Source organism: Tamlana sp. 2_MG-2023 (assembly GCF_030548465.1).
Classification (GTDB): domain Bacteria; phylum Bacteroidota; class Bacteroidia; order Flavobacteriales; family Flavobacteriaceae; genus Pseudotamlana.
In genome coordinates, this window is sequence record NZ_JAUOSF010000004.1 from 230,315 (window position 1) to 461,000 (window position 230,686).

Sequence of the window (230,686 nt, forward strand, 5' to 3'; positions counted from 1 at the left end):
CAGGCGCATCAATGCTTCCACCGCCGTCGTCGTCACTACTACAAGATTGAAAAAAGATTCCTAAAGTTAGGATAATGGCTAAAAATTTAATTTGTGTTTTCATAATTTTAGTTTTAATAAATGTTAATAATTATTGATTATTTAAAAAGGTAATGTTATTGATAATGATAGATTCCTACCGGCTTCTGGCACATCGATTAAACGGTAGAAACTAGTGTGATCAAAATATTTTGTATTGAATACATTGTTGAGTTTAAGGCGTAGTTCTACAGGTAAATCGTTATTGAACAGGTCTATTTCTGATAAATATGACAGATTAAATACCTGGTAACCATCGGTCACTTCTTCTGGCGGTACGATTTCATCCTGAGCAGCGGCTATTTTATATTCAGCTATAAACTGTGGTTTCTCAAAAAACAACAGATTTTCAAACTGATATCTTGCGGAAATCAATCCGGTTAAAGGCGGTGAAAACGGAATAGTAAAACCTTCCTTTGGACCGCTAGTTTGTCTAGAATACACGTATTCCGCGGAAGCGTCTATATGTAAATTTTTGAATAGTGTTGTACTTGCTCGCACTTCACCACCTACGCGAAACACCTGACTTTGGGTGTACTCATAAATCTGTAAGGTTTCGTAATAATTTGATGTGGGGTTTAAGTAAATAAAATTCTCAAAATAGTTCACAAACGGACTCACACCTACACTAAAAGCATCGGTGGTATGATCAATATCGATATCCAGTTGATAAGACGATTCGGGGTCTAAATCTAAATTCCCCTTTTCATAACGGTACATGTGATAGTTTACACCATCTGAAGCCAATTCATTAGCCAATGGCATTCTAAAACTCTTACCCACATTCAGCTTGTAGGTGGTGTGGTTATCAATATAGCTCAACCCTGCTGATGCACTAAAACTCCCAAAATCTAAGGTTTTATTTTGAGCACGCTGCATGTATATGTATGACGTTGTACCATCAGGATTATTCACAGGTGTTTGAAACCAATCGTAATAAGCTTTGGTTTCTGTTACGCCATAATCGTAGCGCAAACCAGCTAGTATATGGAAATCTGGATTAACCTCATAGGTGTCGAAAGCAAAGCCACCTACCGTAAATCGGTTGTATTCCGGAATTAAAAAGCCCCAACCTCCAATATTATTGTCTTGATATTCTAAGTTGACTCCAAAAACCATATTGTGTTTGTCATTCGGACTAAAAGCATCGCGAACATTTAAAGCGTAGGTGTTTTTATTAAAAATACGTTCTCTAGTATCGTCAGGTTTTGGCATATAGCCATGTGGCGTAGGCTCAGAGTGTTCTTCTCTTTGATTATTTTGAAAGCCTAAATCGAACAAAAACGTATGCTTACCACTTTCAATAGAGGTATTGTTGGTGATTTTAAAGTGGTTCACCTTATGAAAAGGCAAATCGATATCTCGGTTTGAACTGTCATAATCGATATCTGAAACAATCACCTCCAAACCGTGTGCATTGGCAAAAAACCCGTTTTTAGCGTAAACATTACTAAAGGTGGTTTCCGATTGAATGTTATCTTTAGCATAACCTAAACTAAAGCTAGCGTTAGCCTCTTCACCTGCCGTGTTTCTTAAGTTATTGTCATGCAGATCGAAAATGTAGTTTTCATAGGTAATTTTATCGGTAGGCACTTTATAATCGGCATAATCACGATAAGTTAAACGTCCGCGGTAATACCAATGATGTTTTCTGGCTTCAATACCTGTTGAAATACCAAATAGATCATTGTTTGTTTCCCCTAACAAGTTCACTTCGCCTTTAAAAGAGTGTAATTCAGGGGTTTTGTTAGGCTGAATATCAACCACTCCCGCAATAGCATCAGAACCATAAACTAATGAGGCTGGCCCTTTAATGATTTGAATGTTTTCAATACCGTATTGATCAATTTCTAAACCGTGGTCGCTCCCCCATTGCTGGGCTTCATGCTTAATTCCGTTTTGAACCACTGCGACCCTATTAAAGCCCAAACCACGAATAACAGGCTTCGATTGTCCCGACCCAATATTTACAGTACTCACACCAGGGATTTTACCCAGAGTTTGCATCAAACTATTTTCTCTATTGGCTTTTAAAAACACCTCTGAAACCGCTACAGCGACCGCAGGGTTTTCCTTATTTTCACGTATTTTGGTTTTTCCACTGACTTCAACTTCTTTCAGATATGTTGCTGACTCTTTAAGGTGAACAGTTAGCTCAGGCATTTCTGATTTGACGGCTATGGTTATTTCTGCGGAAGCGTAACCCATACTAGAAACCGTTATGTCATAGGTTCCCTCTGCCAAGTCTTCAAGAGTAAACGTGCCCGTACTTGATGAAATAGAAAAGATATCTTTCCCATAAATTGTTGCACCTTCTACAGGCTGTAAACTACTAGCATCCAACACAATTCCTTCTACATTGAAAGCCTCTTGTGCAAACGCCATAGTGCATAGGCTAAACCATAGCCAAACACTAAGTGTTTTTTTAAACATATTATAATACTAATGAAATTGAAAAATTGTTCGTGAAATTAGAACTTATGATCTCCCCTAGAACTAAAGCTTAGAGCTCTTGTTGCACATTAATAACCTTGACTTTGTAACCAACTATCCTTTAAATCATAGTTTTTAATGAACTACATGCGGAAATTAGTTATACAAAAAAGGGACTCCATACAACAAGGTGTATGAGCAAAATGCTAATAATAAAAAAAGAGGAAATTACCCTAAAAAAGGTGGTGGTCTTGAAACCAACTCATCGGTATCGATGGCATTGGAGTATCTGTAATTGTAATATTTTCTTAACTCTTGCTTGTAAACAAACTCTTGGACAAGAAAAGAAAATTCTTGAATATCTGGAGTAAGTGCAGGCGTTAAATTGAAAGCCGTGGCGTGGTTACAAACCACACAATGAAGTGCATGATCCTCATCATCAGAATGATGAAAAACCTCATGCAGCCCTACCATTTTCACCGTTAGGAAAAGGATAAGAAAAAAATAAGTGATATTATTTTTAATACGACTTGCTCTCATGAATTTGCAAAAGTAGAAAATATAACCTGAAGCTAACGCGCTTAAAGTGTTAAGGAAATATTAAAATAAGAATTTCGCATCAAATCCCGTTATGCCATTAAATTATTAAAATTGACATTAAAATTTTATAAAATCCATAAAAGCACCTAATCTTTACAGCTCTTTAATATTAAGTTAAAGCAATGTTAATAAAATTCCATAACTTTGGGTACAGAAAATATTACACTATGATTTGATATAAATAGAGTTTATTACATTAATCCATAATTCCTTTGATCGTGAAAAAAATTAAACTAATTAGTATGATCTCTCTCTCTTTATTAATTATTGGCTCATCTTTATCCCTCCTCTATGTTATTATGTGTTGTTAAAAATTTTAATATACATTTAAGCATAGCATTGTGATGGATTGGAAAGTCTTGTATGTAAAACCAAGAAATGAAAAGAAGGTGGCTACTGGACTTTCTAAGCTTGGCATAACGGCTTATTGCCCTACGGTGACCGAAATTCGCCAATGGTCCGACAGAAAAAAAAAGGTAGAAATTCCGCTACTTACATCCTACGTACTTGTTAAAGTTAAGGAAAACGAACATGATTTGGTATTTCAAATCCCAGGTGTGGTACGTTATCTTTTTTGGCTAGGAAAACCTGCTATAGTTAAGGATAGCGATATTGAAGTCATGAAAAATTGGCTTAGTAAAGAAAATACTCAGGCTCAAGTTGAAAATATTCAACCTGGCGACCGTATAAAAATAAAATCAGGACTTTTTGAAGGTAAAAAAGCACTGGTTCATGAAATAAACACCAACAGAATCCAGTTAATTTTATTGGATTTAGATATGAAAATTACTTTTAACAGAAACTAAACTGTTTCAAGTATTTTTTTTGGTGAAATAACAACCTTTGCTGTGACTCAGGAGGCGTAGCGGTGGAAAAAACTCAAGAAATTAACCTATAAATAAGATTACAATTTTAAAAACTTCTAAGGGTACATTAAGTAAAAAATAAATACAATTATCCATAACCACTCTTAATACACAGTCGCTTCAAGCCTGCCTATCGGCAGACCGGCGGAGTCGAGAAGTTCGTCAAGTTCATACTTTAAACAACACGACGACTATACTAAACCTGCCAAGCATTTTTTAATAATAGACTGAAACCCAAAAAAAATACGCCCCTCATTTAATAATGCCAAAAAAAATACACCGAAGACATATTGTAAAAGCGATAACTTGGCGATTAGTAGGTACTATAGACACCATAATACTATCGTGGTTCATTTCTGGAAGTCCATTAATTGGACTAAAAATCGGAGCGTTTGAAGTTGTTACTAAAATGCTTTTATATTATGTTCATGAACAAATTTGGTTTAAAGTAAAAATAAAAGAAAGCAAAAAAAGGCACTTATTAAAAACGGTAACTTGGAGAATCATAGGTACTATAGACACCATGATCTTGGCTTGGATAATTTCCGGAAACCCATTAACAGGTTTAAGCATTGGTGCTGCAGAAGTCATTACAAAAATGGCTTTGTATTATTTACACGAACGTGTTTGGTATAAAATTGATTTTGGTTTAGAAAAAAGAAGACGATTAAAAAAATGGAAAAAAACATAACAAACCACGAATACAAAATATGTAGATTAGAACGCCAAAAATTAAATGGACACAATTCCTTTTTAATTTTTTTCACAGGTTTATCAGGTTCTGGAAAATCTACTATAGCGAATGCTTTAGAAGAACGGTTGAATCATGATAAAATCCACACCTATGTACTAGATGGCGATAATGTAAGACGTGGAATTAATCAAAACTTAGGCTTTTCTCCTCAAGACCGATCTGAAAACAACAGACGTATTGGGGAAATTTCAAAATTATTTATAGATGCTGGTTTAGTGGTATTGGCGGCCTTTGTAGCCCCCTATCAAAAAGATAGACACTTCATTAAAGAAACCGTAAGTCCGGAAAATTTTATTGAAGTTTTTGTAAATACGAGTTTGAAAGTCTGCGAAGAGCGTGATGTAAAAGGGCTTTACAAAAAAGCACGTGCTGGTGAGATTAAAAATATGACAGGAATATCGGCACCATATGAGACTCCTGAAAATCCAGATGTGGAAGTTTCCCATTTAAATACTATAGAAGAATCAGTTGAAATTATATTTCAAGCCATTAAAAATAAATTAGACGTTAAAAACAGTATTAATGAGTAAGTACTATTTAAATTATTTAGACGAGTTAGAGTCGGAAGCTATTTATGTTTTACGAGAAGTTTGGGCACAATTTGAAAACCCAGTCATCCTTTTTTCAGGAGGAAAAGACTCCATTTTAGTTACACATTTAGCTAAAAAAGCATTCTACCCCTCTAAGATTCCCTTTCCATTAATGCACGTGGATACCGGACATAATTTCCCAGAGACTATTAAATTTAGAGATGACATCATCAAAGATTTAGGCGCTAAACTTATTGTTGGTTCTGTTCAAGAATCTATCGATGATGGCCGTGTTGCTGAAGAAAAAGGAAAAAATGCCACAAGAAACGCTTTACAAATCACAACTTTATTAGACGCTATCGAGTCTAACAAAATTGATTGTGCTATTGGTGGCGGACGCCGAGATGAAGAAAAAGCACGTGCTAAAGAACGTTTCTTCTCTCATCGTGATGATTTCGGACAATGGGATCCTAAAAACCAACGCCCAGAATTATGGAACATTTTTAACGGCAAGCATTTTGAAGGCGAACACTTTAGAGCCTTCCCTATTTCAAACTGGACAGAAATGGATGTTTGGAACTACATTAAAAGAGAAAACATCGCGATTCCTTCCCTATATTATGCTCACGAACGTGAAGTGGTTTGGAGACAAGATGCTTGGATTCCAAATTCTGAATTTCTTGTTTTAGAAGACCATGAAGAAATCGTAACGAAAAAAATCCGGTTTAGAACCTTAGGAGACATTACCATAACAGGTGGTATTGAATCTGATGCTGACACCTTAGAGAAAATCGCTGATGAAGTCTCAGGTATGCGTCAAACTGAAAGAGGGAATAGATCTGATGACAAACGTTCAGAATCTGCTATGGAAGACCGTAAACGTCAAGGCTACTTCTAAATTTAATATACAACTCAACTCAATAAAGATCTTGCTAAATTCAATTTAGTAATCCTATAAAAAAGTCACATGTTAGATAACAACCAATTATTACGTTTTACAACAGCCGGAAGTGTAGATGATGGAAAAAGTACCTTAATCGGCCGATTACTATACGATTCTAAATCTATATTTGAAGACCAACTAGAATCTATTGAAAACACAAGTAAAAAGAAAGGCCATGATGGTGTAGATTTAGCTTTGTTTACCGATGGATTACGCGATGAACGCGAACAAGGCATCACCATAGATGTGGCCTACCGCTATTTTACAACACCAAAGCGTAAATTTATTATAGCCGATACTCCTGGGCACATTCAATACACCAGAAACATGGTTACTGGGGCTTCTACTGCCAATGTAGCCACAATTTTAATCGATGCCCGTCATGGGGTTATCGAACAAACAAAACGCCACGCTTTTATCGCTTCTTTACTTCAAATCCCTCATGTTATTGTTTGTATTAACAAAATGGATTTGGTCGATTTTTCTGAAGATGTGTTCAACAACATCGTTTCTCAATTTGAAGAAATCGCCTCTAAATTATTGATTAAAGATGTACGCTTTATTCCTATGAGCGCCCTTTTAGGCGATAACGTTGTGAATAGATCTGAAAACATGTCTTGGTACCAAGGAGCACCAATGCTACATATCTTGGAGACCATGCACATTAGTAGCGATATAAACAAAGTCGATGGCCGTTTTCCAGTTCAAACCGTATTAAGACCTCAAAGTGACGACTTTAGAGACTATAGAGGCTATGCCGGTAGAATTTCTAGTGGTATCTTCAGACCTGGAGACGATGTTACCGTTATGCCGTCTGGTTTTAATTCAAAAATAAAATCAATTGATACCCTTGAAGGCTCTTTAGAGGAAGCCTTTGCACCCATGTCAGTTTCTATAACTTTAGAAGATGATATTGATATTAGTCGTGGTGATATGATTGTGCGTTCCAACAATAAACCAGAAGCCTCACAAGATATTGAAGTAATGCTATGTTGGCTGAACAATGATGCGGCTAAACCTAGAGCGAAATACAGCATTCGTCATACATCAAACGACCAAAAAGCCATGATTAAAGAGGTGATTTATAAAATCGACATTGAAACTCTAGATCGTGTGAGTGGTGATGACAGCCTCAACATGAATGACATTTCAAAAGTAAAAATTAGAACGACAAAACCTTTAATGATTGATTCGTATCGTGAAAACAGAACAACAGGAAGTTTAATCTTAGTTGATGATGCTACTAATGAAACTGTTGCTGCAGGAATGATTATTTAATACTTATTTATGACAAACCTTACAGAATTAGCCATTAAAGCCGCTTTAAAAGCGGGTAAACGTATCATGGAAATTTATGATACCGAAGATTTTGACGTTAACTTTAAAAGTGACGATTCACCTCTAACAAAGGCCGACGTTGCTTCACACAATATAATAGTTAAAGAACTCGAAACACTTTCCTACCCGATTCTTTCAGAAGAAGGACAACATCTTCCTTATGAAGACCGAAAAAACTGGAACCAATTGTGGATTGTAGATCCTATTGATGGTACTAAAGAATTCATTAAAAGAAACGGAGAGTTTACGGTTAATATCGCTTTTGTGGACGACCAAGTCCCTACCATAGGAGTAATTTACGTACCAGCTCAAAATATCTTGTATTTCGCTAATGCGGAAATAGGCGCGTTTAAACTAAGTAACCCATCAGAAGATTTTTCTTTGGAACAGATGTTAGCCAATGCTGAAAAAATGCCTTTACCGCTACAAAAAGAAAAATTCACGATTGTCGCTAGCCGCTCACACCTGTCTCCAGAAACACAGGAATTCATCGATACTATGAAAGAAAAACATGGTGACGTAGAAACCATTTCTAAAGGCAGCAGCCTAAAACTTTGTATGGTAGCCGAAGGTGTTGCCGATTGCTATCCAAGATTTGCCCCAACTATGGAATGGGACACCGCAGCAGGAAATGCCATTTGCTTAGCCGCTGGATTTGATGTGATTGACCAGGGTACAGGAGAAAATATGCTATACAACAGAAAAGAATTATTGAATAACTGGTTTTTAGTGAAGTAAAAATTTGAATCTCGTGATGTCAGGTCGAACACAGTCCAGACCGATTCATGAATAGTAGTAATACGTCACCCTGAATTTATTTCAGGGTCTCATAATCATACAACAAGACGCAAACACCTAATAAAAACCAACAAAAAATTAAAATACAAATCAAACCAATGAAAAAAGTCGCATTTATAACAGGCGTAACAGGTCAGGATGGTGCCTACCTAAGTGAATTCCTATTAAAAAAAGGTTACGAAGTACACGGTTTAAAACGCCGTTCATCATTATTCAACACCGATAGAATCGACCACTTATACCAAGATCCGCATATCGAAAACCGTAATTTTATTTTACATTATGGTGATATGAACGACAGTACCAACCTTACGCGACTCATTCAAGAAATTCAGCCTGACGAAATTTACAACCTGGCCGCAATGAGTCACGTTCAAGTGTCTTTCGAAATGCCGGAATACACCGCGAATGCCGATGGTATTGGGACGTTACGTCTCTTAGAGGCTATTCGTTTATTAGGTTTAGAGAAGAAAACCAGAATATACCAAGCGTCTACTTCCGAGTTATACGGCAAAGTACAAGAAGTGCCGCAGAGTGAAACCACACCGTTTTACCCACGTTCCCCTTACGCTGTAGCAAAAATGTACGCCTATTGGATTACGGTAAATTACCGTGAAGCCTATGGTATTTATGCTTGTAACGGTATTTTATTTAATCACGAATCGCCAATTCGTGGGGAAACTTTTGTAACAAGAAAAATCACCCGCGCCACTTCTAGAATTGCCTTAGGTTTACAAGACACATTTTTCTTAGGTAATCTAGACGCGAAACGCGATTGGGGCCATGCCAAAGATTATGTACGCATGATGTGGATGATCTTACAAGCCGATGAAGCTGAAGACTGGGTCATCGCCACAGGAAAAACCACCACGGTTAGAGATTTTGTGCGTTTAAGTTTTGCAGAAGTTGGTGTAGAATTAGAATTTAAAGGGGAAGGCGTTGATGAAAAAGCCTATGTGAAGTCTTGTTCTAATCCGGAATACCAACTCGAAATAGGAAAAGAAGTCTTAGCCGTAGATCCAAGATATTTCAGACCAACAGAAGTAGAATTACTAATAGGAGACGCGAGCAAAGCTAATAAGAAGTTAGGCTGGTCCTGCCAATACGAACTAGCAGATTTAGTGAAAGACATGATGCAAGGTGATTTAAGTTTGATGAAAAAAGACCAGTATTTGAAGGATGGAAATTATCGAACTTTGAATTATTTTGAATAATTTAAAAAACCCTTGACTGTTGACCTTTGACTGTTGACCAACGATTTCGTTTAACGCTATGCGCGTTTGAATAAACAGGAATAACCGTTGACAATCAGAAAAAAACTATTGACTGTTGACTATTGACTGTTGACATGTCAACGGCTAAGGGTCAACAGTCAAGGGTTTCTTGAAAGTCAAAGGTCAAAAGTCAAGAGTCAAAGGTCAAAAAGAGCCAACCTCCAAACAAAAAAAATGAGAAACTTTAGAACCTGGGACATATACAATGATGGGATGCAATTCGTAAAGGAAATCTACCTTTTATCGAATCACTTACCGAAAGAAGAAATGTATGGTCTAAGCTCTCAAATTAGAAGAGCTACAGTATCTATCGTTAATAATATTGCTGAAGGTGCTGCAAAATCGTCATCAAAAGATTTTCATCGTTTTTTAGAAATGAGTTTAGGCTCCGCTTTTGAAGTCGAAACGCTTCTAAAAACAATACAAAACTTAAACTATTGTAATGCAGATAAAACAAATCAACTCATAGAAAAAGTGGAGAGCTTGGAAAAACGAATAAATGCGTTTATTCAAAAAATAAGGAAAGAAGATTTGAAATAACCATTGAGAGAAAAACACCCTTGACTCTTGACCATTGACTGTTGACCAACAATTACTTTAACGCTGACGCGTTTGGAAAACATGGTATAACCATTGACTGTTGACCCTTAGCCGTTGACTAGTTTAGGTGTAACGCTTGACGCGTTTGAATAAACACAAAATAACTACTAACATTTAAACGTACCCTGAACAAGTCAAAGGTCAATAGTCAAAAGCCAACAGTCAAAAGTCAACAGTCAAAGGTCAACAGTCAAAAGTCAAAAGTCAACAGTCAATAGTCAATGGTCAATAGTCAATAGTCAATAGTCAATGGTCAATAGTCAATGGTCAATAGTAAATTAAAAAATATGAAAATATACATCGCAGGCCACAGGGGCATGGTAGGTTCAGCAGTTTGGCGAGCTCTAGAAAAAGATGGCTATACCAATTTAATAGGAAAAACAAGCTCAGAATTAGATTTAAGAGATCAAGTAGCGGTTACCGAATTTATAAAAAAAGAAAAACCTCAAGTTATTATTGATGCTGCTGCAAGAGTTGGTGGAATTTTAGCGAATAGCCAATTCCCTTATCAATTTCTGATGGAGAATTTGCAAATACAAAACAACCTTATTGACGCCGCGCATAAACATGATGTTAAAAAATTTGTGTTTTTAGGCAGTTCTTGTATCTATCCTAAGTTTGCACCACAACCCCTAAAGGAAGACTATTTATTAACCGATAGTTTAGAACCAACTAATGAATGGTATGCTATAGCGAAAATAACAGGTGTTAAAGCTTGTCAGGCTATTAGAAATCAATATAAGAAGGATTTCGTAAGCCTCATGCCAACCAATCTTTACGGTCCAAACGATAATTTCGACCTAAAATCTTCGCACGTTTTACCTGCCATGCTAAGAAAATTCCACGAAGCCAAAGGTCAAAGGTCAACAGTCAACAGTCAAAAGTCAGAGGTCAACAGTCAAAAGTCAATAGTCAAAGGTCAAAAAGAGTCAAAGGTCAACTGTCAACAGTCAACAGTCAACATTCAGGACAAAGCAGTAACCCTCTGGGGCTCTGGAACCCCCATGCGCGAATTTCTACACGTAGATGATATGGCTCAAGCTGTAGTTCATGCCGTAAATAACGTATTACCAGAGTACCTCTATAACGTAGGCACCGGTAAAGACATCACCATTAAAACTTTAGCGGAAACCATTCAAAAAGTGGTCGGGCATGAAGGTGATATTATTTGGGATTCAGATAAACCTGACGGTACGCCTCGTAAACTTATGGACAGCTCTAAATTGAACCAACTCGGATGGCAAGCCACGACTTCTCTTGAAGATGGTATCGCGAGTACCTACAAATGGTTTTTAGAAAATGTAGATGATTATAAAAAGGTAAAGATTTAACGAGTACACTCATCTTTACGAAGCGTCATGCTGTACTCGATTCAGCATCTCAAATAAGAGTCCAACGAATAAACAATTAAACGAACAGCTATCAATTATTCACTTTTAACTATTAATTTTTAATTTTTAATTGAAAACGTAGCGTCATGCTGAACTCGATTCAGCATCTCCTATAAAGCATCAAACAAAATTACACACAACAAATAACATGAAAACAACACAGGAAGATTGGACGATAGAAATCTACCCCAAGTCTAAATTATTCGATCTGAAGCTAAAAGAATTATGGCATTATCGCGATCTCATTGCCTTATTTGTAAGACGTGATTTTGTTGCCGTATACAAGCAAACCATCTTCGGCCCCTTATGGTTTTTTATCCAACCTATCTTAACTACCATTATGTTTATGGTGGTGTTTGGTGGCATAGCAAAAATGAGTACAGACGGCATGCCTCAAGCGGTATTTTATTTATCTGGAATTGTTTTATGGAATTATTTTTCAACTTGCTTATCAGGAACCTCAAGCACTTTTGTAACTAACAAAGGCGTATTTGGAAAAGTTTATTTCCCAAGGTTGGTGACGCCAATCAGTTTAATTATTTCAAAATTACTAACCTTTGGTGTCCAATTTACACTGTTTTTAGGAGTGTATTTTTATTTCTTATTATTCAAAGAGTCTCAAATACATCCTAATGCTATGATTATGTTTGTTCCTATTTTAATAATAATCACTGGAGGCTTAGCTTTAGGCATGGGATTACTAATCACCGCTTTAACTACAAAATATCGAGATTTCACATTTTTACTAAGCTTTGCCATTCAATTAGGGATGTATGCCACACCAATTATTTATCCAGCCAGTTCAGTTCCTGGTAAAATGAAACTGATTATTATGGCCAATCCCATGAGCGGGATTATTGAAACCTTCCGTTACGCATTCTTAGGAGTAGGAAATTTTAGTTGGGGAGCCTTGTTATATAGTTTTATTGTTATGATTGTATTACTCTCCATTGGAATACTCACATTCAATAAAGTAGAAAAAAGCTTTATGGACACCGTTTAGAATTAAAAAACAAAAAAATGAAACCTGCAATAAAAATAGAAAATTTAAGCAAACAATATCGCCTTGGCTCCGTAGGCACAGGCAGCTTTGCGCACGACATGAACCGCTGGTGGCATACAGTGAGAGGAAAAGCAGACCCCTATTTAAAAATAGGTGAATCAAACGATAGAACTAAAAAAGGAAATTCCGATTACGTTTGGGCTTTACAGAACATTAATTTTGAGGTGCAACCTGGAGAAGTTTTGGGCATTATCGGTAAAAATGGCGCAGGAAAATCTACCCTTTTAAAGTTACTGAGCCGTGTTACAGCACCAACAACCGGAAGCATAAAAGCTAGAGGGCGTATAGCTTCTTTACTTGAAGTAGGCACTGGTTTTCATCCAGAATTAACAGGACGAGAAAATGTCTTTTTAAATGGCGCCATCATGGGCATGACCAAAAAAGAAATTGCTTCTAAATTTGATGAAATTGTTGATTTTGCAGGGTGTGAACGTTATATCGACACCCCTGTTAAACGCTATTCTTCAGGGATGTATGTCCGTTTAGCCTTTGCAGTTGCCGCTCATCTAGAACCTGAAATTTTAATTGTAGATGAAGTATTGGCTGTTGGAGATGCAGAGTTTCAGAAAAAGGCCATAGGTAAAATGAAAGAAGTCTCTAAAGGAGGAGGAAGAACGGTGTTGTTTGTGAGTCATAATATGGCTAGTATTCAACAATTGTGTTCTCGTTGTGTTATTTTAGAAAATGGAACAAAAATATTTGAAGGTGATGTCAATAAAGCTATTACAAGGTATTTACAAAACAGTAAGCTTGATGCGCAACTTAAATTAGTTGATCGTAAAGATAGAACTGGAACAGGTAATTTAAAATTTAGTGACTTTAGAGTTATAAGGGAGAAAACAAATGAGTCCATTGATTGTATTATTTCTGGTGATGACGTTATTTTTCAATTTGAATTAATTGGTGGTTCTGTAAACAACGTTAATTTCAGAATGCAAGTTTTTGATTCCAGTAATCATTTAAAATTTTTATGCAATAACCTACATTCGGCTTCAGCGTTTAAATATGTTAAAGGAACCAATAAAGTACAGTGTAAAATAGCTTCATTCCCGTTACTAACCGGAGATTATTATGTTAACCTTAGATGCCGAGCGGAAAATGAAATCCAAGATGACATAGAATTTGCGTTTGAATTTAAAGTAGAAAATGGAGATTTTTTTGGTACCGGGAACATCCCAGCAATACATGACGGGATTTTAATAAATCATAAATGGGAAATTATATAAATATATTGAAAAGCAAGTTTAATGTCTTCTTAAGAAAGAAACCTGACTTCATAATAATTGGAGTTCAAAAAGGAGGCACAACATCATTGTTTAACTATTTGTCATCTCATCCTAAAATTAAAGCCTCCAGTAAAAAGGAAATACACTATTTTGATTATAATTATGGCAAAGGATTAAGCTGGTATTTAAGGTATTTTCCTTATAAGTGGGATGCCATCGGTAAAATTACAGGTGAATCTAGTCCTTACTATATTTATCACCCTTTAGCCATCAAGAAAATTAAAAAAGATTTTCCTAATGTTAAATTAATTATCATGTTTAGGGAGCCTCTATCTAGAGCTTATTCACAATACAAAATGGAATTAAGAAAAGGAAAGGAGAAAGAATTATCTTTTGAAGAGGCTGTTAAAAATTTTAATGAAATTAACTTAGAGCATGAAAAGTTAAAAAATAAATCAGTGCTCTATAGCTATAGCCATCAGAATTTCTCCTATTTAAATAGAGGCCAATATGCCGACCAATTAAAGGAGGTTTATAAACATTTTACCGAAGACAAAGTTTTACTATTAAAAAGTGAAACATTTTTTTCAAAAACAAAAGAATCATTGGAAGAGGTCTATCATTTTTTAGGAATAAACCCCTTTTTTGATTTCCCTATTGAAATACATAATAAAGGCAATTACGATTTAAAACCAGATATACTACCCCAAAAGTATAATTCGTTTTTCACGAAGTCAAATAGCGACTTATCCAAAATGACAAATGGGAAAATTAGTTGGTAAATAATTAAATGTATGATATCACACAAGCATAAATGTATTTTTATACATATCCCGAAAACAGCAGGATCAAGTATTAATAAATACTTAACAGAAGGAAAATCATTTGATTGGAGAATTCCTAATTATGAATATTTATATGGTTGGTGTCCAGAGCGTCAAATACATATGCAACATGCCACAGCTAAACAAATGTTGGAATTAGAATTGGTAACACAGCAACAATGGGATGAATACTATAAATTTACATTTGTTAGAAATCCATGGGACAGGGCGTATTCTGATTATTTGTGGGTTATGAAAGATACAGGCACAAAAGGTAGCTTTGAAGATTTTTTATTAAAAAAAGGTGGCTTCAGCGTAGTACTTTCTGATAAAACTAAAAAAGAATTTAGAGGCGATCATTTATTAAAACAAACAGAATTTTTCGATACTAACAAAAACCAGCAGTTTAGTGTTAATAAAGTAGGAAGATTTGAAAATTTAAAAGAAGATCTCTCCGAAATAAAAGAAATATTAGGCATTAAAAATGATAAAAAATATTTCGAAAAAAAGAATTCGAATAAAATGGCTTTTTATGATTTTTACCAGATTAATCAAATTAATTTAGTGAAAAGACAATACCAGAAAGATATTGATTTATTAGAATATAATTACCCCAATATATTTGAAATCATTTCACGTAAATTAAAAAAGAAATTAAAACTATAGATTTAATGAAAATCTTAACCATAATTGTCACCTATAACGGAAATAAATGGGTAGACAAGTGTTTTACTAGCCTAAAACAATCTTCTATACCGGTAGACGTGATAGTTCTAGACAACGGTTCTACAGATGGCACCATAAACAATATAAAAAATAACTTTCCCGAAGTTGAATTAATCGAAACTGGTGAAAATTTAGGCTTTGGTAAGGCTAATAACATTGGCCTTAAAAAAGTTTTAGATGAAAATTATGATTATGCATTCTTATTAAATCAAGATGCTTGGGTTGAACCAGATACCATAGGGAAATTGACCCAGATATCATTGAAACATCCAGAATATGGTATTTTAAGCCCAATTCATTTAGCAGGATCTGGCGAGGCAATTGATAGGATTTTCCAAAACTATTTAGGAGTTAATTTTGTCACTCATTTTCTTTCTGACTTATATTTAGGTAAACAAAAAGAACATTATGTAACGAAGTATGCCAATGCGGCAGCTTGGCTCATTCCAAATAAAACTTTAAAAACTATAGGACTTTTTGATTTGATGTTCTCTCATTATGGTGAGGATGATGACTTTGTAATTCGTTTACATCAAGCAGGTTTAAGGCTAGGCTTAGTTCCCAACAGTAGGATTTACCACGATCGACCTCAACAAACCACTAGAAGTGATTTGTTTTATAAGAATGAAATTTCTGTCCTAGCCTTAAAGCAAGCAAAGCATAAAAATATCGCAAAACATTTTCTATATAGACGAATAGTTGCTCAATATTTTACACTCTATTTTACGTCATTTGGTAGGAATAAAAGCATCCGAAGAAAAATTAAAATTGATAAAGAAACTTTAGTTTTTTTAAAACCCTTAGGAAAAGGTTAGATTTTTATAATTAAGTCTAAGAAAATGAAAATACTTCATATAAGTACATATGATTCAGGAGGAGCTTTTATTGGAGCCAATAGGCTACATAGGTCTTTATTGAAACACAATATTGATTCTAAAATACTTGTTAAGAATCAATATTCGGCTGAAAACAATGAAAAATTATCGCGTATAAATCAGAAGGATAAAAGCTTAAATATTATTAATAGAATACAGGCTAAATTAGGCTTCCCGGTGACTTCGAAACAAAAACGATATCATTTTTTATCAAATAAAGGCAATGATTTTGAAATTATTTCTTTCCCTTTTTCTGATTTTGAAATTACTAAAACCAAAGAATATGAAGAGTGTGATATTGTTCATTTACATTGGGTAGCAGGCTTTTTAGATTATAAGAGCTTCTTTAAAAAATGTAAAAAGCCAGTTGTTATTACATTGAGAGATCTATTCCCCATTCAAGGAATTTTTCATTATCATAATGATTATTTGAATAATAAAGACACTCTTGGAGGTCTTGAAGATAAAATGAAGGATTTAAAACTCTGTGCAATTCAAAATTTTAAATTGCCCATTTATGTTGTAGGAATTTCATCATGGATTACGAAAGAATCATTGAAGAGTACCATTCACAAAGGCTTTGAGCATTTTACCATACCAAATTGTATTAATCTTGATGACTATGTTATTTATGATAAGAAGCAAGTTAGAAAGGAATTTAATATAGAAATGAATTCTTTTGTAATCTCATTTGTATGTCACGGTGTTTCCGCGAAACGAAAAGGCATTGATATGTTAATAAAGGCCATTAGTGATTTAAAAATTGAACAGCCCATAACTGTTTTAACTGCCGGGGGAGGTACCCCACCTCAATTTCCTTTAAATATTATTCACAGACATTTAGGGAAACTTAATAGCGAATATTTAAATAAGGTCTATGGAGCTTCTGATGTATTTGTTATGCCTTCCAGAGAGGAAGCTTTAGGGAATGTGATGCTAGAAGCTATAGCATGTGGGACTCCTGTGTTGGCAACCCCTGTTGGAGGACCAAAGGATGTTATCCAAGAAGGAGTTAATGGACTGTTGTCTAAAAGCGTTTCCTCTCAGGGTTTGAAAGAGGTTATAGAGCGATTTATAAAATCAAAGTCGCAGTATTACCCAGAAAAGGTTAAAAACTCACTTAAAGAAAAATATACTGAAGAGGTAATTGCTTCGAAATACATTAAACTATATAAGTTATTAATTGAGAACACTATAAAGAAGTAATCAGTTAATTTGGTTCTAATTTCTATTTTAGATAATCGCTCCTTAGCTTTAGAATAATGACATAAATAGCAGCCCAATAAGTATTAATTTAAAAATGTAAGCTTCCCATAAACCCGAACTGTTTGAAAGTAATTAATATTTTTTTAATTTGATCAGTATGATGAGACGAAGTAAATTTACCCCGAAACAGATTGCTAAGATTTTAAAGGAGTTTGACAACGGAGAGAGTGTCGACCAAATAAGCCGTTAGCACGGTTAAGCTTACATTAGAAGGTACCAATGCCAAAGTGGTTTTCAACGAGTGAGATAAGTTTAAAACTTACACCTGGCATCGAATTTATAATAATTATGAACAAACCAGCTTTTCTATTTGACGGTAGAAATATTATGGGTAAAAAACTTTAGAGCTAATCGGATTTCAAGTATATGTAATCGGACAATAAAGACCGAAGCCATTAATTTATCAAGATAATACTGATTACCATATTATTAGCTCCCTTTCAAAGTACAGAATTTAAAATATTAAGTGAGATATACTTTTAATCTCTCCTTAATTTTGATGAATTTAACAAAACAGGATAATTATATTATTCAAAATATAAATAGATGAAGAAAAATATATTAGTAACAGGTTCTCATCGCTCAGGTTCAACTTGGACAGGAAAAGTAATTGCCAGAGCCCCTAAAGTAAGATACATCCATGAACCGTTTAATATTAGTCTAAAACGAAATAATTCTCCTTTTAAGTTTTGGTTTGAGTTTTTAACTGATAGTTCACAAGAACATCAGGAAAGATCTAAATCATATATAAATTCCTTTTACACTGTATTTAATAATGATAAGTTAAATGAATTTATAAAGATACGCACTGCAAAATCACTTTATCATTTTCTTTATGACTTGAAGACAAGGTATTCATATAGAACTATTTTTAAGGATCCTATTGCAATAATGTCAACAGAATGGATTTATAAAAACTATGATATTGATATTGTTATCCTAATTAGGCACCCAGCTGCTTTTGTCGCAAGTTTAAAAGTAAAAGGTTGGCAATTTGATTTTAATAACTTTCTAAATCAACCTCTTTTGATGAATACTTACTTAAAAGATTATGAAACATTAATTCATGATTATTCAAAGAATAAAAAGGATATAATAGACCAAGGAATTTTACTCTGGAATATCATACATGACACAATAGATTATTACAAAAATAAATATTCAAATGAATGGTATTTTGTTAAACATGAAGACCTCTCCTTAAATCCAGAACAGGAGTTTCGAAAAATGTTCTCGAAAATTGGTCTTACTGTAGATTCAAATGTTGAAAATTATATCTTTACGTCTACTAATAAAAATATGGACTCGAATGTAATATTAAATTCAACAGAAGTATTTGATACTAGTAGGAATTCAAAAGAAAATATTAAAACATGGCAAAAGAGATTGTCAAATGATGAAATAAAAAGAATAAAAATTGGAACAAAACCTGTTTGGAAAAAATTTTATACTGAGAAAGATTGGTGATTTAAGAAACAAGTTCTCATGTTATTTTATATGATCATACTAGAAAACATTACACTGATTAGGGTCCATTATTTTTTTTAAAACACGCCTTTTGCCAAAACCCAGTTATAAAAATTGAACACTGTAATTTATTAAGTTAAAGATGGAAAGCCTACAACACGACTAATAGATAAAATCTTCTCGGATCTTCAAAATTTTATTAAAATAAACTTTAAAACCAAAAATTAATGTCTAAAACTCTCCCCAAAATTAGCGTAGTAACTCCTTCATATAATCAAGGAGACTTTATTGAAGAAACAATACTTTCAGTTATTAATCAGAACTATGAGAATTTAGAATATATAATAATTGATGGCGGAAGTACTGATAGTTCAATAGAGATAATAAAAAAATATGAAAACAAAATCGATTTTTGGGTAAGTGAAAAGGATAATGGTCAAAGTGATGCGATTAATAGGGGGTTAAGTAGAGCTACAGGTGATATTTTATGTTGGCTGAACAGTGATGATTACTTTCTTCCAGGGGCTTTAAAAAAAGTAAGCACATACAAATGGACAAATGAAGTTGGAGCATTAGTTGGCATCGGTCATAAAGTAAATTTACACAAAGAAATTAGATATACACCTAGCTATTATGATCCTGTCACGCTAAAAGATCTATTTAATTGGAATAATGGAAAAAATTTTATGCAACCTGCCGCTTTTTTTTCTAAAAAAGCTTGGAATGATTGTGGACCACTTAATGAGGATTTAAATATTTGTATGGACGTTGATTTATGGATTAAAATTGCAAAACAATATAAGATTGTAAGGATTCAAGATAGTTTAGCACATGCTTTTATTCATGAAGATGCAAAAACAACAGCTTTGATTGACGAAATGATAATAGAAACCAATTTAATGATTGCCCAACATGGCGGCCTAAAAGAGGCTCAAAATTGCATAGAAAAACATTTTATAAATAAGTTAAACAGAGTTAAAAGAACAAATCAATCGTTTAGCTTTTTTTACAAAGAAAAACTTAAACGATTAGTTGATCGAGTTTTCACTAGAATACGCTAAAATTTACAGCTAAGTAATTTTTTTAATGTCCCAACTTTATGAAATTTTAACTCTACTAAAGTCTCGAAATTTAAAAAAATCATTAATTAAAGAAAACACTCATTGTAATAGATTTAAAAATCTACCTTACCAACCTAGTTGTTAAAGAGTCAGATTTAGAGTTACAAAACTTAACCTAGATGTCGCTATTGAGGTTGACTCTTATTGGTTTAATGACACTTTACAATTTGAGATTATTCATTTACAACATTCTGAAGTTATTTTTAAAGGAGAGATTCTATCAGAAGAGGGGGGAGCACACTTTTTATAGTATAGTTTACAACCATATAAAAGTAGAGATGATAGAGTAATCACTGATGAGTGGTGAGGTTATAGACCTATTGTAAAAGTCTATAAGTGTGACACAAAGCCAAAGTCACTCTAGCTTAAATTTTAAGGCGTGCATAGCAAAATTTATCAAGTTAGATCTTGAATATGAACAATATTTCCTTGGATCAACGATTTCAAAATAAACAAATATTTAAAGACTTATCTTTTAAGGTAAATCGCTCACAGTCCAAATCGACAATTTTTAATAATCTAATAACTAAAATGGTCAACAAATAAAAAGTTTATCATAATTAAATTATATGCAACTAACTACTCCATTTACATATTTTAAATGAAGACTTTTGTCTTACTAAACTAAGGTGAAATACCACTATTAAACTATAAACTCTTATATAATATTTAAATGCAACTCATTTCCAAATTTAAATACAGGCCTGAAATCGACGGACTGAGAGCTTTTGCTGTTTTAGCTGTTTTATTTTTCCATGTTGGACTCGGATTCCCTGGTGGTTATATAGGGGTTGATATCTTTTTTGTCATTTCCGGGTATCTTATAACCTCTCTAATTATAAAAGAAATTCAAGAAGATAGATTCTCTTTTTATAATTTTTATGAGCGACGTATACGACGTATTTTCCCTGCCTCCGCTGTAATGGTAATAGTAACCATTATAATAGGGTGGTTTCTTCTACTGCCTTCAGACTTTATAGGTCTTGGAAAATCAGTCATCAGTCAAACTTTTTTTAGTTCGAACTTCTACTTTTGGAGAAATACTAATTATTTTGCTGAATCAGCAGAACTTCAACCTTTACTTCATACCTGGTCACTAGCTATCGAGGAACAGTTTTATATGATTGTACCAATAGCATTATGGACACTTTTTAAAGTAATTACTGGTGCTACAAGGACAAAATTAATAGTAATATTAATGAGTACTTTTTTAGCTAGTCTATTTTTAAGCATCTATTTGTTGCCAGATATGAATGCTGTTACCTTTTATTTATTACCTACGCGAGCTTGGGAATTACTTACAGGTTCTATAGTAGCTGTACTTCCTGCCATAAGTTTATTAAAAAATCGTGCAATGAGGGAAATCATAGCAATACTAGGTATACTTGGAATGGTTCTTCCTTGCTTCCTTTATACAAAAGACACTTTGTTCCCTGGTTTAGCCGCCATACCACCTTGCCTAGGGGCTGCACTATTTATCATGAGTAGCACACCTTATGAAAATTCTGTTTCACCTTTTTCCGCGAAAATATTCACCTGGAAACCCATCATTTTTATTGGGCTTATTTCGTATTCCCTTTATTTATGGCACTGGCCACTGGTTGCTTTTTCTAGATATTGGGCCTTAGAGGAATTTTCTACCTCCTATAAATGGGGTATTGTTATTTTAAGTTTTATTTTAGGTATAGCCTCATGGCGCTTTGTTGAAACACCATTTAGAAACAAAACTATTGCTAATAACCCAAAGGTATTATTCCAATATGCCATATCTATATCTGCTCTATTTATAATTTGTAGCGGACTTTCACTGACAATGAGTGGTTTTCCTGGACGCTATAGTGAAAAAGTTTATGCTTTTGATAAAACAAAAGCTGAAGCGTTAAATAAAAACCTTATTAGTTTACCTATTGACCTCGCTGTTGCTAAATCAGGGGAGTTCCCTGTTTTCGGCAAGTCAGACCCAGAAAATATTGATGTACTTGTTTGGGGAGACTCTCATGCACGATCTATTCTTCCGGCAGTAATAAAAGCCGCTAGTGAAAACAAAAAAACTGTAAGTACAGCTTGGTACTCTAGCACCCCCCTATTATAGGACATGCATCATTTCTTAGCCCATTGATGTTTTCATTAGGAAATAATCGTCATGAATGGGCTAAGGCCATTATCAAGCAAGTTAAAGATCAAGATATTGATCATGTAATTCTTGCCGCTCGGTGGTCTGGTCATTATAATAATTTAAATAAAACATCTGCTAAGGCTATAGATAGATTCAATACTTATTTAATAAATACTATTTATGCATTACAGGATGCAGGAGCTGTTGTATGGATCTTTAGAGAGGTGCCAAGACACTCAATCTCTGTACCAAAATTATTGATTAAACGAGAAGTTTTCGGTACAAACATTACACAATACATTTGTTCTAAAGAAAAGCTAATAAAACAAAATAAAAATTTTGATGCGATGCTCTCTAAATTAGAATTAGCTGGAGTCAAAGTATTGGATGCTTCAGATTTATTATATAATAAAGACAAAAGGTACTATAACATCGAATATAACGGAAAAGCATTCTATTATGATAATCAACACCTCTCAAAATACGGTGCCGAAGAACTTTATGGTACTTTCACCCCTGTTTTTCAGACTTATCTAAAAAATTAAATAATGACACTAAACAGAAATATTAAAAAGAGATAAGCGTCAGATTTAATATATTGAACTAACAAATTGATATGAAATTCACAATTAAAAAAATCCGTTTGATAAAAAATAATGGTACGCTACTATAATGAAAAAATATTCAAAATGATTCCTTGAACAAATTTGCACATTAATTATATAATAAATTAGCTTGATATAATCATTTCATATATTGTCGTTAGACTGTTAAAATAAAACAAACCCCTTCTATATAATATCAGTAGATATCACAATAATTGTATCGCTCATTTTTAGGTTAATGAAGAAGACGAGTTTTAAATAATAGCGTGGACAATCATCTAAAATATGATAGTAAATCCAATAAAAGATAGTTATACTAACTAGTTACAAAAAAGCAAGACAACTGTTATTAAGGCTTAAGTTATTAAATAAAAATGCGACAAAATACCTTTTTAAAATTCAAACATGAACATTTTATGCACTTCTGAGATAAAAGATCAATATGTTAAATCGTTTGACAAAGTGTTAAAAAAAATTGCTAAAGTTACATATAGTAAAAAATCTTTCTTTGACAAACAGGGAGATTATGATTTTATTCTGATTAATTGGCCCGAAGAGCTTATTGGTTGGGGGCACAGTCCTAATAAAAAAGAAATTCAGGATTTACAAACAACGCTTTACTATTGGAGTAAAAATACTAAAATCATAGTCACTATGCATAATACTTGCCCTCATAGTCACCGTGTATCAGTTAAAACCGTTAGTGAATTAATATATAAAAACGCTAACATTATAATTCATCTGGGAAAGGCTTCAGTTTCTCTTTACAAAAAAAAATACGGAGAATTTTCGGCAGAACATATCGTTATTCCTCACGTTCAAATGGAATATTTAGATATCATTTCAAAAAATGAAGCAAGAGAGAAATTTGGTTTCAAAAAAGAAGATGTAGTTATACTTGTATTTGGTTCTCTAAGAAAAAAAGAAGAGTATCAGTTTATTCGAAAAGTTTTTACCAAATGGTCGAATCCCAATAAAAAACTACTAATTTCTAAATACAAAGATTTCTCTATTCCACCAATTCGTTTTATCAAAAAACATATATTACCTCAAAAAGAAAAAAATGTAGTAAAGAACACAACTCGAGTCGATGATAAGGATATTCAGAATTACTTTAGGTCTGCGGATATCGTATTTGTTCCGCGATTAGATACTTTAAATTCTGGTATTGTTCCTGTTTCAGCTTTTTTTGAAAATATAGCAATCGGTGGAGACATTGGAAACATTCAGGAATCATTAAATCTTTTTAATTATCCAATATTTGATGTAGAAAGCGCAACTTCAGCGACAAGAGCTTTAGACACAGCTTATCGGCTATCTCAATCAAACAGTGGCCCTTTAGCAAAAAAAATTTTAAAAGAAAAGTGTTCTCCTGATGCTATTAGCAAAATTTTAAAACGATTTTTAGAACTTCATCAAAAAAAATCTTCATGAAAGTCTCCATTATAATTCCCTTCTTTAACAACGCAAAAGAAATTAAAAGAACTTTAACGAGTGTTTTCAAACAAACATATCAAAACTTTGAAGTGATTATTGTTAATGATGCTTCACCTGACTGGAAAGAAGGTTTGTTCATAATAAATTCCTTTAAAGAAAATAGGATAAAAATTATATCACATGAAACAAATAAAAACGGTGCTGCTGCCAGAAACACAGGAATTAAAGCTGCTCAAGGCGAATATATTGCGTTTTTAGATGCAGATGATGAATGGCTTCCTAATCACCTTGAAGATTCTTTAGCTATAATAGCAAATGAGAATGCTGATATTTCATATTGCCAAGCAAAAGTTTTAAATAAAGTTAGATCATCTCTGATGCCTGAATTAGGAATTATTAAACCACAAACTGTTTCTGACTATTTATTTGTACAGGGTGCTGTAATGTTTACGCCAACATTAGTAGTAAAATCCATGTTAGCAAAAGAAGTACGCTTTAATGAAAAATTACGTCGCCATCAAGATTATGATTTTTTATTACGTTGTGAAGCAGTTCACGTTAGTTTTGTATTTTTAAACAAACCCAATGTTATTGTACATTGGGAAAATAATAACCCACAAGCAAAAGGAGGTACTTGGGATTTTAGCTTACAATTTGCTTTAGATTATAGAAAGTATTTTTCAAAAAAAGCTTTCAGTAGGTTTATTCTTAAAAATTGTATTTTACCACTTATAGAAGACAAAAATAACACTACTGCATTTAAAGTTTTTTCAAAAAACATCAATCCAACTCACTTAAGTAAACTAAATTATTATTTTGTAATTTCTTACTTACTATTTGGCAAGTTTAAACACCCTTGGAAATGGAAAAAATAATAACGAATTCTGTAAACGGTTACCCTGAAGTGCGCAATATTTTTTCGCGCTATCCTAATTATGCTTACAAAAAAGATTTATTTAATTATGGTTTAAAACTAACACATAGGATTACTGGAAAAGGCTATCACCCTTTTTGGAAAGGGTTGTTTTATTATCCCAAAGATCAAGTAACACCTTGTGTTTTTTTTAACACTATTAATCTTGGTAAAAATGTATGGTGTGTCTATTTTGAAACGACTTTACCTCGCTTAGGAGGAGTAGGTCGTTTTTTTTATAATATGTCTATAAAACAACTGACAAAAGAAAACTGTAAAGAAATTATTGCAATTTCACAATGTGCTTATAATATGCAAATTACATACTTAAAAGATAAGTATCCTCAATATTTGGATATTATTCAAGCCAAAATGAAGGTGCAATTACCGCCGCAGGAGCCATTAATTAATAGTTATTCTGAAAAGAAACTTCCTGACAGCAAAATTGTGTTTACTCTTATAGGAGCAGATTTTTTCCGTAAAGGAGGTAGAGAAATCTTACAGGTATTCGACATGCTAATACCACAGCACCCTCAATTACAATTAAATATTGTAAGCTCTATGAAATATGAAGATTATGCGACACACGCCACAAAACAAGATTTAGATAGCGCTAAATATATAATCAATAAATATCCAAATAACATTTTACACTATAATAGTTTACCTAATGCTAAAGTGCTCGAATTATTAAAAAACACTCATATTGGGTTACTTCCTACTTGGGCAGATAGTTTTGGTTATAGTGTTTTAGAATCACAAGCAGCGGGCTGCCCAGTAATAACAACCGACATTAGGGCGTTACCAGAAATAAACAATAACAACATAGGTTGGCTAATTCAAGTAGAGAAAAAAATCGACAAAAACGCCCTAATTGACACAAAAAACCAACGTTTTATGTTTTCAAATCATTTGAAACTTGAACTTAAGAGAATCATAACTTCTGAAATTTTAAATACTCCAAATAATATCAAAATTAAAGGAGAAAAAGCCCTTTTTAATATCAAAAAAATGATAGATGAAAAATAAAATAGAATTAGTATATCATAAAGGAAAGAATTTTGGAGATGCTATAAATCCTATGGTACTTACCCATTATTTTAACAAGTCCATTTTAGATAAATCAGAGGACGTTAAATTAATAGGGATAGGAACGTTATTGGGGCTAAAAAAGATGCCCAATAAAAAAATTGTATTTTCGTCAGGTGCCTCAAAGGGTAATGAATCTACCTATGGAGAAGTTCCGACAATCGATGACTCCTACGATATATTTTGTGTTAGAGGTCCATTAACGGCGAAGTTGTTAAATCTCGCTCCTGACTATGCAGTTTGTGATGGTGCTTATTTATTAAATGACATGTATAATTTTAATGTTGTCAAAAAACATAAGATTTCATTTATGCCTCACCATAAAAGTGAAGATATGTTTAATGGGTTAAAAACAATAATTGAATCTTTAAATATTAATTATATCAGTCCAGCCAGCTCCATTGACCTTGTCTTATCTGAATTAGCCTCTAGTGAACTTGTAGTCACAGAAGCCATGCATGGAGCTATAGTTGCTGATGCTTTTAGGATACCATGGATTCCTATAAAAACTTATCCTTTCATCGATGATTTTAAATGGAATGATTTCACTTCATCTATGAAAATTAAAGAATTTAACTTTAATTACTTCCCATATATTCATTCTAAGCATTTTTTTTACGAACTGATTAATAGAAAACTAAAATTAAAACCATTAGCAAAAATTGGATCGGCCTTTATTTATCATTATAGGTTAAATTTATATAAAAAAAAGCTCTTAAAAGTAATTAAATATTCGAAACCTTATCTTTCAGAGGATGATTGGTTAAAGTCAAAAATTGAAGAATTGAAGAATTGTATTACAAGATTAAATGCTAAATATTTCTAAATGAATCTCCTACTTATTACTACAATGGCAGGTAACCCTTGGGGGGGTAGTGAAGAATTATGGTGTAAATTAGCTAAGGAAGCTTTAACTAACAACATTAATGTAGCCATTTCATATTTTGACTGGGGAAAAACACCTTCCAAAATAAAAGAAATTGAAAATTTAGGAGTACAAAGTTATAAACGAAAACGAATAGCTTACACGCCTCTAATAAAAAAACCCTTAGGTAAACTAAATGAAAAATTATGGGGTATTCGCGATTTAGAAAAAGCTGTTTTAAAAAGCAAACCTGATCATATTATTATAAGCATGGGGGGGTTTTGTGATTTGGAAGTACCATTATACCAAAAATTTTTAAAGAAACTTAATATCCCTTTCAGTCTTATCGTTCATTCTAATCCAGAAAACCGCTATTTTAAACTCTTTTCTATACAGGAAATGAATAGCCTCTGTGAAAAAGCTTTAAAGGTATTTTTTGTTTCAAATCGTTTATTGGAAATAGCTAAAAGGCAAACCGGAAATTATTTTAAAAATGCCGAAATTATTTTAAACCCTGTAAATATTAGTAATTCGGATTATGTTGATTATTTAGGACAACAAGATGTTTTAAATATGGCCTGTGTGGGTAGAATTAGTTTAAGTGTGAAAGGGCAGGCACTTTTATTACAGGTATTGGCTTCAACTAACTGGAAAAAACGGAATTATATACTTAATATTTACGGCAATGGGCCAGATGAAGACTTACTAAAACTCTTGGTCTCAAAGTTTAAACTTGAAAATAAAGTTATCTTTCATGGACATGTTAGTGATATTAGAACAGATATTTGGGCGAAAAATCAATTACTTGTCATGCCCTCGTACTACGAAGGTTTGCCCCTCGCCTTAGTTGAAGCTATGTTATGTGGACGAACAGCAGTATGTACTGATGTTGGAGGCGCTAAAGAAGTTTTAAATGAAAATAACGGCTATTTTGCTGAAGCTGCAACACTTACTAGTTTTACAAATGCGATGGAAAAAATGTGGGAAAACAAAGAGCAACTTCAAGAACAAGGTAAAGGTGCTAGGCAAGAAGTTTTAGAATATATTGGGGCTTTTCCGAAATATAACGAACTCCTAAATAATCTTTTATATGAATAATTGTCCATGGGTTTCTGTCATCGTTCCTGCATTCAATAGAGCTCAATATATTTTAGAGTGTTTAAATTCGGTTTTACACCAGACTCACCGCCCTATAGAGTTAATTGTGGTTGATGATGAGTCAACAGACGACACCGTTTCAATAATACAAGAATTCAAATCTAAAAACAACAAAGAAAATATTTTTGAAATTAAGATTATTCAACAAAAAAATTCAGGAGCACCTAGGGCACGAAATAACGGGTTTGAAAAAAGTAAGGGTGAATTTATCCAGTTTTTAGATTCTGACGATATTCTTTTATCCCAAAAAATAGAAAACCAATTATCCAGTTTTAACAAAAACACAAAATTAGTATATTCAAAAACACAGTTTTTTATTGACGAAAAATCTAATACTCTAGATAAATTTTGGGGTAGAAAATTAACAGAGACTAGTGCTGATTATTTTGAATTTCCATGGCAAACCATGTGTGCCTTATATCGAAGAACACAATTAAGTAAGAAAAACTTATGGGATGAAAATTTAACCATTCATCAGGATTGGGAATTTTCGATAAGACAAATCATACTAACAAAAGACATATATTTTCTTAACGAAGTTAATTCCTTGTATCGCTTTCACGATAGTGAACGGATAGGAACACAGTTAGGATCTAAAAAAATTATAGGAATTTATTATGCATCTTTAAAAATATACAATCTACTAAAAAACAAAAACAAAATTGATTCTTTTCTAAAAAAGAAATTTATAAAAAGATTTTTTTTCTGCTTTCTTAAATTTTCGGAATTTAGAAATAAGACATATATAAAAAAATCCAAATCCATTTTATTTGAGATTAGCTCATTAACTCTAGTTATCACAATGCCACTCTCTATTTTCAACTCTAATTTCTTTAAAAGTGTAAACACTAGATTTAAGATATAAGCAACCCTCAACAAATGCTCAAAGTATTCAATAATAAACAAATTAAATCGTTAAAACCTCTTTTTATATCATTATCCTTATTCTTGATAACAGGGGTTTTTACAGGTTTTATAGGAGCTACAATGTTTTCTGTTATCATTTTCACACTTAAAAAATTTAATTATAAATTAGAATTTTTTCTCACCTCTTTTTTACTTACTTATTTTTTAGCTAACAATTTTTCTGGGCCTCTAGCTTATAATGGTAATTTACGCTTTTCTATATTAGCACTTACACTAATTATTGTTTATCAGACGAAGATAAAAAAACTAAACTTAGCTTGGTACACACTACCTTTTGTTACAATAAGTTTAATAATTACCTTACTTTTCTCCACTCTAGGTTATGATGCCATTTTAAGAAGTATAGCTTATTTTTTTGTAGCCTATGCAATTTTTAAGCTGATTAATATTCTATATATTAAACATAGTAACGTCTCTATTATTCTATTCCTATTGTTGTTTGGTTTCATTTTGCTAAATTCCGCTTTACTAATAAACCCAAATTATTATTTATCAGGTCGTTTTATGGGGCTAACTGGTAACCCAAACGGATTAGGCATGCTTCTAGTTTTTATATTTGCGATAATAGATTTACTAAAACAACGAGGTGAATTAAAAGGCTTTAGCAAAAAAACACATTTAACCAATACTATAATAATCATTTTACTTATTCTAGCATCAGGTTCTAGAACCGCACTAGCAAGTTTAGTGTTTTATTTGGTGGCGAATAATATCGTGACGAATAAAAAGTTAATAATTCCTTATAGCATTTTATCCATTATTGGAGTAACCATCATTTACACCATAAATATTCAAGATGTTCTTAGTTTGATAGGATCAAACATTGAACTAAGATTAGACACTCTTGAAACAGCTAGTGGAAGAACCATTGTTTGGAAAGTGGCCTGGATAGAAATCTATGAGAATTTATGGTATGGACAAGGATTTATGTACGATAATTTTTTTATAAAAGATTATGCCGACAAATATATTGGTATGAATCGAGAACGTCACTGGGCAGGAATATGGAGTTCTTATTTATCTTTACTTCTGAATGTTGGTCTGGTGGGTTTAATTGCTTTTGCGTGGATGCTTTTTAAATTCTATCAAAAAGCAAAACTAAAACCCACAGCTGTTATTTACATAATTACTATACTTTTAATTGGAATTACAGAGTCTTGGATGGCGGCCTCTATGAATCCTTTTACGCCTCTTTTATTTCTATATTTTGCAATTCAAAATCAACCCCTTAAAAAAACGATCAACTATAAATGAAAATATTAGTCCTATTTACAAAACTAACTGGGTATTGGATGGCATGCATGCAACATGATGCAAGCATTAACAACAACCGTTATTTGGTATTTAGAAAAACCCCCAGCCCGGACGCCCCGTTTCAGCTAAATTCAACAGCAAACATCACACTCAAAGATGTTGACTCACTCGATTTAGATGCTTTGCAACAACAGGTTAAAACATTTAAACCCGATCTTATTTATGTAGCGGGCTGGATCGACAAACGCTACTTGCAAATCGCAAAAAGCTATAAAAAATCAGGTATCCCGGTCATTACAGGTATGGACAACCAATGGTTAGGGACCCCTAAACAGCATTTAGCCAGTTTTTTAAGCCCCGTGTTTATACGACCTTATTTTTCTCATATCTGGGTAGCGGGTATGCCGCAGTACTATTATGCTAAAAAATTGGGTTTTAAGTCAACTAACATCCTAACAGGACTTTATTGTGCCGATGAAAATTTATTTAAAAATACCGTTCAAACAACACATAACAACCAATTTGTTTTCATAGGTCGTTTAGTGGAACATAAAGGCTTAAAAGTCTTTTTTAAGGTTTTGAACGAGTTGATTCATGAAGAACGCATGAGTTTTAAAGTCCATATAATTGGCAACGGCCCCTTAGCGAATCAAATTCCAAAACATAATAATATTAAGCATACCCCATTTGTAAACCCTGAAGCTTTGCCTAAATTATTAGAAAACGCAGGAACCTTTATTTTACCAAGCCTCTATGAAGCCTGGGGAGTCGTGGTACATGAAGCAGCGTTAGCTGGTATGCCCATCATTACGACTGAAGAAACTGGAGCGGCTTCAGAATTCGTAATCAACAATTATAACGGTCATACCTACCAAGCAAACGATACTGAGGCTTTAAAAAAATTACTATTAAAATATGCGGCTTTCGATGAAACCACCTATTTAAAGTACTCGAAACACAGTAAACAGTTTGCTCATAAAATAAACCTAAACGACTGGTCGGCTAAAATTAATTCTATAATTCGTGAGTAACACAAAACCACACATCCTCATATTTACCGATTGGTTTTTACCAGCTTATAAGGCAGGTGGCCCCATTCAATCGGTAGCCAACTTGGTCAATCATTTAGGTCAGGATTATCATTTCTGGGTGGTGACCTCAAACACCGATTTGGACGCTCCCCTCCCACTAAGGTCAGAAGAAACCAATGTTTGGCTACAAAAGGATAATTACCAAGTCATTTATCTAGATAGGCAGCATCAGAATTTAAAAGCATACAAGAAGATTATAACCCATCAAAATTTTAAAGCAGTATATTTTAATTCTTTATTTTCACCCAAGTTCACACTTCTTCCTCTGTGGCTTACCCAAAATTCAGATATTAAAATTGTTCTAGCCCCGCGTGGGATGCTTGGTAAAGGGGCTCTGGCTATAAAACCCTTAAAAAAGAAAGTCTTTTTATCTGTTTTTAAGGCATTTGGACTACCTAATAAAATACATTGGCATGCTACAGATAGTACAGAAAAAGAAAATATTCAAAAGCACTTTGATAAGAAATCAAAAATTTATTTAGCTTCAAACTTGTCTTCAAAAATGGAGAATAACAACTTTACTAAAAAGAAAAAAGCTAATTCCATTAATATCTTTTTTGTCTCGAGAATTTCTGTAATAAAAAATTTACTTATAACAATAAAAACATTACAATTAGTAGATAAAAAACTAAATGTCAACTACAAAATCATAGGCCCTATTGAAGAAAAAACATACTGGTCACAGTGTCAAAGGGAAATTGAGAAATTACCAAGTAACGTGACCTGTGAATATTTAGGAGCCATCCCAAATATAAAACTAAAAGACACTTTAAAAGATTTACATGTCTTATTTTTACCAACACAGCATGAAAATTTTGGTCATGTGATTATGGAGGCCTGGCAAAATGCCTGCCCAGTTATTATCTCTAAAAATACCCCATGGAAAAATTTAGAAGAAAGGAAAATAGGGTTTGATATTGCATTAGAACACCAAGATGCTTTCAAGCAAAAAATAGAACAATTTGCCAAAATGGACGAAAAAGAATTCAATAGTTGGTCACAAGCGAGCTTTAATTTTGCTAAGAACTTTACAGAAAATCCAGAATTAATTTCAAAAACCAAAGCCCTGTTTGAATAAAAATGAAAACCGATCTATCCAGTTATAACAACGCCTGGTATCATCCAGGAAACAAAGTAAAACGGCTGCTTTGGTATTTTACCAACGTGCTGTTTTTTATAAACCCACTGAATCCTTCTTCTAAATTAAAAATTATACTTTTAAAATGGTTTGGAGCAAGGGTTGGATCTAACGTTATGATTAAACCAGGTGTTAATATTAAACACCCCTGGTTTTTAAGTCTCGGAAACCACATTTGGATTGGTGAAAAGGTCTGGATAGATAACCTAACAGAAGTACGCATCGAAAACCATGTGTGTATATCGCAAGGTGCCATGCTCCTATGTGGAAATCATAATTATAAAATAACAAGCTTTGATTTAATTTTAGGTAAAATCACACTTAAAGAAGGGGTATGGATAGGCGCAAAATCTACAGTTTGCCCAGGTGTAACGGTACAAACACATGCCGTTTTAACCGCAGGTTCTATAGCGACTAAAGACCTCGAAGCCTATCAAATCTATCAAGGCAACCCAGCCATAAAAACAAAAAAAAGGACTATAAATTAACAATACACTATAAATGAAAAGAATTCTAGTTACCGGGGGCGCAGGATTTGTGGGATCCCACTTATGCGAACGTTTATTAAACGAAGGCAACGACGTCATTTGTTTAGACAACTATTTTACGGGCAACAAAGAAAATGTAGTACACCTGTTGGACAACCCCTATTTTGAATTGGTACGCCACGACATTACAGAACCTTTCTACGCCGAAGTCGATGAAATTTATAACATGGCATGCCCGGCTTCACCTGTGCACTACCAATACAATCCTATAAAAACTATCAAAACCTCGGTGATGGGGGCTATAAACACTTTAGGACTAGCGAAACGTGTGAAAGCTAAAATATTACAGGCTTCCACTTCTGAAGTTTATGGTGACCCTACCGTTCACCCGCAACCAGAAACTTATTGGGGGAATGTGAACCCGATTGGTATTCGTTCGTGCTACGATGAAGGCAAACGCTGTGCAGAAACTTTATTTATGGATTACCACAGTCAAAATGATGTGGCTATTAAAATCATAAGAATATTTAATACCTATGGCCCACGCATGAACCCTAACGACGGTCGTGTGGTTTCTAATTTTATCATGCAAGCATTACGCGGTGAAGACATTACTATTTTTGGAGATGGTAAACAAACAAGAAGTTTTCAGTATGTAGATGATTTGGTAGAAGGCATCATCAGAATGATGAACTCAGATCCTAAATTTTTAGGCCCTTTAAACTTAGGAAACCCGAATGAGTTCACCATGTTGGAATTGGCTGAAGCGGTGATTCGATTAACCCATTCTGATTCCAAACTCAAATTCATGCCGCTTCCTCAGGATGATCCGAAACAACGTCAGCCAGATATTAGTTTGGCTAAAGAGAAGTTGGACGGCTGGCAACCGAATATTCAATTGGAAGAAGGTTTACTTGAAACCATCAAATATTTTAAAACTAAAATATAAAGCAGCTTCGCTTTTATGAAAGTATCTATAATCACAGCCACCTACAACAGTGCCGATGTTATTGAACATTGTATGCAGTCGGTGTTGAACCAGGATTATCCTAATATTGAATACATCATCATAGATGGGCAATCTAAAGATCATACGTTAAACATTGTTGTTGAATACCAAAAGAAATACCCCAACATCAAAGTAATTTCCGAACCCGATTCAGGAATTTATGATGCGCTGAATAAAGGCATACAAAAGGCCACTGGCGATGTGATTGGTTTTGTACATTCTGATGATTTTTTAGCCAATTCCAGCGTAATTTCTAATATCGTGAAGGCGTTTAAATCACAAAACTGTGACGGCGTCTATGGCGACTTGGAATATGTAGACCAACAAAATACCAATAAGGTGATTCGCTATTGGAAAAGCTGTGATTTTGATCAAAAATTGCTAAAAAAAGGTTGGATGCCAGCCCATCCTACCCTGTTTTTAAAATCTGACATTTATAAAAAACATGGTATATTTGATTTAGATTTTAAAATTGCAGCAGACTATGATTTTATTTTACGAGTTTTTAAAAATCCAGAGCTTCGTTTTGTGTATATACCTGAAGTCATTACAAAAATGCGTGTTGGTGGTGCCAGTAACCGAAGCTTAAAAAACATCATCTCAAAGTCCAAGGAAGATTATAAAGCACTTCATAAAAATAACATAGGCAGTTGGAACGCCTTGATCATCAAAAATGTGTCTAAATTAAGTCAGTTTTACAAGAAATAATATGCTAACATCCATTTTATCTAATCCTATAATTCTAGCCATCATTTGCTGTTGTGGCTCCTTTGGTTTGGTAAATTACATGATTCCCAAAATTATTTTCATGGTCAATCACCATAATTTAAATGAAGCACCAGGACATCGAAGCTCCCATACCCGAGCAACCCCAACCATGGGTGGGCTCGCTTTTTTTGTGGCGCTCATCATTAACTTGTTTTTATTCAAACATATTGATGTGGATGCCATCGGCTTAAACTTAGCTGCCGCCTTAACCTTAGTTTTTATAATAGGCTTTAAAGATGACTTATCAGTTTCAACGCCTAGAGCACGTCTTTTAATAGAAGTTGCAGCCGTACTTATTATATTATTCCATCCAGGCTTTCACAGCCAGTCTTTGGATGGCTTCTTGGGGCTAAACCATGTCCCTCAAATTCTTATAGGTGGCCTACATATTCTAATTATTCTAACCATTATCAATGCCTATAACCTAATAGATGGAGTTGACGGTTTAGCTTCAGCAATAGGCATCAGTGGCTTTTCTATTTTGGCTTTAATTTTCCATAAAATAGATTTTCATTTTTACTTTATTTTAGCCATAGTCCTTATAAGTATGTTATTAGCCTTCTTGAAATACAATTTCTCTCATAAAAAGAAAATATTTATGGGAGACACAGGGTCGCTAATTATAGGCTTTTGTCTCGCATTTTTATGTCTGCGATTTTTAACCATGGACAGTAACTTACATGAGCTTTTTTCTTTTAAAACAGAAAACAAATATTTTGTAGTGAGTGGCATACTGGCGGTTCCTTTTTTCGACATGCTACGGGTTATTGGAGTTAGACTTTTACATGGTGCAAACCCCTTTACCGCCGATCGTAATCACATCCACCACATGTTGCTTGATTTAGGCTTGCCGCATTATAAAATAGCCTTAATTTTAGGTGGTTTAAATTATTGCTTAGCCATTTTAATCATTTATCTGTCGGCAAAACTTTCAAGCTTTGCCATGCTCGGGGCTATAGTATTAATATTTCTAGTATTACTAGCGGTATTTTATAAACTCAGTAATCGTATTCATGCTGTAAAGCAGACCAAATAAATCGCTTTTTTAGAGCCTTACTTAACAAATTAACCATGCAAAATCAAGATACCCCTCAAAATCTGATAGTAACAGAGGAGCAATCAACCAACATACGTCAGGAAATTGAAAAATACGCTTACCACTGGAAATGGATTGTGCTTTGTGTATTTTTAGCTTTAATAGGTGCGTATTTTTATTTACGCTATACACCTAACACCTATGAAGGCGCTGCTACCATACTTATGGCTGATGAAGCCAATGGAGGCGCTCCGAATTTAGATGTTTTTAAAGAATTAGGACTAGGTAGTGACAAAAAAAATATAACTAATGAAATCACCATATTAAAATCACGAAGCTTGATGGAGCGGGTGGTTAAAAACTTAAATTTCAATATATCTTATTTTAAAGAAGGTAACCTAAAAACTTCTGAATTTCTAAAAGGCGAACTGCCCTTTAGAATTAATTTTTTAACTCCAGATTCGTTAATTTTTAAAACTAACACAGCTTTTAAAATACATTTTCTTTCTCCTAAAACATTCGAATTGACTAATACTGAAGGAGAAAATAACAAACCGTTCAATTTTGGAGAACGCATTAATTATAACGGTATAGAAGCGATTATTACTCCAAAATCAAAAATACAGGCCAACGACATATTTACCATTAGAATAGCGCCAGTAAGAAGTGTAGCCGAAAACCTGCGCAACCGTGTAGAGATTGCTTTATTAACCCCTGGGGCGAGTGTTCTAGAATTAAAGATGCAAAGCCAAAAACAAAAAAAAATACTATTGATTTTAGAAGAATTAGTACACCAATACAATAAAGATGCTGTAGAATACAAAAGTCTTGTAGGTAATAATACAAATGCGTTTATAAAAGAACGCTTAGCCCTCATTGAGAAAGACTTAATTAAGGTTGATAAAAACACAGAAACTTTTAAAACCACAAACAAACTCACAGATATAGCTACGGAAACTAGTATTGTACTTTCGAAAAACACAACTATAGAGAACGAAATCATTGAAATGAACACTCAATTAAAGCTCATTGACTATGTTAAGGATTACTTAAAAGATAATGAAAATAATCTGATCCCTGGAAGTTTCGGACTTAACGATTCTAATATCAGCGCAACCTTCAATCAATACAATACCTTGCTTTTTGAGCGTAACAGGATTTCAGAAAGCACCAGTGATAACAACCCGATCATTGTTAACTTAAACACCCAACTTAAACAAATACGTGAAAGTATTATTCTAGGGCTCGACAACCTAAAATCAAGTTTAAATGTAACGCTTAGAGATGCTATGGCACAGGAACAAATAATGGCATCCCGCATAGCTACAGCCCCGAGAATGGAACGTGAATTTAGGGACATTGAACGTCAACAGCAAATTATAGAAACTTTATACCTCTTCTTATTGCAAAAACGTGAAGAAAACGCCATCTCTTTAGCGGTTACGGCTCCGAATGCCAAATTAATAGATTCGGCGGAAGGAACAGTACATTCCATTGGCCCAAACAGAAATAAGATATACCTTACCGCTCTTGTTCTAGGGTTAGGAATTCCAATTGGCATCATATTTCTCTTCAATTTGTTAGACAACAAGGTTCATACTCAAAAAGAGCTTGAAGAAACCATAAAAGCGCCTTTTATAGGAGCGATTCCGACAACTCTAAAGAAAGACCGTATGTTGACGAAAGATGATCGCGGAGGCTTAGCTGAAGCCTTTAGAATGGTTCGAACCAACCTAAATTTCATGTTAGGGAATATTGACAGTCCTAGTAAAGCCATTTTTGTGACCTCAACAACCCCTGGTGAAGGTAAAACCTTTGTAGCCATTAATCTTGCTACGGTTTTTGCTATGACTGGTAAAAAAGTCTTACTAATAGGGGCCGATATACGTAAACCTAAAGTCATTGAATACCTAAACATAAATTCTTCGAACAAAGGTCTAACAGAATATTTAGCCGATAATAGCATAGCGGAACGAGACATTATAGAACCGCTAGAATGGGGCTTCGACCTGATACAATCAGGAATTATAGCTCCTAATCCTGCGGAGTTATTAATGAATGGCCGACTGGATGCGCTTTTAGCATACAGTAAACAGAATTACGACTATGTTATCGTAGATACGGCTCCTGTTACTCTAGTAACAGATACCATACAAATCGCTTCTAAAGCAGATATGTTCCTATATATCACCAGAGCAAATTACTTAGACAAACGTCTATTAGACGTGCCTAAGCAACTTTATAACGAAAAACGTTTACCCAACATGGCACTTGTTATGAATGGCACCGACCCTAAAAAAGGATACGGATACGGATACGGTGGTTACGGTTATGGTAACGACGAAGAAAAGACACCTTGGTGGCGTTTTAATAAATAATATCCCCTTGAGGGGATAATAGGGGTGTCAGCCGCTCACCTGTCCGCTCCTCAATAACCTTAGCCACATTCCTGCTCACTCGAACGCAAACTCCCCTATGATCCCCTCAAGGGGATAGTACTACTGCACGTGCTTATAAAACGAGAACCTCACGACCATCAAGAGTAGTCCAATCACTCCCCATACCCAAAAGCCAAAAAAAAGAACCAAACACCTGTCCCCTCGAGTGGACTACAGGGGTGTTCGCAGCACCCCTACCCGCTCCTCAATAACCAACAGCACGCTAAACATCTCTTGCATAACCTCCGCATTAGTAAACCTCAAAAAAGTAACACCATACCTCTCTAGCTCTCCTTGTCGTTTAGCATCATATAAAACCTTATGATCATGGCTACTCCCATCAACTTCAATAGCCAAACGAATTTCATGGCAGTAAAAATCAACAATATAATTTAACATAGGCACCTGCCTGTGAAACTGAACACCAAAAGCACGTCGCTTAATTTTCTGCCAAAGTAAAATTTCGGGTTTCGTACTATTCTTTCTAAGTTCTCTAGCGTAATTTTTAAGTTTCGGGTGGTATGGGATGATTTTATTTCTCAAGGTTACAAGTTTTAGCTTTGCTAAATATAATATTTTTCTCACAAATAATCCCCTTAATTGGATTATGGGGGTGCTAACGAACTGAAACCACAACAGAAACCACAACAGAAACCTCAATAACCTGAGCCACATTTCCTGCTCACTCAGACGCAAACTCCCCTATGATCCCCTCACGGGGATAGTACTGCACGTACTTATAAAACGAGAACCTCACGACCATCAAGAGTAGTCCAATCACTCCTCATACCCAAAAGCCAAAAAAAAGTACCGAACACCTGTCCCCTTGAGGGGACTACAGGGGTGTCCGCAGCACCCCAACCCGCTCCTCAATAACCAGAGCCACATTCCTGCTAACTCAGACGCAAACTCCCCTATGATCCCCTCACGGGGATAGTACTGCACGTACTTATAAAACGAGAACCTCACAACCATCAAGAGTAGTCCAATCACCACTTCACCATAAAAACGCCAAAAAAAAAGTACCGAACACCTGTCCCCTCGAGGGGACTACAGGGGTGTCCGTCACACCTAGAACAACAGCACTGTTCAGTAGTGTCTGTCACACCTAGGGAATGACCAGGATGTTCAATACCACCGAGGAATCAGGAACCTCAGAGGTATTTTGAACCACAGCACCTTACCCTAGACCAAATCCCTCTACCTCAATTTTAACACCCAAATCAAAGTTTTAACACTACATTAATAATCATAAACACGACTTTTGCTGTCGATTGTAATCAAAACAAGCTCAATCAAGTCCGTTTTGCTAACTTTACACAAATAAACACCCAACTTATGAATAAAATATTCTTATTGTGTACCCTACTCTTTGTTTCACTAGGACAAGCCCAAATTTTCACCCCTGTTGAATGGTCTACTTCCGTTGAAAAACTTTCCGATACCGAATATAAGCTGATTTCAAAAGCTACTATAGAAAAAGGCTGGCACTTGTATTCTCAAGATGTTCCTGAAAATGGTCCTATTCCAACAACTTTTACTTACGACGACGCTAACGGTGCGATTAAAATATCAGGAAATACCATTGAAGAAACAGGGCATACGGTTGATGATCCTGTCTTTGAAATGGAAATCACCTATTTTGATGGCACAGCTACTTTTGAACAAAAAGTAGAGGTTTCAGGAAACGAATCAACCATAAACGGTATTGTGGAATTCATGGTTTGTGACGATACCAGATGCTTACCCCCTACCGAAGTGGATTTAGTTTTTACACTTTCGGAAAAAGCGGTGACTACTCCTGAAGTATCTACTATTGATGAAGATAACTCTACATCGACGATCTCAAAAGAACATGACATTTCAAATGCTGCTGAATCAACAGACAAAAGTTTATGGGGTATCTTTTTTATCGCATTCTTTTCCGGCTTTGCAGCATTATTAACGCCTTGCGTGTTCCCAATGATTCCTATGACAGTTAGCTTCTTTACCAAACAAAGTAAAAATAAAGCTGCTGGTATTAAAAATGCCGTCATTTATGGCTTGTCCATTATTGTCATTTACGTATTATTAGGTATCCTTGTGAGTCTCGTTTTTGGTGCAGATGCATTAAATGCTTTATCAACTAATGTATGGTTTAACATCATTTTCTTCTTGCTATTATTAGTTTTTGCGGCATCTTTCTTAGGGGCTTTTGAAATTATGCTCCCAAATTCATGGGCAAACAAAGTAGATAGCCAAGCCGATAGAGGCGGATTAATAGGTATCTTTTTCATGGCTTTAGCTCTAGCTATTGTTTCCTTTTCATGTACAGGCCCTATTGTTGGTACTTTATTAGTTCAAGCTGCTGCTGGCGGAAGTCAAATTGGCCCCATTGTAGGCATGTTAGGATTTTCAATGGCCATTGCGTTACCATTTGCTTTATTCGCGGCTTTCCCGGGTTGGTTAAATTCTTTACCTAAATCTGGCGGCTGGTTAAATACCGTAAAAGTGGTTTTAGGGTTCTTAGAATTAGCATTAGCCTTTAAATTCTTATCAAACGCCGATCTGGTTTTACAACTACATTGGCTAGAACGTGAAGTATTCATCACGATTTGGATTGCCATATTTGGTGCATTGGCCTTTTATTTATTCGGAAAAATACAATTGCCACACGATTCGCCTGTCACACATATTTCCGTGGGACGCTTAAGTTTGGGGCTTATTGTATTATCATTTACCATATACATGATTCCAGGACTTTGGGGAGCACCATTAAACTTAATTAGTGCATTCCCACCGCCGCAACATTACAGTGAGTCGCCTTATGGTGTAGGCTATACGCAATTGGGTAGCGGCCAAGTTCCCGGAGGACAGCATAACGAAGTTCCTGAAGGTGCACACCTCATGCCGCCTCATAACATTTTAGCTTTTAACGATTACGACAAAGGATTGGCTTATGCCAAGCAAGTTGGAAAACCGATTATGATAGATTTTACAGGACATGCTTGCGTAAATTGTAGAAAAATGGAACAAAACGTATGGGTAAAACCTAAAGTGCTTGATATTTTAAAAAATGATGTGATTTTAATTTCATTATACGTTGATGATAAACGCAAATTAGAAGATGATGACGTTGTTGATTCTAAACTAAAACCGGGTAAAAAACTGAAATACATCGGACAAAAATGGAGTGAATTGCAAACCATTAAATACAAAACCAATTCGCAACCTTTTTATGTTTTAATGGATCATAACGAAGAAAACCTTTTAGCCCCTGTGGCGTACACCCCTGATGCTGAAGCATATTACAATTGGTTAAAAAAAGGGATTTCAAAGTTTAAGAAGTAAAATAAGAGTTTCAACGTAAATAATTAAAACGGATTATCAAATTGAAAATAAGCTTACTCATATAACATTATTGTCAGTTCGAGCGCAGTCGAGAACGTCTCGATATCAGAAAAAGCAATCTCAACTGCGCTTGTCTACCAATAGGCAGGCTCGATTTGACATACGACTAAAAAAACTCAATATCGTTTGGTTTCTTTGTAGAAAGCGAAAACCGTAACGAAAGACCAGTTAAACTGGTGTTCGAGCGAAGTCGAGAACATTTTTTACACATTATAAAATTTAATTTCAATACCAATCACATACCTCTTATCAAATGAGCTTCATATCAAAGATTCTAAATAAAGACCAAACACCAAGTAAACTGGAAACTTATTTTGCGCCTTTCAGAGAACAAATTGTAGGTAACGACACTTATTTTATTTCACCTTACGGAAAGCAAAAAATAATTTATGCGGATTGGACGGCTAGCGGACGACTATACAGACCCATTGAGGAAAAGTTACTAAACGATATTGGGCCTTTTGTGGCAAATACACATACTGAAACTTCCATAACAGGCTCCACCATGACGCGTGCCTATCATGAAGCTCGACACCTCATAAAAAATCATGTTAATGCTTCTGAAGATGATGTATTAATCACCGTTGGCACAGGAATGACTGGCGCCATTAATAAATTTCAAAGAATTTTAGGTCTTAAACTCAGTGAAAATTTAAAAGATCACACGACTATTCCAGAGGAAAAACGTCCGATTATTTTCGTTTCACACATGGAGCACCACTCGAACCAAACATCATGGTTAGAGACCATTGCTCGTGTTGAAGTGATTCCTTCAAATAAAGATGGGCTTCCTTGTTTAAAAGGACTCAAAGAACTCCTAAAAAAATATAAAGACACCCCTTTAAAAATTGCTGCTGTTACGGGTTGCTCTAACGTAACAGGTATTCGTACGAATTACTACGAGATTTCTAAAATCATGCATAAAAACAATGGTTTATGTTTTGTAGATTTTGCTTGTTCAGCACCTTACGTTAACATTGATATGCACCCTAAAGATGATGAGCAATATTTAGATGCCATTACTTTTTCACCACATAAATTCTTAGGTGGTCCTGGAACTTCGGGTGTATTAGTGTTCAATAAAAAACTATACAAGAACTTAGTACCTGATAACCCTGGCGGGGGAACCGTGAATTATACGAATCCGTGGGGAAACCATGATTATATCGATGATATTGAAACTCGAGAAGACGGGGGAACACCAGGTTTTTTACAAGTTATTAAAATTGCGCTTTCTATTCAGCTGAAAGAAGAAATGGGGGTTCAGAACATCTTAGATCGTGAGCATGAATTAAATGCTCTTATTTTCAAAAGACTGTCTAAGATAAATCACTTAAACATCTTAGCACCAAAACATACGGAAAGGCTGGGCGTATTTTCATTTTTTATAGAAAACGTACACTACAACCTCATTGTAAAATTACTAAACGACCGTTTTGGCATACAAACCCGTGGTGGCTGCTCGTGTGCTGGAACTTACGGCCATTACCTCTTAAACGTTGATGAACCGACTTCCAAATCCATTGAAAAGAAAATTTTAGAAGGCTGTTTAATTGAGCGCCCAGGTTGGGTTAGAATGTCTATTCACCCCACAATGACCAACGAAGAAGTTACTTTCATCTGCGACGCCATCGAAGCTGTTACAAAAAATAATGAAGATTGGGAAAAAGACTACCAATATAACGCCGCCAAAAACGAATTCATCAATAAAAATAATCTAGACGTAGAAAAAACCATTACGGAAAAGTGGTTTGAGTAGTGAGGTTAATAATTTAGAAAGTGTATTGTAGAGGTGAGCAACGGACACCCCTATGATCCCCTCAAGGGGACAGCTTTTCGTGAACGACACCATGAGACCGTTTAAGTGTGCGCTTTTCTACTTCGCAACTAACTAACTCTGAGCGTGCGAAGCCAACTCTACCAAGCTACTCTACTAGCCTGCCCCTGATCACCTAAAAAACTTATAGCCCTGAGCTAGCGAAAAGGCATTACTACTAGGCTGGCCAGCGAAACCAAGCTCCTTAATTCCTAAAAACTGAGCTTGCGAAGAAACCACTAAAGCAATGAGCCAGAAAAGCCACACTACTTAACTCCCAAAACTGAGCCTGCGAAGTAACTACTTCAACTCCTATTAACTCCTAAAAGCACTGAGCCCCGCGAAGGGCAAACTCCTTAACTCCTAAAAACCTGAGCCCGCGAAGTGCTAACTCCTTAACTACTTAACTCCTTACTGCCTCCAACTACTCTACTCCTAAACTACCCATCCATATGCTTCGAATACCCACGCCACTTTTCCACACAAGCCTCAATATCCTCTGGAACCGCACTATCAAATCGCATAAATTCCTGAGTCGTTGGATGTACAAAACCTAGAGTTTTAGCATGAAGCGCCTGTCTTGGTAGTACTTTAAAGCAATTATCTACGAACTGTTTGTATTTTGTAAAGGTGGTTCCTTTTAATATTTTCTCACCACCATAACGCTCATCATTAAAAAGTGTGTGCCCGATATGTTTCATATGTACACGAATTTGATGTGTACGTCCAGTTTCCAATTTACAAGACACTAGAGTCACATAGCCTAAGCGTTCAATCACTTTGTAATGAGTTACAGCAGGTTTACCTTTCTCAGCTTCATCATCAAAGAAAACGGTGTTTTGTAATCTATTTTTAGGATGGCGACCAATATGACCTTCAATCGTGCCTTCATCTTCTTGAACATTGCCCCAAACTAGCGCGACATACTCACGTTCACTTGTTTTTTCGGCAAATTGCAAGGATAAATGTGCCATCGCCTCTTCAGTTTTAGCAATCACTAACAATCCACTGGTGTCTTTATCGATACGGTGAACTAGTCCTGGACGTTCACTGGAATTGTTAGGCAGATTCTCGAAACGGTAAATAAGCGCGTTAATAAGTGTGCCGGAATAATTACCATGACCTGGATGAACTACCATACCCGCAGGTTTATTAACCACTAAAAGTGCGTCATCTTCATAAACCACATCAAGCGGAATATCTTCACCTACCAATAAATTTTCATGTGGCGGATGTGAGAATAAAACGCGTATTTTATCTAATGGCTTCACCTTGTAATTTGATTTTACAGGTGTATCGTTAACGTAAATACTACCATTTTTTGCGGCATCCTGAATTTTATTACGTGTGGCGTTTTCAATAAAATTCATCAAATATTTATCTATTCGAAGTGGGGTTTGTCCTTTATCTACTGTAAAAGCATGATGTTCAAACAAATCGTCTTCGTCTGGTAATTGCGGGGTATAATCATCCATAATTTAAGGGCGGTTGCCGTTTCCTAGTTGTAAGTCTATCACAGATGTTTTTGCCAACTTATCGCCAGCGTTAAGCGTGGTTCCTTTATGTGATAATTTAAGAACCATACCTTTTCCAATGTTGTCTACGTAAGTTATTTTTCCGATTTCAAATCCAAAAGCTTCTAAGGTAGGCTTTACTTGACGGAAGGTTTTATCAATAAGTCCGTCTGGAATCGTCATTTTTCGGTATCCTGAAGGGTTTAAAGTAATGTATATCTTTCTATTCTCTTTTACTTTTGTTCCCGCCAACGGCTCTTGTTCGATGACAGAAAACTTAGGATAATCAGGATTATAATTCGCTGAATCCTGAATTTTCATAACCAAATTATTATCTTCAAGAGCAACATTAGCTACATTTATAGATTTTCCTTTTAAATCTGGTACGGTTTCAAATTCTCCATGATTGGTGGTGATATTTAACCATTTTAAAATAACATAACAAAGTACGATTAAAGCGACTAAGGCTAAACCAATTTGTTTTAAAAATGTTTTACTCGTGATAAATTTAACTAGGCTCATTTACAGAAATTTCGATAGGGCAAATATATAAAAACAGAACTGTTTTTTCTTTTGCCATTTATATGATATTTTAGCTTAACTAATAATACTTGCACTTTATTGCAGATTTTTAGGTGAAACGATTATTTAATTCAATTTCCGAAGGCGGAAATCAACTAATAAATTAATGATGAAAAAGAATATAGCCATCATCATGGGAGGGTATTCTAGCGAATATAAAATCTCACTGACCAGTGGAAACGTGGTTTATGAAACTTTAGACAAAAGTAAATACACGGCTTACCGCATTCACATTTTTAAAGATAAATGGGTTTATGTGGACGACGACAACAACGAACACCCTGTTGATAAAAATGATTTCTCTATTTCGGCACATGGTGAAAAAGTCACTTTCGATTGCGTTTTTAATGCCATTCATGGTTCTCCAGGAGAAGATGGCTACATGCAAGGTTACTTTCAATTAATAAATTTACCGCATACCAGCTGCAGCATGTATCAAGCGGGAATCACGTATAACAAACGTGATTTATTAAGTATTTTAAAACCTTACGGCATAAAAACAGCTGAATCCTTTTACCTTAACTTGGGTGATACCGTAAACGCCGAGGCCATCATTTCTAAAGTTGGGCTGCCTTGTTTTGTAAAAGCGAATAAAGCAGGAAGTAGTTTTGGTGTTAGTAAAGTTCATGAAAAGGAAGCTTTACAAAATGCGATTGATGTCGCTTTTAAGGAAGATGATGAAATTATTATCGAATCGTTTTTAGACGGTACCGAAGTTTCGGTTGGTGTGATTAGTTACAAAGGTGAAATTGTGGTACTTCCGATTACTGAAATTGTTTCTGAAAATGATTTTTTCGATTACGAAGCAAAATATGAAGGAAAATCACAAGAAATCACACCGGCTCGATTAACAAAGGAGCAAGAAGATAAAGTGAACAAAGAAGCTAAAAAAGTGTATGAAGTTTTAAAAATGAAAGGTTTTAGTAGAAGTGAGTTTATTTTTAAGGACGGTGAACCGCACTTATTAGAAATGAATACCATTCCTGGTTTAACACGTGAAAGCATCTTGCCACAACAAGCAGCAGCAGCAAATATCCCTTTAGCAGATTTGTTCGCAAATGCTATTGAAGAAGCCTTAGCTTAAGAATTTATTAATGACTATTGATTAATGATTATTTAATTAAAAATGAAGATTTAAAAATTAAAAACGATTGCGGTGCCGTCGTGGGTCAAGAACCAGGAATCAAGAGTCAATGATCACCTGTCACCTGTCATCCGTCTTCGGTCAACAGTCAAAGGTCAACAGTCAAAGGTCAAAGGTCAAAGGTCAAAGGTCAATAGTCAAAGGTCAATAGTCAATAGTCAATAGTCAATAGTCAAAAATAAAACACATGAAACGCGCATTATTCCCTGGATCTTTCGATCCGCTAACCCTAGGCCATGTTGATATTATAACCCGTGCCGCTACCTTATTTGATGAAATTATTGTTGCTATTGGCGTGAATGCCGATAAAAAATACATGTTCTCCTTAGAGCAACGCAAAAAATTTATTGAAGATACTTTTGCTAACGAACCCAAAGTAAAAGTGAGAACCTACAAAGGTTTAACAGTTGATTATTGCAAAGAAATTGATGTACAATTTATTTTGCGCGGACTAAGAAACCCAGCAGATTTTGAATTTGAAAAGGCCATCGCACACACCAACAGGGATTTAGCTCCTATAGAAACTGTATTTTTATTAACCTCTGCACAGACATCTTACATTGCATCAAGTATTGTACGTGACGTGATTAGAAATAACGGAGATTACACAAAGTTGGTTCCCGATAGTGTTCGTGTTAGCAACTAATGCCGCGTTAGGGATTGCAGCGGCATCCTTTTTTTTAAAGGTTAATTCACACCTGAAAGCAGCGCATACTTTCAATTGGCACCTAATCTATTTATTAAAAAACAATTCCTAAAAAAAGATATAGCGTAAAGCCCGACCATGTCCTGAGCGGAGACGAAGAATGTGGTAACGCCCGAAAAACTTTAAAATTTATATTCACCCAAACCTTTAGTAAAGGCTTCAGGATCTTCCGCCAAATGATATCTTGGATCATCGATATCTTCTATAACGACTTCGCGGAATTTAGGATTTGATTTATACAGCAGTATTTTACAGTCTTCACTAAGGTGTTTTAATCGGATTTGTTTGCCAGCCTCTTCGTATTTTGTAACCAAATTGAAAATAGCTTCCATGGCTGAATGATCACTAATTCGTGATTCTACAAAATCGATTTCAACAACTTCTGGATCGTTTTTAACATCGAATTTTTCATTAAAAGCCGTTATAGAACCGAAGAATAATGGGCCCCAGATTTCATAAACCTTAGTACCATCTTCGCGCATACGCTTACGGGCACGAATACGTTTGGCGTTTTCCCATGCAAAAACCAATGCTGAAATAATAACACCAACGAAAACAGCTATAGCTAAATCGAAAATGACTGTTACTGCAGATACAACGATTAAGACCACGGCATCCGACTTAGGTATTTTTTTAAGGATTCTAAAACTAGACCAAGCGAAGGTTTCAATAACCATCATGAACATCACCCCAATTAAAGCGGCGATGGGCACTTGCTCAATAAGTTTATCTGTAAAAAGTATAAATGTTAATAAGGTTACGGCCATCATAATTCCTGATAATCGGCCACGACCTCCTGCTTTTATATTAATTACGGTTTGGCCAATCATACCACAACCTCCAGTACCTCCAAAGAGTCCGGACATGATATTTCCTGCTCCTTGTGCGATACATTCTCTATTTCCATCACCACGACTATCGATAAGTTCATCAACAAGATTCATAGTCATTAAAGACTCTATTAAACCTACGCAGGCCGCTAAAAAGGCATAAGGTAGTATGAAACTAAGCGTGTCTAAATTGAATGGTAAATTTTGCCAAAGTTCTAAATTAGGCGTTGGTATTTCACCTTTTAAACCTGTACCACCACCTTCAATAATATAAGAGCCTACTGTAGAAACTTCCATTCCGAAACCAACTACAACCATGGTTGTAATTAATATCGCGGTTAAGGCTGCTGGAATTTTAGTTGTGATTTTAGGTAGTAACCAAATAATGCCCATGGTTAAGGCGACCAAAGCTATCATGATATAAAGTTCGGTACCGTGCATGAAAGTATTTGTGTACTCCTTGACGCCTTCGGCGGAAACTTGTAATGTTTTATGAGAAAACATTTTGACTTGCGCCCAAAAAATTACGATAGCTAAACCGTTTACAAACCCCATCATAACAGGATGCGGTATTAAACGCACAAAACGCCCCAACTTAAAAACACCAGCAAATATTTGAATGATACCCATTAAGATCACACAGGCCATTAAGTAGAAGAACCCCATGTTTTCAATAGGCTGATCGAATAACATACCACGCGTATGGCCTTCGGCAATCATACCAACAAAAATAACGGCTACCGCGCCTGCCGCTCCAGAGATTAGTCCTGGTCTACCACCAAAAATAGCAGCAATTAAACCCACAATAAAAGCACCTGAAAGCGCCATTAATGGATCTATTTGTGCGACAAAAGCAAAGGCTACCACTTCGGGCACCATCGCTAAAGAGACTGTTATTCCAGCTAGAACATCGTTTTTTGCATTCGCTGCACGCTTAATTATAAAATCTGTCATGGCTCATTTTTTGGAGCTGCAAATTTAAGTTTAATATGTTGTCATGCAAGCAGAACCTATTTATTTTGCCTTTAACCGAAACTATAACGTTTGATTTTGTGAATGTTGAATGTCGTATAAAACCTGATTTGAAGATCTTTTTTTCAGGTTTAGAGCAATAATGAACTGTGACTAATTAAGTGCATTTTTTAATTTGACACAAACTTCAGCCCCACTATAGAAGCAATTAAAGTCGTTATAAAAAATAAACGCCAAAAAGTGGCTGGTTCATGAAATACAAATATGCCAACCAGAACCGTGCCCACAGCGCCGATACCCGTCCAAACAGCGTAAGCCGTACCAATGGGCAAAACTTGAGTCACTTTTACAAGAAGAAACATACTAATGGCCAAACAAATTAAAAATCCAACAAACCAGTAAGTTGCTTCTACCCCCGTAGATTCTTTAACCTTCCCGAGACAAGCCGCAAAAGCCACCTCAAACAAACCCGCGATAATTAGTAAAATCCAATTCATAACTACTCATTTACTTAACTCCTAAACTACTTAACTCCTCAAACACTGAGCCCGCGAAGTGCCCCCTTAACTCCTTAACTACTTTACTCCTTAACTCCCCCTTAAACCAACAACTTAATATTAGCATACGAATTATTCAGCGCCTCATGAGCTTCACTAGCATTTAACCAAGCTACTTTTGTAATCCCCTCTTCTTCTTGCGCGTATAAGTTACCTGTAAAATTCGTTTTCATTTCAAACCAATGGGTCACTTTTATTTTATAGCGTCCGTTACGTTTAAAAATGTGGTAAGTAACATCTAAAGGCTTTGTAATCACTAATCCGCCAACACCAGTCTCTTCAGTAACTTCACGAATGGCCGTTTCTTGAATGCTTTCATGGCGTTCGGCCTTCCCTTTTGGTAAATCCCATTTATCGTTTCTGTATATAAAAAGAATATCACCGTCTGCGTTATAAACCTTTCCGCCGCCTGCGATCACGTTTGGCAGCTTCTTTAAAAACTTCTTTAGTAATTTCTCTGGGTTTTTATGAATCAATCGTGCTTCCTTCAACGATGATGTATTCAATTTTCTAATCACCTTAACAAGATTCACCGTATTAAGTAAGTAATTCTTGAAGTTGGTTTCTTGCTCCACTTGAGTGGTTAAAATCATTGGTTTATCTCCAACAAAAACTTTATACATAGACCTTCCTAATTATCAATTTCTTTTAGGTAAAAATATTAATTTTGTTCACATGGCAAACTTTGTTCAAAAAATATTTTAATTAAAAATAAAACTCGAATCATTTAAAATTAAATTTATCCGTAATTTTGCCAACATGATTTTCAACAAAGACACAGCTAAAAAAACAGCCGAAGTTTTATTGCAAATAAACGCTATTAAACTTAGTCCTCAAGAACCTTTTACTTGGGCATCGGGCTGGAAATCGCCAATTTATTGCGATAACCGTATTATTTTATCATTCCCTCCTGTGCGTAACTACATTCGCGAAACAATGGGCAAATATATCGAGAAACACTATGGCAAACCCGACGTTATCGCTGGTGTTGCTACAGGTGCTATTGGTATAGGCATGCTTGTTGCTGAATATTTAGGGCTTCCTTTTATATATGTGAGACCTGATGCTAAAGGCCACGGCAGAAAAAACCAAATTGAAGGCTTTATTGAAAGCGGACAAAATGTAGTGGTTGTAGAAGATTTGATAAGCACTGGAAAAAGTAGTTTGAACGCCGTAAAAGCTTTAAAAGAAGCGCATGTAAATGTAAAAGGCATGGTTGCCATATTTACTTATGGTTTTGATGTGGCTGCTGAAAACTTCAAACAAGAAAACGTCCATTTAAATACACTAAGTAACTACGAAAACTTGCTAGAACAAGCTTTGGATACGAATTATATTTCTGAAAAAGAATTAAAAACTTTATCAGAATGGAATAGTAATCCGAGTGAATGGAACGCTAATTGATAGGTACTCTGTTATAATTTGATTGAACTGACTTAAAAAGACACAATCAAAGTTACAACAAATCACAATTTTAAAATATTATGAATTTAGAATCCCCAAAAGTTACGGTAACAAAATCTTCTGAAGAAGTTTTCAGTTTTTTATCTGATATTAAAAATTTTGAATCCATAATGCCCGAAAACATTAGCAAATTTGAAGTTTTAGGAGAAGATAAATTTCTTTTTGCCCTAAAAGGAATGCCTGATATCGTCCTTAAGAAAAAGGAAGTGATTCCTCCTAATAAAATTATACTAGGAGCTGCTGGCGGAAAAATAGACTTTTCTCTAACTACGGCAATAAATAAAATTGACAGTGGTGCAAGTGAAGTACAATTACTTTTTGATGGTAACATCAATCCGATGATGGCCATGATGATTAAAGGCCCGATCACAAAACTTATTGAAACTTTAGCGACCAATATTCCTAAAGCGGTTTAATATAATAAGGTAATTTCTTTTAAATCGAATTCTTTTATGATGTTATCTTCTAATAACACTTGAAGATTTCCAAAATCAGAAACACCTTTTATAAACCCAGAAAACTTTAAACCTTCAGCATCTTCGAATGTTGAGGGTTTATTTTTTCTGAACAAACACGATTCATAAGCCTCTTTAAGTTCCTCATAATTTCCAGCTTCTAAAACTTCAAAATAATATTTCAGCTGATTTAAAATAACAAGAGCAACTTCATCTAAATCATAAATAATCCCTGTTATATGTTTTAAAGAGGATGCTTTAGGCAAATTTTCAAATTCAATTTGATTCACATTCAATCCGATACCAATAATTGATGCTGTAACATCCTGTTGTTTTATGACATTTTCAATTAAAACACCACAAATCTTTTTGTTTACTGACAGAATGTCGTTAGGCCATTTGACATATAAATGAGGAATTAAAAACGATTGAAGAGCTTTCCTTAAGGCTAAAGCGACTACCAAACTAATGGCGAAAGGAGATTCTAAAGAAAGTGCTTCTGTGTTCTTAAACACACTAAACGTGAGGTTTTTAGAGTCTTGAGACTCCCATTTCGCGCCCATTTGCCCTCTTCCTTGTGTCTGCTTTTTGGCGATAACCGTAGTAAAATCCTCAACAACCTCATTCGTATAGAGTTCTCTCAAATAGCTATTTGTAGAATCGGTGGCATCAAGTTTGATTATGCTCATGGACAAGTTATTGATATAAGACTAAATCTTATCATATTTTTAAAGTATAAAGAACTAAAAAAATAATAACTTTGCACAAATTAAATAAATTTAATGGCGAAAGAAAAAATAAGCGCAGACCAATTAATATCCGTTATAATAAGTGGCATTGAGGATGTTAAAGGACAAGAAATAAATATTCTAGATTTAAGAGAGATTGAAAATACGGTTTGTGATTACTTCATCATTTGCGAAGGATCGTCAAATACACAAGTAAACGCTATTGTTAACTCCATCCAGAAAAAAGTAAGCAAAGAACTTAAGGATAACCCATGGCATACTGAAGGTATGGATAACGCCGAGTGGGTTTTAATTGATTACGTTAATGTTGTTGTACACGTATTCCAAAAGCATATTAGAGAGTTTTACGACATCGAAAGTCTTTGGGGTGATGCAAAAACAACCGTAATAGAAACCAACTACTAAAAAAATCAAATGGCAAAGGACAATAAAAAACCAAAAGACAACAAACCAAAATTTAGTCCGTATTGGGTTTACGGGGCATTAATAGCTTTATTTTTAGGATTTCAATTATTCAGTGGAGATAGTTATGAAAGTGGTAACACAACTACCCCGCAAGAATTCTTCCAATATTTAAAAGATGGTGACGTAGCCCGTGTGAACATTGTAAAAAACACACGTGTTGCAAAGGTATATTTAACTTCTGAAGCACAGTCTAAAGAAGTACATAAAGGCTCTAAACCCCAATCTATTATTCCTTCGGCAACAGAATTACCAAACTATAAATTTGAATTTGGTGATCTTCAAAATTTTGAAAACGAATTAAATGAAGGCATAAAAGATTTACCTACAAAACCATCGGTAACCTTTGATACGGAAACCAATGACTTAGGGAACCTTTTAATGGGCATTCTTCCTTTTATCTTACTTATTGGTGTATGGATATTTATCATGAGACGTATGTCTGGTGGTGCAGGAGGTGGTGCAGGAGGCCAAATTTTTAACATCGGAAAATCAAAAGCTAAGCTTTTTGATGAAAAAACTGAAGTTAAAACAACCTTTAAAGATGTTGCTGGATTAGAAGGCGCTAAAGAAGAAGTACAAGAAATTGTAGATTTCCTTAAATTCCCTGAAAAATATACCACCCTTGGTGGAAAAATTCCTAAAGGTGCATTACTTGTAGGACCTCCAGGAACTGGTAAAACCTTATTAGCTAAGGCTGTTGCAGGTGAAGCTAAAGTGCCTTTCTTCTCATTGTCTGGTTCAGATTTTGTAGAAATGTTTGTTGGTGTAGGAGCATCTCGTGTTAGAGATTTATTCAAACAAGCTAAGGAAAAATCGCCTTCAATCATTTTTATTGATGAAATTGATGCCATTGGACGTGCTAGAGGTAAAAATGCGATGTCAGGAAGTAATGATGAACGAGAAAACACGTTAAATCAGTTATTAACTGAAATGGATGGTTTTGGAACCAACACCAATGTTATTGTGATTGCTGCTACGAACAGAGCTGACATTTTAGATAAAGCTTTAATGCGTGCTGGACGTTTTGATAGACAGATTTTTGTTGATTTACCAGACGTTCGTGAACGTGAAGAAATATTTGAAGTACATCTAAGACCGCTTAAAAAAGCTGAAAACTTAGATTTAGATTTCCTTTCAAAACAAACACCAGGTTTTTCTGGAGCCGATATTGCCAATGTCTGTAATGAAGCGGCTCTAATTGCTGCAAGAAACAACAAAAAGGCTGTAGACAAACAAGATTTTCTAGATGCTGTTGATAGAATTATTGGCGGATTAGAAAAGAAAAATAAAATTATTACCCCTAGCGAGAAAAAAGCTGTAGCTTTCCACGAAGCTGGACATGCCACAGTGAGTTGGATGCTAGAGCATGCTGCGCCATTGGTAAAAGTTACTATTGTACCTCGTGGTCGTTCACTTGGTGCTGCTTGGTACTTACCAGAGGAACGTTTAATTGTGCGTCCGGAACAAATGCTAGACGAAATGTGCGCCGCTCTTGGTGGTCGTGCTGCTGAAAAAGTAATCTTCGATAAAATTTCAACAGGTGCTTTAAGTGATTTAGAAAAAGTAACGAAACAAGCCCGTGCCATGGTAACCATTTACGGTTTAAGTGACAAAGTTGGAAACTTAACGTATTATGATTCTGGACAAAGTGATCATGGTTTCACGAAACCTTATAGTGAAGAAACAGCTGTTTTAATTGATAAAGAAATCTCAGCTATTATTGAAGAGCAATACCAACGTGCTATCAAGTTACTTGAAGAAAACAAAGACAAGTTAACGGAATTGGCAGAGGTACTTTTAGAAAAAGAAGTGATCTTCAAGGATAACCTTGAGAAAATATTCGGAAAACGTGCCTTCCTTAGAGAAGAAGCGATAACGTCTAAACCTGAAAATAATAATACTGAAGAACAAGCTTAGAACTTTTTAAATTTTAAGTTGGATACAAAAATCTTAAATTAATCATATGATTAGTTTAAGATTTTTTATATTTGATGATCCTCTCAAATTAAATTCTTATAATCATAGCACTTAATGAGTCTTTTTAGAAAAATTTTTGGTTCAAAATCTAAGAAACCTGACGAGGAGATGAAATCAGATCATAGAGGGCGTTATATGCCAGAAGTAAAAATCCCTATTGATGAGCGGTTTACAATAAACTTCAAGGCCAATGGCGGTAAATTTCTATATTGTGATGACTTAAAGGAAGTGTACCAAAACTTAGGGCACATCATTAATGAAAATGACTGGCAACAAGAAGAGGTGCTTTTATTAGATTCAGAATTACAGAATAAGTTTAAAACCCTGAACTTAAATCCAACCAAAAAACTTAACCAAGCTCCTTTTTTCTTAACAACTTGTGAAAATTTAATTGCAAATGATGGATCTATCTTAATTTCATCAAAACAGATTTTTGAGAAAAAACTTATCGAACTTCCTTTCAATTTTATTGTATTTGCAACAACAAGTCAATTAGTAGAAACTATTGGTGAAGGATTAAAAGGTATTAAGTCTAAGAACACGAAACAAATCCCAACCAATATCACTACAATTAAGCATTTTAAATCTGGCGAAGATAATGACTTCCTAAGCTATGGCAGTAGCGCTAAAAACCTATACCTCCTACTCTTAGAAGATTTATAGAATGAAAGAAATAGTTATTCGGTCCCTATCAGGATTTCTTTATATATCAATTTTACTTGTTTCATTATATTTTGAGCATCTATTAATTGCGCTATTTTGTGTCTTCGGATTAATATGTTTGGCTGAATTTCAAAAACTCATTCAGCTAAAAAGTAATATTCCTTACATCATCTTTATAATACTTTATATCTTCTTCGGATATTGGCAAACGGTATTAAACACCAATGAGGGATTAATCGAAGCCACTCAAATACTCCTAGTATTATCTATTTTTGTGAACCTATTTTTAATAAAGGATTTGTTTTCTGAAAAAACAATACCACTATTTAGTACAAAACGTTTTTTACTAACGACTTTCTACCTGTCTAGCGCTTTTGTTTTTTTGGTACTTATTACAACAAATCATCAGGAGTACAATCCTAAAATATTATTGGGAACCTTTATATTGATTTGGGTTAACGATACTTTTGCTTTTTTAGTTGGTAAAAACTTCGGTAAACAAAAACTCTTTGAATCCATTTCACCTAAAAAAACAGTTGAAGGTTTTCTTGGCGGACTCTTCTTTTCCTGTGTAGCAAGCTATTTTATTGCTACCTTTACCGAGACTTTAAACTCGGCAAGCTGGTTAGTTTTAAGTATTATTGTTAGTGTTTTTGGCACGCTAGGCGATTTAATAGAATCTAAGTTTAAAAGACAAGCTAAAGTAAAAGACAGTGGTGTTATCATGCCAGGTCACGGAGGATTATTAGATCGTTTAGATAGTATTATTTTTGCTGCACCGTTTATATATTTATTTTTAAGAATTTTATATTATGTTTCATAAAGAAGGCTATAAAATTATAGTAATAACGTTTATCATCGTTATTGGATCTGCTTTACTTGTTGATAGTTTTATCACTATAAATTGGCTAAGAATCGTTTTGCTGCTAGCTTTAATCGTTTTCTTGGTACTTATACTTCAGTTCTTTAGAAACCCAAAAAGACTCACGAATTTAAACAACAACCAAGTATTATCTCCTGTAGACGGTAAAGTTGTGGTCATAGAAGAGGTTTTTGAAAAGGAGTATTTTAAAGAAAAACGCCTGCAAGTCAGTGTGTTTATGTCTCCAATAAATGTGCATGTTACACGCTACCCTATTAGTGGTAATGTTATTTTCAGCAAATATCATCCTGGCAAATATTTAGTAGCATGGCACCCAAAAGCTAGTGAAGAGAATGAGCGAACCACCGTAGTTGTTGAAAATGAAACTTACGGAAAAGTATTATACAGACAAATTGCTGGAGCGCTTGCTAAACGCATCGTTAACTATGCTGAATTAAATGATAAAGCGGTTCAAGGAACTGATTCTGGCTTTATTAAATTTGGATCTAGAGTTGATTTATATCTACCACTAGACACACAAATTAAGGTGCAGTTAAATCAGAAAGTTCGTGGTGGTGAAAGTATTATAGCTGAATTAAAATAATAAATGAGCAAAAGTGATTTAGATATTGAATTTGATCAAGCTGTAGATCGTGTTAACGCTTATACGGAACCTTTCCCTGCCGATACTTTATTGAAGCTATATGCGTACTACAAAAAGGCCACAAATGACTATGGACGCCCAAGAAGCAAAAAACCCATCATAAACGCCTTTAAAACAAATGCGCTATTTCAAGCCAAAGGCTTAACTGAAGATGAGGCCAAGCAGTTGTATATAGAGCTTGTTGACAATTACTTCCTATACAGAAAATAAGATTAAAGCAAGTTATTCCCTTTTAGCTTTCTATTCGGTTTATTATTTATCTACTCTGTTTTTGTCTCCTTTTTCTATCTTACTAATTAAACAATCTTTTGAAAATTTCAAGGTTCAATCTTAAAACAGCTAGAATAACTTGTAATAGAATATCATGTAATATTATTTCAATTATTAGCGTTTAACTTTCGTTTTAACTCAACAAAGAAAACAGCTTATACCGTCCCTAAATTTCAATAAATTATTACTATCGAAGTAACTTTAGGGTTATCTACTTTAGCTTTTAGTAATCAATTATCAAATTTCTCCTTTTTTAGTTAATCGTAATTTCCGGAAAAACACCAATAGCACTTAATACCATCGCGTTCGTAAAAATTAGTTAAATGTATGACTATAATGAGGCACGAACATAATTATTCAAAAATTACACAGTATATCGGTGAACATACCTAATGTACTTTTTGTCATTCTTTTAAAGGTTAAGCAATTAGAGGAACCTCACGAACCATTGAAAGGTTCTTCAGCTGTACCTCCTACTGAAGAATAAAATCAAGATCATTTTAATTCTATGTCAGGTTACGGACAACCAAAAAATAATTCACTATCATGTCATGCAAAAAAAAGGGCATTCTGATGTCAGAATGCCCTTTTTAAGTATGTATTATTGGATTAAAATTCTATTCTTCTATTCCCAAATTAATTCATAATCCGTTCTACGGTTTTCTCTGTGCTCTTCTCTAGTACATTTAACACCATCAGAACATCCATTGTTTAACTGAGTTTCACCAAATCCATCAGCTTGGAATCTAGATCTATCAATACCATGAGTTACTGCATAATCTACGATACTTTTTGATCTCTTTTGAGATAACTGAAGGTTATAGTCTTTCGCTCCTCTACTATCTGCATGAGATTTAATATCTAGAACAGCTGTTGGGTATTTATTCATGAATACAACCAATTCATCAACGATATCTTGATCGTCAGAGGTTAAAGTTGAAGAATCAAAATCGTAGTACACACGACGTACTTCACTCAAGTCAGATGCCATTTGTTCACGTAAAATAGCTTCTTCATCTACTTTAGGTTCTGGAGTAGGCTCTACAACAGGAGTTGCTTCAACAACTGGTTCTGGTTCTGGCTCTGGTTCTTTCTCTACAACAGGAGCAGGCTCAGGTTTCTTCTTTTTAAAGATACCAGGTTTAAACACCACACCAATAGCATGTTGAATATGGTTCTCACCTTTATCATCCTTATTAATACCCCATTTACCCATGGTATTTAAATTGATTGCCCAGTTTTTACTTTTACCTATCCAAAAATTTGCACCAGCACCAGCATTAAAAGTTACAACTCTATTATCAGCAATTGAAGACCCACCCATACCAACTTGTAGGTAAGGATCAAACCAACCTTGTCTTGGCGTAAATTTGTTTAAGCTATATGAGATCATACCATCTACAGCCCAATAATCTTTATCTTCTGATAAAACAGGGTAATAGCCATCTAGCTTTTTACCTTCTTGTAACGTATTAATGGTACCAATAGCTTGAATAGCAAAACCGCTACTACCTAATTTGTAACCAATATTTAATCTGTTTGGATAAGCTGTATAATGCCAGTTATCATCAAAATTGAAAGGCTCACTACCTGCCGTACCTGAATCGTCAACAAAGTTATAACCTAGTCCAAAAAACCAACCACCTTCTTTACTCTCTCCACTAGATTGAGCAGAAACATCTGAAAGGGATCCCATGACAAGCATGAGCAAACTTAAAAAGTAAATTTTTTTCATAATTAATTAATTAATTTAAGCAACTGATAATCAACAGTGAGTCTATTGATCTTATATTACTTGATTTGAGTATCAAATATAAAAAATTGGTAAGATTATTCATAACTAATACTAGGAAATCTTAAAAAAACCATAAAAACATGAAATTAAGACACCTCCATTATACAATTCTATTTTTTTTGAACACATAAATCACGAAACCTCAATATTTATTAACCTATACTAAGAATAACTCACACAAAAACATCTAAAGATTATCAATATTTGATACTAATTTCCAATTTTATATCAAAACATTACAAGACACACAATCGAAACCTTGCTCGCGAAAAAGTCGAACAACAAAAAAAGAGCTTTTCAGTTATGTTAAACATAATTGAAAAGCTCCATATTATAAATAGTCTCGAAGAAAAATTAACCCAAATTGGCTAGACTTGCTTTCAAAGTTTCTATTTTATTTAAAGCATCAGCTTCTTTTTTCTTTTCACTGGCAACTACCTGCTCTGGTGCACCTGAAACAAACCTTTCATTAGATAATTTCTTTTGAACAGATTTAAGAAAACCTTCCGTGTATTTTAATTCTTCAGTAAGTTTTTGAACTTCAGCTTCAACATCAATCGCTCCAACCATCGGAATAAAATACTCATTGGATTTCACCCTAAAAGTTAAAGCGCCTTCAACTGCTTCTTTAGTAATTTCTATAGCTTCTAAATTCCCCAATTTAGCGATAACACCATCAAAAGTAGTTGTGGTATTTTCATTATTTATCACTGAAAAAGCGATGGCATCCTTAAATGCGATATTTTTCTGTTTTCTAATGTTTCTAATACCCGAAATTACTTCAGAAGCAAATTCAAATTCTGAAATTAAATTATCATTAACAGTCTTACCTTCTGGCCACTTAGATACTATTAATGCCTCTTCAGGTGTTCTTTCCGAAATATATTGCCAAATTTCTTCAGATAAAAAGGGCATAAAAGGATGTAAAACTTTTAAATTATTCTCAAAAGCTGCAATAACTGCTTTATACGTTTTAGCATCAATAGGCTTTTGATATGCCGGTTTGATAATTTCTAATAACCAAGATGAAAAATCATCCATGATTAATTTATAAATAGACATTAAAGCATCGCTCAGTCTGTATTTACTAAAATGATCTTCTATTTCAATTAAAGCCTTCTGGAATTTAGCTTCGTACCAATCTAATCCCACCTTCGATGTTTCAGGCTGCTCAATAGTTTCATCTATTTCCCAACCTTGAATTAAACGGAAAGCATTCCATATTTTATTTCCAAAAGCTTTTCCTTGCTGACAAAGAGCTTCGTCAAACATGAGATCATTACCAGCTGCGGAACTCAATAAAAGTCCAACACGAACCCCATCGGCACCATATTCCTCTATAAGTTTTAAAGCGTCAGGAGAATTTCCTAACGATTTACTCATTTTACGACGTTGCTTATCACGAACCAAACCAGTTAAATATACATTATTGAATGGTTTTTCATTCTTATACTCGTAACCTGAAATAATCATACGAGCTACCCAAAAGAATAAAATATCTGGCCCAGTAACCAAATCGTTGGTCGGGTAATAATATTTAATATCTTCATTTTCAGGATTTCTAATTCCGTCAAAAACAGACATTGGCCATATCCATGAAGAAAACCAAGTATCTAAAGCATCGGTGTCTTGACGTAAATCTTCAGCTTTTAAATCTGTATTCTTTGTAGCTGTTTTTGCTAATTCTAGAGCCTCTTCTGCTGATTCAGCAACAACAAAATCATTCTTGCCATCACCATAGAAATATGCAGGAATTTGTTGGCCCCACATGAGCTGACGCGAAATATTCCAATCACGTATATTTTCCATCCAGTGACGGTACGTGTTTTCAAACTTTTTAGGAAACAATTTAATTTCAGAATCTTCACCTAAAACAGCCTCAATCGCTGGTTTAACCAATTCTTCCATTTTCAAGAACCATTGATCACTTAATCGTGGCTCGATTACAGCTTTTGTTCTTTCAGAGGTTCCTACTTTATTGATATGCGTTTCAGTTTTTACTAAAATGCCTTTTTCTTCTAATTCTTGCGTGATTTCTTTTCTAACCACAAAACGATCTTTGCCTTCATAATGCAATCCAAAACTATTTAAAGACGCATCATCATGAAAAATATCGATAACCTCTAAATTATGCTTATCTCCAAGATTTTTATCGTTTTCGTCATGTGCTGGTGTTACTTTTAAACACCCTGTACCAAATTCTACATCCACGTAGTCATCTTCAATAATAGGGATCACACGATTACAAATGGGTACGATGGCTTTTTTTCCACGTAAGTGTGCAAAACGTTCATCATTCGGATTTATACAAATAGCCGTATCACCAAAAATAGTTTCAGGTCGTGTAGTTGCAATGGTTAAAGTTTCATCACTTCCTTCAATTTTATATTCTAAATAATATAAATTACCCTGACGTTCCTCATGTATAACTTCTTCATCAGAAAGTGTTGTTTTAGCCTCTGGATCCCAGTTTACCATACGGTAACCACGGTAGATAAGTCCTTTTTGATACAAATCAACAAAAACTTTAATCACAGATTCACTCATGTCATCATCCATGGTGAACTTCGTACGCTCCCAATCACAAGAACATCCTAATTTTTTAAGTTGTTCTAAAATAACCCCACCATATTCATGAGTCCAATCCCAAGCATGAGATAAAAATTCCTCTCTAGACAGGCTATTTTTATCAATGCCTTGCTCCTTAAGTTTCGCAACCACTTTAGCCTCTGTAGCAATAGAAGCATGATCTGTTCCAGGTACCCAACAGGCATTTTTCCCTAACAAACGTGCACGACGAATTAAAACATCCTGAATGGTATTGTTAAGCATGTGCCCCATGTGTAAGACTCCTGTCACATTTGGAGGCGGAATTACTATGGTGTAAGGCTCTCTTTCATCAGGCTCTGAGTGAAAATAATTATGTTTCATCCAGTAGTTGTACCACTTGTCTTCTACTTGATGGGCATCATATTTTGATGGAATTTGCATGCTTTGGAATAATTTTTGAATAATAAAGTGCAAAAGTACTTATATTTCTTTTTCTGTGAAACTATTATATCAATTCATAACCTGAGCAGAAAACGATATTTTAACATATATATAGGCCTTCATTTAGAAGTGATCCGTACATTTGAATATTAGAATTGTGTTAACATTTAGGCGTTACATCTTTTATTTTTGCAGATTATCGGAAAAGTAAGTATGTTTGAAGACTTATTACAAGGATAAACGAAGAAAAATCAACATAAAAATCATAAAAAATGAAATCATTAATTACAATTTTATTTATCGGATTAATTAGTCTGTCGGTTAACGCTCAGGCAAAAATTCAATTTGAATCGGATACTATAGATTATGGAACTGTAGAAAAAGGTTCTGATGGCGTTCGTGTTTTTAAATTTACAAACACAGGAAATGAGCCACTTATCATTTCTAAAGTATCATCTAGTTGTGGTTGTACTATTCCTAAAAAACCGAAAGATCCTATTTTGCCAGGTAAAAAAGGAGAAATCGAAGTGAAATATGACACCAACAGAGTCAACCCTATTAGAAAAACAATTACGGTAATTTCTAATGCTGAAACTCCAACTGTAGCGCTTAAAATTAAAGGTCTAGTCGTTGAAAAAGGAGGCGTTATGGATAAAAAAGACAAAAGTGTAATGCAATAAAAGAGCGTTTCTTTTCATAAAACACCAAAAGGCTTAAACAAACGTTTAAGCCTTTTTTATTTACAGGCCTACAATTAAACAAATTAACAAAAGTTTGAGCTATTTCTTAGCGAACTCATCAAATCCTTAGATATACGCTCATATTTAAACCCGTTTATTGCAAAACTTCATATAATTTTCTCAACTTTACACCCTAAAATTTACCAAATGCCAACCATTTCTAAAAAAGGCCACAAAATGCCTGCTTCTCCTATAAGAAAACTTGTTCCTTATGCAGAACAAGCTATAGAGGACGGAAAGCACATTTACTATTTGAATATTGGACAACCAGACATAAAAACCCCTGAAGTTGCCATAAACGCCGTTAAAAATAGTGATATTGATATTTTATCCTATTCTAGATCTCAAGGTTCTGAAACTTATAGAAAAAAGTTAGCCGCTTACTACAACAAGCACGATATTAACGTAATTCATGAAGACATCATTGTTACTACTGGGGCTAGCGAAGCTTTGCAGTTTTTATTTAGCAGTATCATGGACCCTGAAGATGAAGTTATTATCTCTGAACCTTTTTATGCTAACTATATTGCATTCTCTACAGCAACAGGAGTAAACGTGGTTCCTGCTATTTGTAGTATTGATGATAATTTTGCACTGCCATCGATTGAAACTTTTGAAAGTTTAATTACCCCAAAAACTAAAGCCATACTAATTTGCAACCCAGGAAATCCAACTGGAACTCTGTATTCTAAAGAAGAAATAGAACAACTTGCGGCTTTAGCTATAAAACACGATTTGTTTTTGGTTGCCGACGAGGTGTATCGTGAGTTTATATATGACGGTGAAACCCACTATTCCATTATGCAGGTCAAGGGCATTGAGCAACATGCCGTTATTATAGATTCGGTTTCTAAACGCTATAGCATGTGTGGTGCTCGTGTTGGTTTTTTAGTTTCTAAAAACAAAATGGTTATGGAAACGGTTTTAAAATTTGCCCAAGCAAGACTAAGTCCGCCAACATATGCACAAATAGCTAGTGAAGCTGCTCTAGACACGCCACAAAGTTATTTTGATGAAGTAATTAAAGAGTATGTAGAGCGCAGAAACATCCTTATTTCTGAACTGCAAAAAATAGAAGGCATTAAAGTGGCAAAGCCAAAAGGTGCTTTTTACTGCATAGTTGAATTACCTGTTAAAGACACCGACAAGTTTGCGCAATGGCTTTTAGAAAAGTTTGAAATAAATGGAGAAACTATTATGGTAGCTCCTGCAAACGGATTTTATTCAACGCCTGGTGTTGGATTAAACCAAATAAGAATTGCTTACGTACTTAATAAAGAAAGCTTGATAAAAGCGGTTCATATTTTAAAAGAAGCATTAAAAATTTATAACGACTAAAACCGTGCAAATCGAACAAAATACGTCCTTAAAACCATACAACACCTTTGGTATTGACGCTAAAGCAAAACATTTTGTTTCTGTAGATCATATCGATGAACTGAAAGCGGTTCTTTCTTTAAATGATTACCCCAACAAATTAATTTTAGGTGGTGGCAGTAACATGCTACTAACCAAAGATTTTGATGGTTTAGTAATTAAATTAGGTTTCAAAGGTATTGAGGTCATTTCTGAGGATGACGATTTTGTAATTGTAAAAGCCCAAGCTGGAGAAGTTTGGCATGACTTTGTTCTCTGGACTATTAACAACGATTATGGCGGTATTGAGAATTTATCTCTTATTCCTGGAAACGTTGGCACAGCACCCATTCAAAACATTGGAGCCTACGGTGTCGAACTAAAAGACACTTTTGAATCTTGTGAAGCCATTTCTATTGATTCAAAAACCATGCATACTTTTACCAAAGCAGACTGTCATTTTGGCTATAGAAATTCTATTTTTAAACAAGAAGCAAAAGGTAAATACATCATAACAAGTGTTCACTTTAAACTTTCGAAGAAAAACCATAAACTGCATGTACATTATGGTGCAATTGCTTCAGAATTAGAAAAGGAAGGCGTTAAACACCCAACAATTCAAAACGTTTCCAAAGCTGTTATTATTATTCGTGAAAGCAAACTTCCTAACCCGAAAGTTATTGGAAACTGTGGTAGCTTTTTTAAAAACCCTGTGATTTCAAAAGCAAAATACAATAAACTTACTGAGAATTTTAGTGACATACCATCCTATCCAGTTTCAGAAGAAGACGTTAAAGTTCCAGCGGGTTGGTTAATTGAAAAAGCAGGTTTTAAAGGGAAAACATTTGGACACTATGGAGTTCATAAAAATCAAGCACTGGTTCTAGTAAATTATGGCGGCGCAACAGGTGAAGAAATTCTAAACTTGTCTAAATTAATTCAGAAAACGGTAAAACGTCTTTTTGATATATCTATTGAAGCCGAAGTAAATATCTTGTAATCAAAAAGAAATTTCTAACTTTGCACGCTTGCAACTTCCGCAGGTTTTATATAAAGTCGTTATACATTGATTTCAGCAATAGAAAAAGAAATAGTCAATCTCCTTCAAAAAGAAGATAAAAAGGCCATTAGTTTACTTTATGAAAACTACGCCGACGCCCTTTATGGAGTGATCCGTAAAGTGATTATAGATGAAGATCTAGCCCAAGATGTGCTACAAGAAACTTTTGTAAAAATCTGGAGGTATGCGAAAAAATATGATGCTTCTAAGGCAAAATTATTTACTTGGCTCTACAGAATTGCATATAACACTGCTATTGACAAGGTTAGGTCGCAAAAAAATAAAAATAACAATGAAGTCCAGATGGAGACTTCAACCGTATATAAAGTAACATCCAACGAACTCAATCAGGATGTTTTAGATATCAAGAAACATTTAGGTAGCCTAGATGAAAAATATCAAATAGTGATTAACGCCCTCTTTTTTGAAGGCATGACGCAGCAAGAAGCTAGCGATGAGTTAGATATTCCATTAGGAACAATAAAATCGAGATTAAAAATTGGATTGCGTGAATTGAAAAAAATTTACAATCCTTAAATACATTTAAGTCATGAATGAGAAAGTACATACTTTTTTAAATTCTGGCCTATTAGACAAATATCTATTAGGAGAAACTACTTCTGAAGAAACTAATCAGGTGGAATCCTATATATCTAGGTTCCCAGAAGTACAGAACGCATATAACACCTTGCAATCGAACCTAGAAGTGGTAGCGAAAAGCCAAGCTATTGAAGCCCCTAAAAGCATCTTAGACAATATTTTAGATGAATTAGACGAAAAACCTGTAATCACTTTGAAGCCTCAAAAAACTTACAAAAAGTGGTATAAATTTAGCATCGCTGCTAGTGTTGCGGCTTTCCTTTTTGCTGGAACATCGTACATTTTTTACAATCAAAACCAAAAACTTGCTGAAGAAAACCAAGTGGTTGTTGAAGAAATTTTTGATTTACGTAACGATATCGATAAGCACAACGAAATGCTTGACAGCATGATGAGGCAACTTTTAAGATTAAACAATCCGGAAACTGAAAAGTACATCATTTCAGGAAACGAAAGAGCAAAAGACTTAAAAACAGTAGCTTATATTAATGCCAAGGAAAAAACATCTATGATTGATGTAGTTTCATTACCTCAATTACCGGAAGAACAGTGCTACCAAATCTGGGCAGACTTACAAGGTAAAATGGTGAACTTAGGTATTTTAGATAAAGCCGATAGAAAATTAAGAAATATCCCTTATATGGAGGATGTTCAAGGTTTGAGCATTACCATAGAACCTAAAGGAGGCAATAACGTCGCCTCTAAGGAAAACTCAGTAGCAGAAATTAGTTTACATTAATCCATAGTTAAACTAACAAAAAGCCTCGTTTCAATTGAAACGAGGCTTTTTTATTTTACATCATCATAAATGGATGCTATTCTTTATCAAACAAAGCCTTATGAATAAATCCTGCTACAATAGCTCCTGCAATTGGTGCCACCCAAAACAACCATAACTGACTCACATATGCTCCCCCCGCAAATAACGCCTGACTCGTAGAACGCGCAGGATTAACCGAAGTATTGGTAATTGGAATACTAATTAAATGAATTAAAGTTAAGCCTAAACCTATGGCGATAGGCGCAAATCCTTTAGGCGCTCTTTCATTCGTACTTCCTAATATGATAAGTAGAAAAAACATCGTGAGTAAAAACTCCGCAAGTAATGCAGATGTCATAGAATAACCATCAGGAGACAATTCGCCGTAACCGTTGGAAGCAAAACCACCAATGGTTTCAAAGTCAGATTTACCGGTTACAATAAGATACAGGGCACCAGCCGCAACAAGACCTCCTGCTAATTGAGCTACAATGTAGCCAACTAGATCTTTCGCGTCAAACTTCCCTCCTGCCCATAACCCAAAAGATACTGCTGGATTAAAATGGCCACCAGAAATATGTCCAACAGCAAAGGCCATTGTTAAAACGGTTAAACCGAAAGCCAAAGCCACTCCAGCGAAGCCTATTCCTAATTCAGGGAATCCCGCCGCAAAAACAGCACTACCACAGCCTCCAAAAACAAGCCAAAAAGTTCCAAAAAACTCTGCAAATAATTTTTTCATAAGTGTATTATTATATTGATTAACGTTTTAAATGTACGAATTATTAACAAATAACCGTTTACTATTTTTAGCACAGCCTTAACATTTTTAGTCTCGAAAGTTTAAACAACCATATTCTAAAAATCGTACCTTTGCAGAAATAATTATTTATTTTTTTTTAAAATGAAACTTTTCTTAATCACTATTGCGCTTTTAGCTCTAGGTGTTGCAGGTATTGCAATAAAAATTTGGGCAAAAAAGGACGGGAAATTTGCAGGTACTTGTGCGAGTCAAAACCCTATGCTTAATAAAGAAGGAGAATCTTGTGGTTTCTGCGGAAAAACACCAGATCAATTTAACGATTGTAACGAACCTTCACATTCTTAAGTAGCGTATGCCTTTACTGGTTTTTGTTCTCTATGCCTTTTTGGCTGTGGTCGGCATTCAAGTTTTATTCCATTTCGGCTTCTTCGCCAAATTTGCCTTTTCCAAACAAAAACAAGAATCTAGAAAGGATTTAGCAGTATCTGTTATTATCTGCGCCAAAAATGAAGCTGAAAATTTAAAAACATTTTTACCTTCTATTTGCGCTCAAAACTATCCTAATTTTGAAATTGTTCTTATAAACGACTCCTCTTGTGATGACACCTTGGAAGTCATGGAAGCGTTTTCAGAACAACACACAAACATTAAAATAGTTAATGTTAAAAACATAGAAGCCTTTTGGGGTAATAAAAAATATGCCTTAACTCTAGGTATTAAAGCGGCTACAAAGGACTATTTGTTATTCACAGACGCCGATTGCAAACCATTATCTGAACATTGGATTTCTGAAATGAGTGCTCATTTCACCTCTTCAAAAAATATTATTTTAGGTTATGGCGCCTATGCGAAAATTAAGAACTCCCTTTTAAACAAACTTATTCGTTTTGAAACTTTAGTAACAGCGACGAACTACTTTTCATTTGCTTTAGCAGGTCTACCATACATGGGCGTTGGCAGAAATCTAGCATATACAAAAGATGAATTCTTTAAAGCAAACGGATTTATAAATCATATTCAAGTACGTTCTGGAGATGATGATTTATTTGTAAACCAAGTCGCAACAAAATCTAATACGGCTTGTGTTTTTACAAAAGATAGTTTTACAGAGTCTGTACCTAAAAAAAACTTTAAGGCTTGGTACAAACAAAAGAGGCGTCATGTTTCCACTGCAAGTCATTATAAAAAAATTCATAAAATATTACTAGCAACATTATACATTACAAACTTTTTATTTTGGGCTTTAGCTGTTATTTTATTTACAGCTCAGTTTCAATGGCAAATTGTTTTAGGTGCTTTCTTATTTCGAATCGCTACACAATACACGGTTATGGGATGCGCTTCTAAAAAATTAAATGAAACCGATTTAATCCTACTCTTTCCTTTCCTAGAAGGCTTCTTAATCCTAACACAATTAACTATCTTTATAAACAATATCATCTCAAAACCCAAGCATTGGAAATAGACATAGTCATTAAAAACGCAAAAAACAACGACCAAAAAGCCTTTAACTATCTGTTAGACTTGTACTGGGACGACGTTTATGGCTTTCAATTAAAACGCACACAAAACGAGAATGATGCTGAAGATATTACCATTCAAACTTTTTCTAAAGCTTTCGATCGCATAGAAACTTTTAAGGAAGAGTACACCTTTAAAACCTGGTTAATTACCATTTCAAAAAATATTCATATCGATTTACTTCGGAAGGAAAAAAATTCCATTTCACAAGTTATTCTGAAAAACAATCGTGAAGTTTATGATATTTTAGATGAATCGCCTTCTCCTGAAGACAAGCTCATCACTGAGCAGCATTTAGCAAAATTACTTCGTGATATTAAGAAATTAAAACCTCATTATCAAGAGATTATAAACTTACGCTATTTCCAAGAATTAAGTTATAAGGAGATTTCAGAAGAACTCAAAGAACCTATAAATAACGTAAAAGTAAAACTTCTCCGAGCCAAAAAACTATTGGCAGAGATTATTAAAAAGACATAGCTAAATCTTCAATTTTTATGGCAACCACCTTACTTACATCTCGTTGGCTTCGAGACCTATTTTAAAAGAATACTTTGTATCTTTGCCTTTCTATTTTTTCAGATTATGAACAGTGAAATAACTTCAAATATATTACCAGAACGTACTCCAAAACCTAAATGGCTTCGTGTAAAATTACCAACAGGTAAAAAATACACCGAACTAAGAGGCTTAGTTGATAAATACAAATTAAATACCATTTGTACTTCAGGAAGCTGTCCTAATATGGGGGAATGTTGGGGAGAAGGCACAGCAACATTTATGATTTTAGGAAATGTGTGTACGCGTTCTTGCGGATTTTGTGGTGTAAAAACAGGTCGTCCAGAAACTGTGGACTGGGATGAACCAGAAAAAGTAGGTCGTTCAATCAAAATCATGAATATAAAACATGCTGTTTTAACCAGTGTGGATCGTGATGATTTAAAAGACATGGGAAGTATCATGTGGTCTGAAACTGTAAAAGCAGTGAGACGTATGAATCCTGAAACTACTCTAGAAACACTTATTCCAGATTTTCAAGGGATTGAAAAACACATCGACAGAATTATTGATGTCGCTCCAGAAGTGGTTTCTCATAATATAGAAACCGTACGTCGTTTAACTCGTGATGTTAGAATTCAAGCACAGTACGATCGTAGTATGGGCGTTTTAAAATACTTAAAACAACAAGGTCAGCGTAGAACGAAATCAGGAATCATGCTTGGTTTAGGGGAAACACGCGAAGAGGTTATTCAAACACTACACGATTTAAAAGAGCACGACGTAGATGTTGTTACCATTGGACAATACCTACAACCTTCTAAAAAACACCTACCTGTTAAGAGGTTTATCAATCCAGACGAATTTAAGGAGTTTGAAGAAATCGGGTTAGAATTAGGCTTCCGTCATGTAGAAAGTAGTGCTTTAGTAAGATCATCTTATAAAGCTCAAAAACACATTAATTAGTCATGATTCGCGTTGCCATTAATGGCTTTGGAAGAATTGGAAGACGTGTTTTTCGCTTGCTTCAAGAGTATAAAAACATCGAAGTTGTTGCTATAAACGATTTGTCGGATCCTAAAACCTTAACACATTTATTAAAGTACGATAGTGTTCACGGTATTTTAAAAGGTGATTTTTCTTCCGATGAAAATCATATCATTTATAACGGCAGGGATATTCCGTTATTAAATGAAAAGCATCCTGAAACTATCAATTGGCTACCTTATAACGTTGATTTTGTTATAGAATCTACAGGGAAATTCAAAAGCAAATCAGAAATAAATCACCATATAAAAAACGGCGCTAAACGTGTTATTTTAAGTGTGCCTCCAATTGAAGATGACATAAAAACCATCGTATTAGGGGTCAATAATAACGCGTTAGATGGTTCGGAAACTATAGTTTCTAACGCATCATGTACCACAAATAATGCAGCACCAATGATTGATATTGTCAATAAACTTTGTGGCATCGATCAAGCTTATATTACAACGGTACACTCCTATACAACAGATCAAAGTTTACATGATGTTCCGCATCGTGATTTACGGCGTTCTAGAGCAGCAGCACAGTCTATAGTTCCAACAACTACTGGTGCAGCCAAAGCTTTAACCAAAATTTTCCCTGAGCTTTCAGAGGTTATTGGTGGTTGTGGTATTCGCGTACCTGTTATCAATGGATCGCTAACAGACATTACTTTTAACGTAAAAAAAACGGTTACAGCAGAAGCTATTAACGCTGCCTTTAAAGAAGCTGCCCAAAACCAATACAAACATATTTTAGAATACACCGAAGATCCCATCGTTTCTATTGATATTACAGGCAATACCCATTCCTGTATTTTTGATTCTCAAATGACTTCAGTAATCGGAAATATGGTTAAAATTATTGGTTGGTATGACAACGAATCTGGCTATTCAAAAAGAATAATTGATTTAATTTGTTATTTGTCGGAAAAAGAAACTCTAAATCACTAAAAAGTTTATATTTGTTGGCAACACCAACCAAAATGGCAAAATTTAGGACATACTTATACTTTATAGTATTGCTCATATTCACAGGCGTTTCGGCTCAAATTAAGATTGAGCAAGACCCTGAGCTTGTTCAGAACAATATTAACTACCGCATTACACAATCGGAAACAGAGCTCGAAAGCTACCAATATTATAATGCCCAAAAAAACCTTGATGAAGCTCTAGAACTCGCTGAAAAAGCTGGAAATAAAAAAAGTGTTGGTGTTATTTATGCTTTAAAAGGCCGCTTACAACTCATTATTCAGCAAGAAGACAAAGCTCTAAAATCCTTAAATAAAGCGATTGAAATACAACGTATTATCAATGACAATCAAAATTTAGGCGCTTCTTATAAAATTTATGGTGATGTTTATTTTGCTAAGCAAGATTACTATGCCGCTTTAGATTCGTATACAGCAGCAAAATCAAAATTTGAAGAAGAAAATTTAAACAAAGCGCTAGCAGAAACTCTTATTCACGAAGGTAAAGTTTATTTTCAGTTAAAAAATTATAAAAAATCAAGAGACGTTACTGAACAAGCTTTAGCTATTGCAAAAACCTACGATTTTTATAGAATACAAAGTGAAGCGTTAAACAATCATGCCATTATTTACAGTAAATTAGGTAACACTGAAAAAGCGATTGTGTCAGGTTTGGAAGGGCTAAATATTGCTAACAATCATGATTTTACAAACATTACGAATGATAGCTATTTAATAATAAGTGATTTATATAATAGTATCGGTAATTATAAACTTTCCAGAAAATACTTAAAGGATCATTTAAAACTTTCGGATTCTATACGTGGTTTAAGCCGCATTTATTCGCCTAACAATCAAGAAACTCAGTATTTACTCAACGAGGAAATTGAAAAAAACAATGAGATTGTTGAAAAATTAGAAAAAGCAGAAGAGGACAAAAACTTAGGAACACTCATCTCTATTTTAAGTGTTGCCCTCATTACTATTTTATCGCTTTTAACCTTATCACTTTACAAAAACAATAACATTAGGTTAAAAACAAATACCATGCTTCATAAGAAGAATGGCGAATTAATTATTGCTAAAGAAAAGGCTGAATTAGCATCAAAAACTAAAGCCAATTTCCTTTCTACAGTGACTCACGAATTAAGAACACCGCTTTACGCTGTTACGGGATTAAGTAATATGCTTTTAGAAGAAGACCCTAAACCGGAACAAATACCACATTTAAAATCATTAAAATTCTCTGGTGATTACTTGCTTACTTTCATAAACGACATACTTCAAATTAATAAAATTGAAGCCAACAAAGTTGACATAGAGCCGGAACCTTTCAATTTAAAAAAGAAAATTACCAATATCATTCTGGCATTAAATAATTCGGCTGAAGATAATGAGATTAAAATTCACTTCGAATATGCTCAAGACCTAACCGAAAACTTCATTGCCGATCAGCTTAAAATTTCCCAAATACTTATAAACTTAGTGGGTAATTCTATAAAATTCACCAAAAGTGGAGATATTTGGATTCGCGTATATAAAATAGACCAAAAAGATAAAATTTACACCTTACGCTTTGAAATAGAGGACAATGGTATTGGTATTAGCCAGGAAAAACAAGATCACATGTTTGAAAGTTTTTCTCAAGGCTCGATACAAATTAACCGAAAATATGGAGGAACTGGTTTAGGGCTTTCTATTGTTAAAGGCCTAATTGATATTTTAAAGGGAAAAATTTACGTTAAGAGTGAACTTAATAAAGGTACTACTTTTTATTTCGAAATTCCTTTAGAGTACACCACGGTTGAAGAATCTTTAGAGGCAAAAACAAATTATTTTGAAGGCGACAAAGAAGATTTAGACCTATCTAACGTAAAAATTCTTGTTGTTGAAGACAATAAGATTAACCAAATGATAACCAAAAAAATCCTCTCTAAAATGGATTTATTTTGTGACATTATAGACAATGGTGAAGACGCTGTTAAAATGATTAAAAACAACGATTACAACATCATTTTAATGGATATTCACATGCCAGGAATTAGTGGTATTGAAGCCACAAAGCAAATTAGAGTCTTCGACAGGGAATTAACTATTTTTGCGCTTACCGCGGTTACTATTGAAGATAAAATGCAGGAATTTGAAGATGCTGGATTTACTGATATTATTCCGAAACCATTCAAGCAAGATGAGTTTGAGAAAAAATTATATCATGCTTTAGCTTCTAGGAAAAACCCATCAACTAGCGCTTAACAAAACCTTTAATTAAGTCATTAAACTTTACCGCATCATCTATTTTAACTTCTATTGGTAAGTAGTAAAGTGTGTCTTTTAACACGGCATAATCTTTCAAACGCATAAAATCTTTTTCTGTAGTAACGATACACGATTTTTTAGATAGCGCTTTAATATCTTTATCAGTGAAATCATGATGATCTTTATAATTGAGATGCTCAAAATTTAACTGTTTCCCTTTCAAAAACTGAACTAAAGGCGATGCGTTTGCAATGCCTGTAACTAAGGTAAATTTATTAATTGCATCAAAAGTTATAGATCCAGTTTCTGAAAATAAAGTATCAGAATAGACGATAGCACTAAAAAATACAGCTTGCTCTTTATTCGGTTTAATCTTACTAACAATGGCATCCTTTTCCGCAGACTTTAAATCCGAAGGGCATTTAGTTACCACAATACAATTTGCTCGTTTTGCACCACTTCGAGGTTCTCTTAAATCACCTGTAGGTAATACAATATCATTATAAAACGGATTGGCATAGGTGGTTAACATCACATTAAATCCCGCTTGTACTTTTCGATGTTGAAACGCATCGTCTAACAAAATCACCTCTGGCTTTTTAGCCAAAGCTTGTAACTTGGCAATACCGTTTTGTCTATCTGAATCGACAGCGACTTGAATGCCATCTTTAAACTTATTATAAAATTGAAATGGCTCATCCCCTACCGTTTCAGCTGTTGCATTAGCATCAGCCAATTGAAAACCTTCTGTTTTACGTTTATAACCTCTACTCAAAGTCGCGAGCTTATAATCGTCTTTTAACAATTTTACCAAATATTCAATCATTGGTGTTTTTCCAGTGCCACCTGCGCTTAAATTTCCAACGCAAATCACAGGAAAATCGTAAGTCATCGTCTTTTTTATTCCCAAATCATACAATTTATTGCGTAACCATGTTACCAAAAAATAAATGGGAACCACGGGAAACAAGAGGTATCTTAAAATTTTCATCGCAACGAAAATATAATATTTATATTTGTTTTAAACCAAAACTTATAAATTATATGATCGTTCGAGATGTCATAAATCATTTAGAAGAACTTGCTCCTTTAGCTTACGCGGAAGATTTTGATAATGTTGGCCTTTTGGTAGGTGATAAAAAAGCAAAAATCACAGGTATTCTGGTTTCTCTGGATACTTTAGAAGCTGTCGTAGACGAAGCCATTTCTGAAAACTGTAATATGATTGTAAGTTTTCACCCTATTATTTTTAAAGGGCTAAAAAAAATAACAGGAAAAACTTATGTGGAACGTGTGGTTTTAAAGGCTATAAAGCACGATATCGCCATTTATACGATGCATACCGCTCTTGACAATGCCCTGTTGGGGGTAAACGATATGATATGCAATCAGTTAAAATTAACCAATAAACAAATTTTAATTCCGCAAAGCGGAACTGTAAAAAAATTGGTGACTTACGTACCTAAATACGAAGCACATTTAGTGCGCAGTGCCTTATTTGAAATCGGTGCTGGAAGTATTGGTAATTATGACGCATGTAGTTTTAATGTAGAAGGTTACGGTACCTTTAACGGCAATGAAAATTCTAACCCAACGATAGGCGAGAAAGGCCTAACCCATACCGAAGAAGAAACCAAAATATCAGTAACTTTCGCCAAGCACCTAGAGTCGAAGGTGTTGCATACACTTTTCGATAGTCATTCATATGAAGAAGTAGCTTATGAAATCACTACATTGGAAAACAAAAATCAGCATATTGGCATTGGTATGGTTGGGGAGTTAGAAACCGCTATGGATGAGACGCGCTTTCTAAGCTACGTAAAAGAAAATATGCAAACGGAAGGCATACGTCATTCGGCTTTTTTAAATAAAAAAATAAAGAAAGTAGCCGTTCTAGGAGGCTCTGGCAGTTTTGCCATTCCCGCGGCTAAGGCTTCTGGTGCTGATGCCTTTATAACGGCAGATTTAAAATATCACGATTTTTTTACTGCAGAAAACAACATTCTATTGGCTGATATTGGTCATTATGAAAGCGAGCAATACACAAAAAATCTTTTAGTAGCACATCTTAAGAAAAAAATTACTAATTTTGCAATCATTTTATCAAAGACAAATACCAATCCTGTTAAGTATTTTTAAAGTATGGCCAAAAAGAAAGAAGTAACTGTTGAAGAGCGCTTAAGAGCTTTATACGATTTACAACTCATAGATTCTCGTGTAGACGAAATAAGAAATGTTCGTGGTGAACTTCCTTTAGAAGTTCGTGATTTAGAAGATGAAGTTGCTGGATTAAACATTAGATTAGATAAACTTATTTCTAATTTAGAAGTAATTGACAACGATATCGCTGGAAAGAAAAACTTAATTGAAGAATCTAAATCTTTAATTAAAAAGTATAGCGAACAACAAAAGAACGTTAGAAATAACAGAGAGTTTAACTCTTTAACTAAAGAAGTTGAATTTCAAGAATTAGAAATTGAATTAGCTGAAAAGCATATAAAAGAATTTAAAGTTCAAATCGAACAGAAAAAAGAAGTTATAGCTGAAACTAAAGAGCGTTTAAAAGAACGTGAAAACCACTTGAAACACAAAAAGAGTGAATTAGATGCTATCCTATCTGAAACTGAAAAAGAAGAGCAAGCTTTAATCAAAAAATCTGAAGAGTATAAAGAAACAATCGATTCAAGATTAGTTGCTGCTTATACAAGAATTAGAACGAATGTTAAGAACGGATTAGCTGTTGTGCCCATTGAAAGAGGTGCTTCTGGAGGATCTTTCTTTACAATTCCTCCGCAAGTACAAGTTGAAATTGCTTCTCGTAAAAAAGTAATTACCGATGAGCATAGTGGTAGGATTTTAGTTGATGCTGCTTTAGCCGAAGAACAAAAAGAAAAAATGGAAAAAATGTTTTCTAAACTGTAATCCGTTTTCCAACCTATTGTAAAAAGCCTTCATAATTTATGAAGGCTTTTTTGTTTCTTAAACATTTTTAACAAGGTCTCTAATCGTATTTATGGGAACTCCAAATAAAATTGATCATCAAAAACCTTCTTGAAAATATAATTGTTATATTTATTTAAAATATTTTAATAAATTAATTCCATATGAAAAACAAACTATTAATCTTAGCAACCCTTCTAACTATTTCTATAAACTATGCGCAAACAGACGATTATACCGAAATGTCTCGTACTATTTTAAAATCGGAGACAAAAGAAGCTATCGCTGAAGTAATGACATTGAACGAGACTCAAAGTGCTCCTTTTTGGGAGTTGTACAACGAATTCGAACTTGAAAATTATACGGTTAAAAATAAAAGAATCGCCATAATTAATGATTACGCTAAGAATTTCGAAAATACCTCTAACGAAAAAGCAGATGAGTTAATAAAAGCGTTTTTTGCTTATAAAGCAGAGGATTTGAAGTTAAAAAAGAAATATTATAAGAAAATGAAGAAAATTATTCCAGCTACAGAAGCTGCAAAATTTATTCAAGCAATTAATAAAATTGATGACCTAGTTAATGCAGAGTTAGCTTTAGAAGTCCCTTTAATTGAAACAGAATAAGAAGAGATAACAATAATATTTTACAAAGAGGCTGTCTAAAAGTTTTAAAGTACGTCATTCTGAATTTATTTCAGAATCATATCTACTGACAACCAGTCGTTATGAGAACCTGAATCACGTTCAGGTTGACGAAACTTTATTTTTTAGACAGCCTCTTTGTTGTTTTTTAAAGTATAAATTAAATTAAGGTTTTATACACTTAACCGTCTACTTAAGTATAAACAAATAACTTATGAAACATTTACTCCCAATTTTAATCTTTACTTTATTTTTTAGCTGTCAGAATAATGCACAATCAAATAAATCACAACAAGCTGTTATAAACGCTGAACCCGTTGAAGTTCCTTTAGTAAACGGCATGGCTAAAGCCTATTTTGCAAGTGGCTGCTTTTGGTGTGTTGAATCTATTTATGAAAGTGTAAAAGGCGTTGAAGAATCTATTTCTGGTTATGCTGGCGGACATACAAAAAACCCAACTTACGCAGAAAGCAACACAGGAAGCACAGGACATGCTGAAGCGGTAGAAATAATTTACGATCCTAAAATAGTGACTTTTGAAACACTTGTTGACGTATATTTTACTTCTCAAGATGTGACTCAGGTTAACGGACAAGGAAACGATCGTGGTTCACAATACCGCTCTATTATTTTTTATCAAAATGAAGAACAGAAACAGATTATTTTGAAAAAGAAAACGGCCTTAGCCAAAAAGCGCAACGTTAAAATAGCAGCAGAAGTCTATCCGTTTCAAAAATTTTGGGTCGCTGAAGATTACCATCAAGATTATAAAAAACACCATCCGAATAACAGCTATATCTTAAACGTATCTGTACCTCGTTTTAATCGCTTTAAAGCTAATTTCCCGAATGCATTACTAAAGAAAGGGTATTAATAATACAAAAAAAACACTAACAAGTAAATTACCTGTTAGTGTTTTGCGTGACAATCTTAAATTGACACCTATCAAAAGTGTTTCCTATAACTTAATAAATTTTGCGAAACCTGCATCCGTAGACACAATGTATACGCCAGGAGATAATTCAGACACGTCTAATACGCTAGAAGAAGCATCTACTTCCTTAACAACTGCACCTGTAATACTCATTAACTTGTAAGATTTTGTTTGTATATCCTTAGAAAAATGAATTTGGTCTTGCACAGGGTTTGGGTAAAACGAAACAGTCTCTTTATTAAAAGATTTTGCCCCTAAAGTATTTAAAATATTGTTAGCTCTCGAAATTAACGTAGCATCCGATTCAATCGTAGCCGAATCGTCATATTCCATTCCCGCAACAACCGTGGTTCCTGTTCCATCATCTTTAACAGTAATCGCTGAAGAAGAAGTTCCGTCTGTTCTATTGAAAATACGTTGAATTAACGTATATAAGTTCCCGTTAACAAAAGCTTGTCCGCCACCTTCACTCCATCTTGTGTGCACCAAAACAAAACTCATCGTCCCGTCTCCGTGATCTACATAATCTCTAATATAATCTGGAAAAGTAGCATCCTGTGCTGCCATTTGGTGAATTATAGAAAAACCTCTATTAGCTCCTCCAATGTTTTGCTTTGAATTAGTAGCATCAATATCGGTTAAATTTCCTGTTGCAGGAATTGTTAATCCAGAAAGAGCTGTTACCATTTCTGAAGTATCTCTTATTGGAGACGGGCAATCAACATCAGAAAATGCTATTTTAGTACATCGAATGACAATTGGATCTTCTCCAACAGCAGGACCAAAAATAGCATTGCCTGCTGCAAATTTTTCTGGATAACTTAATACCTCAATTGTGCCTTGTGCGAAAGTTGAAATACTCAACATTAGCGCTAATAATAAAGTAATTTTTCTCATTGTTTTTAGTTTTAATAATTGGTTTAGTAAATTTATTGTGGTGATTAAATAATTCGTCTTTTTTAACTTGAATTAAACTGTTGTTTTTCTTTTTTTCTTAAAATAAAACCCAATAAAAACTTGATAACACCTCTAAAACCAAGCCTTACTAAGCTTTACATAAAACAGTTAGTTATTTTTTATAAATCTTCCCTACACTACCATTATCTGCCTTTAAAAAGTAAATACCAGTAGCTAAATCTGAGATATCCATACGCTTTGAAGCCTGCAAAATTTTTACTTTTACCCCGGTTACAGTATAGACATCGATCGTTTTTATATTAGTACTTGACGCCAAACTAAAGAAACCATCATTCGGGTTAGGATATACCTCTAATGTTTGTCTTTTATAAGTGCTTTTTTTGACATCTTCAGTAGACAAAACGTTTGAACTGAAATTAAAAACTTGCATGGAGGCCGTACTAATATGTCCTCCAGAATCTGGGAAAGTAACTTCTACGGTATTGTTCTGCTGAATTAAATTATAAGGCACTGCAACTTCCAATACGCCAAAAAAGCGCTCTCTTTCCGCTTGGTCATAACCACGCCAGTTATCTGGAATAGAAACAGAGGTATTATTTATTTTTATTGCAGAAGGTGTTACCATATTATTGTGCGGTCTTCCTACCCCTAATCTCAGCATTGCTTCACCAAAAGCATTTGTAGTAACACCATTTATGGTAAAGGTTATTGGCTGATTGGCAGTAATTGGCTGCAAATAAGTAGAGGCAAAGTATTTTGTTTCCGTATTCGTTTCGGTAGGAACAAGACTTCCAGAAAAAGTATATTCTAAAATCATAGTAGCCTCTGCTCCAATTTCTATACTCTTGGTGTCTGTTGGAATATTTTCTTGATCCAATACAGGGGCTTTATTTTCCAAGTATAAATGATTTTTAGAGATAGCACTTACGCTCAAACCACCTAAACCTAGTGCCTCTAAATTTAAAGTCTTATTTTGAAATTCTAGATTATTAACAATAACATAGGCTTTATTTCCAGAAACATAAGCATCCATTTGAATATCTAAATTATCACTTCTAGTATCGACACGCGTTCCTTCTACTTCACTCCATAGTTGATAAAACTTAACAATATCAGTATACACCCATTTTCCAGAATACCCATAACCAGGAACAAAAGAGTTAGGCTCATTTTCCTGACGCATTAACCTATTGTTATATGGGTTCCCTTGAGCTGTACTTCCCCATATAGCCTTTACAACAATAAAAGGAATTGCTAAATCAATAGTATTAGGCCTTTCTAACAAAGACATTAATTGTGCATTTGTGGACTTTATCCACAACCAGTCTCTATAAGGTGACCAATCTTGATCTCTGTGGCCATTCATTTGCGCTCCAAATTCTGAAATCACAAATGGTTTTACAGTTCCAAAAGTTAAGTAACTGTATTGCTCCATCATATCTAAGGTCGCTTCAATATTACTTCCAGAACGTAAATCTATTTTACCATCGGTTTTAGAAGCGATATCATACAGGTGAATGGACCAAAAATCCATTTCATCACCAGCTACATCCATAAAAAGTTTCCATCGGTTATTCCAACGTTGAAAGTTTCCTTTTTCAAAATTAGGAAAAGCAGTAGTGTAGCCGCCCACTTTAGCATTAGGAGCTTGCGCTTTAATTGCTACAGCTGCTTCTTTATGAAATTCGGCAATATCTTGAATGTCATTCGTGAAATTATGTGGTCCGCCATGGCTATGATAAGCTGGTTCATTAATTACCTCAACAAAAGCCGGAGTAGGCTCGCCGTCTGTTCCACCATTTCCGTAGGCTTCATTTACATAACGCCCCATGTATTCTCCAGTAGCTGTAGCATTAGCAAGGAACCAACCTTTTCCAGTAGCTACTTGACCAGAGACAGTCCAAAAAGGATTTAACTGTCCGCCAAGAACTAAATTATTTCTATTTTCATAGTTGTGCCAATTGGTGTTATTTGCATAAGTCGCGTTATTATTAGCACCCCTAGTCGCAACGCTATTGGTTCCAGTAGGTTTTGCAAACCCGGCTCTAGCAGGATCTTCATCAACATTATTTAGGTTATACGTTATTCCTCCCGTATCTCTTCCTAAATACACATCATAACCATTTAAAAAATGATCTCTTAAATCTATAGAAGCATTATTACTTGCGCCTTGGTTATCTACAAAATTATTCCCATCCCACTCTGATTCCCTTTGGTTAGCATGAATAGATATGTACTTCCAACGATCGAAAGTATCTTTGCCTCCTACAATATGTTTGGTATTGAAGTTCACACTAACTTCTGGATTAGGAGGTGGCGCAGCATTGGTTATTGTAATAGCAGTATTATCATTAGCAAACTGCCCAGAATTATATTCCATGAAAATCTTTAACCGATAATAATTCGTTGCAGGTGATAAATTAGCAGACTCTGGAGCTGAACCGTGTAGGGTGTAATCTTGAGTTACGGTACCACTATTTGAATCAGCATCTGATGCTAACACCATTGAGGAATATCCCTTAACTACACCACCCATAACATTCATCTCCTCTAACTTTACAATAAGGTATTTCATATCATTTCCAGCCCCAGCATTGTAAGATACAGCTACAGAAATGGTTTCTCCCGGAGAAACATTTGTTTGAGAATTATTCCAAGTTACGTTTTGGGCTGATATATAATTATTGCAAAATAGCAATAGAAACAGACCTAATAATAAGCCTTTCAATTTAGTAGGTTTCATCTTTGAATTATTTAGAAATCCAAAATTAGACGCTAAACCTTTTTAAAAATTTATTTAAACATGGTAATAACTTTTTTAAGAAGAAATACTACTAGACATTATATAGACAGTTTTAAAAAAAACTCAAAACCAACTTTATTAAAACTGAAAAACACAACATGTACTCTTTATTTTTTTAAATTTAGAAATATTAAAACAATGCTCCTGCATTCAAGTTAAAATTATCAAAGACAAAGTTACTTTATACATTACCCCAATAAACTCGTTATGAAAATCAAGTTACTTACCATTTTTAATAAACCTACTTGTAACTTTAGATTCACAGTTATTTTTAGTTTTTTATTAATCCTAAACTTAAACAATACTTTTGGACAAACTTTGAAACAACAAGATTCCTTGTTAACCAAAGCTACCGAACACCAATTTAAAAATAGGGACAGCGCGATTTATTATTTCAAAAATGGCTATGCCCGAAGAATACAAGAAAAAGATTCAATTAGGGCCGTACGATTATTAATTGAACTCTCTGCATTATATGCCCACAATGTAGATTATGAAAAATCATATAACGGATATTGGAAAGCTCTAATACTAGCTGAAAAGTCAAAAAATTTAAATGCACAATCTGATGCCTATCTCGGTTTAGGTTGGCTATATAGTTTTTTCAAAAGAAACGATGCTGCTGTCAAATATTTCAACAAGTCGCTACGAATAAAAAAAGGTTTAGTTTCAACAAAGAAACTGCATGAGAATTTCTTATGCGAGGTTTATTTTTCTATGGCATGTCATTACCGCGAGAACAATAAATTTACTAAAGCTAATAAATACTTGGATAGCTTAAGGATAATTAAAGAAGCCAACCCCAATTCTGGAAAAAGCTATTATTACGAATCCGAATCGGCTTACCTAGCCTCTATAAACGGTTTTCATGATTCGGCATTAAAAAAACTTAATAACTCTAAAGTATATTTTGAAACACATGACCCTTCTTACTTAGTAATTATCTATTCTCTATTAGGTGAAGTATATAAAAATATGCAACGACTTCAAGAAAGTCAAACATACTTTAAAAAAGCACTAGAAACTTCCTACAAATATAATAGTCATGTAAATTATAGACTTAAGGCTTACCAATCCCTATATAAATTAAACAAGGAAAATAACCACAAGGATGAAGCCTTACATTATCTATTGCGTTACACGAATTTAAAAAGTGAAATTTACGGTATCGATAACAAACACAATCAATTCCTTTTTGAAATTAAGGATAAATACAGATTAGAAAAAGAACAACAACAAGATCTAATTGATCAACAAAAAATAAAAAAATTAGAACAGGAAGAAAAGATTTGGTTTTGGCAGCTCAGCCTACTTTTCGTAGTAATTCTAGCGCTTTTAATTTTTGGTTTTCTATTCATTAAATACTTAAGAAACAAGCATAAAAATGAAAAAACTCATTTACTGGAAAAGCAAAAAACAGAAATCAAGAGACAAAATGACATTATTGAAATAAAAAACAAAGAACTCACCGAATCAGCATTGCGTCTTATTGAGAAAGACGAATTTATTTCCAATATAAAAACCAAGCTTGATAGCAAAGACCATATTGACATCAACGTATTAAAACGACTTATTCGGTCATTTCAAGGGAATACAATTAATAATTGGTTAGAATTTGAAGCTCGATTTACTTCTATAAACAAAAGTTTTTATGAATGCTTAAAAGCAGCATACCCTAACTTGAAAAAAAGTGATTTAAGAATTTGTGCTCTTGTAAAACTACATTTTTCGAGTAAAGACATGTCTAAATTACTTGGAATATCAATAGACAGTGTCCATACATTACGTCATAAATTAAGAAAGAAATTAGGATTATCTCGAAAAGATAATTTAGATGAGTTTATCAGTAAGTTTTAAAAACATGTGGCAAAACAATTGAAAGCTACGGAATAAAAAAAAATAATATCCAATTACCGGCAATAATAAAATAATTCCAGAACCTGCCTATATTTGCAAAAAAGAACTAATGAAAAACACCCTCCTATTTGCATGTTTAGCTGTACTATTTTTTTCGTGTAAAGATGACCGCAAACCGCTAACCGTAGCCGAAAAAATTGCTAAAGCTCACGGTTTTGAACATTGGAAGAAGGTCTCTGAGATACAATTCACCTTCAATGTGGATAAGGACAGTATGCATTTTGATAGAGTTTGGGCTTGGAAACCAAAAGTAGATCAAGTTACCATTTACAAAAGACGTGACTCTGTTCAATATTTCAGATCTCAAAAAGATTCAACTACAACACAGATCGATCGTGGGTTTATAAACGATAAATTTTGGTTACTATTTCCATTTCAGCTCGTATGGGATTCTAATTTAACGTTTTCAGATGTTACGCAAACCGAAGCCCCAATTAGTAAGTCTCTACTAAATAAAATCACCGTAACCTACCCCGATCAAGGAGGCTATACCCCAGGTGATGCCTATGATATTTTTTATTCTGATGATTATATCATTCAAGAATGGATTTACAGAAAAGGAAATCAAGAAGAACCATCAATGGTTAATACTTTTGAAAACTACAAAGATTTCAACGGACTAAAATTAGCATTAGAACATAAAAAAGAAACGGGTACTTGGAGTTTAAATTTCAGCAATGTGAAAGTTATTTCAAATTAAATATAATTCCGAGATCCAGACTAGATAATTTCAACGTATATAAAGTATACAATTTAATATTCCGCATTTGCGTCTATATATATTAAAGCGCTTAAATCAATGGTTTAAGCGCTTTTCCTTTTCTACAAACGCGTGTTACCACAATATTCATCAGTTAACTTAAGGCTTCTTTCCTAAATTTATAATGCTTATTTTTGTTAGAAACCCTAAACATTCCCACGGTGTTCACTCATATAACAGGCCTTGAATACGCTTTAAAACAAGATGAAACTGATGATTTGAAATCTTTCAGAAATCAATTTCATATACCTAAAGATGCACATGGCAATGATCTTATTTATATGACTGGGAATTCTTTGGGCTTACAACCCAAGCAAACAAAAGATTATGTCAATCAAGAGCTTGAAGATTGGGCTAATTGGGGTGTTGAAGGTCATACCTCAGGAAAAACACCTTGGCTGCCTTATCATGAATTTTTAACCGAATCCATGGCTAAAGTCGTTGGTGCCAAACCCATTGAAGTTGTAGTGATGAACACCTTAACGGCAAACCTTCATTTTATGATGGTTTCCTTTTACCAACCTACTAAAACACGTTATAAAATCCTTATTGAAAGTGATGCCTTTCCTTCGGATAAATATGCTGTAGAATCACAATTAAGGCATCATGGCTTTGATGATAAGGAAGGTTTAATTTTATGGCATCCAAGAGAAAACGAAGAGTTATTACGTTATGAAGATTTAGAAACCATTCTAGAAAAAGAGGGTGATAATATCGCTTTAATTTTAATTGGTGGCGTTAATTATTATACGGGTCAGTTTTTCGATTTAAAACGCATCACAGAATTAGGACATAAAAGTGGTTGTAAAGTGGGATTTGATTGCGCACATGCCGCAGGAAACACCCCCTTAAACCTACACGATTCGGGAGCTGATTTTGCTACCTGGTGTACCTATAAATACTTAAATTCAGGACCAGGCAGTTTGGCTGGATGTTTTGTTCATGAACGTCATGCGTATAACAAAAACCTCAACCGTTTTACTGGATGGTGGAGTCACAATAAAAAAACACGTTTTAATATGCGTGATGACTTCGATCAACTCCCAGGTGCCGAAGGTTGGCAACTTAGTAATCCGCCAATATTGTCTATGGCAGCCATAAAAGCTTCATTAGATTTGTTTGAAAACGTTGGCATGGAAAAGCTCCTTAAAAAATCGAAAAAGCTAACCAGTTATTTCGAATTTTTATTACATCAACTAGGCGAAGATACCATACGAATAATTACACCGACTAACCCCGATGAACGCGGTTGCCAGTTATCCATTCAAGTCAAAAACGCAGACAAATCACTGCATGATAAATTAACCAATGCTGGCGTTATTAGCGATTGGCGCGAACCCGATGTGATACGATGTGCTCCAACACCATTTTATAATTCCTATAAAGATGTTTATCTTTTGGTTGAAAAACTAAAGGTTATATTAAAAACGGCTTAATTAAAACACATTTTCATTTAAAAACAAGCTAGCAACATGGATAACAAGCAACAAAACATACTCATTATTGGCGCAGGACTCTGTGGTGCCTTGTTCGCTCTGCGTTTAGGGCAACGTGGTTTTAATGTTTCAGTTTATGAAAAACGTCCGGACTTACGCAAAACAACCTTGAGCGCTGGTCGCTCTATCAATTTAGCGTTTTCAGATCGTGGCAATAAAGCCATGAAACTTGTTGGTTTGGAAGAAAAAGTAAAAGCACTTTGCATTCCCATGCATGGGCGAATGATTCATGATAAAAACGGAGACACGTTTCAATCTAACTACAGTGGTAGAAAACATGAATACATCAATTCCGTGTCAAGAAATGATTTAAACGCCTTGCTTTTAAATGAAGCCGAAAATCATGAAAATGTAAACTTCTACTTTAATAAAAAATGCAAATCAGTTGATTTTCAAAACACAACAGCTCTTTTCCAAGATTATGACACTAAAAAAGATTTTGTAGAAGATGCCGACGTTATTATAGCCGCCGATGGTGCAGGTTCTGTATTGAGAAAAAGCTATTATCTAGATAAAGGTTTCCTTTTTAGTTTTTCACAAGACTATTTAACTCATGGTTATAAAGAGCTTAGTATTTTACCCAAAGAAAACGGGGAATACCTAGCGCATAAAAACGCATTGCACATTTGGCCGCGGAAAAACTTTATGCTAATTGCACTACCAAATTTAGATGGTAGTTTTACAGTTACCTTATTCCTGAGTTACGATGAGGGCAAATACAATTTCAATTATTTAAGCACTGAAGAAAAAGTAGTTACGTTTTTTAAAGAAGAATTTCCGGATGCTTTACTTATCATGCCAAATTTAGCTTCCGAATTTTTCAAAAACCCCACATCTCCGCTAGGCACTATAAAATGTTCGCCATGGCATTATAAAGGCAATACGCTTTTAATGGGTGATGCGGCACATGCGATTGTCCCGTTTTACGGACAAGGGATGAACGCCGCTTTTGAAGATGTTGTAGTACTCGACACGATTTTAGATATGGATTTAGGAAACTGGGAAGCCACCTTTAAAGCCTATCAAAAAAACAGAAAAATAGACACCGATGCGATTGCCGATTTAGCGATTGACAATTTTCATGAAATGAAGGAGCACGTTATCGAACCTATTTTTCAAGAAAAACGGAAACTCGAAATGCTTTTAGAAAAGAAGTTTCCGCAGGGATACCATTCAAAATACGCTATGGTGACTTTCAATGAAGACCTCGATTATCATGTCGCTATGATTAGAGGACGCGCTCAAGACCGTGCAGTTTTCAACCTCCTTTCAAGCGGTGAGATCACGTTAAAATACAACACCACGAATGAAGATTTAGAAAAATTCTTGGAAAAAATAAAACACGACACCAACCAAATTCTAGAAGACCAACGTAACGCTGGTTTAAAATACTAACTCATGAAAAAAACGGTAACACCTCGGGGCGCTTATCCACTCACAAAACGTGTTGGCAATTTTATTTTTGTTTCGGGAACAAGCTCTAGGCGTCCTGACAACTCCATTGCTGGGGCTGATATTGTTGACGATTTAGGAACAAAACATTTAAATATAGAAGTTCAAACACGCGAAGTTTTAAAAAACATAGAAGCGCTTCTTACTAAAGAAGGTGCCACTTTAAATGATGTGGTCGATGTGACTACCTTTTTAGTTAACATGAATGATTTTGCTGGTTATAATAGCGCTTACGCGGAATTTTTCAACACTGAAACTGGCCCGACCAGAACCACAGTAGCCGTTCATCAATTACCGCATCCCGATTTACTAGTTGAAATAAAAGTGATGGCCTATATTAAAGCTCTATGAAAATAAAAAACTTCATAAACGGTACTTTTGAAGATCCCAAATCAAAGGATTGGCTAGATAATTTTAATCCAGCTTACGGAAAAGTTTATGCACAAACCCCGAACTCTTCAAAAAAAGATGTCGATTTAGCGGTTAAAGCTGCTGAAAAAGCCTTTCCGAGTTGGTCACATACACCTTTTGAAAAACGCAATAGGATTTTAATTAAAATTTCAGAATTACTAGAAATACATTTGGATAAATTCGCTGAAGCGGAAAGCAAAGACAATGGCAAACCGTTGAGTCTCGCAAAAGCAATAGATATCCCAAGAGCAGCGAGCAACTTTCGCTTTTTTGGAAATGCCATAACACAGTTTTCAAGTGAAAGTCATGATAGCATCGGTGAAAATGCCATCAACTACACCTTGCGTCAGCCGCTAGGTGTTGTAGCTTGTATCTCACCTTGGAATCTTCCGCTATATTTATTCACTTGGAAAATCGCTCCTGCCCTAGCCGCTGGTAACTGTGTTATTGCTAAACCTAGTGAAATTACACCTATGACAGCTTACTTATTGGGAGATATTTGTAACGAAGCTGGTTTACCTAAAGGGGTTTTAAACATTGTACATGGTTTAGGTACTACAACAGGAAAAGCCATAGTAGAGCACCCCGAAATAAAAGCCATTTCTTTTACTGGAGGCACAGCAACAGGTGCAGAAATAGCAAAAACAGCAGCGCCCTTATTTAAAAAATTATCATTAGAACTAGGCGGTAAAAATCCGAATATCATTTTCAGCGATTGTGATTATAATGATATGCTGGAAACCACCGTACGCTCGTCGTTTGCCAATCAAGGACAAATTTGCTTGTGTGGTAGCCGTATATTTGTTGAAGCAACCATTTACCAACGCTTTAAAACCGATTTTATTGAAAAAGTAAAACTACTAAAAGTTGGTCATCCATCACAAGAATCAACAGATATTGGCGCCATCGTCTCAAAAGGGCATCTAGAAAAAATTCTAAATTATATTGACATTGCTAAAACTGAAGGCGAAATTCTTGTTGGCGGTAACCAAGTCATCATTCCAAGTTTTAAAAATGGTTATTATTTAGAACCAACTGTTATTGAGGTGAATTCAAATAATTGCATCATCAATCAAGAAGAAATATTTGGTCCAGTGGTAACTATCATGCCTTTTGAAACTGAAGAAGATGTTTTAAAAATGGCCAATGACACAAATTACGGACTCTCAGCAACAATATGGACGAATAATTTAAAAAGAACCATGCGATTAAGCCATCAACTAGAAGCTGGAATCGTTTGGATAAACACATGGATGTTGCGCGATTTAAGAACACCTTTTGGAGGCATGAAAGCCTCAGGAGTTGGTCGCGAAGGCGGTTTAGAATCTCTGCGATTCTTTACCAAAACAAAAAATGTGTGTATAAAATATTGACAAAATCGACGTGCTCTATTTAAAGTTCCTACTTTTCCTAGAGATCAAAAACGATACTAATATGGATTTAAAAATTAACAATATGAATGCCTTAGTTTGCGGAAGCACGCAAGGCATAGGAAAAGCAACAGCCATAGCCTTGGCTCAAGAAGGTGTAAATGTGACTTTAGTAGCTAGAAACAGAGAAAAACTAAAAGCTGTTTTAGCCGAACTCCCACAGCATAGAAACCACAGTTATATTGTTGCCGATTTCACTAACCCAAGAGATTTACAAGAGCAGGTGATTAAGTTTATTGAAAAAAACCACGGTTTTCACATCGTTATAAACAATACTGGGGGCCCTAGAAGTGGGGCTATTTTAACAGCTAGTCTAGAGGAATTTGAAAACGCTTTTACCATGCACATTAAATGTAACCATGTATTGGCACAGGCTACGATTCCGTTTATGAAAAAGGAAGGCTTCGGACGAATCATTAACGTGATTTCAACTTCTGTTAAGGAACCTATTCCTGGATTAGGCGTGAGTAACACCATTAGAGGTGCTGTTGGGAATTGGAGTAAAACGCTTTCTGAAGAAGTAGCCGCTCATGGCATAACCGTAAACAACGTGCTCCCAGGATTTACCGATACCGAACGTTTAGCTGAAATAGTAAATATTAAAGCTAAAGCTGAAGATGTTTCTGTTGAAGCCATGGCTGAAACCATGAAAAACTACACCCCAGCGAAACGTTTTGCGCAACCTGAAGAAACAGCAAGTGTTATTACATTTCTGGCTAGTGAAGCTGCAGCTTATGTGAATGGTGTTAATATTCCTGTAGATGGCGGTCGTACAAAATCCTTATAAGATTAGTAAATCAAATGCGGTTTGAAACAGCAAGAATAGTCGTTTCTTTTTTATCTTTATATCAATAATCGTTTTAATAAAAACTCAAAGACCCGATTTGAGTTGCTCCACTAAGGAGTTTAATAGGGTTTCTTGACATGAGCCAGTTAACATCACCTATAAATTTTAAAGCTTGGATTGAAGAAAACAGACATCTTTTAAAACCACCTGTAGGCAATAAAGTGGTTTGGAAAGATGGCGACTTTATTGTTATGGTGGTTGGAGGGCCCAACAGCCGAAAAGATTACCATTACAACGAAACACCCGAGTTCTTCTATCAAGTTGAAGGCGATATTGTTTTAAAAATTATTGATAACGGCACGCCTAGAGATGTTCATATCAAGGAAGGTGATATTTATTTACTCCCTCCAAAAGTACCACATTCTCCCCAACGTGGGGCCAATACCGTTGGTTTGGTGATTGAATACAAGCGTCCGGAAGGCATGCGTGATGCTTTACTGTGGTTTTGTGAAAACTGTGTCACCAAACTATATGAAGAAGATTTTACCCTAGAAAATATTGAAACCGATATGCCTAAAATTTTCGATAAATTCTATGGTGATGAAAATAAACGTTGCTGCCCGAACTGTGGCGAAGTTATGCAACCACCTAAAAAAGTTAAAATAGAATAAGACAATTAGCTTTATTATTCTAATTAGGCATTCACCATGGAAAAACGAAAACTACGCATAAACGGACATTCCCATTTGCTTCCTTACCCAGAGGACATTCCCGATTTCATGAGAGAAAAGGAAATTTTTTGGGTAGATAAAGAGCGTAAATTCATGCTTCAAAAAGATTGGAGTCGCCCTGTAACACATTCTAGTTTTTTTCTTGAAGAAAAACTAGAATGGATGGAACACAACAAACTCGATCATGCCGTAGTTTTAAACCTATCGCAGTTATACGGTAACGGGTTACGCGTTGAAGAAATGAAAAAAGCGTTACGCTTTCAAAATGATTTTAATGCTAAAATTCAGCAGGACCACCCAAGTAAATTTACCTGCGGTTTTGTGGTTCATCCAGGTTTCGTAAATAGCGCCTGCTGGGAAATCGAACGCTGCGTAGAAACGCTTGGTCTTCAATTGTTATGTTTACCAACCCACTACATGGACACCATTGGCACTTGGCGCTGTATTTTTGATGAAGCCAACGAACCGATTTTTGAAATGGCCAACAAATACAATTTAGCGGTAGAAATTCACCCCTATGACGGTGAAAAATTTATAAAATTAGAAAACACTTCTTGGCGTTTTCATCTTATTTGGATGCTGGCACAATGCGCTGATGCCTATCATTTTTTAACCTTAAACGGTTATCAAGACAAATACCCTAATATGCGAACATGTTTTGCTCATGGCGGCCAATTGGCACAAATTAACTTAGGAAGACGTATTCAAGGGTTTGATGGCAGGCCTGATTTGTTTGAAAACAAACACCATCCCAGAAAGGCTGTCGGTCATAAAAACATCTTTTTCGACACTTTAGTTCATGATACTGGAAGCTTAGAATTACTTATAAAAAACCACGGTTCAAAACAAGTGATTATGGGGCTTGACGACCCCTACCCTTTGGGTGAAATGGAAAACGAAAAACAATCGTCTTACCCTGGTAAGATTTTAGATTTAGCTAAGGAAAGAGAAATCATCAATCAAGACGAATACGAGGCCATTTGGGAAAACAATGTGATTCAATGGTTACATGGTGATGATAAATTAGCCAAAGAAAAGTTGATTAAAAGAATTTTAAGTTAATTTTGAAGCTGCTTAAGCATCAAGTACAACAACAAGAATTAAACGCCAAAACACATGCATTTTATATCGGAAGCCTTAGATGATTATGTTGTAAAACATTCTGAAAACGAACCTGAATTACTACAACAACTCACCCGTGAAACTTATCAAAAGATACTGCAACCCCGTATGCTAAGTGGGCATTACCAAGGCCGTGTGTTAAGTATGATTTCAAAACTGGTCAACCCCAAAAACATTTTGGAAATAGGAACCTACACAGGCTATTCGGCACTTTGTTTAGCGGAAGGCATGCAAAAAGATGGCGAACTCCACACTTTAGATGTTAATGAGGAGTTGTTTGATTTTCAGCGTAAATATTTTGACAAATCTGAGTACGGTACTCAAATTTTTCAGCATTTAGGTGATGCCTTAGAAATTATCCCAAAACTTGATAAAAACTTCGATTTGGTTTTTATTGATGCCGATAAAGACAATTATCCCAACTATTTCAACCTTATTATCGACAAACTCAATGTTGGAGGCATTATTCTTTCCGATAATGTATTGTGGAGCGGTAAAGTCTTAGAAGCCCTAAAACCTGATGACAAATCTACTAAAGCCGTTTTAGAATACAATACTCTACTTAAAGAAGACCCTAGAATTGAAACCGTGCTTTTACCTATTCGTGATGGTTTGACGATTAGTAGGAGGTTATGATTAGTTTTTCAGGTTTTTTAGTCTCTATTTAAAAACCAAAAACGAGCAAAATATTCAGCCCATCTATCCCTTATCTACCTTCCTTTTATTGTTAAGAATGACAATAAAAAGTCCGATAAAAACAATAAATAACCCACCGAAAGTTAGTCCTAAATTATTTTCACCGCTGATTAATCTACTTCCTATACTAAATCCCATAATAGCAAGCCCTACGAGGCTAATCACTAATCCAATAGTCTGTTTTTTCATAATTGTTTTCTGTTTTTATTTAAATTTTATTTAATTAATTTGCTTTTGGGTCTACGATGAATGCATTGATAGGACCTTTATCATATTTTAAGTTCTTCGACCAAGCTATTCAAACCTATATACCGTAGCTCCTTGTACTCCCTCTATTTATCCCACTCATTCTGCTTTACAGTGAACAGCCACTCTTTTTCAGCTGGTAATAAGGATTCTAAACTAGCTATATAATTAGGGTTGGGTGTGTACCACTTCTGAGAGAGGAAATACTCTTGAATTATTTTAGTTTTAAAAACATATCCTCGAATCGCAAAAGGTAGGTTTCTTAAAATTTTGAAAGCAGTTTCATCAACGGCATTTGTTGCTGTATGATTTGAATCTATTTTATTTGGTAAGTTATGGTTTCGAAAATCAAAAGAAGTAAAGTAATTTTTTAAAGGCCCGTCTATGGAGCTGACATATAGTTCCCCTTTTGGATGAAAATTTTCTTTTTTAAAAGATATCTTACCATTTGGTGTTATAAATCTCGTGCTATTGTGAGCTAAACTTATAGCTCTACCATTGCCAATGATCCAATCAGCTGAACCATTAAAAAAGGTATTTTCTATATCAAAACCTTGCTTTATACCCATATCAATATTTAATGTAAAATCATCAATTTGATGATTTGCCCACCTATTTGCTGCAGTTAAAATATAATCAAAACTATAATTTTCAGACACAGACCCTGACATTTCAAACCTGTAAGTATGTGTGATTTTATTTATTCCCGATTTAAATTTTGCATCAAAGTGATATACATAGTAAAAATCTGGATTATTAACATTAAAGTCTTCACCAACAATTTCCTCTTCCGTCTTAGCATCTATTTTATTATTAATATAATAAGTCTCAGAATTTACCATAGCTGTTTCATGCTTTAATAACACCCCATTCATAAGCACCTTGAAATCTGACATATAAGGATGCCTACCGTTTTTCGGAAAACCATTAACATCGCCTTCAGGCGATGGTGCTTCAAACCCTACTAACAATTGCTTGGCTGTGCTAGAGTTAAAGAACGTATAATCAACAGTAACGTAAACATAGTCTGTTCCATTAATAACTTTTCGGGTAACTGTTAATATTTCTTTTGTAATTTCTATATCACTTTCAACAATAGGAATTAATTGATTTCCTGATGCAAAATAAGCACCGTCGTTAGCAAATAATGAACACTGTAACAAACAAGTGATAATAAGTATTAGTTTTTTCATTTGGATTATTAACGAACAAGTAAATTATAAAACACTTTATATGCCCAAATATAAACTACAAACCTAAAATTAACCATACAGAAACAAGGAATTTTCTTATAATTTTATTTACTAATTAAATGACATCACATCACTGTGAAGTGGCTTGTTTTAAAAATGTAAGAATAAACTTTCTCCGAACCAACACACCCGCGCTAAGGATTGAGGCATTGTTGGAGCCCCTCGCAGAGAGCGACTGCCAAAAGCCTGACCCGCTAGGGTAACGCCCAAATAAGTTGTGGAATTTTAGAATTTTCGTCGCACAGAACCGGTAAAGTCTTCTAGATCGTCTTTAACCTTGTCGAGTTCTTTCTTAACATCTGAAGTGATGCTGGTGTCAATTCCGCTATTTTCGGCGGTTTTGGTAATCTCGTGCTTAATATCGTTTGAAGCGTCTTTAAGCGTGCGCATACCTTTACCTAAGCCTCTTGCGATTTCTGGTAACTTATCGGCACCAAATACCATTATGGCAATAAATAGGATGAAAGCTATCTCTGCGCCGCTAATAAATAAGAATGTTGCTTGTTGTATCACGATACAAATATACTAAGTTGTTTTGTTAGAATAAAAAAAAGCCGATTTTAAAAATCGACTTTCTTTTATAATTATATATTACTGTTTTTAGTTGCTTGATTGACTTTTAAATTCATCAAACTCACTAGGCTGTTCTACTGCTGGCCAGGTATTGTTACTGGTGTCAATATCGGCAGTTTCTTCGTTAGGATCTACTTTGATGGATACGATCTCTTTTTCTGAAGCAATGGCTTTAGACACTTCGTTATCGTTAAGTCTCCAAATTTGTGCTGGATAGGTTTCGTTTTTCTTCGTGCCATCGGCATAAGTATACTCTACAATAATTGGCATCACTAAACCTCCTGGTTTATTAAACGTGACGTTATAGAAATACTTTGGGTTTTTAAGTTTCGCGCGTTCATCTGGCGTAAAGTTATCCATTAAGTATTCTTTTAAAGGTGTACTATGATCTAAAAGTTCACCCTGAGAAAGTTCTTCTTTATAATCATCGCTTCCTTCTTCTACCATAAAAACTAACGGACGTAAGTTTTTAACATCAAAACCTTGGGCTTTAGCCATGTCTTTAACGTATGTATTAGGTTCTGAAGACACAAAATACTTCTTAACTTCTTTTACGCCTATATCAACCCAATCGGTAGTATAGAACCAACCTCTCCAGTACCAATCTAAATCGAATGCTGAAGCGTCTTCCATAGTTCTAAAGAAATCTTCTGGCGTTGGGTGTTTGAATTTCCAACGGTGTGCGTATTCTTTAAAAGCATAATCGAACAACTCGTGCCCCATTACAGTTTCTCTTAAAATATTTAAAGCTGTTGCAGGTTTTCCGTAAGCGTTGTTACCAAATTGGTAAGTATTTAAACCTTTGGTCATGATTGGCGCAATGAAATCTTGGTCGCCCCCCATGTAAGGAACAATCATTTTCGCTGGTCCGCGATCTGATGGGAAATGCTTGTCTTTTTCGGATAAGGCTGCTGGATATTTTTTTCCGAAATCTTGTTCGGCAACATACTGTACAAAAGTGTTTAATCCTTCGTCCATCCAAGTCCACTGACGCTCATCACTGTTTACAATCATTGGGAAGAAGTTGTGTCCAACCTCATGAATGATAACGCCCATCATACCGTATTTAACACGATCGCTATATGAACCATCTTTTTCTGGTCGTCCGTAATTCCAGCAAATCATTGGATATTCCATACCTTGACGTTGTGCATGCACTGAAATCGCCTTATGATAAGGATAATCGAAAGTCATTCGAGAATAAGTTTCTAAGGTACTGGCTACAGCTTTTGTAGACCAATCTTCCCATAATGGGTTTCCTTCTTTAGAATAAAGTGACACAGCCATAACATCTTTCGATCCTACTTTAACGGCCATCATGTCTAAGATATATTTTCTTGATGTTGCAAAACCAAAATCACGAACGTTTTCAGCTTTAAGTTTCCAAGTTTTAGTATCAGGAGAAACCGATTTTTCACGAACTTCTGCTTCTGCTTGTGTTGCGATGATTACAGGCTCAGTAAAAGATTTTTTTGCTTCGTCGTAACGATTCATCATGTCTTTAGTGTAAACCTCTTTTCTATTGGTAAGCACTCCTGTTCCGTCTAAAATATGATCGGCAGGCACAGTAATATTCACTTCGTAATCTCCAAAAGGTAAAGCAAACTCATCGCGTCCCCAGAATTGAGAATTTTGCCAGCCCTCTACATCACTGTAAACCGCCATTCTTGGGTAAAACTGAGCAATTACATAGGAACGATTTCCGTTTTCTGGAAAGAACTCGTATCCTGAACGACCTCCTTCCTCAACGTGGTTATTGATATTGTACCACCATTTAATTGAAAATGAAAACTTACCGCCACTTTTTAAAACTTCTGGCAACTCAATACGCATCATGGTTCTATTAATCATGTGTGGTAATGCATTCCCATTAGTTAATGTCACTGCTTCAATATGAAAGCCACGATCTAAACCATTTTGTAAATAGGAATTCGTGAATTTATCTGGCAAAGCAAACGGATCGAACCCTGATGATTCTATTAACGGTGTTTTCGAGTCTTGTGCACGTACATTTTGATCTAATTGTACCCATAAATACTTCAAATCATCTGGAGAATTATTAGTGTATGTTATGGTTTCATCTCCTGTAATTTTAGCTGCTTTATCATCTAAAACAATGTTCATTTTATAATCAGCTTGCTGCTGATAATACGCTGAACCCGGTGCTCCAGAAGCCGCCCTATACATATTAGGAGTTGAAAACTCATCGTATAATTGCTTAAATTTGTTAGTGTTTGTGTGGCCTGTTTTTGCTTGTTCTTTTTCTTGCTCTTGGGCATACATTCCAGAAGTTAGAAACACTAATGAAAGATAGAAATAAACGATTTTTCTCATATGCATTCTTTTTTAAAACTAAATAATTTGATTGGTTTTGGTTCGCTATATTGATATTATCACTAAAAGTCAACGAAAGTACTGAAATTCAAAAGCAATTCCTCATTATTTCTAGAATTTTAACATGTAATAATCCTTTTGAGGATATAAAATGAAGCTTTTCTGCTTAGAATTTATTTTTGTTTTAATGATGTTTTGTTGATCTTCAAAAACATCAAAGAGTACATTATTGGTTATTCCGAGCGATTTTATAGACTGAACACCTTCAATTTCTAGGTAACATTTCATAACATCGGCTTCATAAGCCTTTCCTATAAATTTAAGTTGCATATCTGCCCCATTAATATGAATTTTTAATTTATCACTTAAATAACGAGCTATATAAGCGTCGGCTTCTGGAGATTCGTTTTTTCCTGCTAACGTGATACTATCATCATACCGTTCACGTAGTAAACGCTCAAAATCATCAATAAAAATTCTAGAAATGATTTGGACAGATGCTTTCTCTTCGATGTACTCTATTTGAGTGACACTTATATAATATTTGTGTAGGCTAGAAAATGCGCAAAGCGGAAGCATAAGCAACAACAGTAATAACTTATTCAATTTCATTCGGAGATTTTTTGGCTAAATTAAAGATTTTAAGGGCATAAAGATAATTCTAAACAAATTGAAACGGATTATCCTCTAATTTTCGAAGCTTTCAATATATTGATTATACTTCTTTTCTAAAAACTGAAATATTTCAAAATCTGTTTTATCCTGACAAGCTTCTTCGAAATTATCGTCTTCCTCGCAGAAATAGAAAAAGTCATTTCTTTTATCTTCTGGTAGATTGTATAACTCAAAAAACGTTTCGGAAAATCTTAGTTTAACTTTTCGCAATAACTCGGACTTCCTTTCCATTTCTACATGTGCTTTTAATTCTCTAGTATGGCCAGAAATTGCATTTATTAGAGTAACTGGTTTTAGACCACCTCTAGAGGCATCCAATAAACGTTCACTTTTCGTAGCTGGTTTTCCGGTATAACCAGGAATGCCAACATCATAAAAATTAATAGGAACCTCGCCTGTGGTGTTTGATATATCGGACATTAAGTTGCCTGTTAAAACCTTACCAAGGACAACTTCCTCTAGTTCGTTTATTTCCGACTCTAAGTGTATGACTATAATTTTATTTTTGAAGATAACTTCTGAAACCACCTGTTCCTGAGGCTTATGCTGTATGGATGAAAACATCAAAGTATCATTCAACTTAACAGTCATCGTAAATTCGCCCCGTACATTGGTAGTCGTAAAAAGCTGCTGGGTTTTATTAATAACATGAATATTCTCGATATTACCATCACTTTTAATCTTTCCGAATAAATCGATGGATTGCGAAGTGGCTAGTAATGCCCATGAAAATATTAGGAAAAATAAAAATACACGTTTCATTTTCGATTGGTTAGAAAAACAAAAAACGTACTTAAACTCTTAAAGAATTATTAAACAGCTGGTAAGGTTTCGTTAAAAACGATAAAGTTCTATTTTTTCATGTTTAAAAACTCCTCACTTTTTTGATTAAGAAGCTCTAGAAATTCCATTTCTTTTCCGTAGTTAAGTAAATCGTAATCAAAACCATCACGTTCCACAAACTGAATAAATTCGCCCACACGATGCTCAGGAATATTAAAATTATCTACTAAAAATTGAGCTCCGAAATAATGTTTAATCGATTCGATTGGCACTTCTGGAACGCCAGCTTTCTTTTTATCTGGAACATTAGAACGAAAAATTGGCAATAATAATTGATCAACCACATTCACGATGTTTAATCCGTTAACCAAAAACTGATGCTGATAATTTTGTCCTAAATTTTCAACCTTCGTCTTGTTATCTGGTTTAAACTCATGGTCCATGTTATTTTTAACCCCAAAATATAAAGCATCTAACTGCGGTTTAAATGGCGTAGCCTCTTTTAAATCGGTTTCTAAATTTCCTGTTAAGCCTTTTTCGGAAACGATCACCGCTTCTAACTTATTAATTTCTTCAATTAAAAAAAGCTTCATCCGCTTAGACTTCATTATAGCATCATTAACTTCAAAACTAATATTCTCATATTGGAGTGCACTAACGTTTATCTCATCTTTTAACGCTACTTGTAGTTTAAATTCACCCTTGTCATCGGTAATGGTTCCAGTTTTAGTCGTATTATTATAAACAGTAATCCCCGAAAGATCACCACCTTCTACAATAATTTTCCCTGAAACCTCAACCCGATTAATGTTTTGAGAAACAACTTGTAAAGATGAAAGTACGGCGATAAAAAGTAGTATTTTTTTCATAGATGAAATTTATTTCAATTTACCATTTTAAATGAAATTCATAAAGTATAATTCCTTAAAATTTTATTAAACACGAATTTTAAGTAGTTTTATCCCCAAATAAAAATCTCATGAAAAACATCATCATTGCAAGCACCTCAACGGTACATGGTCTTGGTTATTTGGAATATCTTTTAGACGATCTTAAAGTCTTTTTTAAGGATGTAAAACAACTTGTTTTTGTTCCGTATGCGCGACCTGGAGGTCTGTCTCATGATGATTATACCAATCATGCAAAAACGGCTTTTGGTAAAATTAATATAGAAGTTAAAGGTGTTCATGAATTTCAAAATCCTGCTGAAGCGATACAGCAAGCTGAAGGTATTTTTGTTGGTGGAGGAAACACTTTTGTTTTAACCTATCAGTTGTATAAAAACAAGCTGATTGAACCACTACAACATGTTGTTAAAAATGGTACGCCTTACTTAGGAACTAGTGCTGGAAGCAATATTTGTGGACTCACTATAAAAACGACCAATGATATGCCTATAGTATATCCGCCAAGCTTTAACGCTTTAGCCTTTGTCCCTTTTAATATTAATCCGCATTATTTAGATCCAGATCCTACAAGCAAGCACATGGGAGAGACTAGGGAAACACGCATTAAAGAATTTCACCATTATAACACCCCTCCGGTTATTGGTTTAAGAGAAGGCAGTTGGTTACATGTTCAAGGCGACTCTATTATTTTGAAAGGTGATTTAGATGCGCGTATTTTTGAATATGACAAAGCGCCTTATGAAATATCCAAGGGTAGCGAGTTGAATGGTTTGAAGTAAAATTTTGGTTGGTGGTTTTTGGTTGCTTACTCTTACGGGATATTATTACACAGAGATGCGCGGAGATTTCACAGAGAATCACAAAGAAATTTTTTGAACACAGGTTATGTTAGTTGTCGGTTGTTAGTTATCGGTTGTTAGTTATCGGTTTTTGGCTGTTTACTATTACGGGACATTACTACACAGATACGCCGAGACCTCACAGAGAACTACAAAGTTTTTTAGACACAGATTGCACTGATTTTCACAGATTTTGTTTCCATAAAAATAACCCCTCGACATTTTTGGAGCTTATTTTGAGCGAAGTATTTTTAAGACATCATTTTTTTGTATTGTGCACCTTTGCGCCTTAACGGCTTGTCGAGAAAAAAGAATAAACGCTCTGCGAATCTCCGCGAAAACGGCTGTGATTCTCTGCGTAACAATTAAGCGTAAAAAAAGCCTCACATTTCTGTGAAGCTTTTTGAGCGAGAGACCGGGTTCGAACCGGCGACATTCAGCTTGGAAGGCTGACGCTCTACCAACTGAGCTACTCTCGCATTAATTCCGGCTGCAAATATAGATAAACCTTTAGATATTTTCCAAGAAAAATTTACAACTTTTTAAAAAAATGATAACCTAAAATCGTAAACCCTTGATTATAATAAAACTTATGAGACGCAGAATTATTTACATAGGTGTTCAATTCTATCGATTCGTAGCCCTTTTTAGATACATAATCGTAAATCCAACTAAAAAACTGATGCCCTAAACGGTTTCCTCGATAGGCTTCGGCGATAAAAACATGATCAGGTTCAACACTTCTACCAGAATAATGCCTGGTACAAAACCATAATCCGCAAACACCAATTAACTTTTCATCATCAAAAACACCTGCACATTCATAGTTTTGAGTAAACATTTCTGTAATACGTTCTTTTAATAAAGCTTCTGAAATCTTATCTGCATTCAACTTTTTTACTAGCGGTAAAATATCATTAATATATTCCTTTCCTATAATTTTAAAAATAAATGCCATGCTTCTTTTTATTTGGAGTAGATGTTACTCCCTAATTTTTATCTAATTTTGAGTTTACAAAAATATCAAATCCAATATGAATCAAACCGATTTTCATATAAAACAAATCACTGCCCAAGAAAGTTATTTAGTAAGACAACCAGTTTTAAGACCAGGCCTCCCCATAACGTCTTGTGTTTTTGATGGTGATGATTTAAGTACTACCATCCACCTAGGTTTGTACAATAATAACAACATTATCGGGGTTTGTTCATTCTTTAAAAATGACCATGCCGAATTATCAAGATCAAAACAATATCAACTTCGTGGTATGGCTGTTTTAGAAAACTTTCAAGGAAAAGGTATTGGATACCAAATACTAAGTTTCGGTGAACGGCTAATGAAAGAAAAAAACATAAAAACCATTTGGTGTAACGCTAGAGAAATAGCGCTGCCTTTCTACAGAAAATGTGGATATCAATCTTTTGGTGAAGCTTTTAACATTCCTAACATTGGTCCGCATTACAGCATGTTTAAAACACTTTAGTTTGTTAATACAAAAAAACGCCCTGTTGAACAGGACGTTTTTAATCAGTGACTAGCTCCAAATAACTATTATCTAATTATTATTTTCTCATTTTTGTTGCTTCAAAGTGATCGTCGATAATCACTTTTGCGTCAACCGCGCCATGTAACTCTGCGTAATCTGCAGCTGTTTTACCTTTACTACATTTCGTTTTTAAATTTGCTCCATTTACTATTAACAATTGAAGAATTTCTGTACGGTTATACTTTGCTGCATACATCGCTGGGGTCATGCCATTTGATTTTGCATTTACATCGGCACCTCTTTCAATAAGTTTACTTACCGTTTCGTAATCACCTTTTGCTATGGATACACAAAATGAGTTTACTTTAAAATAAGCTTCTACTTTATTAGTTTTTATAGCAATAGGCTCTGGAGAGGCATTTACATTTGCAATTGAAAAGCATAATGCCATGGTTGAAATAATGATTGTTTTTTTCATGATGAAGGATTTTTAAGTTTGATTTAATGATTTATGTTCTTTGATGTACTAAATAGACGACAAAAATAACATTTTGTTACAAAAAATCGACCCACCTAACAATTTAATATTAATTTACTTACATTTTATTAAAGCTATAATTCCTTAACAACAAGAGCTAAACACCATATTTAACGAGACTTTTAGGAGGAATTAATAAACTCCTTTTTAACAAAATTCCGTATATTTGATACGTTTTAAAAATTATAAAAAATGAACAAAAAAGTTATCTTAATGATTCTTGACGGATGGGGAAATTCGCCAGATCCAAAAGTTTCAGCAATCGACCACGCAAACATTCCATTTATCGATTCTTTATATACAAAATACCCTTATGCTACTTTACGCACCGACGGCTTACATGTTGGTTTACCAGAAGGACAAATGGGTAACAGTGAAGTTGGACACATGAATTTAGGTGCCGGACGTATTGTATACCAAGATTTAGTGAAAGTGAATTTAGCGGTTGAAAACAAAACGCTAAACGATGAGAAAGTGCTTGTTGATGCTTTTGATTATGCTAAAACCAATAACAAAGATGTTCATTTTTTAGGATTATTAAGTGATGGAGGCGTGCACTCTCATATTAATCACCTAATAGGCTTAGTTGATGCTGCCAATGATTACGGATTAAAAAACACGTATGTACACGGATTTACCGATGGACGTGACGTTGACCCGAAATCTGGAGCTGGATTTGTAAAACAATTAGAATCGCATATTGAAGGTACAAATACTGAAATCGCTACGATTTCAGGACGTTATTACGCTATGGATAGAGACAAGCGTTGGGAACGTGTTAAAGTGGTTTATGACGGATTAGTAAAAGGTGAAGGTGAAAAATCTACAGATATCGCTGCTTCTATTGAAGCTGGTTATGCTAATGATATTACCGATGAATTTATCAAACCAATCATTGCTGTAGACGATAACAACGAACCAATCACCAAAATCAAAAATGGTGATGTTATTATTTTCTTCAACTTTAGAACTGATCGTGGTCGTGAGTTAACCGAAGTTTTATCTCAAGTTGATTTTCCTGAATTTGACATGAAAAAACTTGATTTACACTACGTAACACTTACCAATTATAACGACACTTATAAAAACGTAAATGTAATTTTCAATAAAGATAACTTAACCGAAACATTAGGTGAGGTCTTAGAGAAACACAATAAAAAGCAAATTAGAATTGCTGAAACTGAAAAATACCCTCACGTAACGTTCTTTTTCTCTGGCGGAAGAGAAGCTGAGTTTGAAGGTGAAAGCCGTATTTTAAGAAACTCACCTAAAGTAGCGACTTACGATTTAAAACCTGAAATGAGTGCTTTCGAATTACGTGACGCTCTTGTTCCAGAACTTGAAAAAGGCGATGTTGATTTTGTGTGTTTAAACTTCGCTAATGGTGATATGGTTGGGCATACTGGAGTTATGGATGCTGCTATAAAAGCTTGTGAAGCTGTAGATGAATGTGTAAAATCTGTAATTACTACAGCACTAGCAAACGACTATACCACTTTAGTAATTGCCGATCACGGTAACTGTGAAACGATGATTAACCCTGATGGTTCACCAAACACCGCACACACAACAAACCCTGTTCCTGTGATTTTAGTCGATAACGAATTAAAAGAAATAAAAGACGGTATTTTAGGTGATATGGCACCTACTATCCTTAAGCTTATGGGCGTACCTCAACCAGAGGCTATGACTAGACATGCTTTAGTTTAATAATATTTGTACATCCGTAAATAATCAAACGAGCATATCGTCACCCTGAATTTATTTCAGGGTCTCACTGAAAATTATTGACTTAAAGGCTAGTGAGATACCGAATCAAGTTCGGTATGACGACATCGAAGCTTTATGATACAAATCGGATGATTGTAATATTTTTCTTATAAAAACCCCACTTTTCGTGGGGTTTTTAATTATTAACATTTGTACAAGTAATTAAGCATGGCTAGCTTAAAAATTATTGTATTTTTGCCACTAATCTTTGCTTAACTTTATTTATGACATTTAGTAATCAGTTAATTATCGCTGTCGATTTTGACGGCACCATAGTTGAAGACGCCTACCCTAAAGTTGGAAAACCTATGATTTTTGCTTTTGAAACCCTCAAGAAGCTTCAAGAAGATGGGCACCGTTTGATTTTATGGACCTACAGATGTGGCTCAAGATTAGATGACGCTGTAAAATTTTGCGAAGAAAATGGTATCGTTTTTTATGCCGTAAACAACAGTTTTCCTGAAGAAGAATATGATAATTCTGTAAGCCGTAAAATTAACGCCGATTTATTTATAGACGACAGAAATGTTGGTGGTTTCATTGGTTGGGGTGAAGTTTATCAGAAACTAACCAACACCGCAGCCCCTATCCCTGAAAAGAAAAAAGGTTTTTTCGGATTATTCAAGTAATACTTTCTCAATTTAATTTCGAGTTAACTCAAAATAAGTTTTATCTACAGTTTCACGGTGATCGGGATGTGCGATATTCACTAAAGCTTTCACCCTTTCTTTAATTGTTTTTCCAAACAAATTAGCAACACCATATTCAGTAATAACATAATGCACATGAGGACGTGTTGTTACAACACCTGCGCCGTGATTTAAAGCCGGCACAATTCTACTAATACCTTTTGAAGTCGTAGAAGGCAAAGCCATAATCGATTTTCCGCCTTCACTTAAAGCAGCACCTCTCATAAAATCAAGTTGCCCTCCAACTCCAGAATACATTTTCGATCCTAAGGAATCGGCACAAACCTGTCCAGTTACATCTACTTCCAAAGCGCAATTGATTGCTACCATTCTAGGGTTTTGCTTAATAACAGCCACTTCATTGGTATAGTCACAAGAACGCATTTCAACAAAAGGATTATCATCTATATAATCATACAAACGTTTAGAGCCCATGACAAAAGTGGTTAAGGCACGTCCGGGACCAACACCTTTATAGTTTCCGTTAATCACATTATCTAAAATTAAATCAATCACCCCATCGGAAAACATTTCGGTGTGAAGCCCTAAGTCTTTATGACTTTTTAATCGCGATAACACCGCATTAGGAATACTCCCTACCCCCATTTGCAAAGTGCTTCTATCTTCAATTAAATTAGCGATATAATCCCCTATTTTATTTTCTATAGCATTTGGCTCACCATAAATATGCGTAGGAATTGGCACGTTACCTTCCACGAACAAATCGATTTCAGAATAATGAATCAAACCGTCACCATGAGTTCTTGGCATATTTTCATTGACTTGTGCGATCACTGTTTTGGCGTTATCAATAGCAGCTAAAGTAGCTTCTACAGAAACACCTAAAGAGCAGTAACCGTGTTTATCTGGTACAGAAACATGAATAAGCGCTACATCTAATGGCACGATATTACGTTTAAAAAGCAAAGGCAATTCACTTAAAAAAACAGGTGTATAAGAACCGTTTCCAGCTGCAATCGTATGACGCACATTCTTTCCTATAAAAAAAGAATTCACATGAAAACTATCACGGAGTTCAGGATTGGCGTAGGGCGCATCACCTTCAACATGTAAATGACAAACCTCAACATTTCGAAGCTCCTCATGTCTATCGGTCATGGCTTGCAATAATAATTGCGGAGCAGCCGCAGCAGCTTGCACATAAACACGATCGTTACTTTTTATAACTTTTACGGCATCCTGTACGCTAACAACTTTATACATATCCTATTGTTTTAGACTGCAAAATTACTCAAATCAGGTAGTCTAAAAGCTGTCAAATGTCAGTTAAAACACTAAAAAAGAATCGCTAAAATTAAGTACCTTTGCAGTCCTATATTTATAATTATGATTATTGTTAAAACAAAAGAAGAGATTGAGTTAATGCGCGAGAGTGCTTTAATCGTGTCGAAGACTTTAGGTGAAATTGCTAAACACATTAAGCCAGGTGTAACGACGCTCCAATTAGATAAAATTGCCGAAGAACACATTAGAGATCACGGGGCAATCCCAGGGTTTTTAGGGTTATACGATTTCCCGAACACCCTTTGTATGAGTCCGAATTCACAAGTGGTACACGGTATTCCTAATGGTGATCCGCTAAAAGAAGGTGATATTATTTCTATCGATTGTGGGGCTTTAAAAAATGGCTTTTACGGTGATCACGCCTACACTTTTGCTATTGGTGAAATCGCTCCTGAAACCGAAAAATTACTTCAGGTAACAAAAGAATCTTTATACGTAGGGATTAGAGAATTTAAAGCTAATAATCGTGTTGGCGATGTGGGTTTTGCCATTCAAAAATATTGTGAAGATCACGGTTATGGCGTGGTACGTGAATTGGTGGGCCACGGTTTAGGAAGTACGATGCACGAAGATCCTGAAATGCCGAATTACGGTAAACGCGGTCGCGGAAAGAAATTTGTTGACGGTATGGTGGTTGCCATCGAACCGATGATTAACCTTGGAACACAACGCATCAAACAACATAGAGATGGTTGGACGATTACGACTTTAGATAATAAACCTTCAGCGCACTTTGAACATGATGTAGCCCTTGTTGATGGTAAACCTGAGTTATTATCTACCTTTGGATATATTTATGAGGCTCTAGGAATTGAAAGTAATGAAGAGGATGAGTTTAGACGTGAAGCTTTAGTGCTTTAATTTTTAAACTATTACGCAGAGATTCACAGAGGTTTCACAGAGAGACACGGAGAAATACTTAGGCTATAAATGAACTAATCAGAACAAAAACAGAGAGCCACAAAGACTTCACAAAAAAAGTGACAGAGAAATATTAGTATGAGCTACGATAAAATAACGGAAAATATTATTGGAGCAGCTATTGAAGTTCACAAAACTTTAGGTCCTGGACTGTTAGAATCGGCTTACCAAGAATGTCTTTTTTATGAATTAAGTAAACTGGGGTACTCTGTTAAAAAAGAAGTAGTTCTACCTGTTATTTATAAAGGTATTAAAATAGATCATGGTTACAGAATTGATTTATTGGTTGAAAATATTGTCGTTGAGCTAAAAACAGTTGAACGTTTTACCGATGTCCATACAGCTCAGATTCTAACTTATATGAAATTGGGCAACTACCCTTTTGGCTTACTTTTAAACTTTAACAGTAAACTTTTGAAAAACGGTATTAAAAGACTCATAAACACTCTCGAGTAAGCTCTCTGCGAAACTCTGTGTTTCCTCTGAGCATCTCCGTGTAACAGCTATGAAAAAACTCTTCAAATTAATCCTAAACATCATACCTCGACCTCTACTAATCAGGCTGAGCTACGTTATTCGTCCTGTTTTGGCGTCCTATTTAAAAGGCACGAACTTCACCGATCCCATAGATGAGAAAAGTTTTAAAACCTTCTTACCTTACGGCTACGGGAGCCAACGCAACAATGTATTATCGCCTTCAACCTTATCTTTAGAACGTCACCGTTTACTTTGGTTATACCTTAAAAACGATACCACGTTTTTTACCGAAAATCTAAAAGTTTTACATTTTGCTCCTGAGCAAGCTTTTTATAAGCGCTTCAGAAAAATGACAAACTTAGATTATGTGACCACAGATTTAAATTCGCCGCTTGCTGATGTTAAAGCTGATATCTGCAACCTGCCTTTTGAAGATGGCGAATTCGATTTGATATTATGCAATCACGTTTTAGAACATATCCCTGATGACACCAAAGCCATGCAAGAGCTTTTTAGAGTGATGAAAAAAGGTGGCATGGGTATTTTTCAGATTCCGCAGGAATTAGATCGAGCCGTGACTTTTGAAGATGATTCGATTACCGATAAAAAAGAACGCGCTAAAATATTCGGACAATACGACCATGTGCGTGTTTATGGTCGTGATTATTTCGATAAACTTAGAAGCATCGGATTTACGGTTGAAGAAGTCGATTATACAGCAAAGCTTCCTGAAGACACTATTGAAAAATATTGCTTAGCTAAAGGCGAAATTATTCCGGTGGTTTTTAAATAGTGTATTAATCACATAGAAATCAGCGAGTAATCACACACTTAAATTAATTTTTCAGTAGCATGTCAAATCGAGCGCAGTCGAGATTGGTTGCTTTTTACATTAAAACTTTCAGGCCTGTACTCCTGAAACAATAAGACCCTTCAGGTTTCTAAAACCTGAAGGGTCTGCAAAATTTAAATCACGTCGATATAGCCGTATTGCAAAACGTTCTCGACTGCGCTCGAACTGACAACAAGGTCAAAATCAACATGCTTATTGTTATAAGATTCCTCATGCCTCGGAATGACACCAGCATCACCGCTTATTTTTCAGCATCTTTAAATACATATTTTCCACCTTGGTCCTCGCCCAGGGTGTTCTACGAAGAAATTTCAAACTAGACTTCACGGAAGGGTTTTCCGTGAAACATCTAATTTTTATATTGTATCCCATGTATTCCCAACCGTAATGCGCCACCAAGTCATTAATGATTTGTTCTAGCTTTACGCCATGCAACGGGTTATTTGGTTGTGATTCCAAGGACTAATTGTTTAATTTTTACAGCTTTTTCAAAATGGTCTAACTGATGCGTTTCAATCCACCAGGTTGCAGCTTCCATTAATAATTCAGGGTTATCATTTTTATTTTTAAAAAATGCATAAAACGAAATACCAACGTTTTCACCTTTGGCGGCAATTTTCTTATCGCAAACTTCTAGAATCTTATCTTTTAAAACTTGTTTCAAAATGGCTTAACTTCTTTTATCGCTACTACGATTTGGTCGTCTTGACTTATTGCTTCTTCCTCCTGAATTTCTAGAAGAACTTCTACTAGAATTTCCTGAGTTTCCTCCTGAACTTTTAGAATTCGATTTACGAGGCGCTCTATTTTGACGACCTTGACCTTGCTTTATAGGCGCTGTAGAAGCATTTGGATCTGGCTCAAAACCTTCAACAATTTCTACAGGTAATTTGATATCAATTAATTTTTCAATATCTCTTAAAAACGTCGTTTCATCAGCTGAAACCAAAGATATCGCTTCACCCTTCGCTCCTGCTCTACCAGTTCTACCAATACGGTGTACGTAATCTTCAGAAACGTTAGGCAATTCAAAGTTAATCACGTGAGGCAATAACGGAATATCCAATCCTCTGGCCGCAATATCAGTAGCCACTAAAACGCGAACACGCCCAGATTTAAACCCTGATAAAGCTTTGGTTCTTGCACCCTGACTTTTATTTCCGTGGATGGCAGCCGCAGTAATTCCTGCTTTATCTAATTTTTCGCAAAGTTTATTCGCGCCGTGTTTTGTTCTTGTAAACACTAAAACTTGTTTCCAGTTTCCATCAGAAATTAATTTCGTAATTAAACCTGTTTTAGATCCTTTGGCAACGCGGTACACCTTTTGTGAAATCGCTTCCACCGTTGTATTTTCAGGAGTAGCTTCCACTTGAACAGGATGATTTAAAATCCCATGAGCTAACTTCTTGATATCTTTGGAAAAGGTAGCTGAAAACATCAAATTCTGACGTTTCTCAGGCATACTTTTAATTACTTTTTCTATATCTCTTAAAAAGCCCATATCTAACATACGGTCGGCTTCATCGAGCACAAAAATCTCAACACGTTTAAGCGATAATAAGCCCTGACTTTGTAAATCTAACAAACGTCCCGGCGTGGCTACTAAAACATCAACGCCTTGACGGATGGTTGCAGCTTGCGGTTTCTGGTTTACACCACCAAAAATAACGGCACTTCGTAAGTTTAAAAACTCGCTATATTCTCTAACATTCGCGTACACTTGCGCTGCTAATTCACGCGTTGGCGTTAAAATTAAAGCACGAATAGGTCTGTATTTTTCTTTCGGATTTTCAGAAAGTATATGTAAAAGCGGCAAAGTAAAACCTGCCGTTTTCCCTGTACCTGTTTGCGCCGATGCTAAAACATCGTGTCCTTCTAAAACTGGAGGTATTGCTTTTTGTTGAATTGGAGAGGGTGTTGTGTATCCTTTTTTGCTAATTGCTTTTAACAAGGCATCAGATAAGCCTAAAGATTGAAATGACATATATTTTGTTTATGAAGCACACATACAAAAATTTATAGTCTACTTCTTTAAGAGGGCAAATGTACAGCTAATTTTACCATTTGCGCCTAAATACTTGTTGTTGTGTTAAATTTTGTTATTTTAAGTTATAGAGATTAGTAGCTAGTTTTGTACTTTTAAGTTGAATTTTTAATGGAATGTTAAGCTGTATGACGATCGAAAATGTCAGATCTAGCGCAGTCGAGATCCAATTATTCACAACGAAAAGTTCTCGACTGCGCTCGAACAGACAACAACGCTGTAAAGTTAATTTTTAACCTCAGCACAATTCCGCGAAAGCGAAAAAACAATTTATAAAATGGGAAAAGGAGATAAAAAAACGAAACGTGGCAAAATATACAGAGGCACTTTTGGGGTGAGACGCCCTCGAATTAAAAAGAAGCCTTCAATAGAAAGTAAAATTGGCATTGGCAACAAAGCGCAACCTAAATAGATCGCGCTTTCTTTATATGTTTTATCTAATAAAAACCAATTCGTTTTCTTTAGACATTTCTTCGCTTAAGCCATAACCTTCGTAGTTGAAACCTTTTAAATCATCAATGGTTTTAGCATTGGTATCTACCACGTAACGCGCCATTAATCCGCGAGCAGCTTTAGCATAAAAGGCAATTATTTTGTATTCGCCGTTTTTAAAATCTTTAAAATTTGCAGTCACAACAGGAACTTTCAAGGCTTTGCTATCAACCGCTTTAAAATATTCGTTACTGGCTAAGTTTAAAAACAGCTCATCATCTTCTAATTCTTCGTTTAGCGCTTTGGTGATGTCTTTTTTCCAAAATTCGTATAAATTCTTATTAACACCAACAGGGAATTTAGTCCCCATTTCTAAGCGGTAAGGTTGTATTAAGTCCGTAGGTTTTAAAACCCCGTATAACCCGGAAAGAATTCGAACGGTATTTTGCAAGGTTTCTATTTTATCTTCGGGAACCGTGTAAGCATCTAAACCACGGTACACATCACCGTTAAAGGCATAAACCGCAGGCCTGGCATTGTCGCTTGTAAAAGGTAATTCCCAATCTTGGTTGCGCTCATAATTTAATTGCCCTAAAGCATCAGAAATTTTCATGAGTTTTGATAAATCTTTAGCCGATTTCTTCTTCAGTAATTTATTTAAACGCTCTGATTGTTTTAAAAACTGAGGTTCTGTATGTTGTTTTATAGGCAATTCGCTTTCAAAGTCTAAGGATTTTGCCGGAGATATCACTAGTTTCATAAATACTTTTTTGTCTGTTTTCGCTTTCGCGGAATTAGATTTCAATACAAACGAAATCTTTTACTTTCAGTTCAAATTTACAACTCCTTTACTTCTTTTTAAATATTCTCTAAGAATTATTTATGATACTACTATAAATTGAATTGATGCTAAAGTACTATTGAATATTAATGCTTATTTTGCAAAGAACACATCCTTTTCAACCTCTTAATTTTCAGTATTCATGCATCTTATTTTTTTAATTTCAAGCTATTGAATAAAAAAACAAGTGTAATAAAAACATAGTACTGACACTAACCAAGAAAACATCACCGTGAGTACAGACTTTTATAAAACCTATATCTTACCATACAGTGCTATAATTATTAAAATTTGTAGAGCTTATTCTAATTCTCAAGAAGATTATGAAGATTATTACCAAGAGGTATGCTTGCAAATATGGAAAAGCAGGGAAAATTTCGAAAACAAATCTGAATGGTCAACTTGGGTATACAGAATATCTTTAAATGTATGTCTTTCATTATTAAGAAAGCAAAAAAAATATAAGGACACCAATAGCTTTGAGGAATCATATAACGAATTTTCAAATCAATCAGATTCTGCTGAAGCCGTAAAAGATTACACCATAGATATAGCAAAACTGTATGACATCATAAAAAAGTTACCAGAAATAGACCGCGGAATTATTCTGCTCTACCTAGAAAAGAAGTCCTATAAAGAAATTGCTGAAATCATGGGAACAAATAGTAATTCTATAGGCGTAAAAATAACAAGAATTAAAAACCGAATAAAAAAACAAATCAATGGATAAATCAATAGAAGAAATTTGGAGCAAAGGATTTCAAGATGACAAACACTTAATTCCTCCTGTAATCGTAGACCTATATAATCAAAAATCAATATTAACCGTCGATAAATTAAAATCTGCCTCAAAGAAAGACAACTGGAGTATCATTCCTATTGCCGTAGTTACTTTAATCTTTTTGGTACTAAGCTCGAAACCTGTATTGGGATTATACATGTCTTCATTAATGCTAGCCATGTTCTTTTTAAATAGGCAACGACTACAATTTTTGAACACCATAAACACAAGTGAATCATGCTTTATGTATTTAAATAAAATTCAAATCATGATAAAAAATAATGTAAAATTCTATACACAACTTTTAGGTATTGGACTTCCTTTTATAGCCTATATCGGGTTCTGTATATACATTTATGAATCAAATCAATTAGAATACATATTGGAAAGTTACTCCTTAACAAAATTAATCACAGCTTCTGTTATTTTCTTAATAGCATGTTCTTTCATCGGTGTTTGCTGTTTCAAACTATCAAATTATTTGATATACGGTCGATTAACCACAAAGATTGATGAAATGATTGATGAACTTGAATTGTTAAAGAAATAGTACAATAAACATTAAGGTCAGAGATAAAATTCACCAAAACCTGTTAGCATTGAATACAAGATAAGACAAGCGATAAGAAGTATAAACTTTAATCTTTTAAACAAAAATCTCTAATAAGCTAAAACACTACTCAATTTCAATTTTATGATGACTTAAAAGCCCTGAAACACCTTCCAAAGAGAATTTAGCGCCTTTCATTTTATTATTTTCAGGGTTCAAACTGTAATTTATGGCGGTTCTGAAGTCCGTACGCTCTAAAATACTTCGGCTAAAAACAGCTTGTTTGAGGTCACAGTCATTAAAAACCACGCCACTTAAGTCTGCTTCGGTAAAATCTACATGGCCAAGGTTGACACCTAAAAACTCGGTGGTTTTTAAATCCATTTGATAGAAAGAACTATGATCTAAGTTGCAATTATTAAACAGAACAGAGAAACCAAACGTATCGCAAGACTCGAAATGCAACCCCAACATTTTACAGTCTTGAAAGGTCACGTCTTGAAATGTGGTATTCGTGATATTTGTGGAACTCAAATTACAATCTATAAATTCACATTCTAAAAAACGAATACCGTTTAAAAAAGCATTTGAAAAATTACAATTAGAGAAAGTACAGTATTCGTAATCGCCATGCGGCAGTCTGTTTTCTGTAAAATCTTGTTTGTTGAAATTTTGATCTTCTACCATGGGATAAATTTACTTAAAAACTTGGAAAACACCTTAAAGTTAATTTTTAATTGAAAGTCAGGCTGAGCCCCACTACAAAAAATTTGAATAACGGAGATATTGACGTCTTTTAAATTTTTGTTTTGCAGACCCTTCAGGTTTTTAAAACCTGAAGGGTCTTATCATGTCAATGATAGCGCAGTCGAGGTCGGTGTTCGTAATTGAAACACATCTCGACTGCGCTCGATGTGACTAATTATTAAATATTCAAAATTGTTTGGTTACTTCATAGAAATCAGACACCGCTTTTTAGTAATATATAGTGATGAAATCTGATTTCAACATAAATAAACTTGAGCTTCTTTGTGTGACCCTGAATCGAGTTCAGGGTGACGTTCGCTACGTTCATTACATATAAAGGTATTCAAAATTAATTTTTATCAACCACACTCAAAGCCAAACGAATTTTAAAATAATCTAAATCGCCGTTCAAGTGGTCATAATAAGGCTTCAATCCTGTTGGGGCATCTAAGTCTGTTTTTGCTTTTTTCACCGCTTCCACCTCACTTTTAGATACAAAATCGTAAATATTTACTGCTTTACCTGTGCTGTGAAGTTTTGCTATATGGGAGTAAATAGTTGTAGTTGAGAGCTTGCGTTCTACAGAAATTTCTTCAATGGTGAGTCCGTTTTTATAGAGATCGTAAGTGACCAAATGCGTGGCTTTCTTTTTAGGCTTCTTGACTTTTGAACCCATGAAATCTAAAATTTCAGCAATAAATTCATCACCATAAACTTCAAGTTTACGCTGTCCTACCCCACTGATGCTTAAAAAATCATCTTCACTTAATGGGCGTTCGCGCTCTATTTCCTTTAAAGTGGCATCACTAAAAATCAAATAAGCAGGAATATTTTCTTCTAAAGCAATTTTATATCGCAATTGCCTTAAACGCTCAAATAAAGTATTCTCACGTTTTTTAACACGTGTTTTTGGTGCAGCTTTTGGTTTGCGTTTAACGCGTTCTTTAACCTTTGGCTCCGGAATATGAACGGGTTTAGTCAAGGCTACCTTTGCGCCTTCAAACAATACTTTTTTTGAAAATTCGGTAAGCCGAAGGGCATTATTTTGATGAAAAGCAATTTCACAAAAACCTTGATTAATAAGCTGGATGATTAAGTGCTGCCAATCGCGATACGCGATGTCTCTACCAATACCAAAAGTTTTCAGTTGATTATAGCCCTTATCTAAAACCGCTGCATTTTGCGAACCACGAAGTACATCGATAATCATACCTATGGCTTCCGATTCTTTTAAGCGATAAACGGCAGAGAGTATTTTTTGAGCGATGATGGTACCATCGAAAATTTGTGGCGGATTTTTACACACATCACAGTTTCCGCAATTTTCAGCGAGTAATTCCCCAAAATAACTCAGTAAAATTTTTCTTCTACAGGTAGTCGACTCGCTAAACTGTTTCATACGGTCTAGTTTTGCAATTTGAAACGCTTCATTTGAAGCGCCACTGGCAAAATTCCGTAGCTGAATCACATCAGCATAACTATGAAACAATAAAGCATGAGATTTTAGTCCGTCGCGACCAGCACGACCAATTTCCTGATAATAGCCTTCAATATTTTTGGGCATGTTGTAATGCACGACCCAGCGGACGTTCGATTTATCAATACCCATCCCGAAGGCGACTGTAGCACAAACAATTTGTGTTCTATCAAAAATAAAGGATTCCTGAACTTTAGAGCGTTCGTCAAAACTTAAACCCGCATGATACGCTTTCGCGGAAATGCCGTTGGTTTTCAGTTTTTTCGCTAATTGCTCGGTCGTTTTCCGACTTAAACAGTATACAATTCCAGATTGGCCTTGGTTTCTCTTTATAAATTTTACTATTTGAGAAATTCTATTATCGGCAGGACGCACCTCCAATTCAATATTTTGTCTATCAAAAGACGAAATAAATTGTTGGGCGTGTTCTATGCGTAATTGTTTTGCAATATCACTACGCGTGGCTTTATCGGCTGTGGCAGTTAAAGCGATAAAAGGCGTATTTGGAAGTGTGGATTTTAGAAATCCTAATTGCTGATATGAAGGCCTAAAATCATGACCCCACGACGAAATACAATGCGCTTCATCAATGGCGACACAACTAATATATTTTTCAGTAATAATATTTTGAAGTGCGGCTAGGCTTTCTGGAGCCACATAAAGCAATTTTAAATCAGCCGTAATAACACGTTCAATAATGTCATGTTGTTCACTAGCACTCTGACTGCTATTAAAGTAAGAAGCTGCAATACCGTTAGCATTTAAACCGTCAACTTGGTCTTTCATGAGCGCGATTAATGGCGAAATCACCAAGGTAACCCCCTCAAAACTTAATGCTGGTAATTGAAAACAAATCGATTTTCCGCCACCGGTTGGCATAATAACCAAACAGTCTTTTTTGCTTAAAACCGTTTCAATGATGTCTTGTTGTTGCGCCCTAAAACTATCGTACCCGAAATAGGTTTTTAAATTTGAAAATAGTTGTTCCTGTACGTCGGTCGTTTGCATCAAGCTTTTTTAAGAAATTAAAATTCTAGCGGTTAATTACCACTCTCTTAATTTATTCAAAGCTTCAAGTGCTTCTAATTCCTTCTGTGGAACCACTTTTAAAAATGAAGGGTGTTGCTCGATAGCATACTCAATTTTTGTAATGATATCGTCTGTAGAATCGTTATCGTAATCAATATCTAGAGGTTCCTTAATCTCAAAAGACTGAAGAATATTTTTCTTCTTAATACGTAAACCTTTCTTATCAAAAGAACGACGAAAACCATCAATAACAATAGGCACTACAATAGGTTTGTAACGCTTTATAATGTGTGCTGTACCTTTTCTAACCGGTTTAAAAGGTGTGGTTGTACCTTGCGGAAATGTGATTACCCAGCCGTCATCAAGTGCTTTTCCGATACTAGAAATATCACTCATTTTCACTTGTCGGTTAACATCTTTACCTTCAGACCGCCATGTTCTTTCGATACTAATCGACCCCATATAAGCTAAAATCTTAGGTAATAAACCAGCTTTCATGGTTTCTTTTGCCGCTACATAGTAGATGTTCAATTTAGGATTCCAAATGTAGCCCACGTTTTTAATCGAATCTACACGACCACTTAAACTGGCGTTGAATACGTGAAACATCGATACCACGTCTGCAAAATAAGTTTGATGGTTTGATATGAATAATACGTTTGTATCAGGCAGCCCTTTAATGACCTCAGAACCTTCAATTTGAAGTTCGTTAAACCCTCTAAAACGTCTATGAGTAAGCAGGCCGAATATTCTAATCAGCCATTTTTTAAATATTAATATGTGTCCGAATGGATTTTTTTTAAGCAATCCCATAAATCCTTCTTCAATTTTTCAGTTGGTGGTGCAAATGTAGTAAATCTCATAGATTATATGAGTTCTTTTAACAGGTCTTTAATTTCACTTAACATCATTGCAGTCGCTCCCCAAACAATGTGACCATTTAATTTAAACGCTGGCACCTCAACTTCAAGACTGTAAGAACTTTTAACTTTTTTAGTCACCAAGAAACTATCATCTAAAAAGTCACTTAAAGACACCTCTATAATTGATTCTACTTCATCGGCTTGTTTCTTGAATTTAGGTGTTTTATGCGTAACCCCAACAAAAGGCTGTACATAAAAATTACTTGGTGGAATGTAAACTTGAGACAACTTTTTAACCACCTTCATATGTTCCATTGGCACGCCAACTTCTTCAAAAGTTTCACGTAAAGCCGTTTCTTTTAGTGAAGCATCTTCATCTTCATATCTTCCGCCAGGAAAAGCGACTTGGGCAGAGTGCACGCCTTTATAAGTGTTCCGTAGGATTAAAACAAAATACGTTTCATGAGCGTTATTAGGGTAAAATAGGGCTAAAACACCTGCTAATTTTGCGTTTTCTATGGCTACTTCTTGGTTTCGAAGAAATTCATGACGGAAGGATGGCACCATTTTAAAGTGCGATGCTTCGCCTAATATCGGTATATTTTCTATTTTTGAAAGCGCTTTTAAAAATGTATCAAAATTCATTTGAAGATATTTTCAGTGAATAACAAAATTATTATTAATGAAGTTTAAACTTATTTTTTGTTTTTTATTTCTTCTTCTAAATTGTGAAGATAAAAAAAGTAAAAAGAAAAATACACCTGAAACTAAAGTAGAAACCACAACAGAAAAAACTGAAAAACAAAGCGCGAACTCCAAGGTTAAAAAGCGAGAATTCCCCAAGCTTACCGAAAAAAACGCGATGGATTTCTTCTTGGAGTACGACAAACATCATAAAGAAAACAAGGTAAGAATCTCGACAGATTTTGGTGATATAGACATTCTACTATACGATGAAACAAAATTTCATCGCTCTAATTTTATATGGCTTACCAAGCAAAAGTATTTTAATGGCACGCAGTTTTACCGTGTGATTGATAATTTTATGATTCAAGCCGGAAATAGTGACGACAAAAAAACGTCTAGAAAACGACACTATATTGGTAAGTATCTGCTTCCGCCAGACACAAAACGTGGTTTTAAGCATGACCGAGGCGTTATTTCTATGCCAAGTAGCGACATTGATAACCCACATAAACTTGCTTCACCTTACGAGTTTTTCATCGTGCAACAAGAAGGTGGCGCTCATTTTTTAGATGGCGATTACACCATTTTCGGACATGTGATAAAAGGCATGGATGTGGTTGATAAAATTGCCGGTGTGGAAACTGACGGCGCCGATTGGCCTAATCAAAATATTTATATACGCGATGTGAAAATTATAGATTAACCCAAACTATTTTACAAGGAATTAATCTCCTGTATTACCATACAGATTAGGCAGTGCAATTTTAAAAATCACAGCTAATAAGCGCACAATAATAACCACAAGTCCAGCGATTATAAATATAAAATTACCTTCAATTGGTAAGTACTGCAATATAAAGTAAGTGATTCCTCCTAAGATACAAGCTGTTGCATAAATTTCTTTTCTAAAAATCACAGGGATTTCATTACACAATACATCACGAACAACACCACCAAAACAAGCTGTTATCGTACCTATGGCTATACAGTTTAAGGGATGTAAACCTACGCTAATAGCACGTTCTACACCAACTACGGTAAATAAACCTATACCTATGGTATCAAATAAAAAGAGTGAAGTTCGTAAATAATTAAGCTTGCTTCTAAAAATAATAGCAAAAACCGAAGCCCCTAAAATTACATAAGTAAAAAGAATATCTTTCATCCAGCTCACAGGCGCAACACCAATGAGTATATCGCGCAGGGTACCACCTCCAACCGAGGTTACAAATGCGATAATTATAATTCCGAAAAAATCCATTCGCTTTTTTAAAGCAATTAAAACGCCTGATATTGCAAAGGCCGCAGTTCCAAAAACCTCAATGATATAAAACATAGTTAGTCCTTAATTAAATACGTTCTTAAATTAATTTAGGGAAAGTCTATTATTTAGCTATTTACTTTCGCGGCGCAAAAGTAGTCTTCATTTACATATTTTGAGTATAAAAATTATAATCTTTTAAAATAACTTTTATAAACTCCATATCAGACGATTGCTTCACCTCTTTAATGCCCGCCACCTCTATAATCTTCTGACGTAATTTGATTAAAGTTTTATAATCATTCGTCAGTTTTGAAGTCTGAAACGTTTCTTTAATAATACGGGCATCGTTATCAGATAACTTGATCACATTTGGGTATGTAGGCTTATAATTATCGGCTAAATCTTCTAAAATAGTATGACTTATATTCACCTGATCTTTTAGCACAATAACAGCGGTTCCGGCTGCCATATCACCAATACGTTGTGTTTTCTTGTTCATGGACATCACAAAAAAGCCCAAACCAAAAATATAAATATCTGCTATTCGAAAAAACCATCGCACCACATAATCTGAGAACGAGGCTTGATAGCCATCAATTTTCACCACTCTTATTTTCATGATTCGCTTCCCTAAGGTTTGTCCGTTAAACATAGACTCTAAGGCCAAAGTGTAAAACATGACAGGAAAACCTAGCAGCGTATTTATTGCCATTTGAGACCATTCATCCATATTCTCAAAAGCACCAAAGGTCTTATTCAACACCATTAAATAACCTATTTTTATTGCCATATCGATAACAAAAGCCAATAATCGCTCCCCCGACCCAGCAGCATTGAAGCTTATTTTTACATTTTGCGTGGTGTTAATTTGTAACTCTGACATTTTATATTTTAATTTATCAAATATATGAGGGAAGTTTCATTCATCAAGCAAAATAAGGAAAAATGGTTAAGTTTTGAAAATGCTATTTTCAATAACGCCTTTGAAAACCCAGATGAACTGGCTACACAATACATTCATGTGGTAAACGATTTAGCCTACGCACAAACCTATTATCCCAAAAGCAAGGTCGTTACCTACCTCAACCAACTTGCAGCCAAAGCTTTCCAGAAAATTTACAAAACCAAACGCGAGGACACGAACAGAATCGTCTCTTTTTGGAAAACCGAAGTACCTCTTATTTGTTTTCAATATCGAAAATTTATTTATACCGTCTTTATCATCTTTTTTGCTTTTACGTTTGTAGGGGTTATTTCAGCAGCGAACGATGGTGAATTTGTACGCTCTATTTTAGGTGATCATTATGTAAACATGTCTTTGGAAAACATCGAAGCTGGCGATCCTGTTGCCGTTTATAAAAGTGGCAGTAATTGGGGAAGCTTTATTGGTATTACCATCAACAACCTTAAAGTTGGCATTATCGCATTTATTTTAGGCGTATTTTTAGGTATTGGAACCTTATACATCATGTTTAAAAACTGTATTATGCTAGGGTCTTTTCAATACTTTTTTTATGAAAAAAACGTGTTCTGGGAAAGTGTTCGCGGCATTTGGATTCACGGCTCGATGGAAATATTTGCCATTGTCATTGAAGCTGCTGCGGGTTTAATTTTGGGAGCCAGTATACTATTTCCGGCAACCCACTCTAGATACACCTCGTTTAAAATTGGTGCAAAAACGGGCGTTAAAATACTCATTAGCACCTTTCCTTTTACCTTTGCTGCTGGCTTTTTAGAAGGTTTTGTTACACGATATTCCAACGTGATGCCACATTGGCTATCGGTTTTAATTATTTTAAGCACCTTAAGTTTAATAGCGTATTATTATTTAATTTACCCTTTTAAAATTCAGAAGAAAATTACCCAAATCTCATCTACAACACTACTACCTGCTTGAAACTAACTACACCTTACACTTTTATTCTTTTGGTTTTGATGCTTTGCTGCCATCAAATGGTCTTTTGCTTGCCTATAACTCAAGAACCTGAAGAGCTTCGACATTTTGATGCTGATTTTAAAACACGCTATTCAGATTCTCGATTTAATTATGAAGGAAAAGCTGTTGTAAGATCTATAAAACAAGGCAGTGGCGACTATAACGCCTACCAAAAAGGAGAAAAAGGCAACGAATTAGGAGACAAAACCCCAGAAGAAGAAAACAACCAAGACAATTTAAACATCAATTTAGGCCCAATTGGCTGGTTTTTCTATCTAGCCATTGCCCTAGCCGTAATCTTTTTAGTTTACATGATTTTTAAAGAAGGTGGCACGCGCTTGTTCACTTCAAAAAGAAATAAATCTATTAATACTAATGAAGATATTACGGCTGAAAACATTGAAAATGCAGATATTAAAAGCTTAATAAATCATGCTGAAAAAGACGCAAACTACCGCTTAGCCATTCGATACTATTATTTGTTAGTTTTAAAAACGCTTAGCATTAATAACCTTATAAAATTTGAAGACGACAAAACAAATTCTGAATATCTAAGCGAACTTCACAACACAGCTTTTGGTAAAGACTTTGGTTATATTTCGTATTTATACAATTACATCTGGTATGGAGAATTCCCTGTAGATATTGAGACTTACGACAAGGCTAAAAGCAATTTCGAAACATTCTTAAAACAGGTAAAATCATGAGAAAAATTTTACCAATAACCCTAATCATAGTGGTACTCGTTATTATGGCTGCCATAATTTCCAGTGCTTCACGAACCAAAACTGTAGATTGGGCAGAATCTTATAACGAAAGAAGCAACAAGCCTTACGGCACAAGTATTTTATACCAAGAACTCCCTAAACTTTTTAAAGACCATAAAGTAAGAACAGTTTACCATCAGCCGGATAGTTATTTAAAAGCACATTCCGATGGGCTTTATGGTGAATTTGTTGCTGAAGGCAGTTATCTTATTATCGGGAACTCAGATTATTTATTACCAGAATCTATCGATGAATTATTACACTTTACTGATTCAGGAAACACGCTTTTTATTTCAGATTACAGCTTTCCGCAAAAAATTTTAGACACTCTAAGTATTGAGACCACGTTTATAAAAAACACAAAAGACAGCATTTCAAGTCTGTCATTAAAAGGACTTAACCTTGACAACATCAAAATTGATAAAAACATTGGAGACTCATACTTTTCAAGCTTCAGCAAACGAAAATATACGGTATTAGGCCATTCCAAGATAGATTATAAACATGCCAATTTTTTAAAAATACCGTTTGGAACAGGCACCATTTATCTACACACTGAACCTAAAGCATTCACGAATTACAATCTTTTAAAAGAAAACCGATATCGATATGTTGAAGGTATATTATCTTATTTGCCCGAAAATGACATCTATTTTGATTCCTTCACGAAAATGCAAACGCCTTACCATGCAGAGGTTGAAAAAGAATCGAACCTCAATTGGTTTTTAGAACAACAGTCCTTTAGATGGGCTTGGTATACAGCGGTCATTTTTGCGATTTTGTTTATGATTTTTAACGCTAAACGTAGACAACGCATTATTAAAATCATCACGCCTTTGCAAAACACATCAGTCGCTTTTGTGAAAACAGTTTCTAATTTATACTTTGAAACCAAAGACCATAAAAACCTTATTGACAAAAAAATCACTTACTTTTTAGAAAAGATCAGAACCGATTTTCATTTAAACACCAGTATTTTAGATGATGATTTTATAGATCGATTAGCTTCAAAAGCTGGCAAAAAAAGAGAAGAAGTCAAAGCATTAATAAATTATATAAGTTGGTTAAAAACGCAAAATGACGTTACAGAAACCCAACTCATAAAACTAAACAAACTTATAGAAGCCTTTAATTCAAAATAATTATGGACGAAAATACAGAACAGCAAGGACATCAAGATTATTTACCAAACACATCAGAAAACGCTATTCCCAACAATCAAGAAAGTGGTAATAATGTGCAGTTTCAAAACCGTTTGGATTTATCTGAATTACAAAATAGTGTTCAGAATATAAAAGCTGAAGTTGGTAAAGTCATCGTTGGACAGTCTGACATGGTAGACATGCTAATCGCCTCACTTTTAGCCAAAGGCCATTCATTAATTGAAGGTGTTCCTGGTGTTGCAAAAACCGTAACCGCGAAACTATTGGCTAAATCATTAAGTGTTGGTTTTAGTAGAATTCAATTTACGCCAGATTTAATGCCTAGTGATATTCTAGGAACCTCGGTTTTTAACTTAAAAAACTCTGAATTCGAGTTTAAAAAAGGGCCTATCTTTTCAAACATGATCCTTATTGATGAAATAAACCGTTCGCCAGCAAAAACACAAGCAGCCTTGTTTGAGGTTATGGAAGAACAACAAATTACCATCGATGGCAATAAGTTTATATTAGATTCCCCTTTTATGGTGTTAGCCACTCAAAACCCAGTAGAGCAAGAAGGAACTTACCGATTACCTGAAGCGCAATTAGATCGTTTTCTTTTCAAAATTGATGTTGATTATCCTAATTTAGAAGAAGAAATTGAAATTATTAGCAGAGAACATGCCTTAAAAGATAAAACGAAAATTGACGAAATCAATTCGTTTTTAACAGCAGAACAAATTATAAAATATCAAAACCTAGTCACTCTAATTCTTGTTGAAGAACACCTGATCAAATACATTGCACAACTAATCGTAGCTACCAGAAGTAATCAGTTTTTATATTTGGGAGCATCACCAAGAGCATCGATTGCTATTTTAAAAGCGAGTAAAGCTTTTGCTGCCATGAGCGGAAGAGATTTTGTGACACCCGAAGATATTAAACGTGCCGCTATTCCAGTTTTACATCATCGTGTTATTGTAACACCAGAGCGTGAAATGGAAGGCATTTCAAGTAAGCAAATTATAAAACAAATTATTGAAACGGTGGAGATTCCTCGCTAGGATATTATGCATAGGAGCTATGACATGAAGTTATTTCACAGAGATACGCAGAGATTCACGTCAACTATCAAAGGTCAAAAGTCAAGAGTCAACAGTCAACAGTCAACAGCCAATAACAAAAAAAATGTTTAAACCATTCTACATACAACCTCGATTTTTTTATGCCGGAATAGGCATTGTGGTTTTGTTTGCTTTAAGTTATTTTGTTCCGATGTTGTTCTTTATAGCACAGCTTTCAATTTTAGTTTTGGTTGTATTATTTATTCTTGATATTCTTATTGTTTTCATAGGAAAAAATAATATTGAGGCTTCCAGAATTTTACCTGATAAATTTTCTAATGGTGATCAAAATTTGGTTGAAATTGAAGTTAAAAACCACTACCCGATTACCATTCATCTTGAAATTATTGATGAAATTCCAGAACAGTTTCAGGTTCGTGATTTTAAAATTAATAAAATAATTGCCTCACGCAAATCGGAAACCATTCCATATCATTTAAAACCAACCGAACGTGGCTTATATGAGTTTGGAAATTTGAACATTTACGCGGCTTCCGTTTTAAAAATAGTTGCCAAGCGTTATACATTTAATACAGGAAGCGAAATTCCAACCTACCCCAGTTTTAAGCAATTAAAAAAGTTTGAACTTCTAAACATCAATAAAAATTCATTGGATTACGGGTTAAAAAAAGTACGCCGTCTTGGACATTCCATGGAATTTGAACAAATTAAAGACTATGTTCTGGGAGATGATTTACGCACCATAAACTGGAAAGCCACAGCGAAGAAAAACCAATTGATGGTCAATCAGTTTCAAGATGAAAAATCGCAACCGGTTTATTCCATAATTGACAAAGGGCGCTTGATGAAAATGCCTTTTAACGGCTTAAGTTTATTGGATTACGCTATAAATGCCTCTCTAGTAATCAGTAATGTTGTTCTCAAAAAACATGATAAAGCGGGGCTGTTTTCATTTTCAAAAAATATTGAAAATGTGGTGATGGCCGAGCGTCGAAATTCACAAATGCGCCTCATTCTAGAAGCGCTTTACAATGTGAAAACCGATTATTTTGAAAGTGACTTTAGCCGTTTATATGGAAACATTAAAAAGCACATCACCAATCGTAGTCTGCTTTTAATGTACACAAACTTTGAAACTTTAGACGGTTTAGAGCGTCAACTACCCTATTTAAAAGCCATTTCTAAAAGCCATTTGCTCGTTGTTATTTTCTTTAAAAACACAGAAATAAACCAAATGATATCGAATAAAGCTGAAACTGTTCAGCAGGTTTACGACAAGGTCATTGCTGAAAAATTTGAGTTTGAAAAACGCCTAATAGCAAACGAACTTAAAAAGTACGGTATTCACTCAATTTTAACTACGCCAGAACATCTGACTATCGATACGATTAATAAGTATCTAGAAATTAAAGCGCGCGGCATGCTATAAGACAACTTTTCGTCAAGCTGAACTTGATTCAGCTTCTCATAAGCATAAGCCACCAGTATAAAGGCATTTTGAAATCGAAGATCCCACAAATAATAACGAGTTCAAAATCATATAACTAAATACTTATAAAAATAAGATTGCATAAAAAAGGAACTCAAACTTGAGCCCCCTTTTAATGCTGTTATTTCTTTTGTTCTATACGGTTTCACTTAACCAGGCTTTCATCATCCAAACCGTTTTTTCTTGTTCGGTAATAAAATCACTCATCATTGAGTTGGTTCCTTCATCACTGGCGTCGTCAGATTTTTCTAAAAGATCTCTTTCTATTTTAAGTAATTCAGATAAAGAATCTACAATTAATCTCACGGCCAAATCATCTTTAGAAATATTTTTTCCTACCGGTACTTGCGCTTTCGCGGAATAATCTTCGAAAGTATGTAAAGGTGTTGCTCCTAAAGTTAAAATTCGTTCTGCGATTTCATCAACTTTAGTATTTGCATCGGTGTATAATTCTTCAAACTTCACATGTAAATCAAAGAAAGCTTTACCTTTAATATTCCAGTGAATACCTCTTAAATTTTGATAATAAATTTGAAAATTAGCTAATAAATGGTTTAAATCTTCAGCTAAATCTTTAGTCTTTTCTGTGTCTAATCCTATACTATTTAATTTCATCTTTATGTGTTTTTTATATTAATTACAAAATTAATTTATCCTTTTGTATCTACTACAAATTTAATTTATAATTAACAGTCATATCGATAAGTTTTATTGATGGTTTTTATACTTTTATAATCTAAATTGATGACGGATGACGATTACCCAATTGTATTATGTTTTGGCTGTAGCCGAAAACCAAAACTTCACAAAAGCTGCCGAAAAATGTTTTGTTACCCAACCAACTTTAAGTATGCAAATTCAGAAGCTTGAAGACCAGCTTGAAGTTCAAATTTTCGATCGTAGTAAAAAACCCATCGAGCTTACCGATGTTGGTAAAAAAATAGTTAATCAAGCTAGAAATATCGTTAATGAATCGTATCGCATTCAAGATATTGTAGATCAACAAAAAGGATTTATTGGTGGTGAGTTTCGCCTAGGGATCATTCCTACCATTATGCCTACTTTATTACCCATGTTCCTAAAAACCTTCATCAAAAAACACCCAAAGGTTAAGCTTAAAATTGAAGAATTAACAACTGAAGAGATTATAGCAAGAATAAAAGATGGTCATTTAGACGCTGCTATTGCAGCAACACCGTTAGAAGATGAAAATATTAAAGAGCGTGTTCTTTACTTTGAACCATTTGTAAGCTATATTCCTAATGGCCACCGTTTGCACACGAATAATAAAATTGATATTACAGATTTAGATGTGGATGACATGTTATTACTTGAAGATGGACATTGTTTTAGAGACGGCGTACTAAATTTGTGTAAGGCCTTTAAAGACCATGTAGATGATAAGTTTCAATTAGAAAGCGGAAGTATTGAAACCTTAATAAAACTATCCAATGAAGGTTTAGGCATGACTTTACTTCCTTATTTACATACCTTAGACATAAAAAGTACCGAAAGTAAAAATTTACATTACTTCAACGAGCCTACTCCTGCGCGCGAGGTAAGTATCATTTATCATAAAAGTGAATTGAAAATGCAGATTATAGAAGCCCTACAGGATGTTATATCTGGAATTATACGTGGGGCAATTGCTTTTCAAAATGTACAAATTGTTAGTCCGCTACCTAAATAGTTTTTATCTGTCACTGTTAAAAACAGATACATCATATCCTAGCCCTTATTAGGTAAAAATATAAACATTTCTTAATGCATAAAAAAAGCGACCATTTAGGTCGCTTTCAATTTTATTTTAAATAAATTAAACATTGGTTTAATTCTGGGTTTTGATGCACTAACGAATGAATAAATATTTTTAACTCTTCAATTTCATAAGGTAGTAATCTTTGTAATGCCTTTTGCACTTCTTTGCAAAACAGGTTGGAATCGAAACTCACTTTATCAAGCACAGTTTTCGTGTACTCCATCATTGCTCTAGCCATAATTTCTTAAAAGTTTAGGTTGTGTAATAGTAGATTTGTTTAATAGGCTTTGTCTTATTTTTAAAAATAACATCTAAATTTAGTAAAAAAAAGCATGGTCTAGGTTCTTTTTATCATTTTTTAACACTAAAATAAAGCCTGCATAATTTAGGCTAAAAATATACTTCTAGTTCTCGACAACCTCCAAATGAAATACTTTTTTTTTAAAATATATGATTCACTTATATTTGCCTTGACTAACTATCTAGTAAATCCCCCTCATTTACTTTTATTAAACTGACATGAACTATACCAGAACGCTTATAGCGCTAATGCTATGCTTTTTTATTAATTTAGGTTATTCTCAAACTGGCCCTGGCGGTGTTGGCAACAGCAGCTCAAATGGCTTATGGTTAAAAGCAGACAACCTAACACTTTCAAACAGTGATTCTGTAAGCAATTGGCCTGATGCCTCAGGGAACAGTAATGATGCTTCTGCAATTTCGGGGCAGCAACCTTTATATTCAACTACCAGTACTTTAAACAGTATGCCCACTGTTGTTCTAGATGGATCTGATGATATTATGACTGTTGCTGATGCTGATATTTTAGATGGAACTACAGGAATCACCTATTTTTCGGTGTTAAAACCAAAAAACCTAGATGAAGAACCCCGTGGTATTTTAGGAAAACGAATTCGCTTTGAAACAAGTGCAGATTATGCCTATACTTGGTTTTTTTATAAAAATCAAAATCTAAATTTAGATATCAACACTCAAAATAATAGAGTTACCACGAACACGCCTAAATTCATCAATAACACCAATTATATTTTACAATTTAATTACGATGGAACCTTATCTTCGTCACTGCGATCTAAAGTGTTTAACGGACAGCAATTGCTAGTTACTGGAAATGAAACTTCCTCTTCTATAATTAATAGTAAAGAAGATTTAGTTATAGGTGCACTTAATAAAAACTACAGAGCACATCTTGGTGCAGAAATAGCCGAATTGATACATTTTAATTACGCACTTAGTAGTGCTGAACGCATTATTGTAAACAACTATTTGTCGGCAAAATATAACATCGCTTTAACTTCTGAAGACTATTACAAACAGGACAAAAGTGCTAACGGCAATTTTGATCATAATGTGGCAGGTATCGGCCAGGCTAGTGATAGCAGTAATCATACAGACTCCCAAGGCGCTGGTATTGTTAGAATAAACAACCCCTCTGATTTAGATAATGATGAATTTTTATTTTGGGGTGAAGAAACGAAAAACCCAACATACGACTTTGGTAATAATACTACTAACAACACCGAACAGTTAAACTCTATATGGCGCGTAAGCAAAAGAGGAAGTATTGATGATCTTACCGTAATTTTTGATTTAAAAGAAATCGTTTTAACTGGAGGGGCAATAGCAATGACCTGCCCTAACCTAGAGCTTATTGTAAGTAGCGATTCTAACTTTACATCACCTACAACCTATCCTCTAATCAATGATACAACCAACCATACGGCAACCGCTAACAACGTAAACTTTTCAGATAACGATTACTTCTCAATACGCTATGCGAATCAAATAGTTTGGGACGGCTCAAGTTTTAGTGGAGGATCTGGATCTGGAGGGGCGCCTAGTAATCTTGATTCTTGTTTAAAATTATTGGTATTACCTGGAACTACAGCCACCTTAACGGAAGATGCCAAAGTGCGTGAAATTGAAGTGCTTTCAGGAGCATCCTTAGAAGTTAACGATGGTATTCTACTACAAACCGAAAATAGAATTATCCTTAACGGAAATTTAAATCTGTTAGGCGAAGCACAACTCATACAAAACCATACAGGGCCAGACGTTAATTCAGGAAGCGGTGAATTAACCATTAGACAACAAGGCACTACAAACCTGCATAACTACAATTATTGGTGTTCGCCTGTGAATAATGGAGGAACATGGCAAATAAGTGCTTTAGAAGATTCAAACGGAACGTTAAACTTCACTTCAAACTTAAATGCAGATCCTTCCACCTCCCCCATCACATTAAGTAACAGGTGGCTATACACTTTTTATGGAACCACTAACAACTATTATGACTGGCAAAAAATCACAGAAAACACAGTACTTAATCCTGGTGATGGTTTTACATTAAAAGGTTCTGGCGCTGCTACAACCGAACAAGAATATATTTTTAGAGGCATGCCTAACAGCGGGGATTATAATTTAGTAGTAACCTCAGGAAATGACGTATTGATGGGAAACCCATATCCTTCAGCATTAGATGCTAATCAATTTATTAATGATAATTTGTCTGTAATTGATGGTACATTATATTTTTGGGAGCATTTTACAACAAACAACAGCCATAATTTAAAAGATTATCAAGGAGGCTATGCCACTTATAACCTCATGATGGGAATTTCTGGAGCCACACCAGACACTTCTGGATTAACTAGCGGCACTGGCGCTACCTCTAAATCAGCTCCAACAGCTAACATTAGTGTTGCACAAGGTTTTTTCGTTACTATTGATTCCGACGGCGTTCTTGCTTTTAATAACGGTCAACGTACTTTTGCTAAAGACTCAGATGGCGGAAGTATCTTCTACAAAACCACAAATAAAAAGTCTCAAACAAATAGTGATCAACGAACCAAATTATGGTTTTCTTTTACAGAGCCTAAAAACCTAACTAAAATTTTAGGCTTAGGTTACGATGCCAATCATGCCACCTATGATTATGACAAAGGCTATGACGCTATCGTTTTTGATGACTTTCGAAATGATGCTTATTGGGTTTTAAATGGTGAAAAATTAGCCATTCAAGCCTTACCTACTATAAACTCAGAAGATGAATTACCACTTACTGTGAAAGCTACAGATGCTGGAAACTATAAATTTGCCATTGAAAAATCGCAATATGTGCCTGATGATTTAGAAATTTATCTAAAGGATGATATTAGCGGTAGTTATCACGACATAAAATCAAACCCTGCTGAAATCACCTTAGCAAGAGGCTTGTATGAAAATCGTTTTTCAATAGTTTTTCAAGATCAAGTCACTTTAAGCAATAAAGACAAAACTAAAAAAGCAGTTTTCGTTTCATACGATAAAGCAACCAAATTACTAACACTAAATAATATTAGTGATTTAAAAACCATCAAGTCTATTACTATTTATGACACAATGGGTAATAATATATTTAAGTCAAATACACCTAATAGCAATATTATAGATTTATCAAACTTTAGCGATGGTATTTATGTGCTTACCATCAAAACTCTAGATCAATTGAATGTACAAGCTATTAAATTTATAAAATATTAGATTGTTTCAAGTCTATATTTAAACCTAAAAAGTCCTTCGCTATAGTCTAGCGAAGGACTTTTTTGTACTATCAAAATTAAATTCACACCTATAGTTCAGCTTAAACTTCTAAAAGCGATTATCACCATCAAGTAAATCCCCTAAACCACCTAAAACACTTCCTTCTCCTTTACTTTTTCCTCCACCTTGTGGTGCCGAAGCTAATACACGGCCTGCTAAACGGCTAAAAGGTAAAGATTGAATGTATACGGTTCCAGGTCCTTGTAATTTAGCAAAAAATAGACCTTCGCCTCCGAAAACCGTATTCTTAATACCTCCAACAAATTCAATATCATAATCTATGGTTTGATCAAAACCAATAATACAACCCGTATCAACCCGTAAAATTTCGCCTGCTTTTAACTCTTTCATAGCCATGGTACCTCCAGCGTGAACAAATGCCATACCATCACCTTCTAATTTTTGCATGATAAAACCTTCGCCACCAAATAAACCACGCCCTAAACGTTTAGAAAATTCAATACCAATACTTACCCCTTTCGCTGCACACAAAAAAGCGTCTTTCTGACAAATAAATTTTCCGCCAAAGCGTGTTAAGTCAATAGGAATAATTTTCCCTGGATAAGGTGAAGCAAAGGATACCTTTCGTTTTCCTACTAGGTTATTATAAAAGGCAGTCATAAACAAGCTTTCACCTGTTAAAATTCGTTTTCCTGCTCCTAATATTTGTCCTAAAAACCCAGTATCATTCTTAGAGCCATCACCAAAAATAGTTTCCATTTTAATCCCATCTTCCATCATCATAAAGCTGCCTGCTTCGGCAACTACGCCTTCTTGTGGATCTAGCTCAATTTCTACGTATTGCATTTCTTCGCCGTAGATTCTGTAATCAATTTCGTGTGCTGTCATGTTATTCGTTTTTTTGATTTATACCAATTTAATTATATATGTCGTATTTTAAATTTGAATTATTTTTTGTTCAGATAAAATAGAAAATTCAAGCATAGCATGAGCTACGGTTTTATTTTATATTGAAATATGAGCAAAAAAGAAACAAATTTTATGCGACATTATATGGTTAAAATGGTATTAACTATATGTTGCTTTATTTTAGTTTTTGTTACACTGTTATTACTCAGAGATTCGCCGAGGGTTCACTGAGATTCTGCGTTATAACTTCAGCTTCACACTCCATTCAAAATTAAACGTCGACACCACATCTCCAGCTTCATCAACACCAATAGATTGCATACTTAAAGTTTCACCTGCTCCCGATGCAATCGCCTTCTTTAATAATTCATCTACAAGTAGGCCGTCGTTACAAGTAAATGTAATTTTCCCAGTGGCCTTTTTAGTATAAGTTGCGTTATTGGCTGTAACCAACATCGATATCTTTTTTCCGGTATCTTGTACCTTCATCATCATTAAAGCACCAGTTGAAAACTCTGCAGCCATACCCTGTACAGCCCAAAACATCGACTTGAATGGATTTTGATTAATCCATCGGTGCTTTACCGTAACAACACATTTTTTAGAATCAATGTATCGTGTTCTCACACCACACAGATAGGCCGATGGCAACTTAAAAACAATATAACTATTTAATTTACTAGGTGTTATGTTCATGAGATCCGATTTAAGGTTTCACTAAGTTATAAAATAAAATGACAGTTTAAAATGTTAATTTTATGTTAATATTTAGTACTATGCGTAACATAATACCTTTTTAAAGACATATATTTGCATAAGAAACTATTATATGTTTATAAAATTATGTTAGATAACCACCAAAAAAATATAGCAACCTTCATCCATTTATCTACGTTCAGTAGGTTTATAATACCATTTGGAAACTTTATTGGGCCCGTTATATTATGGCTCGCTAATAAGGAAAAATCAGAGTTTATAGATAAAAACGGTAAGCAGGTTATTAATTTTCAGATTAGTATTTTATTATACGTCATTATAATTGCTTGTATCACTATTCCATTTTTCTTACTAAATATTTTTAGTGGTTTGGCGGTTAATAATTTCGACGCCTTTAATTTTAGTCTCAATCAGCCAGCGGTAATCATATTTTCAGCATTTGGCTTAGGTGCTATAGCTATTGTGGGCTTTATCTTAGAACTCGTTTTAATAATCATTGCGAGTTTAAAGGCCAGAGACGGTAAAATTTATCATTACCCATTAACCATTCAATTTTTAAAATAAAATAGCTGAATCATTTTCAGTCATCATCAATAATAAATCAAATCAAAAAACGAATTGTTTCATCATATTAAAAAAGCTTTGAATTCCTAATTGAAATTAATCGCCTCAGTAAATCTATTTAAAGCAAAAAAGTACAACACATGAAAATAGAAAACACAAAAGCCCAAATGCGTAAAGGCGTTTTAGAGTTTTGCATTCTATCGGTATTAAAAGATGAAGACGCCTATGTGGCCGAAATTTTAAGCACCCTAAAAGACGCAAAACTACTGGTAGTAGAAGGTACTATTTACCCTTTACTTACCCGGCTTAAAAACGCAGACCTTTTAAGCTACCGCTGGGAAGAATCTACTTCTGGCCCCCCAAGAAAATACTATGGTTTAACCGAAACAGGCAGACTGTTTTTAACCGAACTCAGTAGCACCTGGAATGAACTACAAAACGCCGTAAACATCGTAACAAGCCAAAAACACAACAAAAATGAATAAAACAGTCAACATAAATTTAGCAGGTATCTTTTTCCATATAGATGAAGACGCCTATCTAAAACTGCAAGGTTATCTGGAGGCCATAAAACGTTCCCTAGCAAACTCACAAGGCAGCGATGAAATTATAGCTGACATTGAGGCCCGCATAGCCGAACTATTTAATGAACGTGTTCAAAACAACAAACAGGTAATTAGAATTAAAGAAGTCGATGAGGTTATTTCTATCATGGGGCAACCTGAAGACTATGTGGTTGATGATGAAATGTTTGAAGATGAACCAGACACGAGCTATAAACAAAAATCAACTACTAAAAGGAAATTATTCAGAGATGCCGACAACGCTTACATTAGTGGAGTTTCTTCGGGATTAGCACATTATTTCGGTATTGATGCTGTTTGGGTTCGATTGGCTTGGATTCTCTTAGTTTTCGGAGCAGGAACAGGTGTTTTACTTTATATTTTGTTGTGGATTCTAGTCCCTGAAGCTAAAACAACAGCTGAAAAGATTATGATGACGGGAGAGCCTGTTAACATTAGTAACATTGAAAAAAAAATAAAAGACGGCTTTGAAAACGTGTCGCAAGCAGCTAAAAATGTTAGTGATTCTGTTTCTAAAGCAGCTAAAAATGTAGATATAAAAAAAGGCACCAACTCTATTAAATCGACGTCCAGAACTTTTTTTGATAGTCTCGCCGATGCCGTGATGTTACTCTTTAAAGTCTTTTCAAAATTCATAGGCATTCTACTTATTTTTATTGGAGCTTCCACTTTAATAGCGCTTATAATTGCATTATTTTCTGTAGGCGTAGCTGATATTATTCATATTCCAGGATTTGAAAATTTAGACATTTTAAACGTTGGAAACACACCTATTTGGCTGGTATCTTTGTCTGTATTTTTTGCAGTTGGAATCCCTTTCTTTTTCTTGTTTTATCTAGGTCTTAAAATTTTAATCAACAATTTAAAATCTATAGGAAACATTGCAAAATTCACCCTTTTAGGACTGTGGATTATTTCAATAATTTGTTTAATTATATTCGGAATAAGACAAGCTAGTGAACATGCCTTTAATGAAAGTTACATTGAAAAAACAGAATTACCTGTTACCGCTAATGATACCCTTATTGTAAAAATGGTGCATAGCCATAAATTCAATTCCAAAAGAAGACATGATGATTTTAAGTTAACCCATGATGACAACGGAAACAAAATATTATATTCCGCTGATATTCGCATTATGGTAAAGTCAACCACAGACACCATTGCAACTTTAGCTGTCATAAAAAATGCTGATGGTAGAAGTTTTGATGCTGCAATTTCACGTGCTAAAAACATCGATTATCATTTTGATTTTAAAAACAATACCTTGCTTTTAAACTCCTATTTAACGACGCACATCAAAAATAAATTTAGTGATCAAGAAGTAGACATCATCTTGTATCTCCCTGAAAATACCGTGGTATATTTTAACAGTAACACTGAAGATTATATTCATTACAGAACGCATGACGGCCATTTGGTTTCTAATAAAAGCACCAATCATTTTATAAAAATATTAGATAACAATTCGAAATGCTTAGACTGTCCAGACTCGGAAGAAGACTTTAATATTGAAGTGAATACACCAGAAATTAAAATTGACAGCAATGGTATAAAAGTAGAATCTGACGAGATAAAAATCAATATTAATAGTAACGGTATTGATATTCAATCGGACCGTTAACAATTCAGCAATAAAAATCAACAATTCAGATATTTAAGTTATTAATCAGTAACCTTTTAAAAGATATTTGAACTATTAATTAATCTTTTCATCATCAAAAAACGACCAATTATGAGCACATTAATCAAAATCATTGTAAGCACGATATTAAGTTTTATGCTATTATCATGCAACCTAGCGATCAATTCAGGTATAGAAGGTAACGGTCATGTTACTACCGAAAACAGACCTATTAACGCCCCTTTTTCAACTATTAAAGCTTCTCAAGGCTTAGATGTATATTTAACACAAAGCGAAGATGAAGGCATTACCGTTGAAACTGACGAAAATTTACAGCCTATTATTCTAACTGAAATTACCGATGGTGTTTTAAAAATTCACTTGAAAGAAAACATTGGTCGTTGCTCCTCTAAAAAAGTAACCGTTCGTTTTAAAACGATTTCTGAAGTCATATCCTCTAGCGGTAGTGATATCTACAGTACAAACACCATTTCTGTTGAAACTTTACATTTAAAATCAAGCAGTGGTAGTGACATAGAACTTGATGTAAACATCAAACAGTTAAGTTGCAAAGCTTCCAGTGGTAGCGATTTAAAATTATCTGGAAAAACCATAAACCTCATCGCAGAAGCCTCTAGCGGAGGAGCTATAAAGGCTGCCGATTTATTTGCTGAAGCTACTGAAGCTAAAGCCTCTAGTGGTTCTGATATTACAGTAAACACCTCAAAATCACTAATTGCCAAAGCGTCTAGTGGTGGTGATGTAAAATACTATGGTAATCCTGAAAAAGTAGAGAAAAGTAATAACCCTTCAGGTTCTATTAAGCAGAAATAGGTGCTAAAAACCAAACTTCTTATATAATAAAAAAGCTGGCTTAAAACACCCTAAAGCACTGATTTAAAACTTTTTTCAGCCGTCACATTAACAAACATTTGTTATGTGAGCCTGAAACAAGTTCAGTCTGACGAAAATGTCAATATTAAGTCAGCTTTATTTTTGGTTTAGAATACTGTATTTCTACCCCACTTTAGAAACCAAAAGTTTCTCTATAATGGTTTCTACGCCTTCATCGGAATTACTTTTAGTCTCAAATCTGGCTACTTTTTTAACATCTGGATGGGCGTTTGCCATGGCATAACTGAAATAAGCGAGTTCTAACATTTGCAAATCATTGTTATAATCGCCAAAAACTAAAGTTTCATCAACCTTAATCCCTAGTTTATTTTGAAGCATCGTTAAAGCATAACCTTTATTGGCTTCTTTATGGGAAATATCTAACCAGTTTTGACCAGAAACAGTCACTTGTAAATCCTTTGTTATGGCATCAATTTGAGGAAGCACGTCTTTTTCTGAAGATTCAAAATGAAAAACAGCAATTTTTAAAAATTCATCATCTTCGACTTTTGTTAAATCTTCAACAAGCTCATAAGAAGTATAGTATTCAGTGAATTTTGAAATAAAATCATCATTACGGCTTTCAATATAAGCACCTTTTTTTCCGCATAACACAATATATGCGCCTTCAATAGTCCGTAATTTTTCAACACAAACCTTTATTTCATCTGATGTTAATTTTAAGAGGACTTCCATGACATTATCATGTCTCATAAAACCACCATTTTCAGCGATTACTGAAATTTCATTTTTAATGGGATCCAATTTATCAATGATACTATGGTACTGCCTTCCGCTTGCGGCTACAAAATGAATATTATTTTCTTTAAACTGTTTAAACAGGTCAAAAAAACGAGCACTCACTTCGTGATTTGGATTGAGTAAAGTACCATCCATATCTGATACCACTAACTTAACTTTTGAAAAATCCATAACATCTTTTTGAGACCAAAAGTACAATTTTATTGCACCTTGATAAGCTTCATATATGATTTTTAAATAGTTATGAAAACAGCAGAACTTATTTTGAAATATTATTAGAAGAATGCCCTAAACCTTCTTAAAAAGACGGAATTTCCAAATAAGTAGTATGCATGTAAACCATAAAAAACCTAACATGTTCCCTCAGATAGAGCCAAGTTTTAAACAAAAAAAAGCAGATGAAGAAAACTCCACCTGCCTTAAAAGCTATTGCTTATTGTGACTAATTTTTAATTACACGCTTAGTTACTGCGTTATCTTTCCCTGTTAGTCTGAAAATATACATTCCAGAGTTAAGGCTTGAAATATCAACTGAATTTCCTTGGATCGCTTGATTTAAAACAACCTTTCCAACTTGATCGTAAACTGTTAAAGTGTCAAAACTAGCAGCACCACTAATGTTAACTGTGTTAACTGCTGGGTTTGGCCATAATTTTACTGCAGCTGTAGCTTCTTCTCCGTTTTTAGAGATTCCTGATTTAGATGTTGCTGAGCTTGCATATCCAAAAACTCTAAGTTCTTCAATACTTGCCCAGTCTCCCGAATAATCATCGGCTCCAGTAATCGTAATTCTTACATATCTGGCATCAATTTCACTAAATGCATTTGCAATTGGATTTGAATTAGATCCTCCTGTTGAATTGTTAGTACGATCTACAATTTCTGTATAGTTATTACCATCTGTTGAAGCTTCAATAGTATATTGGTAAGCACGATCATTGAAACAAATAACCTCAGTACTGTTAATAGTATAAAGTCCTTCTAGGTCAACAACCACCCATTCTGGATAACCTTCAGCTGACCATCTTGAATCTGAGTCACCATCTACTAAATTAGCAGCCGGGTTATGAGATTGTTCCTCTGAATAGGATACCGATTTCTCTAAAGCCACATTAGTTGACTCTTGAGGTTCAGTAGAACCATTATCATCACCGCCATCATTATCGTCGTCTCCATTTTCACCTTCACCTCCAAACACACGTAACTCTAATAAACTCACCCAACTCCCCGTATAAGAATCTGCTCCCGTAACTTCAATTTTCACATATCTTGCATTAATGCTATTGAAAGTATCGATAATCGGACTTGAAGCCGAACCTGGTGTAGAATTATTACTCCTATTAACAACTTCTGTATATGAACCGTTTTCTGAATCTGACACAGAAATTGTGTATTGATAAGCACGATCGCTATAGCATACTAATTCTGTACTTTCTAATGAAAACGCAGACCCTAAATCAATTGTAGCCGATTGAGGAAACCCTGAAACTGACCATCTAGACCCTGTATCTCCATCTACTAAATTAGCAACAACATTATCGCCATCGGCAGAACCTGTTCCTGATACTGATTTATTTAGGGCTAAATTATCGTCTGTTGAAGGTGCTACTACAGTAATTTCCATAGTATCTGTATGATTACCATCTGAAGTTGAAACTGTAATGGTAGCCGTTCCTGCTGAATTTCCAGAAACCACACCTGTAGAACTTACTGATGCTACTGAAGTGTTACTAGAGCTATAACTCACACTTTTGTTTGATGCATCGGAAGGACTAACTGAAGCAGATAATTCTTGAGTACTGCCTAATGAAAGACTTGCAGAACTAGGAGACAATGAAACTCCTGAAACTGCTATTGGGTCTGGGTCTGGATCCGGATTTGGATCAACTCCACCGCCGCCATGAACCACAGCATAATCATAAACGTAAACCTCTCCATAATTATCTGGATTATCAGTTTCGTCACCTTCTTTTTCTGGATTACTTTGCGTGTAGTTACCAACTTTAAAGTACGTTTCATCGTAATTTAAGTCCATAAGCACTTCGTCTCCATCATCTTTTACTAAATACTGAGAAGCGTTTCCACTATTATAGGCATTTAATAAGTTACCATCTTCTGAATAGTAGCAATAGTGTTTACCATCTTCTACTAAGAAAATAACTTCATGTTTATCTCCTAAGTTGTAATCAGATTTAATAGTTACATTATCTCTTAATTTACCTCCGTTAAAAGATAAAAACAAGTGTGAACCTTCTAAACGCATGACCATGGAATCATCAATACCATCATCTTTATTACCGTGAATTTGTGTAGCCACTAAATGCGACTTAACAATTGGCAAGTGAGTAATGGCTTGTTTTACATAAATCATGTGAGACCCATCGGTTGTCCAATAGATATCTGAATTACCACTTTCTGTTCTTTCTCTTAATTCTGAACGGATATAACTTGAATTTGGGGTGGTACCATTATCGCTACGTACGGGTGCAAAAAATACTAAGGCATCTCCTGCATCACTTACGTGGAAAAATTCGTTGTTTGGTTCATCACAAAGGGTTTTGTCTTCTACACCATCTGGATACGTAATTTTCCATTGGTTACAGTTTGACATAAGATCTGAGGGAATTTGTGCAGAAGCAAACTGAAAAGCTCCTAAAAACACAGCGCATAGGGATACGCGGTTAAATAAAAAATGTTTCATTTAGTTTAGTTTGAATTAATAAAATAGGTTAATTGGTAAATCACTTTGGTGTATCAATCTGGTTAACCAATGCGATTGTGACGCAATGTATAAGAAATCCTACTAACTAACAACTGAAAATCACTATTTTACAGTATTAAAATTGTTAAAATCGACAAACTGTATTCGGTGAATGGTTGTTTTTTAGGGTTAAAACACACTTGAAACCCCTGAAAAGTGTTGCTATATCTACAAAACAGACGCTTAAAAAATGATAAATACCTAAAATTTTAAGTAAAACTTTAAATAATTAAGACACCTATTTTATTCAAAAAAATTAAAAACTCTAATTTAATAAAGCATATAAATCGAGATTTAATTCAGTTTGTAAAATTTAACTTTCAAAAATAGACTCCTCTAAATATTCGTTTGGCAACAAGAAATTTCAACTATAGACATAAAAAAGGCAGATGAAGTAAACTCCACCTGCCTTAATATTATTAAATTCTAGCGACTATCTTTTAATAACGCGCTTTGTTACTACTTTTTCTTTCCCTGTAAGTCTAAAAATATACATTCCAGAATTAAAGTTTGAAATATCTACAGTTTCTCCTTGAATAGGCTGATTTAAAATAACTTTGCCTACTTGATCATATACCGTTAAGGTATCATAACCATCAGCACCACTAATATTTACCGTATTTATAGCTGGGTTTGGCCATAACGATACTGCTTCCGCGGAAGCGTCATTAACTTTAGAAGCACCTTCTTTTGAAGTTGACGAACTCGCATACCCAAAAACTCTAAGCTCTTCAATACTTGCCCAATCTCCCGTATAGTCATCTGCTCCAGAAACTGTAATTCTCACATATCTAGCATCAATTTCACTAAAAGAATCGGCAATTGGACTCGCATTAGAACCTCCAGTAGTATTATTAGAACGATCTACAACTTCTGTATAGTTATTACCATCTGTTGAAGCTTCAATAGTATATTGGTAAGCACGATCATTGAAACAAACAACCTCAGTACTGTTAATAGTATAAAGTCCTTCTAAATCAACAACCACCCATTCTGGATACCCCTCAGCTGACCATCTAGAATCTGCATCACCATCTACTAAATTAGCAGCCGGATTGGTAGATTGTTCTTCAGAAAAAGTCACTGATTTGTTTAGTGCTACATTTTCAGAATCTGGTGTCGTTGTAGAACCGCCTCCAGTTAATGTTAATTCATTAAAATAAACAGTAGCTTCACCTTCATCTTGTAAATACACCCCATTTTTCCAATAGCTTGGGAAAGTCCAAAAAGAGACATCTTCATTTAAAACTTCAGAACCATTTAATTCAACAATCATATCCCCTGAATCGATCGTGATATCACAATCAAAATAACCACTTGGCGTTGCTCCTAAATCAACATGACTAGTGCTTACCCCGCCTGAATCGGTTTTAACAGCAGCATATAAACGACCATCAGTTTGATATATTCTAATTAATGGTTTGTTTGGCCCGCTACCAACATTAGCATCATCATGAATTTGCATAATGGTTAATTGGTCACAGGTTTGCTCAATAATGTTCACATTGGCATGAAGCGTTTGTGTGCCATCGTTAACATACCAGTTTTCTAAAAATCTTAATTCCGTTCTTTGAGAAGTTGCCTCAGCATCTCTAGTTTGATAGAATGCTAATTTATTTCCATCGGCTACATAAAAAGTATTTGATGAATAACCAGCAATAATAGCAGCATCGGTAGCTTCAGTACCACTTAATGGTGACTGTAATTTACACTGTGCTAAATAATCTTGAAATTTTACAATATCATAAGGCGCATCAGCAGGAGTAGGATTTGAACCTTCACCTTCATACACTTGTACTTCTGCTAAAGACAAAGTACCATTTAAAGATACTCTAACAACTTCGCCATTCACATCTCCAGCATTAATAGTTACTGAAGGTGATGGTGGATTAGCTACTGTTTGTGAAAACGTCGTATTTCCATTACTGTCAATTACAGAAACTGTGAAATTTGACAATCTATTTGAACAACAGTTATCTGTTCTGTTGTAAATCACAATATCACCGATGCTTTGTGTTTGACCTAAATCAACTTGCCACCAAGCATCTGTTCCAGCCGAAGTATGAGTTACAGAACCACCCGACCAATTACCAGCAGTATTTCCATCAATCGCTCTAGATGGTATTCCTCCATAGCCCACAGAGGACTGCGTTGCTGTACCGCTAAGTGCTAAGTTAGATCCTTCACCTGTGTTCGCTTCATTAACCGTCACGCTAGTGGTATCGGTATGATTACCATCATCAGTAGTTACAGTAATTGTAGCGTTACCTGCTGCATTAGCAGTAACAACGCCACTTGAGTTTACTGATGCTACCGAAGTATTACTAGAACTATAGCTCACATCGGTATTTGAAGCATTTGATGGGCTAAGTGACACCGATAATTGCTGAGTTGCTCCTATAGAAAGACTCGTAGAACTTGGCGATAATGACACACTTGAAACGTTTATTGTTGAAGATGCCGCACCTTCTTGGCTCACGTTAATCGTCTGACTTGAAACTCCAGAACCACTTACCGTAACTGTTCCTGATCTATCAGAATCACTTGTGTTTTCAGAAACTGTAATTGAAAAACTACCATTACTAGAACCTGAAGTAGGCGAAATAGTAATCCACGATTGGTTATCGCTAACCGACCAACTTACGTTAGAAGATACATTTACGGTTTTCGTAGCGCCATCTGAAGCAAAATCACTAACCGAAGAAACCGTTAAATAGTCCCCAGACGAACCATTTCCTGTAGCATCTAAGAAACTCGCTCCAACCGAAACACCAACCATACTATTTGTATGTGGTGAAAATATTGCTGAACCATTACCACCACTAACTTCATGAGCACCGGCATCCATATTAGAATTTGGCCTTGTGCGTCCTTCTATATCATTATTAACTGTAGAACTGTAACTGCTACCTGCTGCATTTGCTGCAGGTCCTGAAGCACTAGGTTTAAAAATCTCTCCACTTGCAGAAAAATTAGCATTGGCCTGAGAAATTCCAGAATCAGAAATACCAATAGTAGCACCTCCAAAAATATTACCTTCATAAGTCATGCCTTGACCTGTTCCAGAAATATCACCGCTAACAATATCAGTACGATCTGTATAAACAACGTTATAGGCTAACACCCCTGTTGGGTCATAACTTGAACGGTCGTTATAAAAAATTGGAGAATCTACATTATATAAGGTGTTAAAAGCAACAACGATACCATCTACTTTTTGGTAACCATTTGTTATACCACCAGAAGTATCTGAACCACCAACTAAGGTGATTCCGTTATTCCATTTATCCCCAGCACTTACTAAGTCTTGAAAATAGTTATTAGTAATCACGTGGTAACTATCGGTAATTCTAATACCACCAGTACCTTCAACGTTTTCGCCTAAAAAGTAGTTTCCTTCCACTGTGGCACGCGCACCATGTCTCATCACTAAAGAACCTCTACAGCTTCTAAAGGTGTTGTTTCGGTACGTGTTATCAGCACTTTTATTAGTGATAATTTCATTCTCGCCATCGGCTTTGTAGAAATAGTTTCCTTCTACAGTTACGCTTGCACTTTTATCTTGAAATTCGCTTGTACCAACACGAATAGTTTCACTATCACCAGAGTGCGTCGTAGAGGGATCACGCTTAATATAATTGTAGAAATAATTATTTCTAATAATATGTCCAACAGGGTTAAAGTCATTATACTCTAACTCCACAAGCACTAAAGCTCCTGGGCTATTTTTGTTCAGAAAAGAACAATTTTCAACCACGTTATTTGTACCGTAAAGTACTATCCAGCGGTGCTTGTCTGTTCCGCTTGGCGTTAAGTTGTTAAAACCACAGTTTCTAATTGTAGAATGATTGGCGTAAGCGCTACCCTTTCTAAATTGAATGTGGTTGTTACTTCCTGCTCCACCGTTCCAGTAAAAGCCATCAATAATCACATAATCTCCAGAAATATCCATGTTGGTTAATCCTGTAAAAATTACACCACCTGGTGTTTCGGCTCTCAAAGTAATTGGATTGGAAGCCGTTCCATTTGCTGTAAAGTTGATACGTTGTTCAGCGCTATATGAACCGTTGGTCCAAGTAACCACATCTCCAGGAGATAGGCTTAAGCTGTTAAACTCATCTGCTGAGCTTACGGTGTAATCTGCACCAAAAGTTTGGAGGGCGCACAAAAAAGTCATCACGCACAGTGCCATATGGCCTATCCGCTTAAATAAAACATGTTTCATTTAGTTTAGTTTAATTTGTTAATTAATAAAATGGTTTAATTGGTAAATCACTTTGGTATATCAATCTGGTTAACCAAAATAATCGTACGGCAATGTAGAAGAAATCTTATCAACTAACAACTGAAAATCAATATTTTAGATAAAATACCCTTGTTAAAATCGATAAAATGCATTCGGTGAACGGCTGATTTTAAAGGATAAAATGAACCTAAATACACCGAAAACCATTGCTATATCTATAAAATTGGATAAATAAAAATGCTAAATACTTAAAAAAACAGCTAAAATTATAAACATTTAAAATCGGTTGTTTTTTATTAAAATTGAAATTTTGATATTCTAAAAAGTGACACAACAGTACTTTTTAGATTTTAAAACAGAAATCCGACATAAACTCTAAGGCTATTACTAAAATTAACGATAAAAAAAACCGCTACTCAAATAAGTAACGGTATTTTATATCAGCTCGTAAAAAGACTTCTATGCAAATGTAGCCGTATGGCCAATAGTGGTTGTATAAGATTCAGATAAAATAGTGTCTAGAAAAATCCATTCTGATTTCACTTCAGTTGAAGTAAAAGTAGCCATCATAAAGCCCCGCCTAGAAGCATCAAAATAACTTAAACCATCTACTAAAGTGGTCATAGCTTGCTCAAAACCTGCAATCATCTCTGGACTTGTTGCTCCTAAGTAAGTTTCAAAACCAGGAGAACTTACACCTGCGGTTGCCAATTCAACCCCAACTTCAGTTCCTTGCTGACTTGTTAAAACATTATGCCATGCATTATGGGTATCACCAGCTAGTGTCACCAGTTTTTTTCCGCTTAAAGCGTTATAAATAATTTCACGATCAACAGGATAACCATCCCAAGCATCTAAATTATAAGGAATAACCGTATTCACTCGAGCTTTTTCTGCATCTGTTAATGTAGGGTCACCTTGTTGTAACCTAACCTTGATAGTTGTTAATTCTGTAAGTGTTGTTGCAAAATTTTCAGACCCGAAAGCCATGAGTAATTCTGCTGGAATATACATATTCCCCATTAATACTTGCTGACCTAAAACTTGCCATTTGGCGTTATTGCCTTGCAATTGATTCGTTACCCAACTGAGTTGCTCTGCACCAAGTAGGGAACGCGAAGGATCACTTAAGGCGGTTTGAAAAGCTAACCCGTCAAATCCTGTGGCTGTAAAATAATCGGCTATATTTAATTGTTTATCACGTCCAATCACACGTGTGTCAAGCATAACAAGATTAACCAAGTTTCCTATATTAATGCTACGATAAATAATATCATTTTTACCTGCGGACAACTGAGAAAAAGGCAAAAACTCGCTATAAGCTTGAAGGGCATTTTGTTTACGTGTTTCAAAAGAACCTTCGGTCGCTTCATCGTGATTTTCAGCACCATCTTTATACGTATCATTAGCAATTTCATGATCATCCCAAACACAAATAAAAGGTTTCTTTTGATGCGCTAATTGCAAAGACTTATCTGAACGGTATTGTTTATAACGTGTTCTATAATCTTCTAATGATAAAATTTCATGAGCAGGCTCATGTAGGCGGTTTAAGAAAGCATTCTCTACAGATGCACCATATCCGCCAGCTTCATATTCGTAAAAGTAATCCCCTAAATGCACGATGATATCAGCTTCGGAAGTCGCCATTGCATCATAAGCATTAAATAATCCTGCTTGATAATTAGAACACGAGCAAACAGCCAACTTCACTTCTGAAGCTTGTTCTGGCAATGTAATGGTTTCTCCAACCACTGAAATCGCATTGTCATCGCTATTTATAAAGCGGTAATACAATTTTTGATCTGGTTCCAATTCTGCTAACTCTACAGCAATAGTTAAATCACGAGAAGTCTCTGTGATTATTTTTCCAGATCTTAAAGTGGTATCAAAAGTAGCATCGGTTGATACCTCCCAAATAATTTCGCTATTTGCATTGGCATAGCGTGTCCAAATAATAACACTTGAACTTGTTGGATCAAAACTTGCGACCCCTTGATCAAAGTTTTTGTTTGTTAGTTGTGATTCGTCATAGTCTTCTTGAAAACTGTCGTCGTCATTACTACAACTAATGAAATTTGGAGCTAGAATAATACCTCCTGTTGCTATTAGAGCCTTTTTTATAAAACCTCTTCTACCTGTGTTATTTTGTGCCATTTGTCTTTTTGTTCAAATTTGCTCCAATAAAAACACACCGAGGTTAGAAAATCTTTAATTGTATGTTACTTTATATTGGATGATTTATATCATTAAAAATGAAAAGTTATAAAAAATTTAAAACATTAGGCATAGTCTATGAAAACAAAAAACCCGAAGCCTAAGAGCTTCGGGTTTAATATATATCTAAAAATATATTGTATTAATTGTAAGTCGACGTTGCTACTTCAAAATTAGCATCTTTAGAAGCTAAATAACGTTCAGCATCTAGAGCAGCCATACATCCAGTACCAGCAGCCGTAATAGCTTGTCTGTAAACATGATCGGCAGCATCACCAGACACAAATACGCCCTCGACATTAGTTTTAGCTGTTCCTGGTACATTGATAATATAACCAGTTTCATCTAATTCCAAGAAACCTTTAAAGATATCGGTGTTTGGCTTATGACCAATAGCCACAAAAAATCCAGTTGCTGGAATATCTTGTTTTTCTTTAGTTTCTTTATTGTAAACACGTACCCCGTGAACCACTTGCCCGTCACCTAAAACTTCATCAGTTTCAGTATTGAAAAGGATTTCAATGTTTTCGGTGTTTTTCACACGGTCTGCCATGATTTTAGAGGCTCTAAACTCATCTCTACGCACAAGCATCGTAACTTTTTTACAAAGTTTCGATAAATAATGTGCTTCTTCACATGCAGAATCTCCGGCACCTACGATAACCACTTCTTGGTTTCTGTAGAAGAACCCATCACATACGGCACAAGCAGAAACTCCACCACCAAGTTTTAAATATTTTTGCTCAGAATCTAATCCTAAATATTTGGCAGAAGCTCCTGTAGAAATAATCACTGTATCAGCGTGTATCTCTTTCTCTCCATTAACCCAAACCTTATGTACATCTCCAGAAAAATCAACTTTAGTAACCCAGCCATCACGAACATCTGCTTCGAAGCGTTCCGCTTGTTTTTGCAGTTCCATCATCATTTCTGGCCCAGTTACGCCTTCTGGATAACCTGGGAAATTCTCAACTTCATTAGTTGTTGTTAATTGACCTCCAGGTTGCGTACCTTGATATAAAACAGGACTCATATTCGCTCTTGCCGCATAAATCGCTGCGGTATAACCTGCAGGTCCCGAACCTATAATTAGGCATTTTACTTTTTCTATTGTATCAGACATAATCTTAACTTTTTAACATCACAAAAGTAGGTTTTTTGTTAGAAAACTTACAGTTAAGTTATCAACAGTTTTTATAAAGTCATAAAATTTAACTATATAAAAAAAGCCTCGACAAACGAGGCTTTAATTTTAATCTATGTTTTTAAACGCTTATTGAATTTGCGTTGCAGCTCTATTATCTTCAATTTCTGCAGATTCTTTTAAGGCATTGTATAATCTAGAATTTACAATACCTGTTTTTTGTTGCTCTACACGGTTAGCAGCAGCTTGGTAGTTATCTAATTTCACTGCTGGAGTTACCTTAGTTACTTGCACCGCATACACACCTTTTACACCTTCTAATAAACCAGAAGTTTCTCCTTCATTTAATCCGAAAGCCGCTCCAACAACGTATGGCTCTCTTCCTGCCCCAGAAATTGTTGGGTTTTTCATATTAACTCCTGTAGCAGCTTTTACTGTAGTTTTTTCAGCTGCAGCGATATCTTCTAAACTTTCAACAGAAATTCTATCTTTAATCATTTCAGCTTTTTTCTCTTTTCTAAGAATTGGTAAAACTGTCGCAGTAGCATCATCAACAGACATTAACCCTGCTTCGTTTTGCGCTACTACTTGAGCAATTACATAACCCCCAGGAATGTTGAAACGTTTGATGTCACCAACTTCAACTTGTTCTTCAAAAGCCCAACGTACAATTGGTCTTTGGTTTCCAACACCAGGAATACTTTCATCTAAAACTTTAATTCCATTTACTGGTCTCACAGTAAATTTGTTTTCTTTTGCTACTGCTTCAAAATCACCTTCTCCAGCATTAATTTCAAAGTTAGAAGCATCTCTAAATACTTTATCGGTTGTAGCTTCAGATGGCTCGATTCTTCTAGCAATCGTTCCAACCTGCACTGCTTTTTTAGGATCTGTAAGCCCTTCGATTTCGATAATATGAAAACCAAATACAGTTTTAACAACTCCTAAATCTCCAACTTCTCCACCAAATTCAAAATCGTTAAATTCTGGAACCATGCTGTTATATGGATGCCAGTCGTAACGCCCTTCATTAGTAACACTTCCTTGATCTGAAGAATATTCAGTAACAAATTCAGAAAATTTAGAACGATCCGTTTTTAATACTGTCAATAAACTATCAGCAAGTGTTTTAGCTTGTTCCTGTGTTTTAGTTACTTCTGGAGTTGCACTTTGCGCACCTAAGTGAGGAATTAAAATGTGTCTCACTTTAGCTGAGTCTGGAATTTGCTTTACAGCAATTACTTTAGATATCTTAAAGAATCCTGCTTCTTTATAAGGACCATATACTTCTCCTTCATTTAGGTTAAAAATATCGTCAGCAAACTCAGATGTTAAACCTCCTTTGAATACAAAATTATCATTGAATTTAATATCTGATGCTGCAACAGAGTTGATATAATCTTCATTATCTGTAGCTTCAGAAAAAGCCGTAATCACGTTTTTTCTCCCGTCTGCATCAACTAATTGTCCCTTTTTGTATCTGTTTAATTCAGCTTTTATACTCTTTTCATCTTCTATAGAAGCTTCTTCTTTAAATTCTACAAAACGAATATCTCTTGAAGCTTCAACTTCAAATTGATTTTTGTGTTCATTGATATAATCTGAAATATCAGATTTTGATACTTTAACTAAGCTATCTGAAATTGTAGAATAAGCAATTTGAACATATTTAAGATCCACTTTGTTTCCTTCTAAATTATGCTCTAATTCACCTTCAGCAAGCGTACCTACTAAACCAGCTTTAACCATATTGTAATAATTTTGGTTAAGTGCGTTGGAAGCGATTTGCTTTTCGTAGTTTACCCAACTTTCAAATCCTGCTGGAGAAGTTTCTTTTAAGTTAGCAATGTATTCGTTCAATTTATTTTCGTCGAATAAACCAGCTTCATTTAAAAACTCAGGACTTGTAGCTAAAGATGTTCTCAATAAATCTCTCATTTGATCTTTCTCTACAGTAATTCCAAGCTCTTCAAATTGAGTTTCCATAATGGCTTGTCTTACTTCTTGCTCCCATACACGGTTCATCACCTGAGTATTTGTTGCAGAGGGTCCAGCTTGTCTTTGAGCTATCTCAACCTTTTGTAAAAAGGCTTCACGCGTAATTTCTTTACCGTTAACCGTAGCTATAACGTTTTGCGATTTTGCTGTAAGTGCATCTGAGTTTTTGAACAAATCTGCCAATACAAAAGCAAAAAGCGCTAACGCAATAATTAATATTAAGAATAGTGAACGTTGTCTAATCTTGTTTAAAACTGCCATTTGTAAATTAAATTTTTAATATCCTTTTGGGGATTTCTAGTTAAGTTGCTGTCAATTACACGCTAACTGACAAAAATATCGTGCGCGAAAATACCATTTTCCTTTTAATAATAAAAATAGAACTATGTATTTTAATCGTCATCTAACACAATAAGTTCGACCAAATCAATTTTAGTATTTGACACCTCTAAAATGGTGAATTGAAAGTTGTCTATTTTAACGATATCGTTTTGAGTAGGAATTTCTTCGGTGTGGTTTACGATTAAACCACCAAGTGTTTCATAATTCTCACTATCAGGCAGTTCAAGCTTATAAGTTTCATTAATATAATCGACTTCCAAGCGGGCTGAAAACTTATAGGTTTCATCATCAAGAATATCTTCAATCAAATCTACCGAATCATGTTCATCTTCAATTTCTCCAAAAAGTTCCTCTACAATATCCTCAACGGTCATGATGCCTGATGTTCCTCCATATTCATCTAAAACTACAGCAATACTGCGTCGTTTTTTAGTGAGTACACTAAGTACATCTTTAACTAATACTGTTTCCGGAACAAATTCTACAGGCGTTATCATAGCCTTGATGTTACTTGCTTTTTTGAATAACTCGAAAGAATGCACATAGCCAATCACATCGTCGATCGTTTCTTTATAAACGAGTATTTTAGTACGGCCTGTTTCGGTAAATAAAGCATTTAGCGATTTTATAGAATCGTTAATTTCAACGGCAATGATTTCAGTTCGAGGAATCATCACTTCTCGCGCTTTAACTTCTGAAAACTCTAAAGCGTTTTGAAAGATTTGAATTTCACTATCTACATCGTCATGAGATTCTACAGATTGCATTTGCTCACTAATATAGTTTCCTAGTTCAACCTTGGTAAAGGCTAATTGAATTTGGTCACCTTCTGTTTTAAAAAATACTTTTAAAAGAAAATCGGAGATCCAAATCACAAAATCTGATACCAATGAAAAAAGAATATAGAAGAAGTACGCCGGAATCGCCAAAGCTTTAATCAGGCTATTGGCATAAATTTGAAAAAATACTTTAGGAAGAAATTCGGCCGTAATTAATATGACTAATGTTGAAATAATAGTCTGTGAAAGCAAGCTTAAATCGGTTAATAAATAATCGATAAAAGCATAAGATGTTGGCACTAATGACTGAAACCAGTCTACCAATAAATCGCCCATAAAAAACCCATAAATAACCAAGGCAATATTATTACCTATAAGCATTGTGGTTATAAATTTTGAAGGTTTTGCGGTAAGCTTACTTAAGGCTTTTGCCAGTAAACCATCTTGTTTTTTTTCAATTTCAATATGAATTTTGTTGGAAGACACATAAGCGATTTCCATTCCTGAAAAAAAAGCAGAAAGAATTAAAGTCACTACTATTATAACAACAAAGGCACTCATTAGTTTGAATTGTCTTTATCTTGATATTTCTTTCTAAATTTTGTTCTAAAGAAATACATAAAAATAGCCAAGCCAGCTAAGGCCAAAGACAAATAAGCTTGTCCTGGATCTTTATTCCATTTTGAAACGCCATCATATATAAAAAGTACTGCGAATACTAAATAAGCAATGTGAAAAATCTTAGAATATTTCATTGGGTTTGTGTAATTTACTAAATGTAAAGATAATTAAAATTGAGAAGCTGATTATAATAATAGAATTATTCTTCTAGAGTAATAATTCCAGTAACTTCTAGAACTTCGGCGTTCGTGAATTTTGTATTTGAATCAAAGCCATGACCATTAATAAGGTCTTGCTCAGATTTAAATGAAACCGCTTCATTGGTATAAAGCCATTCATTTTTTTGATCGTAAAACAACTGATTGGTTTTTAAAACTCGATTATCATGCGTTGTTATTACCACATTGTTTTGCATATCGATGAGACCAGTTTCGGTATAAATAATAGCATAATCTGCTAAGACAATACTTTTTTTATTATTATCATCGAAAATATCCAATTCTACACCGTCTACAAATTCCCTGTAAGGAAAATCCCTGTTTGAATAATCTAACGCTTTGGTACTAATTAAATTAGCTGTTATTCGCCCAGAATCGGTATATTTTAAATTGAGGTTATAATCTACAGTGAAGGGTTCATTTTCTGAAATCCCTATCTTCTGTACTTGATCGAAATTGTCATTACAAGAAAAAAACATAGCCACAGTAAAGACCGTGACTATGTTATAAAATTTATTTGTAATACTTTTTTTCATTAAATATTTGGCACCTTAACAGAAGATCCAATCCAACAACCAATGCTAATAGTTTGACCTGCTCTTCCTGAACTAAAGATTTCAGCTTTTTGAGGCGCTTTATGTTCATAACTTGCTGCAGATTTCGATGCTGCACTGTTCATAGTTGGGTCTACACGAGCTGCTTTTTTAGCTTCATCGGCAGCTAGCCAGTACACGGCTCTTTTATCAAAATTGCTTTCTCCACAGTTGTTTGCACTTGCGGCATACATGGCTGCGATAGCGATATGAGGTCTTCCGTTTGACGGGTTAAGGTTTAGTGCTTTTCTGTAATAATCTCTTGCCTTAGAATAACTATGCTTAGCCTTAAACTTTGTAGCTACTCTATAGTAAAGTTTAGACTTTTTAAAGCTATCTTTTTCTAAGCTAATCGCTTGCTCATAAAATTTAATAGCTTCATTCGTTTTACCTTCTTTGTCTTTTAAGATCCCTAAGTAATATGCTGAATTTGCTGAAGGACTTATATCATGGTAAGCATTAACTAACTTAAAGAATAAAGGATCTGATGTACATTCTTTCTCAGACATTTTCCCTGCTGCTCTTTGTAACCATACAGCATTAGTTTTATTCGCTTCAAAATCTTTAGTGTATAAAGGAATTAAGTTTTCACAATTTGCTCTATCCCCTAATTTTTGATCTATACCAGAAGCAATTTGATCGTAAGCTTTTAAATAGCTCTCGTAATACTTCTTGTATTTAGCTTCCTTTTTAGTTAAAGCAGTTCCAGCTTCTTCTTTTTCAATAATTTTATTTAAGTCTTCAGAGTAATTCTCAACCTCGTCTTCTACTTTCTCAGCAATATCATCGTATTTGTTAAATAAATCTGCTGCTGGTTTTTTTCCAGCATCATATAAATCAACCATTAAAGAGAAATAAGTGTATAAACTTTTCGGATTTGAAAACGTTTCTTTGTCTAAGTTGTAAGCATCGTCAAAACATTTATATAATTCTTCATCCGTTTTCTTTAAAGCGGCTCTATTGTCGTACATTAACTGACAAGATTTCGCTGCATATTCACCTTTTGGTGTTTTAGATCCAAAATTTAAAGCTCTTTCGTCCCAAAGTTTCACAAGGTCGTTAATAAACGCCACCTGTTCTGCCCCAGTACTGTTATCAATCTTATGATTTAAGATTTTTTCCCCATCTGCATAGATAGCATTACTGTATTTTGGGCATTTTTTTCTTACAGCCATCCAAGGCTCATAAGCAGCATCATAATTTTTAGACTTTGCATACTCATGAAATATTGAAAGTTTTGAAATGCACTCTTCATCTTGCTGTGCAAAACCAAAATTTACTCCAATAAACAATAGTAATAATAATGTGATTTTTGTTTTCATAGTTAATTAATTCAGTTTAATCATATTTTCTTTTCTGAAACCATCTATCGTTCAAAGATAGACTTATTTGGAAATTTATAAAATTCTCTTGTATCAAATTACTTTCAGTGGTTCCGCGCTGACCAAATTCAAATCCTAAATTCGCATTAGATAACAATCTAGATTCTCCTACAGGTAGTCCTACTCCAAAAGATATGCCAAACTCATCTATGGACTGATTGTTAATGTTTAACCCTGTTTCCTCAAACCTTACACCTGCTCTATAAACAATACGTTTATAGTAGCTTGAAAATGAATTATATTGAGGAATAAAAAATCCTCCTACAGATAATCTTGAACTGTTTTCATATACCGTTCCAGAGCTTCTATATAAAGGGTTTGAAAAATCACTTGTGTTTTGAATCATGTATTCAGCTCCAAGAAACCAACTTCTTGGCTGACCTATTCCAAGACCATAAGTTATTTTAAATGGCAAAGTTAATTCTGTTTCTTTTAACCCTGTTGCTTCTAAATCGGAATCAACCGTATTAAAAACAGATTCCACGTTAGTACTAGAATTAATTGTTATAGTAGAATAACTACGTTCGTTATCAGAGTTTAAATTACTCTGTGCTGTATAGGTTAAACCAGAAACTACTTCTAATCTTTCGGTGATCATCTTCTTAAAAGAAGCTCCAATAGTTGTGCTAAAACCACTTAAGTTAGATCTGTTATTTTCGCGCGTTTGATACTGTACAGGGATATCTCCATCGTATTGAAACTCTATAATACTACTTTGAATATTTCCAAAATTATATTGAAGATCAACTCCAATAGACAGTTCTTTTATAATCTGATAACCAGCTCCTAAAAACACCTTGTTCAAACCTCCTTCTCCACTAAACCTATTACCTATGACGCCTTCTCCATTTAAATTATCTAATTTATAACCAACAGAAGTATAAGGCATAATACCAAAACCAATACCTAATTTACCTATAGGAAATGACATGGCTAAATAATTAAATGTCGTAGCTGAAGTGTTTGCCTGGCTATTTTCACTTTTCAAATTGGCATTTTGGTAGCCACCACCCACAGTATAAATAACTGGCCTACTCTCGCCGCCCCAAGATGCTAAATTATTACCACCATACGATGCAGGATTGCGTAAATTAACGTGGATACTATCATTATATATACTCAAACCACCCATGCTCCTATTTTCAACAGTACCTTTGAAGTTTAAACTTCCAATACCATAATAAGAATATGGTGATGCTGTGGATTGCTGGCTATGACCTTTAATTGCAAAAATTACAATAAAAACTAATACAAGTTTTTTTATCATTCGTTTGAGTTAAGTTGTAAAATATAGTTTAATCCTTCTAATAAAAAATTAGAATTGGCAAATATGCTACTTTTTAATTGTTTAGACAAGAATTTAGCATCGCCTCCTGTTAAAATAACTGTTAAATCTGAAAATTTAGTTTTATACTGTGTAATTATTCCATCTACTTCATTTATAACCCCGTTAACAACCCCGGAGTGTATGGAATTAGCTGTAGAGTTTCCTATAATGTTTTTTGGAACAGATAATTCTAACAACGGTAATTTCGCCGTTAAATTATTCAATGATTTGTAACGCATAGCTAATCCAGGTGAAATCGCACCTCCCAAATACTTATTTTCCTGCGTGACAAAATCGTAAGTAATACAAGTACCAGCATCAATGATTAAAACATTTTTGCCCGAAAACTGTTTTACCGAAGCACAAACTAAACCTATTCTATCGACACCCAACGTTTCTGGTGTCGAATAACCATTAATAAAAGGTAATTTTGTATCAATATCTAAAACTAATAAATTGAACTCTTTTTTAATATTTTCAACTTGATCAATATTTAAATGCCCTACAGAAGAAATAATGACATTTTTTAATAATGGAAAATCTGTTTTTAAAAGCGATATAGCCTCTAAAAGTTTTTTCAACTCTACAATTCTTCTTTCCTGAAGCTTATCTGCGCTAAAAACAGCTAATTTCACAAAAGAATTTCCTACATCAATGATTAAATTCATCTATTTTTAAAAAAAGGATAAATTTACAAAAGAAGAAGCAATAACAAAGCATTACCGTATTTAATTAACATTAAATTAGTTAGCTTTGTTTTTGAAAAAAAAATAAAAATATTTCATTTTTTTAGCCATTAGATTTGGCAGAATCTAAAATAGGATATATATTTGCAACCGCTTTAGCGAGGTACCTTAGCTCAGTTGGTAGAGCAAAGGACTGAAAATCCTTGTGTCCCTGGTTCGATTCCTGGAGGTACCACACAAGTAAAAACCCTGAAAATTAATTTTCAGGGTTTTTTATTTTTATACTTATTACTATCTATAATTTTTCCAATAATTTTTGGAATGGTGATCCTCCCCGATACACATACGTTTTAAGTCTTCTATAGTTAAATTAAAACTATTACCATCTACAGCTGTATCGATACCCGCAACATTAACTTCCTCGGAGAATTGATGAAACGTCCACTCCACATCACTCACTCTACTTTTTCCTGAATATGCTGCAATCCATAATGGGTAACCTTCTAGATAGCCTTTTAAACGTGTATCATAAAAATGTTTCCCGGTATAAACCACAGGTTTGATTCCATATTTAGCTTCTGCCAATTTTAACCAGTTTAAAACACCTTCTCTTAATTTCTTGTCACCAAATCTACTTGGCTCCTCAATATCTAAGATTGGAGGAAAATCACCTTTTACAAGAGTTACTGTCGAAGCGAAGTTCTCAAACTGTTCGGTTGAGTTCTCATTCGGACGATAATAATGGTAAGCACCTCTTATATATTCGTGTGCTTTTGCATCTACCCAATTAGTATGATAGTGCGTATCTTTTCCATCTACTCCCATGGTTGATCTAATAAAAACAAATTCAATTGGATGCTCTGAAGCCTTCACTTTATGCCATTTAATTTCACCTTGATAATGAGAAACATCAATTCCGAAAAGATAATGCGAATTATCATGTGCTACATGCTCTAAACTTTCAATAGCCTCAATCTCCTCTATACTCTTTATACCTGTAACTTCATCTAAGCTATTTCCATCAATAAAAACCTCCGACTGGCTATTTAATTCTAAAGCAAAAACTCCAGAAATAAGCGCTACGCCGATTATTAATGTTGAATAAATCACGGTATGCGTCTTCTTTACAGCCACATGTCGCTTACTGTACTTTTTCCCGGTTCTTAATGTGACCAAAAAGAGCAGAAACACAACCATTAATACTATAAAAAACCACATTAAAAATTTAACAGAATCTTCGACACCTACTAAACTACCCACTAAAAATTTCATGATTTCATCATTTTACCTAAACAAAATTAGATCAAATAACGCATTAAGAATACGACACATCATGTCTTTCCTTAACTAAAGAAGATCAAAATATTAACCTTTAAAAACTAAACACAAAACCTATTTCACCATAAACAGTTGCATTAAAGTAATCTACTTAAACTTAAAAATTATTTCCGAAAAGCTATTCAGGCAAAGACATAAAAAAAGCTTTGCATACCCTGCAAAGCTTTTTGAGTTATATATTTATAGTAAGATTAAAGACTATTTTTTCACTAAGCCTTTAAGAAGTGATAATACAAATAGCACTAAAAAGACAAAGAATAAAATTTTTGCTATTCCTGCAGACGCGCCTGCAATGCCTCCAAAGCCTAAAACGGCTGCAATTAATGCTATAACAATAAAAGTGATGGTCCAACGTAACATAATATTTTTAGTTTTATGATTATTATTTTTTAAAAGAACTGACTTTCAATCCTTCTTATACAAATATGCCATCTTATACTAGACTTCATTACCCCATAAAGCAACCATGTTAACTCATTCAAAAAACACAAAACCAACAGATTACAAATACGCATAAAAAAAGACCCCAGCTTTAAAGAATAAGCCAAGGTCTTTTTAACTAACCAACCAAGTCAAAGATATAATTCGTATATCCAGTTTATGTTCTCAATACATTAAATACTTAACTGCATTGCTTTTTATGTAAATCATTAAACATTTTCAGCCATGTAAGCCTGATAATCTTTAGCTAAATCTACTTTTTGTTTTTCTGTAAACACCTTACCTGCCAACTGAAAAAAGGCATGCTCTTCATCTTCTAGGTGGTGTTCTACTTTATGTTTTAAGTCTTTTGCCGTTTTTAACCAGGCAGAAGACGTATAATCTGTTTTTTCTAGCGCTTCAATTAATTCATCAATCTCATGATGTTCTGCGATACCGTGTCTTGCTTTTTCCTGCATCATATCACTAGTAATTAATGGTTTATAAAAGTGACGTTCCTCTGCATTAGCATGCATATCAAGCTCATGTTTTAATTGCTTAAAAATAGTATCTCTCGATTCGGTATCTCCAGAAGTAGCTACTAAACGTTCTAATAAATTTCGTTGAGTATCGTGATCTTTTCTTAAAGCTTCAAATATTGTTGTCATTCTTTTGTGGGTATTTAGATGTTAGATAAAAAAGGCTCCATATGTTGAAGCCTTTTCTCAAGTTAGTCACTACTTTATAATTTTCTTTAACAGCATAAAAACGCCATACTTACCTGCGAAATTTAGTCCTGTTTGTATCCAGTGGGCTGGCTTAAGATCTTCTGCATAATCATCCTTCAAACCTTTAATTTCTTCCCATGCGATTTGGCGTTCTAAATTTAATATTTTTAGCTCGCGCTCTACATCTTTCATATTCTTGTACATCTTCATACTAATCGAAAAAAAAGTTAGACAATTTCTTAATAACCATATTATTTATTGTGCCCCTAAAAAGGTAAGCTATAATTGATAACACCATAAAACCAACACCTACTAATAAAAAGCCTAAAGGATAATTTCCTGTTAATTCTCCAATATACAAGGCCAGTGCCACAGCACTAAGCATCGCACACATAAGCACCAAACTCCCAACAATTATTGTCTTAAAGAGTAAACTAACAGATATTGAAAAATGCTTAAAAAACTTTAATCGGTAGAATTTATAAGACGAATCAATATAGCGTTCACTAACATTTACCGCCTTTGTGTTTGTTTCATTTATAGCGTCTATCAATCCCATATATTACGATGTTTTTTGCAACTTCTTGTTTTTAGCTTTTAATTCTGTTAGTTTCTTTTCTAAAGTACTAATCACATCATCTGCCTTATGAGTTGCATCCAGAACAATATCATCTAACTGCTCTTCAATAGTTTGCTTTTTAGATGCTGTACTAGCGATCACTCTATCTTTTAAATCGATAGTCGTTTGCGCGATAATATCTTTTGCCGTAGCCATTTCAGACTCTAATTTATTTTTCGCTAAAACAGCTTCATCTGCAATAATTTGTCTAGTCTTACTTCCTTTATATGGAGCAAACAACACACCTACAGCAGCACCTACTAATGTTCCTGCTATAATTCCTAATGCTGTACTTTCATTATTATTCATACTCATAATGTTATTTTATTTAAAGGTTAAACTTATATTTTGTTGTCACAAAGTTAACCACACACTACACGTTTCATTGACTCAATGCATTAGATTATTAGCTGTTATGAAAAAACTTAAAAACGCTCATGTTTTTAGTAATCGCATTAAACAGTACTAGTGCAAATAGCTATCTTTATAAATATTTTTTTTGACCATGAATTTACTATGAAGAAAGACATTACTACAACAAACCCATATACCAACAAAGTTATAGAGTCCTATACTTATTTTACCGATGAAGAAATTTCGGAAACATTATTACACGCCGATAAAACATTTCAAATCTGGAAAACAAAAGGACTTTCTAAAAAGACAAGTTTAGTAAAAAAAGTTGCCGATAACTTGTGGGATAACAGAGAAAAATACGCTAAATTGATTTCTTCTGAAATGGGCAAACCTATTAATGAAAGCTTAGCTGAAATTGATAAATGCATGTATTTATGTGATTTCTATGCTAAAACCTCATCCGATTTACTAGCCGATGCCCTTATTGAAACCGATGCTCAAGAAAGTTTTATATCATACGACCCATTAGGTGTTATACTAGGTATCATGCCATGGAACTATCCGTTTTGGCAGGTTTTAAGATTTGCCATTCCAACATTAACAGCTGGAAACACCGTAGTTTTAAAACATGCATCAAATGTTACAGGTTGTGCCTTGGCGCTTCAAGATGTCTTTGAAGATGCTGGTTACCCTATGGGTTGCTTCGCAACAATTCTAGCCGATCACGATGCTATAGAAAGCATTATAAAAAACGACATCGTTAAAGCAATTTCCCTTACTGGTAGTGAAAAAGCTGGTAGGAAAATAGCAGAAATTGCAGGCTCTCAATTAAAAAAACTGGTTTTAGAACTGGGCGGTAACAATGCCTGTATCGTGCTTAATGATGCCGATTTAGACACACATTTACCAACCATGGTAAAAGCACGTATGTCAAATACCGGACAAAGTTGTATTGCAGCCAAACGTTTTATTGTTGAAGCTGGAATTTACGACAGCTTCTTAGAGAAATTCACTAAAAAAGTAGCTGCTCTAAAATCAGGTGATCCACTTATGGAGGATACTGAAATAGGCACTTTAGCCAGACCCGATTTGGCAGATATTTTAGAAGAACAAGTAAATCGCTCGGTTGAACAAGGTGCTCACATTCATTATGGTAATACACGTAATCATGCTTATTACCAACCTACTATTATTACAGAAGTCACTCCAGAAATAGCTGTATTTACAGAGGAAACTTTTGGTCCTGTAGCAGCAATTATAAAAGTATCTAACAAAGAAGAAGCCTATAAACTAACTAGTGACACGGCTTTCGGTTTAGGCACTATGATATTCACAGAAGATATTGAAGACGCCAAACAACACATCATTCACATTGAAGATGGTGCATTTTTCATCAACGAAATGGTGAAGTCTGATCCGCGATTGCCTTTTGGTGGCACGAAAAACTCTGGTTATGGTCGTGAGCTTTCCAAGGAAGGTTTATTAGCGTTCACAAACAAAAAAACAGTTTACATTAAATAACGATTAATACGCAACTTACATTAACGAAAACAACAATCCATGGCTATAATTGGTAATATTATAAAAGGCGTAATTAACATAAAAGGCGCCATTACTTTTGAAACAAACCCTGTTGAAGAACAACAAAAAGTTTTAAAGGAACTTCTCGAAAAAGCTAAAGATACCGCATTTGGTAAACACTATAATTTTCAAAATATTTTAGACAGTGAAAACCCAGCTGAAGCTTTTACCCAAAGCATTCCGTATCATGATTATGACAAGATGAGTGGCGAATGGTGGCATAAACTGTTAGACGGAGAAACAGATATCACTTGGCCAGGAAAACCAGATTATTTTGCTCTAAGCTCTGGAACCACTGGAAAAACAAGCAAGCGCATTCCAGTAACTAACGCCATGGTAGAAGCCATTCAACAAGCAGGCATAAAACAAGTTTTCGCATTGAGCAACTTTGATTTACCTGCCGATTTTTTTGAAAAGGAAATCATGATGCTAGGAAGCTCTACCGATTTAAACCAAAATAAAGACCATTTAGAAGGTGAAATTAGCGGTATTAGCGCGAGTCAGATTCCAGATTGGTTTAGAGGTTACTACAAACCGGGAGAAAAAATTGCAAAAATTGACGATTGGGATGAGCGCGTTAAACACATTGCCGAAAAAGCTAAAAGTTGGGACATTGGCGCTTTAAGCGGAATCCCTTCTTGGTTAGAATTGATGCTTGCTGAAGTTATAAAATATCATGACGCTAAAACCATACACGACATTTGGCCAAACCTACAAGTGTACACTTCTGGAGGTGTAGCTTTCGGTCCGTATGAAAAGAGTTTTAATGCGTTACTGGAAAAACCAATAACCATTATTGACACCTATTTAGCTTCTGAAGGTTTTATAGCCTATCAAGAGCGCCCGGAAACGAAATCCATGAAACTTATTGTAGATAATGGCATCTATTTCGAATTTGTACCCTTCAATCCAGATTACATCAATCAAGATGGTTCAATTAAAGAAAGTGCGCCTTGTTTAACTTTGGCAGATGTTAAGTTGGATCAAGACTACGTTCTTATCATGTCTACCGTAAGTGGTGCTTGGCGCTATTTAATTGGCGACACCATTGCTTTTACTGATCTCGAACGTGCCGAAATCAAAATTACAGGACGCACAAAGTTTTTCTTAAACACTGTAGGATCGCAGCTTTCTGTAAATAAAATGGATGATGCCGTTCAATATTTAGAAGAAAAACTAGATGTAAAAATTCCAGAATACACCCTGGCAGCAAAACGATTTGACGACGAGTTTTACCACAGTTGGTACTTAGGATCTGATATCAAAAACGCGGATGCCAAGAAAATCGCAGACTTGCTAGACAACTTTCTAGCTGATGCCAATAAAAACTACAAAGTAGCACGATCGAAAGCCTTAAAAGGCGTTAAAGTTACCGTAATCGATCCATCAATTTTTCATGAATGGAGTGGGGCAAATAAAAAGAAAGGTGGCCAAGTTAAAATGGAACGCGTTATGAACGAAGAGAAGTTTGAAGCATGGGAAACCTTTGTAAAGGAAAACTAACTGGCCTTATCCTCAGTTTCCTTTTCGTTTGCTTTTTCAACCATTTCCATGATTTCTTCTGGAGAGAGGTAATACTTTTTAATTCTTAACTTATAAGTATTTTCAATATCGGCATGGTTTAATATAAAGTTTTTAGTCGCTAAAATATATTCAGCCATGCCGTGAGAAACTGCAAAAGTATCTGCTGCTCTTTCAGCCTCTATAATATGACTATCAGACAATAGATAATTCACACCAAACCACATAAGTTCTGAATTACTCATTCGCTGATAATCCATAACATGACCTAGCTCATGACCTATCCAGCCAACCATAACATCTTCAGGAACATCCTCAGTTTTAAAAATTCGATCGGCAATTTTTATTTTTTCACTAATGCGTATTACATAAGAACGATTTTTTCTGCTCTTAAAAAAGCTACCAAATAATGGCTGTGCCTGCATGGTTGATTTTTTAATATTTGACTTGAATCGAAATTCTATAGATACATCACTAAGCTCTGGATAATAGGACAAGGCCTTACTAACCTCTTTAGCGATACTGTTTGGAATAACGTGTTTAATATTTTGTGACATAGATTGGTTTGGAAGTAAACATATAAAAATGATTGAGAATTTTAAAATTATACTCTGAAAACTCCTCGGTAAACCGACAAATAGCGCTTTCGAAAAAAACTTAAAAGTGTTCAACATTTTTACAATTTACATTTTAAAAGAAATAGATGCAATAAAGCTAATCATAATAAATACAATTAAACCATATGCACACGACATTCTTGAGCACATTTTACACAAGATTCTGCGCAAACTTGGCAATGTTCATCTTCATGTTGCTGACATTGTTCTGCACACCATTCACAAATTTCTGCACATAATCTGCAATACTTTTTAGCGAAAACACTGTCTGCTATCATAAATTTTATACAAACCAAACAGGCTTCTATACAGAGCATACAACAGGTTGGGCAATCATTATTACTGTCTTTACCCATCATTTCAGAAAGGCATTTTTGACAATCTATTAAGCATTTTTGACATGCTTCAATACAACTTTCATAGCTACGTACCATAATTTTTAAGTTTTAATTCATACTCAATATTTTCGTTCTATTTTTTATTCAAACGTATCTAAATATAAGCACCAAACTTAACTTACTTTAACTCTAAAACTAAATTAGTTAACCCTTACAGTATTAATTTACAACACATTAAGACTACAACAAATGAGTCAACATTCTTTTTATAAGCGTTAATCCTAAGGGAGACTATTTTATACCTTGTACTCACATCAAAGCGATGTCTTAGAAACCTATTAACAGTGTAAAACATAAAAAAATGGGAGATATTAAAGATAAAAAGAAATTTAAATCAAAAATTGAACAAAAACACCCAACAAATCCTAATGGCAATACAGATGTTAAAAACAACACTTTTGACATTGATAAGAAAACCATAAAGGATCAGCAAAACAAAAAATAAAATTAGTTTATTTCACTAATAACTCGAGACGATCTACTATAGTAAAACTTACGTCAACATGACCTTGTTTCTGGTGCTCATCCTACTAAGTTATCATTAGAATGAAGTTCTAAAAACAAGCTCAATATGACCCAATTTCATGTTTTGTTTTAGAAAGTCTCTTCATTTATACAACATTTAAAGAAAAAGAAAAATGATATTACCAAATACAGAAGTACCCGCATTAAGTTTACCTTTAACCGATGGATCTACTTGGGATCTTAAATCTCAAAAAAGTGAAGCCTTTACTATTTTAGTATTCTACAGAGGCTTACATTGCCCTGTGTGTAAAAAACAATTACAAGAAATAGAGGAAATTCTCCCTAAGTTTAAGGATCGTGGCGTTGATATCATATCTATTAGCTGTGATACCGAAAAACGCGCAAATCTTTCAGCTGAAAAATGGGAGATTTCTAAATTACCTATAGCTTATAATTTGTCGATAGAAGAAGCTAGAAAATGGGGGTTATATGTTTCTGAAGCGATTTCAGACAAAGAACCAGAGCAATTCTCTGAGCCTGGAATATTCATAATTCGCCCTGATTTTTCACTTTATGCGAGCTCTATTCAAACCATGCCGTTTGCAAGACCTCAAATGGAAGACATTTTAAAAGCCCTCGATTTTGTTACTGAAAATGACTACCCAGCACGTGGTAGCAAATAACAACACCCCTTAAGAAGCTGTTTAAAAGTACATCATTTTTCGCTCCTGAACGTGTTTCGGGTTTTCACAACGACCAGTTATCCATGTGATGAAATTCTGAAATAAATTTATACTGATGAATTTACTACTTTTTAAACAGTTTTTTTTTAAACCTGAAACATACACTCAAAAAATTAAAGTTTTAAACCATGAAAAATATGTCAATTTTAGCAAGAGATAAAAAACAACTCACCTATATATACAGTTCTAAATCACACCTTGGAAAACAAGTGCTTGGATACATTCAAGGCATTGATAAAAAAGTAGAAACCATAGACATCAACAAAGAAAAACTTGGCGATACTATTTGGGTGGAGATTTCAGACCAATTAAATGTACCAATAAACAAGTTGTTTTCTATTGAAGGCGCCGATTATGGTAACACAGAAGATTTTGACACCGAAGACTGGCTTAAAATTCTAAACAAAAACACAGAACTATTGCAAAAACCAATTGCCATCGTAGGCAAAGACGTAAAACAAATAGTAAACCGTTCAGAAATACTTGAATTCTTTGGAGTAGATTCCGCAGGGCTTGAAAAAAAATCGAGTGGCGAATTACCAACAACATCATCTACAACAAGTGATGAAAAATTTATATAATTAACGGTTTAAAACTTCAAAAAAGCGCCCTAAAGATGTAACATCTTTAGGGCGCTTTTTTTGTTTCATCATTAGAACAGCTGCACAGCAACTACTATTCTATCGAATTGAATTTATAAATTAACATAATATTAAACGTTTAAAAACGGCTTTTATTCGACAAAGCGCATAATTACGTAAGACAAAACCTACTGCATCTACTTCTTAAAAACTGGTTTTTTGGGTACAAAAGCGACATAATATTAAGACCCTAGTAAATTTAATCGGTGATTCCTTCCAACATCATAATTTTTCCCTCTCAAAATTAAATCTTTCGCATAAATTATTTTCAAATAGTTATGCATGCATAGAATATATATTTTTGTTCCTGCTTTTTTAATAGAACTCATATTAAATACTAAAGAACCTACTTGTTTGTTAAAAAATTAACACTGAAAAAACCAAATTATTAACTATGAACTTAAAACGAAAATTAACAAGCCTACTAATCATACTTTTCTGCTGCTTGGGACATTCACAATCCATTGATAATTCTGAGCTAAAGGATTTTCTAAAGAAACATGTGTCGAATGAAGGGTTTATTAATTATGAAAAATTAGTAAGAAATAAGGAATCTCTAAGCGAGATTGTTCTAGGATTATCTAAGTTAACACCTAACACAACTTGGTCTAAACCAGAAACTAAAGCTTATTGGATTAACGTGTATAATTTTAATATGCTCAAATTAGTATCGGACTACTACCCGTTTAAATCTATAAAATACATCCAAGCTCCTTTCAACGTCGAATTCATTAATGTTAATGGGCAAAAAGTTTCTTTAGACGATGTTGAAAACATCATAATCGAAGAAATTGGAGACCCTAGAATGTATTTTGCATTAAATAACACTTCTATATCCGCTCCAATATTAAGTAGAGAGCCTTACGCTGCAGAAACAATAGACACCCAGTTAGAATTTGCAGTAAAGAACTTTATAAACGATCCGAGTAAAAACTATTTTTCAAAAACTACCAATGAAGCGATACTTTCTCCATTATTTAAATGGCATGCTTCACATTTTGAAAACTTAAGTTCTTTTATAAATAAATATTTAGAAGGTAAACAAATAACGAACCAAACAGAAATTACTTATTCTAGCTTTGATTGGACCTTAAGCAAAGAATCGTATTAAACAACAACAACTTAGTCACTATGAAAATCAAAATTACCGCCTTACTAGTATTAGTAGGACTCTCAGCATTCTCTCAAAATTTTATAAAAGGAAAGATCATTGGAACTGATGGAACTCCATTAATTGGAGTAGATGTATTTATTAACAATACACTAATGGCTTCATCAGACTTTACCGGTGAGTTTAGTACTGACTACACTGGGAGTTATCCCGTTGAAGTTACTTTTAATTATATTGAATATAATGAATTATCAAAAACTTTATTTGAACCAGCAAACGGACGTAATTTACTTGTTCAAATGACGAAGGAAAAAATAACCGACTTAACACAAGTCGTAGTTGCCGCTTCTAGAACAACAGAAAAAAAGATTGAAACACCTGTTACTATTGAAACGTTTTCACAAAAAGATGTTTTAAATGGAACTAGTCCTAACTTTTATGATGAATTAACTAATGTAAAAGAGGTTCAGTTTAATGGGACGAACTTAATTAGTAAGTCTATAAACACGCGTGGTTTCGGTCAAGCAACCAACACTAGATTTTTACAATTAGCAGATGGTGCTGAATTCACAATTCCGGTATTTAACGCCTCTATTGGAAACTCCCTAGGAGTTAATCAATTAGATGTTAAAAACATTGAAATCTTACCTGGAGCTTCCTCTGCACTTTATGGCGCCAATGCTTTTAATGGTATCATGTTTATTAATAGTAAAAGTCCGTTTGAAGACACCGGTATTTCTGTATACTACAACCATGGTTATACCGATCAAAATGCTGCAGGTGTGAATGCATTTAATGATTTAGGTATGAGATGGGCTTTAAAGATGAGCAACTCTACAGCATTAAAGATTAACCTGAGTTATTTTACAGGAACCGATTGGGAAGCGAATGACACTAACAGTAAAACTTCGGTGGATAGAGGCTTATCTCCGATTCAATATTTTGATGCCGTTAATATTTATGGTGACGAAATTGTAGGAAACAGTATGGCTGCTGGTGGACCAGTAAGTAGAACAGGTTATAACGATAGTGATTTAAATGAAGGAAAAGTTGAAAACTTCAATGGCGATATCTCATTTCATATCAAGCCTAATGAAGATTCTGAAATTAAACTACAACAAAAAATCTCTTACGGAACTACAAACTTTAGTGGTACGAACACGCGAGTAACATTAAAAAACTTCTTAATTTTACAATCGAACATTTCTTATACGACTAAAAATTTAACGTTTAGAACTTACTTTACTATGGATGATGCTGGCGATTCTTACGACATGGTAAGAACAGCAATTAACATCAACAAGCAAGCTAAAAACAATGGACAATGGTATACTGATTATGACAATTCATTGAGCATGTTCAAGTCTGACAATCCGAGTTTAAACAATAACACTTTATTAGCAATGGCTCGTGAGTTTGCAGATTATAGTACAGTTGCTGGATATAACGGAAACTTACCTAACTCTGTAGGAGGTGTAGCTCATTTCAATCCAGGATCGAATGGATTTAATCAAGCTTTTGATGCTGTAACGACTAGCACTGACTTAACAACAGGTTCTAGGATTCAAGATAATTCATACACGATACAAAGTGATATCAATTATAACTTTCAAGACATTGTAAAATTTGCAGAACTTCAATTGGGAGGTACTTTTAAAAGATATGTACTTAATTCTAGTGGTACTGTTTTTAACGATGCTAATGAAAAAATCGATTATGATGTTTATGGTTTTTACGGGCAACTTCAAAAGAAATTAATTGATGACCGTTTAAAATTATCAGGATCTGTTCGATACGATAAGCTATCGGAGTTAGAAGGTAACTTTTCACCAAGATTATCTGTTAACTACGCCTTAGGAAAAAAGAAAACACGTAATATTAGAGCTTCTTTTCAAACTGGTTTTAGAAACCCAACATCAAGTGATTTATACAATGGTGCGAATTACGGGTTTCTTAGTTTAGTAGGTTCTGCTCAAGACAACTTAGACAACTATAGTAATATTGTGACTTTTTCGACACCGTTATTAGGTCCAGATGCGCAAACCGTTAATCTAACTGGTAATTACATCTACGAAAACTCATTCTCTATAGGGTCTGTACAAAATTTTGTTAATAGCTTTAACCCTGCAAATAACCCTCAAGATGCTATAGATTTACTGCAAGTTAAAAAAGTAGAGACTGTAAAAGCTGAAAAAGTAGAATCTTTCGAGCTAGGTTATAGAGCTGATATCGCAAAATTCACTTTCGACATCAATGGTTACTATAATAAGTATACTGATTTTATTTACACAAAAAAGGTAATTACACCTTACTTTGTAAACCCTACAATAGCTCCGGAATACGGAGGAATAGGTGCGGCCATTTTAACGCAAAACTACTTAACACATCAAGTTTATACTAATGCAGAGGTACCTATCGAAACTGTTGGTTTTGGATTTGGAGTTGAAAGACGTTTCAAAAAGTTTTTTATAAACGGCGCGTACAATCACACCAAACTATTAGATTATAATAAAGCTACAGATCCCGATTTCGTTCCTGAGTTTAACACTCCTGAACATGCCGCAAAATTTGCTATTGGAGCAAATGACTTGTTCAGAAATTTCGGATTTACAACTAAGGTAAGATATAATTCTGAATATGAATGGATTTCTCCTTTTGCTAACGGTACCATTGCTGAAGGCACAGTTTTAGACGCTCAAATTAGCTACGGGATTCCTTCAATTAAATCAACCATAAAAGCTTCAGCTAACAACTTATTTGGAGAAGAGTATATACAAGTTATCGGTTCAGGAAGCATAGGACAAACCTATTTCCTATCGTTAATCTTCAACCCATAAGCCGCTATTTACTTTTAAAATAACGACAAATCATAAAAAAGGTCATCTAAATTAATTTAGATGACCTTTTTTTATATCACTATAACTTTAAATATAATCCTAAAACACTTATAAACCCTATGCAGATATAGGCAACTCACGTTGTGCCATTTTATATTCGCTTGGGCTACAGTTATAACTTTCTTTAAAAATCTTAGAAAAATAACTTCTACTAGAAAAGCCAATACTGTACACCACTTCAGATATATTCATATCTGTGTTTTTTAAGTAATTCTCTGCCTTTTGAACACGTACCGTTCTAAGATGATCGGTTACCGTTCTACCGTGCATTAATTTAAATCCTTCTTGTAATTTTGAAGGTGAAATTCCAAATTCTGAACACAACTGCGATATTGAAATCTGGCTATCAAAATTTTCGTCAATATAAGCTGAAGCTTCTTTAATTGCACTCATTTCACGAGTGGTTAAGGTTCCTAATTGTGTTTCATTATTTTTTGAATCTTCTGTATGTTGCTCAATTTCTAAGGCTAAAATAACATGAACTAAACCTTGCAATAAAAGGCTTTTAACTAAACCTTCTTGCTTAATTGCACTTATTTGTTGCACTTTCTCAGCAATTTTCAAATTTTGAGAACCTACATATACGAAATTGTTCAACGTATCATCTTTGAAAAACGTGTTGAATAACTTTCCTTTTAAACCTTCTTTTTTAGAATTTTGAGCTTGTTTTGTAGTTTGAACTGTAATTAAAGCGACTTTTAAACGTTCGTCCTTCTTAAAATAAAGCACGTTTTCATCTCCTGTTGGACTGGCTATAATCCCTGTTTGAAAACTCTCTAATTCGCTTTTATCACCATTTATTCCAAAACTATGTTCCATGCTTCCTGCCGAGCAATAAGCAAAATAGATTGGGTTTTTGTTGGGTGTATTTATCGACAATGTGATGTCTTCAGCGAAGGTCATGTCAAAATCCACATAAGAAATCCCGCCAGCAAGCGCAATTCCCTGAATACGCCCTACTCCTATTTCATTATTCATCTCCAAAATATATTCCTTAGAATCTTTTACAACAGATCCTCCAAAATTATATTTTAACTGGTTAAACATCGCGTCGATTGTGTTTGTATTTAGGTGTGTGGTTTTCATGAGATTATATTTTAAGTTTGATTTTTTCGTTTTTAGTTTTCAAGCACTTTTTTAGAAGCTACAACTACGGCTACAAGCAATAACAGATGAATGACCAACCCTACACTAAAGATAAAAAAGCCGATAGCCCAAGCGATTAAACATAATATGATTATTAAACCTGTTGTTCTTAACATGGTAATTGTTTTTTTATTCTACTTCTCTTCTGGGATAGCTTGGTTCCCTGTAACTTTCAGTAAAAGATTTTTTAGAAAGTTAGTTTTCATTAACCCTGTACTCGGCCACGATTTGCCAACTCGGGCAAATTGTTTCGTTGGTGCTTTTATAGTCCTTTCCATAACCTTTTATTTTAATTGTTAATAGACTTGTATTAAATCTACATGGCAAAGATCGATAGGAACACCAGCTTTTATGTTATGCAACTTTGGGATTGTGTTATACAACTTCGGGTTTTTGATGTTTTAGCTGTTAAAAAGCGTTAAAACATCCTATTAAGAAGTCGTTTAAGAAGCGTATAGGGAAGATCTAGACTATAATTATAGTTGTGCATGCTAGCACTATATTAGCAGAATAGCCTCAAAAAAAGAACGCTGATATTTTTTATAAAGATTAAGCTGGTAGGTAAACTATAAATTCGGCCCCCTTACCAGGGTTTCCTTTGGCGTAGATATAACCATTATGGTTTTCAACTATTTTTTTGCAAATAGCTAAACCGATACCATTACCAGAATATTCGTTTTTTTGATGTAGCCGTTGAAAAACTTCGAATATCTTTTCGGCATACTGAGAATCGAAACCGATACCATTATCTTTAAAAGTAAGTTTATGATAGCGTTTTTTAATTGTAACAAATTGACCTGGCAGTTTCGTAGCACTTACTCTTTTGTAGCGAATTTCTACTTGAGGGCGTTCATTAAGATTTTTATACTTTAAAGCATTCGATATTAAATTAGCGAATAACTGCTCCATTTGAAAAACAACACCTTTTATTTTTGGTAGCTTATCGGCGAGAACCTCAGCACCAGAATCATTTATACGCGTCGCTAAATCATCTTCAGTTTTTAAAAGTATGTCGTTTAAATCGATTTTCTCAAAATCTGTTTTACTACTATCTATTCTGGAATACGCTAACAAGTTCTTTATCAACGACTGCATACGTTTTACACCATTGGTCACTTTTTCAAAATACAATTTACCTTTATCTGAAAACTGCTCGCCTTCCCGATCTTCAATTCTGGAAATAAACAATTGTATTTTTCGCAGAGGCTCTTGTAAATCGTGACTCGCTACGCGGTTAAACGATTCTAACTCGGCATTACTTTGTTTTAATCGCAAGTTGCTTTTTACCAGACGTTCTTCAGCTTCTATACTTTCGGTAACATCTTGTACCACGCCAATCATTACTTTTCTAGCGTTTTTAGTTACAAACTGGCCATTAGATTTAAAATGTTTTACCTTCCCTTGTTTTGTTACAATACGGTAGGTATGCTCGGCAGTTTCAGAATCGTCGAGAATACTAGCGCCTCTTTTCTCATAAAGTTCCAAATCATCAGGATGAACAAAATCTTTATATCGTAGCAAGGAGGATTTAAATTCGTTAGGTTCACAACCTAACATGGCATAAAAATTATCGGAAAGCTCGGAAGTATCCGATTCCATATCCCAAACAAAGCTTCCAATTTTAGCTAAACTTTCAGCATCAGATAATATGGAGTTTTGAATGGTAAGATCTTCATTGAGCTTAATGAGTTCATCAGATTTTTTCTTTTCTTCGGTAACATCTCTTGCCGTCAATGTGACACCATCTCCTAATTTTATGGCGGTAGAGCTAAACCAATGCTTCTTATTATTGTTGTAGTAAGGTACTTCATACTGAACAGGCGTATTGTTTTCTACGGCATTAACCCATTTGTCTAAAACGCCAATTTCAATCATTTCTGGATATGCTTCAGAAATTTTCTTATGCTTTAAATCCTGCGGGAGATCTCCTGTTACTGGGCTAATTCTTTCATTTGCAAAAAGAATTTCAAAATCAACAATTTTACCATTTTCATCTCTAATACTCTTAAAGTGCATCACAATATGAGAGATACTTTTAAAAATATTTCCTAAAAAAGCACGGCTATCTAACAACTCAAGGTTCTGATTCTCTAAACGTTTTTTAAATACTTGCTGTGCCGCATTCGATTCTTTCTCTAAAGTTATGTTTCGAGCTGTTAACAAAACCCCTTCAGTTAATGACGTAGCTAAACAATTGAACCACATTTTTTTGTCGCCTACAACAACCTCTTTTTCAAAATCTACTTTGGACTGATCGTTATAAGCGTTTGTAAGCCCTATGAACTCACCATCAGCCATCAAAAAAGGAAAAGTTTCAGACACTAATTGCCCTGTAATAACGTCTGGATCTAACCCTAAGTAATCACGATTACAGTCGTTAGCATATATGACTTTGAAATCTACAATGGCTTCATTAGCATCAAAAACAGGTTCAAAATAATTTATAATGTTATCTGTGGTTGCTAATATGTTCCTAAGAAATGCTTCAGATTGCTTTAATCGGAGTTTGTTTTTATAAACCCTCAAAAAAGAGAGCACACAGATAAAGAGTGCCAAAAAGGCTAAAAACAATGAGGTTACCGGTGCAAGGAATTTATAAGAAGCATAATTGGCTTGCCTTTCTTGCATGAGATATTTTTCATTTGCAAGCATTTGATTTTTAAGAATACGAATACTCGCAATGGTTTTATCTATTTTATTTTTCTGAGCTTCTTTTGTTTCAAAAAACTCCTGATCGTTTTCAATGTTTAGCGTATCCAGAACATGAAGCTGATTATTCATTTTAAGCAACAAGGACTCCAGGGGTTCTAGTCGGGCTTGTTGTAAATCATTATCTAAAGTGAGCACTTTTAAACTATCAAGTACTGCTTTCCCCTCTATTTTGTAATTTTTAAGGGCATGACTCAGGTAGACATCTTCTAAAAGTTCAGATCTAAATTCTTCGGAGTCTGCTCGGGTATAATGTTCTGTTAAGCCCCCAATGGCATTGTAAACATGTAGGGTTTTCGCAACTGTTTCGGCCGATTCCTGCATGCGCATAATCTGCTTATACGCCATACTTGCTATAAATAAAAGCAGTGCAAGTGCTGCTATCAATAAGATGATATAGGTTTTTGTGGAAGTGTATACTCTTTTAAAATCCATAAAATTTAAATACGAAACAGAAAAGTGTCTTTGTTTAAGTTAGAGGTATGGTATTGCCAATTAAGCTGTAATACCTTCTCTACCGATTCTCGCAATTTACTGTAGTTATTGGGCTTATTTACATAAATATTTGCCCCATTTAAAAATGTTTCTTCAATATCAACTTCTGATGAAGAGGTGGAATAAATTGCTACGCATAAATCTTTTAGCAAAGGGTTGCTTCGTATTTCTTTTAAACATTGTAAGCCATTTTTAATTGGCATATTAAGGTCTAAAAAGATTAAATTAGGAAGCACAATTTCGGCAGAAGTAAGATAATCCATAAGCTCTTGACCATGATTAAATAACATCAATTTTGTTTGAATAGCAATCTCGTCTATAGCTTCGCTAAATAACATTCTGTCATCATCATCATCATCAGCTAGAACAATGTTTAAAGGGAATTCACTCATTTACTATGGTCGTATTTAATTCGTTTGGGAATGGATTATTTTCTTTTTCATGATACGTTGAAACGCACTAGGTGTTAGCCCTGTGGTTTTTTTAAACTGTCCAGATAAATGTGCGACACTACTATAATTTAATTTAAAGGCTATTTCCGTTAAGGTTAAATTGGTATTACACAAATACTCTTTTACAATATCTACGCGCCTAAGAATGGCGTAATTCTCTATGGATGTATAGGTGTTTTCAGAAAAAACAGCCGATAAATGCGCATAAGAATAATGCAAAGTATCCGCTAAATAAGCCGAAAGTTTCACCGAAGTATTCGCTTGATCACGCAGCATGCTATCTACAGCGTTTTTAATACGCTCTACTAAAGTTGATTTCTGATTGGTTTCAAGTTCAATACCATATTTCCTTAAAGCCTCAGTTAAGGCATTTTGCTTTTCTGGAGATAATTCTTCGGTAATTGAAATCTCGTTGGTACTGTTTAATGTGTATGAAATATCTAAGGCATTAAGATGCTCTTTTAAGAAAGTCTTACACATGATATTGAAATCATATTTTACAAAAAACGTCATTTAAACCAAGCCCTTTTCACGTTATACTTAAGCCCACGAAAGATATACCAAAATATTTTAAAAATTAATATTTTAAGCCAGAATCAGCATTTTGTCACTCCGTTTGGGTTATTTTATAGCTTTTAGCTGAATAAAACAGGGTTTTCGATTGCCTTAGAAAACAAAAAAAACTCACCTTATTTCTCTTTAAAAGAAACAAGATGAGCATATTGTTAGACATGCTATTAATCTAGAACTCATGAAAACTCTAAAATTTATCTAACTTAGTTATTAATATTTTTACTGTTTGAAATGTTTGATTCAGGCACTTTGTTAAAAAAATCTGCGACTTCAGTTTCAGCATTTGGACCGTAAGCCATTAAAAAAGTTCCTTTCTCTTCTTTATTTGTTTCAATAACATAGAGTATGGACATATCCGACGGGTTACTCATCCCTTCATACCTATGCTCTGCAACAATGTGAATTTCTTCAGGGCTAAACTCGTTTTTAGTGTCGCCGTTTATCAGCTTTTCATTTTGAACACGAAAATTAGATTTGTATCCCTTTTCTTCATAAATTCTTATATAATCCTTTTCATTCTTTGCTAATTCCATCTCTATATATCTTTTAATTTGTACCCAATTCTATATTAAGCAAGTTCTAATAAAAGCCTGATATAGGTTAACTCAACACATTTTTTGATTAACGCTATCGCTGAAACTAGCATTATTCTTCACTTTGCTCCCTGTTGATTTGAAGGTTGTTTTTACCAAAATCCAAAGTGCGTATAGGAAAAGGAATATTAATACCGTGTTCGTTAAATTGCGATTTAATCAGTTTGATAGCCTTATGCTTCCCTTCATATTCTTCTTTGTTTTTTACTAAATCAATCCAAAAACGGGTCATAAAGTTGATAGAACTGTCTCCAAATTCCGTAAAGAAAAACTCTACAGACTCCCCCGACTGCTGTTCAAAATTCTCTGAAATCACTTTAACCACAAGATCTTCAACTTCCTGCAGGTCGCTTTCATACCCTACCCCGCAGCTTACACTAATTCTACTGCGTTTACTTAATGAATAATTAGTAAACGAATTATCTACAAATTTGGAATTGGGAACAATCGTATAGTTATTATCTGGTCTACGCAACACGATGCTACGCAAGCTAATTTCTGAAACAAAACCTTTAGCTTCACTAGTTTCAATGTAATCGTTAATACGAATTTTAGGCATAAAAGAAAGCACCAAACCACCAACGGTATTACTTAGTGTGCCCTGAAGCGCCAAACCTACAGCAAGTCCAACAACACCAGCACCCGCAAGAATACTTGTAAGTACTTTATTGAGCTCTAAAACCCCCAACGCAATAAAAAAACCAATTAAAATAACAGTAACGAAAACCATTTTAGCAATGATATCCTGAATGGATTTCTGACTTATCCGCCCGAGTAAAAACTTGCGCAATAAGTTTCGTACACCTCGTGCTATAAAGTAAAATGTGAACATGATTAAAACTGCCAAAACAAAATTTGGCAATCTTAAAATGATGGCATCCATCCAACCATCTAACTTGTCCCATAATTTATTGACGGCTTCGCCAATTTTGAATTTTTCTTCCATAATTAAAAGTTTATAACATTCTTGTAAGTAGAAAGGTTGCCGTAATCCAAAGTATTAAACTTAATAGACCTCCTATGAACAAAAAATGTTTGAATTTATAGTTACCTATACTGTATATTAAAGTGTTTGTTTGATAGCCAACAGGGGTAAAAAAGCTGAAATTGGCAGCAAATAACACCGACAAAATAAATGGTTTAAAATCTAAATTCAAACCTTGAGCCACAGCAATGGCAATGGGTGTCATAATAATAGCCGTCGCATTATTACTAATTACACCACTTAGCAGCATGGTTGTTAAAAACAATACACCAATAATAACATAATTAGGCTGATCGCTTAAAAAGCTCAATAATTGCTTTGAAATCCACATATCTGCTCCCGTATTATGCATCGCAATACCTAAAGGAATCATACCAGCTAACAAGAAAAATATTTGCCAGTTTACTTTTTTATAGACTTTAGCCAAATCTAAGTTTTTGGTTACCAACAACAAACCAACCCCAGTCAAAGCACTAACCATAATACTTAACAAGCCTGAAGCTGCCATGCCTACGACCAATATTAAAACGGCTAGTGAAAAATATCTCTTAGATTTTGACTGATTACCAGCCACATCAAATTCTTGTAGTAAAACAATGTTTTCCATGCTTTTAAGTGCATACATTTTTTCCTTAGAAATTTCTACAAGCAATCGATCGCCTGTCTTCAACACCAGTTTATCCTTGCTGTTGCGAACCATTCTTTCTTTAAGATTCGTTAATGTTTTTCTCTTTTTTATAGCTATAGGAATGGCATCCTGAAGCATAAAACGCCGTAAATCGCCTAAAGTCTTCCCCAGAAAACTAGCACCAGGAAGCATTAAGAGCTCAACAAAAACGCGTTCTTCTAAATCATTTTCTTCTTCATTTTCAGCTTCTGATAATGCTTCACCTTGATTGAAAGAGCGTTCAACTTTACTATCACTATAAATCTCCAAACCTTCAGACTGATTAATGCGAGATAAATTCTCTAGATCGCAAACAATAACCAATTCATCATTCGTCTTAAGTGTAATATATTTTCCAGGAGCGTTATGCGCCCAGTGGTTTCGTATCAGTTTTAAAAGTGACACATCCGGATTATCATACAGAAAACTTTCACTAATCTTCTGTCCCACTAACGCTGATTCTGGCTTAATTTTAACGTGGGTTACATATTCCTCTATATTATAATTCTCATTTAAATTTGTCTGTTTTTCTCTCGGCAACCATCTAACAGCGATTGTAAGATACACCATGGATATGCCTAGAAATATAAGTCCCAACCCTGTAAACTCGAAAAAACCTAAGCGCTCTGCTCCTAAGTTTTTAGATACTGAATTCACAATTAAGTTTGTTGACGTCCCCATTAAAGTACAAGACCCACCTAAAATACCTGCAAAAGATATAGGTAATAGTAGTTTTGACTGAGGAACGTTAAATTTTTCAGATAACTGATTTACAATTTTTATAAACACAATAACAACCGCTGTCGTACTTATAAATGCTGAAATCCCTGCACTTACAAACATAAATACAGGAGCCATAATGGCCAATGGCAAGGACTTGACTTTGCCCATCCCTGAGGTTAACCAATTGATAACGCCATTTTCTTCCATGGCAATGGCTAAAATCATGAGCGCTAAAACTGCAATAGTGGCACCATTTGAAAACCCACTAATGCCTTCTTCTGGAGTTACTAACCCCAATAAAATAAGAGAAATAATAATTAGAAAAGCTATTTTATCAACGGGGAAAACTTCAAATACAAACAATAGTATCGTAACCAGAAGTACAATGAACATTAAAATAATTTCCCAAGTCATACGATTTATTTTAACTGCGTTGATTTATGGCAAATGCTAACAGCAAAAGCTTTTTAAAAGATAATATTTTTTTTGATTATTTTAAAAAGTTCGTATGGAATTGACTAAGCGTTTCATCTCATCTCGTTCTAAAGACTTTCTATAGATGGCTTGGTTAGGATCCATAATATTGGTATCACTTAAATCGCCTATATAAAAAGCTTCAAAACCTATATCTTGAATGAGTTGTTTTGCTATTTTCTTACTTTCTAAATCTTGTGATGCATAAGGAATTGCTAATTTATGTTGACTTCGGAAGGCTCGATTTTGCAAATCTTCAGGCGTTATGGTATTAAAGGCTTTTACGGTTTTAGCGGTAGAAAATTTCACAGCCGTGTATTCTGAAGCATTGTAATTGGCTTTTAAAACTTCATTAGCAATATCTCCATCTCTTTCAGGCACAGGATTTGTAGCATCTATAACAATTTTATTATCGTAAGCACCGGCATATAATTCGGCTAATTCTTCAATAGCTTTGAATGGCATGGCTAGTAAAAAAGCATCTGCATTAGCATTAAAAACACCATTTAAATTTAAAACTGCAGCATTTTTTCCGATTTCCACCATTAAAGCATTAAGTTTCTCTGGCTCTTTCACCCCAAACAGCACTTCATGACCAGCCTTAGCCCAATGTTTACCTAAACTTCCTGCAATTTTCCCGCTTCCAATAATTCCTATTTTCATAATTACTTGTCCTTAATTTGACTGGTATAAAAGTCACTTGATTTGATGTCATCGATTAATAAAACGCTATAATCAAGTTTAAAACTTACCCGGTACGATTTGTATTAAAGTACAGTATTAAACCATTAAGCATTAACTTGATTCATTAAAGCTTTAATTCAAAAAAATAAACAATTAAGATAAGAGATGTAACAATTAAAGCGCCTGGCCATCACCTCGGCTGTATTCCTTTTTATAAATACGCACAATGATTAAAAACAAACTGATAAGTAAAGGTCCAAATATCAAGCCTACAAAACCAAATAAAGGCAAACCAACAATAACACCTAAAAGCGTGATTAACGGATGAACATCATCCAATTTTCGAAGTACAAATAAGCGAATAAGATTATCTGTTGACCCCACAACCACAAGACCGTAGATCAAAACACCCCAAGCCTGAAACGTGTTACCCTGCGATAGCATTAATATAAAAACAGGAAGCGTACCTAGCATACTACCCACAAATGGTATCATAGAACCAAAGGTGACTATGGCCGACCAAAAAAACGGATCTTCAACTCCAAAAATCAAAAACCCAATTAAAGCCACAACCCCCTGAGCTAAAGCTACCAAGGGAATACCTAAAGCATTTGCACGTACCATTTGTCGTGTTTCCGTTCCTATGATTTTTAAACTGGGTTCACTTATGGGAATGTAATCAAACAAAGATTCTTTTAATTGTTTGCGGTTGGTAAGCATATAGTATAATAAAAAGTACATGATCGAAATCGTTATAAAAGTGTTGAATGTACCACCTACAAGACCTTGTAAATTTTCAGAAACCCAACCAGAAATCGCCTCTGTATCTAATTGCGTTGTTAAATCATAGCCAAATCGCTCTTCAACATAATCTAATTTTGATTGGATAGCACTCATCACCTTTTCAGAATTATCAACCGCGATCCCAATTTTATTTCCTAACATCATAACAATTCCTGCAATTGGCAGTAAAATCACGATAAAAGACATAAACATTAAAAGCCCTGCCGCCCAATTTGGTGACCATCCTCGCTTTTTCACTAAATTAGACATGAGCTTTCTTAATAGCACATGCATAATTATTGCACCAAGAACACCAGACAAATAAGGTGCCATTTCTTTGAAAATTAAACCTCCAATAAGCCCTATTAAAAGCAATATAAAGATTTGACGTATAATTTTAGGAGCGATGGTATTCATATAAATGGGTTGATTATGTGTTAATTAATTATTTCTTAATGCGGCTATAAGTTCGGATTTATTCATTTTAGAACGGCCTTCAATCCCGACTTTTTTTGCTTGCTCATATAAATTCTCTTTTGTGCGTTCTTCATAAGCTTTTGCTTTTCCACCTTTTTTACCAGAATCGGGTGTATTAGCTATTCGCGCTGATTTCTCTTTGCTATAACCTTTCTCTCGAAGGGCCTCGTATTGTTCTTCATTTTTTATATCTGCTGCCATTATTTTAATATTTAGATTACATAACTACAAATATTCAAATAAAGACCTTATAAGCTTAACCTAATAAGATAAATTATTAACTGTTGGCAACAATCTGTTTATTAATTTATTACATCAATATATTATTTTTTTGAGTTAATACATCAACTACAACTCATGTAATTTAGCAACAGAAATAAATATTAAACTTAAACTTTAGAAATTATGAATAAGGATCAATTAGAAGGTAAATGGAAACAAGTAAAAGGTAGTTTCAAACAGAAATATGGTGAACTTACCGATGATGATATCACGTACTCTGAAGGTAAATTTGATGAAATGTTAGGTAAACTTCAAGAGAAAACCGGAAAAGAAAGAGAAGAATTAGAGAGAGAAATCTCTGAATGGTAGTCACTCTCGAACATAATGCAAATTAATTAATCCATACCCTCAATGTTAAGTTGAGGGTATTTTTTTTTACATAAATTTAAAGTAATCTTACCTAAAAACCCCGTTGGCTAAGAACTCATTTACCATCAGGAATTCCATGTCCGTACCTTTTAGCATAAACATAAGTAAACTCGGCTCCAAAAAATAAAATTAAGCAAGAATAAGATACCCAAAGCAATATCAAAACAATAGTTCCTGCCGCCCCATAAGTAGAACCTGGATTTGCTTTACCTAAATAGAGTCCTAAAAGAAATTCACCAAAAACAAATAGTATGGCAGTAATTAATCCGCCAACCCAAACTGTTTTCCACCTAATGCGCACATCGGGTAAGTATCTAAAAATCAATGCAAACAATACAGTAATAATAGAAATAGAAACCAAAACATCAAATACAAAGGCAATATAAACCACAAATTCAGGAAATATGCTTTGTATATAATTATTTAGGGATGAAATCGCTGTTGTTACTAAGAAACTTATTAGTAACAAGAAACCAATAACTAAAATAAAAGCAAAACTTCTTGTACGGTCTAGCAACATTTTAGTGAAACCTGACTTATTATTAGGGTCAATATCCCAAATTTGATTAAGTGATAATTGTAAATGATAAAACACTCCTGTTGCACCAAACAACAAGGTAGCTACACCTATTATGGTAGCCATAGTGCTTTTTTCTTTGTTTTGGGTTTCAATCATCATGGTTCTAATAGAATCTGCTGCATCATGTCCCAAAGCACTGGAAATCTCACTAGTTAACTGCCCTTGAACAATTTCGGCGCCCCAAACGGAACCTACCAAGTTCACAATGATAACTAAAAGCCCAGGCATAGAAAGCACTGCATAATAAGCTACAACAGCACTCAGTCGAAAAGGATCATCGGCACTCCAATTCTTGTAAGTCTCGACAATAAGCGAGGGTAAATCTTTAATCTTAAATGTATTATTGGTTGCGCGTGTTTGAGTCATCTATTACAACATATATTTTACATCATTAGACCATGAAGGATAGATAAAAATCATCTTTTTCACAGCCTCAGTGGTTAATTTTAAATTAATAGCCAAGGTAAATAAATTGATGGTTTCAGCCGCTTGAGGTCCTAGAATGTGCGCTCCAACAATTTCATTAGTACGCTCATTAATAATAATTTTATAACCGTAAGCTTTTTCATTACTACGCTTCACATTATACCATTTTGAAGGAAATTCATGCTTCACAATAACATTTTTATATCTTTTTTTAGCTTCGGCTTCAGATAAACCAACCATAGCCAAATTTGGAATTGTGAATACTGCTGAAGGCACAAGTGGCACATCTATTTCTTCCTTATTGCCATTTATAATATTATCTGAAACCACCTTAGCTTCTATACTCGACAAAGGCGTCAATGGGACACTATGACTAGAAACATCACCACAAGCATAAACATCATCATTTGAAGTACTTTGTAGGTATTTATTAACGGTCACACCCTTTTCTGAAAACGTCACCTCTCCTTTATCTAGGTTTAGTGCATCAATTGCCGGTACTCTTCCGGCGGTATTAAAAATTAAGCGCGCCTTTATTTTCTCATTACTGTTTCCTTGTTTATAATTGACACGGTAATTTTTACTAAGCTTCTCAATGTTTTTTATTTCTGAATTGAAAATAAATTTGATCCCCATTTCTTCTGAAGCTCTAACTAGTTCTGAAGCCAAATCGGCATCAAAGGCATCTAAAGCACGCTCCCCGCGATCTATAACAGTCACTTTACTCCCATATCTGGCCGCCATGTGTGCAAATTCCAGACCTACATACCCTGCTCCAATAAAAATCATGCTTTTAGGCATTTTTTTCAGCTTTAGGAAATCATCACTGGTTCGAAGAAACTTAGCGCCATCTAAATCCAACGACCTCGGAATTTGTCCCGTAGCAATCACTATCTTTTTTGCTTTAATAGTTTTCCCTTCTACCAAAAGCGTGTTTTTATCAAGAAACTTGGGCGATTGATGGTAAAGTTCAACCCCTAAATCCTTTAATTTGTTCTCGATTCCAGGCGGAACTTTATCGGTAAATCTCTTCTTAAATTTCTGATTTTTTTTCCAACTCAATTTGGGTAGTTTAGCAATACCTTTGCCTTCTAGATTTTCGGCAAGATCGTAAACCTCAGTAGGCCCCATCACTATTTTTTTAGGGTCACAACCTCTATTGGCACAGGTGCCTCCATATTCGCGATTATCGGCAATAGCCACAGTTAACCCAGCTTGGGCACAAGTTTTAGCAACATAGCGTCCTGCTACTCCACTGCCTATTATAAAAACATCATATTCCATAAATTTAAAGGTAAGATGTTCTGTTGTTAGTCCTTAACTCAAACACAGTTAAATCTAACTTGATAAGATGGTCTAAGGTTATTTAGATTTCTCGAAAGGTAGCTTCAGTTTTTTATTTGAATTTATGCGATAACCAAATGAAATTTTGGCTTTGGTATTTCCAAAAAGATAGTTAAGACCATCATTTAAACGCGTTGTGTAAAGCCCATTTCCGTAGGTTAAAGTCACATAAAAACGTTTATAAGCATAACCAACACCTGCATTATAATCTAATTTATATAGCAAGGGATTATCAACTTTCTGTTTACCAGAATCGTTGTAGGCTGACTTTGACATTAATCCAATACCCGGAGTTATATCCAAATTAATAAAAAAGTTCGCTGGAAGCACAAAAACGGAAATAACCCCTGCTGAAACACCAAGACCTAAGCCTTTAAACTTATTAAGTTGTTTATTTTCATCAAAATCGCTTTCAATAGGAACAACAGTATCGTCACCTGAAAACTTATCGTAAACCATAAAACCACCAACACCAAAGGTTATAAAATGTTTTTTTTCTTCTTTAATTAGACCAGCTCTTAAAGTCGCTCTAGAAAAAGAGAGTTTTTCAAAAGTATATAAGTAATTAAGGCCCATAGAAAAGGACTCAATATCATCTCTAAAAAATTCAGGTTTACCAAAGTTATTTTCAACATTAAAACCTGAATAATGCTGAACATATAAACCAACCAAATTGTGATCTCCAACAATCACAGCACCTTGCATATCGAAACGCTTCGTTGGGTTTTCCCTTTCTCCACTTAAATTAATAGCGATATCTATTATTGCTTTACTGGTTCCTAAACCAACCCCTATGCCTGGGCTACTATTAGGTTTAAAAGATAATTTATCATCACTATCAACTAAATTAAAACTTTGCCCTTTATAGTTAGTAAACAACCTAATAGACCAATTATTGATATCCCTATCAATAAGTAAAGTATCAATTACCTGCGTTGCGTTTAAGGAATCTAAACGCCTTGTTTTTTGAGCATAGGCAGCTAGGCTGACACATAAAAAACAAATAATAAGAGATTTTTTCAGCATAAAGATTAAAGATAATCATTTAAATATTGAATGAATTTAATGTAATTCTAAAATAAATTCAAATTTACCATAAATCTATTCTACTCTACAAAATTAGGTCTAACTTATTCTAAATCCTTCCTCTATCGATTTTTTTTATGACTAATTAACTAGCATCTTACACCCTCCTTCTAAAAATAAATATTGTATTGTGTATCTTGTGCTTTATTAATAGTGCCTGAACTCAGATTTTCTTAATAAATTGTATTTTTAATTCTGTATTGAGAATCAAAACGCTTTATTTCGAAACTGAACACCTCATTATAAGCTAGGTTGGATTTAAAAAAGAGAAATATTACAGCATAACAATAAAAACTATTAAAATAAAACAAAAATATGGCTAAAAAACTGGTAACATTTGGAGAAGTAATGATGCGTTTATCACCTCCTGGATATTTAAAGTTTTCACAAGCAAATTCGTTTGATCTTGTTTATGGTGGTGGTGAGGCTAACGTCGCTATTTCATGTGCATACTTAGGCATGAAAGCGGCTCACATGACACGATTTCCTGACAATGCCTTAGGAAAAGCCGCAACTCAATTTTTACGTAAAAACTGGTTGAGTAGCGATCAAATAATTTATGGCGATAATAAGCTAGGCATGTATTTTCTTGAAAAAGGTGCCGTACACAGACCAAGTGTCGTGGTTTATGAAAGAGAAGGCTCTGCTTTTTCATTAATACAACCTGGTATGATTGATTGGGAAGATGTTCTAAAAGACGCCGATTGGTTTCACTGGACTGGCATTACTCCTGCCATTTCAGAAGGTGCTGCTTTGTCTTGCTTAGAAGCTATTAAAACAGCCAACAAAATGGGGATTATGGTTTCAGGCGATATTAATTCACGAAAAAACATGTGGAAATACGGACAAACTATGCAAGAAGTGATGCCTAAACTGGTAGAACACTGTGACATTGTGATTTCGAGTCCGCGAGGTATCAATGAAATGTTTGGCTTAGGTGAAGTAGGCGGAAAACTTAAGGACTCAGCAAAAGAACTTATGAAAGCTTATCCTAGAATCAAAAAGGTTGTTGGTAAGAAAAGAAAATCTGTAAGTGCTTCTGAACAGGAAATACAAGGACGCATGTGGACGGGCACTGAATACATTAAAACGGAAACCTTAAATATTTCTCATGTTATTGACCGCGTTGGTACTGGTGATGCCTTTGCTGCTGGTTTAATTTATGGCTTGTTACATTATGATACTGACATGGAAGCGCTTGATTTTGCTACAGCCGCTTGTGCCTTAAAACACACCGTGATGGGTGATGTGAATATGGTGTCTTTAGAAAACATTACCAGCCTTATGGACGGTAATACTTCGGGGGCATTGAAGCGGTAGTTTGAGTAATTCAATCCCGAATTACCTTAATGAAATAAGATTATAAAAACTCCAATGTTCAAAATGAGCATTGGAGTTTTTTTCTAGAAGCTCATGTTTCTCTAGATTGCTCGCTCCAATTTAAAAACACAATACTTACTTAAACAACAGACATTTATTAGTTATAAACACCATTATATTTCCCTATATTTGTGTAAAACCACCAAGCATGAATCCATATCCCTCCAAGAAGTTCCGCATTAGTGTTTTATTTTTTTTACTTCCCCTTTTTGTCTTAGCTAAAGAACATGAAAGCGGATTTGAAGATTCCGTTGCTGAAGTTATTAGCTGGGTAGCACTTATAATAGCTCCAATTGCATGTATTGGTTTATTCCTTTTTGTTCACGTACTTCCTGAACGCGTTGCAGAAAAGAGAAATCACCCTCAAGCAGAAGCTATAAAAATATTATGCATTCTATCTTTATTTTTTGGCGGCTTGCTTTGGCCTTTAGCCTGGTTATGGGCTTATAGCAAACCTGTTTTCTACAAAATGGCCTATGGCACCGATAAAGGCGATTATCATGAGCCTACTATAAAAGAGTTTAAAGAACAAAATCAACCTCAGCCTGACGCACCCCAAAACACCCCTGAACAGCCAGAAAACAAAAACCAATAACCACCCTCTAAAACATAAAATAAATGGAAATATTATTACTTCTTATTTATAGCGGTATTGTATGGCTTATCTTTTTTAAGTTTAAATTATTACCATGGAACACTATAACCCAAGTTATTGTTTACATTATTCCGGTTGTAGCCATTACAATGCTCATTCTTTTACTTAATATTTTCGCACCCTCATCTCACGATGTTCGTGTTATGAATTACAATGTTTCAGTGGTTCCTGCGGTTACTGGTCTGGTTACAGAAGTTCCAATTGAGCCCAATCAACATGTAAAAAAAGGGGAAGTCTTATTCAAAATTGACCCAGAACCATTCAAACTTCAAGTTAATAATCTTAAATCTAGAATCCCTTTATTAGAAGCTAAAGTAGTGAGTGCTAAAGCTTACGACAGAGAACTCGAAGATCAAATCTCAACGGCAAGCAATAGAATTCAAGTTATAGATGCGCAACTCGACTTAGCAATTAAAAGACAGCAACAAACTAAAGAATTAGCCGATTTAGGTGCAGGCTCCAAATTCGATTACGAACAAGCACAAGCCAACCTCAGCAATTTACAAGCACAAAGAGCAGTTGCTCAATCGGAGAAATCTCAATATTTACAAAAAGTTTCAGCCGTTTCTTCGGAAGGTGAATTATCTGAAATCACACAAGCTAGAGCAGACCTCGAGCAAGCAAAAGCACAACTGAAAGAAGCACAGTGGCGTTTAGATCAAACCGTATACCGAGCCCCTGCTGATGGTCGGGTGGTTAATTTACAATTACGACCAGGCGCTATGGCCGTTCAATTTCCTATTACACCAGTTTTAACTTTTATTGAAGACGAGCAATGGCTTATTGCCTTGTATAAACAAAATGAAATTAGATATGTTCAAGATGGCGACCCAGCCGAAGTCGCTCTAAAAACATATCCTAACAGAATTATTAAATGTGAAGTAGACCATATCGTTTGGGCCAATGCGCAAGGCCAATTAACCGTTAGCGGAAAATTACCAGACACTCAAGAAACACATTTTGAAGAAGGCCGATTTGCTGTAAGATTGAAGGTTTCTGATGCAGATAAAGACTTATTTCTAGCACCTGGCGCTGTAGGTATGGGTGCTATATATACTGAAAAAGGCAGCATCATTCATTTGGTTAGAAAGGTTATTATTCGAGTAGGCACGAAACTAGATTGGGTAGTCCCTAAACTACATTAGGCATGAAAGACTATTTTAGAAACATCTTTTGGTTGATTATCCTCTCGCTAAGTCTTGGCGTAACACAAAGTTGTGCTGTTAAAGCGCCTACTTCTGGAGAAAAATTTCAAGAGGAAGCCTTTGCCAATTTCATTCTGCCTTCAACTTGGCAAAATAGCATAGACACAACCGCTGTAAAAGACAATTGGCTAAGCACTTTTAACGACCCTATTTTAGATACCTTAGTCAAAGAAGCTCTAGTATTTAATCCTGACTTACGCATAAGTAGTGCTCGAATAGAAGAAGCTCATGGTTATGTGAATGTCGCCCAAGCTGCATTACGCCCAGCACTTTCAATTTTAGGAAGAGAAACAACCAAGCTAGGCGGGAATCTCGGCGGCGGACTAAATGGCGCCGTTTTTTCAGCATCATGGGAAATTGATATCTGGGGAAAACTACGCAATGCTAGAAATGCAGCGGAAGCTAATTTAGCCGCAACACAAAGTGAATATTCTTTTGCCCAACTCTCGATTGCAGCAAACGTGACAAGATCTTACTTTTTGGCTTCTGAAAACTATTTACAATTACAACTTGCTGAACAGATGATTACATCGTCTGAAAACCTAAAAACCATTTCGCAACAAAGAGTCGATATAGGCATTGGTACAGAAATAGATGTTGTCATGTCTAATGCTAATTTAAACACCCTCAAGGATGCGCACAAAAAATTAGAATTGTCTTATAACAACCAATTACGAGCCCTAGAGTTGCTACTAGGCAGATATCCGCACGCTGAAATAGCCGTAAAAAACCAACTCATTGATATTAATTCTCAAACCCCTACTGGAATCCCTTTGCAACTTTTAGAACGTAGACCAGATGTTTTAGCAGCACAACAACAATTTAATGCGGCCTTCTATCGCGTAGGCGAAGCCAATGCGGCAAAATTACCAAGTCTTAGCTTAACCGCTGGTTTTGGGGTGTTAGATAGCCCTTTAATACAACTCACCGATGATTTTTCTAACCCCATTAGAAGTATTGGCGGCGAATTAATAGCCCCAGTTTATATGGGTGGTCAATTAAACGCCAATGTTTACATAAGAACAGCTCAACAAAAACAGGCTGTTGAAAATTACGCAAAAACAGTTCTATACGCTATGAACGATGTTGAAAGCACTTTAGATGCTGTAAAAATTATTGACGAACGTGAGCATTTTATTTTGGAAGCCACAAACAGTAACCAACGTGCCTTTGAACTGGAAGAAATCCGCTTCAAAGTTGGAAAAAGTGACATGAGAGATCTTCTTGATCAACAAATGGATTTGTATCAAACGCAAACCGATTTACTTCACATTCAAACGCAAAAAATCATTCAGCGTATTAATCTTTTTGTAGCCTTGGGAGGAAGCTTTTAGAATCAATAGCTTACCCATATCTAAATATAATACATCATCACTATTAACAACAGTAACTAAAAATTCACGAAAGATCATTCCTTCGCCTAAGAAAACAGGACATAACAAGGAGAAACATTAAAACTGTCTTCACCTAATTAATGATCTCTTTTTTAATCTACTTTCTTCCATCAATTTAAAAAACAAAACGCCTACCAAGATATAAACATTCGTACAAATTTTGCGTCTACCGCATGATAACCAGATATGACTATCATATGTGCATCCGGAGAATGCTTAAGCAAGCCTACTTTTTTTGTAACCTATCTACAAAATAATTAATTTAACATAAGAATTACGTGAAGAACTAAATTTAATCTAAATCAAAAGATTTAAAAAATACGCCAACATGAACATCATTAAACAGAGCGATCTAGAATACAATCATAAATTCTTTTTTTTCATGAATGACATTAGTTTTCCAAAATATGAATAAAATAAACTTACGTGAATCTATGAGCAAGAAGAAAAAACAGAATAAGCCCCTATCAGATAAGTAAAAAGACTTCCAAGGAAGTTTATTAGATGAATTCATTCCTTTTTAATACTCTAATCTCACGAACAATAAGATAGTTTTACATAAAATGTTAAAAAATAAAAAAAATAAAAAAAAAATTAACATTTTAATTTAAAATTGTATTTTAGATTACCCTTATCATCCATGATAATTTACATATTATTATTGTGTTTGGCAGGAATTTTTTATAAAACTATCATAACCCCTCAATAGTATAGTAATGAAAAAAGGATTATTCTACATCACTAGCTGTATTCTTATACTTAGCACTAGTTGTACTCAGCAACAACAATCACAAAGCTCAAAAGAAACGCAGAATGCCGTTTCAAAAACAGGTGATAAAAAAGCCATAACTATGGATGGCGAATTACCAGACAGATCATCTCTTCCTGCTGTTTTTGATGAAATGGATTATCAACAAGCAACACAAACCTACTTATGGGCGTTGCCACTAGTATCCTTCGCCGAATGGCAATATGTTCAAGAGCAATATGGTGCAACTAATAACGATTTGGTTATGTATGATACATACATGAACAAATTAGCAATAGTTACCGCAAATGCTACAACACCTTATGTAATGGCTTTAATGGACTTATCAAAAACAGGTCCAATGGTTATAGAAATGCCTGCAGGACATACTGCTGGAGGCTTAGCCGATTTTTGGCAACGAGAGTTAGCGGCCATTGGCGAGGTAGGTGCAGATAAAGGCAAGGGAGGTAAATACTTATTAATTCCTCCAGGACATGAAGCTATTAATGCGCCAGGATATTACACCATAAAATGTAATATGATGAATATTTTCTTTGGTTTTAGAGCTTTAGACCCTGATCCAAAAGCTGCGGAAGAATTAATTCGGTCTGTGAAATTGTATTCTTATGAAGATAGAAATAATCCTCCTCCAACAAAAGTAGTTTCCCCGAACGGTAATAGAATGACCGCTAATCCTAAAGACGGTATGGCGTATTGGGAAAGATTACATAAAATTATTCAAAATGAACCAGTCCAAGAACGCGATCGCTTTTTTATGGCATGGTTGCATAATTTAGGGATTAGTAAAGGAGAACCATTCCAACCAACCGCAAGGCAAAAGAAGATTTTATTAGAAGGTGCAAGTCAAGGTAAGATGATGGCATATGCTAATTCATTTGATAAGAGATTTAAAAACAATAAACACTGGCCAGACAAAAATTGGGATTACGTGATGGTCATGACCAATTCGGCACAAAGAGCAGAAAACTACGATGAATTCTACAGAAGAACCTCTTACTTTTTTGAAGCCGTAACTTTCTCAAAAGCCATGATTACCAAAGTGCCAAATGTGGGTCAAGCTTATTTAGGTAGTTATACAGATAGCGATGGTGAGTGGTTCGATGGTGAAGAATCTTACACTTTAAATGTTCCTGCAAATCCTCCAGCCCTAAATTTTTGGTCATTGACAGTTTATGATGGGAATACACGCTGTCTCATTCAAAATGAGCAGAAGAATGCAGATTTATCCTCTCGTAAAGACTTAATTAAAAACGAAGATGGCTCCGTAGATCTTTATTTCGGGCCAACCGCTCCTGAAGGAAAAGAACAAAATTGGGTACAGACCATACCTGGAAAACATTGGTTTGCTTATATGCGCTTTTATGCGCCAACCGAAGCCTATTTCGACAAAAGTTGGAAAATGGATGACATTAACAAAATGAAAAACTAATTGAATCATGAAAAACACACTAATTTTTTTTATTAGCCTTTTGTTTCTTGCCTCTTGCAAAAACAATGACAAAAACGTTCCATCTAAAATAGAAAATACCGTCTCGGCAGATTCGGCTAGAGCCATAGCGAAGGAAGCCTGGATTTATGGGTTTTCGGTGTTTTATAATTACAAATCGCAATCTATTTATGCTTTGAATAAAGACCGTGCAGAATATGCTGGCGGTTTCAATCGCTTCAAGCATTATTCCACAAGCTTTACAGCTTCAGATTCTACGGTAGTAACACCAAACAACGACACACCTTATTCATGGGCTATTTTAGATCTGTCTGATGAACCTATGATTTTGGAAGTTCCAGAAATAGAAGACGATCGTTATTATGTGATGCAATTAGTAGACCTTTATACTTTTAATTTCGATTACATCGGATCACGTGCTACAGGAAATAAAGCAGGTAAATATTTAATAGCTGGCCCAGATTGGGAAGGAAGCGTTCCTGAAGAAATCAACAAAGCTTTTACTTCTGAAACAAATTTAGTTACCATATTAGGACGTACAGAAATGGATGATCCAAGTGAATCGGCATTGATAGAAGAAATTCAAAAAGGTTATAAATTGATACCGTTGCACGAATACACGCAAACCGAGCCACCAAAAAACAAAACCTACAACCTGCCTCTACCTGTTTGGAATGAAGCAGATTATACATCCTTAGAATTTATAAATGTGCTCAATGCACTTTTGCAATATGTTAAGGTGGATGAAAGCGAAGTGGATTTATACAAACGTTTTGCAAAAATAGGCTTGGTACCTGGACAGAAATTTGATAAAAGTGAATATAGCGAAGAAGTGCTCGCAGGCATCAAAGCAGGAATTACCGATGGCGAAAAAGCACTGAAAGAAAACAGCGACAAGACCACAAGTTCATTGCACTTATTTGGTAGTCGAAAAGAACTTGGTAATAATTATTTAGCTCGTGCCACTGCCGCTGCCATGGGACTTTTTGGAAACACCAAAGAAGAAGCTGTGTACGTAGGAACGATGTTCGATAACGAGGGGAAAGACCTAATTGGTAGCAATAAATATATTTTGCATTTCAAAAAGGAAGAACTTCCTACAGTTGATTTTTTCTGGAGTCTGACCATGTATAACCTACCGAAAAGAGGCCTCGTTGCCAACCCTATAGATAGATATTCTATTGGAGACCGAACAAAAGGTTTGAAATACGAAGATAATGGTGACTTAATTATTTACCTGCAAAGCGAATCTCCAGGAAAAGGAAAGGAGAGCAACTGGCTACCTACACCAAAAGAAGGCGGATTCAATATTATCGTACGTATGTATGGTCCAGGAGAAGAAATCACCAGCGGAAATTGGAAAATGCCAATGCCGACACTTGTAAAATAAATTTTAAAGAAATTAAACCAACAGATGAAAAACTTTAAATACGGCGTACTCGCTATCGCACTTTTAGTTCTACTTGCTCCAGTAGCTTTGGTAGCTCAAGAAAAAACAGGAATAAGTTCGGAAGAAGTGGCTAAAGCCAATAATCCATTAGCTAATACAAAAGCCTTTAACATACAGAATTATTATGTTGGCTCCATCTATGACGATTCTGATTTAAAAGCTAATACCATGTTATTACGTTATTCTATGCCATTAGCCAAAGGAAAAATTTTATTACGTGCTACTATGCCATTTAGTACGTTGCCTTCTGGATACGAAGCTACAGGTACACCTAAATACAGTTCTGGTACAGGCGACTTTAACTTTTTTGCAACTTACACACTTTCTAAACCAGAGTCTAAAACCTTGATTGGCGTTGGCCCGCAGGTAGTGATGCCGACAGCAACAAGCACACATACAGGAGCTGGAAAATGGCAAGCTGGTGCCGCATTGGTTATTTTTAATACGGCATCTCCTGTCGTGCAATGGGGTGCTTTAATTACTTATCAGACATCTTTTGCGGGAGACAAAGATCGTTCTGATGTTAATTTACTTATTGCTCAACCTTTCGGGATTTTTCAGTTGGGTAAAGGTGCCTATCTGCGCTCAACAGCCTTATGGAATTTCAATATAGAAACAGAATCATACAATGTCCCTTTAGGGATTGGTGCTGGACACGTTTTAAAAGCTGGAGGAACTGTGATGAACATCTACCTAGAGCCACAATTTACCATGTTACATGAAGGTTATGGCCAGCCAGCATTCCAAGTATTTGGCGGTCTAAATTTTCAGTTTTAAGCTGAATATTACAAAATCTCAAATGGAACATATTTAATCACTATTAATCATAAATTAAAAAGCAATGAAATCTATTAAAAAACTACTTCTGGCTGTAACCTTGGTTATGGTCTACACGACTTCTTGGGGGCAAGACAAACCAAATATTGTAGTTATTTGGGGTGATGATATTGGAATATCTAATATTAGTGCATATTCGCAAGGACTTATGGGCTACACCACGCCAAATATTGACAGAATAGCAGGCGAGGGAATAAAATTCCTGCATTATTATGGAGAACAAAGCTGTACAGCTGGTCGGTCGGCGTTTTTAACTGGTCAACACATTATTAGATCTGGCTTGAGTAAGGTAGGTTTCCCTGGTGCGCCTATGGGAATGAGCCAATTGGATCCTTCTATTGGCGGGTTGCTAAAGAACCTTGGTTATTCTACTGGACAATTTGGTAAAAACCATGTGGGAGACAGAAATGAATCATTACCAACCGTTAATGGGTTTGATGAGTTTTTTGGAAATCTATACCATTTAAATGCAGAAGAAGAACCAGAATTACCTGATTATCCAAAAGACCCTGAGTACATTAAAAAATTTGGACCACGTGGAGTATTGAAAACTACAGCTACAAATGTTGATGATCCAACTGTTGATCCACGTTTCGGCAAAATTGGGAAGCAAAAAATTGAAGATACAGGAGCGCTTACCAAAAAACGAATGGAAACCATAGATGATGAAACCTCAGCCGCAGCCATTGATTTTATGAAACGCAAGAACAATGACGATCAGCCGTTTTTTGTTTGGTTCAATGCTACACGTATGCATTTGCGCACACATGTTCGTGAGGAACACCGTGGCAGGTATAAACATGGGGACAGTGAATACATCGATGGTATGATGGAACATGATGACATCGTAGGTGATATCCTAAATGCGCTTGATGACATGGGGATTTCTGAAAACACGATTGTAATTTATAGCACCGACAATGGCCCACATATGAACACCTGGCCTGATGCTGCCATGACGCCATTTCGTTCTGAGAAAAACACAAACTGGGAAGGTGCCTTTAGAGTACCTTGTCTAGTAAGATGGCCTGAAAAAATTAAGCCAGGTACGGTTACAAATGAGATTATGTCGCACAACGATTGGATTCCAACTTTATGCCATGTAGCAGGTGAACCTGATATCGTAAATAAATTAAAAGAAGGCTACAAGGCCAATGGGAATGAATATAAAGTTCACTTGGACGGTTTTGACCAATATGACTTCCTTACTAAGGTAGAAGGAACTGTAGGTAGGAACAATAACGTAAACAGCGCTCGTAATAATTTCTTTTATGCGGATGATGATGGATTGCTAGTAGCTTATAGACAAGGGGATTATAAATATGTGTTTTCAGAACAGCGTATGGCAGGAACAATGGGCTTGTGGGCAGAACCCTTTACCACACTTCGTCTGCAAAAAATATTTAACCTGATGCAAGACCCATATGAACGTGCCGACATTACATCAAACACCTATTGGGATTGGAATCTTAATCATATTGGTTCCGCTTATGGAATGATGCAAGATGTATTTGCGTTTGTGGGAACATTTAAAGAATATCCTCCTCGCTCTTACCCACCAAGTTTTAATCCTGCAAATATTATGGAAGAATATTTGAAAGCCAATAAGGCACTTAAAATGTTGGAAGAACACTTCCCAATGTTGCAGGAAGCAGCTAAAGAACAACAAGAAACTAAGAAATCCAATAAAAAGAAGTAGGTTTAGGCCGAATTATCTAGATTAAGCTAGAAATAATTGAATATTAAAAAGAATCCATGCAATATATTTACTTTGTTGCATGGAGTTTTTAGAAAAGCAATATTTCTCTTTGAATATTAAATCATCATGGAATCATGAAAGCCAATTATCACGAACCACAATTTACCACGTTTTATGAAGGTTATGGCCGGACCAGCATTCCAAGTATTTGGCAGTCTGAATTTTCAGTTTTAAATATTCATAGACTATTACATTAAATTAAAAATTGGAATTTTAAAATTAATCTAAAATTTTAACTAAATGAAAAATCAAATCACATTAGCAATTATCGGCTTGTGTTTAATATTTAACACAAGCTGCGGTCCAACACTTAAAGTGACTACTGATTTCGATCGTCAAATCAATTTCAAAGAATATAAAACTTTTGAAGTATACGATTTAAAAGAACTAGAAGGGCAATTGAATCAATTAAATATTGAGAGAATAACTAATGCGATTCGAACAGAAATGATCGCTAAAGGATTTACTGAAAGTAGTGATAACCCAGATTTAAAAGTGAATGCAATTAGCATACAAAAAAATAAAGTGGCTGTTAGTGCTAATACAGACTTCTATGGTTATGGTGGTTTTTATAGACCATATGGTTACTGGGGAGCCGGTGGCGGTATGGTGTCTGGATCTACAACCTTTAATACTGATGATTATGTGGATGGCTCATTAATGATTGATATTGTTTCTTCTAAGACCCAAAAACTAATATGGCAAGGTGTTGGAAATGCAACAATAGACAATAATGTTTCGAATCCTGATGAATTTGTTTCAAGTTCGATCAAAAAGATTTTAAGTGGATTTCCTCCTGAACCAGCTGCGAAGTAATATTTAATTTATTCTTAAATAAAAATAAATGCGTAATTTAATCGTAATCACATTTTTTTTAAGTTTTGGAGTGCTTTGTAATGCTCAATTAAAAGGTGATCACTTATTAGGATCTATGGGATTAAAATCGGGAACACAAGTTCCCGAAAACACTCTTAGTATTTATATTCCAGCCTACCTATATAATGCATCTTCCCTTAAAGATGAGCATGGTAATTCAATAGCTCCAAACCCAGATTTCACAATGTTTTTAACTGGACTAGGAGGTAGTTGGGTTAGTGAACATAAAATATTTGGTGCCAATTGGGGAGCATCTATTTTGGTTCCTTTTGCTACGAATTATATTGAAGGTAATTTTACTAATACAGAGAGTCCTTTTGCTTTATCTGATATTTATATACAACCTATTCAACTTGGTTGGCATACTTCTAGAATGGATTATGTTTTTAGTTATCAGATGTTTATTCCAACAGGTAAGTATGAATTAGGAGCATCCGACAACAGCGGTTTAGGTATGTTTATAAATGAATTATCTGGTGGTGCAACAGCATATTTTGACTCCAAAAAAACGTTTCATTTCTCAACCTTATTTTCTTATGAAATGCATGGTAAGAAGAAAGACACAGATATAAAAACAGGAGATATTTTAACTATTGAAGGCGGACTTGGAAAAACCTTTTATCTGTTAGATGAAAGTCAAAAAATTCCAAAGTCTTTAATTAATGCTGGAGTCGTTTACTATATGCAATATAAAGTTACTAAGGATGAAATACCTAATGAGTTAACTGGCAATTACATATATGGCATTAAGGACAAAATTATGGGCCTAGGTGTCGAAGCTAATTATTTCCATATTTCTTCGAATATGTCAATTGGTTTGAGGTGGTTCAATGAGCTTAGTGCTGAAAGCAGATTCAAGGGGAATACTTTTTTTATAACCTTGGCTCATGTTTTTGGTCTAAAAAAGACAAAGTAACTTTGTTATATTTATAAAAAAAAGCATATGTTATTTGATGGCATATGCTTTTCTTCCTTACCTCATAGCTAAATATTAAATTTACTACGTAAGAAAATGAAGGATATTAAAATTTATCAATTTAATTTTAATCTATAAAACGGACTATTTCTATCACTTAAATTCTAATCATTGTAAATATTATGGCTAAAAGAATTTGTTTTTTCGTTTTACAATTAGTCCTAGTGCTTTATAGTCAAATATTACAAAGTCAGAGCCATCATAAGAAAATAACTTTAAAAGATTCAATAGATGGAGCTATAGACTTAAGTGATTACATTATTTATGCCAACGGTTTTCTTGTAGTTCCAACCTTAATTACAGAACCCGCATTAGGTGGGGTTGGCGGTGCTTTAGTTCCTGTGTTTTTAAAAAAACATGCGCCAATTATAGATGAAAACGGAAAAAAAAGAAGGATAAACCCTGATATGACAGGAGCTTTAGCTATGTATACAGCAAATAAAAGTTGGTTAGCTGGAGGTTTTCGAGTAGGTACATTTATTAAACCTAGGATAAATTATAAAATAATGGCTGCTTATGGACATTTGAACCTCTCATTTTATGAAACCCTACCCTTCAAAGGAGATCAAGAGTTTAAGTTCAATTTTAAATCGGCGTCTGTTTATGTTCAAGCTTTAAAGGAATTTAGAAATTTTAAATGGAGTGCTGGTCCTCAATACTTATTTTTAAATTCAGATATAACCCTACCCAATGATAACCTACCCAATTTTGTTACCGAAAAAGATTTAAAAAGTTCAGTTAGCCAGCTTGGAGGTGCGATACAGTTTGATGGTAGAGATAATGTTTTTACTCCAGATAAAGGTGTCCGTTTTCAATCCGATTTTTTCTGGTCGAATTCAGCTATTGGAAGTGACTATTCCTACTGGCGTCTTAATTATTCTTTAATTGGGTACTATCCTATAACCAAGAAAATCATTGCAGGAATTCGATTTGAAGGTGCTCAAGTTTTGAATGATCCTCCTTTTTATTTAAAACCAAGCATTAATTTACGAGGTGTGCCTGCTGGAAGATATCAAGGCAATGCGACCTTAGTTACTGAAGCTGAATTTAGATTCGATGTTTACAAGCGTTGGAGTGTAATGCTATATGGAGGAGTAGGAGATGCTTTTGATGAATGGGATAATACTTTTAATAAATCTATAACGTATAATTATGGTTCTGGATTTCGATACTTAATTGCAAGAAAATTTAAGTTACGAATGGGGATGGATATAGCAAAAGGCCCCGAACAATGGGCATATTATGTGGTTTTTGGAAGCAATTGGATGCGTTAACAACAAACCTTACTATTAAGATGTTAAAATGAATATGCGATTTGTAACCTAAAACCACTATTACTTTTAGGTTTAAGGTAGTTAAGTGTTAAGTCCGCCTTAAACCTTCCTCTTGAACAATAAACATTCAATACTTTTGTATGAGTAAACACAAGTACCTATGCAAAACAAAAACACTGCCTATTCTATATTAGATTTAGCTATTGTTTCAAAAGGAAATACTTTAGCGGAAACCTTTGAAAATTCTCTAGCACTAGCGCAAGCTGCGGATGAAGTTGGATACCAACGCTATTGGTTAGCAGAGCATCATAATTCTGATGCTATTGGTAGTAGTGCCACTTCTATTTTAATTGGTAAAATTGCTGAAGGCACCAAACGCATAAAAGTAGGTTCCGGTGGTATCATGTTACCAAATCACTCTCCCTTAATAATTGCCGAACAATTTGGAACTTTAGGTATTCTATACCCAAATCGCATAGATTTAGGCTTAGGAAGAGCTCCAGGAACAGATCGAGACACTGCTAACGCTATACGATCGGATTTTTACCAAGCAGCCATGTCTTTTCCTGAAGAAGTTCAAAAATTACAAGATTATTTTTCAATATATAGCGGATCAAATAAGGTTCGCGCCAATGTCGCTGAAGGTGTTAATGTGCCCTTATATATTTTAGGTTCTAGTCATGATAGTGCGCACCTTGCCGCTAAAAAAGGATTACCTTATGCTTTTGCTAGTCATTTTGCTACACCTCTCCTACTGTCTGCATTGGCGGTTTACCGCGAAGAATTTCAACCTTCGGAAGTACTAGATGCACCTTACACCCTAGCTGGTGTTAATATTATTGTAGCAGATACCGATGAAGAAGCCGAGCACATATCAACGTCACTTTATAAAATGATTATTGGCCTTATTACAGGGAAAAGAGGACTCATGCAAGCCCCCGAAGCCATGACTAACGAGCTTCGTGAAATGAGTAAACACCCTTCTGTGCAGCAAATGCTTAAATATTCGTTTATTGGAAGCAAAGCCACTGTAAAAGAAAAAGTGAAAGCTTTTATTGAAGACACTCAGATCGATGAAATTATAGCTGTTACTAATATTTATGATAGCAAAGACCGTATTAAATCCTACCGTTTATTTGCTGAAATTATGCAAGAATTAAATAATGAAGCTTAGTTGCCATAATCAAATATTTTTTCGAATACAGATATAAAAAAAGGAGCCGAAGCTCCTTTTTAAAAATATATCAACATTAAATGATTAAAAACTTAAGGCTATTTTAGCTCGAATAAAAAATGGCGTTCCAGGGGTGAAATGAATTTCTTCCACCGGAGCTGGCTCATCATACAATCGGCTTTCGGTAGCAAATTGGGTTTCATTCCATTCGGTATTAAATAGATTTTCTACAATGATACTGTAAGTCCAATTTTTACAGGTGTAATTCACATTAAAATCGGTTACAAAATAACCTTCAGCTACAATAGAATTATCTTCATTTGCAGGTCTATCATCCACATACCTATAATTTAAACCTCCAGAAAACGCTCCTAAATTATCGACTAGAATTCCTCCAACAGTCGTGAAATCTGGCGCTAACGGAATGTAGTTCTCTCCAGACGGATCATCCACACTTCTACCATGCGCATAATTAGCATCGGAATATAAGTACAACCAGTCTAAAGCTTGGTAACGAGCACCAACATCAACACCTAAGCGCTGAGTTCTTCCGCTAGGCTCTACAATTGCCGCATCGCCTACATACACAAATTCTTGTTCTAAAAACAAGTACCATAAACTGGCATTAATAGCCAATTTATCGGTAGGTTTTAAAATGGTTCCCAAATCGGCGCCATAAGCTGCTGGTAAAATAGATTCGCCTTGATTAGCAATTACTACTCTTGAGTCATTTGAATGAAAACCCATACCTGTGTTTAAAAACAGTTGCACATCTTCATTTACAGAATATATGGTGTTTAATTTCGGACTCACACGCACTTTAGTTTCAGCGATATCGCTATAGGTAACCGACAGTTGATCTTCATATTGAAACTTAAAATAATCAATTCTTGCCGATGGATTAAACGTCCATTTTCCGGTTTTAAATTCGGTATTTAAAAAAGCGTAAGTGTTTACCTCATCAACATCACCAAGTGCTTTGTAATCTAAAACAGTCTTACGATTAAGCGTGTGAGATAACTCTACATCATCGGCATTATCATATCTAAAACCAATACCTGCTTGGTATTTAAAGATTGTATTTTCCCCTAGTTCAATATTTCTATGTTCGTAAACGGTACTTGCTCCTGTAGTTAATCGGTTTTCAAATTGTTTAATTTGATCACCATTTATAGGATCATCTAAGAAAAAGGTAAAATTAGAATACAACTCAAAATTGTACTGCGACACATAAGCTGTTGTTTCTAACGATTGGTTTGCATCAATAGCTTTAGTATGATTTACTAAAAGGTTTGTTCTACTTGTTTCTCCACCTTCGGTATCATCAATGGAACCGAACCGATCAATACTACCATCATCTACGGCACGTTGTGGAATTTGCCCCGAAGCATCCCATTTGCTTTGAAAATGTGATGCCGTAAAACTCACTTCTTGATCGCCAGCTAATTTGTAATTATAGCGTCCTAAAATATTAAAACGGTTAAAATTTTGAGGTGAATCGAACGGGCCATCAGTTAAAGACAGCTCTGAAGCGATATAAGCACTGCTTTTTTCGGTATCTAAAACATTAAACATCCCCATAAGGCGATTGCTATTAAATTGTCCAGCTTCTAACGATAAATAATTTTTATCAATAGATTTTTTAAGCCCTAGATTCACATAACCTGCGGTTGTAAAGTTTCCTTTATCGGCATAATAAGGCCCTTTTCCAAAGTCTATATTTTCGATAGTTTCAGGAATTACAAAGTGTAAATCGGAATACCCTTGTCCGTGTGCGTGCGACACCATATTTACAGGCAATCCGTCAACGGTAAGATTAATATCGGTTCCGTGATCAATATCAAATCCTCTTAAAAAAATCTGTTCTGCTTTTCCTCCTCCAGCATGTTGACCGATAATCAACCCTGGTACTTTTCTTAAAATTTCTTGGGATGATTTTACTGGATCCGTCTGAACATCTACAGCTACAAATTTGCTTAATAGATCTATTTCAGCCAGTAACATCACTTGGTCTAAAGAAATGTTCGCAGGGTTTAAAGTAATAGTTAACGGCGCATTTAAATCATTCTCGTCAACGCGAATTATTTTAGCCTCGTACCCCAAACGCGAAATGTATAAGGTATCGTTTTCTTTTGTTTTGTTTAAAGTAAACACACCCGTTGATGATGTATGCGTATGAATTTCTGTGGTTTTGTTAAACACACTAACTTCTTCAATGGGTTTATTATCTGTGTTAATGATTTTTCCCGTAATATGCTGTGCAAAAAACAGATTTGTGAGCAGCATAAAGCATGCTGATATAATATATTTCATTTATTTCATAATTTGATTAGCCTCAAAATTTTGAGGTGTTTCTATTTTTGAGCAGTCCATAAAAAATCGCTTTTAGCAATAAAAAGACAGCCTGCGTCGAAATGATTTTCATTTATATGAAAACATCCGGCAAGGTTTAATGAACTGAATGATGTTATGAAATATTCCTTGGAGGAGGGGAAAGTATTGGGAGATTAAAATCGTATTGCATTAATAAAGTATGCCATATTTTTTTTGAATCGCTTCGGAACATACTCTTTTTCAGCACATAACCTGAAGCCACTAAATGTTTATCTAAATCGACTTTAAGCACTGGTTTTTGATGCTCATGATCGTCTTCTTCCGAAGAAATCACTGAATCTAAAACAGCTAGTACATTATGTGAATGATTTGGAATGACTTTCCAAGTTGCTGAATGAGCATGATTCGCTAGTGCACGTTTTTCAGAAGTTACATGCTCTCCATAAGCATCATGAGAATGCATTTCAAAAGTTGAAGCAGCATGAGTATGCTCTAAAAACAAATGATCTTCAACAAAGTGTGAAGCCACGTGAAGAATTTTAAACACAGAATCTTTTAAAGGCGAAATCACATAGCAAAAAGCAATGATAAAGATGAAGCCTCTAAAAAGTGTAGAGTTTAAAACTAACTGTGATTTCAATAATATAAAATTAAGAAACGAAAATACAGATTATTTTAACGCTAATTGAGATCTAAGTCTTAAAAACAAGAGGATTTCTATAAACTAAAAAAACCTTGTAAATCTTAATATTTACAAGGTTTTCGATGTCATTGTTATGACTCATGTAGTCGGGGTGGCAGGATTCGAACCTGCGACCTCCGCGTCCCAAACGCGGCGCGATAACCGGGCTACGCTACACCCCGAATAATAGGTTATCTCTAACGGGATGCAAATATACCTTTTTTATTTATTCTACAAATGATTTTTGGGGATTATTTTTTGGATTTGTAAATTTACACAACCGCTTCAACAGCATAAGATTGTTTTTGCTTCATATTCCTCAGGATTATTTTAGTAAATTGCTTATCATTCCGCAGACTCAATAAAAACCAAAATGAAAAAGATTTATATTTCCCTTTTTATAATATTAACAACGCTTTCAGCCTGTTCGCAACAAAAAGAATCAATAGCTGCAACCTCTGCCAACTACAATTACAAAACCGAATTGGTTGTTCCCGATTTAGATATCCCTTGGGGCATGGCCTTTCTTCCCGATGGCAGTATTTTAATCACAGAAAAATCTGGAGAGCTTATTCTGTTTAAAGATGGCAATAAACATACGATTTCTGGGCTTCCTGATGTTTATGTTCGTGGACAAGGCGGTTTATTGGACATTGCCTTGCACCCAAACTACGAAGAAACGGGGTGGATTTATTTTACTTACGCTTCCGCGGAAGGTGAAGATAAAGGCGGAAATACAGCGATTATGCGTGCTCGTTTAGACCAAACAGCACTAGTAGACAACGAACTCCTATACAAAGCTGAGCCTAACACAAGAAGTGGTAACCATTGGGGCTCGCGTATCACTTTTGATAATAATGGTTATTTATATTTCTCAATTGGCGATCGTTACAGCCGAGATGTTAACCCACAAGATATCACTAGGGACTGCGGGAAAATTTATAGATTACATGACGACGGAAGCATCCCGAAAGACAATCCTTTTGTTGATACAAAAAACGCAAAAAAAGCGATTTTCAGTTACGGACATAGAAATCCGCAAGGCCTCATTAAAAACCCAAATACGGGCAAAATCTGGGCACATGAACACGGTCCACAAGGTGGCGATGAAATCAACATCATTGAAATAGGCAAAAACTACGGTTGGCCAGTCATATCGTACGGTGTAAACTACGGTGGCACAACATTAACCGAATTAACACATAAGGAAGGTATGGAACAACCTTTCTTTTACTGGACACCTTCTATCGCACCAAGTGGCATGGCCTATGTAACTTCCGATAAATACCCAGAATGGCAAAACAACCTACTCGTAGGCGCCTTAAAGTTTCAATATTTAGAACACCTTATTATAAAAAACAACAAGGTTGTAAAACGCGAGAAACTATTTGAAAACATTGGCCGTTTAAGAAATGTTGTTCAAGCACCGGATGGCTACATTTACATTGCCGTAGAAGGCAAAGGCATTTACAAAATCGTTGCTAAAACCAAATAATTCAACCTATGAAATTACTACTTTTAAGCATTATTAGTATCACATCTTGCATTCTTTTTAACATTAAACCTCAGGATCCATTGCAAGAAAGCATCGACCGCGGCGAAGTTATTTATGCCGATTTTTGTGTGACTTGCCATCTACCAAACGGAGCGGGCGTAAAAAATGTTTATCCGCCATTAGCGAAATCAGATTATCTAATGGAAAAAAGAAACGCGAGCATTCATTTATTAAAATACGGCATCAATGAACCGATAGTCGTAAATAACATCACTTATAATGGAAACATGCCTGCCATGGGTTTAGACGACGATGAAATTGCCGATGTTATGAACTACATTACTAACGCATGGGGCAATACCAATAAAAAAATGATTACCGAAAAAGAGGTGTCAGCTATTAAAAAATAAACATTTGCACGAAATCACTTTTACATTTAACTAACTTTGCAAAAGCGTTCAATAAAACAAACAAATCATGCTTATTATAGGAATTGCAGGTGGTACTGGTTGCGGAAAAACAACCGTTGTCAATAAAATACTTAACGAACTTCCCGAAGGTGAAGTTGGTGTGATTTCGCAGGACTCCTATTATATGGACACCACACATTTAAGTTACGATGAACGTATAAAAATAAATTTTGATCATCCCAGATCGATTGATTTTGAATTACTCACAGCTCACCTCAAAGATTTAAAAAGCAACAAAACCATAGAGCAGCCTGTATATTCCTTTGTAAAACACAACAGAACGGGTGATGTTATTTTAACCCATCCGCGGAAAGTGATGATTGTTGAAGGCATTTTAATTCTAACAAATCCTGAACTTAGAGATTTATGTGATATTAAAATTTATGTACACGCCGATAGTGATGAACGCCTAATTAGACGTTTAAAACGTGATATTGCAGAACGTGGTAGAGATTTAGATGAAGTTTTGGCTCGCTACCAAACCACCTTAAAACCGATGCACACCCAATTTATTGAGCCTACAAAAGAGTATGCCGATATTATAATACCTAACAACAAGCACAATGTTGTAGCTGTAGATATTATAAAAAATATTATCGCTCAAAAATTATAACATGAAATTCAAAAAGAACAAATATTTAAAACCTTTTAAGAACGTTTTTCTGCCTATTGGTGCAGGATTTATTGTTTGGATGCTTTTTTTTGATGCCAATTCATGGATTATTCACAGTGAATTAAACGGTGAAATTGACGCGCTTGAAAACGAAAAAGAATACTATAGAAAGGAAATTATTAAAGATAAAAAAGATCTTAAAATCCTAGAAACTAGTGAAGGCTTAGAAGAATTTGCTAGAGAAAAGTATTACATGAAATACCCCAACGAGGAAATTTATATTATTGAATATGAAGACAGCCTAAAAACTGATGCAGATGACTAAAGGTCTATTTAGCGAATTCAATCCTGTTTCCTCAAAACAATGGAAACAAAAAATACAGTACGATTTACAAGGTGCTGACTATAACAATACGCTTATTTGGAATTCCAATGAAGCTATTGCGGTTAAACCTTTTTATCATGTCGACGGTTTTAATGAATACCCTCAAACTTCAAACACCGAAGCAACACAATGGAAAATCTGTCAAACTATTTTTGTTGCCGATGTTGAAAAATCCAACCAACACGCCATAGATATTCTAAATCGTGGCGCAGAAAGCATTAAGTTCATTTTACCATCTGAAGCCATTTCTATTGAAAAATTATTCAAGAATATTGACCCTAACACCAATCAGTTCGTTTTCGAGCTTCAGTGTCTTTCAGAAACCCTTGTTCAAAATATATTAAAACATATTCCGAAAGCAATTATTGATCTTGATATCATTCATCAGCTTGCAAAAACTGGGAATTGGTTTAATAATATCCATACAGACTTTAAAAGTTACGAAAGCATAACTTCTGAAACTTCAACAATCACGGTTGATGTTTCGTTATATCAAAATTCAGGAGCTACTATGGTCCAGCAACTCGCCTATGCCCTAGCCCATGCCAATGAATACGTGAACGCTTTAGAGAATCGCTCGATTAAATTAGCCCATTATCAAATGGTCTTTAACGTAGCTGTTGGAACAAATTACTTTTTTGAAATCGCCAAACTTAAAGCCTTGCGCATCCTTTGGGAAACTTTAGCCACTGCATACGGCATGAATACCAACTGCCAAATTACAGCAACACCAACAAAACGCAATAAAACCATTTACGATGCTCATAACAACATGCTGCGAACCACTACGGAATGTATGAGTGCGATACTTGGAGGCGCGAATACGATTTGCAATCAGGCTTACGACAGTATATTTAAGAAAACCAATGAATTTACCGAACGTATTGCTAGAAATCAATTGCTTATTCTAAAACATGAAAGTTATTTTGATAAAGTGAATAATCCTTCTGACGGATCTTATTACATCGAAAGTTTAACTGAGCAACTTTCTGAAAAAGCTTTGGAATTATTTAAAGACATCGAACAAAACGGCGGTTTCTTAAAACAACTCAAGGCTGGCATTATTCAAAGAAAAATTAAAGAAAGCTCCCAGAAGGAAGAACAACTATTTGAAAATGGCGATACCTTTTTAATTGGCACCAACAAGCATCAAAATCCAGATGACCTCATGAAAGATCAATTGGATCTGTATCCATTTATAAAAATTAATCCAAGAAAAACCTTAATAGAACCTATAATAGAAAAACGATTAGCTGAATCTCAAGAACAAAAACGATTAAAAAATGAACACTAAAACACTCTTAAAATTCACCTTTATTGCACTTTTATTGACAGTAACTTTTAGCTGTAAAAAAGAAAACACTTTTACCAATTTCAAGTATGCAGACAAACCTGAAACCATAACATGCGAAGGTGTAAATAACAAGTTACTAAAGGAAGCGTTATACAGTTTTGAAGCAGACATTTTTATTTATTACAAAAAAAACAGACCACAAAATAGGTTAAACCAAGCCTACAGTCAATTCATTAGAAATACATCGTACAACGGTGTGAAATTTGAAGAAATCGCTTCCCCACATACCATTGAAATTTTTGAAGCCTTAAAAAATGAAAACGAACTATGGGATGCTAACAACCCAAAAAGTCATTTAAATTACAATAGCGCCTTTATAGAATGCATTTCAAACAACATAAAAGATCAAGCATTAAAAACCACATTTAACGCCCTATTGTCTACAAACAGTTTAAGTCCGAAACTATTCAGCGCAGCCTTATCGAGTAAATACACGAGTGCCTTAAGTGATAAATATCTCGCGACTTATATCGCATTAGACTTTTATTACTCAAAATTATACGACGTCGATTTAACCAAAATTAGTCAAGTAGAACCAGAGCAAGAAGTGGATTTCAACAAAATACCAAAATAAACAAACCTGTAATTTTATTACTGAAAGCATACTAATTTGAGAAAAAACCTTCAACATATCACCATAAAGAAAAGTGCACTGAGCAAAAACTCTAGAGCTGAAGATTCTTTTTCAACAGCTGAAGGCATTGATATCAAATCAAACTATTCAAAAACAGATGTTGAAAACTTGGAACATCTAAATTTTGTTGCTGGAATTTCGCCATACCTTCGTGGCCCATACAGTACCATGTATGCACATAAACCGTGGACTATACGACAATATGCTGGTTTTTCAACCGCAGAAGAAAGTAATGCCTTTTATATAAGAAACTTAAAATCAGGTCAAAAAGGACTTTCAGTTGCTTTTGATTTGGCCACGCATCGGGGTTACGATTCCGATCATGAACGTGTTGTTGGCGATGTTGGAAAAGCTGGTGTAGCCATCGATTCTGTTGAGGACATGAAAATGCTTTTCGATAAAATCCCCTTAGATAAAATGTCGGTTTCCATGACTATGAATGGCGCCGTATTACCCATCTTGGCCTTTTACATTGTGGCTGCGCAAGAACAAGGTGTCAAGCCTGAACAACTCAAAGGCACTATACAAAATGATATTTTAAAGGAATTCATGGTTAGGAATACCTATATCTATCCACCTGAACCGTCAATGAAAATCATTTCAGATATTTTTGAGTTTACGAGCAAACACATGCCTAAATTCAACAGTATTAGCATTTCCGGTTATCACATTCAAGAAGCTGGAGCAACCTGCGACATTGAGTTAGCTTACACCTTAGCCGATGGTTTAGAGTATGTACGAACAGGCTTAGCTACAGGCATGGATATTGATAATTTCGCCCCGCGCTTGTCTTTTTTCTGGGGTATTGGCTTGAATCATTTTATGGAAATTGCAAAAATGCGAGCCGCAAGAATGTTATGGGCGAAATTGATGAAACCTTTTAATCCTAAAAACCCAAAATCATCCATGCTGCGCACGCATTGTCAAACTTCTGGCTGGAGTTTAACCGAGCAGGATCATTTTAACAATGTGACCAGAACAACCATAGAAGCTACATCTGCGGTATTTGGAGGCACACAAAGTTTACACACCAACGCCCTGGATGAAGCCATAGCTTTACCAACCGATTTTTCGGCTAGAATTGCCAGAAACACACAATTGTTTTTGCAAAATGAAACACAAATTACAAAAACGGTTGATCCTTGGGCTGGTAGTTATTTTATAGAAAAATTAACACACGATATTGCTGATAAAGCCTGGAAACATATTGAAGAAATTGAAGCTTTAGGAGGCATGACTAAAGCTCTCGAAGCTGGTATTCCTAAAATTAGAATACAGGAAGCCGCTGCTAAAAAACAAGCACGCATAGATTCTGGTCAAGATATTATTGTAGGCGTTAATAAATTTCAACCTTTAAAAGACACGCATATTTCTACTTTAGAAGTGGATAATCATGCCGTACGCGATGCCCAAATAGAAAGATTAAACACCTTAAAGACTGAAAGAGATTCTGAAAAAGTAACAGTCGCTTTAGCCAATTTAACAAAAGCTGCTAAAATTTCATTAAATTCGGAAGATGTAACTTCTGGAAAAAAGCACCAAATGCAGGAAGATTCAAACCTGCTCGCTTTGGCTATTATAGCAGCCAAAGAACGTGCCACGCTAGGTGAAATTAGCGATGCTTTAGAGGCTGTTTTCGGAAGACACAAAGCAGAAACAAAATCGTTTTCAGGGGTGTATAGTAAAGAAATAAAGGAAGACAAAGCTTTTAAGAAGGCTCAAAAACTAGCTGATGAATTTGCAATTCAAGACGGCAGAAGACCCCGTATTATGGTTGCTAAAATTGGCCAGGACGGCCATGATCGTGGTGCCCGAGTGGTTGCTACGGCTTATGCCGATGTTGGTTTTGATGTCGATATTGGTCCGTTATTCCAAACACCCGAAGAAGCCGCTAAACAAGCCGTTGAAAATGATGTGCACATTTTAGGTATTTCCTCATTGGCAGCAGGACATAAAACTTTAGTCCCACAAGTTATTGAAGCCTTAAAGAATTATGGGCGTGATGACATTATGGTCATCGTAGGCGGTGTAGTCCCTAAGCAAGATTATCAGTTTTTATTTGACGCAGGAACTGTGGCTGTATTTGGCCCTGGCACTAAAATTAGTGAGGCCGCGATAAAAATTTTAAAAATTTTAATAGATTAGCTTATAATTATTTAAAATATATCCCTTTTTTTACAAGTATTTTGTTAACAAGTTCAATTTTTATTCCTAATTAAATAATCGTATTTTTGGCGCGAATAAAACCAAATCACTTTATGGGTAAAATCATAGCTATCGCTAATCAAAAAGGAGGCGTAGGTAAAACCACGACTTCTATAAATTTAGCAGCTTCATTAGGCGTGCTTGAAAAAAAAGTATTATTGATTGATGCAGACCCTCAGGCAAATGCTACGTCCGGAATTGGTATTGATGTAGAAACAGTTGAAATTGGCACTTACCAGTTACTTGAGCATTCACATATTGCTAAAGAAGCCGTGGTAAAAACCGAAACACCAAACCTGGATATCATTCCTGCACACATTGATTTGGTCGCTATCGAAATCGAGTTGGTTGACAAAGACCAACGCGAGTATATGCTAAAAAAAGCATTACAAGAAATTAAAGAAGATTACGATTATATTTTAATTGATTGTGCACCTTCTCTAGGTTTATTAACTTTAAATGCACTTACTGCTGCAGACTCTGTTATTATTCCTATTCAATGTGAATATTTCGCTTTGGAAGGTTTAGGAAAACTTTTAAACACGATTAAAAGTGTTCAAAAAATACACAATTCAGATCTGGATATTGAAGGTCTTTTATTAACGATGTACGATTCACGTTTACGTTTATCAAATCAAGTTGTAGAAGAAGTTCAAAAACATTTCAACGATATGGTGTTTCAAACCATCATTCAGAGAAATGTACGTTTAAGTGAAGCACCAAGTTACGGTGAAAGCATTATTAACTATGATGCAGCAAGTAAAGGCGCTACAAATTATTTAAGTTTAGCAAAAGAAATTATCAATAAAAACTCATAACTATTATGGCTAAGGCAATAAAAAAACAGGCTTTAGGTAGAGGTTTATCTGCACTATTAAAAGACCCGAGTAACGACATTCAATCGGTACAAGATGAAAACGCAGATAAAGTTATTGGTAATATTGTGGAATTGGATATCGACTTCATCGAGGTTAACCCATTCCAACCGCGAACTAATTTTAGCGAAGAATCGCTTCGTGAACTCGCAACTTCCATTAAAGAATTAGGCATCATTCAACCTATAACGGTTAGAAAACTAGGTTTAAATCAATACCAATTGGTTTCTGGTGAGCGTCGTTATAGAGCTTCTAAATTATTAAGTTTAGAAACCATTCCTGCATACGTAAGAATTGCGAACGATCAGGAATCGCTAGAAATGGCTCTTGTTGAAAATATTCAGCGTCAAGATTTAGATCCTATTGAAATCGCACTATCCTACCAACGCCTAATAGACGAAATTAATTTAACGCAGGAACAAATGAGCGAGCGTGTTGGAAAAAAACGTTCAACAATCGCTAACTATTTGCGTTTATTAAAACTGGATCCTATTATTCAAACAGGGATGCGTGATGGTTTTCTTTCTATGGGACATGGTCGTGCTCTCATTACCGTTGAAGATCAAAATATTCAACTTGATATTTACGAAAAAATACTTTCTAATAAACTTTCCGTTAGAGAAACAGAACAGTTAGTTCGTGACTATAATGATTCAGATCAAACGGAAACACCTGCAGCAAAAACAAAAGAAACAGGTGTTCCTGATTTTGTAAAAACTGGCGTTACGGCGTTTTCAGAATACTTTGGACATAAAATCGACGTTAAAGTCTCAAAGAATGGAAAAGGTAAAATCACTATACCGTTTCATTCTGAAGAAGATTTTAATCGTATCAAAAAACTCGTTGAAGGTGATTCTAAATAAACCTCTAATAGCTTGTGTTTTCTTTTTTCTATGTTGCTTTTCAATAACAGCTCAAGAAGAAGAAACTACCGCTAAAAAAGAATCTAAAACAGAAGTTCCTAATGTGATCGCTGTAGATTCTATAATTGAAATTAGAGAACCTATCAATCCGCTAGCACCTGCAAAAGCCGCTTTCTATTCGGCAATTTTACCTGGTTTAGGTCAAGCTTACAACAAAAAGTATTGGAAAATACCGATCGTTTGGGCCGCCTTAGGAACAGGGATCTATTTCTACTCAACAAACAACAAAGAGTATAACCGATACCGTGATGCTTACAAAAGCAGACTCGCCGGCTTTACAAACGATGAGTTTTATTTGGATAGCAACGGTAACCAGTTAACCAGCCCAACGGTAACGACCGAGGCCTTACAGCGTGGTCAAGAATTTTACCGCCGAAACAAAGAAATATCACTTTTAATTACAATTGGTTTGTATGCTTTAAATATTATTGACGCCAATGTAGATGCGCATTTAATGCAATATAACATTGATGAAAATTTATCGCTAGCACCACATTATAGAATAAATGAATTTGATGCGTCTAGCAATCTAGGATTAACCCTTAATTTTAATTTTTAATAGAGAACCGGTTGATCGTAAACTAGCATAAACGACCTCTTAAAATAGAAAATAACATCTTACAAGATGTAAAATAATAAAAAAACACAGATGAAAATAGCATTACTTGGATACGGGAAAATGGGAAAAACTATTGAACAAATCGCTATAAAACGCGGTCATGAAGTCGTTTTAACCATCGATAAAAACGACACGGATTATGACATCACTAAAGCAGATGTAGCTATCGATTTTAGCATCCCTAATGTAGCCTTTAATAACATTTCAAACTGCTTAAATAATAATGTTCCTGTTATTTCTGGAACTACAGGATGGCTAGATCGTTATGATGAGGCAGTAGCCTTATGTAAAGAAAAAAATGGTGCCTTTATTTATGCCTCAAATTACAGTCTAGGAGTTAATATCTTTTTCGAACTGAATAAAACACTTGCAAAAATGATGAGTACTTTGAAACAATATAATATTTCTATGGAAGAAATTCATCATACTCAAAAACTAGATGCGCCAAGCGGAACGGCTATTTCTTTAGCTAAAGATGTTATCGCCAATAATTCAAACTATACCAATTGGAAATTGGATGAAGGTGACGAAACCACCATTCCAATTGTAGCCAAACGTATCGAAGAGGTTCCTGGAACACATACCGTGACTTACAACAGTGAAGTAGATACTATAAATATCGAACATATCGCGCACACCAGACAAGGTTTTGCTTTAGGCGCCGTAGTTGCCGCTGAATGGATTGTTGGAAAATCAGGGGTTTTCACAATGAATGATGTGTTAAATATTGGTTAATAGTAATCCGTTTCTGTAACACATGAAGTCACCTTTACTACTAACAAAAAACTAAAAATATTAGATTATGACATTAACACAATGGTTTATATTCATTTTAATTATTCAGGTTATTCATGGCTTAGGCACCTGGAAATTATACATTAAAGCAGGTAGACAAGCTTGGGAAGCATTTGTTCCCGTGTACAACGCTGTTATTTTAATGAAAATCATAAACCGACCAGTTTGGTGGGTCATCCTATTATTTTTACCAATTGTTAATCTCATCATGTTTCCGGTAATTTGGGTAGAGACCGCTAGAAGTTTCGGAAAAAACCAAACCATAGATACCGTATTAGCCATAGTAACATTAGGTTTATATAGCTACTACCTTAACTATGCAGGAGATGTTACTTATATTGAAAATCGCAGTTTATCACCTAGAACAAGTGCAGGCGATTGGATAAGCTCCATTCTATTTGCCATTGTTGCAGCCACGATTGTACATACGTATATCATTCAACCATTTACGATTCCGTCATCATCTTTAGAAAAATCATTATTGGTAGGTGACTTCTTATTTGTTAGTAAATTTCATTACGGCGCTAGAGTTCCAATGACTACCGTTGCAGCTCCTATGGTGCATGATACAATTCCTGGGATTGATAGTAAATCATATTTGTTTGACGACCATTACGAGGAAAGAAACACCTCTTGGAAAAATAAATTACAATTACCATACTTAAGATTTCCAGGTTTTGAAGACATAGAACGTAACGACATTGTGGTATTCAATCAACCAGCCGATACGCTGTTAGACATGAATAACTTTAAGCCAAATAGAAATTACTACAAACCTATAGACAAAAAAACAAACCTTGTTAAGCGTTGTGTTGGTGTTGCTGGTGACACTTTAGAGGTAAGAGAAGGATTTGTATATATTAATGGAAAGAAGAATGAGTTACCAGACCGTGCGCATTTACAATTTAGTTATTATGTGCAGCCTAAAACTAACCAGTTTAACCCAGCGTATCTAAAAGAACGTTATGACATTACTGATGGGTTTGGCATCATAAATAAGAATAACACTTATTACTTTTCAGCTATTTCAGATGAAGCTTTAGCCGGCTTTAAAGACAATCCGAATGTAACTAGTATCAAACCCAATATTCAAGAAAAAGGTTTAAGAGACCCTAACATTTTCCCACACGACCCAGCCTACAATTGGAACGTTGATTTTTTCGGACCGTTATACATTCCTGAAGCAGGCAAAAGCATTGCGATAAACTTAGAGAACTTACCTTTATACAAACGTGTTATTTCAGAATATGAAGGCAATGACTTAAAAGTTCAAGGCAATCAAATTTTGATTAATGGTGAAGTTGCTAACAACTACACCTTCAAGCAAAATTATTATTGGATGATGGGGGATAACCGCCATAATTCTATAGATGCCCGTGCATGGGGCTTTGTGCCATTCGATCACGTGGTAGGTAAACCTGTATTTATTTGGATGAGTTGGGATGGCGGAAAAGCCAGATGGGACCGTTTCTTTACTACTGTAAGCGGAGAAGGAAAAGCCACTTCATTTTTAATTCCGTTCTTAATTTTACTTGCAGGATATTTTGGATTTAGTAAATGGAGAAGCCGTAAAAAAGCAAATAATTAAAAACCTATTATAAACGGTACTGAAGACTTTTCGGTACCGTTATCTTTTTTATTTATGTCTGTTTTAATTCACCCTACATATTTCCCGAGTATCGCGCAATGCATTGCCATAGTGAACACAGACACTGTTGTTTTTGAAACCGACGACAATTTTTTAAAACAAACCTATAGAAACCGCTGTTATATCTACGGTGCTAATGGCAAGTTAACGTTGAATATTCCTGTCGTTCACTCCCAAAAGAACCGTCAGAAATATAAAGACGTTAAAATTTTTAACGATGAAAACTGGCAGAGTTTGCATTGGAAATCTCTACTATCTGCTTATAGAACTTCTCCTTTTTTCGAATATTATGAAGATGAGCTTCAGCCGTTATTTACGAATAAATCTGAATTCATTTTAGATCATAATTTAAAATGTATGGAGGTTATTTTAGACTGCTTACAACTAGAATTAAATACTTCTAAAACTCAAACTTATAAATCGGTTGAAGAAACCCATTCCGACTACCGTTTTTTAGTACATGCAAAAAAAGAAATCACACAAAACTTAGAACCGTACACCCAAGTGTTTGGAGATAAGCATGGTTTTATACCCAACCTAAGTATCTTAGATTTGCTTTTTAATGAAGGCCCAAACACCTTAAATTATTTAGAATCGCAAACCTTAATCAGGCCATAATGATTCAACCTATAGCGCATTACGGCTGTCATTTCTTAATTCCACTATGTGTTGCGCTAGTTTGGTTTAAAACGCAATGGAAAACCGCTTATTTAATCATGATAGCTGGTATGCTCATCGATCTAGATCATTTATTAGCCACGCCTATTTTTTCACCTAACCGTTGTAGCATCAATTTTCATCCGTTACACACATATTACGCTATGGTAATTTATGTGCTTTTATTATTTCCGAAGAAAACACGCCTCATAGGCCTTGGTTTGGTTATACACATCTTAGCAGATGTCGTTGACTGTTCTTTTATGCAGTAAGTTTACTGAAAATTTTCAAACAACTAGTCTAAGCTTAACGTTGCCATAATCGGATAGTGATCAGAATAATGTTCATCGTAGTTTTTAAAGCCATTGACATTAAAGGCTTTATCGGCAAGGATGAAATCAATACGAACCGGGAAGAACTTAAAATCGTAACTACGACCGAAACCATTACCGGCCTCATCAAAAGTGTCGTTTAGATCGCCTTTAATCCTTCTATAGACATACGAAAAAGCTGTATTATTGAAATCACCACAAACAATCACCTTGTACTTACAGTTTTCCTTATGTTTTAAAATGAGTTCAGACTGCGATTGCTGCATTTTAAAAGTAGTACCAATGCGTTTAAACAACCTTTCGGAAGTTTCCTTGCGCAGACTGTCAACCTGCGTATTGATGTGTAAAGACTCCAAGTGCACATTATAAACTCTGAAGGTATCTACGCCTTTAACAATATCGGCAAAAATGGCGTTATTGGAAGTATTTTTAAAGCCTAAAGAACCTGAATTAATAATTGGAAACTTAGAAAAAATAGCCTGACCATGCTTCACCTTTTTTCCTGCTATTTTTTTGTACTGGTATTTATAAAAGGAAAAGTCTATCTGTTCTCTTGGGTGAAACTCTTCAATACAAATGATATCTGGCGATTCTTTTTTTATGAATTCAACGATTTTATTCTGAGTATTATCTTCAGGTATCCAGTCGTATAAATCAAAAAGCCGAACATTGTAATTCATCACGGTAATATTTTCGGGATGCACAATTTCCTTTGTAGCCGAAAATCGATAGAGTGAACCATAAAGAAAATAACCAAGGAGTAATATGCTTATAGATAACAAGCATTGCCTCTTTAATTTAATAAGCCAATATAAAACGAACAGAAAATTTATTCCAATCAAAAAGGTAACTCCTAAATTGACGACGGCTAAAATAGCAAATGTACGTGGAGGTAAATAAGGTAAAATAAAAGAAGAAAGCAGCAATACAGCAAAAATCAAATTAATGATGTAGATGATTTTATTTATAAAGCTTAAGTTCTTCATCAGATTATTTGCCTGCTCTAAATAAAAACTCCTTTTCTTCAGCAGTCAAACTTTCATAACCACTTTTACTGATCTTATCTAAAATAACATCAATTTTCTTCTGGTTATTAAAAGCATTAAAATCTGATTTGGCGTAACCACCAACTTTACTTTTATTTTTATGAACCGTTTTTAAAGGGCCTTTTTTAGAAGATTTAAACCATCCTGAAACCGTATCTAACAAACTTTCAAATCCTTTACCTATATCTTTTCCTTTTAAAAGTTGTTTCGCATATACAAAACCTAATAACGCACCTCCTAAATGTGCCAAATTTCCACCAGCATTGGTACCAAACAACCCTAAAACATCCAAAACAACGATAAAGGCTCCAATATACCACAACTTAATATTAAAGGTGAAAAAGCGCATTTGTTGGTTTGGCATATAGGCACAAAGAAAAATAAGTAGCGCGCGTACAGCTGCCGAAGCCCCTAGTAACCTGGTATTCCCCTGAAATACACTTGGAAGCAAGGTGTAGCTTAATACAAATAGTAATCCTCCCGAAATAGCACCTAAGAAATAAATATTTAGCGCCATTTTTGAACTAAATAGATTCAAAAACATTTGTCCTAAAAAGTATAACCAAAGCATATTAAATAGAATATGCAAGACATCATAATGCAAAAAAGCATAAGTAATGATAGTCCATGGGTTTAGAATAAAATCATTGAAGTTACTCGGTAACTCAAACCAAGAGATAATCGGTTTCAAAAGAAAAGACAAGATAAAAACCACCACATTAATGGCTATTATTTTTTCTAACACATTAAGGTTAGAAAGCTTTTTCTTTATATCGTCAACCAGAGTACTCATTAATCCCAGCGGTTTTGATTAAACTGATTTTTTTTCCAATACCACATAATGAAAAACCCTGTTAAAGCACCACCAACGTGAGCCATATAAGCTGTATTACTTGGACTAAAGAATGACTGTCCCGTAAGGCCTGATATTAAATCTAAAAGTATAATTCCTGGAATAAAATATTTCGCTTTGATAGGAATAGGCAAGAAAATCATCATCAGTTTAGCCTCTGGATTCATCATCCCGAAAGCGGCCATAACCCCCATAATACAACCTGACGCACCAACCATACTCGCATTATAAGCAGGGAAAATGGTTTTTAAAAGCTCTAATTGTGCATTAGTGACTCCAGAATTAACTTGTCCGGAAACTAAAGATTGCTTGATACTTTCAGCAGACAAACCTGATTCTATTAAGGCATTATAATTAGGAATGTATTGAAAGTAATAGAATCCTACTTGTAATAACACAGCCCCTAAACCAGCTGAAATATAAATGAATAAGAATTTCTTTGAACCCAACACTTGCTCAACCGGCGTACCAAACATCCACAAGGCAAACATATTAAATAGAATATGAGGAATACTACCATGCATGAACATGTGAGTAATAATTTGCCATGGTTGAAAGGCATCATTTTTAGGAAAATACATGGCAAACCATTCATAAAACAGGTTACCACCTCCAATAAACATCGTACCAACATACATAATCACGTTTATGATTATCAAATGTTTTACAGTTTCTGAAATTCTCATCATATCTTAAAATCTTCTATAATAAACGTTTGATTGCTTGAAAATACGCTATTCAAAATTACAACCTATTTTTTATTATAATATTATATAAACTTTTTATCTAGTTCATCCACGCTCATCGTTACAAAGGTAACGCGATTGGCTGGTGATACATTAGGGTCTTTACAAGCAAATAATTTATTCACTAAATGCTCTTGTTCGTCTTTCTTTAAAGACTGCCCTGTTTTAATAGCTAAACTTTTAGCCATCGATTTGGCTAACAAATCGGTAGCACTAAAATTGCTGTCGGGTACTTCATTTTCTACATCACTAATAAGTTGTTCGAGAATTATAGACACTTCACTTTCTGGAACACCAACAGGAACACCTGTTATTTCAACCAATTCTTCTTCAACGTTAGAAAACACAAAACCAGTGTGTTCTAAATCAGATTTTAATTGACTCACAATAGCGATGTCTTGCGGAGAAAAATGCAGTTGCAATGGAAATAATAACTGCTGGCTCACGCCTACTCTCGTGGTCATATTTCTTAAAAACTCTTCATACAACACACGCTGATGCGCTCTATATTGGTCGATAATTAACATGCCCGACTTAATCGTACTTACTATATATTTATTATGTAATTGATAGGTGGTATGCGATTGTTCTACTTGATGATCACCTTCAAAAATAGATAAGGTTTCTTCTTCACTTTCAAACTGAACTTCCGCAAAGTCTTGCTGACTCTCATTGCCTTTAGACTCTAAACCAACGTATAAACTCTCCCAATCTGAAGGGGTTTGTTTCGGCGATGCTTGTCTAAAAGAAGTACTTGAACCACCGCGACTTTCACTTCTTGAAACGGGCGCATCATTAAAAGGATTAAAACTTCTATCAACTTCAACTTTTGGCGTACTTACTGGGTTTTCCTTGTAATTATATGGCGTATCTAAATTAGGATCACGTTCAAAATCAAGAACAGGTGCGATATTAAATTGCCCTAAACTGTGTTTTACGGCTGCCCTTAAAATGGCATAAAGCGTATGCTCATCGTCAAACTTAATTTCAGTTTTTGTGGGATGAATATTGATATCAATCGTTTGTGGATCTACTGTTAAATTCAGAAAATAACTGGCATGCATACCGTTTTTTAATAAACCATCAAAAGCTGAAGCTATGGCATGATTCAGGTAAGCACTTTTTATAAAGCGATCGTTAACGAAAAAGAATTGTTCACCACGTGTTTTTTTAGCAAATTCAGGCTTACCAACAAAACCAGAAATTTTAAGTACTTCGGTATCTTCATCAACGGGTACTAATTTTTCATTGGTTTTATTTCCGAAGATATTTACAATACGCTGGCGGTAATTACTAATAGGTAAATTAAAAGATTCACTACCATTATTATACAAAGCAAAACTAATACCAGGATGCGCTAAGGCCACACGATGAAACTCATCAATAATGTGACGTAGCTCAACAGTGTCTGATTTTAAAAAATTACGTCTTGCAGGAATATTAAAAAAAAGATTTTTAACAGAAACGGAAGTTCCTGTTGGCGTCACAACAATTTCTTGCGAAACGACATTACTGCCTTCCATTACAAGGGCATTTCCAACATCGTCAGTTTCTTGTTTGGTTTTTAATTCAACATGTGCAATAGCTGCGATACTAGCTAAAGCTTCACCACGGAATCCTTTGGTATGCAGTTGAAATAAATCTTCAGCACTTTTAATTTTTGAAGTCGCATGGCGCTCGAAACTAAGTCGCGCATCGGTACTGCTCATGCCCTTACCATTGTCTATCACTTGAACAAGGGTTTTTCCGGCATCTTTTACTATAAGTTTTATCGTATCTGCACCAGCATCAATAGCATTTTCAAGAAGTTCCTTGACTACAGAAGCTGGGCGTTGTACAACTTCTCCTGCTGCGATTTGGTTTGCAACATGATCGGGTAAAAGCTGTATAATGTCTGCCATAAATTATTTTGAAAAGAAAATAGATAAATCGAATTCGATGATAAATAAGAACACTAAAAGCAGCACAGCAATTATTATAAAAAGACGCTTGTTTACATCTTTATCCTGATTGTTTTTCAAATCATCTAAAGCATCAACAAACTTCCCCTTTAAGCCTTTATTGTCACCTACTGTTTTACGGTACTCATCAAATTTGTGTTTTATTTCAAACGGACTCCCCTCACCTTTATCATCATAATAACGCGGCGTATAACTAAATTTTTTGTTTTTGCGTGACTTTAATATTCCCATGAGTTTTAGTTTTTAGGTTAGAGGTATTTTTTATCTAGTAAATACATACAGATCAATAATAATACCAAGATTAAAACTAATATTTTCGTGGACATTGCACCACGCATTTTAGGTTTAGAACCACTAGTTTTTCGCCATTTTGAAACAAAATCGGGCGTATCCTGCTTTTCTTCTAAATTAGAATCGACTTGATTCTTCTTAGAAAACCGAGGTTGATAATTGAAAGTTTTATGTTTACGTTGTTTAAACAAAATCGCGTACCGTTATCTTTCAAAAGTACTTAAAAATAGACAGATAATAAGAACTGGAATGCTAAAAATTATTAACAATACAAGGCACTAGATCCCAGTAGCCTAGATCCAAATTCAATAAGAATAACTATAAAATGAAAGTCTTAGCTGTCCTGGCGTAAAACAGCCATTTTAATCGCCGCAATAGCAGCTTCAGTACCTTTGTTTCCGTGAATACCTCCTGAACGCTCAATGGATTGTTGCATGTTATTATCAGTTAGCACACAAAATATCACAGGTGTTTCATTTAAAACGTTTAAGTCTTTAATACCTTGAGTAACGCCTTCACAAACAAAATCGAAATGCTTTGTTTCACCTTGAATTACACTTCCAATAGCGATAACCGCATTTACCATTTGCTCTTGCATTTTCTTGCATCCGTAGATAAGCTCGAAGCTTCCAGGCACATCCCAACGCACAATATTGTTAGGTAATACACCATTGTCAATTAACGCATCGAAAGCCCCTTTATAAAGTCCTTCTGTAATGGTATCGTTCCATTCTGAAACAACAATCCCAAACCGAAATTTACTCGCGTTTGGGATTGTTGTTTTATCGTATTCTGATAAATTTTTATTTGCCGTAGCCATATAATAGCAATTTATTTATTTGCCAACACTTCTGCTTTTCCAATAAATACTTCTACTTGAGCAGCTTCTGACGAATTAGAATAATCTTCTTTAATTCTTTTGAAGTAGTTCAAGGCTTTATCCGATTGTCCTAAATCTAAAGCAATTGTTCCCGCTTTAAATAAGTACATTGGTGTTGTGTATTCGTTATCACGCATTTCGGCAGCTTCCTCATAATACCCTAAAGCATCTTCTTTTTGATTCAGTTGCACAAAAGCATCACCTATGTTTCCTTTAGCTAAAGGCGCTAAAATTTCATCTTCACTATCAAAATCACCTAAATACTCAACCGCATTTTTGTAATCTTTTAATCTTAAATAAGCCGTACCAGCGTAGTAATTTGCTAAGTTAGCAGAAGGTGTTCCACTATACTCTTCAATAATATCTAACATCCCGAACTTACCTTCACCACCGTTTAAAGCTAAATTATATAAAGAATCTTTCTTTACACCTGTAACAGCTTGGTCAAAATATTTCTGAGCCTGAAACATATCATTCATTGCTGAAGCTTGCTTTGGTGTAGAAATAAATTCTTTATACCCTAAAGATCCTAAAACAACAAGAGCAACAACACCAATAATAACAAAGATGTATTTTTGGTTCTTTGCAACAAAGTCCTCGGTTTTAGAAGCAGATTCGTCAAGGGCATTAAATACCTCAGCTGTAGTTGATTCTTCTTCTACATTAACTTGCTTCTCTTCCTTTGTTTTTGGTTTGTAACCTCTCTTATTATAAGTTGCCATCTATTCTGTCTAATTTATTGTCGCGCAAAAATATAATTTTTCTTCATAACTAAAAGGGTATTTATTTGATATTTTTCAATAATTTGCACTTCTTTTTATCGCTTAAGCTCCAAAAGCTTCGTTAAGCTGCCATTTATATGATTCTAAAAACACTTTCTCTCCTCAATTATAAAAATTTCGAAAGCAAATCATTCGTTTTCAATGATAAAATTAATTGCATTGTTGGAAATAATGGCATTGGAAAGACGAATGTATTGGATGCTATTTACCATTTATCCTTCGGAAAAAGCTATTTTAATCCTATAGCTTCTCAAAATATTAAGCACGATGAAGCCTTTTTTGTAATAAATGGCGATTATGAAAAAGAAGAGAAAACCGAAAAAATAGCGATAAGCTTAAAGCGCGGACAAAAAAAAGTCATTAAACGCAACGGGAAAATTTACGATAAGTTCAGCGAACACATTGGTTTTTTGCCTCTAGTAATAATATCTCCAGCAGACAGAGATTTGATCGTTGAAGGCAGTGACACCAGACGCAAGTTTATTGATAGTGTCATTTCACAAAGTGATAAAAACTATCTTAATCAATTAATTAGCTACAATAAGACACTCGCACAACGTAATGCTTTATTAAAATATTTTGCTTTAAACCACACATTTAACAGAGATACTTTAGAAGTTTATAATGAACAACTCAATGACTACGGAACGGTAATTTTCCAAAAACGAGATGCCTTTTTAAAGGATTTTATTCCTATTTTTAAATCACGCTACGAAGCCATTAGCAATGGCAATGAATTGGTCGATTTAGTATATAGTAGTCAACTAGCAGAACAAGACTTGAGTAGTCTTTTAAAAAGTGCCATTAATAAGGACAAAGCGCTACAATACACCAGTGTTGGGATTCATAAAGATGATTTAAACTTTGACATAGAAGCGCATCCTATTAAGAAATTTGGAAGCCAAGGACAGCAAAAATCATTTTTAATCGCATTAAAGTTGGCGCAATTCGACTTCTTAAAAGCACAAAGTGGCGTAAACCCTATCTTATTATTAGATGATATTTTTGACAAACTAGATGAACAGCGCGTCTCGCAAATCATTAAATTAGTAGACGACGAAAATTTCGGCCAGTTATTTATTAGCGACACGCATGCCGAACGCACCGAAAAAGCCGTTAAGCAAGTGCATCAATCTTATGAAATTTTTAAATTATAATCATGGCAAAACGCAATAACGAACATATAAGCATACAAGACGCCTTAAAAGAATTTGTAGAAACTAACAGATTAGAAAAAGGCTTAGACAAAGTTAATGTCGCCGACGCTTGGGCCAAACTTATGGGTAATGGTGTGAACAACTATACCTCCTCGGTAAACCTTGAACGTGAGACCTTATACGTACAATTAAACTCTAGTGTTTTACGCGAAGAATTAAGTTACGGCAAACAAAAAATAATTAACATGTTAAATGAAGAATTGGGCAAGGAAATAATTAAAAAATTGATTTTAAGATAATTACCAAAAATAATTAATATTAAATATTTTGATAAAAAACATCTTGATACAATTATTTACATTATCTTTGGAACTTAAATTTTTATAATACAAATACAATGAGTAAAGGTACCGTAAAATTTTTCAACGATTCTAAAGGATTTGGTTTCATCGTTGAAGAAGACAACAACAAAGAACATTTCGTACACATTTCAGGACTTATCGATGAAATTCGTGAAGGTGATGTTGTAGAATTCGATCTTCAAGAAGGAAGAAAAGGATTAAACGCCGTAAACGTAAAAGTAGTCTAACGATATACTATTTTAAACAATTACAAATAAGAACCTATCATTTTTTGATAGGTTTTTTTTGTGGCCAACATTTAGAATAACAAGAATCCCCGCAAAATCACAACAAAAAAAAATCCGCAACAAACATGTCACGGATTTTTAAAATATATAAGTTTCGTTTTATACTAAAACTGCTCTCTTCCTGAAAAATGAAAAGCTCCTTCAATTGCAGCATTTTCATCACTATCACTTCCGTGAACTGCATTTTCTCCAATAGAATCTGCATATAATTTTCTAATCGTTCCTTCAGCAGCTTCAGCAGGATTTGTAGCACCTATTAAAGTTCTAAAATCTTCAACCGCATTTTCTTTTTCTAAAATCGCCGCAACAATAGCACCACGAGTCATAAACTCAACTAATTCTCCAAAAAACGGACGCTCGCTATGGATAGCGTAAAATGCTTCAGCATCAGCTTTTGTCATTTGCGTTAATTTTAAAGCTACGATTTTAAACCCTGAAGCTGAAATTTTTTCTAGTATCGCCCCAATGTGTCCTTTTTCAACCGCATCTGGCTTAAGCATTGTAAATGTTCTATTTGTTGCCATTTTTATATTTAATGTATAGTTAATTTTCTGATAAATTTGTCTTCATAAAATGATAATTTCCTGAAAACAAAGCAATAAACCTTCTCTGGTTTAGGCTGCAAAAGTAACCTATTTATATAAAAAACCAACTAATCCAGTTTTAAAAAATTGTATCTTCGTCCCCTATGAATAAACAAGATATTTCAAACATTAAGCAATTATTATCAACACCAAAAAAAATAGTAATTGTACCACATAAAAACCCTGATGGAGACGCTATTGGATCTACTTTAGGACTCTACCATTACCTTTTAAAAAACAACCATCAAGCCCAAGTTATCGTACCTAACGATTATCCTACTTTTTTAAAATGGGTTCCTGGAAATGATAGTATTCTCATTCATGATGCACAAACAGCGTCATGCAATACCTTAATAAATGATGCCGACATTATTTTCACTTTAGATTTTAATGCCTTTCATAGAACAGGTAATATGGAAACCGTTTTAGCTGAAAGTGAAGCCATGAAAATCATGATTGACCATCACCAAGCACCAGACGATTATGCCACATACATGTATAGTGATGTAAGCATGAGTTCAACTTGTGAAATGGTATTTCATTTTATAGATTTATTGGGTGATGAAAACTTAATTGACACCAATATAGCGACTTGCTTATATCTTGGTATTATGACGGATACAGGCTCTTTCAGGTTTAGTTGTACCACCAGCACAACACATCGCATTATTGCTAACCTGATTGAAAAAGGCGCTGACAATTCTAACATTCATAATAATGTTTATGACACCAATAGTTTTGAGCGTTTACAATTATTAGGCTGTGCTTTAACCAATTTAAAAGTTATTCCAGAATCTCGTGCAGCATACATCACTTTATCTCAAGACGAACTTAACCGTTTTAGCTATAAAAAGGGAGATACCGAAGGTATTGTTAATTATGCTTTATCTTTAGATGGTATCGTTCTGGCAGCTATATTTATTGAAGACAAACAGGAAGGTATTATAAAAATATCATTGCGTTCTAAAGGAGATTTTTCGGTTAACGAAATGTCTCGCGCGCACTTTAATGGTGGCGGTCACACCAATGCTGCAGGAGGACGAAGTGAAGTTTCATTAATTAAAACAGTTGAAAAATTTATTAGTATATTGCCTAGTTATAACCAAGAATTGAACCATGCATAAACTACTATTAATTGCCTTAGCACTTCTCACTTTTGGCTGTAAAATGCCAGAACCACGCAAACCAGTTTCTGTGAAATCTGGCTCCTTTATTGATGCCTCGGTGGAACGCAATAAAAAACTAAATGCTAGAGAACATGCCACTATTGAAAAACTATTGGGGCAACAATCACAAGATTATTTAGCTTCAGATAGTGGGTTTTGGTATTACTACAACACAAAAATTGAAGTCGACTCTTTAGAAACACCAGATTTTGGTGATTTAGTGAATTACGATTATAACGTAAAAACACTTCATGGTAAATTAATTTATTCTTCCGATGAATTAAAAACGCAAAATTATACCATGGATAAGGAAGAATTATTCACTGGTCTTCGCGAAGGTTTAAAACTTATGAAAACGGGGGAAACCGTAACCTTCTTCTTCCCTTCTCAAAAAGCTTACGGCTATTATGGCGATCAAAATAAAATTGGAAGCAACACCCCACTAGTTTGTGAAGTGACTGTAAACTCAATTACTGAAAGCGAATGAATTTAGCAAAAAACACGATTAAGGTTATTCTACTAATACTGTGCTTTAACTTCACTTCTTGCAAAGCTCCATACCCTGAATTAGAGGATGGTATATATGCCGAATTTGACACTTCAAAGGGCATTATGGTTGCTAGACTAGAACTTGAAAAAGCACCTGTAACTGTAGCCAATTTCGTTTCTTTAGCTGAAGGCACAAACACAGTGGTAAAAAAAGAATACAAAGATAAAAAGTATTTTGATGGTAGTATTTTCCATCGTGTTATGAACGATTTCATGATTCAAGGAGGCGATCCAACAGGCACAGGAAAAGGAGACCCAGGGTATAGATTCATGGACGAATTTCACCCCGATTTAAAACATGATAAAGCCGGTGTTTTGTCTATGGCCAATCCTGGTAAAAACACAAATGGGAGTCAGTTTTTCTTTACTGATACAGCAAAACCTCATTTAGATCATGTCCATACTGTTTTTGGTGAAGTTATTATTGGATTAGATGTATTAGATTCTATTTCGAATGTAAAAACCAACGCGAAACACAGACCAATAAAAGAAGTTGTACTAAAACACGTTACTATAATTAGAAAAGGAAAAAAAGCGAAATCGTTTAATGCGCCTAAAGTATTTGAAGAACATTTTGCTGAACGAGAACGTCTCGCTCAAGAAAAAATTGATAAAGCTGCAGCTACTCTAATAGCCACACACGATAAGTTTGAAGCCCAGCGAGCAAAAGCTACAAAACTAGACTCAGGTTTACAATTTTATATTTCTGAAAAAGGCACAGGAAAAAAACTTCCAAAAAATGCTAAAGCTCTAGTTGATTACTCCGTATTCTTTGTTAATGGAGAATTAATAGAAACTAGTAAAATTGAAGTTGCCGAAGCCCTTGGCGCGGTGAACAAAAAACGTAAATTTGCCGACAAATACCACCCGATTATCGCAGAACTAAAACCTAACGCACATATGATCCCTGGATTTAAAGAAGGATTACAACAGCTTCATGTTGGTGACAAAGCAACCTTGTTTATTCCTCATTATTTAGCCTATGGTGATAGTGGTACGAAAGGGATACCTGGTAAATCAAACCTCATTTTTGAAGTTGATATTTTAGAACTTTTAAAATAAAAATAAAGCTAAATTCTATGCATGCATTAAAATTCGATTGGAATCCTACAACAGGAATTGATATTGTTGGAAATTTCAAAATTCATTTTTACAGCCTTATGTGGGTGACTGCCTTTGTTTTAGGTTGGTATATCATGAAACGTATTTTTACTAAGGAAAAAGTATCACTAACTTATTTAGATCCCCTTTTTATTTATACAGTATTAGCAACAATGATTGGTGCTCGATTGGGACATGTTTTGTTTTATCAATCGGAATTAATTACCGAAGATTTCTTCAGCATCTTTTTACCTTTCAAATTTAAAGGCGGCTTTGAATTCACAGGTTTTCAAGGTTTAGCAAGTCATGGTGCAGCCATTGGAATTATTGTTGGCATGTACTTGTACCGAAAAAAATACAACTACAAATCACTACTTTGGATTTTAGACCGCGTGGTTATTCCTGTAGCTTCCGGTGCCATTTTTATTCGTATTGGAAACTTTATAAATTCTGAAATTATTGGAAAAATAACCGATTCAAATTTTGGTGTACGCTTTATTCAAGACCAGTACTACAAAAGAGAAGTCATGCAACTTACCGGAATTAACGACGTGCAAAAAGCATATGATGCTGTAGCTTCGAATCCGCAATTTCAAAACTTATTAGATGCCGTTCCTTACAGACATCCATCGCAACTTTACGAATCGTTTTGTTATGTATTTGTCTTTTTAATCTTATGGTATTTCTATTCGAAAACCACTAAAAAAGACCAACCTGGATTTTTATTCGGTTTGTTTTTAGTGCTACTATGGACCATCCGTTTCTTTATTGAGTTTACCAAAGAGCCTCAAGGTGAAGAATACATCAATTGGTTTGGACTAAATACCGGACAATGGTTAAGCATCCCTTTTGTTCTTATAGGGCTGTATTTCATGTTTGGCTATAAAGCGAAATCGACTGTTAGATAATATGCTTTTAAAACGACATCTGTTTTTATACATTCTTTTGTCTTTAGGCACTTTTACAAGCTGTAAAGACAACAAGAAAACCATTAAACAAACTGAAGTTTCGTTTACTAAAGAAGGTTCGCTCACAATTATTAAAGCTTCAGATAGCTCAAAAATCACTTTGGATATTGAAATTGCCGATACCGATTATGATATCCAAACTGGCTTAATGTACAGAGACCGTATGCTCAACACGCAAGGCATGCTTTTTGTTTTTGATAACGACCAAGAACGTTCCTTCTATATGAAAAACACTAAAATCGCTTTGGATTTGATTTATATCAATTCAGATAAAGAAATTGTTAGTTTTCAAGAGAACGCAAAACCTTTTGATGAATCTTCATTACCTTCTAATGCACCAGCTCAATATGTACTTGAAGTAAATGCCGGCTTGGCGAATACTTGGGAATTAGCTGTTGGCGATCACATTCAGTACGCTGAAATGAGTATTGAGTAGTTTTCAGCAATCAAATACTACCTTATAAAACCGTTTTAACCCCTTGGAATTAATAACCATTAAATTCAAGGGATTTTTATTATATTTACAAGACAGAGTGACTCAGTAATTAATATTAATTCATTTTAATCTAAAAAAGACGACACATTTTACTTTAATTCAAATTGTTAACGTTGCTCAAATACTTTAAAAACCCTTCAAAAATTATGAAAAACCAATTATTTGCGCTTGCCCTCTTCCTAGTAACAACCATTGGGTTTACTCAGGAATCCAAAGACATTGATTCAACAGCCATATTCATTTTGGACAAAATGAGTGCTGTTATAGGAGACTTGCATTCTGTTAATTTTCATTCAAGTAGTTCCAATGACAAAATGGATGTCAACAAGAACATTATTAAAGAACACCACGAAAGTGATATTTCTTTTTCTGGACCTGACAAACTACATATTCGTATAGACGGGTCGGATGAAGATAAAGCTTATTATTATGATGGTTCACATATAACCTATTACAATTATAACGAAAATAACTACGTAACACTTGAAGCTCCAGAAACGACTTTGGAGATGATTGATGATATGCACCTGCATTACGATTTTCAATTTCCTGCTGCCGATTTTTTCTACCCTGCATTTACTGATGATTTAATAGAAGATTTCGACAGTATTAAATACCTAGGTAAAAAAACATTTAACAACGAAGAGTGTTACCATATTATGGCTAATAACAAAAAACTAAATGTCCAAATATGGATTTCTAGTCACTCTAATTTACTACCAAAGCATTTTGTGATTATCTACAAAGACAATTCAAATATGCAACATGAAGCTACATTTAGCAATTGGAATTTAAACCCTAATATCCCAGACGCTAAATTTGATTTTCTTGCGCCACCAAACTCGAGACTAATTAGCATTTTAAAGAAGTAGTAAATATTAAAATTATATGATCATGACAGGATATTCATTAAACATAAAACATAAATTAGGAATTTTATTTGTATTTCTAGCACTCGCATTCCCTTCAGAATTAATCGCCCAACGTATGGGACATGGCGCTTCTAGAGGAGGTGGGCGTACCATGTCAAGAGGCGGTGGCGGAGCGAGCCACTCGATGTCTCGACCTAAAACAACCCCAAGTCGATCTAATACTCGTGCCACAACAACAAGATCAACACCTAGTAGAAGTATTAATGGCGGTAGTAAAACAACTACAAGCCGTAATTTCTCTGGAGGTTCAAAAGGTAAAATAGCGAATAAAACGACTTCAAAACCAAACCTTTCTACCAATAGAAAAACATCCAACATAAAGCGTACTTCTAATAATAAAATAGGAAATAACAGTGGAAACAAAATTGGTAATAAAACTCATGTTGGTAATAATAATGTAAACATAAACGTTAACAACAGCCGACATACTAATAACATAAGAAACACACGAGTGCGCTCTAGTAACGTACGCTACAATAGACCACCATACAGATATGGCGGCCGTGGGTACTATTGCCACAGACCTTATTACTATCACCCATACACACCTTTTTACTGGGGGCCAGTATGGCACCCATGGGGTTACTTTGTAACTTCATTGGCAACCACAGCAATTATTGTAAGCATTGTGAGTGATGACCACGATGATAAAGATGAATACCATTACGACAACGGTACTTATTACTTAAAAACTGAAGATGGTTTTGAGGCTGTACAAGCTCCTGTTGGCGCTCAAGTACCAGAAATACCTAAAGAAGCTCAAAAAGTTGAAGTAAATGAAACCAACAACTACTATTACGGAGGCGCTTTTTACGAGAAAAATGCAGAAGGCTACACTGTAGTACCGGCAACTGCAGGAACCATTGTACCTGGACTACCAGACGGTGGTGAAGAGGTTAAAATTGGAGATGTGACCTACGTACAATTTGGTGACACTTACTACCAACCTATTCAAGTGGATGGTAAAGACATGTATGAAATTGTAGAAGTGAAAGAAGAGTAACATCCTTAATAATCATAATTCATGAAAAAACAAGCTTATAAAACACTATAATAAGCTTGTTTTTTTTATTTTGTAGTAACAGAATCTCTATTATAACTGAAAAACTTAACCCCTCAAAGTTTAAAATGATTAGCATAAATAAAAAAACTAAAATCATTCTTTTTTCAATTATAGCAATAATTATAATTGCACTTGCCATTTTACCAACAGTAATTAAAAACTACGCGATTAACAACAGCAAAACCCTTATAGGCAGGCAGATAAATATTGGAAACTTAAAATATAATTATTTTACAAGTACCGTAAAAGTCTATGATTTTAAAATGTTTGAACAAAACGACAAAGATCATTTTATTGTTTTAGACACTTTTCTATTAAACTTAAACCCGCTTAAACTCATTAATGATAAGGTTGAAATAGAACAACTTTATTTTAGCCATCTCACGGTAAATACTGTTATGAAGGATTCCACTTTTAACTTTGATGACTTGGTTGCTTTTCACGCCAGTTCCGACACTATAAAAGAAGAGGAAACACCGCCCTTAAAATTCAGTATCTCCCAGATAGAATTAATGCATGCTAA

Annotated in this window: 221 protein-coding genes and 3 tRNA genes (2 of these 224 cut by a window edge); 138 read left to right on the forward strand and 86 right to left on the reverse strand. The window is 34.7% G+C overall.

Features of this window, described 5'->3' with window-relative positions:
- From Q4566_RS08445 to Q4566_RS08455, 3 genes are all read right to left on the reverse strand, one after another.
- A protein-coding gene (locus tag Q4566_RS08445) for a DUF4625 domain-containing protein (protein WP_303420191.1) crosses the window boundary here: on the reverse strand, positions 1-103 show its start. 671 nt of this gene lie to the left of the window's left edge; only the first 103 of its 774 coding nucleotides appear in the window; the start codon lies at positions 101-103; its stop codon lies beyond the left edge, outside the window.
- A gap of 38 nt (positions 104-141) precedes the next feature.
- Complete coding sequence (locus tag Q4566_RS08450; protein ID WP_303420192.1) at positions 142-2,463, reverse strand: TonB-dependent receptor; 2,322 nt, start codon at positions 2,461-2,463, stop codon at positions 142-144.
- 276 nt (positions 2,464-2,739) lie between these two features.
- Positions 2,740-3,051, reverse strand: a complete 312-nt coding sequence (locus Q4566_RS08455; protein WP_303420193.1) for a hypothetical protein — start codon at positions 3,049-3,051, stop codon at positions 2,740-2,742.
- A 404-nt stretch (positions 3,052-3,455) separates the two neighbouring features.
- On the opposite strand from Q4566_RS08455, the gene Q4566_RS08460 reads away from it, so the two are divergent.
- The 33 genes from Q4566_RS08460 to Q4566_RS08620 all read left to right on the forward strand — a co-directional run bounded on the left by Q4566_RS08460 (position 3,456) and on the right by Q4566_RS08620 (position 38,445).
- The gene (locus Q4566_RS08460) at positions 3,456-3,917 is read left to right on the forward strand and encodes a UpxY family transcription antiterminator (RefSeq protein WP_303420194.1); all 462 of its coding nucleotides are present in this window, start codon (positions 3,456-3,458) and stop codon (positions 3,915-3,917) included.
- A 322-nt stretch (positions 3,918-4,239) separates the two neighbouring features.
- Positions 4,240-4,668, forward strand: a complete 429-nt coding sequence (locus Q4566_RS08465; RefSeq protein WP_303420195.1) for a DUF2061 domain-containing protein — start codon at positions 4,240-4,242, stop codon at positions 4,666-4,668.
- Positions 4,653-5,261 (forward strand): adenylyl-sulfate kinase, encoded by a 609-nt coding sequence (cysC, locus tag Q4566_RS08470; protein ID WP_303420196.1) that lies wholly within the window; start codon positions 4,653-4,655, stop codon positions 5,259-5,261. Before Q4566_RS08465 ends, cysC begins: the two co-directional genes overlap by 16 nt.
- On the forward strand, positions 5,254-6,159 hold the full coding sequence (gene cysD / locus Q4566_RS08475) for a sulfate adenylyltransferase subunit CysD (protein ID WP_303420197.1): 906 nt from the start codon (positions 5,254-5,256) through the stop codon (positions 6,157-6,159). Before cysC ends, cysD begins: the two co-directional genes overlap by 8 nt.
- 69 nt (positions 6,160-6,228) lie before the next feature.
- Entirely contained in the window at positions 6,229-7,482 is a 1,254-nt protein-coding gene (locus tag Q4566_RS08480; protein ID WP_303420198.1) for a sulfate adenylyltransferase subunit 1, read from the forward strand.
- A gap of 9 nt (positions 7,483-7,491) precedes the next feature.
- A complete protein-coding gene (gene cysQ / locus Q4566_RS08485) occupies positions 7,492-8,280 on the forward strand; it encodes a 3'(2'),5'-bisphosphate nucleotidase CysQ (protein ID WP_303420199.1) in 789 nt (262 codons plus the stop codon).
- Positions 8,281-8,438: 158 nt separating this feature from the next.
- On the forward strand, positions 8,439-9,554 hold the full coding sequence (gmd, locus tag Q4566_RS08490) for a GDP-mannose 4,6-dehydratase (RefSeq protein WP_303420200.1): 1,116 nt from the start codon (positions 8,439-8,441) through the stop codon (positions 9,552-9,554).
- 234 nt (positions 9,555-9,788) lie between these two features.
- Entirely contained in the window at positions 9,789-10,154 is a 366-nt protein-coding gene (locus Q4566_RS08495) for a four helix bundle protein (RefSeq protein WP_303420201.1), read from the forward strand.
- Between the two features lie 347 nt (positions 10,155-10,501).
- Complete coding sequence (locus Q4566_RS08500) at positions 10,502-11,545, forward strand: GDP-L-fucose synthase (protein ID WP_303420202.1); 1,044 nt, start codon at positions 10,502-10,504, stop codon at positions 11,543-11,545.
- A gap of 208 nt (positions 11,546-11,753) precedes the next feature.
- On the forward strand, positions 11,754-12,608 hold the full coding sequence (locus Q4566_RS08505; protein ID WP_303420203.1) for an ABC transporter permease: 855 nt from the start codon (positions 11,754-11,756) through the stop codon (positions 12,606-12,608).
- A 17-nt stretch (positions 12,609-12,625) separates the two neighbouring features.
- Positions 12,626-13,894: an ABC transporter ATP-binding protein gene (locus Q4566_RS08510; RefSeq protein WP_303420204.1), complete on the forward strand. Its 1,269-nt coding sequence runs from the start codon at positions 12,626-12,628 to the stop codon at positions 13,892-13,894.
- Positions 13,879-14,676 (forward strand): sulfotransferase domain-containing protein, encoded by a 798-nt coding sequence (locus tag Q4566_RS08515; protein ID WP_303420205.1) that lies wholly within the window; start codon positions 13,879-13,881, stop codon positions 14,674-14,676. The genes Q4566_RS08510 and Q4566_RS08515 overlap by 16 nt, the downstream gene beginning before the upstream one ends.
- Positions 14,677-14,688: 12 nt before the next feature.
- Positions 14,689-15,384, forward strand: coding sequence for a sulfotransferase family 2 domain-containing protein (locus Q4566_RS08520; protein WP_303420206.1), 696 nt, complete (start codon positions 14,689-14,691; stop codon positions 15,382-15,384).
- A gap of 5 nt (positions 15,385-15,389) precedes the next feature.
- Entirely contained in the window at positions 15,390-16,259 is an 870-nt protein-coding gene (locus tag Q4566_RS08525) for a glycosyltransferase family 2 protein (protein WP_303420207.1), read from the forward strand.
- Positions 16,260-16,283: 24 nt separating this feature from the next.
- Complete coding sequence (locus tag Q4566_RS08530) at positions 16,284-17,525, forward strand: glycosyltransferase (RefSeq protein ID WP_303420208.1); 1,242 nt, start codon at positions 16,284-16,286, stop codon at positions 17,523-17,525.
- A gap of 606 nt (positions 17,526-18,131) precedes the next feature.
- On the forward strand, positions 18,132-19,052 hold the full coding sequence (locus tag Q4566_RS08535) for a sulfotransferase (RefSeq protein WP_303420209.1): 921 nt from the start codon (positions 18,132-18,134) through the stop codon (positions 19,050-19,052).
- Between the two features lie 227 nt (positions 19,053-19,279).
- A complete protein-coding gene (locus Q4566_RS08540) occupies positions 19,280-20,113 on the forward strand; it encodes a glycosyltransferase family 2 protein (protein ID WP_303420210.1) in 834 nt (277 codons plus the stop codon).
- 733 nt (positions 20,114-20,846) lie between these two features.
- The gene (locus Q4566_RS08545; RefSeq protein WP_303420211.1) at positions 20,847-22,265 is read left to right on the forward strand and encodes an acyltransferase; all 1,419 of its coding nucleotides are present in this window, start codon (positions 20,847-20,849) and stop codon (positions 22,263-22,265) included.
- 26 nt (positions 22,266-22,291) lie between these two features.
- Positions 22,292-22,834 (forward strand): SGNH hydrolase domain-containing protein, encoded by a 543-nt coding sequence (locus Q4566_RS08550; RefSeq protein ID WP_303420212.1) that lies wholly within the window; start codon positions 22,292-22,294, stop codon positions 22,832-22,834.
- Positions 22,835-23,299: 465 nt separating this feature from the next.
- Positions 23,300-24,328: a hypothetical protein gene (locus Q4566_RS08555; RefSeq protein ID WP_303420213.1), complete on the forward strand. Its 1,029-nt coding sequence runs from the start codon at positions 23,300-23,302 to the stop codon at positions 24,326-24,328.
- On the forward strand, positions 24,325-25,206 hold the full coding sequence (locus Q4566_RS08560; RefSeq protein WP_303420214.1) for a glycosyltransferase family 2 protein: 882 nt from the start codon (positions 24,325-24,327) through the stop codon (positions 25,204-25,206). Before Q4566_RS08555 ends, Q4566_RS08560 begins: the two co-directional genes overlap by 4 nt.
- Positions 25,194-26,273 carry a glycosyltransferase gene (locus tag Q4566_RS08565; RefSeq protein ID WP_303420215.1) on the forward strand — a complete coding sequence of 360 codons (1,080 nt, stop codon included), beginning with the start codon at positions 25,194-25,196 and terminating at the stop codon, positions 26,271-26,273. Before Q4566_RS08560 ends, Q4566_RS08565 begins: the two co-directional genes overlap by 13 nt.
- Complete coding sequence (locus Q4566_RS08570; RefSeq protein WP_303420216.1) at positions 26,263-27,159, forward strand: polysaccharide pyruvyl transferase family protein; 897 nt, start codon at positions 26,263-26,265, stop codon at positions 27,157-27,159. The genes Q4566_RS08565 and Q4566_RS08570 overlap by 11 nt, the downstream gene beginning before the upstream one ends.
- On the forward strand, positions 27,160-28,296 hold the full coding sequence (locus Q4566_RS08575) for a glycosyltransferase family 4 protein (RefSeq protein WP_303420217.1): 1,137 nt from the start codon (positions 27,160-27,162) through the stop codon (positions 28,294-28,296).
- Positions 28,289-29,221 (forward strand): glycosyltransferase family A protein, encoded by a 933-nt coding sequence (locus tag Q4566_RS08580; protein WP_303420218.1) that lies wholly within the window; start codon positions 28,289-28,291, stop codon positions 29,219-29,221. Before Q4566_RS08575 ends, Q4566_RS08580 begins: the two co-directional genes overlap by 8 nt.
- 14 nt (positions 29,222-29,235) lie before the next feature.
- Positions 29,236-30,537: an O-antigen ligase family protein gene (locus Q4566_RS08585; RefSeq protein ID WP_303420219.1), complete on the forward strand. Its 1,302-nt coding sequence runs from the start codon at positions 29,236-29,238 to the stop codon at positions 30,535-30,537.
- Positions 30,534-31,568, forward strand: coding sequence for a glycosyltransferase (locus tag Q4566_RS08590; RefSeq protein ID WP_303420220.1), 1,035 nt, complete (start codon positions 30,534-30,536; stop codon positions 31,566-31,568). The genes Q4566_RS08585 and Q4566_RS08590 overlap by 4 nt, the downstream gene beginning before the upstream one ends.
- Entirely contained in the window at positions 31,561-32,706 is a 1,146-nt protein-coding gene (locus Q4566_RS08595) for a glycosyltransferase family 4 protein (protein ID WP_303420221.1), read from the forward strand. The genes Q4566_RS08590 and Q4566_RS08595 overlap by 8 nt, the downstream gene beginning before the upstream one ends.
- 2 nt (positions 32,707-32,708) lie before the next feature.
- On the forward strand, positions 32,709-33,254 hold the full coding sequence (locus Q4566_RS08600) for a WcaF family extracellular polysaccharide biosynthesis acetyltransferase (RefSeq protein ID WP_303420222.1): 546 nt from the start codon (positions 32,709-32,711) through the stop codon (positions 33,252-33,254).
- A gap of 13 nt (positions 33,255-33,267) precedes the next feature.
- Complete coding sequence (locus Q4566_RS08605) at positions 33,268-34,203, forward strand: UDP-glucuronic acid decarboxylase family protein (RefSeq protein ID WP_303420223.1); 936 nt, start codon at positions 33,268-33,270, stop codon at positions 34,201-34,203.
- Between the two features lie 15 nt (positions 34,204-34,218).
- Complete coding sequence (locus Q4566_RS08610) at positions 34,219-34,971, forward strand: glycosyltransferase family 2 protein (RefSeq protein WP_303420224.1); 753 nt, start codon at positions 34,219-34,221, stop codon at positions 34,969-34,971.
- Between the two features lies 1 nt (position 34,972).
- The gene (locus tag Q4566_RS08615; protein WP_303420225.1) at positions 34,973-36,067 is read left to right on the forward strand and encodes an MraY family glycosyltransferase; all 1,095 of its coding nucleotides are present in this window, start codon (positions 34,973-34,975) and stop codon (positions 36,065-36,067) included.
- A gap of 35 nt (positions 36,068-36,102) precedes the next feature.
- On the forward strand, positions 36,103-38,445 hold the full coding sequence (locus Q4566_RS08620) for a polysaccharide biosynthesis tyrosine autokinase (protein WP_303420226.1): 2,343 nt from the start codon (positions 36,103-36,105) through the stop codon (positions 38,443-38,445).
- 231 nt (positions 38,446-38,676) lie between these two features.
- On the opposite strand, the gene Q4566_RS08625 is transcribed toward Q4566_RS08620, so the two are convergent.
- Positions 38,677-39,090 (reverse strand): endonuclease domain-containing protein, encoded by a 414-nt coding sequence (locus Q4566_RS08625; protein ID WP_303420227.1) that lies wholly within the window; start codon positions 39,088-39,090, stop codon positions 38,677-38,679.
- 753 nt (positions 39,091-39,843) lie between these two features.
- Between Q4566_RS08625 and Q4566_RS08630 the strand changes: the two genes are divergently transcribed.
- Positions 39,844-41,835, forward strand: a complete 1,992-nt coding sequence (locus tag Q4566_RS08630; protein WP_303420228.1) for a cytochrome c biogenesis protein CcdA — start codon at positions 39,844-39,846, stop codon at positions 41,833-41,835.
- 313 nt (positions 41,836-42,148) lie between these two features.
- Positions 42,149-43,654 (forward strand): aminotransferase class V-fold PLP-dependent enzyme, encoded by a 1,506-nt coding sequence (locus tag Q4566_RS08635; protein WP_303420229.1) that lies wholly within the window; start codon positions 42,149-42,151, stop codon positions 43,652-43,654.
- A gap of 497 nt (positions 43,655-44,151) precedes the next feature.
- On the opposite strand, the gene Q4566_RS08640 is transcribed toward Q4566_RS08635, so the two are convergent.
- Positions 44,152-45,186, reverse strand: a complete 1,035-nt coding sequence (locus Q4566_RS08640) for an RluA family pseudouridine synthase (RefSeq protein WP_303420230.1) — start codon at positions 45,184-45,186, stop codon at positions 44,152-44,154.
- Between the two features lie 3 nt (positions 45,187-45,189).
- Complete coding sequence (locus Q4566_RS08645; protein WP_303420231.1) at positions 45,190-45,747, reverse strand: PASTA domain-containing protein; 558 nt, start codon at positions 45,745-45,747, stop codon at positions 45,190-45,192.
- A gap of 169 nt (positions 45,748-45,916) precedes the next feature.
- Between Q4566_RS08645 and Q4566_RS08650 the strand changes: the two genes are divergently transcribed.
- Both Q4566_RS08650 and coaD read left to right on the forward strand, forming a co-directional pair.
- The gene (locus tag Q4566_RS08650) at positions 45,917-46,891 is read left to right on the forward strand and encodes a D-alanine--D-alanine ligase (protein ID WP_303420547.1); all 975 of its coding nucleotides are present in this window, start codon (positions 45,917-45,919) and stop codon (positions 46,889-46,891) included.
- Between the two features lie 247 nt (positions 46,892-47,138).
- Positions 47,139-47,597, forward strand: coding sequence for a pantetheine-phosphate adenylyltransferase (gene coaD, locus Q4566_RS08655; RefSeq protein ID WP_303420232.1), 459 nt, complete (start codon positions 47,139-47,141; stop codon positions 47,595-47,597).
- Positions 47,598-47,779: 182 nt separating this feature from the next.
- Here coaD and Q4566_RS08660 read toward each other — a convergent pair whose 3' ends face one another.
- The 3 genes from Q4566_RS08660 to Q4566_RS08670 form a co-directional block, all read right to left on the reverse strand.
- Positions 47,780-49,441, reverse strand: coding sequence for a SulP family inorganic anion transporter (locus Q4566_RS08660; RefSeq protein ID WP_303420233.1), 1,662 nt, complete (start codon positions 49,439-49,441; stop codon positions 47,780-47,782).
- A 188-nt stretch (positions 49,442-49,629) separates the two neighbouring features.
- The gene (locus Q4566_RS08665; RefSeq protein WP_303420234.1) at positions 49,630-49,956 is read right to left on the reverse strand and encodes a multidrug efflux SMR transporter; all 327 of its coding nucleotides are present in this window, start codon (positions 49,954-49,956) and stop codon (positions 49,630-49,632) included.
- Between the two features lie 101 nt (positions 49,957-50,057).
- Positions 50,058-50,639 (reverse strand): NUDIX hydrolase, encoded by a 582-nt coding sequence (locus Q4566_RS08670; protein ID WP_303420235.1) that lies wholly within the window; start codon positions 50,637-50,639, stop codon positions 50,058-50,060.
- Positions 50,640-50,775: 136 nt separating this feature from the next.
- Between Q4566_RS08670 and pyrE the strand changes: the two genes are divergently transcribed.
- Both pyrE and Q4566_RS08680 read left to right on the forward strand, forming a co-directional pair.
- Complete coding sequence (gene pyrE / locus Q4566_RS08675) at positions 50,776-51,420, forward strand: orotate phosphoribosyltransferase (RefSeq protein WP_303420236.1); 645 nt, start codon at positions 50,776-50,778, stop codon at positions 51,418-51,420.
- Positions 51,421-51,500: 80 nt separating this feature from the next.
- The gene (locus Q4566_RS08680) at positions 51,501-51,896 is read left to right on the forward strand and encodes an SRPBCC family protein (RefSeq protein WP_303420237.1); all 396 of its coding nucleotides are present in this window, start codon (positions 51,501-51,503) and stop codon (positions 51,894-51,896) included.
- On the opposite strand, the gene Q4566_RS08685 is transcribed toward Q4566_RS08680, so the two are convergent.
- Positions 51,893-52,624, reverse strand: a complete 732-nt coding sequence (locus Q4566_RS08685) for a biotin--[acetyl-CoA-carboxylase] ligase (RefSeq protein ID WP_303420238.1) — start codon at positions 52,622-52,624, stop codon at positions 51,893-51,895. The genes Q4566_RS08680 and Q4566_RS08685 overlap by 4 nt on opposite strands.
- Positions 52,625-52,717: 93 nt before the next feature.
- Between Q4566_RS08685 and rsfS the strand changes: the two genes are divergently transcribed.
- From rsfS to Q4566_RS08715, 6 genes are all read left to right on the forward strand, one after another.
- Positions 52,718-53,089, forward strand: coding sequence for a ribosome silencing factor (gene rsfS, locus Q4566_RS08690; RefSeq protein WP_303420239.1), 372 nt, complete (start codon positions 52,718-52,720; stop codon positions 53,087-53,089).
- A gap of 9 nt (positions 53,090-53,098) precedes the next feature.
- Complete coding sequence (gene ftsH / locus Q4566_RS08695) at positions 53,099-55,066, forward strand: ATP-dependent zinc metalloprotease FtsH (RefSeq protein ID WP_303420240.1); 1,968 nt, start codon at positions 53,099-53,101, stop codon at positions 55,064-55,066.
- Positions 55,067-55,180: 114 nt separating this feature from the next.
- The gene (locus Q4566_RS08700; RefSeq protein WP_303420241.1) at positions 55,181-55,789 is read left to right on the forward strand and encodes an LUD domain-containing protein; all 609 of its coding nucleotides are present in this window, start codon (positions 55,181-55,183) and stop codon (positions 55,787-55,789) included.
- Position 55,790: 1 nt separating this feature from the next.
- The gene (locus tag Q4566_RS08705; RefSeq protein ID WP_303420242.1) at positions 55,791-56,612 is read left to right on the forward strand and encodes a phosphatidate cytidylyltransferase; all 822 of its coding nucleotides are present in this window, start codon (positions 55,791-55,793) and stop codon (positions 56,610-56,612) included.
- A complete protein-coding gene (locus Q4566_RS08710) occupies positions 56,602-57,255 on the forward strand; it encodes a phosphatidylserine decarboxylase family protein (RefSeq protein ID WP_303420243.1) in 654 nt (217 codons plus the stop codon). The genes Q4566_RS08705 and Q4566_RS08710 overlap by 11 nt, the downstream gene beginning before the upstream one ends.
- 3 nt (positions 57,256-57,258) lie before the next feature.
- Positions 57,259-57,525, forward strand: a complete 267-nt coding sequence (locus Q4566_RS08715) for an acyl-CoA-binding protein (protein WP_303420244.1) — start codon at positions 57,259-57,261, stop codon at positions 57,523-57,525.
- A gap of 685 nt (positions 57,526-58,210) precedes the next feature.
- Here the strand turns inward: Q4566_RS08715 and Q4566_RS08720 are convergent.
- Together Q4566_RS08720 and Q4566_RS08725 are read right to left on the reverse strand one after the other, a co-directional pair.
- Positions 58,211-59,320, reverse strand: coding sequence for an OmpA family protein (locus Q4566_RS08720; RefSeq protein WP_303420245.1), 1,110 nt, complete (start codon positions 59,318-59,320; stop codon positions 58,211-58,213).
- Positions 59,321-59,734: 414 nt separating this feature from the next.
- Positions 59,735-62,371: a valine--tRNA ligase gene (locus Q4566_RS08725; protein ID WP_303420246.1), complete on the reverse strand. Its 2,637-nt coding sequence runs from the start codon at positions 62,369-62,371 to the stop codon at positions 59,735-59,737.
- A gap of 272 nt (positions 62,372-62,643) precedes the next feature.
- On the opposite strand from Q4566_RS08725, the gene Q4566_RS08730 reads away from it, so the two are divergent.
- From Q4566_RS08730 to Q4566_RS08750, 5 genes are all read left to right on the forward strand, one after another.
- Positions 62,644-63,051 (forward strand): DUF1573 domain-containing protein, encoded by a 408-nt coding sequence (locus Q4566_RS08730; RefSeq protein WP_303420247.1) that lies wholly within the window; start codon positions 62,644-62,646, stop codon positions 63,049-63,051.
- Positions 63,052-63,258: 207 nt separating this feature from the next.
- Complete coding sequence (locus Q4566_RS08735) at positions 63,259-64,449, forward strand: pyridoxal phosphate-dependent aminotransferase (protein WP_303420248.1); 1,191 nt, start codon at positions 63,259-63,261, stop codon at positions 64,447-64,449.
- Positions 64,450-64,453: 4 nt separating this feature from the next.
- Positions 64,454-65,467: a UDP-N-acetylmuramate dehydrogenase gene (murB, locus tag Q4566_RS08740; RefSeq protein ID WP_303420249.1), complete on the forward strand. Its 1,014-nt coding sequence runs from the start codon at positions 64,454-64,456 to the stop codon at positions 65,465-65,467.
- Positions 65,468-65,533: 66 nt separating this feature from the next.
- Complete coding sequence (locus Q4566_RS08745) at positions 65,534-66,064, forward strand: RNA polymerase sigma factor (protein WP_303420250.1); 531 nt, start codon at positions 65,534-65,536, stop codon at positions 66,062-66,064.
- A gap of 13 nt (positions 66,065-66,077) precedes the next feature.
- On the forward strand, positions 66,078-66,866 hold the full coding sequence (locus Q4566_RS08750; RefSeq protein ID WP_303420251.1) for an anti-sigma factor: 789 nt from the start codon (positions 66,078-66,080) through the stop codon (positions 66,864-66,866).
- A 76-nt stretch (positions 66,867-66,942) separates the two neighbouring features.
- On the opposite strand, the gene aqpZ is transcribed toward Q4566_RS08750, so the two are convergent.
- Positions 66,943-67,629, reverse strand: coding sequence for an aquaporin Z (gene aqpZ, locus Q4566_RS08755; RefSeq protein ID WP_303420252.1), 687 nt, complete (start codon positions 67,627-67,629; stop codon positions 66,943-66,945).
- A 162-nt stretch (positions 67,630-67,791) separates the two neighbouring features.
- Here aqpZ and Q4566_RS08760 point away from each other — a divergent pair, with 162 nt between their 5' ends.
- From Q4566_RS08760 to Q4566_RS08785, 6 genes are all read left to right on the forward strand, one after another.
- A complete protein-coding gene (locus tag Q4566_RS08760) occupies positions 67,792-67,995 on the forward strand; it encodes a membrane or secreted protein (protein ID WP_303420253.1) in 204 nt (67 codons plus the stop codon).
- A 7-nt stretch (positions 67,996-68,002) separates the two neighbouring features.
- Positions 68,003-69,115 (forward strand): glycosyltransferase, encoded by a 1,113-nt coding sequence (locus Q4566_RS08765; RefSeq protein ID WP_303420254.1) that lies wholly within the window; start codon positions 68,003-68,005, stop codon positions 69,113-69,115.
- Entirely contained in the window at positions 69,106-69,651 is a 546-nt protein-coding gene (locus Q4566_RS08770) for an RNA polymerase sigma factor (protein WP_303420255.1), read from the forward strand. The genes Q4566_RS08765 and Q4566_RS08770 overlap by 10 nt, the downstream gene beginning before the upstream one ends.
- 105 nt (positions 69,652-69,756) lie before the next feature.
- Complete coding sequence (lipA, locus tag Q4566_RS08775; RefSeq protein ID WP_303420256.1) at positions 69,757-70,635, forward strand: lipoyl synthase; 879 nt, start codon at positions 69,757-69,759, stop codon at positions 70,633-70,635.
- Between the two features lie 2 nt (positions 70,636-70,637).
- Complete coding sequence (gap, locus tag Q4566_RS08780) at positions 70,638-71,648, forward strand: type I glyceraldehyde-3-phosphate dehydrogenase (RefSeq protein ID WP_303420257.1); 1,011 nt, start codon at positions 70,638-70,640, stop codon at positions 71,646-71,648.
- A gap of 32 nt (positions 71,649-71,680) precedes the next feature.
- A complete protein-coding gene (locus tag Q4566_RS08785; RefSeq protein ID WP_303420258.1) occupies positions 71,681-73,918 on the forward strand; it encodes an ATP-binding protein in 2,238 nt (745 codons plus the stop codon).
- On the opposite strand, the gene lpxK is transcribed toward Q4566_RS08785, so the two are convergent.
- Positions 73,908-74,912 (reverse strand): tetraacyldisaccharide 4'-kinase, encoded by a 1,005-nt coding sequence (lpxK, locus tag Q4566_RS08790; protein WP_303420259.1) that lies wholly within the window; start codon positions 74,910-74,912, stop codon positions 73,908-73,910. The two genes, Q4566_RS08785 and lpxK, sit on opposite strands and share 11 nt — an antisense overlap.
- Before the next feature lie 53 nt (positions 74,913-74,965).
- Between lpxK and Q4566_RS08795 the strand changes: the two genes are divergently transcribed.
- The 4 genes from Q4566_RS08795 (at position 74,966) to msrA (ending at position 78,379) form a co-directional block, all read left to right on the forward strand.
- On the forward strand, positions 74,966-76,060 hold the full coding sequence (locus Q4566_RS08795) for a Nif3-like dinuclear metal center hexameric protein (RefSeq protein WP_303420260.1): 1,095 nt from the start codon (positions 74,966-74,968) through the stop codon (positions 76,058-76,060).
- Positions 76,061-76,063: 3 nt separating this feature from the next.
- On the forward strand, positions 76,064-76,843 hold the full coding sequence (locus Q4566_RS08800) for a zinc ribbon domain-containing protein (RefSeq protein ID WP_303420261.1): 780 nt from the start codon (positions 76,064-76,066) through the stop codon (positions 76,841-76,843).
- Positions 76,844-77,025: 182 nt separating this feature from the next.
- On the forward strand, positions 77,026-77,487 hold the full coding sequence (locus tag Q4566_RS08805; RefSeq protein WP_303420262.1) for a hypothetical protein: 462 nt from the start codon (positions 77,026-77,028) through the stop codon (positions 77,485-77,487).
- A gap of 232 nt (positions 77,488-77,719) precedes the next feature.
- Positions 77,720-78,379 carry a peptide-methionine (S)-S-oxide reductase MsrA gene (msrA, locus tag Q4566_RS08810; RefSeq protein ID WP_303420263.1) on the forward strand — a complete coding sequence of 220 codons (660 nt, stop codon included), beginning with the start codon at positions 77,720-77,722 and terminating at the stop codon, positions 78,377-78,379.
- An 84-nt stretch (positions 78,380-78,463) separates the two neighbouring features.
- On the opposite strand, the gene Q4566_RS08815 is transcribed toward msrA, so the two are convergent.
- Together Q4566_RS08815 and Q4566_RS08820 are read right to left on the reverse strand one after the other, a co-directional pair.
- Positions 78,464-79,336, reverse strand: coding sequence for a T9SS type A sorting domain-containing protein (locus Q4566_RS08815; protein WP_303420264.1), 873 nt, complete (start codon positions 79,334-79,336; stop codon positions 78,464-78,466).
- A gap of 172 nt (positions 79,337-79,508) precedes the next feature.
- Positions 79,509-82,100, reverse strand: a complete 2,592-nt coding sequence (locus Q4566_RS08820; RefSeq protein WP_303420265.1) for a T9SS type A sorting domain-containing protein — start codon at positions 82,098-82,100, stop codon at positions 79,509-79,511.
- Positions 82,101-82,478: 378 nt separating this feature from the next.
- Here Q4566_RS08820 and Q4566_RS08825 point away from each other — a divergent pair, with 378 nt between their 5' ends.
- From Q4566_RS08825 to Q4566_RS08870, 10 genes are all read left to right on the forward strand, one after another.
- Positions 82,479-84,017, forward strand: coding sequence for a tetratricopeptide repeat protein (locus Q4566_RS08825; RefSeq protein ID WP_303420266.1), 1,539 nt, complete (start codon positions 82,479-82,481; stop codon positions 84,015-84,017).
- 109 nt (positions 84,018-84,126) lie between these two features.
- On the forward strand, positions 84,127-84,777 hold the full coding sequence (locus Q4566_RS08830; protein WP_303420267.1) for a hypothetical protein: 651 nt from the start codon (positions 84,127-84,129) through the stop codon (positions 84,775-84,777).
- A 221-nt stretch (positions 84,778-84,998) separates the two neighbouring features.
- Positions 84,999-86,273 (forward strand): kynureninase, encoded by a 1,275-nt coding sequence (gene kynU / locus Q4566_RS08835; protein ID WP_303420268.1) that lies wholly within the window; start codon positions 84,999-85,001, stop codon positions 86,271-86,273.
- 36 nt (positions 86,274-86,309) lie between these two features.
- Positions 86,310-87,728, forward strand: a complete 1,419-nt coding sequence (locus Q4566_RS08840) for an NAD(P)/FAD-dependent oxidoreductase (RefSeq protein ID WP_303420269.1) — start codon at positions 86,310-86,312, stop codon at positions 87,726-87,728.
- A gap of 3 nt (positions 87,729-87,731) precedes the next feature.
- Positions 87,732-88,136: a RidA family protein gene (locus Q4566_RS08845; protein WP_303420270.1), complete on the forward strand. Its 405-nt coding sequence runs from the start codon at positions 87,732-87,734 to the stop codon at positions 88,134-88,136.
- A complete protein-coding gene (locus Q4566_RS08850) occupies positions 88,133-89,569 on the forward strand; it encodes an aldehyde dehydrogenase (RefSeq protein WP_303420271.1) in 1,437 nt (478 codons plus the stop codon). Before Q4566_RS08845 ends, Q4566_RS08850 begins: the two co-directional genes overlap by 4 nt.
- 61 nt (positions 89,570-89,630) lie before the next feature.
- Positions 89,631-90,413, forward strand: coding sequence for an SDR family oxidoreductase (locus Q4566_RS08855; RefSeq protein ID WP_303420272.1), 783 nt, complete (start codon positions 89,631-89,633; stop codon positions 90,411-90,413).
- Between the two features lie 137 nt (positions 90,414-90,550).
- Positions 90,551-91,084 carry a 3-hydroxyanthranilate 3,4-dioxygenase gene (locus tag Q4566_RS08860; protein ID WP_303420273.1) on the forward strand — a complete coding sequence of 178 codons (534 nt, stop codon included), beginning with the start codon at positions 90,551-90,553 and terminating at the stop codon, positions 91,082-91,084.
- A 36-nt stretch (positions 91,085-91,120) separates the two neighbouring features.
- Positions 91,121-92,206, forward strand: a complete 1,086-nt coding sequence (locus tag Q4566_RS08865) for an amidohydrolase family protein (protein WP_303420274.1) — start codon at positions 91,121-91,123, stop codon at positions 92,204-92,206.
- 54 nt (positions 92,207-92,260) lie between these two features.
- A complete protein-coding gene (locus Q4566_RS08870) occupies positions 92,261-92,902 on the forward strand; it encodes an O-methyltransferase (protein ID WP_303420275.1) in 642 nt (213 codons plus the stop codon).
- A 63-nt stretch (positions 92,903-92,965) separates the two neighbouring features.
- Here Q4566_RS08870 and Q4566_RS08875 read toward each other — a convergent pair whose 3' ends face one another.
- From Q4566_RS08875 to Q4566_RS08905, 7 genes are all read right to left on the reverse strand, one after another.
- A complete protein-coding gene (locus tag Q4566_RS08875; protein ID WP_303420276.1) occupies positions 92,966-93,151 on the reverse strand; it encodes a hypothetical protein in 186 nt (61 codons plus the stop codon).
- 143 nt (positions 93,152-93,294) lie between these two features.
- Positions 93,295-94,401, reverse strand: a complete 1,107-nt coding sequence (locus tag Q4566_RS08880) for a YARHG domain-containing protein (RefSeq protein ID WP_303420277.1) — start codon at positions 94,399-94,401, stop codon at positions 93,295-93,297.
- Positions 94,402-94,686: 285 nt separating this feature from the next.
- On the reverse strand, positions 94,687-94,974 hold the full coding sequence (locus tag Q4566_RS08885) for a twin-arginine translocase TatA/TatE family subunit (protein WP_303420278.1): 288 nt from the start codon (positions 94,972-94,974) through the stop codon (positions 94,687-94,689).
- Positions 94,975-95,061: 87 nt separating this feature from the next.
- Positions 95,062-97,368, reverse strand: coding sequence for a M1 family metallopeptidase (locus Q4566_RS08890; protein WP_303420279.1), 2,307 nt, complete (start codon positions 97,366-97,368; stop codon positions 95,062-95,064).
- 111 nt (positions 97,369-97,479) lie between these two features.
- Positions 97,480-97,980: a DUF6702 family protein gene (locus Q4566_RS08895; RefSeq protein ID WP_303420280.1), complete on the reverse strand. Its 501-nt coding sequence runs from the start codon at positions 97,978-97,980 to the stop codon at positions 97,480-97,482.
- Between the two features lie 75 nt (positions 97,981-98,055).
- A complete protein-coding gene (locus Q4566_RS08900) occupies positions 98,056-98,805 on the reverse strand; it encodes a hypothetical protein (protein ID WP_303420281.1) in 750 nt (249 codons plus the stop codon).
- Positions 98,806-98,894: 89 nt separating this feature from the next.
- On the reverse strand, positions 98,895-99,695 hold the full coding sequence (locus Q4566_RS08905; protein ID WP_303420282.1) for a carboxypeptidase-like regulatory domain-containing protein: 801 nt from the start codon (positions 99,693-99,695) through the stop codon (positions 98,895-98,897).
- A 110-nt stretch (positions 99,696-99,805) separates the two neighbouring features.
- Here Q4566_RS08905 and pepE point away from each other — a divergent pair, with 110 nt between their 5' ends.
- Positions 99,806-100,513: a dipeptidase PepE gene (gene pepE, locus Q4566_RS08910; protein ID WP_303420283.1), complete on the forward strand. Its 708-nt coding sequence runs from the start codon at positions 99,806-99,808 to the stop codon at positions 100,511-100,513.
- Between the two features lie 466 nt (positions 100,514-100,979).
- On the opposite strand, the gene Q4566_RS08915 is transcribed toward pepE, so the two are convergent.
- Together Q4566_RS08915 and Q4566_RS08920 are read right to left on the reverse strand one after the other, a co-directional pair.
- A tRNA-Gly gene (locus tag Q4566_RS08915) sits at positions 100,980-101,052 on the reverse strand.
- Positions 101,053-101,105: 53 nt separating this feature from the next.
- On the reverse strand, positions 101,106-101,531 hold the full coding sequence (locus tag Q4566_RS08920) for a GNAT family N-acetyltransferase (RefSeq protein WP_303420284.1): 426 nt from the start codon (positions 101,529-101,531) through the stop codon (positions 101,106-101,108).
- Positions 101,532-101,607: 76 nt separating this feature from the next.
- On the opposite strand from Q4566_RS08920, the gene Q4566_RS08925 reads away from it, so the two are divergent.
- Positions 101,608-102,057: a GNAT family N-acetyltransferase gene (locus Q4566_RS08925; RefSeq protein ID WP_303420285.1), complete on the forward strand. Its 450-nt coding sequence runs from the start codon at positions 101,608-101,610 to the stop codon at positions 102,055-102,057.
- Positions 102,058-102,136: 79 nt separating this feature from the next.
- Here Q4566_RS08925 and Q4566_RS08930 read toward each other — a convergent pair whose 3' ends face one another.
- Positions 102,137-102,538 carry an ankyrin repeat domain-containing protein gene (locus Q4566_RS08930; protein WP_303420286.1) on the reverse strand — a complete coding sequence of 134 codons (402 nt, stop codon included), beginning with the start codon at positions 102,536-102,538 and terminating at the stop codon, positions 102,137-102,139.
- A gap of 252 nt (positions 102,539-102,790) precedes the next feature.
- On the opposite strand from Q4566_RS08930, the gene gpmI reads away from it, so the two are divergent.
- Positions 102,791-104,308 (forward strand): 2,3-bisphosphoglycerate-independent phosphoglycerate mutase, encoded by a 1,518-nt coding sequence (gene gpmI / locus Q4566_RS08935; RefSeq protein WP_303420287.1) that lies wholly within the window; start codon positions 102,791-102,793, stop codon positions 104,306-104,308.
- A 284-nt stretch (positions 104,309-104,592) separates the two neighbouring features.
- Positions 104,593-104,997, forward strand: a complete 405-nt coding sequence (locus Q4566_RS08940; RefSeq protein WP_303420288.1) for a BT0820 family HAD-type phosphatase — start codon at positions 104,593-104,595, stop codon at positions 104,995-104,997.
- Between the two features lie 12 nt (positions 104,998-105,009).
- Here Q4566_RS08940 and Q4566_RS08945 read toward each other — a convergent pair whose 3' ends face one another.
- Positions 105,010-106,281 (reverse strand): acetyl-CoA hydrolase/transferase family protein, encoded by a 1,272-nt coding sequence (locus Q4566_RS08945; RefSeq protein ID WP_303420289.1) that lies wholly within the window; start codon positions 106,279-106,281, stop codon positions 105,010-105,012.
- 123 nt (positions 106,282-106,404) lie between these two features.
- Between Q4566_RS08945 and map the strand changes: the two genes are divergently transcribed.
- The 3 genes from map (at position 106,405) to Q4566_RS08960 (ending at position 108,553) form a co-directional block, all read left to right on the forward strand.
- On the forward strand, positions 106,405-107,223 hold the full coding sequence (gene map / locus Q4566_RS08950) for a type I methionyl aminopeptidase (RefSeq protein ID WP_303420290.1): 819 nt from the start codon (positions 106,405-106,407) through the stop codon (positions 107,221-107,223).
- Between the two features lie 138 nt (positions 107,224-107,361).
- Positions 107,362-107,739, forward strand: a complete 378-nt coding sequence (locus Q4566_RS08955) for a GxxExxY protein (protein WP_303420291.1) — start codon at positions 107,362-107,364, stop codon at positions 107,737-107,739.
- Positions 107,740-107,788: 49 nt separating this feature from the next.
- Positions 107,789-108,553 (forward strand): class I SAM-dependent methyltransferase, encoded by a 765-nt coding sequence (locus Q4566_RS08960; protein ID WP_303420292.1) that lies wholly within the window; start codon positions 107,789-107,791, stop codon positions 108,551-108,553.
- A 294-nt stretch (positions 108,554-108,847) separates the two neighbouring features.
- Here Q4566_RS08960 and Q4566_RS08965 read toward each other — a convergent pair whose 3' ends face one another.
- The 3 genes from Q4566_RS08965 to Q4566_RS08975 are packed head-to-tail and all read right to left on the reverse strand — an operon-like array spanning position 108,848 to position 110,597.
- A complete protein-coding gene (locus tag Q4566_RS08965) occupies positions 108,848-109,072 on the reverse strand; it encodes a VF530 family protein (protein WP_303420295.1) in 225 nt (74 codons plus the stop codon).
- The gene (locus Q4566_RS08970; protein ID WP_303420297.1) at positions 109,053-109,277 is read right to left on the reverse strand and encodes a DUF6500 family protein; all 225 of its coding nucleotides are present in this window, start codon (positions 109,275-109,277) and stop codon (positions 109,053-109,055) included. The genes Q4566_RS08965 and Q4566_RS08970 overlap by 20 nt, the downstream gene beginning before the upstream one ends.
- 6 nt (positions 109,278-109,283) lie before the next feature.
- Positions 109,284-110,597 carry a DEAD/DEAH box helicase gene (locus Q4566_RS08975; protein WP_303420299.1) on the reverse strand — a complete coding sequence of 438 codons (1,314 nt, stop codon included), beginning with the start codon at positions 110,595-110,597 and terminating at the stop codon, positions 109,284-109,286.
- A gap of 337 nt (positions 110,598-110,934) precedes the next feature.
- Here Q4566_RS08975 and Q4566_RS08980 point away from each other — a divergent pair, with 337 nt between their 5' ends.
- The gene (locus tag Q4566_RS08980) at positions 110,935-111,069 is read left to right on the forward strand and encodes a 30S ribosomal protein THX (RefSeq protein ID WP_303420301.1); all 135 of its coding nucleotides are present in this window, start codon (positions 110,935-110,937) and stop codon (positions 111,067-111,069) included.
- A gap of 21 nt (positions 111,070-111,090) precedes the next feature.
- On the opposite strand, the gene yaaA is transcribed toward Q4566_RS08980, so the two are convergent.
- A complete protein-coding gene (gene yaaA, locus Q4566_RS08985) occupies positions 111,091-111,849 on the reverse strand; it encodes a peroxide stress protein YaaA (protein ID WP_303420303.1) in 759 nt (252 codons plus the stop codon).
- Positions 111,850-112,162: 313 nt separating this feature from the next.
- Here yaaA and Q4566_RS08990 point away from each other — a divergent pair, with 313 nt between their 5' ends.
- A complete protein-coding gene (locus Q4566_RS08990; RefSeq protein ID WP_303420304.1) occupies positions 112,163-112,660 on the forward strand; it encodes an RNA polymerase sigma factor in 498 nt (165 codons plus the stop codon).
- The gene (locus Q4566_RS08995) at positions 112,653-113,261 is read left to right on the forward strand and encodes a hypothetical protein (protein WP_303420306.1); all 609 of its coding nucleotides are present in this window, start codon (positions 112,653-112,655) and stop codon (positions 113,259-113,261) included. Before Q4566_RS08990 ends, Q4566_RS08995 begins: the two co-directional genes overlap by 8 nt.
- Positions 113,262-113,387: 126 nt before the next feature.
- Here Q4566_RS08995 and Q4566_RS09000 read toward each other — a convergent pair whose 3' ends face one another.
- The 4 genes from Q4566_RS09000 to Q4566_RS09015 form a co-directional block, all read right to left on the reverse strand.
- Entirely contained in the window at positions 113,388-113,948 is a 561-nt protein-coding gene (locus Q4566_RS09000) for a pentapeptide repeat-containing protein (protein ID WP_303420308.1), read from the reverse strand.
- Positions 113,949-114,357: 409 nt separating this feature from the next.
- On the reverse strand, positions 114,358-116,493 hold the full coding sequence (recQ, locus tag Q4566_RS09005; RefSeq protein ID WP_303420310.1) for a DNA helicase RecQ: 2,136 nt from the start codon (positions 116,491-116,493) through the stop codon (positions 114,358-114,360).
- Positions 116,494-116,529: 36 nt separating this feature from the next.
- Positions 116,530-117,327 carry a 1-acyl-sn-glycerol-3-phosphate acyltransferase gene (locus tag Q4566_RS09010; protein ID WP_303420312.1) on the reverse strand — a complete coding sequence of 266 codons (798 nt, stop codon included), beginning with the start codon at positions 117,325-117,327 and terminating at the stop codon, positions 116,530-116,532.
- A gap of 53 nt (positions 117,328-117,380) precedes the next feature.
- Positions 117,381-118,022, reverse strand: coding sequence for a CoA pyrophosphatase (locus tag Q4566_RS09015; protein WP_303420314.1), 642 nt, complete (start codon positions 118,020-118,022; stop codon positions 117,381-117,383).
- A gap of 37 nt (positions 118,023-118,059) precedes the next feature.
- Between Q4566_RS09015 and Q4566_RS09020 the strand changes: the two genes are divergently transcribed.
- Positions 118,060-118,767, forward strand: a complete 708-nt coding sequence (locus Q4566_RS09020) for a peptidylprolyl isomerase (protein ID WP_303420316.1) — start codon at positions 118,060-118,062, stop codon at positions 118,765-118,767.
- Positions 118,768-118,788: 21 nt separating this feature from the next.
- Here the strand turns inward: Q4566_RS09020 and Q4566_RS09025 are convergent, their stop codons facing one another.
- The gene (locus tag Q4566_RS09025; protein ID WP_303420318.1) at positions 118,789-119,400 is read right to left on the reverse strand and encodes a trimeric intracellular cation channel family protein; all 612 of its coding nucleotides are present in this window, start codon (positions 119,398-119,400) and stop codon (positions 118,789-118,791) included.
- 91 nt (positions 119,401-119,491) lie between these two features.
- Complete coding sequence (locus tag Q4566_RS09030) at positions 119,492-120,211, reverse strand: RDD family protein (protein ID WP_303420320.1); 720 nt, start codon at positions 120,209-120,211, stop codon at positions 119,492-119,494.
- Between the two features lie 24 nt (positions 120,212-120,235).
- On the opposite strand from Q4566_RS09030, the gene Q4566_RS09035 reads away from it, so the two are divergent.
- The 5 genes from Q4566_RS09035 to Q4566_RS09055 all read left to right on the forward strand — a co-directional run bounded on the left by Q4566_RS09035 (position 120,236) and on the right by Q4566_RS09055 (position 125,687).
- A complete protein-coding gene (locus Q4566_RS09035; protein ID WP_303420322.1) occupies positions 120,236-121,225 on the forward strand; it encodes a stage II sporulation protein M in 990 nt (329 codons plus the stop codon).
- Positions 121,222-121,971 carry a hypothetical protein gene (locus tag Q4566_RS09040; RefSeq protein ID WP_303420324.1) on the forward strand — a complete coding sequence of 250 codons (750 nt, stop codon included), beginning with the start codon at positions 121,222-121,224 and terminating at the stop codon, positions 121,969-121,971. The genes Q4566_RS09035 and Q4566_RS09040 overlap by 4 nt, the downstream gene beginning before the upstream one ends.
- A complete protein-coding gene (locus Q4566_RS09045) occupies positions 121,968-123,173 on the forward strand; it encodes a DUF4350 domain-containing protein (RefSeq protein WP_303420326.1) in 1,206 nt (401 codons plus the stop codon). The genes Q4566_RS09040 and Q4566_RS09045 overlap by 4 nt, the downstream gene beginning before the upstream one ends.
- Before the next feature lie 2 nt (positions 123,174-123,175).
- A complete protein-coding gene (locus tag Q4566_RS09050; RefSeq protein ID WP_303420328.1) occupies positions 123,176-124,237 on the forward strand; it encodes a MoxR family ATPase in 1,062 nt (353 codons plus the stop codon).
- A 124-nt stretch (positions 124,238-124,361) separates the two neighbouring features.
- A complete protein-coding gene (locus tag Q4566_RS09055) occupies positions 124,362-125,687 on the forward strand; it encodes a DUF58 domain-containing protein (protein WP_303420330.1) in 1,326 nt (441 codons plus the stop codon).
- 195 nt (positions 125,688-125,882) lie between these two features.
- Here Q4566_RS09055 and Q4566_RS09060 read toward each other — a convergent pair whose 3' ends face one another.
- Positions 125,883-126,362 carry a Dps family protein gene (locus Q4566_RS09060; RefSeq protein WP_303420332.1) on the reverse strand — a complete coding sequence of 160 codons (480 nt, stop codon included), beginning with the start codon at positions 126,360-126,362 and terminating at the stop codon, positions 125,883-125,885.
- A 136-nt stretch (positions 126,363-126,498) separates the two neighbouring features.
- Between Q4566_RS09060 and Q4566_RS09065 the strand changes: the two genes are divergently transcribed.
- The gene (locus Q4566_RS09065) at positions 126,499-127,437 is read left to right on the forward strand and encodes a LysR family transcriptional regulator (protein ID WP_303420334.1); all 939 of its coding nucleotides are present in this window, start codon (positions 126,499-126,501) and stop codon (positions 127,435-127,437) included.
- Between the two features lie 112 nt (positions 127,438-127,549).
- Here the strand turns inward: Q4566_RS09065 and Q4566_RS09070 are convergent, their stop codons facing one another.
- Positions 127,550-127,744, reverse strand: coding sequence for a hypothetical protein (locus Q4566_RS09070; protein WP_303420336.1), 195 nt, complete (start codon positions 127,742-127,744; stop codon positions 127,550-127,552).
- Positions 127,745-128,025: 281 nt separating this feature from the next.
- Between Q4566_RS09070 and Q4566_RS09075 the strand changes: the two genes are divergently transcribed.
- A complete protein-coding gene (locus Q4566_RS09075) occupies positions 128,026-131,049 on the forward strand; it encodes a T9SS type A sorting domain-containing protein (RefSeq protein WP_303420338.1) in 3,024 nt (1,007 codons plus the stop codon).
- Between the two features lie 108 nt (positions 131,050-131,157).
- Here the strand turns inward: Q4566_RS09075 and Q4566_RS09080 are convergent, their stop codons facing one another.
- Complete coding sequence (locus Q4566_RS09080; protein ID WP_303420340.1) at positions 131,158-131,958, reverse strand: TIGR00266 family protein; 801 nt, start codon at positions 131,956-131,958, stop codon at positions 131,158-131,160.
- Between the two features lie 261 nt (positions 131,959-132,219).
- Positions 132,220-132,675 carry a DUF4442 domain-containing protein gene (locus Q4566_RS09085; RefSeq protein WP_303420342.1) on the reverse strand — a complete coding sequence of 152 codons (456 nt, stop codon included), beginning with the start codon at positions 132,673-132,675 and terminating at the stop codon, positions 132,220-132,222.
- Between the two features lie 147 nt (positions 132,676-132,822).
- On the opposite strand from Q4566_RS09085, the gene Q4566_RS09090 reads away from it, so the two are divergent.
- The 4 genes from Q4566_RS09090 (at position 132,823) to Q4566_RS09105 (ending at position 136,302) form a co-directional block, all read left to right on the forward strand.
- Entirely contained in the window at positions 132,823-133,260 is a 438-nt protein-coding gene (locus tag Q4566_RS09090) for a DUF4870 domain-containing protein (protein WP_303420344.1), read from the forward strand.
- Positions 133,261-133,400: 140 nt separating this feature from the next.
- Positions 133,401-133,745, forward strand: coding sequence for a PadR family transcriptional regulator (locus Q4566_RS09095; protein WP_303420346.1), 345 nt, complete (start codon positions 133,401-133,403; stop codon positions 133,743-133,745).
- Positions 133,738-135,468, forward strand: a complete 1,731-nt coding sequence (locus Q4566_RS09100) for a PspC domain-containing protein (RefSeq protein ID WP_303420348.1) — start codon at positions 133,738-133,740, stop codon at positions 135,466-135,468. The genes Q4566_RS09095 and Q4566_RS09100 overlap by 8 nt, the downstream gene beginning before the upstream one ends.
- Positions 135,469-135,579: 111 nt before the next feature.
- The gene (locus Q4566_RS09105; protein ID WP_303420350.1) at positions 135,580-136,302 is read left to right on the forward strand and encodes a head GIN domain-containing protein; all 723 of its coding nucleotides are present in this window, start codon (positions 135,580-135,582) and stop codon (positions 136,300-136,302) included.
- 183 nt (positions 136,303-136,485) lie between these two features.
- Here Q4566_RS09105 and Q4566_RS09110 read toward each other — a convergent pair whose 3' ends face one another.
- The 12 genes from Q4566_RS09110 to Q4566_RS09165 form a co-directional block, all read right to left on the reverse strand.
- Positions 136,486-137,295 carry a Cof-type HAD-IIB family hydrolase gene (locus Q4566_RS09110; RefSeq protein WP_303420352.1) on the reverse strand — a complete coding sequence of 270 codons (810 nt, stop codon included), beginning with the start codon at positions 137,293-137,295 and terminating at the stop codon, positions 136,486-136,488.
- A gap of 271 nt (positions 137,296-137,566) precedes the next feature.
- The gene (locus tag Q4566_RS09115) at positions 137,567-139,825 is read right to left on the reverse strand and encodes a discoidin domain-containing protein (protein WP_303420354.1); all 2,259 of its coding nucleotides are present in this window, start codon (positions 139,823-139,825) and stop codon (positions 137,567-137,569) included.
- A gap of 493 nt (positions 139,826-140,318) precedes the next feature.
- The gene (locus Q4566_RS09120; RefSeq protein WP_303420356.1) at positions 140,319-144,110 is read right to left on the reverse strand and encodes a chondroitinase-B domain-containing protein; all 3,792 of its coding nucleotides are present in this window, start codon (positions 144,108-144,110) and stop codon (positions 140,319-140,321) included.
- Between the two features lie 480 nt (positions 144,111-144,590).
- On the reverse strand, positions 144,591-146,288 hold the full coding sequence (locus tag Q4566_RS09125; RefSeq protein WP_303420358.1) for an alkaline phosphatase: 1,698 nt from the start codon (positions 146,286-146,288) through the stop codon (positions 144,591-144,593).
- A gap of 202 nt (positions 146,289-146,490) precedes the next feature.
- On the reverse strand, positions 146,491-147,471 hold the full coding sequence (gene trxB / locus Q4566_RS09130; protein WP_303420359.1) for a thioredoxin-disulfide reductase: 981 nt from the start codon (positions 147,469-147,471) through the stop codon (positions 146,491-146,493).
- A 150-nt stretch (positions 147,472-147,621) separates the two neighbouring features.
- Entirely contained in the window at positions 147,622-149,751 is a 2,130-nt protein-coding gene (locus Q4566_RS09135; protein ID WP_303420360.1) for a SurA N-terminal domain-containing protein, read from the reverse strand.
- A 131-nt stretch (positions 149,752-149,882) separates the two neighbouring features.
- Positions 149,883-151,172 carry a hemolysin family protein gene (locus tag Q4566_RS09140; RefSeq protein ID WP_303420361.1) on the reverse strand — a complete coding sequence of 430 codons (1,290 nt, stop codon included), beginning with the start codon at positions 151,170-151,172 and terminating at the stop codon, positions 149,883-149,885.
- Positions 151,172-151,366, reverse strand: coding sequence for a hypothetical protein (locus Q4566_RS09145; protein WP_303420363.1), 195 nt, complete (start codon positions 151,364-151,366; stop codon positions 151,172-151,174). Before Q4566_RS09145 ends, Q4566_RS09140 begins: the two co-directional genes overlap by 1 nt.
- 65 nt (positions 151,367-151,431) lie before the next feature.
- Positions 151,432-151,986, reverse strand: coding sequence for an LPS export ABC transporter periplasmic protein LptC (gene lptC / locus Q4566_RS09150; RefSeq protein ID WP_303420365.1), 555 nt, complete (start codon positions 151,984-151,986; stop codon positions 151,432-151,434).
- Positions 151,986-153,365 carry a hypothetical protein gene (locus Q4566_RS09155; protein ID WP_303420367.1) on the reverse strand — a complete coding sequence of 460 codons (1,380 nt, stop codon included), beginning with the start codon at positions 153,363-153,365 and terminating at the stop codon, positions 151,986-151,988. The genes lptC and Q4566_RS09155 overlap by 1 nt, the downstream gene beginning before the upstream one ends.
- Positions 153,366-153,381: 16 nt before the next feature.
- Positions 153,382-154,692 carry a hypothetical protein gene (locus Q4566_RS09160; protein ID WP_303420369.1) on the reverse strand — a complete coding sequence of 437 codons (1,311 nt, stop codon included), beginning with the start codon at positions 154,690-154,692 and terminating at the stop codon, positions 153,382-153,384.
- Positions 154,689-155,420, reverse strand: coding sequence for a type III pantothenate kinase (locus tag Q4566_RS09165; RefSeq protein WP_303420373.1), 732 nt, complete (start codon positions 155,418-155,420; stop codon positions 154,689-154,691). The genes Q4566_RS09160 and Q4566_RS09165 overlap by 4 nt, the downstream gene beginning before the upstream one ends.
- A 180-nt stretch (positions 155,421-155,600) precedes the next feature.
- Between Q4566_RS09165 and Q4566_RS09170 the strand changes: the two genes are divergently transcribed.
- Positions 155,601-155,673 (forward strand) — tRNA-Phe (locus Q4566_RS09170).
- Positions 155,674-155,729: 56 nt separating this feature from the next.
- Here the strand turns inward: Q4566_RS09170 and Q4566_RS09175 are convergent.
- The 6 genes from Q4566_RS09175 to Q4566_RS09200 form a co-directional block, all read right to left on the reverse strand.
- Positions 155,730-156,710, reverse strand: a complete 981-nt coding sequence (locus Q4566_RS09175) for a glycoside hydrolase family 25 protein (RefSeq protein ID WP_303420375.1) — start codon at positions 156,708-156,710, stop codon at positions 155,730-155,732.
- Positions 156,711-156,974: 264 nt separating this feature from the next.
- Positions 156,975-157,136, reverse strand: coding sequence for a DUF1328 domain-containing protein (locus tag Q4566_RS09180; protein ID WP_303420377.1), 162 nt, complete (start codon positions 157,134-157,136; stop codon positions 156,975-156,977).
- 290 nt (positions 157,137-157,426) lie between these two features.
- Positions 157,427-157,864, reverse strand: coding sequence for a hemerythrin domain-containing protein (locus Q4566_RS09185; protein WP_303420379.1), 438 nt, complete (start codon positions 157,862-157,864; stop codon positions 157,427-157,429).
- 69 nt (positions 157,865-157,933) lie between these two features.
- Complete coding sequence (locus Q4566_RS09190) at positions 157,934-158,134, reverse strand: hypothetical protein (RefSeq protein ID WP_303420381.1); 201 nt, start codon at positions 158,132-158,134, stop codon at positions 157,934-157,936.
- A 1-nt stretch (position 158,135) separates the two neighbouring features.
- Positions 158,136-158,483, reverse strand: coding sequence for a hypothetical protein (locus Q4566_RS09195; protein WP_303420382.1), 348 nt, complete (start codon positions 158,481-158,483; stop codon positions 158,136-158,138).
- Positions 158,484-158,486: 3 nt separating this feature from the next.
- Positions 158,487-158,858, reverse strand: coding sequence for a YtxH domain-containing protein (locus Q4566_RS09200; RefSeq protein WP_368506588.1), 372 nt, complete (start codon positions 158,856-158,858; stop codon positions 158,487-158,489).
- A gap of 201 nt (positions 158,859-159,059) precedes the next feature.
- On the opposite strand from Q4566_RS09200, the gene Q4566_RS09205 reads away from it, so the two are divergent.
- On the forward strand, positions 159,060-160,421 hold the full coding sequence (locus tag Q4566_RS09205; RefSeq protein WP_303420384.1) for an NAD-dependent succinate-semialdehyde dehydrogenase: 1,362 nt from the start codon (positions 159,060-159,062) through the stop codon (positions 160,419-160,421).
- Positions 160,422-160,460: 39 nt separating this feature from the next.
- A complete protein-coding gene (locus Q4566_RS09210; RefSeq protein ID WP_303420386.1) occupies positions 160,461-161,984 on the forward strand; it encodes a GH3 auxin-responsive promoter family protein in 1,524 nt (507 codons plus the stop codon).
- On the opposite strand, the gene Q4566_RS09215 is transcribed toward Q4566_RS09210, so the two are convergent.
- Positions 161,981-162,559, reverse strand: coding sequence for a hypothetical protein (locus Q4566_RS09215; protein WP_303420388.1), 579 nt, complete (start codon positions 162,557-162,559; stop codon positions 161,981-161,983). The two genes, Q4566_RS09210 and Q4566_RS09215, sit on opposite strands and share 4 nt — an antisense overlap.
- A 759-nt stretch (positions 162,560-163,318) precedes the next feature.
- Between Q4566_RS09215 and Q4566_RS09225 the strand changes: the two genes are divergently transcribed.
- From Q4566_RS09225 to Q4566_RS09245, 5 genes are all read left to right on the forward strand, one after another.
- Positions 163,319-163,462: a hypothetical protein gene (locus Q4566_RS09225; protein ID WP_303420392.1), complete on the forward strand. Its 144-nt coding sequence runs from the start codon at positions 163,319-163,321 to the stop codon at positions 163,460-163,462.
- Between the two features lie 193 nt (positions 163,463-163,655).
- Complete coding sequence (locus tag Q4566_RS09230; RefSeq protein ID WP_216066181.1) at positions 163,656-164,165, forward strand: peroxiredoxin-like family protein; 510 nt, start codon at positions 163,656-163,658, stop codon at positions 164,163-164,165.
- A 188-nt stretch (positions 164,166-164,353) separates the two neighbouring features.
- On the forward strand, positions 164,354-164,806 hold the full coding sequence (locus Q4566_RS09235) for an arsenate reductase family protein (RefSeq protein WP_303420396.1): 453 nt from the start codon (positions 164,354-164,356) through the stop codon (positions 164,804-164,806).
- Positions 164,807-165,260: 454 nt separating this feature from the next.
- Positions 165,261-165,977 carry a DUF547 domain-containing protein gene (locus Q4566_RS09240; RefSeq protein WP_303420398.1) on the forward strand — a complete coding sequence of 239 codons (717 nt, stop codon included), beginning with the start codon at positions 165,261-165,263 and terminating at the stop codon, positions 165,975-165,977.
- Positions 165,978-165,997: 20 nt separating this feature from the next.
- Complete coding sequence (locus Q4566_RS09245; RefSeq protein ID WP_303420400.1) at positions 165,998-168,814, forward strand: TonB-dependent receptor domain-containing protein; 2,817 nt, start codon at positions 165,998-166,000, stop codon at positions 168,812-168,814.
- Between the two features lie 117 nt (positions 168,815-168,931).
- Here Q4566_RS09245 and Q4566_RS09250 read toward each other — a convergent pair whose 3' ends face one another.
- The 12 genes from Q4566_RS09250 to Q4566_RS09305 all read right to left on the reverse strand — a co-directional run bounded on the left by Q4566_RS09250 (position 168,932) and on the right by Q4566_RS09305 (position 179,836).
- Positions 168,932-169,960 (reverse strand): AraC family transcriptional regulator, encoded by a 1,029-nt coding sequence (locus tag Q4566_RS09250; RefSeq protein ID WP_303420401.1) that lies wholly within the window; start codon positions 169,958-169,960, stop codon positions 168,932-168,934.
- Positions 169,961-169,992: 32 nt separating this feature from the next.
- A complete protein-coding gene (locus tag Q4566_RS09255) occupies positions 169,993-170,136 on the reverse strand; it encodes a lmo0937 family membrane protein (protein WP_303420403.1) in 144 nt (47 codons plus the stop codon).
- Between the two features lie 18 nt (positions 170,137-170,154).
- Positions 170,155-170,298, reverse strand: coding sequence for a hypothetical protein (locus Q4566_RS09260; protein WP_303420405.1), 144 nt, complete (start codon positions 170,296-170,298; stop codon positions 170,155-170,157).
- A gap of 271 nt (positions 170,299-170,569) precedes the next feature.
- Complete coding sequence (locus Q4566_RS09265) at positions 170,570-173,164, reverse strand: ATP-binding protein (RefSeq protein ID WP_303420407.1); 2,595 nt, start codon at positions 173,162-173,164, stop codon at positions 170,570-170,572.
- 5 nt (positions 173,165-173,169) lie between these two features.
- Entirely contained in the window at positions 173,170-173,616 is a 447-nt protein-coding gene (locus tag Q4566_RS09270; RefSeq protein WP_303420409.1) for a response regulator, read from the reverse strand.
- 15 nt (positions 173,617-173,631) lie between these two features.
- Entirely contained in the window at positions 173,632-174,156 is a 525-nt protein-coding gene (locus tag Q4566_RS09275; protein ID WP_303420411.1) for an AraC family transcriptional regulator, read from the reverse strand.
- Between the two features lie 296 nt (positions 174,157-174,452).
- Positions 174,453-174,782, reverse strand: a complete 330-nt coding sequence (locus Q4566_RS09280) for a hypothetical protein (RefSeq protein WP_303420413.1) — start codon at positions 174,780-174,782, stop codon at positions 174,453-174,455.
- Between the two features lie 112 nt (positions 174,783-174,894).
- Positions 174,895-175,788 carry a mechanosensitive ion channel family protein gene (locus tag Q4566_RS09285; protein ID WP_303420415.1) on the reverse strand — a complete coding sequence of 298 codons (894 nt, stop codon included), beginning with the start codon at positions 175,786-175,788 and terminating at the stop codon, positions 174,895-174,897.
- A gap of 10 nt (positions 175,789-175,798) precedes the next feature.
- Positions 175,799-177,631, reverse strand: coding sequence for an SLC13 family permease (locus Q4566_RS09290; RefSeq protein WP_303420417.1), 1,833 nt, complete (start codon positions 177,629-177,631; stop codon positions 175,799-175,801).
- A gap of 81 nt (positions 177,632-177,712) precedes the next feature.
- On the reverse strand, positions 177,713-178,354 hold the full coding sequence (locus Q4566_RS09295; RefSeq protein WP_303420419.1) for an NADPH-dependent F420 reductase: 642 nt from the start codon (positions 178,352-178,354) through the stop codon (positions 177,713-177,715).
- 195 nt (positions 178,355-178,549) lie between these two features.
- A complete protein-coding gene (locus Q4566_RS09300) occupies positions 178,550-179,575 on the reverse strand; it encodes an AI-2E family transporter (RefSeq protein WP_303420421.1) in 1,026 nt (341 codons plus the stop codon).
- 24 nt (positions 179,576-179,599) lie between these two features.
- A complete protein-coding gene (locus Q4566_RS09305) occupies positions 179,600-179,836 on the reverse strand; it encodes a Rho termination factor N-terminal domain-containing protein (protein ID WP_303420423.1) in 237 nt (78 codons plus the stop codon).
- A 204-nt stretch (positions 179,837-180,040) separates the two neighbouring features.
- On the opposite strand from Q4566_RS09305, the gene Q4566_RS09310 reads away from it, so the two are divergent.
- Positions 180,041-180,226 (forward strand): CsbD family protein, encoded by a 186-nt coding sequence (locus tag Q4566_RS09310; RefSeq protein ID WP_303420425.1) that lies wholly within the window; start codon positions 180,041-180,043, stop codon positions 180,224-180,226.
- A 115-nt stretch (positions 180,227-180,341) separates the two neighbouring features.
- On the opposite strand, the gene Q4566_RS09315 is transcribed toward Q4566_RS09310, so the two are convergent.
- The 3 genes from Q4566_RS09315 to Q4566_RS09325 all read right to left on the reverse strand — a co-directional run bounded on the left by Q4566_RS09315 (position 180,342) and on the right by Q4566_RS09325 (position 183,662).
- Positions 180,342-181,232 carry a YihY/virulence factor BrkB family protein gene (locus Q4566_RS09315; RefSeq protein ID WP_303420426.1) on the reverse strand — a complete coding sequence of 297 codons (891 nt, stop codon included), beginning with the start codon at positions 181,230-181,232 and terminating at the stop codon, positions 180,342-180,344.
- 3 nt (positions 181,233-181,235) lie between these two features.
- Complete coding sequence (locus Q4566_RS09320) at positions 181,236-182,576, reverse strand: NAD(P)/FAD-dependent oxidoreductase (protein WP_303420428.1); 1,341 nt, start codon at positions 182,574-182,576, stop codon at positions 181,236-181,238.
- Between the two features lie 78 nt (positions 182,577-182,654).
- Positions 182,655-183,662, reverse strand: coding sequence for a DUF4421 family protein (locus Q4566_RS09325; RefSeq protein WP_303420430.1), 1,008 nt, complete (start codon positions 183,660-183,662; stop codon positions 182,655-182,657).
- Positions 183,663-184,037: 375 nt separating this feature from the next.
- On the opposite strand from Q4566_RS09325, the gene Q4566_RS09330 reads away from it, so the two are divergent.
- From Q4566_RS09330 to Q4566_RS09385, 12 genes are all read left to right on the forward strand, one after another.
- Positions 184,038-185,042, forward strand: a complete 1,005-nt coding sequence (locus tag Q4566_RS09330) for a sugar kinase (protein ID WP_303420431.1) — start codon at positions 184,038-184,040, stop codon at positions 185,040-185,042.
- Between the two features lie 208 nt (positions 185,043-185,250).
- Positions 185,251-185,697, forward strand: coding sequence for a DUF3302 domain-containing protein (locus Q4566_RS09335; RefSeq protein WP_303420433.1), 447 nt, complete (start codon positions 185,251-185,253; stop codon positions 185,695-185,697).
- A 23-nt stretch (positions 185,698-185,720) separates the two neighbouring features.
- Positions 185,721-186,902, forward strand: a complete 1,182-nt coding sequence (locus tag Q4566_RS09340) for an HlyD family secretion protein (protein ID WP_303420436.1) — start codon at positions 185,721-185,723, stop codon at positions 186,900-186,902.
- A 2-nt stretch (positions 186,903-186,904) separates the two neighbouring features.
- Positions 186,905-188,296, forward strand: a complete 1,392-nt coding sequence (locus tag Q4566_RS09345) for a TolC family protein (protein ID WP_303420438.1) — start codon at positions 186,905-186,907, stop codon at positions 188,294-188,296.
- Positions 188,297-189,072: 776 nt separating this feature from the next.
- Positions 189,073-190,554, forward strand: coding sequence for a DUF1254 domain-containing protein (locus Q4566_RS09350; protein WP_303420440.1), 1,482 nt, complete (start codon positions 189,073-189,075; stop codon positions 190,552-190,554).
- 7 nt (positions 190,555-190,561) lie between these two features.
- Positions 190,562-191,962, forward strand: a complete 1,401-nt coding sequence (locus Q4566_RS09355; RefSeq protein WP_303420441.1) for a DUF1254 domain-containing protein — start codon at positions 190,562-190,564, stop codon at positions 191,960-191,962.
- Positions 191,963-191,986: 24 nt separating this feature from the next.
- On the forward strand, positions 191,987-192,799 hold the full coding sequence (locus Q4566_RS09360) for a hypothetical protein (protein WP_303420443.1): 813 nt from the start codon (positions 191,987-191,989) through the stop codon (positions 192,797-192,799).
- Positions 192,800-192,863: 64 nt separating this feature from the next.
- Entirely contained in the window at positions 192,864-194,558 is a 1,695-nt protein-coding gene (locus tag Q4566_RS09365) for an arylsulfatase (protein ID WP_303420445.1), read from the forward strand.
- 300 nt (positions 194,559-194,858) lie between these two features.
- Positions 194,859-195,434, forward strand: coding sequence for a DUF4136 domain-containing protein (locus tag Q4566_RS09370; protein WP_303420447.1), 576 nt, complete (start codon positions 194,859-194,861; stop codon positions 195,432-195,434).
- Positions 195,435-195,462: 28 nt separating this feature from the next.
- Entirely contained in the window at positions 195,463-196,410 is a 948-nt protein-coding gene (locus tag Q4566_RS09375; protein WP_303420449.1) for a transporter, read from the forward strand.
- A 182-nt stretch (positions 196,411-196,592) separates the two neighbouring features.
- On the forward strand, positions 196,593-197,744 hold the full coding sequence (locus Q4566_RS09380; protein ID WP_303420451.1) for a BamA/TamA family outer membrane protein: 1,152 nt from the start codon (positions 196,593-196,595) through the stop codon (positions 197,742-197,744).
- A 160-nt stretch (positions 197,745-197,904) separates the two neighbouring features.
- Positions 197,905-198,918: an LLM class flavin-dependent oxidoreductase gene (locus Q4566_RS09385; RefSeq protein WP_303420453.1), complete on the forward strand. Its 1,014-nt coding sequence runs from the start codon at positions 197,905-197,907 to the stop codon at positions 198,916-198,918.
- Positions 198,919-199,002: 84 nt separating this feature from the next.
- Here Q4566_RS09385 and Q4566_RS09390 read toward each other — a convergent pair whose 3' ends face one another.
- The 3 genes from Q4566_RS09390 to Q4566_RS09400 form a co-directional block, all read right to left on the reverse strand.
- Positions 199,003-201,231, reverse strand: a complete 2,229-nt coding sequence (locus tag Q4566_RS09390; RefSeq protein ID WP_303420455.1) for a TonB-dependent receptor plug domain-containing protein — start codon at positions 201,229-201,231, stop codon at positions 199,003-199,005.
- 154 nt (positions 201,232-201,385) lie between these two features.
- On the reverse strand, positions 201,386-201,892 hold the full coding sequence (locus tag Q4566_RS09395) for a hypothetical protein (protein ID WP_303420457.1): 507 nt from the start codon (positions 201,890-201,892) through the stop codon (positions 201,386-201,388).
- Between the two features lie 149 nt (positions 201,893-202,041).
- Positions 202,042-202,116 (reverse strand) — tRNA-Pro (locus tag Q4566_RS09400).
- A gap of 191 nt (positions 202,117-202,307) precedes the next feature.
- Here Q4566_RS09400 and Q4566_RS09405 point away from each other — a divergent pair.
- The 14 genes from Q4566_RS09405 to Q4566_RS09470 all read left to right on the forward strand — a co-directional run bounded on the left by Q4566_RS09405 (position 202,308) and on the right by Q4566_RS09470 (position 214,879).
- Positions 202,308-203,429: a PQQ-dependent sugar dehydrogenase gene (locus Q4566_RS09405; RefSeq protein ID WP_303420459.1), complete on the forward strand. Its 1,122-nt coding sequence runs from the start codon at positions 202,308-202,310 to the stop codon at positions 203,427-203,429.
- 8 nt (positions 203,430-203,437) lie between these two features.
- Complete coding sequence (locus tag Q4566_RS09410; RefSeq protein WP_303420461.1) at positions 203,438-203,839, forward strand: cytochrome c; 402 nt, start codon at positions 203,438-203,440, stop codon at positions 203,837-203,839.
- Between the two features lie 67 nt (positions 203,840-203,906).
- Positions 203,907-204,512: a uridine kinase gene (gene udk / locus Q4566_RS09415; protein ID WP_303420464.1), complete on the forward strand. Its 606-nt coding sequence runs from the start codon at positions 203,907-203,909 to the stop codon at positions 204,510-204,512.
- A gap of 1 nt (position 204,513) precedes the next feature.
- Positions 204,514-204,837 carry a septum formation initiator family protein gene (locus tag Q4566_RS09420; RefSeq protein ID WP_303420466.1) on the forward strand — a complete coding sequence of 108 codons (324 nt, stop codon included), beginning with the start codon at positions 204,514-204,516 and terminating at the stop codon, positions 204,835-204,837.
- The gene (locus Q4566_RS09425) at positions 204,830-206,191 is read left to right on the forward strand and encodes a methylmalonyl-CoA mutase subunit beta (RefSeq protein ID WP_303420468.1); all 1,362 of its coding nucleotides are present in this window, start codon (positions 204,830-204,832) and stop codon (positions 206,189-206,191) included. The genes Q4566_RS09420 and Q4566_RS09425 overlap by 8 nt, the downstream gene beginning before the upstream one ends.
- A complete protein-coding gene (locus Q4566_RS09430) occupies positions 206,181-206,825 on the forward strand; it encodes a hypothetical protein (RefSeq protein WP_303420470.1) in 645 nt (214 codons plus the stop codon). The genes Q4566_RS09425 and Q4566_RS09430 overlap by 11 nt, the downstream gene beginning before the upstream one ends.
- Before the next feature lie 36 nt (positions 206,826-206,861).
- Positions 206,862-209,030 carry a methylmalonyl-CoA mutase gene (gene scpA / locus Q4566_RS09435; protein WP_303420472.1) on the forward strand — a complete coding sequence of 723 codons (2,169 nt, stop codon included), beginning with the start codon at positions 206,862-206,864 and terminating at the stop codon, positions 209,028-209,030.
- A 113-nt stretch (positions 209,031-209,143) separates the two neighbouring features.
- Complete coding sequence (locus Q4566_RS09440) at positions 209,144-209,908, forward strand: ParA family protein (protein WP_303420474.1); 765 nt, start codon at positions 209,144-209,146, stop codon at positions 209,906-209,908.
- A 5-nt stretch (positions 209,909-209,913) separates the two neighbouring features.
- Positions 209,914-210,828, forward strand: a complete 915-nt coding sequence (locus tag Q4566_RS09445; protein ID WP_303420476.1) for a ParB/RepB/Spo0J family partition protein — start codon at positions 209,914-209,916, stop codon at positions 210,826-210,828.
- On the forward strand, positions 210,818-211,447 hold the full coding sequence (locus tag Q4566_RS09450; protein WP_408056946.1) for a DUF5683 domain-containing protein: 630 nt from the start codon (positions 210,818-210,820) through the stop codon (positions 211,445-211,447). The genes Q4566_RS09445 and Q4566_RS09450 overlap by 11 nt, the downstream gene beginning before the upstream one ends.
- Positions 211,448-211,537: 90 nt before the next feature.
- On the forward strand, positions 211,538-212,242 hold the full coding sequence (gene dapB / locus Q4566_RS09455; RefSeq protein ID WP_303420480.1) for a 4-hydroxy-tetrahydrodipicolinate reductase: 705 nt from the start codon (positions 211,538-211,540) through the stop codon (positions 212,240-212,242).
- 67 nt (positions 212,243-212,309) lie between these two features.
- Positions 212,310-213,890, forward strand: a complete 1,581-nt coding sequence (gene lepB, locus Q4566_RS09460; RefSeq protein WP_303420482.1) for a signal peptidase I — start codon at positions 212,310-212,312, stop codon at positions 213,888-213,890.
- Between the two features lie 54 nt (positions 213,891-213,944).
- Positions 213,945-214,568 (forward strand): WbqC family protein, encoded by a 624-nt coding sequence (locus Q4566_RS09465; protein WP_303420484.1) that lies wholly within the window; start codon positions 213,945-213,947, stop codon positions 214,566-214,568.
- A complete protein-coding gene (locus Q4566_RS09470) occupies positions 214,568-214,879 on the forward strand; it encodes a DUF6122 family protein (protein ID WP_303420486.1) in 312 nt (103 codons plus the stop codon). Before Q4566_RS09465 ends, Q4566_RS09470 begins: the two co-directional genes overlap by 1 nt.
- 23 nt (positions 214,880-214,902) lie before the next feature.
- On the opposite strand, the gene Q4566_RS09475 is transcribed toward Q4566_RS09470, so the two are convergent.
- From Q4566_RS09475 to Q4566_RS09505, 7 genes are all read right to left on the reverse strand, one after another.
- Positions 214,903-215,721 (reverse strand): endonuclease/exonuclease/phosphatase family protein, encoded by an 819-nt coding sequence (locus Q4566_RS09475; protein WP_303420488.1) that lies wholly within the window; start codon positions 215,719-215,721, stop codon positions 214,903-214,905.
- A 208-nt stretch (positions 215,722-215,929) separates the two neighbouring features.
- Positions 215,930-216,778 (reverse strand): rhomboid family intramembrane serine protease, encoded by an 849-nt coding sequence (locus tag Q4566_RS09480; protein ID WP_303420490.1) that lies wholly within the window; start codon positions 216,776-216,778, stop codon positions 215,930-215,932.
- Entirely contained in the window at positions 216,778-217,527 is a 750-nt protein-coding gene (locus Q4566_RS09485; protein WP_303420492.1) for a rhomboid family intramembrane serine protease, read from the reverse strand. The genes Q4566_RS09480 and Q4566_RS09485 overlap by 1 nt, the downstream gene beginning before the upstream one ends.
- A gap of 80 nt (positions 217,528-217,607) precedes the next feature.
- Positions 217,608-219,485 carry a DNA mismatch repair endonuclease MutL gene (gene mutL / locus Q4566_RS09490; RefSeq protein WP_303420494.1) on the reverse strand — a complete coding sequence of 626 codons (1,878 nt, stop codon included), beginning with the start codon at positions 219,483-219,485 and terminating at the stop codon, positions 217,608-217,610.
- A 3-nt stretch (positions 219,486-219,488) separates the two neighbouring features.
- Complete coding sequence (locus Q4566_RS09495) at positions 219,489-219,776, reverse strand: riboflavin synthase subunit beta (RefSeq protein WP_303420497.1); 288 nt, start codon at positions 219,774-219,776, stop codon at positions 219,489-219,491.
- A gap of 394 nt (positions 219,777-220,170) precedes the next feature.
- Positions 220,171-220,656, reverse strand: a complete 486-nt coding sequence (gene ribH, locus Q4566_RS09500) for a 6,7-dimethyl-8-ribityllumazine synthase (protein WP_303420499.1) — start codon at positions 220,654-220,656, stop codon at positions 220,171-220,173.
- 11 nt (positions 220,657-220,667) lie between these two features.
- The gene (locus tag Q4566_RS09505; protein WP_303420501.1) at positions 220,668-221,438 is read right to left on the reverse strand and encodes a tol-pal system YbgF family protein; all 771 of its coding nucleotides are present in this window, start codon (positions 221,436-221,438) and stop codon (positions 220,668-220,670) included.
- A 137-nt stretch (positions 221,439-221,575) separates the two neighbouring features.
- On the opposite strand from Q4566_RS09505, the gene recF reads away from it, so the two are divergent.
- The 3 genes from recF to Q4566_RS09520 all read left to right on the forward strand — a co-directional run bounded on the left by recF (position 221,576) and on the right by Q4566_RS09520 (position 223,244).
- Positions 221,576-222,655 (forward strand): DNA replication/repair protein RecF, encoded by a 1,080-nt coding sequence (gene recF / locus Q4566_RS09510; RefSeq protein WP_303420503.1) that lies wholly within the window; start codon positions 221,576-221,578, stop codon positions 222,653-222,655.
- Between the two features lie 2 nt (positions 222,656-222,657).
- The gene (locus Q4566_RS09515) at positions 222,658-222,954 is read left to right on the forward strand and encodes a DUF721 domain-containing protein (protein ID WP_303420505.1); all 297 of its coding nucleotides are present in this window, start codon (positions 222,658-222,660) and stop codon (positions 222,952-222,954) included.
- Between the two features lie 98 nt (positions 222,955-223,052).
- A complete protein-coding gene (locus Q4566_RS09520; RefSeq protein WP_067150460.1) occupies positions 223,053-223,244 on the forward strand; it encodes a cold-shock protein in 192 nt (63 codons plus the stop codon).
- A 164-nt stretch (positions 223,245-223,408) separates the two neighbouring features.
- On the opposite strand, the gene Q4566_RS09525 is transcribed toward Q4566_RS09520, so the two are convergent.
- Positions 223,409-223,828 carry a nucleoside-diphosphate kinase gene (locus tag Q4566_RS09525; protein ID WP_303420511.1) on the reverse strand — a complete coding sequence of 140 codons (420 nt, stop codon included), beginning with the start codon at positions 223,826-223,828 and terminating at the stop codon, positions 223,409-223,411.
- A gap of 164 nt (positions 223,829-223,992) precedes the next feature.
- Here Q4566_RS09525 and Q4566_RS09530 point away from each other — a divergent pair, with 164 nt between their 5' ends.
- The 8 genes from Q4566_RS09530 to Q4566_RS09565 all read left to right on the forward strand — a co-directional run.
- Positions 223,993-225,012, forward strand: coding sequence for a bifunctional oligoribonuclease/PAP phosphatase NrnA (locus Q4566_RS09530; protein ID WP_303420513.1), 1,020 nt, complete (start codon positions 223,993-223,995; stop codon positions 225,010-225,012).
- Positions 225,005-225,541, forward strand: a complete 537-nt coding sequence (gene gldI, locus Q4566_RS09535) for a gliding motility-associated peptidyl-prolyl isomerase GldI (RefSeq protein WP_303420515.1) — start codon at positions 225,005-225,007, stop codon at positions 225,539-225,541. Before Q4566_RS09530 ends, gldI begins: the two co-directional genes overlap by 8 nt.
- Positions 225,538-226,665 (forward strand): peptidylprolyl isomerase, encoded by a 1,128-nt coding sequence (locus tag Q4566_RS09540; RefSeq protein ID WP_303420517.1) that lies wholly within the window; start codon positions 225,538-225,540, stop codon positions 226,663-226,665. Before gldI ends, Q4566_RS09540 begins: the two co-directional genes overlap by 4 nt.
- Positions 226,666-226,682: 17 nt before the next feature.
- On the forward strand, positions 226,683-227,612 hold the full coding sequence (gene lgt / locus Q4566_RS09545) for a prolipoprotein diacylglyceryl transferase (protein ID WP_303420519.1): 930 nt from the start codon (positions 226,683-226,685) through the stop codon (positions 227,610-227,612).
- 1 nt (position 227,613) lies between these two features.
- Complete coding sequence (locus tag Q4566_RS09550) at positions 227,614-228,108, forward strand: DUF192 domain-containing protein (RefSeq protein ID WP_303420521.1); 495 nt, start codon at positions 227,614-227,616, stop codon at positions 228,106-228,108.
- A 206-nt stretch (positions 228,109-228,314) separates the two neighbouring features.
- A complete protein-coding gene (locus Q4566_RS09555; RefSeq protein WP_303420523.1) occupies positions 228,315-229,040 on the forward strand; it encodes a DUF2092 domain-containing protein in 726 nt (241 codons plus the stop codon).
- A gap of 22 nt (positions 229,041-229,062) precedes the next feature.
- A complete protein-coding gene (locus Q4566_RS09560; protein ID WP_303420526.1) occupies positions 229,063-230,103 on the forward strand; it encodes a DUF6515 family protein in 1,041 nt (346 codons plus the stop codon).
- 125 nt (positions 230,104-230,228) lie between these two features.
- Positions 230,229-230,686: the start of a DUF748 domain-containing protein gene (locus Q4566_RS09565; RefSeq protein ID WP_303420529.1), read on the forward strand. 1,696 nt of this gene lie beyond the right edge of the window; 458 of the gene's 2,154 nt are visible here — the first part of the coding sequence; the start codon lies at positions 230,229-230,231; the stop codon falls past the right edge of the window.

Coding starts and splice junctions, on each gene's coding strand:
- Q4566_RS08450 (WP_303420192.1), bottom strand. CDS start 2,463: ATGGCGTTTGCACAAGAGGCTTTCAATGTAGAAGGAATTGTGTTGGAT.
- Q4566_RS08455 (WP_303420193.1), bottom strand. CDS start 3,051: ATGAGAGCAAGTCGTATTAAAAATAATATCACTTATTTTTTTCTTATC.
- Q4566_RS08460 (WP_303420194.1), top strand. CDS start 3,456: ATGGATTGGAAAGTCTTGTATGTAAAACCAAGAAATGAAAAGAAGGTG.
- Q4566_RS08465 (WP_303420195.1), top strand. CDS start 4,240: ATGCCAAAAAAAATACACCGAAGACATATTGTAAAAGCGATAACTTGG.
- cysC (WP_303420196.1), top strand. CDS start 4,653: ATGGAAAAAAACATAACAAACCACGAATACAAAATATGTAGATTAGAA.
- cysD (WP_303420197.1), top strand. CDS start 5,254: ATGAGTAAGTACTATTTAAATTATTTAGACGAGTTAGAGTCGGAAGCT.
- Q4566_RS08480 (WP_303420198.1), top strand. CDS start 6,229: ATGTTAGATAACAACCAATTATTACGTTTTACAACAGCCGGAAGTGTA.
- cysQ (WP_303420199.1), top strand. CDS start 7,492: ATGACAAACCTTACAGAATTAGCCATTAAAGCCGCTTTAAAAGCGGGT.
- gmd (WP_303420200.1), top strand. CDS start 8,439: ATGAAAAAAGTCGCATTTATAACAGGCGTAACAGGTCAGGATGGTGCC.
- Q4566_RS08495 (WP_303420201.1), top strand. CDS start 9,789: ATGAGAAACTTTAGAACCTGGGACATATACAATGATGGGATGCAATTC.
- Q4566_RS08500 (WP_303420202.1), top strand. CDS start 10,502: ATGAAAATATACATCGCAGGCCACAGGGGCATGGTAGGTTCAGCAGTT.
- Q4566_RS08505 (WP_303420203.1), top strand. CDS start 11,754: ATGAAAACAACACAGGAAGATTGGACGATAGAAATCTACCCCAAGTCT.
- Q4566_RS08510 (WP_303420204.1), top strand. CDS start 12,626: ATGAAACCTGCAATAAAAATAGAAAATTTAAGCAAACAATATCGCCTT.
- Q4566_RS08515 (WP_303420205.1), top strand. CDS start 13,879: ATGGGAAATTATATAAATATATTGAAAAGCAAGTTTAATGTCTTCTTA.
- Q4566_RS08520 (WP_303420206.1), top strand. CDS start 14,689: ATGATATCACACAAGCATAAATGTATTTTTATACATATCCCGAAAACA.
- Q4566_RS08525 (WP_303420207.1), top strand. CDS start 15,390: ATGAAAATCTTAACCATAATTGTCACCTATAACGGAAATAAATGGGTA.
- Q4566_RS08530 (WP_303420208.1), top strand. CDS start 16,284: ATGAAAATACTTCATATAAGTACATATGATTCAGGAGGAGCTTTTATT.
- Q4566_RS08535 (WP_303420209.1), top strand. CDS start 18,132: ATGAAGAAAAATATATTAGTAACAGGTTCTCATCGCTCAGGTTCAACT.
- Q4566_RS08540 (WP_303420210.1), top strand. CDS start 19,280: ATGTCTAAAACTCTCCCCAAAATTAGCGTAGTAACTCCTTCATATAAT.
- Q4566_RS08545 (WP_303420211.1), top strand. CDS start 20,847: ATGCAACTCATTTCCAAATTTAAATACAGGCCTGAAATCGACGGACTG.
- Q4566_RS08550 (WP_303420212.1), top strand. CDS start 22,292: ATGTTTTCATTAGGAAATAATCGTCATGAATGGGCTAAGGCCATTATC.
- Q4566_RS08555 (WP_303420213.1), top strand. CDS start 23,300: ATGAACATTTTATGCACTTCTGAGATAAAAGATCAATATGTTAAATCG.
- Q4566_RS08560 (WP_303420214.1), top strand. CDS start 24,325: ATGAAAGTCTCCATTATAATTCCCTTCTTTAACAACGCAAAAGAAATT.
- Q4566_RS08565 (WP_303420215.1), top strand. CDS start 25,194: ATGGAAAAAATAATAACGAATTCTGTAAACGGTTACCCTGAAGTGCGC.
- Q4566_RS08570 (WP_303420216.1), top strand. CDS start 26,263: ATGAAAAATAAAATAGAATTAGTATATCATAAAGGAAAGAATTTTGGA.
- Q4566_RS08575 (WP_303420217.1), top strand. CDS start 27,160: ATGAATCTCCTACTTATTACTACAATGGCAGGTAACCCTTGGGGGGGT.
- Q4566_RS08580 (WP_303420218.1), top strand. CDS start 28,289: ATGAATAATTGTCCATGGGTTTCTGTCATCGTTCCTGCATTCAATAGA.
- Q4566_RS08585 (WP_303420219.1), top strand. CDS start 29,236: ATGCTCAAAGTATTCAATAATAAACAAATTAAATCGTTAAAACCTCTT.
- Q4566_RS08590 (WP_303420220.1), top strand. CDS start 30,534: ATGAAAATATTAGTCCTATTTACAAAACTAACTGGGTATTGGATGGCA.
- Q4566_RS08600 (WP_303420222.1), top strand. CDS start 32,709: ATGAAAACCGATCTATCCAGTTATAACAACGCCTGGTATCATCCAGGA.
- Q4566_RS08605 (WP_303420223.1), top strand. CDS start 33,268: ATGAAAAGAATTCTAGTTACCGGGGGCGCAGGATTTGTGGGATCCCAC.
- Q4566_RS08610 (WP_303420224.1), top strand. CDS start 34,219: ATGAAAGTATCTATAATCACAGCCACCTACAACAGTGCCGATGTTATT.
- Q4566_RS08615 (WP_303420225.1), top strand. CDS start 34,973: ATGCTAACATCCATTTTATCTAATCCTATAATTCTAGCCATCATTTGC.
- Q4566_RS08620 (WP_303420226.1), top strand. CDS start 36,103: ATGCAAAATCAAGATACCCCTCAAAATCTGATAGTAACAGAGGAGCAA.
- Q4566_RS08630 (WP_303420228.1), top strand. CDS start 39,844: ATGAATAAAATATTCTTATTGTGTACCCTACTCTTTGTTTCACTAGGA.
- Q4566_RS08635 (WP_303420229.1), top strand. CDS start 42,149: ATGAGCTTCATATCAAAGATTCTAAATAAAGACCAAACACCAAGTAAA.
- Q4566_RS08640 (WP_303420230.1), bottom strand. CDS start 45,186: ATGGATGATTATACCCCGCAATTACCAGACGAAGACGATTTGTTTGAA.
- Q4566_RS08645 (WP_303420231.1), bottom strand. CDS start 45,747: ATGAGCCTAGTTAAATTTATCACGAGTAAAACATTTTTAAAACAAATT.
- Q4566_RS08650 (WP_303420547.1), top strand. CDS start 45,917: ATGAAAAAGAATATAGCCATCATCATGGGAGGGTATTCTAGCGAATAT.
- coaD (WP_303420232.1), top strand. CDS start 47,139: ATGAAACGCGCATTATTCCCTGGATCTTTCGATCCGCTAACCCTAGGC.
- Q4566_RS08660 (WP_303420233.1), bottom strand. CDS start 49,441: ATGACAGATTTTATAATTAAGCGTGCAGCGAATGCAAAAAACGATGTT.
- Q4566_RS08665 (WP_303420234.1), bottom strand. CDS start 49,956: ATGAATTGGATTTTACTAATTATCGCGGGTTTGTTTGAGGTGGCTTTT.
- Q4566_RS08670 (WP_303420235.1), bottom strand. CDS start 50,639: ATGTATAAAGTTTTTGTTGGAGATAAACCAATGATTTTAACCACTCAA.
- pyrE (WP_303420236.1), top strand. CDS start 50,776: ATGATTTTCAACAAAGACACAGCTAAAAAAACAGCCGAAGTTTTATTG.
- Q4566_RS08680 (WP_303420237.1), top strand. CDS start 51,501: ATGAATTTAGAATCCCCAAAAGTTACGGTAACAAAATCTTCTGAAGAA.
- Q4566_RS08685 (WP_303420238.1), bottom strand. CDS start 52,624: ATGAGCATAATCAAACTTGATGCCACCGATTCTACAAATAGCTATTTG.
- rsfS (WP_303420239.1), top strand. CDS start 52,718: ATGGCGAAAGAAAAAATAAGCGCAGACCAATTAATATCCGTTATAATA.
- ftsH (WP_303420240.1), top strand. CDS start 53,099: ATGGCAAAGGACAATAAAAAACCAAAAGACAACAAACCAAAATTTAGT.
- Q4566_RS08700 (WP_303420241.1), top strand. CDS start 55,181: ATGAGTCTTTTTAGAAAAATTTTTGGTTCAAAATCTAAGAAACCTGAC.
- Q4566_RS08705 (WP_303420242.1), top strand. CDS start 55,791: ATGAAAGAAATAGTTATTCGGTCCCTATCAGGATTTCTTTATATATCA.
- Q4566_RS08710 (WP_303420243.1), top strand. CDS start 56,602: ATGTTTCATAAAGAAGGCTATAAAATTATAGTAATAACGTTTATCATC.
- Q4566_RS08715 (WP_303420244.1), top strand. CDS start 57,259: ATGAGCAAAAGTGATTTAGATATTGAATTTGATCAAGCTGTAGATCGT.
- Q4566_RS08720 (WP_303420245.1), bottom strand. CDS start 59,320: ATGAAAAAAATTTACTTTTTAAGTTTGCTCATGCTTGTCATGGGATCC.
- Q4566_RS08725 (WP_303420246.1), bottom strand. CDS start 62,371: ATGCAAATTCCATCAAAATATGATGCCCATCAAGTAGAAGACAAGTGG.
- Q4566_RS08730 (WP_303420247.1), top strand. CDS start 62,644: ATGAAATCATTAATTACAATTTTATTTATCGGATTAATTAGTCTGTCG.
- Q4566_RS08735 (WP_303420248.1), top strand. CDS start 63,259: ATGCCAACCATTTCTAAAAAAGGCCACAAAATGCCTGCTTCTCCTATA.
- Q4566_RS08750 (WP_303420251.1), top strand. CDS start 66,078: ATGAATGAGAAAGTACATACTTTTTTAAATTCTGGCCTATTAGACAAA.
- aqpZ (WP_303420252.1), bottom strand. CDS start 67,629: ATGAAAAAATTATTTGCAGAGTTTTTTGGAACTTTTTGGCTTGTTTTT.
- Q4566_RS08760 (WP_303420253.1), top strand. CDS start 67,792: ATGAAACTTTTCTTAATCACTATTGCGCTTTTAGCTCTAGGTGTTGCA.
- Q4566_RS08765 (WP_303420254.1), top strand. CDS start 68,003: ATGCCTTTACTGGTTTTTGTTCTCTATGCCTTTTTGGCTGTGGTCGGC.
- lipA (WP_303420256.1), top strand. CDS start 69,757: ATGAACAGTGAAATAACTTCAAATATATTACCAGAACGTACTCCAAAA.
- gap (WP_303420257.1), top strand. CDS start 70,638: ATGATTCGCGTTGCCATTAATGGCTTTGGAAGAATTGGAAGACGTGTT.
- Q4566_RS08785 (WP_303420258.1), top strand. CDS start 71,681: ATGGCAAAATTTAGGACATACTTATACTTTATAGTATTGCTCATATTC.
- lpxK (WP_303420259.1), bottom strand. CDS start 74,912: ATGAAAATTTTAAGATACCTCTTGTTTCCCGTGGTTCCCATTTATTTT.
- Q4566_RS08795 (WP_303420260.1), top strand. CDS start 74,966: ATGATCGTTCGAGATGTCATAAATCATTTAGAAGAACTTGCTCCTTTA.
- Q4566_RS08800 (WP_303420261.1), top strand. CDS start 76,064: ATGGCCAAAAAGAAAGAAGTAACTGTTGAAGAGCGCTTAAGAGCTTTA.
- Q4566_RS08805 (WP_303420262.1), top strand. CDS start 77,026: ATGAAAAACAAACTATTAATCTTAGCAACCCTTCTAACTATTTCTATA.
- msrA (WP_303420263.1), top strand. CDS start 77,720: ATGAAACATTTACTCCCAATTTTAATCTTTACTTTATTTTTTAGCTGT.
- Q4566_RS08815 (WP_303420264.1), bottom strand. CDS start 79,336: ATGAGAAAAATTACTTTATTATTAGCGCTAATGTTGAGTATTTCAACT.
- Q4566_RS08820 (WP_303420265.1), bottom strand. CDS start 82,100: ATGAAACCTACTAAATTGAAAGGCTTATTATTAGGTCTGTTTCTATTG.
- Q4566_RS08830 (WP_303420267.1), top strand. CDS start 84,127: ATGAAAAACACCCTCCTATTTGCATGTTTAGCTGTACTATTTTTTTCG.
- Q4566_RS08840 (WP_303420269.1), top strand. CDS start 86,310: ATGGATAACAAGCAACAAAACATACTCATTATTGGCGCAGGACTCTGT.
- Q4566_RS08845 (WP_303420270.1), top strand. CDS start 87,732: ATGAAAAAAACGGTAACACCTCGGGGCGCTTATCCACTCACAAAACGT.
- Q4566_RS08850 (WP_303420271.1), top strand. CDS start 88,133: ATGAAAATAAAAAACTTCATAAACGGTACTTTTGAAGATCCCAAATCA.
- Q4566_RS08855 (WP_303420272.1), top strand. CDS start 89,631: ATGGATTTAAAAATTAACAATATGAATGCCTTAGTTTGCGGAAGCACG.
- Q4566_RS08860 (WP_303420273.1), top strand. CDS start 90,551: ATGAGCCAGTTAACATCACCTATAAATTTTAAAGCTTGGATTGAAGAA.
- Q4566_RS08865 (WP_303420274.1), top strand. CDS start 91,121: ATGGAAAAACGAAAACTACGCATAAACGGACATTCCCATTTGCTTCCT.
- Q4566_RS08870 (WP_303420275.1), top strand. CDS start 92,261: ATGCATTTTATATCGGAAGCCTTAGATGATTATGTTGTAAAACATTCT.
- Q4566_RS08875 (WP_303420276.1), bottom strand. CDS start 93,151: ATGAAAAAACAGACTATTGGATTAGTGATTAGCCTCGTAGGGCTTGCT.
- Q4566_RS08880 (WP_303420277.1), bottom strand. CDS start 94,401: ATGAAAAAACTAATACTTATTATCACTTGTTTGTTACAGTGTTCATTA.
- Q4566_RS08890 (WP_303420279.1), bottom strand. CDS start 97,368: ATGAGAAAAATCGTTTATTTCTATCTTTCATTAGTGTTTCTAACTTCT.
- Q4566_RS08895 (WP_303420280.1), bottom strand. CDS start 97,980: ATGAAATTGAATAAGTTATTACTGTTGTTGCTTATGCTTCCGCTTTGC.
- Q4566_RS08900 (WP_303420281.1), bottom strand. CDS start 98,805: ATGAAACGTGTATTTTTATTTTTCCTAATATTTTCATGGGCATTACTA.
- Q4566_RS08905 (WP_303420282.1), bottom strand. CDS start 99,695: ATGAAAAAAATACTACTTTTTATCGCCGTACTTTCATCTTTACAAGTT.
- pepE (WP_303420283.1), top strand. CDS start 99,806: ATGAAAAACATCATCATTGCAAGCACCTCAACGGTACATGGTCTTGGT.
- Q4566_RS08920 (WP_303420284.1), bottom strand. CDS start 101,531: ATGGCATTTATTTTTAAAATTATAGGAAAGGAATATATTAATGATATT.
- Q4566_RS08925 (WP_303420285.1), top strand. CDS start 101,608: ATGAATCAAACCGATTTTCATATAAAACAAATCACTGCCCAAGAAAGT.
- Q4566_RS08930 (WP_303420286.1), bottom strand. CDS start 102,538: ATGAAAAAAACAATCATTATTTCAACCATGGCATTATGCTTTTCAATT.
- gpmI (WP_303420287.1), top strand. CDS start 102,791: ATGAACAAAAAAGTTATCTTAATGATTCTTGACGGATGGGGAAATTCG.
- Q4566_RS08940 (WP_303420288.1), top strand. CDS start 104,593: ATGACATTTAGTAATCAGTTAATTATCGCTGTCGATTTTGACGGCACC.
- Q4566_RS08945 (WP_303420289.1), bottom strand. CDS start 106,281: ATGTATAAAGTTGTTAGCGTACAGGATGCCGTAAAAGTTATAAAAAGT.
- map (WP_303420290.1), top strand. CDS start 106,405: ATGATTATTGTTAAAACAAAAGAAGAGATTGAGTTAATGCGCGAGAGT.
- Q4566_RS08955 (WP_303420291.1), top strand. CDS start 107,362: ATGAGCTACGATAAAATAACGGAAAATATTATTGGAGCAGCTATTGAA.
- Q4566_RS08960 (WP_303420292.1), top strand. CDS start 107,789: ATGAAAAAACTCTTCAAATTAATCCTAAACATCATACCTCGACCTCTA.
- Q4566_RS08975 (WP_303420299.1), bottom strand. CDS start 110,597: ATGTCATTTCAATCTTTAGGCTTATCTGATGCCTTGTTAAAAGCAATT.
- Q4566_RS08980 (WP_303420301.1), top strand. CDS start 110,935: ATGGGAAAAGGAGATAAAAAAACGAAACGTGGCAAAATATACAGAGGC.
- yaaA (WP_303420303.1), bottom strand. CDS start 111,849: ATGAAACTAGTGATATCTCCGGCAAAATCCTTAGACTTTGAAAGCGAA.
- Q4566_RS08995 (WP_303420306.1), top strand. CDS start 112,653: ATGGATAAATCAATAGAAGAAATTTGGAGCAAAGGATTTCAAGATGAC.
- Q4566_RS09000 (WP_303420308.1), bottom strand. CDS start 113,948: ATGGTAGAAGATCAAAATTTCAACAAACAAGATTTTACAGAAAACAGA.
- recQ (WP_303420310.1), bottom strand. CDS start 116,493: ATGCAAACGACCGACGTACAGGAACAACTATTTTCAAATTTAAAAACC.
- Q4566_RS09010 (WP_303420312.1), bottom strand. CDS start 117,327: ATGGGATTGCTTAAAAAAAATCCATTCGGACACATATTAATATTTAAA.
- Q4566_RS09015 (WP_303420314.1), bottom strand. CDS start 118,022: ATGAATTTTGATACATTTTTAAAAGCGCTTTCAAAAATAGAAAATATA.
- Q4566_RS09020 (WP_303420316.1), top strand. CDS start 118,060: ATGAAGTTTAAACTTATTTTTTGTTTTTTATTTCTTCTTCTAAATTGT.
- Q4566_RS09025 (WP_303420318.1), bottom strand. CDS start 119,400: ATGTTTTATATCATTGAGGTTTTTGGAACTGCGGCCTTTGCAATATCA.
- Q4566_RS09030 (WP_303420320.1), bottom strand. CDS start 120,211: ATGTCAGAGTTACAAATTAACACCACGCAAAATGTAAAAATAAGCTTC.
- Q4566_RS09035 (WP_303420322.1), top strand. CDS start 120,236: ATGAGGGAAGTTTCATTCATCAAGCAAAATAAGGAAAAATGGTTAAGT.
- Q4566_RS09045 (WP_303420326.1), top strand. CDS start 121,968: ATGAGAAAAATTTTACCAATAACCCTAATCATAGTGGTACTCGTTATT.
- Q4566_RS09050 (WP_303420328.1), top strand. CDS start 123,176: ATGGACGAAAATACAGAACAGCAAGGACATCAAGATTATTTACCAAAC.
- Q4566_RS09055 (WP_303420330.1), top strand. CDS start 124,362: ATGTTTAAACCATTCTACATACAACCTCGATTTTTTTATGCCGGAATA.
- Q4566_RS09060 (WP_303420332.1), bottom strand. CDS start 126,362: ATGAAATTAAATAGTATAGGATTAGACACAGAAAAGACTAAAGATTTA.
- Q4566_RS09065 (WP_303420334.1), top strand. CDS start 126,499: ATGACGATTACCCAATTGTATTATGTTTTGGCTGTAGCCGAAAACCAA.
- Q4566_RS09070 (WP_303420336.1), bottom strand. CDS start 127,744: ATGGCTAGAGCAATGATGGAGTACACGAAAACTGTGCTTGATAAAGTG.
- Q4566_RS09075 (WP_303420338.1), top strand. CDS start 128,026: ATGAACTATACCAGAACGCTTATAGCGCTAATGCTATGCTTTTTTATT.
- Q4566_RS09080 (WP_303420340.1), bottom strand. CDS start 131,958: ATGACAGCACACGAAATTGATTACAGAATCTACGGCGAAGAAATGCAA.
- Q4566_RS09085 (WP_303420342.1), bottom strand. CDS start 132,675: ATGAACATAACACCTAGTAAATTAAATAGTTATATTGTTTTTAAGTTG.
- Q4566_RS09090 (WP_303420344.1), top strand. CDS start 132,823: ATGTTAGATAACCACCAAAAAAATATAGCAACCTTCATCCATTTATCT.
- Q4566_RS09095 (WP_303420346.1), top strand. CDS start 133,401: ATGAAAATAGAAAACACAAAAGCCCAAATGCGTAAAGGCGTTTTAGAG.
- Q4566_RS09100 (WP_303420348.1), top strand. CDS start 133,738: ATGAATAAAACAGTCAACATAAATTTAGCAGGTATCTTTTTCCATATA.
- Q4566_RS09105 (WP_303420350.1), top strand. CDS start 135,580: ATGAGCACATTAATCAAAATCATTGTAAGCACGATATTAAGTTTTATG.
- Q4566_RS09110 (WP_303420352.1), bottom strand. CDS start 137,295: ATGGATTTTTCAAAAGTTAAGTTAGTGGTATCAGATATGGATGGTACT.
- Q4566_RS09115 (WP_303420354.1), bottom strand. CDS start 139,825: ATGAAACATTTTTTATTTAACCGCGTATCCCTATGCGCTGTGTTTTTA.
- Q4566_RS09120 (WP_303420356.1), bottom strand. CDS start 144,110: ATGAAACATGTTTTATTTAAGCGGATAGGCCATATGGCACTGTGCGTG.
- Q4566_RS09125 (WP_303420358.1), bottom strand. CDS start 146,288: ATGGCACAAAATAACACAGGTAGAAGAGGTTTTATAAAAAAGGCTCTA.
- trxB (WP_303420359.1), bottom strand. CDS start 147,471: ATGTCTGATACAATAGAAAAAGTAAAATGCCTAATTATAGGTTCGGGA.
- Q4566_RS09135 (WP_303420360.1), bottom strand. CDS start 149,751: ATGGCAGTTTTAAACAAGATTAGACAACGTTCACTATTCTTAATATTA.
- Q4566_RS09140 (WP_303420361.1), bottom strand. CDS start 151,172: ATGAGTGCCTTTGTTGTTATAATAGTAGTGACTTTAATTCTTTCTGCT.
- Q4566_RS09145 (WP_303420363.1), bottom strand. CDS start 151,366: ATGAAATATTCTAAGATTTTTCACATTGCTTATTTAGTATTCGCAGTA.
- lptC (WP_303420365.1), bottom strand. CDS start 151,986: ATGAAAAAAAGTATTACAAATAAATTTTATAACATAGTCACGGTCTTT.
- Q4566_RS09155 (WP_303420367.1), bottom strand. CDS start 153,365: ATGAAAACAAAAATCACATTATTATTACTATTGTTTATTGGAGTAAAT.
- Q4566_RS09160 (WP_303420369.1), bottom strand. CDS start 154,692: ATGATAAAAAAACTTGTATTAGTTTTTATTGTAATTTTTGCAATTAAA.
- Q4566_RS09165 (WP_303420373.1), bottom strand. CDS start 155,420: ATGAATTTAATCATTGATGTAGGAAATTCTTTTGTGAAATTAGCTGTT.
- Q4566_RS09175 (WP_303420375.1), bottom strand. CDS start 156,710: ATGAAATTTTTAGTGGGTAGTTTAGTAGGTGTCGAAGATTCTGTTAAA.
- Q4566_RS09180 (WP_303420377.1), bottom strand. CDS start 157,136: ATGTTACGTTGGACCATCACTTTTATTGTTATAGCATTAATTGCAGCC.
- Q4566_RS09185 (WP_303420379.1), bottom strand. CDS start 157,864: ATGACAACAATATTTGAAGCTTTAAGAAAAGATCACGATACTCAACGA.
- Q4566_RS09190 (WP_303420381.1), bottom strand. CDS start 158,134: ATGAAGATGTACAAGAATATGAAAGATGTAGAGCGCGAGCTAAAAATA.
- Q4566_RS09195 (WP_303420382.1), bottom strand. CDS start 158,483: ATGGGATTGATAGACGCTATAAATGAAACAAACACAAAGGCGGTAAAT.
- Q4566_RS09200 (WP_368506588.1), bottom strand. CDS start 158,858: ATGAGTATGAATAATAATGAAAGTACAGCATTAGGAATTATAGCAGGA.
- Q4566_RS09205 (WP_303420384.1), top strand. CDS start 159,060: ATGAAGAAAGACATTACTACAACAAACCCATATACCAACAAAGTTATA.
- Q4566_RS09210 (WP_303420386.1), top strand. CDS start 160,461: ATGGCTATAATTGGTAATATTATAAAAGGCGTAATTAACATAAAAGGC.
- Q4566_RS09215 (WP_303420388.1), bottom strand. CDS start 162,559: ATGTCACAAAATATTAAACACGTTATTCCAAACAGTATCGCTAAAGAG.
- Q4566_RS09225 (WP_303420392.1), top strand. CDS start 163,319: ATGGGAGATATTAAAGATAAAAAGAAATTTAAATCAAAAATTGAACAA.
- Q4566_RS09230 (WP_216066181.1), top strand. CDS start 163,656: ATGATATTACCAAATACAGAAGTACCCGCATTAAGTTTACCTTTAACC.
- Q4566_RS09235 (WP_303420396.1), top strand. CDS start 164,354: ATGAAAAATATGTCAATTTTAGCAAGAGATAAAAAACAACTCACCTAT.
- Q4566_RS09240 (WP_303420398.1), top strand. CDS start 165,261: ATGAACTTAAAACGAAAATTAACAAGCCTACTAATCATACTTTTCTGC.
- Q4566_RS09245 (WP_303420400.1), top strand. CDS start 165,998: ATGAAAATCAAAATTACCGCCTTACTAGTATTAGTAGGACTCTCAGCA.
- Q4566_RS09250 (WP_303420401.1), bottom strand. CDS start 169,960: ATGAAAACCACACACCTAAATACAAACACAATCGACGCGATGTTTAAC.
- Q4566_RS09255 (WP_303420403.1), bottom strand. CDS start 170,136: ATGTTAAGAACAACAGGTTTAATAATCATATTATGTTTAATCGCTTGG.
- Q4566_RS09260 (WP_303420405.1), bottom strand. CDS start 170,298: ATGGAAAGGACTATAAAAGCACCAACGAAACAATTTGCCCGAGTTGGC.
- Q4566_RS09265 (WP_303420407.1), bottom strand. CDS start 173,164: ATGGATTTTAAAAGAGTATACACTTCCACAAAAACCTATATCATCTTA.
- Q4566_RS09270 (WP_303420409.1), bottom strand. CDS start 173,616: ATGAGTGAATTCCCTTTAAACATTGTTCTAGCTGATGATGATGATGAT.
- Q4566_RS09275 (WP_303420411.1), bottom strand. CDS start 174,156: ATGTGTAAGACTTTCTTAAAAGAGCATCTTAATGCCTTAGATATTTCA.
- Q4566_RS09280 (WP_303420413.1), bottom strand. CDS start 174,782: ATGGAATTAGCAAAGAATGAAAAGGATTATATAAGAATTTATGAAGAA.
- Q4566_RS09285 (WP_303420415.1), bottom strand. CDS start 175,788: ATGGAAGAAAAATTCAAAATTGGCGAAGCCGTCAATAAATTATGGGAC.
- Q4566_RS09290 (WP_303420417.1), bottom strand. CDS start 177,631: ATGACTTGGGAAATTATTTTAATGTTCATTGTACTTCTGGTTACGATA.
- Q4566_RS09295 (WP_303420419.1), bottom strand. CDS start 178,354: ATGAAAATAGGAATTATTGGAAGCGGGAAAATTGCAGGAAGTTTAGGT.
- Q4566_RS09300 (WP_303420421.1), bottom strand. CDS start 179,575: ATGAATACCATCGCTCCTAAAATTATACGTCAAATCTTTATATTGCTT.
- Q4566_RS09305 (WP_303420423.1), bottom strand. CDS start 179,836: ATGGCAGCAGATATAAAAAATGAAGAACAATACGAGGCCCTTCGAGAG.
- Q4566_RS09310 (WP_303420425.1), top strand. CDS start 180,041: ATGAATAAGGATCAATTAGAAGGTAAATGGAAACAAGTAAAAGGTAGT.
- Q4566_RS09315 (WP_303420426.1), bottom strand. CDS start 181,232: ATGACTCAAACACGCGCAACCAATAATACATTTAAGATTAAAGATTTA.
- Q4566_RS09320 (WP_303420428.1), bottom strand. CDS start 182,576: ATGGAATATGATGTTTTTATAATAGGCAGTGGAGTAGCAGGACGCTAT.
- Q4566_RS09325 (WP_303420430.1), bottom strand. CDS start 183,662: ATGCTGAAAAAATCTCTTATTATTTGTTTTTTATGTGTCAGCCTAGCT.
- Q4566_RS09330 (WP_303420431.1), top strand. CDS start 184,038: ATGGCTAAAAAACTGGTAACATTTGGAGAAGTAATGATGCGTTTATCA.
- Q4566_RS09335 (WP_303420433.1), top strand. CDS start 185,251: ATGAATCCATATCCCTCCAAGAAGTTCCGCATTAGTGTTTTATTTTTT.
- Q4566_RS09340 (WP_303420436.1), top strand. CDS start 185,721: ATGGAAATATTATTACTTCTTATTTATAGCGGTATTGTATGGCTTATC.
- Q4566_RS09345 (WP_303420438.1), top strand. CDS start 186,905: ATGAAAGACTATTTTAGAAACATCTTTTGGTTGATTATCCTCTCGCTA.
- Q4566_RS09350 (WP_303420440.1), top strand. CDS start 189,073: ATGAAAAAAGGATTATTCTACATCACTAGCTGTATTCTTATACTTAGC.
- Q4566_RS09355 (WP_303420441.1), top strand. CDS start 190,562: ATGAAAAACACACTAATTTTTTTTATTAGCCTTTTGTTTCTTGCCTCT.
- Q4566_RS09360 (WP_303420443.1), top strand. CDS start 191,987: ATGAAAAACTTTAAATACGGCGTACTCGCTATCGCACTTTTAGTTCTA.
- Q4566_RS09365 (WP_303420445.1), top strand. CDS start 192,864: ATGAAATCTATTAAAAAACTACTTCTGGCTGTAACCTTGGTTATGGTC.
- Q4566_RS09370 (WP_303420447.1), top strand. CDS start 194,859: ATGAAAAATCAAATCACATTAGCAATTATCGGCTTGTGTTTAATATTT.
- Q4566_RS09375 (WP_303420449.1), top strand. CDS start 195,463: ATGCGTAATTTAATCGTAATCACATTTTTTTTAAGTTTTGGAGTGCTT.
- Q4566_RS09380 (WP_303420451.1), top strand. CDS start 196,593: ATGGCTAAAAGAATTTGTTTTTTCGTTTTACAATTAGTCCTAGTGCTT.
- Q4566_RS09385 (WP_303420453.1), top strand. CDS start 197,905: ATGCAAAACAAAAACACTGCCTATTCTATATTAGATTTAGCTATTGTT.
- Q4566_RS09390 (WP_303420455.1), bottom strand. CDS start 201,231: ATGAAATATATTATATCAGCATGCTTTATGCTGCTCACAAATCTGTTT.
- Q4566_RS09405 (WP_303420459.1), top strand. CDS start 202,308: ATGAAAAAGATTTATATTTCCCTTTTTATAATATTAACAACGCTTTCA.
- Q4566_RS09410 (WP_303420461.1), top strand. CDS start 203,438: ATGAAATTACTACTTTTAAGCATTATTAGTATCACATCTTGCATTCTT.
- udk (WP_303420464.1), top strand. CDS start 203,907: ATGCTTATTATAGGAATTGCAGGTGGTACTGGTTGCGGAAAAACAACC.
- Q4566_RS09420 (WP_303420466.1), top strand. CDS start 204,514: ATGAAATTCAAAAAGAACAAATATTTAAAACCTTTTAAGAACGTTTTT.
- Q4566_RS09425 (WP_303420468.1), top strand. CDS start 204,830: ATGACTAAAGGTCTATTTAGCGAATTCAATCCTGTTTCCTCAAAACAA.
- Q4566_RS09430 (WP_303420470.1), top strand. CDS start 206,181: ATGAACACTAAAACACTCTTAAAATTCACCTTTATTGCACTTTTATTG.
- Q4566_RS09440 (WP_303420474.1), top strand. CDS start 209,144: ATGGGTAAAATCATAGCTATCGCTAATCAAAAAGGAGGCGTAGGTAAA.
- Q4566_RS09445 (WP_303420476.1), top strand. CDS start 209,914: ATGGCTAAGGCAATAAAAAAACAGGCTTTAGGTAGAGGTTTATCTGCA.
- dapB (WP_303420480.1), top strand. CDS start 211,538: ATGAAAATAGCATTACTTGGATACGGGAAAATGGGAAAAACTATTGAA.
- lepB (WP_303420482.1), top strand. CDS start 212,310: ATGACATTAACACAATGGTTTATATTCATTTTAATTATTCAGGTTATT.
- Q4566_RS09465 (WP_303420484.1), top strand. CDS start 213,945: ATGTCTGTTTTAATTCACCCTACATATTTCCCGAGTATCGCGCAATGC.
- Q4566_RS09470 (WP_303420486.1), top strand. CDS start 214,568: ATGATTCAACCTATAGCGCATTACGGCTGTCATTTCTTAATTCCACTA.
- Q4566_RS09480 (WP_303420490.1), bottom strand. CDS start 216,778: ATGAGTACTCTGGTTGACGATATAAAGAAAAAGCTTTCTAACCTTAAT.
- Q4566_RS09485 (WP_303420492.1), bottom strand. CDS start 217,527: ATGATGAGAATTTCAGAAACTGTAAAACATTTGATAATCATAAACGTG.
- mutL (WP_303420494.1), bottom strand. CDS start 219,485: ATGGCAGACATTATACAGCTTTTACCCGATCATGTTGCAAACCAAATC.
- Q4566_RS09495 (WP_303420497.1), bottom strand. CDS start 219,776: ATGGGAATATTAAAGTCACGCAAAAACAAAAAATTTAGTTATACGCCG.
- ribH (WP_303420499.1), bottom strand. CDS start 220,656: ATGGCTACGGCAAATAAAAATTTATCAGAATACGATAAAACAACAATC.
- Q4566_RS09505 (WP_303420501.1), bottom strand. CDS start 221,438: ATGGCAACTTATAATAAGAGAGGTTACAAACCAAAAACAAAGGAAGAG.
- recF (WP_303420503.1), top strand. CDS start 221,576: ATGATTCTAAAAACACTTTCTCTCCTCAATTATAAAAATTTCGAAAGC.
- Q4566_RS09515 (WP_303420505.1), top strand. CDS start 222,658: ATGGCAAAACGCAATAACGAACATATAAGCATACAAGACGCCTTAAAA.
- Q4566_RS09520 (WP_067150460.1), top strand. CDS start 223,053: ATGAGTAAAGGTACCGTAAAATTTTTCAACGATTCTAAAGGATTTGGT.
- Q4566_RS09525 (WP_303420511.1), bottom strand. CDS start 223,828: ATGGCAACAAATAGAACATTTACAATGCTTAAGCCAGATGCGGTTGAA.
- Q4566_RS09530 (WP_303420513.1), top strand. CDS start 223,993: ATGAATAAACAAGATATTTCAAACATTAAGCAATTATTATCAACACCA.
- gldI (WP_303420515.1), top strand. CDS start 225,005: ATGCATAAACTACTATTAATTGCCTTAGCACTTCTCACTTTTGGCTGT.
- Q4566_RS09540 (WP_303420517.1), top strand. CDS start 225,538: ATGAATTTAGCAAAAAACACGATTAAGGTTATTCTACTAATACTGTGC.
- lgt (WP_303420519.1), top strand. CDS start 226,683: ATGCATGCATTAAAATTCGATTGGAATCCTACAACAGGAATTGATATT.
- Q4566_RS09550 (WP_303420521.1), top strand. CDS start 227,614: ATGCTTTTAAAACGACATCTGTTTTTATACATTCTTTTGTCTTTAGGC.
- Q4566_RS09555 (WP_303420523.1), top strand. CDS start 228,315: ATGAAAAACCAATTATTTGCGCTTGCCCTCTTCCTAGTAACAACCATT.
- Q4566_RS09560 (WP_303420526.1), top strand. CDS start 229,063: ATGACAGGATATTCATTAAACATAAAACATAAATTAGGAATTTTATTT.